Annotated in this window: 254 protein-coding genes, 2 tRNA genes, 2 pseudogenes and 1 riboswitch (1 of these 259 running past the window's edge); of the genes and pseudogenes, 208 read left to right on the top strand and 50 right to left on the bottom strand. The window is 44.1% G+C overall.

Annotation, left to right across the window (positions count from 1 at the left end; all coding sequences use genetic code 11):
- The 36 genes from HOP45_RS11565 to HOP45_RS11395 all read left to right on the top strand — a co-directional run.
- On the top strand, window positions 1–677 hold the 3' portion of the coding sequence (locus HOP45_RS11565; protein WP_181349443.1) for an AimR family lysis-lysogeny pheromone receptor. Its footprint begins 457 nt before the window's first position; only the last 677 of its 1,134 coding nucleotides appear in the window; its start codon lies beyond the left edge, outside the window; the stop codon is at window positions 675–677.
- 14 nt (window positions 678–691) lie between these two features.
- Window positions 692–844, top strand: coding sequence for a hypothetical protein (locus HOP45_RS11560; RefSeq protein WP_181349442.1), 153 nt, complete (start codon window positions 692–694; stop codon window positions 842–844).
- A gap of 267 nt (window positions 845–1,111) precedes the next feature.
- Window positions 1,112–1,762 (top strand): hypothetical protein, encoded by a 651-nt coding sequence (locus HOP45_RS11555; RefSeq protein WP_181349441.1) that lies wholly within the window; start codon window positions 1,112–1,114, stop codon window positions 1,760–1,762.
- A 92-nt stretch (window positions 1,763–1,854) separates the two neighbouring features.
- Complete coding sequence (locus HOP45_RS20725) at window positions 1,855–1,983, top strand: hypothetical protein (RefSeq protein WP_255437608.1); 129 nt, start codon at window positions 1,855–1,857, stop codon at window positions 1,981–1,983.
- A 43-nt stretch (window positions 1,984–2,026) separates the two neighbouring features.
- Window positions 2,027–2,203 carry a hypothetical protein gene (locus tag HOP45_RS11550; RefSeq protein ID WP_181349440.1) on the top strand — a complete coding sequence of 59 codons (177 nt, stop codon included), beginning with the start codon at window positions 2,027–2,029 and terminating at the stop codon, window positions 2,201–2,203.
- The gene (locus tag HOP45_RS11545) at window positions 2,200–2,748 is read left to right on the top strand and encodes a hypothetical protein (RefSeq protein ID WP_181349439.1); all 549 of its coding nucleotides are present in this window, start codon (window positions 2,200–2,202) and stop codon (window positions 2,746–2,748) included. The genes HOP45_RS11550 and HOP45_RS11545 overlap by 4 nt, the downstream gene beginning before the upstream one ends.
- 284 nt (window positions 2,749–3,032) lie before the next feature.
- The gene (locus tag HOP45_RS11540) at window positions 3,033–3,176 is read left to right on the top strand and encodes a hypothetical protein (protein ID WP_181349438.1); all 144 of its coding nucleotides are present in this window, start codon (window positions 3,033–3,035) and stop codon (window positions 3,174–3,176) included.
- Window positions 3,177–3,226: 50 nt separating this feature from the next.
- The gene (locus HOP45_RS11535; protein WP_181349437.1) at window positions 3,227–4,030 is read left to right on the top strand and encodes a single-stranded DNA-binding protein; all 804 of its coding nucleotides are present in this window, start codon (window positions 3,227–3,229) and stop codon (window positions 4,028–4,030) included.
- Between the two features lie 66 nt (window positions 4,031–4,096).
- A complete protein-coding gene (locus tag HOP45_RS11530) occupies window positions 4,097–4,252 on the top strand; it encodes a hypothetical protein (RefSeq protein ID WP_181349436.1) in 156 nt (51 codons plus the stop codon).
- A 1-nt stretch (window position 4,253) separates the two neighbouring features.
- Window positions 4,254–4,400, top strand: coding sequence for a hypothetical protein (locus tag HOP45_RS11525; protein WP_181349435.1), 147 nt, complete (start codon window positions 4,254–4,256; stop codon window positions 4,398–4,400).
- 223 nt (window positions 4,401–4,623) lie between these two features.
- Window positions 4,624–4,872 carry a hypothetical protein gene (locus HOP45_RS11520; RefSeq protein ID WP_181349434.1) on the top strand — a complete coding sequence of 83 codons (249 nt, stop codon included), beginning with the start codon at window positions 4,624–4,626 and terminating at the stop codon, window positions 4,870–4,872.
- Window positions 4,873–5,085: 213 nt separating this feature from the next.
- Window positions 5,086–5,820, top strand: coding sequence for a hypothetical protein (locus HOP45_RS11515; RefSeq protein ID WP_181349433.1), 735 nt, complete (start codon window positions 5,086–5,088; stop codon window positions 5,818–5,820).
- A gap of 44 nt (window positions 5,821–5,864) precedes the next feature.
- Window positions 5,865–8,024, top strand: a complete 2,160-nt coding sequence (locus tag HOP45_RS11510) for a DNA polymerase (RefSeq protein WP_181349432.1) — start codon at window positions 5,865–5,867, stop codon at window positions 8,022–8,024.
- Window positions 7,999–8,484, top strand: a complete 486-nt coding sequence (locus HOP45_RS11505; RefSeq protein WP_181349431.1) for an AP2/ERF family transcription factor — start codon at window positions 7,999–8,001, stop codon at window positions 8,482–8,484. The genes HOP45_RS11510 and HOP45_RS11505 overlap by 26 nt, the downstream gene beginning before the upstream one ends.
- Window positions 8,485–9,543, top strand: a complete 1,059-nt coding sequence (locus HOP45_RS11500) for a hypothetical protein (protein WP_181349430.1) — start codon at window positions 8,485–8,487, stop codon at window positions 9,541–9,543.
- Entirely contained in the window at window positions 9,543–9,722 is a 180-nt protein-coding gene (locus tag HOP45_RS11495; protein WP_181349429.1) for a hypothetical protein, read from the top strand. Before HOP45_RS11500 ends, HOP45_RS11495 begins: the two co-directional genes overlap by 1 nt.
- The gene (locus HOP45_RS11490; RefSeq protein ID WP_181349428.1) at window positions 9,709–10,239 is read left to right on the top strand and encodes a crossover junction endodeoxyribonuclease RuvC; all 531 of its coding nucleotides are present in this window, start codon (window positions 9,709–9,711) and stop codon (window positions 10,237–10,239) included. The genes HOP45_RS11495 and HOP45_RS11490 overlap by 14 nt, the downstream gene beginning before the upstream one ends.
- Window positions 10,240–10,266: 27 nt before the next feature.
- Entirely contained in the window at window positions 10,267–10,425 is a 159-nt protein-coding gene (locus HOP45_RS11485; protein WP_181349427.1) for a hypothetical protein, read from the top strand.
- A complete protein-coding gene (locus HOP45_RS11480; RefSeq protein ID WP_181349426.1) occupies window positions 10,426–10,611 on the top strand; it encodes a hypothetical protein in 186 nt (61 codons plus the stop codon).
- Window positions 10,612–10,953 carry a hypothetical protein gene (locus HOP45_RS11475; RefSeq protein WP_181349425.1) on the top strand — a complete coding sequence of 114 codons (342 nt, stop codon included), beginning with the start codon at window positions 10,612–10,614 and terminating at the stop codon, window positions 10,951–10,953. It abuts the gene before it with no gap.
- Complete coding sequence (locus HOP45_RS11470; RefSeq protein ID WP_181349424.1) at window positions 10,950–11,165, top strand: hypothetical protein; 216 nt, start codon at window positions 10,950–10,952, stop codon at window positions 11,163–11,165. The genes HOP45_RS11475 and HOP45_RS11470 overlap by 4 nt, the downstream gene beginning before the upstream one ends.
- Entirely contained in the window at window positions 11,165–11,374 is a 210-nt protein-coding gene (locus HOP45_RS11465) for a hypothetical protein (protein ID WP_181349423.1), read from the top strand. Before HOP45_RS11470 ends, HOP45_RS11465 begins: the two co-directional genes overlap by 1 nt.
- A 104-nt stretch (window positions 11,375–11,478) precedes the next feature.
- Window positions 11,479–11,661, top strand: coding sequence for a hypothetical protein (locus HOP45_RS11460; RefSeq protein WP_181349422.1), 183 nt, complete (start codon window positions 11,479–11,481; stop codon window positions 11,659–11,661).
- 3 nt (window positions 11,662–11,664) lie between these two features.
- Window positions 11,665–11,883 (top strand): hypothetical protein, encoded by a 219-nt coding sequence (locus tag HOP45_RS11455; protein WP_181349421.1) that lies wholly within the window; start codon window positions 11,665–11,667, stop codon window positions 11,881–11,883.
- The gene (locus HOP45_RS11450) at window positions 11,880–12,131 is read left to right on the top strand and encodes a hypothetical protein (RefSeq protein ID WP_181349420.1); all 252 of its coding nucleotides are present in this window, start codon (window positions 11,880–11,882) and stop codon (window positions 12,129–12,131) included. The genes HOP45_RS11455 and HOP45_RS11450 overlap by 4 nt, the downstream gene beginning before the upstream one ends.
- A 19-nt stretch (window positions 12,132–12,150) precedes the next feature.
- Window positions 12,151–14,406 (top strand): ribonucleoside-triphosphate reductase, adenosylcobalamin-dependent, encoded by a 2,256-nt coding sequence (gene nrdJ, locus HOP45_RS11445; RefSeq protein WP_181349419.1) that lies wholly within the window; start codon window positions 12,151–12,153, stop codon window positions 14,404–14,406.
- A 93-nt stretch (window positions 14,407–14,499) separates the two neighbouring features.
- Window positions 14,500–15,147 (top strand): PhoH family protein, encoded by a 648-nt coding sequence (locus HOP45_RS11440; RefSeq protein ID WP_181349418.1) that lies wholly within the window; start codon window positions 14,500–14,502, stop codon window positions 15,145–15,147.
- Window positions 15,141–15,329 (top strand): hypothetical protein, encoded by a 189-nt coding sequence (locus tag HOP45_RS11435; protein ID WP_181349417.1) that lies wholly within the window; start codon window positions 15,141–15,143, stop codon window positions 15,327–15,329. The genes HOP45_RS11440 and HOP45_RS11435 overlap by 7 nt, the downstream gene beginning before the upstream one ends.
- Complete coding sequence (locus HOP45_RS11430) at window positions 15,326–15,505, top strand: hypothetical protein (protein ID WP_181349416.1); 180 nt, start codon at window positions 15,326–15,328, stop codon at window positions 15,503–15,505. The genes HOP45_RS11435 and HOP45_RS11430 overlap by 4 nt, the downstream gene beginning before the upstream one ends.
- Window positions 15,502–15,693: a Lar family restriction alleviation protein gene (locus tag HOP45_RS11425; RefSeq protein ID WP_181349415.1), complete on the top strand. Its 192-nt coding sequence runs from the start codon at window positions 15,502–15,504 to the stop codon at window positions 15,691–15,693. The genes HOP45_RS11430 and HOP45_RS11425 overlap by 4 nt, the downstream gene beginning before the upstream one ends.
- Before the next feature lie 99 nt (window positions 15,694–15,792).
- Window positions 15,793–16,416 carry a dUTP diphosphatase gene (locus tag HOP45_RS11420; protein ID WP_370458012.1) on the top strand — a complete coding sequence of 208 codons (624 nt, stop codon included), beginning with the start codon at window positions 15,793–15,795 and terminating at the stop codon, window positions 16,414–16,416.
- 29 nt (window positions 16,417–16,445) lie between these two features.
- A complete protein-coding gene (gene thyX, locus HOP45_RS11415; protein WP_181349481.1) occupies window positions 16,446–17,252 on the top strand; it encodes an FAD-dependent thymidylate synthase in 807 nt (268 codons plus the stop codon).
- Window positions 17,216–17,746, top strand: a complete 531-nt coding sequence (locus HOP45_RS11410) for a 3D domain-containing protein (protein ID WP_370458009.1) — start codon at window positions 17,216–17,218, stop codon at window positions 17,744–17,746. Before thyX ends, HOP45_RS11410 begins: the two co-directional genes overlap by 37 nt.
- 18 nt (window positions 17,747–17,764) lie before the next feature.
- Complete coding sequence (locus tag HOP45_RS11405; RefSeq protein ID WP_181349414.1) at window positions 17,765–18,568, top strand: hypothetical protein; 804 nt, start codon at window positions 17,765–17,767, stop codon at window positions 18,566–18,568.
- A gap of 1 nt (window position 18,569) precedes the next feature.
- Entirely contained in the window at window positions 18,570–19,019 is a 450-nt protein-coding gene (locus HOP45_RS11400) for a DUF3310 domain-containing protein (RefSeq protein WP_181349413.1), read from the top strand.
- Window positions 19,016–19,789: a DNA-methyltransferase gene (locus HOP45_RS11395; protein ID WP_181349412.1), complete on the top strand. Its 774-nt coding sequence runs from the start codon at window positions 19,016–19,018 to the stop codon at window positions 19,787–19,789. Before HOP45_RS11400 ends, HOP45_RS11395 begins: the two co-directional genes overlap by 4 nt.
- Before the next feature lie 30 nt (window positions 19,790–19,819).
- Here the strand turns inward: HOP45_RS11395 and HOP45_RS11390 are convergent, their stop codons facing one another.
- Window positions 19,820–20,176, bottom strand: a complete 357-nt coding sequence (locus HOP45_RS11390; RefSeq protein ID WP_181349411.1) for a hypothetical protein — start codon at window positions 20,174–20,176, stop codon at window positions 19,820–19,822.
- Between the two features lie 115 nt (window positions 20,177–20,291).
- On the opposite strand from HOP45_RS11390, the gene HOP45_RS11385 reads away from it, so the two are divergent.
- The 10 genes from HOP45_RS11385 to HOP45_RS11340 all read left to right on the top strand — a co-directional run bounded on the left by HOP45_RS11385 (window position 20,292) and on the right by HOP45_RS11340 (window position 24,809).
- Complete coding sequence (locus HOP45_RS11385; RefSeq protein ID WP_181349410.1) at window positions 20,292–20,636, top strand: sigma factor-like helix-turn-helix DNA-binding protein; 345 nt, start codon at window positions 20,292–20,294, stop codon at window positions 20,634–20,636.
- Window positions 20,636–21,157 carry a hypothetical protein gene (locus HOP45_RS11380; protein ID WP_181349409.1) on the top strand — a complete coding sequence of 174 codons (522 nt, stop codon included), beginning with the start codon at window positions 20,636–20,638 and terminating at the stop codon, window positions 21,155–21,157. Before HOP45_RS11385 ends, HOP45_RS11380 begins: the two co-directional genes overlap by 1 nt.
- Window positions 21,135–21,914, top strand: a complete 780-nt coding sequence (locus HOP45_RS11375) for an HNH endonuclease (protein WP_181349408.1) — start codon at window positions 21,135–21,137, stop codon at window positions 21,912–21,914. The genes HOP45_RS11380 and HOP45_RS11375 overlap by 23 nt, the downstream gene beginning before the upstream one ends.
- Before the next feature lie 127 nt (window positions 21,915–22,041).
- The gene (locus HOP45_RS11370) at window positions 22,042–22,620 is read left to right on the top strand and encodes a hypothetical protein (RefSeq protein ID WP_181349407.1); all 579 of its coding nucleotides are present in this window, start codon (window positions 22,042–22,044) and stop codon (window positions 22,618–22,620) included.
- Window positions 22,621–22,786: 166 nt separating this feature from the next.
- Window positions 22,787–22,963 carry a hypothetical protein gene (locus tag HOP45_RS11365; RefSeq protein ID WP_181349406.1) on the top strand — a complete coding sequence of 59 codons (177 nt, stop codon included), beginning with the start codon at window positions 22,787–22,789 and terminating at the stop codon, window positions 22,961–22,963.
- Between the two features lie 71 nt (window positions 22,964–23,034).
- Window positions 23,035–23,430, top strand: coding sequence for a hypothetical protein (locus HOP45_RS11360; protein ID WP_181349405.1), 396 nt, complete (start codon window positions 23,035–23,037; stop codon window positions 23,428–23,430).
- A gap of 382 nt (window positions 23,431–23,812) precedes the next feature.
- Window positions 23,813–24,061 carry a hypothetical protein gene (locus tag HOP45_RS11355; protein WP_181349404.1) on the top strand — a complete coding sequence of 83 codons (249 nt, stop codon included), beginning with the start codon at window positions 23,813–23,815 and terminating at the stop codon, window positions 24,059–24,061.
- 30 nt (window positions 24,062–24,091) lie between these two features.
- Entirely contained in the window at window positions 24,092–24,271 is a 180-nt protein-coding gene (locus HOP45_RS11350) for a hypothetical protein (RefSeq protein WP_181349403.1), read from the top strand.
- The gene (locus HOP45_RS11345) at window positions 24,229–24,426 is read left to right on the top strand and encodes a hypothetical protein (protein WP_181349402.1); all 198 of its coding nucleotides are present in this window, start codon (window positions 24,229–24,231) and stop codon (window positions 24,424–24,426) included. The genes HOP45_RS11350 and HOP45_RS11345 overlap by 43 nt, the downstream gene beginning before the upstream one ends.
- Before the next feature lie 5 nt (window positions 24,427–24,431).
- Complete coding sequence (locus tag HOP45_RS11340) at window positions 24,432–24,809, top strand: phBC6A51 family helix-turn-helix protein (protein WP_181349401.1); 378 nt, start codon at window positions 24,432–24,434, stop codon at window positions 24,807–24,809.
- Between the two features lie 666 nt (window positions 24,810–25,475).
- Here HOP45_RS11340 and HOP45_RS11335 read toward each other — a convergent pair.
- Window positions 25,476–26,015 (bottom strand): site-specific integrase, encoded by a 540-nt coding sequence (locus HOP45_RS11335; protein ID WP_181349479.1) that lies wholly within the window; start codon window positions 26,013–26,015, stop codon window positions 25,476–25,478.
- Between the two features lie 89 nt (window positions 26,016–26,104).
- On the opposite strand from HOP45_RS11335, the gene terL reads away from it, so the two are divergent.
- The 27 genes from terL (at window position 26,105) to HOP45_RS11200 (ending at window position 49,914) form a co-directional block, all read left to right on the top strand.
- Entirely contained in the window at window positions 26,105–27,880 is a 1,776-nt protein-coding gene (gene terL / locus HOP45_RS11330) for a phage terminase large subunit (RefSeq protein WP_370458008.1), read from the top strand.
- Between the two features lie 64 nt (window positions 27,881–27,944).
- A complete protein-coding gene (locus HOP45_RS11325) occupies window positions 27,945–29,648 on the top strand; it encodes a phage portal protein (protein ID WP_181349400.1) in 1,704 nt (567 codons plus the stop codon).
- Window positions 29,649–29,718: 70 nt separating this feature from the next.
- Window positions 29,719–30,339 carry a hypothetical protein gene (locus HOP45_RS11320; RefSeq protein ID WP_181349399.1) on the top strand — a complete coding sequence of 207 codons (621 nt, stop codon included), beginning with the start codon at window positions 29,719–29,721 and terminating at the stop codon, window positions 30,337–30,339.
- A gap of 12 nt (window positions 30,340–30,351) precedes the next feature.
- Window positions 30,352–30,738 (top strand): hypothetical protein, encoded by a 387-nt coding sequence (locus HOP45_RS11315; RefSeq protein ID WP_181349398.1) that lies wholly within the window; start codon window positions 30,352–30,354, stop codon window positions 30,736–30,738.
- Window positions 30,739–30,795: 57 nt separating this feature from the next.
- Complete coding sequence (locus HOP45_RS11310; RefSeq protein WP_181349397.1) at window positions 30,796–31,812, top strand: major capsid protein; 1,017 nt, start codon at window positions 30,796–30,798, stop codon at window positions 31,810–31,812.
- Between the two features lie 22 nt (window positions 31,813–31,834).
- On the top strand, window positions 31,835–32,050 hold the full coding sequence (locus tag HOP45_RS11305; protein WP_181349396.1) for a hypothetical protein: 216 nt from the start codon (window positions 31,835–31,837) through the stop codon (window positions 32,048–32,050).
- An 18-nt stretch (window positions 32,051–32,068) separates the two neighbouring features.
- Window positions 32,069–32,440, top strand: a complete 372-nt coding sequence (locus HOP45_RS11300) for a hypothetical protein (RefSeq protein WP_181349395.1) — start codon at window positions 32,069–32,071, stop codon at window positions 32,438–32,440.
- 19 nt (window positions 32,441–32,459) lie between these two features.
- Window positions 32,460–32,783 (top strand): hypothetical protein, encoded by a 324-nt coding sequence (locus HOP45_RS11295; RefSeq protein ID WP_181349394.1) that lies wholly within the window; start codon window positions 32,460–32,462, stop codon window positions 32,781–32,783.
- 365 nt (window positions 32,784–33,148) lie between these two features.
- Complete coding sequence (locus HOP45_RS11290; protein ID WP_181349393.1) at window positions 33,149–33,700, top strand: hypothetical protein; 552 nt, start codon at window positions 33,149–33,151, stop codon at window positions 33,698–33,700.
- The gene (locus tag HOP45_RS11285; RefSeq protein WP_181349392.1) at window positions 33,693–34,064 is read left to right on the top strand and encodes a hypothetical protein; all 372 of its coding nucleotides are present in this window, start codon (window positions 33,693–33,695) and stop codon (window positions 34,062–34,064) included. Before HOP45_RS11290 ends, HOP45_RS11285 begins: the two co-directional genes overlap by 8 nt.
- Entirely contained in the window at window positions 34,064–34,408 is a 345-nt protein-coding gene (locus HOP45_RS11280) for an HK97 gp10 family phage protein (protein WP_181349391.1), read from the top strand. Before HOP45_RS11285 ends, HOP45_RS11280 begins: the two co-directional genes overlap by 1 nt.
- A complete protein-coding gene (locus HOP45_RS11275) occupies window positions 34,405–34,863 on the top strand; it encodes a hypothetical protein (protein WP_181349390.1) in 459 nt (152 codons plus the stop codon). Before HOP45_RS11280 ends, HOP45_RS11275 begins: the two co-directional genes overlap by 4 nt.
- Before the next feature lie 40 nt (window positions 34,864–34,903).
- On the top strand, window positions 34,904–35,302 hold the full coding sequence (locus tag HOP45_RS11270) for a hypothetical protein (protein WP_181349389.1): 399 nt from the start codon (window positions 34,904–34,906) through the stop codon (window positions 35,300–35,302).
- A 77-nt stretch (window positions 35,303–35,379) separates the two neighbouring features.
- The gene (locus tag HOP45_RS11265) at window positions 35,380–35,727 is read left to right on the top strand and encodes a hypothetical protein (RefSeq protein WP_181349388.1); all 348 of its coding nucleotides are present in this window, start codon (window positions 35,380–35,382) and stop codon (window positions 35,725–35,727) included.
- Between the two features lie 284 nt (window positions 35,728–36,011).
- Window positions 36,012–38,573, top strand: coding sequence for a phage tail protein (locus tag HOP45_RS11260; RefSeq protein ID WP_181349387.1), 2,562 nt, complete (start codon window positions 36,012–36,014; stop codon window positions 38,571–38,573).
- A 3-nt stretch (window positions 38,574–38,576) separates the two neighbouring features.
- Window positions 38,577–39,398 (top strand): phage tail domain-containing protein, encoded by an 822-nt coding sequence (locus HOP45_RS11255; RefSeq protein WP_181349386.1) that lies wholly within the window; start codon window positions 38,577–38,579, stop codon window positions 39,396–39,398.
- A gap of 30 nt (window positions 39,399–39,428) precedes the next feature.
- Window positions 39,429–41,840, top strand: a complete 2,412-nt coding sequence (locus HOP45_RS11250) for a hypothetical protein (RefSeq protein WP_181349385.1) — start codon at window positions 39,429–39,431, stop codon at window positions 41,838–41,840.
- A gap of 20 nt (window positions 41,841–41,860) precedes the next feature.
- Entirely contained in the window at window positions 41,861–43,846 is a 1,986-nt protein-coding gene (locus HOP45_RS11245) for a phage tail spike protein (RefSeq protein ID WP_181349384.1), read from the top strand.
- A 20-nt stretch (window positions 43,847–43,866) separates the two neighbouring features.
- Window positions 43,867–44,055: a hypothetical protein gene (locus tag HOP45_RS11240; protein ID WP_181349383.1), complete on the top strand. Its 189-nt coding sequence runs from the start codon at window positions 43,867–43,869 to the stop codon at window positions 44,053–44,055.
- The gene (locus HOP45_RS11235) at window positions 44,048–44,341 is read left to right on the top strand and encodes a hypothetical protein (protein ID WP_181349382.1); all 294 of its coding nucleotides are present in this window, start codon (window positions 44,048–44,050) and stop codon (window positions 44,339–44,341) included. Before HOP45_RS11240 ends, HOP45_RS11235 begins: the two co-directional genes overlap by 8 nt.
- A gap of 149 nt (window positions 44,342–44,490) precedes the next feature.
- A complete protein-coding gene (locus HOP45_RS11230; protein WP_219914586.1) occupies window positions 44,491–44,724 on the top strand; it encodes a phage holin family protein in 234 nt (77 codons plus the stop codon).
- A gap of 1 nt (window position 44,725) precedes the next feature.
- A complete protein-coding gene (locus HOP45_RS11225) occupies window positions 44,726–45,808 on the top strand; it encodes an N-acetylmuramoyl-L-alanine amidase (RefSeq protein WP_181349381.1) in 1,083 nt (360 codons plus the stop codon).
- 292 nt (window positions 45,809–46,100) lie between these two features.
- Window positions 46,101–46,721, top strand: coding sequence for a hypothetical protein (locus HOP45_RS11220; protein ID WP_181349380.1), 621 nt, complete (start codon window positions 46,101–46,103; stop codon window positions 46,719–46,721).
- A 32-nt stretch (window positions 46,722–46,753) separates the two neighbouring features.
- Window positions 46,754–47,407 (top strand): hypothetical protein, encoded by a 654-nt coding sequence (locus tag HOP45_RS11215; RefSeq protein WP_181349379.1) that lies wholly within the window; start codon window positions 46,754–46,756, stop codon window positions 47,405–47,407.
- 247 nt (window positions 47,408–47,654) lie between these two features.
- Entirely contained in the window at window positions 47,655–48,935 is a 1,281-nt protein-coding gene (locus HOP45_RS11210; protein ID WP_181349378.1) for an FtsK/SpoIIIE domain-containing protein, read from the top strand.
- A complete protein-coding gene (locus HOP45_RS11205) occupies window positions 48,871–49,455 on the top strand; it encodes a replication-relaxation family protein (RefSeq protein ID WP_181349377.1) in 585 nt (194 codons plus the stop codon). The genes HOP45_RS11210 and HOP45_RS11205 overlap by 65 nt, the downstream gene beginning before the upstream one ends.
- A gap of 15 nt (window positions 49,456–49,470) precedes the next feature.
- On the top strand, window positions 49,471–49,914 hold the full coding sequence (locus HOP45_RS11200; protein WP_181349376.1) for a hypothetical protein: 444 nt from the start codon (window positions 49,471–49,473) through the stop codon (window positions 49,912–49,914).
- Here HOP45_RS11200 and HOP45_RS11195 read toward each other — a convergent pair.
- Window positions 49,911–50,120, bottom strand: coding sequence for a helix-turn-helix domain-containing protein (locus HOP45_RS11195; protein WP_181349375.1), 210 nt, complete (start codon window positions 50,118–50,120; stop codon window positions 49,911–49,913). The genes HOP45_RS11200 and HOP45_RS11195 overlap by 4 nt on opposite strands.
- A gap of 166 nt (window positions 50,121–50,286) precedes the next feature.
- Between HOP45_RS11195 and HOP45_RS11190 the strand changes: the two genes are divergently transcribed.
- The 22 genes from HOP45_RS11190 (at window position 50,287) to HOP45_RS11090 (ending at window position 68,811) form a co-directional block, all read left to right on the top strand.
- Window positions 50,287–51,090: a helix-turn-helix domain-containing protein gene (locus tag HOP45_RS11190; protein ID WP_181349374.1), complete on the top strand. Its 804-nt coding sequence runs from the start codon at window positions 50,287–50,289 to the stop codon at window positions 51,088–51,090.
- 168 nt (window positions 51,091–51,258) lie between these two features.
- Window positions 51,259–51,340, top strand: a tRNA-Leu gene (locus tag HOP45_RS11185).
- Between the two features lie 127 nt (window positions 51,341–51,467).
- Window positions 51,468–52,442, top strand: coding sequence for a tyrosine-type recombinase/integrase (locus tag HOP45_RS11180; protein WP_219914585.1), 975 nt, complete (start codon window positions 51,468–51,470; stop codon window positions 52,440–52,442).
- Window positions 52,443–52,700: 258 nt separating this feature from the next.
- Window positions 52,701–53,135: a hypothetical protein gene (locus HOP45_RS11175; protein ID WP_181349373.1), complete on the top strand. Its 435-nt coding sequence runs from the start codon at window positions 52,701–52,703 to the stop codon at window positions 53,133–53,135.
- A gap of 9 nt (window positions 53,136–53,144) precedes the next feature.
- A complete protein-coding gene (locus HOP45_RS11170) occupies window positions 53,145–53,948 on the top strand; it encodes a hypothetical protein (RefSeq protein WP_370458011.1) in 804 nt (267 codons plus the stop codon).
- Between the two features lie 2,000 nt (window positions 53,949–55,948).
- Window positions 55,949–56,182 carry a helix-turn-helix domain-containing protein gene (locus HOP45_RS11165; RefSeq protein WP_181349371.1) on the top strand — a complete coding sequence of 78 codons (234 nt, stop codon included), beginning with the start codon at window positions 55,949–55,951 and terminating at the stop codon, window positions 56,180–56,182.
- Between the two features lie 18 nt (window positions 56,183–56,200).
- Window positions 56,201–57,247, top strand: a complete 1,047-nt coding sequence (locus tag HOP45_RS11160; protein ID WP_181349370.1) for a MarR family transcriptional regulator — start codon at window positions 56,201–56,203, stop codon at window positions 57,245–57,247.
- A complete protein-coding gene (locus HOP45_RS11155) occupies window positions 57,248–57,559 on the top strand; it encodes a hypothetical protein (RefSeq protein ID WP_181349369.1) in 312 nt (103 codons plus the stop codon).
- Window positions 57,560–57,758: 199 nt separating this feature from the next.
- Window positions 57,759–58,004: a helix-turn-helix domain-containing protein gene (locus HOP45_RS11150; RefSeq protein WP_181349368.1), complete on the top strand. Its 246-nt coding sequence runs from the start codon at window positions 57,759–57,761 to the stop codon at window positions 58,002–58,004.
- On the top strand, window positions 58,001–58,135 hold the full coding sequence (locus HOP45_RS20720; RefSeq protein WP_255437606.1) for a hypothetical protein: 135 nt from the start codon (window positions 58,001–58,003) through the stop codon (window positions 58,133–58,135). The genes HOP45_RS11150 and HOP45_RS20720 overlap by 4 nt, the downstream gene beginning before the upstream one ends.
- Complete coding sequence (locus HOP45_RS11145; RefSeq protein ID WP_181349367.1) at window positions 58,110–58,811, top strand: hypothetical protein; 702 nt, start codon at window positions 58,110–58,112, stop codon at window positions 58,809–58,811. Before HOP45_RS20720 ends, HOP45_RS11145 begins: the two co-directional genes overlap by 26 nt.
- Window positions 58,812–58,814: 3 nt before the next feature.
- Window positions 58,815–59,072: a hypothetical protein gene (locus tag HOP45_RS11140; RefSeq protein WP_181349366.1), complete on the top strand. Its 258-nt coding sequence runs from the start codon at window positions 58,815–58,817 to the stop codon at window positions 59,070–59,072.
- Between the two features lie 5 nt (window positions 59,073–59,077).
- Window positions 59,078–59,572 (top strand): phBC6A51 family helix-turn-helix protein, encoded by a 495-nt coding sequence (locus tag HOP45_RS11135; RefSeq protein WP_181349365.1) that lies wholly within the window; start codon window positions 59,078–59,080, stop codon window positions 59,570–59,572.
- Between the two features lie 616 nt (window positions 59,573–60,188).
- Window positions 60,189–60,443, top strand: coding sequence for a hypothetical protein (locus HOP45_RS11130; protein WP_181349364.1), 255 nt, complete (start codon window positions 60,189–60,191; stop codon window positions 60,441–60,443).
- Window positions 60,444–60,485: 42 nt separating this feature from the next.
- Window positions 60,486–63,125, top strand: coding sequence for a phage tail tape measure protein (locus HOP45_RS11125; RefSeq protein WP_181349363.1), 2,640 nt, complete (start codon window positions 60,486–60,488; stop codon window positions 63,123–63,125).
- A 56-nt stretch (window positions 63,126–63,181) separates the two neighbouring features.
- Entirely contained in the window at window positions 63,182–63,385 is a 204-nt protein-coding gene (locus HOP45_RS11120; protein WP_181349362.1) for a hypothetical protein, read from the top strand.
- A gap of 98 nt (window positions 63,386–63,483) precedes the next feature.
- Window positions 63,484–65,076 carry a hypothetical protein gene (locus HOP45_RS11115; protein WP_181349361.1) on the top strand — a complete coding sequence of 531 codons (1,593 nt, stop codon included), beginning with the start codon at window positions 63,484–63,486 and terminating at the stop codon, window positions 65,074–65,076.
- A 120-nt stretch (window positions 65,077–65,196) separates the two neighbouring features.
- Entirely contained in the window at window positions 65,197–65,403 is a 207-nt protein-coding gene (locus HOP45_RS11110) for a helix-turn-helix domain-containing protein (RefSeq protein WP_181349360.1), read from the top strand.
- Between the two features lie 652 nt (window positions 65,404–66,055).
- Window positions 66,056–66,772, top strand: coding sequence for an AAA family ATPase (locus tag HOP45_RS11105; RefSeq protein ID WP_181349359.1), 717 nt, complete (start codon window positions 66,056–66,058; stop codon window positions 66,770–66,772).
- 316 nt (window positions 66,773–67,088) lie between these two features.
- Window positions 67,089–67,376, top strand: coding sequence for a hypothetical protein (locus tag HOP45_RS11100; protein WP_181349358.1), 288 nt, complete (start codon window positions 67,089–67,091; stop codon window positions 67,374–67,376).
- Window positions 67,377–67,503: 127 nt separating this feature from the next.
- Window positions 67,504–67,767 carry a metal-sensitive transcriptional regulator gene (locus tag HOP45_RS11095; RefSeq protein WP_181349357.1) on the top strand — a complete coding sequence of 88 codons (264 nt, stop codon included), beginning with the start codon at window positions 67,504–67,506 and terminating at the stop codon, window positions 67,765–67,767.
- A gap of 90 nt (window positions 67,768–67,857) precedes the next feature.
- Complete coding sequence (locus tag HOP45_RS11090; RefSeq protein WP_181349356.1) at window positions 67,858–68,811, top strand: cation diffusion facilitator family transporter; 954 nt, start codon at window positions 67,858–67,860, stop codon at window positions 68,809–68,811.
- 429 nt (window positions 68,812–69,240) lie between these two features.
- On the opposite strand, the gene metC is transcribed toward HOP45_RS11090, so the two are convergent.
- Both metC and HOP45_RS11080 read right to left on the bottom strand, forming a co-directional pair.
- The gene (gene metC / locus HOP45_RS11085; RefSeq protein ID WP_181349355.1) at window positions 69,241–70,419 is read right to left on the bottom strand and encodes a cystathionine beta-lyase; all 1,179 of its coding nucleotides are present in this window, start codon (window positions 70,417–70,419) and stop codon (window positions 69,241–69,243) included.
- A complete protein-coding gene (locus HOP45_RS11080; protein ID WP_181349354.1) occupies window positions 70,412–71,536 on the bottom strand; it encodes a methionine biosynthesis PLP-dependent protein in 1,125 nt (374 codons plus the stop codon). Before HOP45_RS11080 ends, metC begins: the two co-directional genes overlap by 8 nt.
- 77 nt (window positions 71,537–71,613) lie before the next feature.
- Window positions 71,614–71,721: riboswitch (SAM riboswitch) on the bottom strand.
- A gap of 217 nt (window positions 71,722–71,938) precedes the next feature.
- On the opposite strand from HOP45_RS11080, the gene HOP45_RS11075 reads away from it, so the two are divergent.
- From HOP45_RS11075 to HOP45_RS11035, 9 genes are all read left to right on the top strand, one after another.
- Window positions 71,939–72,319 (top strand): hypothetical protein, encoded by a 381-nt coding sequence (locus HOP45_RS11075; protein ID WP_181349353.1) that lies wholly within the window; start codon window positions 71,939–71,941, stop codon window positions 72,317–72,319.
- Window positions 72,320–72,712: 393 nt separating this feature from the next.
- Window positions 72,713–72,786: transfer RNA gene (locus HOP45_RS11070), tRNA-Gly, on the top strand.
- 113 nt (window positions 72,787–72,899) lie between these two features.
- On the top strand, window positions 72,900–74,609 hold the full coding sequence (locus HOP45_RS11065; protein ID WP_181349352.1) for an ABC-ATPase domain-containing protein: 1,710 nt from the start codon (window positions 72,900–72,902) through the stop codon (window positions 74,607–74,609).
- Window positions 74,610–74,629: 20 nt separating this feature from the next.
- On the top strand, window positions 74,630–75,760 hold the full coding sequence (queG, locus tag HOP45_RS11060) for a tRNA epoxyqueuosine(34) reductase QueG (protein ID WP_181349351.1): 1,131 nt from the start codon (window positions 74,630–74,632) through the stop codon (window positions 75,758–75,760).
- 73 nt (window positions 75,761–75,833) lie between these two features.
- Window positions 75,834–76,370 carry a methylated-DNA--[protein]-cysteine S-methyltransferase gene (locus HOP45_RS11055; RefSeq protein WP_181349350.1) on the top strand — a complete coding sequence of 179 codons (537 nt, stop codon included), beginning with the start codon at window positions 75,834–75,836 and terminating at the stop codon, window positions 76,368–76,370.
- 131 nt (window positions 76,371–76,501) lie between these two features.
- The gene (locus tag HOP45_RS11050; RefSeq protein WP_181349349.1) at window positions 76,502–76,912 is read left to right on the top strand and encodes a hypothetical protein; all 411 of its coding nucleotides are present in this window, start codon (window positions 76,502–76,504) and stop codon (window positions 76,910–76,912) included.
- The gene (locus tag HOP45_RS11045; protein ID WP_181349348.1) at window positions 76,899–77,762 is read left to right on the top strand and encodes an amidase domain-containing protein; all 864 of its coding nucleotides are present in this window, start codon (window positions 76,899–76,901) and stop codon (window positions 77,760–77,762) included. The genes HOP45_RS11050 and HOP45_RS11045 overlap by 14 nt, the downstream gene beginning before the upstream one ends.
- A 49-nt stretch (window positions 77,763–77,811) precedes the next feature.
- Complete coding sequence (locus tag HOP45_RS11040; protein WP_181349347.1) at window positions 77,812–78,285, top strand: tRNA (cytidine(34)-2'-O)-methyltransferase; 474 nt, start codon at window positions 77,812–77,814, stop codon at window positions 78,283–78,285.
- A gap of 351 nt (window positions 78,286–78,636) precedes the next feature.
- Complete coding sequence (locus HOP45_RS11035; RefSeq protein WP_181349346.1) at window positions 78,637–78,876, top strand: hypothetical protein; 240 nt, start codon at window positions 78,637–78,639, stop codon at window positions 78,874–78,876.
- Window positions 78,877–78,963: 87 nt separating this feature from the next.
- Here the strand turns inward: HOP45_RS11035 and lipA are convergent, their stop codons facing one another.
- Together lipA and HOP45_RS11025 are read right to left on the bottom strand one after the other, a co-directional pair.
- The gene (gene lipA, locus HOP45_RS11030) at window positions 78,964–79,911 is read right to left on the bottom strand and encodes a lipoyl synthase (RefSeq protein WP_181349345.1); all 948 of its coding nucleotides are present in this window, start codon (window positions 79,909–79,911) and stop codon (window positions 78,964–78,966) included.
- A 15-nt stretch (window positions 79,912–79,926) separates the two neighbouring features.
- Complete coding sequence (locus HOP45_RS11025; protein ID WP_181349475.1) at window positions 79,927–80,748, bottom strand: lipoate--protein ligase family protein; 822 nt, start codon at window positions 80,746–80,748, stop codon at window positions 79,927–79,929.
- 254 nt (window positions 80,749–81,002) lie between these two features.
- Between HOP45_RS11025 and HOP45_RS11020 the strand changes: the two genes are divergently transcribed.
- The 21 genes and pseudogenes from HOP45_RS11020 to HOP45_RS10920 all read left to right on the top strand — a co-directional run bounded on the left by HOP45_RS11020 (window position 81,003) and on the right by HOP45_RS10920 (window position 108,071).
- Window positions 81,003–81,182 (top strand): hypothetical protein, encoded by a 180-nt coding sequence (locus HOP45_RS11020; protein ID WP_181349344.1) that lies wholly within the window; start codon window positions 81,003–81,005, stop codon window positions 81,180–81,182.
- A 208-nt stretch (window positions 81,183–81,390) separates the two neighbouring features.
- Window positions 81,391–83,286: a PrkA family serine protein kinase gene (locus HOP45_RS11015; protein ID WP_181349343.1), complete on the top strand. Its 1,896-nt coding sequence runs from the start codon at window positions 81,391–81,393 to the stop codon at window positions 83,284–83,286.
- A 196-nt stretch (window positions 83,287–83,482) separates the two neighbouring features.
- A complete protein-coding gene (locus HOP45_RS11010) occupies window positions 83,483–85,015 on the top strand; it encodes a Ppx/GppA family phosphatase (protein ID WP_181349342.1) in 1,533 nt (510 codons plus the stop codon).
- A gap of 92 nt (window positions 85,016–85,107) precedes the next feature.
- Window positions 85,108–87,204, top strand: coding sequence for an RNA degradosome polyphosphate kinase (locus HOP45_RS11005; protein WP_181349341.1), 2,097 nt, complete (start codon window positions 85,108–85,110; stop codon window positions 87,202–87,204).
- A gap of 255 nt (window positions 87,205–87,459) precedes the next feature.
- The gene (locus HOP45_RS11000) at window positions 87,460–90,255 is read left to right on the top strand and encodes a 2-oxoglutarate dehydrogenase E1 component (protein ID WP_219914593.1); all 2,796 of its coding nucleotides are present in this window, start codon (window positions 87,460–87,462) and stop codon (window positions 90,253–90,255) included.
- Window positions 90,252–91,577 (top strand): 2-oxoglutarate dehydrogenase complex dihydrolipoyllysine-residue succinyltransferase, encoded by a 1,326-nt coding sequence (odhB, locus tag HOP45_RS10995; protein ID WP_181349339.1) that lies wholly within the window; start codon window positions 90,252–90,254, stop codon window positions 91,575–91,577. Before HOP45_RS11000 ends, odhB begins: the two co-directional genes overlap by 4 nt.
- A 139-nt stretch (window positions 91,578–91,716) precedes the next feature.
- Window positions 91,717–91,941, top strand: coding sequence for a hypothetical protein (locus HOP45_RS10990; protein WP_181349474.1), 225 nt, complete (start codon window positions 91,717–91,719; stop codon window positions 91,939–91,941).
- Window positions 91,942–92,247: 306 nt separating this feature from the next.
- Window positions 92,248–93,387, top strand: a complete 1,140-nt coding sequence (gene yhbH, locus HOP45_RS10985) for a sporulation protein YhbH (protein WP_181349338.1) — start codon at window positions 92,248–92,250, stop codon at window positions 93,385–93,387.
- A gap of 132 nt (window positions 93,388–93,519) precedes the next feature.
- Window positions 93,520–95,013 (top strand): potassium/proton antiporter, encoded by a 1,494-nt coding sequence (locus tag HOP45_RS10980; protein WP_181349337.1) that lies wholly within the window; start codon window positions 93,520–93,522, stop codon window positions 95,011–95,013.
- A gap of 277 nt (window positions 95,014–95,290) precedes the next feature.
- Window positions 95,291–96,100 carry a pyrroline-5-carboxylate reductase gene (proC, locus tag HOP45_RS10975; protein WP_181349336.1) on the top strand — a complete coding sequence of 270 codons (810 nt, stop codon included), beginning with the start codon at window positions 95,291–95,293 and terminating at the stop codon, window positions 96,098–96,100.
- A 12-nt stretch (window positions 96,101–96,112) separates the two neighbouring features.
- Window positions 96,113–96,253 carry a hypothetical protein gene (locus HOP45_RS10970; protein WP_181349335.1) on the top strand — a complete coding sequence of 47 codons (141 nt, stop codon included), beginning with the start codon at window positions 96,113–96,115 and terminating at the stop codon, window positions 96,251–96,253.
- A 62-nt stretch (window positions 96,254–96,315) separates the two neighbouring features.
- Window positions 96,316–96,798, top strand: coding sequence for a PH domain-containing protein (locus HOP45_RS10965; RefSeq protein ID WP_181349334.1), 483 nt, complete (start codon window positions 96,316–96,318; stop codon window positions 96,796–96,798).
- Window positions 96,791–98,281, top strand: coding sequence for a PH domain-containing protein (locus tag HOP45_RS10960; RefSeq protein ID WP_181349333.1), 1,491 nt, complete (start codon window positions 96,791–96,793; stop codon window positions 98,279–98,281). Before HOP45_RS10965 ends, HOP45_RS10960 begins: the two co-directional genes overlap by 8 nt.
- Before the next feature lie 208 nt (window positions 98,282–98,489).
- Window positions 98,490–99,785 (top strand): NCS2 family permease, encoded by a 1,296-nt coding sequence (locus HOP45_RS10955; RefSeq protein ID WP_181349332.1) that lies wholly within the window; start codon window positions 98,490–98,492, stop codon window positions 99,783–99,785.
- 192 nt (window positions 99,786–99,977) lie between these two features.
- On the top strand, window positions 99,978–101,537 hold the full coding sequence (locus HOP45_RS10950) for a spore germination protein (protein ID WP_181349331.1): 1,560 nt from the start codon (window positions 99,978–99,980) through the stop codon (window positions 101,535–101,537).
- Window positions 101,515–102,618, top strand: coding sequence for a GerAB/ArcD/ProY family transporter (locus HOP45_RS10945; protein WP_181349330.1), 1,104 nt, complete (start codon window positions 101,515–101,517; stop codon window positions 102,616–102,618). Before HOP45_RS10950 ends, HOP45_RS10945 begins: the two co-directional genes overlap by 23 nt.
- Window positions 102,618–103,736, top strand: coding sequence for a Ger(x)C family spore germination protein (locus HOP45_RS10940; protein ID WP_255437604.1), 1,119 nt, complete (start codon window positions 102,618–102,620; stop codon window positions 103,734–103,736). The genes HOP45_RS10945 and HOP45_RS10940 overlap by 1 nt, the downstream gene beginning before the upstream one ends.
- A 91-nt stretch (window positions 103,737–103,827) precedes the next feature.
- Entirely contained in the window at window positions 103,828–104,334 is a 507-nt protein-coding gene (locus HOP45_RS10935; RefSeq protein WP_181349329.1) for a hypothetical protein, read from the top strand.
- A 170-nt stretch (window positions 104,335–104,504) separates the two neighbouring features.
- Window positions 104,505–105,078, top strand: a pseudogene (locus HOP45_RS10930) (CAP domain-containing protein).
- A gap of 273 nt (window positions 105,079–105,351) precedes the next feature.
- Complete coding sequence (locus tag HOP45_RS10925; RefSeq protein WP_370458010.1) at window positions 105,352–106,485, top strand: NupC/NupG family nucleoside CNT transporter; 1,134 nt, start codon at window positions 105,352–105,354, stop codon at window positions 106,483–106,485.
- Between the two features lie 158 nt (window positions 106,486–106,643).
- The gene (locus HOP45_RS10920) at window positions 106,644–108,071 is read left to right on the top strand and encodes an aldehyde dehydrogenase family protein (protein ID WP_181349328.1); all 1,428 of its coding nucleotides are present in this window, start codon (window positions 106,644–106,646) and stop codon (window positions 108,069–108,071) included.
- Between the two features lie 114 nt (window positions 108,072–108,185).
- Here the strand turns inward: HOP45_RS10920 and HOP45_RS10915 are convergent, their stop codons facing one another.
- Window positions 108,186–109,544: an MATE family efflux transporter gene (locus HOP45_RS10915; RefSeq protein ID WP_181349327.1), complete on the bottom strand. Its 1,359-nt coding sequence runs from the start codon at window positions 109,542–109,544 to the stop codon at window positions 108,186–108,188.
- 101 nt (window positions 109,545–109,645) lie between these two features.
- Here HOP45_RS10915 and HOP45_RS10910 point away from each other — a divergent pair, with 101 nt between their 5' ends.
- The 3 genes from HOP45_RS10910 to HOP45_RS10900 all read left to right on the top strand — a co-directional run bounded on the left by HOP45_RS10910 (window position 109,646) and on the right by HOP45_RS10900 (window position 112,198).
- Window positions 109,646–110,725, top strand: coding sequence for an undecaprenyldiphospho-muramoylpentapeptide beta-N-acetylglucosaminyltransferase (locus HOP45_RS10910; RefSeq protein WP_181349326.1), 1,080 nt, complete (start codon window positions 109,646–109,648; stop codon window positions 110,723–110,725).
- Between the two features lie 197 nt (window positions 110,726–110,922).
- Window positions 110,923–111,276, top strand: a complete 354-nt coding sequence (locus HOP45_RS10905; protein WP_181349325.1) for a hypothetical protein — start codon at window positions 110,923–110,925, stop codon at window positions 111,274–111,276.
- A 97-nt stretch (window positions 111,277–111,373) separates the two neighbouring features.
- Window positions 111,374–112,198 (top strand): aldo/keto reductase, encoded by an 825-nt coding sequence (locus HOP45_RS10900; protein ID WP_181349324.1) that lies wholly within the window; start codon window positions 111,374–111,376, stop codon window positions 112,196–112,198.
- A gap of 104 nt (window positions 112,199–112,302) precedes the next feature.
- On the opposite strand, the gene ligD is transcribed toward HOP45_RS10900, so the two are convergent.
- Window positions 112,303–114,120, bottom strand: coding sequence for a DNA ligase D (gene ligD, locus HOP45_RS10895; RefSeq protein WP_181349323.1), 1,818 nt, complete (start codon window positions 114,118–114,120; stop codon window positions 112,303–112,305).
- Window positions 114,121–114,206: 86 nt separating this feature from the next.
- Here ligD and ku point away from each other — a divergent pair, with 86 nt between their 5' ends.
- A complete protein-coding gene (ku, locus tag HOP45_RS10890; RefSeq protein ID WP_181349322.1) occupies window positions 114,207–115,043 on the top strand; it encodes a non-homologous end joining protein Ku in 837 nt (278 codons plus the stop codon).
- A 141-nt stretch (window positions 115,044–115,184) separates the two neighbouring features.
- Here ku and HOP45_RS10885 read toward each other — a convergent pair whose 3' ends face one another.
- Genes HOP45_RS10885 through HOP45_RS10875 form a run of 3 tightly spaced genes read right to left on the bottom strand, consistent with a single transcriptional unit; the run spans window position 115,185 to window position 118,929 of the window.
- Entirely contained in the window at window positions 115,185–116,318 is a 1,134-nt protein-coding gene (locus HOP45_RS10885) for a Ger(x)C family spore germination protein (protein ID WP_181349321.1), read from the bottom strand.
- On the bottom strand, window positions 116,315–117,421 hold the full coding sequence (locus HOP45_RS10880; RefSeq protein WP_181349320.1) for a GerAB/ArcD/ProY family transporter: 1,107 nt from the start codon (window positions 117,419–117,421) through the stop codon (window positions 116,315–116,317). The genes HOP45_RS10885 and HOP45_RS10880 overlap by 4 nt, the downstream gene beginning before the upstream one ends.
- Window positions 117,422–117,432: 11 nt before the next feature.
- Complete coding sequence (locus HOP45_RS10875; protein WP_181349319.1) at window positions 117,433–118,929, bottom strand: spore germination protein; 1,497 nt, start codon at window positions 118,927–118,929, stop codon at window positions 117,433–117,435.
- A gap of 151 nt (window positions 118,930–119,080) precedes the next feature.
- On the opposite strand from HOP45_RS10875, the gene HOP45_RS10870 reads away from it, so the two are divergent.
- From HOP45_RS10870 to HOP45_RS10855, 4 genes are all read left to right on the top strand, one after another.
- The gene (locus tag HOP45_RS10870; RefSeq protein WP_181349318.1) at window positions 119,081–120,115 is read left to right on the top strand and encodes a TIGR00341 family protein; all 1,035 of its coding nucleotides are present in this window, start codon (window positions 119,081–119,083) and stop codon (window positions 120,113–120,115) included.
- Window positions 120,116–120,439: 324 nt separating this feature from the next.
- Complete coding sequence (locus HOP45_RS10865) at window positions 120,440–122,188, top strand: ABC transporter ATP-binding protein (RefSeq protein ID WP_181349317.1); 1,749 nt, start codon at window positions 120,440–120,442, stop codon at window positions 122,186–122,188.
- The gene (locus HOP45_RS10860) at window positions 122,188–124,218 is read left to right on the top strand and encodes an ABC transporter ATP-binding protein (protein ID WP_181349316.1); all 2,031 of its coding nucleotides are present in this window, start codon (window positions 122,188–122,190) and stop codon (window positions 124,216–124,218) included. The genes HOP45_RS10865 and HOP45_RS10860 overlap by 1 nt, the downstream gene beginning before the upstream one ends.
- Window positions 124,219–124,245: 27 nt before the next feature.
- Entirely contained in the window at window positions 124,246–125,070 is an 825-nt protein-coding gene (locus HOP45_RS10855; protein WP_181349315.1) for a S1C family serine protease, read from the top strand.
- Window positions 125,071–125,088: 18 nt separating this feature from the next.
- Here HOP45_RS10855 and HOP45_RS10850 read toward each other — a convergent pair whose 3' ends face one another.
- Entirely contained in the window at window positions 125,089–125,691 is a 603-nt protein-coding gene (locus HOP45_RS10850) for an NAD(P)H-dependent oxidoreductase (RefSeq protein ID WP_181349314.1), read from the bottom strand.
- A gap of 655 nt (window positions 125,692–126,346) precedes the next feature.
- On the opposite strand from HOP45_RS10850, the gene sigI reads away from it, so the two are divergent.
- The 4 genes from sigI to HOP45_RS10830 all read left to right on the top strand — a co-directional run bounded on the left by sigI (window position 126,347) and on the right by HOP45_RS10830 (window position 128,767).
- Window positions 126,347–127,084 (top strand): RNA polymerase sigma-I factor, encoded by a 738-nt coding sequence (gene sigI / locus HOP45_RS10845; RefSeq protein WP_181349313.1) that lies wholly within the window; start codon window positions 126,347–126,349, stop codon window positions 127,082–127,084.
- Window positions 127,081–128,280, top strand: coding sequence for an anti-sigma-I factor RsgI family protein (locus HOP45_RS10840; protein ID WP_181349312.1), 1,200 nt, complete (start codon window positions 127,081–127,083; stop codon window positions 128,278–128,280). Before sigI ends, HOP45_RS10840 begins: the two co-directional genes overlap by 4 nt.
- Window positions 128,281–128,372: 92 nt before the next feature.
- Entirely contained in the window at window positions 128,373–128,555 is a 183-nt protein-coding gene (locus HOP45_RS10835) for a DUF1499 domain-containing protein (protein ID WP_181349311.1), read from the top strand.
- Window positions 128,534–128,767 carry a DUF1499 domain-containing protein gene (locus HOP45_RS10830; protein WP_181349310.1) on the top strand — a complete coding sequence of 78 codons (234 nt, stop codon included), beginning with the start codon at window positions 128,534–128,536 and terminating at the stop codon, window positions 128,765–128,767. Before HOP45_RS10835 ends, HOP45_RS10830 begins: the two co-directional genes overlap by 22 nt.
- A 19-nt stretch (window positions 128,768–128,786) precedes the next feature.
- Here HOP45_RS10830 and HOP45_RS10825 read toward each other — a convergent pair whose 3' ends face one another.
- The gene (locus tag HOP45_RS10825; RefSeq protein WP_181349309.1) at window positions 128,787–129,380 is read right to left on the bottom strand and encodes a TetR/AcrR family transcriptional regulator; all 594 of its coding nucleotides are present in this window, start codon (window positions 129,378–129,380) and stop codon (window positions 128,787–128,789) included.
- Between the two features lie 154 nt (window positions 129,381–129,534).
- Between HOP45_RS10825 and HOP45_RS10820 the strand changes: the two genes are divergently transcribed.
- Genes HOP45_RS10820 through HOP45_RS10805 form a run of 4 tightly spaced genes read left to right on the top strand, consistent with a single transcriptional unit; the run spans window position 129,535 to window position 133,953 of the window.
- A complete protein-coding gene (locus HOP45_RS10820) occupies window positions 129,535–131,097 on the top strand; it encodes a bifunctional GNAT family N-acetyltransferase/carbon-nitrogen hydrolase family protein (RefSeq protein WP_181349308.1) in 1,563 nt (520 codons plus the stop codon).
- Between the two features lie 24 nt (window positions 131,098–131,121).
- Window positions 131,122–131,847 (top strand): SDR family oxidoreductase, encoded by a 726-nt coding sequence (locus tag HOP45_RS10815; RefSeq protein WP_181349307.1) that lies wholly within the window; start codon window positions 131,122–131,124, stop codon window positions 131,845–131,847.
- 26 nt (window positions 131,848–131,873) lie between these two features.
- The gene (locus HOP45_RS10810) at window positions 131,874–133,319 is read left to right on the top strand and encodes a GAF domain-containing sensor histidine kinase (protein WP_181349306.1); all 1,446 of its coding nucleotides are present in this window, start codon (window positions 131,874–131,876) and stop codon (window positions 133,317–133,319) included.
- The gene (locus tag HOP45_RS10805; protein WP_181349471.1) at window positions 133,315–133,953 is read left to right on the top strand and encodes a response regulator; all 639 of its coding nucleotides are present in this window, start codon (window positions 133,315–133,317) and stop codon (window positions 133,951–133,953) included. The genes HOP45_RS10810 and HOP45_RS10805 overlap by 5 nt, the downstream gene beginning before the upstream one ends.
- Window positions 133,954–134,008: 55 nt before the next feature.
- Here the strand turns inward: HOP45_RS10805 and HOP45_RS10800 are convergent, their stop codons facing one another.
- Window positions 134,009–134,254, bottom strand: coding sequence for a YhdB family protein (locus HOP45_RS10800; RefSeq protein ID WP_370458006.1), 246 nt, complete (start codon window positions 134,252–134,254; stop codon window positions 134,009–134,011).
- A 174-nt stretch (window positions 134,255–134,428) separates the two neighbouring features.
- Between HOP45_RS10800 and HOP45_RS10795 the strand changes: the two genes are divergently transcribed.
- The 4 genes from HOP45_RS10795 (at window position 134,429) to HOP45_RS10780 (ending at window position 137,335) form a co-directional block, all read left to right on the top strand.
- Window positions 134,429–134,890: a hypothetical protein gene (locus tag HOP45_RS10795; protein WP_181349305.1), complete on the top strand. Its 462-nt coding sequence runs from the start codon at window positions 134,429–134,431 to the stop codon at window positions 134,888–134,890.
- Between the two features lie 94 nt (window positions 134,891–134,984).
- Complete coding sequence (locus tag HOP45_RS10790; RefSeq protein ID WP_181349304.1) at window positions 134,985–135,527, top strand: YhcN/YlaJ family sporulation lipoprotein; 543 nt, start codon at window positions 134,985–134,987, stop codon at window positions 135,525–135,527.
- A gap of 94 nt (window positions 135,528–135,621) precedes the next feature.
- Entirely contained in the window at window positions 135,622–135,825 is a 204-nt protein-coding gene (locus HOP45_RS10785) for a hypothetical protein (protein WP_181349303.1), read from the top strand.
- Between the two features lie 94 nt (window positions 135,826–135,919).
- Complete coding sequence (locus HOP45_RS10780) at window positions 135,920–137,335, top strand: SpoVR family protein (protein WP_181349302.1); 1,416 nt, start codon at window positions 135,920–135,922, stop codon at window positions 137,333–137,335.
- A 130-nt stretch (window positions 137,336–137,465) separates the two neighbouring features.
- Here HOP45_RS10780 and HOP45_RS10775 read toward each other — a convergent pair whose 3' ends face one another.
- Together HOP45_RS10775 and HOP45_RS10770 are read right to left on the bottom strand one after the other, a co-directional pair.
- Window positions 137,466–138,092 carry a LysE family translocator gene (locus tag HOP45_RS10775; protein WP_181349301.1) on the bottom strand — a complete coding sequence of 209 codons (627 nt, stop codon included), beginning with the start codon at window positions 138,090–138,092 and terminating at the stop codon, window positions 137,466–137,468.
- Window positions 138,093–138,150: 58 nt separating this feature from the next.
- The gene (locus tag HOP45_RS10770) at window positions 138,151–138,438 is read right to left on the bottom strand and encodes an ArsR/SmtB family transcription factor (protein ID WP_181349300.1); all 288 of its coding nucleotides are present in this window, start codon (window positions 138,436–138,438) and stop codon (window positions 138,151–138,153) included.
- Window positions 138,439–138,671: 233 nt separating this feature from the next.
- On the opposite strand from HOP45_RS10770, the gene HOP45_RS10765 reads away from it, so the two are divergent.
- Window positions 138,672–139,196 (top strand): ribonuclease H-like YkuK family protein, encoded by a 525-nt coding sequence (locus HOP45_RS10765; protein ID WP_181349299.1) that lies wholly within the window; start codon window positions 138,672–138,674, stop codon window positions 139,194–139,196.
- A gap of 173 nt (window positions 139,197–139,369) precedes the next feature.
- Here the strand turns inward: HOP45_RS10765 and HOP45_RS10760 are convergent, their stop codons facing one another.
- A complete protein-coding gene (locus HOP45_RS10760) occupies window positions 139,370–139,708 on the bottom strand; it encodes a CHY zinc finger protein (RefSeq protein WP_181349298.1) in 339 nt (112 codons plus the stop codon).
- 149 nt (window positions 139,709–139,857) lie between these two features.
- On the opposite strand from HOP45_RS10760, the gene HOP45_RS10755 reads away from it, so the two are divergent.
- The 13 genes from HOP45_RS10755 to HOP45_RS10695 all read left to right on the top strand — a co-directional run bounded on the left by HOP45_RS10755 (window position 139,858) and on the right by HOP45_RS10695 (window position 154,587).
- Window positions 139,858–143,274: an SCO7613 C-terminal domain-containing membrane protein gene (locus HOP45_RS10755; protein WP_181349297.1), complete on the top strand. Its 3,417-nt coding sequence runs from the start codon at window positions 139,858–139,860 to the stop codon at window positions 143,272–143,274.
- 175 nt (window positions 143,275–143,449) lie between these two features.
- Window positions 143,450–143,794: an ArsR/SmtB family transcription factor gene (locus HOP45_RS10750; RefSeq protein WP_181349296.1), complete on the top strand. Its 345-nt coding sequence runs from the start codon at window positions 143,450–143,452 to the stop codon at window positions 143,792–143,794.
- 14 nt (window positions 143,795–143,808) lie between these two features.
- A complete protein-coding gene (locus HOP45_RS10745) occupies window positions 143,809–145,104 on the top strand; it encodes an arsenic transporter (RefSeq protein WP_219914582.1) in 1,296 nt (431 codons plus the stop codon).
- A gap of 51 nt (window positions 145,105–145,155) precedes the next feature.
- Window positions 145,156–145,578: an arsenate reductase (thioredoxin) gene (arsC, locus tag HOP45_RS10740; protein ID WP_181349295.1), complete on the top strand. Its 423-nt coding sequence runs from the start codon at window positions 145,156–145,158 to the stop codon at window positions 145,576–145,578.
- Window positions 145,579–145,774: 196 nt separating this feature from the next.
- Window positions 145,775–146,725, top strand: a complete 951-nt coding sequence (gene trxB, locus HOP45_RS10735; protein ID WP_181349294.1) for a thioredoxin-disulfide reductase — start codon at window positions 145,775–145,777, stop codon at window positions 146,723–146,725.
- 160 nt (window positions 146,726–146,885) lie between these two features.
- The gene (locus tag HOP45_RS10730; protein ID WP_181349293.1) at window positions 146,886–147,425 is read left to right on the top strand and encodes a hypothetical protein; all 540 of its coding nucleotides are present in this window, start codon (window positions 146,886–146,888) and stop codon (window positions 147,423–147,425) included.
- Between the two features lie 209 nt (window positions 147,426–147,634).
- Window positions 147,635–148,375 carry a UMP kinase gene (gene pyrH / locus HOP45_RS10725; RefSeq protein WP_181349292.1) on the top strand — a complete coding sequence of 247 codons (741 nt, stop codon included), beginning with the start codon at window positions 147,635–147,637 and terminating at the stop codon, window positions 148,373–148,375.
- Between the two features lie 147 nt (window positions 148,376–148,522).
- Window positions 148,523–149,410, top strand: a complete 888-nt coding sequence (dat, locus tag HOP45_RS10720) for a D-amino-acid transaminase (protein WP_181349291.1) — start codon at window positions 148,523–148,525, stop codon at window positions 149,408–149,410.
- A 75-nt stretch (window positions 149,411–149,485) separates the two neighbouring features.
- The gene (locus tag HOP45_RS10715; protein WP_181349290.1) at window positions 149,486–149,848 is read left to right on the top strand and encodes an ASCH domain-containing protein; all 363 of its coding nucleotides are present in this window, start codon (window positions 149,486–149,488) and stop codon (window positions 149,846–149,848) included.
- Window positions 149,849–149,921: 73 nt separating this feature from the next.
- The gene (locus HOP45_RS10710; RefSeq protein ID WP_181349289.1) at window positions 149,922–150,359 is read left to right on the top strand and encodes a hypothetical protein; all 438 of its coding nucleotides are present in this window, start codon (window positions 149,922–149,924) and stop codon (window positions 150,357–150,359) included.
- A gap of 411 nt (window positions 150,360–150,770) precedes the next feature.
- The gene (locus HOP45_RS10705) at window positions 150,771–151,787 is read left to right on the top strand and encodes a TAXI family TRAP transporter solute-binding subunit (RefSeq protein ID WP_255437601.1); all 1,017 of its coding nucleotides are present in this window, start codon (window positions 150,771–150,773) and stop codon (window positions 151,785–151,787) included.
- Between the two features lie 168 nt (window positions 151,788–151,955).
- Entirely contained in the window at window positions 151,956–152,480 is a 525-nt protein-coding gene (locus HOP45_RS10700) for a DUF1850 domain-containing protein (protein WP_181349288.1), read from the top strand.
- The gene (locus tag HOP45_RS10695) at window positions 152,473–154,587 is read left to right on the top strand and encodes a TRAP transporter permease (RefSeq protein ID WP_181349287.1); all 2,115 of its coding nucleotides are present in this window, start codon (window positions 152,473–152,475) and stop codon (window positions 154,585–154,587) included. Before HOP45_RS10700 ends, HOP45_RS10695 begins: the two co-directional genes overlap by 8 nt.
- A gap of 2 nt (window positions 154,588–154,589) precedes the next feature.
- On the opposite strand, the gene HOP45_RS10690 is transcribed toward HOP45_RS10695, so the two are convergent.
- The gene (locus tag HOP45_RS10690) at window positions 154,590–155,216 is read right to left on the bottom strand and encodes a YczE/YyaS/YitT family protein (RefSeq protein ID WP_181349286.1); all 627 of its coding nucleotides are present in this window, start codon (window positions 155,214–155,216) and stop codon (window positions 154,590–154,592) included.
- A gap of 137 nt (window positions 155,217–155,353) precedes the next feature.
- Here HOP45_RS10690 and HOP45_RS10685 point away from each other — a divergent pair, with 137 nt between their 5' ends.
- Window positions 155,354–156,115, top strand: coding sequence for a (S)-benzoin forming benzil reductase (locus tag HOP45_RS10685; RefSeq protein WP_181349285.1), 762 nt, complete (start codon window positions 155,354–155,356; stop codon window positions 156,113–156,115).
- Window positions 156,116–156,632: 517 nt separating this feature from the next.
- Here the strand turns inward: HOP45_RS10685 and HOP45_RS10680 are convergent.
- A complete protein-coding gene (locus tag HOP45_RS10680) occupies window positions 156,633–157,154 on the bottom strand; it encodes a dihydrofolate reductase family protein (RefSeq protein WP_181349284.1) in 522 nt (173 codons plus the stop codon).
- A 227-nt stretch (window positions 157,155–157,381) separates the two neighbouring features.
- On the opposite strand from HOP45_RS10680, the gene HOP45_RS10675 reads away from it, so the two are divergent.
- The gene (locus tag HOP45_RS10675; RefSeq protein WP_181349283.1) at window positions 157,382–157,915 is read left to right on the top strand and encodes a GNAT family N-acetyltransferase; all 534 of its coding nucleotides are present in this window, start codon (window positions 157,382–157,384) and stop codon (window positions 157,913–157,915) included.
- Window positions 157,916–157,942: 27 nt separating this feature from the next.
- On the opposite strand, the gene HOP45_RS10670 is transcribed toward HOP45_RS10675, so the two are convergent.
- From HOP45_RS10670 to HOP45_RS10650, 5 genes are all read right to left on the bottom strand, one after another.
- A complete protein-coding gene (locus HOP45_RS10670; RefSeq protein WP_181349282.1) occupies window positions 157,943–158,803 on the bottom strand; it encodes a DMT family transporter in 861 nt (286 codons plus the stop codon).
- Between the two features lie 169 nt (window positions 158,804–158,972).
- On the bottom strand, window positions 158,973–159,245 hold the full coding sequence (locus tag HOP45_RS10665; protein WP_181349281.1) for a hypothetical protein: 273 nt from the start codon (window positions 159,243–159,245) through the stop codon (window positions 158,973–158,975).
- Between the two features lie 112 nt (window positions 159,246–159,357).
- Window positions 159,358–160,989, bottom strand: coding sequence for a putative ABC transporter permease subunit (locus HOP45_RS10660; protein ID WP_181349280.1), 1,632 nt, complete (start codon window positions 160,987–160,989; stop codon window positions 159,358–159,360).
- Window positions 160,982–161,704 carry an ABC transporter ATP-binding protein gene (locus tag HOP45_RS10655; RefSeq protein WP_181349279.1) on the bottom strand — a complete coding sequence of 241 codons (723 nt, stop codon included), beginning with the start codon at window positions 161,702–161,704 and terminating at the stop codon, window positions 160,982–160,984. Before HOP45_RS10655 ends, HOP45_RS10660 begins: the two co-directional genes overlap by 8 nt.
- Window positions 161,705–161,826: 122 nt before the next feature.
- On the bottom strand, window positions 161,827–162,330 hold the full coding sequence (locus HOP45_RS10650) for a GNAT family N-acetyltransferase (RefSeq protein ID WP_181349278.1): 504 nt from the start codon (window positions 162,328–162,330) through the stop codon (window positions 161,827–161,829).
- Between the two features lie 74 nt (window positions 162,331–162,404).
- On the opposite strand from HOP45_RS10650, the gene HOP45_RS10645 reads away from it, so the two are divergent.
- The 3 genes from HOP45_RS10645 (at window position 162,405) to HOP45_RS10635 (ending at window position 164,694) form a co-directional block, all read left to right on the top strand.
- The gene (locus HOP45_RS10645; RefSeq protein ID WP_181349277.1) at window positions 162,405–162,968 is read left to right on the top strand and encodes a sugar O-acetyltransferase; all 564 of its coding nucleotides are present in this window, start codon (window positions 162,405–162,407) and stop codon (window positions 162,966–162,968) included.
- Between the two features lie 97 nt (window positions 162,969–163,065).
- Window positions 163,066–163,821, top strand: a complete 756-nt coding sequence (gene map / locus HOP45_RS10640) for a type I methionyl aminopeptidase (protein WP_181349276.1) — start codon at window positions 163,066–163,068, stop codon at window positions 163,819–163,821.
- A 90-nt stretch (window positions 163,822–163,911) separates the two neighbouring features.
- Window positions 163,912–164,694, top strand: a complete 783-nt coding sequence (locus tag HOP45_RS10635; protein ID WP_181349275.1) for a cobalamin-binding protein — start codon at window positions 163,912–163,914, stop codon at window positions 164,692–164,694.
- A 37-nt stretch (window positions 164,695–164,731) separates the two neighbouring features.
- Here HOP45_RS10635 and HOP45_RS10630 read toward each other — a convergent pair whose 3' ends face one another.
- Window positions 164,732–165,556: an MBL fold metallo-hydrolase gene (locus HOP45_RS10630; RefSeq protein WP_181349274.1), complete on the bottom strand. Its 825-nt coding sequence runs from the start codon at window positions 165,554–165,556 to the stop codon at window positions 164,732–164,734.
- A gap of 182 nt (window positions 165,557–165,738) precedes the next feature.
- Between HOP45_RS10630 and HOP45_RS10625 the strand changes: the two genes are divergently transcribed.
- The 4 genes from HOP45_RS10625 to HOP45_RS10610 all read left to right on the top strand — a co-directional run bounded on the left by HOP45_RS10625 (window position 165,739) and on the right by HOP45_RS10610 (window position 167,889).
- The gene (locus tag HOP45_RS10625) at window positions 165,739–166,470 is read left to right on the top strand and encodes an AzlC family ABC transporter permease (protein WP_181349273.1); all 732 of its coding nucleotides are present in this window, start codon (window positions 165,739–165,741) and stop codon (window positions 166,468–166,470) included.
- On the top strand, window positions 166,467–166,760 hold the full coding sequence (locus tag HOP45_RS10620) for an AzlD domain-containing protein (RefSeq protein WP_181349272.1): 294 nt from the start codon (window positions 166,467–166,469) through the stop codon (window positions 166,758–166,760). Before HOP45_RS10625 ends, HOP45_RS10620 begins: the two co-directional genes overlap by 4 nt.
- A 60-nt stretch (window positions 166,761–166,820) precedes the next feature.
- On the top strand, window positions 166,821–167,279 hold the full coding sequence (locus tag HOP45_RS10615; protein ID WP_181349271.1) for a hypothetical protein: 459 nt from the start codon (window positions 166,821–166,823) through the stop codon (window positions 167,277–167,279).
- Between the two features lie 76 nt (window positions 167,280–167,355).
- On the top strand, window positions 167,356–167,889 hold the full coding sequence (locus HOP45_RS10610; protein WP_181349270.1) for a GNAT family N-acetyltransferase: 534 nt from the start codon (window positions 167,356–167,358) through the stop codon (window positions 167,887–167,889).
- Window positions 167,890–167,909: 20 nt separating this feature from the next.
- On the opposite strand, the gene HOP45_RS10605 is transcribed toward HOP45_RS10610, so the two are convergent.
- Window positions 167,910–168,806: a cation diffusion facilitator family transporter gene (locus tag HOP45_RS10605; RefSeq protein ID WP_181349269.1), complete on the bottom strand. Its 897-nt coding sequence runs from the start codon at window positions 168,804–168,806 to the stop codon at window positions 167,910–167,912.
- Between the two features lie 218 nt (window positions 168,807–169,024).
- On the opposite strand from HOP45_RS10605, the gene HOP45_RS10600 reads away from it, so the two are divergent.
- Window positions 169,025–169,240: a hypothetical protein gene (locus HOP45_RS10600; protein ID WP_181349268.1), complete on the top strand. Its 216-nt coding sequence runs from the start codon at window positions 169,025–169,027 to the stop codon at window positions 169,238–169,240.
- A 96-nt stretch (window positions 169,241–169,336) separates the two neighbouring features.
- Here HOP45_RS10600 and wrbA read toward each other — a convergent pair whose 3' ends face one another.
- Window positions 169,337–169,948: an NAD(P)H:quinone oxidoreductase type IV gene (gene wrbA, locus HOP45_RS10595; RefSeq protein ID WP_181349267.1), complete on the bottom strand. Its 612-nt coding sequence runs from the start codon at window positions 169,946–169,948 to the stop codon at window positions 169,337–169,339.
- A 513-nt stretch (window positions 169,949–170,461) separates the two neighbouring features.
- Here wrbA and HOP45_RS10590 point away from each other — a divergent pair.
- Both HOP45_RS10590 and HOP45_RS10585 read left to right on the top strand, forming a co-directional pair.
- Window positions 170,462–170,704: an IDEAL domain-containing protein gene (locus HOP45_RS10590; RefSeq protein WP_181349266.1), complete on the top strand. Its 243-nt coding sequence runs from the start codon at window positions 170,462–170,464 to the stop codon at window positions 170,702–170,704.
- 294 nt (window positions 170,705–170,998) lie between these two features.
- Window positions 170,999–171,787 carry a M15 family metallopeptidase gene (locus HOP45_RS10585; protein WP_181349467.1) on the top strand — a complete coding sequence of 263 codons (789 nt, stop codon included), beginning with the start codon at window positions 170,999–171,001 and terminating at the stop codon, window positions 171,785–171,787.
- Between the two features lie 62 nt (window positions 171,788–171,849).
- On the opposite strand, the gene HOP45_RS10580 is transcribed toward HOP45_RS10585, so the two are convergent.
- Window positions 171,850–172,470, bottom strand: coding sequence for an NAD(P)-dependent oxidoreductase (locus HOP45_RS10580; protein WP_181349265.1), 621 nt, complete (start codon window positions 172,468–172,470; stop codon window positions 171,850–171,852).
- A gap of 111 nt (window positions 172,471–172,581) precedes the next feature.
- Between HOP45_RS10580 and HOP45_RS10575 the strand changes: the two genes are divergently transcribed.
- Window positions 172,582–173,877: an MFS transporter gene (locus tag HOP45_RS10575; protein WP_181349264.1), complete on the top strand. Its 1,296-nt coding sequence runs from the start codon at window positions 172,582–172,584 to the stop codon at window positions 173,875–173,877.
- A 48-nt stretch (window positions 173,878–173,925) separates the two neighbouring features.
- Here HOP45_RS10575 and HOP45_RS10570 read toward each other — a convergent pair whose 3' ends face one another.
- Window positions 173,926–174,843: a zinc dependent phospholipase C family protein gene (locus HOP45_RS10570; protein ID WP_181349263.1), complete on the bottom strand. Its 918-nt coding sequence runs from the start codon at window positions 174,841–174,843 to the stop codon at window positions 173,926–173,928.
- Between the two features lie 409 nt (window positions 174,844–175,252).
- Here HOP45_RS10570 and fumC point away from each other — a divergent pair, with 409 nt between their 5' ends.
- Together fumC and HOP45_RS10560 are read left to right on the top strand one after the other, a co-directional pair.
- Window positions 175,253–176,641, top strand: coding sequence for a class II fumarate hydratase (fumC, locus tag HOP45_RS10565; RefSeq protein ID WP_181349262.1), 1,389 nt, complete (start codon window positions 175,253–175,255; stop codon window positions 176,639–176,641).
- A gap of 84 nt (window positions 176,642–176,725) precedes the next feature.
- Window positions 176,726–176,935: an alpha/beta-type small acid-soluble spore protein gene (locus tag HOP45_RS10560; RefSeq protein ID WP_181349261.1), complete on the top strand. Its 210-nt coding sequence runs from the start codon at window positions 176,726–176,728 to the stop codon at window positions 176,933–176,935.
- 139 nt (window positions 176,936–177,074) lie between these two features.
- Here the strand turns inward: HOP45_RS10560 and HOP45_RS10555 are convergent, their stop codons facing one another.
- The 3 genes from HOP45_RS10555 to HOP45_RS10545 form a co-directional block, all read right to left on the bottom strand.
- Complete coding sequence (locus HOP45_RS10555; RefSeq protein WP_181349260.1) at window positions 177,075–178,172, bottom strand: ABC transporter ATP-binding protein; 1,098 nt, start codon at window positions 178,170–178,172, stop codon at window positions 177,075–177,077.
- A 125-nt stretch (window positions 178,173–178,297) separates the two neighbouring features.
- Window positions 178,298–179,206 carry a PucR family transcriptional regulator gene (locus tag HOP45_RS10550; RefSeq protein WP_181349259.1) on the bottom strand — a complete coding sequence of 303 codons (909 nt, stop codon included), beginning with the start codon at window positions 179,204–179,206 and terminating at the stop codon, window positions 178,298–178,300.
- Window positions 179,207–179,352: 146 nt separating this feature from the next.
- Window positions 179,353–179,514, bottom strand: coding sequence for a hypothetical protein (locus HOP45_RS10545; protein ID WP_181349258.1), 162 nt, complete (start codon window positions 179,512–179,514; stop codon window positions 179,353–179,355).
- Between the two features lie 128 nt (window positions 179,515–179,642).
- Between HOP45_RS10545 and HOP45_RS10540 the strand changes: the two genes are divergently transcribed.
- From HOP45_RS10540 to HOP45_RS21120, 3 genes and pseudogenes are all read left to right on the top strand, one after another.
- The gene (locus HOP45_RS10540; protein ID WP_181349257.1) at window positions 179,643–180,779 is read left to right on the top strand and encodes a DUF445 domain-containing protein; all 1,137 of its coding nucleotides are present in this window, start codon (window positions 179,643–179,645) and stop codon (window positions 180,777–180,779) included.
- Between the two features lie 88 nt (window positions 180,780–180,867).
- A complete protein-coding gene (locus HOP45_RS10535; RefSeq protein WP_181349256.1) occupies window positions 180,868–181,233 on the top strand; it encodes a YlbF/YmcA family competence regulator in 366 nt (121 codons plus the stop codon).
- Window positions 181,234–181,565: 332 nt separating this feature from the next.
- A pseudogene (locus HOP45_RS21120) lies at window positions 181,566–182,841 on the top strand (IS110 family RNA-guided transposase).
- Window positions 182,842–183,316: 475 nt separating this feature from the next.
- Here the strand turns inward: HOP45_RS21120 and HOP45_RS10525 are convergent.
- The 4 genes from HOP45_RS10525 to HOP45_RS10510 all read right to left on the bottom strand — a co-directional run bounded on the left by HOP45_RS10525 (window position 183,317) and on the right by HOP45_RS10510 (window position 185,789).
- On the bottom strand, window positions 183,317–184,066 hold the full coding sequence (locus tag HOP45_RS10525) for an ABC transporter permease (RefSeq protein ID WP_181349255.1): 750 nt from the start codon (window positions 184,064–184,066) through the stop codon (window positions 183,317–183,319).
- Complete coding sequence (locus tag HOP45_RS10520) at window positions 184,056–184,829, bottom strand: ABC transporter ATP-binding protein (RefSeq protein WP_181349254.1); 774 nt, start codon at window positions 184,827–184,829, stop codon at window positions 184,056–184,058. The genes HOP45_RS10525 and HOP45_RS10520 overlap by 11 nt, the downstream gene beginning before the upstream one ends.
- A 284-nt stretch (window positions 184,830–185,113) precedes the next feature.
- Window positions 185,114–185,452: a DUF1048 domain-containing protein gene (locus tag HOP45_RS10515; RefSeq protein WP_181349253.1), complete on the bottom strand. Its 339-nt coding sequence runs from the start codon at window positions 185,450–185,452 to the stop codon at window positions 185,114–185,116.
- A gap of 19 nt (window positions 185,453–185,471) precedes the next feature.
- Window positions 185,472–185,789: a PadR family transcriptional regulator gene (locus HOP45_RS10510; protein ID WP_181349252.1), complete on the bottom strand. Its 318-nt coding sequence runs from the start codon at window positions 185,787–185,789 to the stop codon at window positions 185,472–185,474.
- A gap of 337 nt (window positions 185,790–186,126) precedes the next feature.
- Here HOP45_RS10510 and HOP45_RS10505 point away from each other — a divergent pair, with 337 nt between their 5' ends.
- Window positions 186,127–186,897: an enoyl-CoA hydratase gene (locus HOP45_RS10505; protein ID WP_181349251.1), complete on the top strand. Its 771-nt coding sequence runs from the start codon at window positions 186,127–186,129 to the stop codon at window positions 186,895–186,897.
- 78 nt (window positions 186,898–186,975) lie between these two features.
- Here the strand turns inward: HOP45_RS10505 and HOP45_RS10500 are convergent, their stop codons facing one another.
- Window positions 186,976–187,161 carry a YhzD family protein gene (locus tag HOP45_RS10500; RefSeq protein WP_181349250.1) on the bottom strand — a complete coding sequence of 62 codons (186 nt, stop codon included), beginning with the start codon at window positions 187,159–187,161 and terminating at the stop codon, window positions 186,976–186,978.
- A 141-nt stretch (window positions 187,162–187,302) separates the two neighbouring features.
- On the opposite strand from HOP45_RS10500, the gene HOP45_RS10495 reads away from it, so the two are divergent.
- The 7 genes from HOP45_RS10495 to HOP45_RS10465 all read left to right on the top strand — a co-directional run bounded on the left by HOP45_RS10495 (window position 187,303) and on the right by HOP45_RS10465 (window position 195,742).
- Complete coding sequence (locus HOP45_RS10495; protein ID WP_181349249.1) at window positions 187,303–188,202, top strand: ABC transporter ATP-binding protein; 900 nt, start codon at window positions 187,303–187,305, stop codon at window positions 188,200–188,202.
- Window positions 188,195–189,454: an ABC transporter permease gene (locus HOP45_RS10490; RefSeq protein ID WP_181349248.1), complete on the top strand. Its 1,260-nt coding sequence runs from the start codon at window positions 188,195–188,197 to the stop codon at window positions 189,452–189,454. Before HOP45_RS10495 ends, HOP45_RS10490 begins: the two co-directional genes overlap by 8 nt.
- Before the next feature lie 271 nt (window positions 189,455–189,725).
- A complete protein-coding gene (locus HOP45_RS10485) occupies window positions 189,726–190,961 on the top strand; it encodes a metallophosphoesterase family protein (protein ID WP_181349247.1) in 1,236 nt (411 codons plus the stop codon).
- A 12-nt stretch (window positions 190,962–190,973) separates the two neighbouring features.
- On the top strand, window positions 190,974–193,775 hold the full coding sequence (locus HOP45_RS10480) for an AAA family ATPase (RefSeq protein WP_181349246.1): 2,802 nt from the start codon (window positions 190,974–190,976) through the stop codon (window positions 193,773–193,775).
- 88 nt (window positions 193,776–193,863) lie between these two features.
- Window positions 193,864–194,427 (top strand): GbsR/MarR family transcriptional regulator, encoded by a 564-nt coding sequence (locus HOP45_RS10475; RefSeq protein ID WP_181349245.1) that lies wholly within the window; start codon window positions 193,864–193,866, stop codon window positions 194,425–194,427.
- A gap of 108 nt (window positions 194,428–194,535) precedes the next feature.
- Window positions 194,536–195,486, top strand: coding sequence for a 3'-5' exoribonuclease YhaM (gene yhaM, locus HOP45_RS10470; protein WP_181349244.1), 951 nt, complete (start codon window positions 194,536–194,538; stop codon window positions 195,484–195,486).
- Between the two features lie 76 nt (window positions 195,487–195,562).
- Window positions 195,563–195,742, top strand: a complete 180-nt coding sequence (locus tag HOP45_RS10465) for a sporulation YhaL family protein (RefSeq protein WP_181349243.1) — start codon at window positions 195,563–195,565, stop codon at window positions 195,740–195,742.
- A 572-nt stretch (window positions 195,743–196,314) separates the two neighbouring features.
- Here HOP45_RS10465 and HOP45_RS10460 read toward each other — a convergent pair.
- Window positions 196,315–197,784 carry an outer membrane protein assembly factor BamB family protein gene (locus HOP45_RS10460; RefSeq protein WP_181349242.1) on the bottom strand — a complete coding sequence of 490 codons (1,470 nt, stop codon included), beginning with the start codon at window positions 197,782–197,784 and terminating at the stop codon, window positions 196,315–196,317.
- Between the two features lie 134 nt (window positions 197,785–197,918).
- A complete protein-coding gene (locus HOP45_RS10455) occupies window positions 197,919–198,941 on the bottom strand; it encodes a peptidylprolyl isomerase (protein WP_181349241.1) in 1,023 nt (340 codons plus the stop codon).
- Window positions 198,942–199,131: 190 nt separating this feature from the next.
- Here HOP45_RS10455 and HOP45_RS10450 point away from each other — a divergent pair, with 190 nt between their 5' ends.
- Entirely contained in the window at window positions 199,132–199,215 is an 84-nt protein-coding gene (locus HOP45_RS10450; protein ID WP_181349466.1) for a YjcZ family sporulation protein, read from the top strand.
- Window positions 199,216–199,281: 66 nt separating this feature from the next.
- On the opposite strand, the gene HOP45_RS10445 is transcribed toward HOP45_RS10450, so the two are convergent.
- Both HOP45_RS10445 and HOP45_RS10440 read right to left on the bottom strand, forming a co-directional pair.
- The gene (locus HOP45_RS10445) at window positions 199,282–199,464 is read right to left on the bottom strand and encodes a hypothetical protein (RefSeq protein WP_181349240.1); all 183 of its coding nucleotides are present in this window, start codon (window positions 199,462–199,464) and stop codon (window positions 199,282–199,284) included.
- Window positions 199,465–199,582: 118 nt separating this feature from the next.
- Window positions 199,583–200,134 (bottom strand): DUF3267 domain-containing protein, encoded by a 552-nt coding sequence (locus HOP45_RS10440; RefSeq protein WP_181349239.1) that lies wholly within the window; start codon window positions 200,132–200,134, stop codon window positions 199,583–199,585.
- 232 nt (window positions 200,135–200,366) lie between these two features.
- On the opposite strand from HOP45_RS10440, the gene HOP45_RS10435 reads away from it, so the two are divergent.
- Window positions 200,367–200,699 (top strand): DUF1878 family protein, encoded by a 333-nt coding sequence (locus HOP45_RS10435; protein ID WP_181349238.1) that lies wholly within the window; start codon window positions 200,367–200,369, stop codon window positions 200,697–200,699.
- Window positions 200,700–200,736: 37 nt separating this feature from the next.
- Here the strand turns inward: HOP45_RS10435 and HOP45_RS10430 are convergent, their stop codons facing one another.
- Both HOP45_RS10430 and HOP45_RS10425 read right to left on the bottom strand, forming a co-directional pair.
- On the bottom strand, window positions 200,737–201,306 hold the full coding sequence (locus tag HOP45_RS10430) for an HTH-type transcriptional regulator Hpr (protein WP_181349237.1): 570 nt from the start codon (window positions 201,304–201,306) through the stop codon (window positions 200,737–200,739).
- A 217-nt stretch (window positions 201,307–201,523) separates the two neighbouring features.
- Window positions 201,524–202,045, bottom strand: a complete 522-nt coding sequence (locus tag HOP45_RS10425; protein WP_181349236.1) for a GbsR/MarR family transcriptional regulator — start codon at window positions 202,043–202,045, stop codon at window positions 201,524–201,526.
- Between the two features lie 283 nt (window positions 202,046–202,328).
- Between HOP45_RS10425 and HOP45_RS10420 the strand changes: the two genes are divergently transcribed.
- The 4 genes from HOP45_RS10420 to HOP45_RS10405 all read left to right on the top strand — a co-directional run bounded on the left by HOP45_RS10420 (window position 202,329) and on the right by HOP45_RS10405 (window position 206,463).
- A complete protein-coding gene (locus tag HOP45_RS10420) occupies window positions 202,329–203,534 on the top strand; it encodes a quaternary amine ABC transporter ATP-binding protein (RefSeq protein ID WP_181349235.1) in 1,206 nt (401 codons plus the stop codon).
- Entirely contained in the window at window positions 203,518–204,369 is an 852-nt protein-coding gene (locus HOP45_RS10415; RefSeq protein WP_181349234.1) for an ABC transporter permease, read from the top strand. The genes HOP45_RS10420 and HOP45_RS10415 overlap by 17 nt, the downstream gene beginning before the upstream one ends.
- 83 nt (window positions 204,370–204,452) lie before the next feature.
- Window positions 204,453–205,394 (top strand): glycine betaine ABC transporter substrate-binding protein, encoded by a 942-nt coding sequence (locus tag HOP45_RS10410; RefSeq protein WP_181349233.1) that lies wholly within the window; start codon window positions 204,453–204,455, stop codon window positions 205,392–205,394.
- A 226-nt stretch (window positions 205,395–205,620) separates the two neighbouring features.
- Window positions 205,621–206,463 carry a protein phosphatase 2C domain-containing protein gene (locus tag HOP45_RS10405; protein WP_181349232.1) on the top strand — a complete coding sequence of 281 codons (843 nt, stop codon included), beginning with the start codon at window positions 205,621–205,623 and terminating at the stop codon, window positions 206,461–206,463.
- 53 nt (window positions 206,464–206,516) lie between these two features.
- On the opposite strand, the gene HOP45_RS10400 is transcribed toward HOP45_RS10405, so the two are convergent.
- Window positions 206,517–206,936, bottom strand: coding sequence for a YtxH domain-containing protein (locus tag HOP45_RS10400; RefSeq protein ID WP_181349231.1), 420 nt, complete (start codon window positions 206,934–206,936; stop codon window positions 206,517–206,519).
- A 338-nt stretch (window positions 206,937–207,274) separates the two neighbouring features.
- A complete protein-coding gene (locus HOP45_RS10395) occupies window positions 207,275–207,709 on the bottom strand; it encodes an HIT family protein (RefSeq protein WP_181349230.1) in 435 nt (144 codons plus the stop codon).
- Window positions 207,710–207,857: 148 nt separating this feature from the next.
- Between HOP45_RS10395 and HOP45_RS10390 the strand changes: the two genes are divergently transcribed.
- The 3 genes from HOP45_RS10390 to HOP45_RS10380 are packed head-to-tail and all read left to right on the top strand — an operon-like array spanning window position 207,858 to window position 210,569.
- Window positions 207,858–208,601 (top strand): ABC transporter ATP-binding protein, encoded by a 744-nt coding sequence (locus HOP45_RS10390; protein WP_181349229.1) that lies wholly within the window; start codon window positions 207,858–207,860, stop codon window positions 208,599–208,601.
- Window positions 208,594–209,808, top strand: a complete 1,215-nt coding sequence (locus HOP45_RS10385; protein ID WP_181349228.1) for an ABC transporter permease — start codon at window positions 208,594–208,596, stop codon at window positions 209,806–209,808. The genes HOP45_RS10390 and HOP45_RS10385 overlap by 8 nt, the downstream gene beginning before the upstream one ends.
- Before the next feature lie 50 nt (window positions 209,809–209,858).
- Window positions 209,859–210,569: an EcsC family protein gene (locus HOP45_RS10380; RefSeq protein ID WP_181349227.1), complete on the top strand. Its 711-nt coding sequence runs from the start codon at window positions 209,859–209,861 to the stop codon at window positions 210,567–210,569.
- Here the strand turns inward: HOP45_RS10380 and HOP45_RS10375 are convergent.
- A complete protein-coding gene (locus HOP45_RS10375; protein WP_181349226.1) occupies window positions 210,566–211,744 on the bottom strand; it encodes a M20 metallopeptidase family protein in 1,179 nt (392 codons plus the stop codon). The genes HOP45_RS10380 and HOP45_RS10375 overlap by 4 nt on opposite strands.
- Window positions 211,745–211,861: 117 nt before the next feature.
- Complete coding sequence (locus HOP45_RS10370) at window positions 211,862–212,299, bottom strand: ferritin-like domain-containing protein (RefSeq protein ID WP_181349225.1); 438 nt, start codon at window positions 212,297–212,299, stop codon at window positions 211,862–211,864.
- Window positions 212,300–212,602: 303 nt separating this feature from the next.
- Between HOP45_RS10370 and HOP45_RS10365 the strand changes: the two genes are divergently transcribed.
- The 7 genes from HOP45_RS10365 (at window position 212,603) to HOP45_RS10335 (ending at window position 218,177) form a co-directional block, all read left to right on the top strand.
- The gene (locus HOP45_RS10365; RefSeq protein ID WP_181349224.1) at window positions 212,603–213,253 is read left to right on the top strand and encodes a phosphatase PAP2 family protein; all 651 of its coding nucleotides are present in this window, start codon (window positions 212,603–212,605) and stop codon (window positions 213,251–213,253) included.
- Between the two features lie 86 nt (window positions 213,254–213,339).
- Entirely contained in the window at window positions 213,340–214,578 is a 1,239-nt protein-coding gene (locus HOP45_RS10360; RefSeq protein ID WP_370458002.1) for an MFS transporter, read from the top strand.
- Window positions 214,579–214,641: 63 nt separating this feature from the next.
- Entirely contained in the window at window positions 214,642–215,430 is a 789-nt protein-coding gene (liaF, locus tag HOP45_RS10355; RefSeq protein ID WP_181349222.1) for a cell wall-active antibiotics response protein LiaF, read from the top strand.
- Window positions 215,431–215,448: 18 nt separating this feature from the next.
- Window positions 215,449–216,513, top strand: coding sequence for a sensor histidine kinase (locus tag HOP45_RS10350; protein WP_181349221.1), 1,065 nt, complete (start codon window positions 215,449–215,451; stop codon window positions 216,511–216,513).
- Window positions 216,510–217,139, top strand: a complete 630-nt coding sequence (locus tag HOP45_RS10345) for a response regulator (RefSeq protein WP_181349220.1) — start codon at window positions 216,510–216,512, stop codon at window positions 217,137–217,139. The genes HOP45_RS10350 and HOP45_RS10345 overlap by 4 nt, the downstream gene beginning before the upstream one ends.
- A 112-nt stretch (window positions 217,140–217,251) precedes the next feature.
- Window positions 217,252–217,689, top strand: coding sequence for a disulfide oxidoreductase (locus HOP45_RS10340; RefSeq protein WP_181349219.1), 438 nt, complete (start codon window positions 217,252–217,254; stop codon window positions 217,687–217,689).
- Window positions 217,686–218,177: a thioredoxin family protein gene (locus tag HOP45_RS10335; protein ID WP_181349218.1), complete on the top strand. Its 492-nt coding sequence runs from the start codon at window positions 217,686–217,688 to the stop codon at window positions 218,175–218,177. The genes HOP45_RS10340 and HOP45_RS10335 overlap by 4 nt, the downstream gene beginning before the upstream one ends.
- A 194-nt stretch (window positions 218,178–218,371) precedes the next feature.
- On the opposite strand, the gene HOP45_RS10330 is transcribed toward HOP45_RS10335, so the two are convergent.
- Entirely contained in the window at window positions 218,372–218,890 is a 519-nt protein-coding gene (locus tag HOP45_RS10330; RefSeq protein ID WP_255437596.1) for an antibiotic biosynthesis monooxygenase family protein, read from the bottom strand.
- Between the two features lie 99 nt (window positions 218,891–218,989).
- On the opposite strand from HOP45_RS10330, the gene HOP45_RS10325 reads away from it, so the two are divergent.
- The 4 genes from HOP45_RS10325 to hemY all read left to right on the top strand — a co-directional run bounded on the left by HOP45_RS10325 (window position 218,990) and on the right by hemY (window position 224,689).
- Complete coding sequence (locus tag HOP45_RS10325) at window positions 218,990–221,167, top strand: transglycosylase domain-containing protein (protein ID WP_255437595.1); 2,178 nt, start codon at window positions 218,990–218,992, stop codon at window positions 221,165–221,167.
- A gap of 130 nt (window positions 221,168–221,297) precedes the next feature.
- Window positions 221,298–222,356 (top strand): uroporphyrinogen decarboxylase, encoded by a 1,059-nt coding sequence (gene hemE, locus HOP45_RS10320; RefSeq protein ID WP_181349217.1) that lies wholly within the window; start codon window positions 221,298–221,300, stop codon window positions 222,354–222,356.
- A complete protein-coding gene (hemH, locus tag HOP45_RS10315) occupies window positions 222,349–223,278 on the top strand; it encodes a ferrochelatase (RefSeq protein ID WP_181349216.1) in 930 nt (309 codons plus the stop codon). The genes hemE and hemH overlap by 8 nt, the downstream gene beginning before the upstream one ends.
- Before the next feature lie 7 nt (window positions 223,279–223,285).
- Window positions 223,286–224,689: a protoporphyrinogen oxidase gene (gene hemY, locus HOP45_RS10310; RefSeq protein ID WP_181349215.1), complete on the top strand. Its 1,404-nt coding sequence runs from the start codon at window positions 223,286–223,288 to the stop codon at window positions 224,687–224,689.
- Between the two features lie 235 nt (window positions 224,690–224,924).
- Here hemY and yhfH read toward each other — a convergent pair whose 3' ends face one another.
- On the bottom strand, window positions 224,925–225,053 hold the full coding sequence (yhfH, locus tag HOP45_RS10305; protein WP_181349214.1) for a protein YhfH: 129 nt from the start codon (window positions 225,051–225,053) through the stop codon (window positions 224,925–224,927).
- 116 nt (window positions 225,054–225,169) lie between these two features.
- Here yhfH and HOP45_RS10300 point away from each other — a divergent pair, with 116 nt between their 5' ends.
- The 3 genes from HOP45_RS10300 to HOP45_RS10290 all read left to right on the top strand — a co-directional run bounded on the left by HOP45_RS10300 (window position 225,170) and on the right by HOP45_RS10290 (window position 228,746).
- Complete coding sequence (locus HOP45_RS10300) at window positions 225,170–225,916, top strand: MBL fold metallo-hydrolase (RefSeq protein ID WP_181349213.1); 747 nt, start codon at window positions 225,170–225,172, stop codon at window positions 225,914–225,916.
- An 81-nt stretch (window positions 225,917–225,997) separates the two neighbouring features.
- Window positions 225,998–226,996 carry a lipoate--protein ligase gene (lplA, locus tag HOP45_RS10295; RefSeq protein ID WP_181349212.1) on the top strand — a complete coding sequence of 333 codons (999 nt, stop codon included), beginning with the start codon at window positions 225,998–226,000 and terminating at the stop codon, window positions 226,994–226,996.
- A 208-nt stretch (window positions 226,997–227,204) separates the two neighbouring features.
- The gene (locus HOP45_RS10290) at window positions 227,205–228,746 is read left to right on the top strand and encodes a fatty acid--CoA ligase family protein (RefSeq protein ID WP_181349211.1); all 1,542 of its coding nucleotides are present in this window, start codon (window positions 227,205–227,207) and stop codon (window positions 228,744–228,746) included.
- The last annotated feature ends 408 nt before the right edge of the window (window positions 228,747–229,154 follow it).

The following is a 229,154-nucleotide window of genomic DNA, read 5'->3' as shown; positions in this document are numbered from 1 at the left end:
CTAACGTCCATCATAATATATATGAATCATCAATAGTTACCCGTTTAATCGAAACGATCGAGGAAAAACTGGCCGAGGTTCCTGATAGTTATTTTAAATCAAGTTTGAATATAAGGGTATTAGAGCTTAGGTCTATAGATAGTCTTTTTTCTAGAAATGATCCAAAAACTGCAAGATCTTATGCGAAGCAAGTTATTTCTAGTAAAATTGGCACAAAGTTTGTAGCGGATTCCTATAACATTATAGGGACTTCATATATATTCGAGGACGCGAATAAGTCCCTAAAATACATGAGTAAAAGCATAAAAATCCTTCGGAAAATAGGTTGCCAAGAAGTAGCGGATATACGGGAGGGTGGAACTAAGCGTTTTATCCAAACTTACTGGGGTCTTAATTTAACGGAGGGTAACGGAACAACGCAAGAGTCCGAACTTGCTTTTATGGCGGCGAAAAGAGGTGAGACAGATAAAGCCCTAGAAATGTTAGATGAATTAGAGGAAACACCTTTCAGAATTTACTACGAAGGGGTGGCTAAAAATGACCCTATGATTCACTTTAAAGCTCTAGGGAAATTTATAGAGTTAAACGAAATGTTTTACGCGCAACTTCCGTACAGAGAGTTGCTGAAACACGAACAATTTAAAGAGGCCGTTAAAAGCCTACTTAACCAAAATTAGAGGAGATGTTAAAAATGAAAAGCTTACTAACAATTACATTCTTATCAATCGCAGTGATCCTGAGTGCTTACGCAGGGTCTACTTTAGAACAAGGGAAGCAAGTCACATCAGGTGAAGTTACAATCGCAGGGCAGGAGGATCCTGGGCGCGGTGGCGGTGGCGGTTGATTTAAAACTAAATAAGTACGGTCGAACCCTGACTTAACCGGTCGGGGCTTTTTTTTTACTCATTTTTTCCAACGTATGAAATTTAAGGAAAATTTATTTTGAGAAAACGTTAAAGCACCCCTTTATTTTAGAAAACGTCTGATATAGTAGATTCAACAGTTCACTCACGGGTGAATTTAAAATTACAAAAAAAGAATTTACACAATCTAGCACACTTATTCCAAACTCACCCTATAACACTTTAAGAGAACAGAAAGGGGAATGAACGTGAGTAAACACAAACAATTAAATGAGTTAGTTATGAGGTACAAGGAGAGCCGAAGCGATTCGGACTTCAACGAAATCTATCAGACTATCTCGGAAAAGTACTTCGGCAAGGAGTACCAACTCGCCCGATCGTTCAACGTGGACGAGCTCGAAATAACCGCGTTACAGGACGATAAGCTCCTCGAAGCAATCGCGTCGTACGAACCGGAGAAAGGCGATTTCGAACCGTACTTCTCGGTCATACTCGTAAACGGACGAAAACGCATCGCTGGAAAGACGAAGAAACGACGTGATAAGGAAACGTTACTATACGGAAATGATGACGAATCGGACGCGGCAACGTTCGACCGGATCCACCAGCAACATACGGATGCAGAACCCGAAGCACCACCGGAAAATTACGTAATAAAAAAGGAAGCCGAGCAGCGGCAACTGCTAGACTCCCTCGTACGAAATGCAGATTCCTCCACCGCGTTAATAGTAAGAGAAATCTTGAGCGACACAACCTATAAACGCGACTTCAACGCGACGGCAATCGCGGAGGTCGTAAAGGTTGAGCGCAGTAGAATCAAGCGCAAGCTACGCAACCTCGCTAAAAATTACGATAGCAGTCAATTCGGCGACTCATACCGCGATTATCTGTGCGGCTGAAATACGAGTGCCTAGCTTGTTCTACGTTTATATTTTACGCTAAACCAGTAAACCGGACAACAGGAACACCCGTTCGGAAAGGCGGAGGTAACATGCAAATCATACGATTATTATCAAACTATTTCGATATTAAGACGGAAAATTTGAACGATAAAATTATTCTATGGCTCGCGGCTATTACGTTAGTCCTGTTCCAAGCGGCTATTCTCCACGTACTGTGAACGGGCGTAAGAGGCGACCGCGAGCCGGAAAGGCGGAGTTAAAATGAACCGAAATTTGAACGAAGGTTTAACGGAGTCTTTAACGCAACTAGAGGCGGAATTCGAACGCAACGAGCTAACGCAAAAGTTCCCGGAGGTTGTCTACAACGGCGCACTAGCCGAGGACGAAGATCCGGCAGATTATTACGGATTTTCTATAAAGGCGGTGCGGGTCGGATGAACGGAGTAGGCACGACGATAAACCCCGGCAACTTAACCGTAACCAAGCACGCCCGACAACGCGCACAAGAACGGTTTAAAGTGGCTCCGAACAACGCGGAAAAATGGTTCCGGAAACAAATGGCGAATGCGGAATTTGTTACGTGGATTACGCAGGAAGACGGCAGAAAGCTACGCATGTTTACCCGAGATAAAATTACGCTGATACTCGACCCGGAAGTTGATCGGATTGTTAGCGTATATCCTCAGCAAGAGACCGGTAAACCACGCGAGCTTGTACGCCAATTCGCCCGCCATCAAATCGTAGCAAGCGAGCGCACACAAAACCGCACACTCCGGCAGCTCAACGTCCTACGGGCGAAAATAGAGCGGGAATTAGCCGACCGAAAGGCGCAGCTTAAACGCGTACGAAATCCGGAAAGAAAAATCGTAGTACAGGCGCGGATAAAAGCGTTGGAAGCGCGGTTGTCCGATTTGCCCGAAGAAAAGACGGAGGCTCAGCGGGAGCACGTCGTAAGAGCGCGGGGGTTCGCTAGAGTGCTATAAGCGAACGGGTTGCGCGGGTTTTATAAAACGGAATAACCGGCGGGGATTACCCCGCCCATTCCCGAGAGGTCTTCGCCTGAAGGTTCGGGGCTAGCCCGGACGCCTACGCAACATATTCGCCGAGGTCGCGACGCCGGCACGCGTAAATCGTACCTCGTGAGCGTAGGAAAGTAGGGCGGAGGCTTCTCGGGAGTGACGTAAGCCTTCCGGCGCTAGGGTCGCAACCTTGCCGGAAGCATCCTCCGAAAATTAAACGCAGGCGAAAGCCGAAAGGGGACGATTGAATGGAGAACGTAAAGAATTTGCGCGCGTTTCTATTGAACGCCAATTATCCGGTGGGTATGATTGCAAAAATGTCGGATGAAGAGGTCGTTAGTGAATACGAAGTGATTACGGGAGATAATTCCGTACCTTCTCCGATTTACTAACGCTAGATTTCATTACCCAACAAATAAAACAACGAAAAGGAGACGATTGAATGGGACTACGCGACAACTTGAAAAAACGTGAGGAAAAGCGCGATCAGGCAGCAAACGGAGGAATTAACGGGGATTTGCCGGACGGCGTTACGAGATACGTAAGACTAGGCGGACAAGGCAGCGAGCTAGGCCCGGAAGGAAAAACGTTTGTAATGCTACGCGACCCTGATTTGTGGTTCTTTTATTACGTACACGAAAAATCGAATTTCTCACCGTTTGAGCTTTACATCAAAAAACATACGTGCCTTAATTCACCACGTAAAGCACCGGAAACGGTCGAAGAAGCCGAGCAGTTATTCGCTAAGTACGAGAAACCGAATCCAAAGGTATGTATTTCGGACGCAGCCGAAGCTAAACGTGTTCTCTACTTTATGATTCCGGTATATGACCCCGAGTATAAAACGTGGCGCGTAATTGACACGAAAGAGTTTCACGTAATGAACATCCTTAAAGGTTACGATTCTATCGAGAAATCCGCAAAGAAATTCAACAAAGAATACTCGTTAATCGGCGACGCATTCACGATTAAAAAGGACGACAAAACGTTCATGATCGAAATGGGCGACCTAGACGACAAGGTTATCGAGGAAGCAAAGCCGTTCATGGACGAGGACATCGACTATGAAGAACTCGCAAACTTCCGTGAAGAATCGGACATCATCGAAATCTTGCGTGATGCTCACCCTGACCACGTGAATAAAGACGTGCTACCCGATAAACAAGGCGACGACCCGGACGACAATACGGGCAGTAACGAGGAAGTTGGCGAAGGTGCGGATGACACGGAGGAATATCCTTTTTAATCGGATACTCCTCCGGACAATTCCGTACGACTGACGAAACTTATCCGAAATAGGAGGACGAATAACATGCGCAAAATATTCACGAAATCCCGCCGACAACGCCGCGAAGAAGCGCGCGAGGCCGGCGAGCCATTCCAACCGAGGTACCATTACGGAATGGAGCCGAAGAATTACGCGGAATATTACGGGGGTTACGGAGTTAAACGGAAAGGGGCGAAGTAATATGGTACGCGTTAAATTTTATTGGAGTAATGGAGAAAAGAACGGACATTTTCTCGTAGAATCTCCGTCTCTCAAAGAATGTATGGAAATCGGCGAACAAGAGGTAACGGAATCAGGAGCAACACTAGACGATTGGCAATTCGCTTAATCATGGAGAGGGGAAGATCATTATCGCATACTACACGGAGAAAATCGGAATTTACTCGCAGCTAATCGCAAAATCAGCGCTAATTGCCGGAGGTTGGGAAGGCGTATCGGAGCCGGAAACGCACGAATATTACGACCTTTCCGCCAATGATCCGGCAACGGGCGTTAATAAGAAATTCCAGGTTAAAACGCTCAAACGCCGCGATAAAGGCGGAGACTGGTACGTGCTTTATGCGCGGAACGGACAAGGAAAGGCGTATGGGGTCGACAACGCCTCGGATTATTACATCGGAGTGCTGGTCGACGATGGCGAAACACCGCGTATTTTCCTCATCGAAAATAGCAATCCGAGCCAAGCGGAGTATTGGAGCAAAACGTACGAAGCTACGGAAAAGTGGACGGAGCTACCAATCGGACTCGACCGGGCTTCCTTACGCGAAAAGATCGGTATTACAACGGAAGTGAGCGCGTGAGTCTAGACCGGTTCTCCCGCCGCCTGCCGACCGACCCTCCGGCGTTGCCCACGTACACAACTTGCGTAAATTGCGGCGACGAGATATTGAGCGGGCATGAGGCGTGGGTGCTTGCGGAGTCAGGCGCCTGGGCTTGCGGCATAACTTGCGCGGGAGAGGACTTTAACAAGGCGGTTGCGGGCGAAAATTAAACGAAAAAGGAGCGATTTATAGATGGCGAAAATTACGCAGGACGGAATTACAATCGAAGGATCAGTCGAGGAGTTGCGCGAAATGGGGTTCGAGTTTGAGCAATCGGAATACAAAACGGAGAAACGTCCGGCGAAAGTGGGCGAACGTATTCTGATTACGAAAGCTGATCGGATCGACGGTCAGACGCATGAAGACGGCGATGTATTAACCGTAACAGAGACGCATGCTTGCGCAAGAAATGACGTACACGTAGCGGAACAGCCGGAATTCATCGACTTCAAGGAATACGAGGTTATCGTGGGAAAGGATAGGCAGCCGGAGTTGAAACCCGGAGATTATGCGAAGGTTATTACGGAAGAAACGGAAAAGTTACGAAAAGGAGATATCGTCAAAGTCACGAAAAATGCCGGGAGGGCGTATGATTTCCGATGCTACCTCCTGGACGATAGCGAAGACGAGTTGTTCCACGCCGGAGACTTAACGCCAGCAACCGACGAAGAAGTCGCGGAAGCTAAACGGAAAGCGGCGGAGCACCGACGCGAAAAGATATTCACGGACGCCGGACGCAAGGTCGACGAATATCGCGAAGGGGATGTCGTTAGATTTACGGAGTCAACCGGATCTGAATACGGCGAAGGAGATACCGCAATTGTAGGCGAGGTTATGTCGGACGGAGATTTCCACTTCGACGGATATCACGGAGAGCCGAGCTGGTGTGTTCCGGTCGTATTCGTAGAAAATCGCCTCGATAACTAACGTATTAACAACGCCAAAGGAACGGAAGGAGGTGGCGCGGGAATATGCAATTACGGTTGAACTTAGCGGGCGAGCAGACGGAAAATAACGAGGCGGAAGCGAAAGTAGCCGACGCCCGAAAACGGCAGGCTGACGCGCAGGAAGCTAACGCGGAGCCGTTGGAAGAGGCGTGGGGCAGAATTATGCGATCGAAGTCTTACGCGAACAACCAGGCGAAAATGGACGCGGTGAAGCAGGCGATGTTTTCCGGAGAGCTCGGGCGTGAGGATGGCGCGAAAGGGAAGTTCTCGGCTGCCGAAGCACTCCGTTTATACAAGTACCTGGCCGAACAAAAACGCGAAGAACGCCTGCGTGATATGGCGGAATCAGTTCCGGACAACTACTGGCTAGTTACGGACGAAGCGAGCCTGACCGAACTAACTCATATATTGGACGACGAAAAAGAAATCGTATTCGACGTAGAAACGACGGGTGTTAACGTATGGCGCGATAGAATAGTCGGCCACGTAATCACGGCTATACAGGCGGACATTCATGCGTACATTCCTACGAAGCACAAAACGGATCATCCGCAGCTCGATAATGAGTACGTGGTTAAAACGCTTAAGCCGTATTACGAGAATCCATCGCTAGGGAAGCTCGCCCACAATGCCAAGTACGATATACACATGCTCGACCGAGACGGCGTTGATTTACGAGGTTTAACGTGGGATACGCAGGAAGCTATGCGGATGCTTAACGAGAATGAGCCGTCCTTTGCGCTTAAGCCGTTGGTTACGAAATACCTCGATATACAATCGGAAAAGTACGATGAGCTTTTCGGAAAAAATACGGGATTTGACGAAGTGGACGATTTACAAGTGGCGCTTGCATATGCGGCGAAAGACGGTGACGTAACTAGGAAACTACGAGACTTCCAACGGGAGCATTTAGCGAGGTTTCCGGATATTCTCGAATATTACACCTCCGTCGAAGTTCCGCTAATTCATACGGTGGCGCAAATGGAAATGACCGGATTCGACATCGACCTGGAATACGCGAAGGAATACGGGGCGGAAATCAAAGCGGAGATTGATCGGTTATACGCGGAGTTGATTGACGAGTTAGGCGACATTAACCTCAACTCTCCGGCTCAACTTAAACCTGCGCTAGAGGCGGCAACGGGCGAAACACTCGAATCAACGGACGCTAAGAAAGTCCTTAAGCCGTTAAAGAAAAAACATTCCGTAATAGCTAAACTACTCGACTATAAAGATAACTTCAAACTTTACTCAACGTATATAAACGCGCTTCCTGAGTTAGTCGATGAGCGTACCGGTAAGTTATATACAAACTTTAATCAGAACGGCGCCAAGACAGGGCGCTTTTCTTCCGGAGGATCAGGTGTCAATCTTCAAAATCAACCTAAGAAAGCACGTAAACTATTCACGGCGCCAAAAGGTTACGTAATACTCGGCGGAGATTGGTCGCAACAAGAATACCGTTGTCTAGCGTACTTCTCGCAAGACCCGAAGCTAGTCGAAAATTACGAAAAAGGCCACGACCTTTACGCGTCCATCGCCTCGGAAGTATTCGAGAAACCGATCGAGGAGTGCGGAGACGGAACAACCTATCGAAGTCAGGCGAAGGTAATCATGCTTGCGGTAGCTTACGGCGGAGGGCCAAACATGCTTAAGGACGCTATCGGAATCGACAAGAAAGAGGCGCAAAAATTCCTCGATAACTTTTTCGAACGTTTCCCTGTCGTTAAGCAATGGGTCGAGGAAAATCAGAAGTACGTAAAAAAGCACGGCTACGTATGGATGGATCGTAATCAACGGAAACGCCGCCTGCCTGACGCAAAGGATCGGAGCGCAAACGGACATTACTCCGCCGTATTTACGCAATCAACCAACGCCCGAGTACAAGGCTCCGCGGCGATTCAGACGAAGGTGACGATGAACGAGCTTCAATCGTTATGTGACCGGAAAACTGCGGAAGGTAACGGAGAATGGCGTCTTTACTGCGTTGTCCATGATGAGGCATTAGTCCTAGTTCCGGAGACTATTACGAGGCAGGACGTAAAAGAGTTCGAGGACGTCATGGTAAATACGTACATTTTCGGCAATATACCGAACGCCACAGACCTCGAGTTCTACCGTAGATGGGGCGTAGGTATAAGCATAGAGGAGTGGTTCAATGACAAAAAGACTACCGTTAACTAAAGGAAAGTTTACCTTAGTGGACGATGAGGATTTTGATTGGTTAAACGAAAATAGCTGGTACTTCGAGGACACTGGGTGCGGATACGTTTGCAGACGGAAGAAGGTAGGATACAGACAGTATAAAAAAGTTTATATGCACCGAGAGATTATGAAAGCCAAGGAAAACACAGAAGTAGACCACGTAAACAGGAGCGGGTTAGATAACCGAAAGAAAAACCTCAGATTTACAGACAGAAGTAAAAACATGTTCAACACCGGAGTTAAAACAAACAACACATCTGGTTACAAAGGAGTCAGCCGATGTGGTCAGAAATGGCGGTCGAGAATATATAAAAACGGAAAAGAGATTATTATAGGTTGTTTTGAAAACAGAGAAGAAGCAGCAAGCGCCTATAACCAGAAAGCAGAAGAGTTGTACGGAGAGTTCGCGTTCAAAAACGAGATAAAAGGAGACGATTAATTGACGAATAAAAAACGAGAAGAAGAATCAGCTGTAAACACACTTCAAACTGGAATTGATGAAATTAATAACAGTAAAGCCCAAGAAATTGCGGACGTATTCCTTGATTACCTCGACGACTTTCACGCGCTTAGCGAAGTCTGGGACAACGAACTCGACACGCAGATTAACCGGTGGTACGCGAACGCCCCGAAGCTATTTCCGAAACGCCCGTACTTTTCTCCGTCGAGCGCCAACGCCTGTCCGCGTATGCTTTATATGAAAGCCAAGCGCGCGAAGAAGGACAATTTCGATAAGCAGCCGCACCAAACGCGATGGGCGGCGATCGGGACGGCAATCGGCAGCGTGATTCAGCGGGATATACTCGCAATGGAGAGAAACTACGAAAAGAAGCGCGGAAAGCCGACGCCGTTTAAGTTTGAACGGACGCCGGAAGGATTTCCGCAATTTGAGGACTTCGCCAAAAAGAATCACCGCGTCGAGCATAACGGCAAATCCTTCTATCTATACGGAACATGCGACGGAATCCTCGAGTACGCCGATCCGGAAACAGGCGAGCTTTTACGCGTCGGCCTCGAGATAAAGTCGAAGCAGACCTCCGCAGCTAAGACGTCCCATTATTCGATGCGCCAACCGGAGGAGAAGCACGTCAAACAATGCGTAGCTTATGCGGAAATGTATAACGTGTCAAAATTCATCATCCTATACGTCAACGCCGCGAAAAAGACGTGGGTTTACGACGATGACACCTACGCAAAGAATCCGGACATCCGGGCGTTTGGCGTGAATATTACGGAGGCTGATAAACGCGAGCTATTCGACTACTTTACGAAGGTGCAGACGTCGATTGACGCGAACGACCCATTACCGTTAGACCTCGACAATTGGACGTTCAACAACTTCAAGCAGGCGTGCGCGACGTCTCTTTCCGACGATGAACTAGCGGAGTTACAACGTAAGAAAAAGGCGGCACTTAAGTCGAACATGCCCGGCTTCAAAAAGGCGCAGATAGTTGACGCGGTTGAGCAGATCGAACAATTACGTGAGGAGGCGGAGTGATGATAAAAACTATCGGACACATTACGCAATCTGATCCTGATAAATTCCATGCGGATTTAACGGAATATGTAGATAGTCTCCAGTCAAAGGGGATTATTTGCGAAATTCAATACCAACAATCGGACCACACAATGTCCGCCTTAATACTCGGAAGGGACTCAAGCAATGCCGGAAACTAAGGCGCCGACTATCCGTATACTCACGTTCGATATCTCGCTTTCGCGTCCGGGCGCCGCAGTCCTCGAATACAAGAACGGCACGGCGAAGATAATTGCCCTTTCTCACGTCCGCACCGACGCCAAACAGCCGTACGCCGTTCGCGGCAAAACGATCGAGGCTTGGGCGCACTTATTCATCGCGGACAACCAAACGCCGTCTCGACCGTATTCCGTAATCCTCCGCGAAAAATATTCCGGCAAATTCGGCAACCACTCGATATTCACCGCCCACGCCGGAATAGATCGGGCAATGTTCGATTTTTCACTCGCAGACACCGCGAAGCCTATTCCGCAGCAATCCGTAAAAAAGCTCGTCGTCGGAAAAGGGCGCGCAGAAAAGGCGGAGGTTGAGGCGGCTGTTCGGGAGCTTACGGGCTTTAGCGGGGAATTTGCTTACGACGATGAAAGCGACGCGGCTGCGATTGGATTGGCGTGGTTGATACGCGAAGGTTACTTGGAAGGAATTCCGCAAAGTTAGTTCGGAGAATTAGAAGGAGGCGATCGGATGAAATACCGCATATACCGATTCTTTAATACAATCGCACATTTAACGTTCAAGAAACGCAGGACTGCGGATAATTACGTAGCGCTTATCCATGGCGGATATATCAGTAAGCGGGCGATGATGTTCTTACTTTCGTACAAAGCTAAGGAGGACGAATAAGTGTATAAATACTACGCGCTGATTGGTACGGAAAGATACGTTCATAAAACGCAGATTGACCATAAAACGTATAAACGTTTTCAGTCAGAAAGTTTTAAATCCTCTTCACTTGAGACAATTAACGGTCGATTAAATATAGCGCCTTCCGAGATAATTTTTATTGAATTCACTAAGGAGGTCGATTAAATGACGAAAAATTTCAACCATAATTTGGCGGTAATGCTTGCAGGGGTTATGACGTTAATTAAACTGGTGGCTTTTCTTGTAGACGGAAACCCTTTCTTCCAACTTCCTACTTTAATCATCGTAGTCGTGAATTTTGCAGTCCATTATGGAGTCGGACGATTCTTGTTACTAATGCTAGATTTAGCTACAAAAGTAACATCCAAAAAGAATGAGGAGAGTTTAGATTTCGGTACAGACCTCGACGTAAAAATTGAAATGGATGGAGAAACGGTTTACCACAAGCCGAAAGGATACACGTTAAAGAGTTACGATGAAATCATTAGAGAGGCGGATAAGAAATGAACTACGATCGGATTATCGGACTATCAATGGCGTCAGCTACGCGAGCAAATTGCGCAAAAGGGGCGAAGGAAATCGCCGAAGAAATGCGAGAAACCTTACGCCAAATCGACGTAACCGAGGACGAAAAAGCCGACATCATCGCGGACTTCAAGTCGGATTTTAACGAGGGGATGAACGAAATTATCGAAGACATCCGAAAGGGGCGGATTTGATGGCCGGAATACTACGCAACACCTTCATACTCATGTCCGTCATTTGGCTCACGGCGATCGTCTGCTTAACCGTCGGCTATCCGCAACCTGGCTTCGTCATATTCGTGAGTTATGCGCTGAATGCGGCGGCTTGCGGATTAATGGCGCTGGCGTTTACGAAGGTAGACGGCGTAGATGTCGTACGCGAAACGGAAAGGGAGGACGAATGATACTCGTCGATTATATTCCGGAGATGTTAACGGTGATGGTATTAACGTACGTATTCGGCGCAATTAGCGTACGTCTTTACGAGAAGAATAAGGAGGATGGTTAAATGAAAAACTTACTATTTTTAATCGCAGGTAAAGAGGAAGGTTTCGAATTCTCGGACGGAAAAACATTTCTTGTCGGCAATCCGGATGAGGCGATCGAAACATTACGCGGAGAAGGATATCGTATTTTCTACGTTGCCGAGGAAGTAAGAAGAGTCGACGATATCATCGGACAGGAGGAATAACGCATGCCCCGATTAAACAACGAATTTTCCGCAACCTTCCTCGCCCAACTCCGGCAAATCGAACGCCACCAGGAACGGAGGCGCGGCGAGTTGGAGTACGATCTTTTGGCGGCAAAGGAACGCGTACAGGCGCTTAAGGCGGAGCTCGCGGAGACAGAACGCGGGGTTGCGGAATCGCGGGCGTTGCTCGAAAAGTTTGGCGGAGAGGAGGGCGACGAATGAGCGAGTTTCTGACGATTACCGTTTTGATCGCGGTGTTTTACGTGCTGCCTGCGTATATAAATTGGCGGCAGGTACGGTGGATGCACACGCACATATTTAAAAATATTACGCCGACCTCGATAGATATACTTTTTACCGTAATACCAGGCGTTAACGTCGTGATAATGGTGTTAAATGCGTTTGCTATTTTAGCGGAGAAAATCCGTCCAAGAAAACGAGGATTTCCGGAAAAGTTTTTCAAGTTATAACCGAAAAGGAGACGATTAAATGACGCAAATGGAATCGAAGCTACTAACGGAGGAATTTCTCGGGCAATACGCGGACTTTCCCGAGCATATGAACGAACTAGGTAAATTCGTATACTACCGGACTTACTCCCGTTACCTTCCGGAGAAAGGTCGGAGAGAAACGTGGAAAGAGACGGTCAAGCGGGCGACGGAATATAACGTAGAACTCGGCGTAAAGCATACGGAAAAGATCGGCTATGCGGTGGATTACGATGGATTCCGCAAAGAGGCCGAGGAGTTTTTCGATAACATGTTCAACCTCCGCCAGTTCCTATCGGGGCGTACACTTTGGGTGGGCGGTGCAGACGGAAGCGTGGCCGACAAATATCCGCTCTCTAATTTTAACTGCAGCTATACGAACATCCGAAGCTACGAAGACTTAGGCGACTTGTTCTACTTGCTCCTCGTAGGCACCGGCGTCGGATTTAAATGTACGAAGCAATTCGCGCAAGAACTTCCGCCTATTCGTAACGACATCGACGTAATCCACGAAGAATATACGCAGCGCTACCCGCTAGTCAAAGAGGACACTACGAACCTATTCGTAATTAACGAAGGCAAAAAGGCGGTCATTCACGTAGGAGACTCGAAGGAAGGTTGGGTCGAGGCGCTCCGGACATTCTTCCGTTTGCACACCGAGTCAGAGTACGAAGGAATCGAGGAAATCGGAATTTTCTACGACTACATCCGTCCGAAAGGTGCGAGGCTGCATACGTTCGGCGGAACTGCCAGCGGATATGAGCCGTTGAAAGAAATGTTCGAAGGAATCGCGAAGGTAATCCGGAATGAAATTGATTCTTCGCTCGATCCGTTGGAAAAGGTGGGCGAAGGTAAGGTTAAACTACGTCCGGTTCATATCCTGGATATCGGAAACTTAATCGGAAATAACGTGGTCGTTGGGGGTGTACGAAGAACGGCCGAGATATTTCTGTTCGACGCGGACGACTACGAGTCTATGTTCGCAAAGTACGGAATTAACGGAATATGGAACGTCGAGCAGCACGAAAAGGTCGTCGGACTCGTAGAAAAGGCGGGGTTAAACGCGTTAGCGAATAAACTGGCCGAGCTGCCTACGATGGATCCGAACGCAAGGCCGTTGCACCACCGGAGAATGTCGAACAATTCGGTATGGTTCGAAGATAAGCCGAGCAAGCAGACGTTGAATCTCGTATTTGAATTAATGCAGGCGGAAGGTGAACCCGGACTAGGAAATGCGGCGGAAGCGAAAAGACGACGACCGAACGCGGAAGGTGTAAACCCATGTTTCGAGATATTACTTGACTCTTACGGCGTATGTAACTTAACGACGGTAAACCTCGTTGAATTCGTAAAGGACGGGCAATTGGATATGGAAGGTCTTATGGAAGCTCAACGCCATTCTGCACGTGCAGGTTTACGGATGACCCTCGTTGACCTCGAAATTCCGCATTGGAACGAAGTACAGCAACGCGACCGCCTACTCGGAACATCGTTAACTGGCGTAAAAGATGCGCTCGCTTTAATCGATATTCCGGATTCACTCACCGCCATAGATTACGAAAAAACGCTCGTCGATATGCTCGGATACGAAGCGCGCAAAGCAGCCGACGACTACGCGAAAGAACTCCGCGTGAATGCGCCGTTACTCGTAACAACGGTAAAGCCGGAGGGTACTATTTCGCAAGTAGCAGGCGGCGTATCGAGCGGATTGCATTACTCGCATTCACCGTACTACATCCGCCGAATCCGAATCAGCGCGAATGATCCGTTAACCGAGGCCGCGAAGGACTTAGGTTGGACGATAAATGCGGAAGTAGGTACGCCAGGCGAAACGAACGAAGAACGCCTTGCAAACGCTCGTACGCTCGTCATCGACTTTCCGATTAAATCCGGCGCTGAAAGAACGAAAGACGACGTGCCTGCTGCGGAACAACTTGATACCTACTTTACATTCCAACGTAATTATACGGAGCACAACTCGTCTAATACGATTACCGTCCGGCCGGATGAATGGGGTGTAGTTGAGGACGTTGTGTACGATAATTGGGACGACTTCGTAGGTGTATCATTCCTCCAATTGGACGGAGGTTCTTACGAGCTCGCACCTTACGAGAAAATAACGAAGGAACAATACGACGAAATGAAGGCGAAGATGACCGACTTCGATCCGGCTGCCCTCGAGCGGTACGAAACGGGAGAAGGTTCGGACTTAGAAGGCGCTGACGGCTGCGAAGGTGGCGTATGTCCGGTTCGGTAAAAATGCGGACTATAACCGGCACGATTCTCGCGTTTTACGCCTATAACACGTAGAAAGACGAAAGGCACGCAAATATAAAGGAGGCGGAATAGAATGGGACTTCCGGAATCAGCCGAATTGTTTTACGGACTCAACCTGACGGACGAGCAACGGATTTACGTCGATTCCATTTTCGATAATCAACTTACGATCGTCAACGCCGGTGCGGGCAGCGGAAAAACGACGCTCGCCATCGGCGCGGCGAAAATCCTCGGAAAGCCGTTAGTATACACGTTCAGCCCGGTCGAGGAGCAAAAGCTCGGCGCAACGCCCGGCTCGCTCGAGGAGAAGGAGTCGAAGTATCTGACGCCATTGTACGATGCGCTTTCGGAAATAGGCGAAGATCCGCGATTTTCAATTTACCGCGAAGAAAATCCGGAGCTCATCAACCGGCAGACGTGGATTACGGCGAAGTCGCACGTATTCATGCGCGGGTCGAATATCAAGGACTCGACGTTGGTAATCGACGAAGCTGCGAATTTTACGCGCGGAGACTTGAAGAAGGTTTTAACCCGCGTACATTCATCGACGAAGGTTATTATGATCGGACACGACAAACAATGCGACCTTCCGAATCCGGCGAAGAGTGGCTTCGTTCCTTACCTCGAACATTTCCGAAATGAGCCGTACGCAAAGGTCGTCGGATTAACGCACAACTTCCGAGGTGAACTAGCGACGAAGGCGGACTTGCTCGAGTGGTGAGCGGAGGGGCGAAAAGAGTTTACGTATCAACGTTCTTATTCGAAGGCTGGGCGGAAATCACCGACTATATTCCGAGTGAAGTTTACCCGTATCAGATTACGCTAGATGAGCCGGACATCCACGGCCACCGAATCAAGCGCGTATGTGAGGACGATTTTAACGAAAAGGAGACGATAATATGACGCAAACAAACGTACGAAAGACCAACCTTTCCCGCCAAGACTTCGCCAACCTCCTCCGGTATCTATCTTCCCCGGAGGAACCGGACTTTGCGGAGGTCGAGGAAATCGCGGAACGCAACGGATTTTACTTCGCGGCAGACGGCGTGTTGTGGGAACACGGGGAGGACGTACGATGACTATTCCGGCATTAAAGCCGTGTCCGTTCTGCGGAAAACCTCCCGCGATGAGGTGGACGTTAGATGAGCCGGTCATTGAATGCGCGAATAGAAAGTGCGCATTCCAGCCGAGCACGTTCCTTCATATTACGACGGACAATGCCCGGGTATTAGCGATGAAATGGAACGAACGGAAAGGAGACGATTAAATGAGCGGACGACAAACGAAATCTGCCGAAGCATTAGCGCGCTTTTTAGCGGACATGGACTTAGGCTCTCCGAAAATGGACGATGACTATTCGTTAAGGTTGGCGGAGGCACGCGCGCTATTAAACCCGCCGAGCAAGCAACGCGTCAAAATACGCAAGTTACACCCGGACGCCATCATCCCAACGTACGCCCACGAAGGCGACGCCGGCGCGGACTTGTACGCGGTAGAAGATACGGTGATTGAACCTGGAGATACCGCCGTCATTAAAACGGGGATATCCGTCGAGCTTCCGGCGGGTTACGAATGGCAAATCCGGCCGCGTTCCGGCATTTCTGCGAGGACGAAACTTCGCGTAGCAAACGCGCCAGGTACGGTGGATTTTGGCTTTAAGGGAGAGGTCGGCGTGATTATGGATAATGTGGCGCAGGATCACGATTTCCCTACGACGGAAGATATCGTGCTATATACGGACGGAATAAGCTCTAGGATGGCGAAGGATGACGAGGTAGATTGTTCGTACCATATCCGCAAAGGAGAACGCATAGCCCAAGCCATCCTCGCGCCGGTTGCTTCCGCAACGTTCGTCGAAGTTGATACGTTGGATGAGTCGGATAGAGGCGAAGGTGGCTACGGAAGCTCGGGCGTAAGGAATACGGAGGAATCCGAGGACAATTGGCCGGACGAAGAACTCGCGGACAAATTCGAAAGGGAGGACGATTGACTATGAGCGATAGCTTGGCGGAAACTACGATGAATGTAACATTAATGGCACATACGCAACTGAGCGACGATTTCCATTCGTATTTGAGCGGTAAGTTAGATGAAATTGACACAGACTTGCAGATACTCGGAGCTTCCGACGGCCAAGCGGTCGCACTTACCGCCATCCGTACGTGTTATTCCCCGAACAAACCGACGGAGGTTATTCCGAAAGAAGGCGGAAAATACTTCGGCAAACAGGCGTCAGACGGCGGAAAAGGATCGGACGCTGACCGTTTGTTCCGCCATATCGTAAAGAGCGGTCATACTAGCACCCTCGAGCATATATCGTTCACCTTCGCTATTGAAGGCGTGAGTCGGGCGTTGTTGGCTCAACTGACTCGCCATAGAGTCGGTTTCTCTTTCAGCGTACAGTCGCAAAGGTACGTCAAGCTCGGGAGCGAGAATAAATCAGGCGGAATGAATTACGTTGTACCGGAGAAAACGAGGCATAAGACGTATAAGCCGAATTTTAAGAGCGAATCAATGGCGCGGTTAGATACGGAAACGTCCGCGGAAGATATATTTGAATCTGCGATGGAAGAAGCGCAATTCTACTACGATTGGCTTCGAGAAGCCGGCGTACCTCCGGAAGATGCCCGCGCCGTATTGCCGAACGCCACCGCATGTAATCTCGTAATGACGGCTAACCTTACCGCGTTGCTGTCCTTTTACGCAAAACGGCGTAAAGGCAACGGAGCACAGTCGGAAATTGCGGACTTGGCGGAATCAGTTCGAGCAGCCGTGACGGAAGTCGAGCCGTGGACGGAGCAGTTTTTCGAAGGGGCCACGCAATGACGCCCTTTCTCCCCGTGCTCACCGCGCTCATGCTCGTCGGACAACCGGATGAGGCGGAATTACCGGCGGAACAAGCGGAGCAAGCCGAGGTTGAGGCTACGGATACTCACGTTACTACTAGCGATAATCCTGACGCTAATGGCGCAGGTTCTGGTGGTAACAGCGGTAACAACGATGTAACTCCCGCGCAAACGTTCGAAGCCACGGCGTACACAGCCTTTTGTGATTCCGGTTGCATAGGCGTAACCGCGACGGGAATCGACGTAAGCAATACGGTCAAACACGACGGACGGCGCGTAATTGCGGTAGATCCGGCTGAGATTCCGCTAGGTAGCGAGTTACGGATTGAAACGGGAGGCGGTCGCGTGATTAAAGGTATAGCCGCGGACACAGGCGGCGCAATTCGGGGCGAACGTATAGACGTCTTAATGGCGGATAAACAGGATGCACTAGACTTCGGAAGGCAGGACGTGGAGGTTACGGTGCTAAAATAACGAAAGGTGGACGAAAATATGACGAAGAAGCATTACATTTACGACGATGAGCTGAAGGTTGAGCGGGAGTACGCGGAGGTTGGCGGAGAAGCGAGCGTAGGCGATTACGTTTACGATCCACTAGAAGGCCCCGTCAGCAAAGTTACTTACGTTACCGCACTTGAATATCAACTTAACGGAATTTTTTATTTCGATAAATCACGTATGAGAAAACTCGCCCCGACCGGCAACGTGCGCGTCCCTAAACCGGACGGAAGCCCCGGAGAAACCTACGCTTTAACCGACCGGAAGGCGGACGTAGGTGAGCGGATTATCATTACGCACCCAAACCATCGCGGAAGAATTCTCGAAGTAACGGAGGTTAAATCCTTCGGAGATTTCGTAAGTAGTACGCCTGTCGACGGAATTGGAGGAATATACCCGTATTGCCGGACGGATGAGTATACCGTACTCGAGCCGATTGAGCCGGCGCAATCCCCGCCGCAATCCTCCGCGCCAGCCAGCCCCGAACAGCTCTTCGCAAATTTAGTCCGGCGAGTGGCGGAGCTTGAGCAGAAAGTACGCGTAATTGACAACTATAACGACGAAAATGACGCAATTCGCCGCGACCTGCAGACGTTCGCGCAAGTGGCCGAACAAGCGAAGTATCAGGCGAAACATGCGCGGGATTTGTCCGAGGATAATTCGAAGGACATTATTACGCTCGATGAACGAACGCAGCCGGAATCCTTAGCGGAGGCAGTCGCGAAGGAGCAGGCGGAGAGCAAACGGAAGTTCGACGCGGCGAAGGCCGAATATTTCCGAAAAGGTGGGTGCGTATAGGATGGAGATTAGGATTACGGAATCTTTCGGTTTTTATAAAGAAGGCGAAATTTACGAGACAATCGGAGGAAAAGAGCGTTCGCTCCACGGAGACAAGTTCGGGTTTTTCGTAAAGCACGAAATGAATAAACGCGAAGGCGAGGCGGCGTTTGTCTACGAGGAGCATTGCGGAATAATCGAATACGGACAACCGGGAACCCCCGACGTAGTTTCGCAACCTTCGCACTATACCCGGTCAAAATTCGAAACGATCGAAATTATCGAGGAAATCACGCAGGGTTACGACGATGGTTTCGTTGGAATGTGCGTAGGAAACGCGCTGAAATATTTGGCCCGCGCGCCGTACAAGCACGCTGAGCCGAGTGAAGACCTTGCCAAGGCAACGAAATATATCGAGTTTGCTACGGAATATTTAGAGAGGAAGGAAAATCCGAAGGAGGGCGATGAATGAGCGAGATTATAACGGGTAATAACGTTGATGTACTGCGGACAATGAAGGGTGGATACGTCGACCTTACGGTTACTAGCCCTCCATACGAAGACTTACGTAAGTACAACGGCTTTTCATTAGATTTCGACGGGTTGGTCAGTGAGCTATACCGAGTTACAAAAGAAGGTGGAGTGGTTGTTTGGGTGGTCGGAGATAAGACAGTCAAAGGATCCGAAAGTGGAATGTCTTTCCGCCAAGCCTTAAAATTCATAGACGCCGGTTTCCGTTTGCACGATACGATGATTTATGAGAAGGATAGCCTCAGTTTTCCGGATAAAACAAGGTACAATCAAATATTCGAGTATATGTTCGTATTTAGTAAAAGCCGTCCAAAAACGATTAATCTTATCAAAGACCGTCCGAATAAGCACGCGAATGGACGTAAGCATATAAAAGGTAATTATCGTACAGCAGACGGGCAAACAAAGCGACACAATAAGCAGAACTTACTCCAACCGCTCGGCGTGAGGAATAATATCTGGCGTATATCTACCGGATGTAATAAGTCAACAACGGACAAAGAGGCGTACAAACACCCGGCAATTTTCCCGGAAAAACTAGCGAACGATCATATAATTACGTGGTCAAACGAAGGTGACGTCGTACTAGATCCGTTCGGCGGATCCGGAACTACAGCGAAGATGGCCGCGCTAAATAACCGCCAGTACATTCATATCGATTGTTCCGAGGATTATAACGAAATCGCCCGCGGAAGATTAGCGAAAGTATAACGCAAAAAAAAGACGCCTAACCGACGAAAGTTAAGCGCCCTGCACCAGGCGGAAGATAAACGCATTCTTCGGAGCGCCCTTTACGCCCTTTCCGATATACTCGAACTTGTGTGGCGCCTGTCCTGCGGCAAATGCGTAATATTTCACGAATTGCCGGGCGGAGGCGTAGCACCGTTTGTCGAGCGGATACGGACTCAACCCCGATTGCTCCGACGTTTCCGCCGAGGCCACCGCAAGCAATTTTTGATCGGAGTCGTAGGCGATGTATACGGCGTCGTACGGTCGGAGACCCAGCTGGCGTTGCGTGGTCGCGTTGAAATAAAAGCGCCGCTCGCGGTCGAGTGTGACGAAAGCGGGCGCATCGTTCGAGATCCATTCGAATGGCATCGTATTCAATCCTTTCATAGCCGGTCTGTTTACGTTAATACAGCGAATATCTAACGACATGTTACTACGAGTTTACCCGAAAGTCAAGCGAAATATACGTAAGAGGAGCGATTAAATGACGGACAATAGCGAAGAAACGGAAGACTATACGCAAAAGACGAAACGCCTCCTCCGCAACTACCCGGCCTTCCAGGCGAAAAAGTACGCGGGCGATTTCGAGGCAACCGACATACTCCTCGATCTTGAGCGGGCGGTTGAGAAAGCGAAGCTAACCGGTAGGCAGGCGGAGGCGCTTCGCTACATTTACGAGGAGGACATGACGCAGGTTGCCGCAGGTGAGCGGATGGGCGTGAGTCAGCAGACGGTGATTGAAACGTACGAGCGTGCGGTTGATAAGATTGCGGAAGTGTACGAGCAATGGGGGCACAAGGACGCAAAAGACGAATTGGAGGCGGAGTAATGACGGCAAATTACAACGAAAAACTAAACGAACAATTAACGAAAATAAAACACGACACAAAATCGGGATTACTTACTCGAGAGGAAAGAGCGGTACTTATCGACAGGGCTACGCAGGAATATGCGCTAGCACACGCGGAACATATCGACAGCCTAAATCCGGATAAAACTCCGATAGATGTACGAATGAGAGACGAAAAACTCCTCGATCAACTATCCGACTTGATGCTAGACGAAGAATTACGTGATCCAACCGCGTATAAAATAGCCAACGCGGAGTATCCGTTTATGAGCGACCGGATGATAGATAAAAGGACGTCTAAGGACACGAAAGACACCGCTATCGACAAGGAGTCCGAGAGGGTATCGAGGGGAACACGTAGGCAACGTACTAAATACGAAAATTCTTTTATGGATCGTAGACATAAAGCGCATAACAAAGCGATGAGAAAACGGTATAACGACTTTATTAAAGGTAGGACGGAAGGGGTGCTTAATGTTGTCATTAAAGAAGAGGAATGATTACGACGTTTCATTTCGAAAAGCTGTTAAGCACCTTCACGAAGAACCTCCGGAAAGCCGAGGATTTTTATCTCACGAGATGTGTGAGCAATACTACGACGACCACGGAGATTATCCGGCTGATTATTTCCTTGAGAAGATGGCGGACGCACTATTGCACGAAACGTTGTCTAACTCTAGTCCTGGTAAAATGAAACGTGAAGAATACCCTATTCTTAGTGAATCTCAATTGAATCGGAGAAAGAACGGCGGTAATAAAAGAAATGAATCAAAACGTTATGAGGTTCCATTTCATAAGGAAGAAATCGATAAGTTACTTATTATGAGAGAGGATATTAGCATGTACCCGGAATGTAATAAGGTAACATTAAAGGCGCAGGTAACTAAGGAAGTCGATGAATACGACCAAATAAACGAGGAACAGCCTGTTACTACGTATTTTACCGACCCTTCTTCGCCGATTGATAAGCGAAAGAATAGCGAAGGCAGAGGAGACGGCGTTCAGCAATGGGCGGCTACGGTTAAAGAGCGCGATAGATACCGATGCCAAAATCCGATGTGTGACCGCAGGGCCGGAATAATGCACGCCCATCATATTCATAACTACGCAGACTATCCGGAATTACGGATGGATACCGACAACGGCGTTACATTGTGCGAGCCATGCCACTACGAGTTCCACGGAATATACGGAAAATACCGGACAAACGAAGAAGATTTAAAGGAATTTTTCGGAGAAACCCTGTATTTACCCTAAAAACGTTGGGTATTAAAGAATGTAAGGGAAATTTAGGTAAAATTACGCGGGCTTAACGGCCGGCGTTTTCCTTTGCGAAAATTTGACGAATTAAATCGAGCCGAAAGGCGAAAAGGAGCTGACGAAAATGGCGGCAGAAAACAATGCGCGCGGATTTGTCGTACGAAGAGGCGGAAGAGAATTACTTAAGGTACTTAAACGAGAAGGTAATCGAATACTCGCGCAAGAAGGCGACTATAACGTCTGGCTATCGGACGGAACGTACTACTATACGCACCTCCTATCGACCGAGCCTCCGGAGTCAAAGCGGAAATCAGTCGGAGAGCTTACGGTGGACCTCGATTGCTCCGAGGCCCTAACCGGACTCAAAGCGGTACAGCGCGAAGCAAAAGCGGCTGCGAGGGCGTTAAAGGACGTTGAAGAGGCGGGTAAAGCTACGGACTTGAGCGATTACAAACGCGCGCTCGAGGTTCTGACGAGCGAAACAAAACCGCCAGGTACTGCGGAGTACTTTTGGCAAAAGGCGCGTGACATAAGCCGGTACTCAACCGCAGAGTTAGCGGACGAATTAGCGCAGCGAGAAGGCGTCGATGAAGAGCGTGCAGCTCACGGAGATATTGTCGTCCATTACGCGGACGCTTTCGACGGGCAAGAGCGGGCATTCCGTACGAGTGGTCCGGCTAGGATCGTGGTGAATCACGATTAATACGACGTACGATATCCGAATCATAGACGAATTGGACGACAAAACACTCGGCACATATTACGGCGTGACAGCCGAAATGGTCGATAAGGCGTACGAGACAGTCGACGTTATGCAAGCGGTTGAAGTGATCGGGAGTTCGCATAAATAGTAAACGGAGGGATTACGAATGAACGAACAGTATTTCTATTGTTACTCTCCGCGCTTAAAAGGGCGCTTGCTGAACGAAGGCGAGCGTTTTATTTGCGTTGGATTAAACGAGAAAACCGGAAAGAAATTCTGGCTCTTTAAGCAAACGGACAAGTTAACCGGCGTGCTTTCCGAGTGGAAGCGTGAGAAAAGTTAAGCACAACCTTAAATTAACGGCCAGTTGGCCCTCGACAGTATATTACGACAACAGTAACGGAGGAATAAGATATGGAAGAGAACTACCGGCAATTAGCGCAAAAAGCCGCCCAAGAAAAGGCGGAGGTATTACGCGAAGGAGGCTACGCGGTTACGCCGCACGTCCTGTATCGCGAAATATTACCGGAGATAAAAGAGAAGTACGACGCCAGGACAGCGCAGGCTTGCGTAATCTTATACGGCTATCTACAGGCGTATGTGAACGGTGAGAGCGGTGGCGAACGATATATGTGGGCGTTTCCGAATCAGACGCAGATCGAGTGTGATACAGGCATCAAACGGAACAGATATACGCGGCTTACCGAGATCCTTCGCGCAGAGGGCCTGATGGAGACGAAGAAAGAATACCACGCAGGCCGCGAGAAGCTATTTTATCTTCCGTTGTACAGACGGAAAGGTAGCGGGTAAAGTTCCCGTGTACCCGATCAGGCACACGTCATGTACCTGCGGAGGCACACGTCATGTACCCGATCAGGCTCAGTAATAAGAACGAACTAAAGAGAACGAATTAAAAAGAATAGTAATAGCGAAGCAAAAGAGAAAGTACGGAAACCCCTTGGAAACTTACTCACTTACGTTCGTTGTTTCCGGGAAGCAGAGTTCGCTTCCAATAGGCTAATTACGAGAAGTTCGTTACAAACGTAAAAGATAACGTGATAAAGGGCAAGGGATTATTTAAAGGGTGTCAAGTACGCCAAAGAAGTTGACCAAAAGAAAGAAAAAGTGGCGCTAAAAAGAAAGAAAAGGTAAGCGCGCTGCAACTTTAATATTAACGGAGGTGGACCGAGCAATGGCGAAATTTGTGAACCGTCTCATTGTCGTTGATACAACCGACCAAGCACGCGCGTTAAACGCAGAATCTACTGACGGATTGTACCAAGATGACTACGCTATATCCTACGGAAAATCTGCTTTAGGTGTTCGATATAACACGCTTGAGTACCGTATACAAGACGTTAAGAGGCACGAAGAATACGAAGAGATGTTAACGCAAGGTCAATCGTGGTATGACGTAAGAAACGTTTTTAGAACATCTTGAACTTAATCATTCCGAAGGAGGCACGGACATATGACACGTAAGTTGAACGACAAGCCAGACGGAGAACGTGCCGTCCGATTAACGTCCATTACGGAGGATACTACGCAACCTGGCGATGAATGGGCGTCACATAAGATCGTAGGTATAGCGAAGGAGGAGGTTTTAGTATGGCGAACACAAACGCAAACAAACCGGAGGCAAACGAGCTAGTCCGATGTAAGGACTGCGTATTTTACGAGGAACATTACGGCTTTTGTACGAAACTGTTCGGTTATGACGAGGATGATTACGAATATAGTGCGATATACGTAACGCCTGAGGACGGTTGTACTTTCGGAGATAAATCGGAACGGAAAGGAGGTTAACGCAAATGGCGAAGAAACTGAACGAGAAGCAGTACGCAGCTATCGCATTATTGACGGAAACGGACTTAATGTACGAGGAAGTGGCGGAAAAGGTCGGATGTGACGTTAGTACGCTGAGGAGATGGCGCAGCCAGGACGACTTTAACGACGAGCTTAAGCGTCAGGTTATGCGGGCAGCAGTCGGTGACTTACCGAGAGTAATGCGCTCTATTCCGGATCATATTGTAGACGAGGGTAACGCGGCCATGTACCGTACGTTTATGCAGAGCCTCGGTTTACTTACGGAAAAGCACGAAGTTAATACGAAGGAAGAGAAGGCGAACACGGACGCAGTTAGAGCGGAGTTAGCTCGGTTCAAGCAGCGGAATAATGACGAGGAATAGGTAGCGGAATACGAAGTACCGCTTATACGTGATATATGGCGCACATATAATAGGAAGGAAAGCGGATATGTTACGGATATAGTGTACGCCGTAGCAAGCGGTAGTGACGTGTGTTGACCGGATTTATCAGCAACGCCCACTAGACGCGCGCCCTCCCGAACACTTTGGCGGATTTGGCGTGGCGTTTATACGGAATTTTATGCAGGATTTGCGGAGGAATAACGCTGTCATAGCGCGGATTATTCCCCTGCATATTATGCGGAGGATTTTACGGAGGAATTACGCGTTGATATGACGGGGATCTTGCGGTGAATGCAACACACTCATAGAGAGTCGCTTATGCGGAGTATTGCATGCGTATACGGTCGGACGAAAAAGGGCGGGGGCGGGTCGAAACCGCCGGGCCGCCGCCGGGCGACTCTAAAATCCGCGAATCAAATTTTCGCTTTGACCTCCGTCCTCTCAACGTACCTGATACGCACATTATACGCAACTCCCGTAGCCGACGGAACCCTGACGATGTAATCACGTAGTATTCCCGCAAAATTAACGCCTCTAAGCCGTTTTGTAGCCTATCGGGTACTTACGCCCTCTAAACGAACAAAAACGCCACACGCCCGCTTTAAAACGGAAATGTGACGTAAGCTGGACGTAGTCCGGGCGAAGCTACAGGTTAATCGCGTTGAATACGTTGTCGATGTCGTCTTGGACGATGCCGATATACCGCAAAGTTTCGCGTTGACTGGCGTGATTAAGGATCGCTTGAATAACCGTAAGGTCGACGCCGTTTTGGTACGCGTGATATCCCATCGTTTTTCGAAGTGAATGTGTCCCGATCTTTTCTACGCCGGCTCGTTCGGCCGCGGTATTCAGAATCCGCCAAGCAGTCGTCCGTGTAATCGGCTTGTTTCCTTTACGCGACGGAAAAAGGAGGTTATCGTCCGGCTCATCCGCCGGAATGTTTTCGCTAACAGCGGTTTGAATCGCCTGGTTAAGCGCGAACGTCCGGGTTTTCCCCGTTTTACCTTCGCGGACGGTAATCGCTTTTTGGTCGCGGACATCTTTTACGCGTAGTGGTAGGACGTCGGAAATCCGGAGTCCCGAGTTAATGCCGATGATGAAGAGTAACCGATCTCTTCCGGGTGTTAGCTCTTTTTTCATGCGCTCAATATCGGCGGTGTCACGTATGGGTTCTACGATATTCACGGAAAACAACTCCCTCGTAATTTGTGTTGCATTCAGTATATAACGGGGAGAGCCGAAAGTCAAGCGAAATATCAACGAAAGAAACGGAGGTGGTTACGATCGCTTGGGTTGACCAACGTTGGCTATACGACGAAGAACGCAAAGAAATGCTCGCTTTATACACGGAACTCATCGAAACCTACGAAGTAGAATACGGCGCAGACCCGAGCGATTGGCCGCCCGAAGCGCAGGAAAATTTCCTCGTTTGGTCGAAGCTCGAACGGGTTGAACGCTGCAAGGACGACCAGCTCGAGTTTGCCATCGAATATTTCTCGGAATCACGAAACCCCGGAAATGAAGGTAACTGGGACGGCTTTGACATCGAGGATAAATCGGAAGCGCCCGGCTTTCACGAAGAAATAGCGGGGATTATGAACGAGGTTTCCACGGAAAAAGTAAACGCGAAGGTTGCGGTTGCTGCTCCGCGTTCGCACGCGAAATCAACGTACTTATCGAAAAACTTTCCGGTACACCAGGTCGTTTACCGGCTCCGCAAGTACATCATCATTATCTCGGAAACGCCGAACGTCTCGAAAGGTAACATGGAATGGATCCGTAATCAGATGAAGTTTAACGAGAAACTACGCGCAGACTTCGGGCCGTTGTTGTCACCGAAAGATCAATCGAACATACAAGACAACTCCGAGTCATTTATCGCGTGGCACCTCGATTCCACCGGAGAAAAACGCCGGCAACTTTCGTTAGTTGAGGCGGCTTCAACCGGGCAGGCGTTGCGTGGACGAAACTGGAACGGCTCACGACCTTCGCTTATAGTCATGGACGACTTAGAAGACGCCCGCCCAGGAGGAAACGCAAGTACGCCGGAACAACGGGCGAAACTAAAGGATTGGTTTTCGCAAACGGTTATGCCGTTAGGCGATCCGAAAGGTAAAAAGACCGCGTTCGTCTACATGGGTACGACAGTTCATTGGGAAGCGTTGTTAATGCAGGTTCTACACCACCGTTCAGATTTCGAGTCACGAATTTATAAAGCTATTATTGAGCACCCAGTACGAACGGACTTATGGGAACAATGCCGAGAAATTTACATCGACCGCGACAACAAAAACCGAAAGCAAGACGCCGAGCAATTCTATCACGAAAATGAGGACGAAATGTTAAAAGGCGTTAAGGTTTTGTGGCCGGAAGTAAAGCCGATTCTCGAGCTTATGGAGTGGAAATGGGATAACGGATCTAAAGCGTTTAACACGGAGTATATGAATAATCCGGTCGACGAGGAATCGATGATCTTTAATCCGGAGCACTTTACGTACTGGGACGAACACCAAACGAAATCCGACTTTACTCACGCGGGTTATTTATTCTCGATGGGTATCGACTTTGCGCTCGGTAAAGAACGCGGTGATTACTCCGCTATCGCAATTAACGCACACCATCGCGAAAAGGATATCGATAACGTAATTGATACGTACGGTGAACGGGTACTCCCCGACAAATTCATCGACGATATAGTCGAAAAGGTTCTCGAATATCAACCGGACATAATCGCGGCAGAAGCGCAAGCAGCGCAAGAGTTTTTCGTCGAAACGCTCAAAACGCGGCTAACGGCGGAAGGTTATCCGGCTCATACACGCGTAAAGAAAGTCCATCAACGCTCGCGGAAAGAGCTACGTATAGAAACGATGTTACCTCGGATAGAGTCCGGGGCTATTCGCTTTTCCCGCAAACATCACTTAATGCTCGAGCAATTCGAGCGGTACGGACAAGGCGCGCATGACGACGTAATTGACGCGGTGGAAATGGCCGTTTCCGCGAGCAAGGCAAACGACGCCGTTGTCCGGATGTCACGTAAGAGAATGCGGTAGCAAGCGGCGGTAGCAACCAAACTCACGAAAGGAGGCGATCATAATCGCGAGATTCACGAAATACATGGCTGATTACAATTTACTAGCACCGGAGACGATGGACGACCTTCTATTCGACGCCTTCGATCAATCGCTAGGCTCGGAAACACGCGAAAGGCTCCGGACGCAATTCGAAAACTACGAATATTACGACGGTAAGCAGCACGTCGACCCGAAAACCGGCCGACTCGTTAAAGCGACGGAGTTAGAACGTCCCGCCGGATTAGATTACGACCCAACGCGTTATGCAACGAATTATTTCAAGGCGATTATCGACCGTAAAGCACGTTGGCAGATGGGCGGAAAACACGGCATCCAGGTTCCGCGTAAAGACGTTGATTCGCAGGAGGCGAGGTTGGCCGAAGGTTACACGCCGTCTCCCGAACAAAAACGCGTAGATAACCAGGCGGACGCTTACGAACGGTTGCTTTATCGGTTATGGGACGAAAACAAGATGCGCTCGAAATTGATACAAGCGGCGCGTGACCGGTTAATCGCGGATAGAGTCGTATGTAAGATCGTATTTAATCAGCGGACAGGGAAATTACGTTGGATTTGGCGCCCTGACACCGAGTTCATCCCGGTTTTCTCCGACGATGATTTCGAGGACTTAATCGCGGCTCATTTCGTCCGGCAGAAAATCGTCGAAGCGCCAGACGGCGAAGAAATCCGCGCTATTCAGAAGCAGACGTTTCGCATCGAAGAAGACGGCGGGTGTTACCTCGAAGAAGGCGTATACCGCCAGGATGACCTCGAATTACTCGAGGAAATCACGCCGTATTCTCCGATGGGCATCGATTTTATTCCGGTTGTTACTTTTCCGGTGAACGATCTATTAGGCGAAGAAACCGGCGAAGGCGAGATTTCAGATTTACGCGAACAAAACGACGTTCTTAACCAGATGAACGAGGACGCAATCGACTCGATGAAATTCGAAATGTTTTCGATGACCGCCGTACTAAACGCGCCGGAAGGAACCGCCGACAAAATGGAGGTTGCGCCAGGCTCCGTACTTGAAGCGACTGGAAATTACGAAGGACAATCACCGGATATTAAAAAGGTCGAATCGAGTTTCCGTTGGAAGGACGCATTTAAAGACCAATACGCGCGAGTGAAAGGCGCAATGCATGAGGTCTCCGGCTTACCACAAATTGTACCACAGGAGTTGAACTTCGGTGGACTAAACGGTGAGGCATTACAAGTCCTTTTCCACGACATCATCACGGACACCGAAGAACATTGGCACGTTTGGGGCTATCAGCTTTCGGAGCTCCACGAAAAATCAGTCCGTTATCTCCAAGCGCGAACTGCCGAGAACAACTTTGCGTATGACAAGACGGAAGTTTCGAGTATAACCGATTATACAAACGAAATGAAATTCGTACTTCCATTGCCGGATAACCGTAAAGAACTCGTCGAGTTGTTAGGCGAAGAAATCGGAATGGGATTAGAATCTCAAGCCGGAGGAATGCAACGCGCAGGTGTAGATAATGTACAAGCGAAGAAAGCAGAAATCGAACAGGAGCGCATGCAAGATCGAGCTAGTGGCGATCCTTACGGAAATCAAGGCGGCAGTCCGTCAAAGACGAGCGGATCCTCTAGCGAAACAACCGAACAAGAGAAAATCTGCCCAGAGTGTGGAGGATCCGGAACCGTATATAGTGACAACCAAGGTAGAGAAGTTACTTGTAATACGTGTAAAGGTGACGGGATAGTCCAAACCGCGTAAAAATTGCCTTACGGAACGGCGTTAAACTTCCGGAGATATTACACGCTTAAAAAGCGGAAGGAGTTTTATTATGGATACGAAATTACTACGACTAAACCTGCAACATTTCGCCGAAAAAGGCGAGGAAACTAACCCGGAGTCTTCCGAAACACCACCTACGACTGAGGAGTCGGAAAATAATACCGAAGAAGAAACGGAAGCAACCGAAGGCGAAGAAAAACGATTCACACAGGCGGAGTTAGACGAACAGATTCGGAAAAGGCTCGAACGCGAACGTAAGAAACGCGACGAGGCTATCCAGAAAGAGCGCGATGAGGCGGAGCGCAAAAAGCTCGAGGAGCAAGAACAGTACAAGGAGCTGGCGGATAGATACCGCGAAGAGTTGGACGCTTTCAAAGCGGAATCACTCAACGCGAAAAAGGACGCTATGCTCGCAAAGGCCGGCTACAGCGAAGAACAGGCGGAAAGGTACCGAAAGTATCTCGACGGGGATACAGACGAGGAATTGAAATCGGCGTTGGATCAGCTTAAACAAGACATTCCACCGAAGAAAAATTACGCAGATCCTAACGCAGGCAACGGCAGTAAACCGAAGCCGGAGCCGACCGATTTGCAAGACGAGGGCAAGTCGCTTTATCAACGTTTAAAAGCGAGCGGAAAGATCAAAGGCTCGCAAAATAATAAAAACTAGGAGGAATTTTAAATGGCTTACACTCTACAAACTAGCCAAACATCATTCAAAGGCGGAAAGAACATCCTTGCGTCTGAACACTTACAATTCATCGAGGCAGGCGCGACCTTAGACGCCGCAACAATTGGCGCTAAAACATTGGAAGTAGGTACGGCAATTATGCGTAATACAACTTCCGGAAAATTCGAGGAGTACGCAGACGACACCGGCGCTGTACCGAGCGGTTACGACGAATTTACGATTTTGAACATTGACGTAGAAGTAGACGGAACAAACGACGTAGTTGTAGGCGAGGTTATTTTCCGCGGTTCAGTTTACGACGCTAAACTACCTTCGAACGTGACAGACGCTTTCAAGACCGAGACAAAAGATCGCATCAGATATGTAAAACACATTTAATTAATTGCATTCAGCCACAAATATTTAAAAACGAAAAATTACTAGGAGGAATTTATAATGGCAGGCATACAACATTTCAAAGAGTTTCAAGAACCGGCACTACGTGGATTGGTGGACGAAACAGTACAGGACGCAGTACCAACGCTAGGAGATCGCTTTTTACCAAACGACCAAATCTTCTCTAACACGTTCGCTTACGACATCATTAAGGAGAACAAATACATCGGTGCGATGATCGGCTATGGTTCCGAACCTCCCGTTGTTGACCGTGACGCGGTTGCTTCTAAAATGGGCGAAATCGCGAAAATGGGTCTGAAATACATCGCGACCGAAGAGGAGCTATTACACCTTAACCAAGCACGTAACGACGCGGAAAGACAATCGATGGTTGACCGTCTAACGATTCGCGGTGTTGAGCTCGTTCAAGCGCTTAACCGTCGTGTTAACGTAATTAAAATGGAGGCGCTCGCGAAAGGTCAATTCTCGTATAACAAAAACGGCGTAAAAGTAAACGTTGACTTTGGCGTTCCAGCCGAACATAAAGTCGCGTTGTCTTCCGGTGCTGATTGGGACGAAACTTCCCGCGACGTAATCGGCGACTTGCTCGATTGGGTTGAGACGTATGAAGCGTCCACCGGTCAAACACCGTCCGTTATTCTTATGTCTCGCGAAGCACAAGCGAAACTTTTGCGTAACAACGTAATTGTAACGGAAGCAGGACGTCCGGAAGGTTCTACCCGCGTAAGTCAAGCGGAACTGAACGAAGTTCTAGGCGGATTCGGCTTGCCTCCGATTCAAATCGTAACTGAGCGTAAAGTAACAGTTAAAGACATTTACTCCGGTCAAAACGAGGAAATCGAATTTATGCCAGCAGAGAGAGTCGTTATGCTTTCGGAAGGCGTAGGTAACTTCCTATTCGGCCCAACCGTCGAAAATAACTTCCAACCAGGCATCGTACTAACCGCGAAGGATAAAGACGAGCCAATCGAATCTATCCTACGTTCTGTAGCTGCCGGATTCCCTGCGGTTGAGCGTCCGGATTACATTTTCCACGCTGACGTATATACGCCGTAAGTAACGAAGGAGGAACGAATAAATGGCGAAAGATAAAGTAGAAATCGTCGGGGCTTATGTGGATGGACACGGCCCTGGCGAAACAATCGAAATCGATGAAAAGTCGGCTGAGCATTTAGAGGCGATTGGTTATGCGAAAAAGGTTGCTAAGCCGGAGCCAAAACCGGAACCGAAGCCGGAGCCTGAAAAACCGAAGCAACCTAAACAAAAGCCGAAAGCCAAGCCGGAAAATAAATAAACTCGGGAGGACGTAATCATGGCGACAAAAACCGAACTATCGCAGCGTCTATTAACGAGGTTTAAGGACGTTCCCAACGTAGACTCGTCGGACGTAGACGAATGGATTTTAACGGCGATGAACGAGCACGGATATGCCGCTAATGAGAACGTCCTTACCGATGATATCACGTTGATTTTGCTGTACGCCGAAGCAGACGGAGCAGGTCAAATCGCGTTAAGAACGGCGTATTACTTCTCGTTTTCCGACGGAAATGAGCAAGTAGATAAATCGATGATATCTGAACAATACCGAAAACTAGCGAACACATTACAAACAAAGTACGCGCAGAAGAAATCGGAACGTTCGGGATCATCGTTTAAAATCATGAAACGCGCAGACAGACGGTAAATGAAACGGAGGTGATTCTTTGGCACGTACACAACTTACGATTACAGACTCGGAATTAAGCGGAGCAGACGTCGTATTCGACTCGGTTGACGGCACGGAAGGGAACGTATTTCCGAACAGTAACAACGATTATCTCTTCGTCAAAAACGATGATGCATCTTCGATCGACGTAACGGTCTTATCCGTACCTTGCTCGCACGGGCGCACACAGGACGAAGTTAAGTCGGTTGCAGCCGGTGCGACAGCCGTACTCGGCCCGTTCCCGCGCGCTCTCTTCGGAGAAAACGTAGCGGTCGACTTTTCCTCGGCTACAAGCGTAACGGCGGCGGTGGTTAGACGATGAGTGAAACGAAAGTAAACGAGAAATTAGCGGAATACGCCGGCACCTTCGAACGCTCACATTTACCTCGGATAACCAACGAAGCACGCGCCGTAATTTACGCTACTCGCCTTCAAGTTAACGACGTATTATCGGAACACGCGAAAAACGACGGTACTATATCGAAGTCGCGAATCAATGCGTTAATACGGGAATTGGAATCGGTGGAGAACTACGCACGAACCGAAGGGGAACGCGCGTTACAACAGGCGGTCAACCAGGCGGCTAATTACGGCGTGTACGCGGCTAGTTCCGCGTTGATTGCGGGTGTGGGCGCCGTTGCACTCGCGAACATCCTCGGGTTTACGCCGGAGGCTTTACGTGCTCAGTTGGCGTTGTCGTTCTCCGCGTTTCTAGGCGCCGGTTCTATATTAACCCTCGGAAACATTTCGCTTAACACGTATCGGCGGTATGTTCGTACCTCCGTATTTGAACGCGTAGGAAATGACGGTAAAACGTTAAACGACCGGATATGGCAGTTTGCCGGAGACTTACGCAGTTCGATTGCGAATACCGTCCGCCGAGGCGCGCTACAAGGCCGGCAGGTCACGGACATTCAACGCGAGGTCAAAAAGACGTACGACAACGAACGGTGGAAGATTGACCGGCTAATCGAAACGGAAACAATGACCGGATATCGGGAGGCTACGGCGCTGGGTGCGGAAAACTCCGACGTGGTAAAAGGCGTGAGAATCGTCGACCATCCGGACGGCCATTCGCACCACCAAACGCATGAATGCTACAAGTACGCTCGAGCGGACGAACACGGAATGGGGAAGGGCGTCTATCCGCCAGGTACGCAGAAAATTTTGCAGCCACATCCGAACTGCCGCGCCACGCTTCATTACGTATTAACTGAGGAGGCTACGGAAAATGCTTAGGAACCATGACTTAGAATTTATGAAATCGTCGCATGAAGATATCCGGCAGAACCGTACGACTCCGGTTTCTATCGTACAACGCGTCAAAACGGGCGAGGATCCGTTAACCGGCGAGCCGATTTATTCGGAAGAACCTGTAGAGGTTGACGTTATATGGAGCGCGGCTACAGGCGACGAAGACATTCAGTATATAGCCGGCGTAAAAATACAGGCGGGCGACTACCTCGTTTCCTTTCCGCTAACCGTCGATTTAACTGACGTCGAGAATGTCACGAAAGACGGCGTATCTTACAAGATAATTGAGCGGGATAAACTCGGGATCACTCCTTCCCGTACAGAAGCGCTCGTAAGGCGGGTGGTTTAATGTCGTTACACTTCGACCGACGCGGCGACTTTAAATTACCGGACGCAAACGAACTCCGCGCCGACTTGGATAAAACAGCCGAACGAGGCACGCGGTCAATGGCGAATCAGGCTTCGAAAAACGCTCCGATTGACACGGGTGCTTTGAAGGCGTCCATTCCGGCGAGCGTTCAGCAAGAGGAAGAGTTGTCGTGGCTATTCGGCTCTCATCTTCCTTACGCCCAGCGACAAGAGTACGAGCACCGGACGAAAAAGGCGTACTTCCGCCGCGCCATTTGGGCGGGCGAAGGCCCGTTAGAGCGGCAGATACGACAGACGGTTGAACGGAGGTGGGGCGTCCGATGAGTGCGTTCGAAATCATTTACTCGATCAAAACGGCGCTCGAAACGGAAATCGGAGAAATCGCAACCGCGCAGATTATTTACGATGGCGTTGACCTGACGAAGCTGGATAAACCGTTTGCAACCGTTGAGGATTTGGCGATTAATTCCGAGCTGTTATCGGCCGGACGCACAAGTTACGAGGATGGCTATCGCTTTCAAGTCGGCGTATATGCGAACGGGTATACTGAGCGGTTGAAGCTCCAAGAGAAATTCGCGACGGTATTGCGAGCAGCGGACGGTATTCCGTACTTTGACGCTGATTTATTACCGACGGGAAAACATCTCCTTTGCGACGTAAGCGAATTTACGCCGATATCAAACGACGAAATAGCGAATGAAACGAACAATCACCACGGTTACTTCGATGTAGCCGTTTTTATTTTGCGAAATAACGGAGAGTCCGAGTTTACGCAGTAATTTCGGAGACTTCAACCAAATACGAAAGGGTGTTTAACTAATGAAAAAGAAGGGCCAATACGCAAAGGTCGCAATGCAAGTCGACGGCACTCCGGTCGATGTACTTGAGTTACGCGAATGGTCGATTTCGGTTAGCTCCGAAAAAATTGACGCAAACGTAGCCGGAGAAGACTGGGCGGATCACGTAATCGGTCGTTACTCATGGGAAGGTGAAGCGACGTGTGTGAGCGCCGATCAATTCTGGCTTAAGCACATTACGAAAAAGCTGACGATTGATTTCTTCGACGACGCCAACGACGCGGAGCCGTCGTATCAAGGTACGGCGTCTATCGACTTCGAACATTCCACAACTCACGACGACCTGATCGAAAATTCCTTGACGTTCACGGGAGCCGGTGAATTGACAAGCCCGGCAGAAGACGCGCAAACAAGCTCTTAATCATACGCGCCCGCCGTTTCAATAGCGACGGGCGTTTTCAAATTAATTAACTAATAAACCAAACGGAGGCTATATACATGGCGAACAAATACGACGTAAAAGCACTACGCGAAAAGGTAATGGCGAGCGACGACATTAAATACGACGAGGTTTACGTAAAAGAATGGGACGCAACTCTCCCGGTTAAAACGTTATCCGCCGGCGAAATGAAGCAGGTTATGAAATATAAAGAAGACGAAACCCGCATGATGATGCTCGCAGTTGTTTACGGCTGCAAAACGGAAGAAGGCGAAGCCGTTTTCACCGAAAAGGACGTAGCGAAATTCGAGGCGGAAAAATCGTTCGGCGCCCTCATGAGAATTGGCGAGAAGATATTCGATATCTCCGGATTTGACGGAAAAGCGGAAAACGAAGCAAAAAACTAATTGAACGGAACGACTACCTCCGATCCCTTTACGAAATAGCCGACGCAAAACAGCAAACGGTCGGTGAATTAACCGGTAGTCGTCGCCGTTATTCCAAAGTGCAACTACCCGAGCGCATTGCGCAAGCGTTCGGACTAGAGGCCGAGGAAGCCGAAATACACATCGAACATTACGACGAAGGGATGTCGGCTAGTGAGATTCCGTATTGGTCGGCATTCTGGCGAATGAAAGACCGAGAGAACAATCGGAACAACTCGTAATTTCTAACGAAAGGAGGCTGTTTAATGGCGAAGATGAATATCTCGTACAAAGTCAGCATAACCGATAGGTTCACGAAGCCCCTCCGGAAAATGCACGCGCAACTAGAGTCGTTCAAACGGACGGCAGAGCGCGTCGACAATATGAACATAACACCGCAAGTAGATGCTCATACGGAGAAAGCGGAAGATGACCTCGACGACGTTAATCGGAAAGCAAAAAGCATTCCGAACCTCATCTATATACATTTCGCGTCCAATTTCAAGCAGTTTAACTCGAACATCGACAAAATGTCGAGCATGGTGCGGAACTTTGGCGTCGTAGCACAGAACGTCGGCTCAGGCGCATTAATGGCGCTATCTCCGATAGGCGCTTCGTTAGGCTCCGGATTAACAGCGGCAGTCGGCGGGCTACTCCCGATAATCGGAACCGCAGCCGGCGGCGTACTTGGACTTGCTTCCGCGTTTAGTGCGGCGGCAGTCGGGGCGGCAGGGTTCGCGTCGGTAGCTGCGCCAAGTATCGGAAGCGTAATCGATAAAACCGATGAACTGGCGACGTTACAGGAACGGGCGACAAAAGCGCGGCAAACGGGCGACATCGAAAAGTATAACGAGCTTATGAGCGAAATGGAACGCGTGCTCGGCAACGTTTCCGAGAAACAACAAGAGGCGATTAAAGCGACGCAACGTTTCAAGAAATTCTATTCGGAGTTTGCGAAGTCCCTCGAGGAGCCGGTACTCGACGTATTCATGGGGTCTATGCGGACAGCGCGTAATTTACTCGAGCGTCTCGAGCCAGCTATCCGGACATCAACGGAAGCCGTTTCGGGCTTATTCGATAGTTTCAACGCCGCGTTGGGCGCAGAGGACGTAAAGGCGATTATCGAATGGCTGAATACGAGCGCGGCTCCGGCATTGACTTCCCTCGGAAAATCGGCGGGCTATCTCGTACGTGGGTTGCTTTCGATTCTAGCGGCGTTCGATCCGTTGGCGAAGGACATGCAAGAGGGGTTACTCGGAATGACGAAGCGATTTAGCGAGTGGGCGGCCGGGCTTTCAGAGTCCGAGAGATTCAACGCATTCCTCGACTACGTACGCGAAAACGGACCGAAGTTGCTTAAGATATTCGGCAACATAACGGACGGTTTAGTTGGAATGGGCGAAGCATTCGCGCCGTTTGCTTCGAAGATGCTCGACGGCCTTGTGGATTTAACGGATAGATTCGAGGAATGGGGCAAGAACCTTAAAAACGACAAAGGCTTCCAAGAATGGATTGATAGAGTCGTAGAAAATGGCCCCGAAATGATGTCGTTCATTGAGAATATGGTTGACTTCCTTAAAGAGCTCGGAAAAGGGTTCTCTGCAGTCGGTGAACAAATCATGCCAGTAGTAAATAGTTTCCTAGAGTGGGTAAATACGCTGATGGAAAATAATCCGTGGATTGCTAAAGCAGTCGCATGGTTTTTCTCTTTGACAGGCGTAGTCAAAATACTCGCTCCTCTTATCGCGGTACTTGTTTCGGCGTTACGTTTAGTTTGGCCGGTGTTCAAATTAATTTGGAACGGACTTAAGTGGGCGTGGAATGGCTTCACGAAACTACTTAACATTTTAAAGCCGTTTAAATCGCAAATCATTGCGGGATTACGCGTAGGTGGCTCGGCTATTCTCCGTTTCCTTACGGGGCCAATCGGCTTGCTTATCCAGGGTGTCATTATGCTCGCTATTCTCATTTATAAAAACTGGGACTCTATTTGGGCGACTACGAAGAACATCTTCACGAAAGTGCTCGGCTTCTTAGCGAGTACCTGGTATCAGATACGTTTGAAATTCTTCATCGCAAAGCAAATAGCGAAGTTAATTTGGAATAAATTCACCGAAATTCGCGACAACGTAATCGAGAAAATGACCGCCGTATGGAACAAGATAAAAACGGTTTGGAATAGCATTACAAGCGCATTCAACAAGGCAAAGGAAATCGCTAAAACGGTCAAAACGAAATTCAACGAAATCAAGCGTGCTATCTCCGAAAAAATGGAGGCGGCGGAATCGACCGTCGACGAAATTATCGAGAATATCAAAGGTTTATTCGACCTCGACCTCTTCGAGTCCGGTAAAGCTATCGTCCAATCGGCAATTGACGGAATCAAGTCGATGAAGTCGTCGGCCACTAGCGCAGTCGGAGAGGTAGCGGGCGCAATCCGTGACTTTTGGCCGTTCTCTCCCGCAAAGCGCGGGCCATTGTCCGACTTGAATAAGGTTGATTTCGGAGGCCCTATCGCAGACTCGATCAAGAACGCAAAATCACCGGCAGAACGTGCGGCACAAAATACGGCCAACGCTATCCGGAAACCGTTCGACAAGATGGATACGCAATTTGACTTCAAAGCGCGGGCAGCGAGCGTTCCTAGACGCGGGCAACAAACGCAACCGGCGGAAGCTGCGGCGGCAGGCGGCGCACAAGCACCGGCACAACCGTTGTATATGACGTTCCAACTCGGCGACGAAGATTACGACGCGTTCATAGACGACGTAAACAAGCGGCAAGGCCAGAAAATCAAGACGACTAAACGACGGAAAGGGGTGCGGTAGAACATGAGCGGTTTCTCGATAGACGGCGTACATTTTACGGATGACCTCGGCATCATACACCGCGAAGGCTCGGCGCACCCTATTTCGCCGGGCTTTCGTAGTTCTACGGTGGAAATTCCGGGCAGGCCGGGCGTTTATGATTTCGGCGGACGACCGGACGTACGCGAGTTTGAATTGGCGTGTATGATTCCGCGGAATGAAACGTTATATGGCGTACAAGAAAAGGCGCGGGAGATTGCGCGTGTATTGCTCGACGACTACGGACGCCCGAAAACAGCGCGACTAATTTACGATTATGAGCCGGACAAATTTTACAACGTGCGGTTGGTGAACGGTGTTTCGTTGGAGCGCGTCGTCAAAGCCGGTGAGTTTACGCTACCTCTTACGGCGCATGATCCGTGGGCCTATTCCGTTCGAGATAATTCCGATGGAGTTCCGACATGGGGATCGGACGACGTTACCTTCGAATATCACTACCTCCTCGGAAACGAAGAAACGGGCGACAACACGTTCACTATTACGGCTGATAAGGTAATCGAAGCAAAAATACGCGGATATGCCGTCCGTCCAATATTCGATATAAACGGTTCGGCGGGCGACGCACATTTTCAGTTAAACGGGAAACAGTTCGATTTACCTTCATTCAGCAACGAAAGTTGGACTATAGACGGCGAACGATACACGGTTAAGCATAACGGTCAAAATGGTATGCCGGACTTTTCCGGTGAGTTCCTTGAGTTATTACCGGGCGATAACGAGATTCATATATGGGGATACGGCATGAATTTCGATTTAACCGTTAAATTCCGCGACAGGTTCATGTAATCGAAGAAAGTACGAAAAGGAGGCGAAAGAATGGCCGAGAATATAAATTATACCGATACTCTTCGGAGGGGAACGGACAAACTAAACGATTCGATTAACGACGCTAATTACGCTCGTACAACCGCGGATACCGCCAAATCAACGGCTGATATAGCCAAAACACAATCCGACCAAGCGATAAACGACTCGAGTGCGGCGTTACAATACAACGTAGGTAAATACCGAACACCTTCCGCAACGTTTTCCGACATTGACACCGACCATCCTGGCGCGGAAGAAAATGATCGGGTTTTCGTTAGGGATACCGGAAAGGTTTACGTAAAAGAAAGCGATGGAAGTTGGAAGGAATTTTCCGAAATCACGGCGGGGCCAGTTAATGAGGTGGATGACCGACTCAGCTCGGAGTTGAACGACATCCGTACTAAACGTATTCAATACGTCACATACGCAATGTTTAGCCCGCCTAGTGATGGTGTGTCGGACGATGGGCCGGCAATTAAAGAAGCCCATGAATATGCAAACCAAAACAATCTACCTGTTATCAATACAGCGGGTGAATATTGGATTAACAACACGCGGAATATACCAGTCAAAACAAACACCGACTTAGGTTCGTCTATTTTCCATATTGACGAAACGTATAACGACCAAGGTCATGTATTCCTTGTGGAGTCAGATAATGAGTTTGTGACGGTTGACTCAGGTTTATATGATGCAATCCTTCCACAACTAATCAAAGGAACAGAACCGGTTATAAGTGAGTTAGACCAATACAACAATCATTTTTTAGTTATTGAGGACGCAAATAACCAGGTCGGTAAACGTGTCGGTTCAAGTGTAAGTTGGAATATGACGGATATATGTTATTTAGATGAACACGGTCGTATTGTAGGCGAAATTACATGGGATTGGGGAGGTATTACAAGTATTACCGCAAAAGAAGCTGAAAAGAATTACTTGATTGTAGAAGGCGGAACATTCCTATTGAATGGTCAATGGGATGACGGTTCGACTAGTACCACTTACGGAGATAATGGGTTTTTAATCACACGCGCCCGCACTATCATTAGAGGTCAATTTGTCGGGTTGGAAGAAGGAACATCCGATAACAACCAAGACCCGGTTCATGGGTTTTATTATTATGAAGATGTTTATGATGTCAAGTTAGAAGATGTTAGAGTCATGCCAAGAGAAAAAGATCGATCAGGAACATCAGAAGATATTGGAGCCGGCACATATGGTATAGGCGGGCGTAGGGTTTTGCGATCCACCTTTAAAAATGTGTCTGCAAACGGGTCGGAAGTACATTGGGGAGTATTCGGAACGAACATGTTCAAAGACTTCAATATCGAAAATTGTGCTTTGAACCGAGTTGATATTCACTTCCATTGTTGGAATTTAACAGTAAATGATACGTTCGTCGGAGAGAAAGGGTTCACGTTGACGGGAGGTGGCAAACTAAGAATCAACAACACATCTGTTAAGAAAAATAGTTTTATTTTCTTCCGTGGTGATTACGGTTCTAAATGGGATGGTGACATTGACATTGATAACTGTACTCAAAAAATTCAAGACACCGAAACAGCCTATATTTTAGAGTTTGTCGGCCAAGACACGGACTACGGGTATATCATTACGAATGGGAAGAATATTAACATTAATAATTTTACGTTCGATTATGATGACCCATCTAATGATAATATTGCTAGGTTGATGACGTTTCACACCGACGGTCTAATCACAACAACCAATGAACGGCGTAGATTTCCTACACAAATTAATGTGAAAAACGTAAAAGTGCAAGGCCGTGATAAAGGCATACGACTTTTCCATATGGCTGACCCAATCAATTATTATGTTCCGAAAGTAGGTAGTATTGATTCAGATGAAGTTACAACTAATACAACCTGGCATTTTGAAAACTTAGAATTAGAAAGTATGTCAGCTCCCACGAATTCAATCGGACAAAACCATATCTATGTAGGCGTGGGTAACGATGATAATTATGGCCCTAATTCTATTTACCCGAAAATAACAGTAATTGATTGCAAACATTTCCACTACAATGCATCCAAGACAGCGCATAAATTAACATGCGAACGTTCTCAAATAAGCGTGATAGACCATTATAATGGAGGTGCTCATGGAAAAGGAACGAATACGTTCATAAATTGTGAATTCAAACCTAATATCACAAGTGATACAGGGCAGGACGCTTTATTTATCGAAAGTGATAGGTCAACTTATATTGATTGTATTTTCTTCCCGATTATTTACGACGGGTCGGAAAACTTAACTCAAACAGAAGAGCAATATGGTACGTTTAGTTACGCAGCGGGGAGTGGCGGCGTGGTTTATGGAAACTTTCTTTTCTGTAAACTGTCCGACAAAATGGGGAGCATCCCATCCGCGATTGAAAGTGGTTTAAGATTTAATGGGTAATTTTTTTTTGATGAAAAGAGGTGATCGTAATAATTAAAATACTCGACCGCAACCGCAACTTGCTCGCATATCTCGAAAACGCATACGCCATCTCCGTAGAAAGGCGCGCCAACGAAGTTTGGTCAGCGTCTTTTTCTATGCCTATAGACGACGAAAAAACGGAAAATTGCCAGCACTATAATTTCGTTGAAATTTACGGTGACGCAACGGGGAGGTACTACGGACTCTACCGCATTATGCCGACGCGCACCAAACGAAGCGACAACGGAGGTTCGATCGAATACGAATGCGACCACGTTTTGTCCACGCTACTCGACACGGTTATGGACGGATACTACCAATTCACGAATCACACGACGACCGACGTACTGCAGGCGCTCATCGATTTACAAGAGCTGGACTCGGACGGAGTTAAGCCGTGGAAACTCGGCACGGTTGATTTCGAGCGCTATTTCCATTATTCCTTCGAAAACGAAAACGGCCTTCTTGCGCCGGTTCTTTCGATCCCGCAACCGTTTGATGAGGCGTTCCAATTTACGTTTGATACCGAATCCTACCCGTGGACGCTGAATCTCGTTCGCCCATCCGACGCGCTAAAGGGCGAAATCCGGTGGGGCAAGGACATCGCGTCATTTGAGGACGTCTCAGATACGTCGGAACTCGTCAATTATATTATCCCGAAAGGTTACGGAGAAGGCGTCAACCAGCTCGGGATCGAGGAGGTCAACGGAGGTGAGCGTTTTTTGAAGGACGACGAATCCATTTCCAAATGGGGCAAACATCCGTACATTTGGGTCGACCGGCGTTTCCAAATCGCAGAATCGTTACTCGAATCGGGGCGTTCGATTCTTAATCAACGGAAAGATCCGTTATTCTCCTTCGAAACGGACGCGATTGACCTCTCCGTTTTACCTGAGTACGCGCACGAACAACGCGATTTAAATGACGTCATTAACGTAGTTGTCGAGGACAAAACGTACAAAGCACGCATAACCGGCGAAAGCATATCGGACTTATCCGACGAATGGGACGTTAAATATACTATCGCCAATAAGCTCGATGATGCTGCGGACATTCAAACGGATTTAGAGCGAAAAATTCGCGTAAATGAGGCGTATTCACAAGGCGCGACGAACATCGACTCGCACGATTACCAGGACAACGCAGATCCGCAAAATCCGGCGGTTATTCGATTTTACTTACCGGATGACCTCGTAAACATCAACACGCTTGACCTTACGTACGAGTCCGAAGAATTCCGGGCGTATGCGAAAGCGACGGAGGGCGGTGGTGCAATCGTTGAATCGACCTCAAGTGGCGGAAGTACGACCGAAACGACGACGAGTGGTGGCGGAACGACGGCGACTTCTACAAGCGGAGGCGGCGTAAGTAAATCGACGCTTTCCGGAGGAAGTACGACGCAAACGTCAAGCGGCGGCGGAAACCACACGCACATGATGTTCGATTACTCCGGAAGTGACACATCGGACATGGGTAAAAAGCGATACTATACGCGCTCGAGCGGAAGCTCTGGATTGAACGTTGCGGTGGATATCGAGACGAATCAACAAGGTAATATTTACACGGCCGGTTCTTCCGGGAATCACTCGCACAGCGTTTCGATTCCGTCACACTCGCACGATTTTTCTACCCCAAACCATTCGCATAATGTGACGATACCTAACCACTCTCACGACGTTACAATCCCGTCACATACGCACAGTATTACGCTGCCCGACCATACGCACGAGGTCAAACACGGCATATATAAGCTGAGCGAAACGCCTAGTTCTATCGAAGTACGCGTGGACGGTAATTTGTTGCCGGACTCTAGCACGAACGGAGAAATGATCGACTTAATCCCGTACTTATCGAAAGACGGCGGAGGTCGCGTACAAAGAGGTACGTGGCACGAAATAACGCTTACGCCCGACACGCTCGCAAGAATCAACGCAAACGTCGTATCTCGTCTGTTCATTCAATCGAGAATCGGCGGAAATTTCTAGGAAAAGGCGGTGGATAACCGATGGAATTACGAGTCGTAACACATAGCGGAGAAGAAACGTATGTAACGGTCGACGATTTCAACCCGAAAGCATTTGCGGAGTTATTGAACGATAGTACGGTACATGTCGTCGAACTCGGCGGAGAAATATTCGCCAGGATTGACGTTAAGCGCGTTCATCCTCAGAAGGAGGCTAACGGTGATGGATGATAAGGAGCGTGACGCCTACTTGCTCGAAATACTCGACCGGCTTGCGCGTTTAGAGACGAAGTTAGACGATCAGGGCGAGTTAAAAGAGACGGCGAAACAGTCTCTCGAACTCGGACGCGGAAACTCGCATCGAATCGACGACGTTGAGCGTAGGTTGGATAACAACGACAAGAAGTGGGATACGGACAGAAGCGAAAAGAAGGCGATGTGGATTGCGTTTATTGGAGGGATTTTTGCGGTAGCTGCGGCAATAGCGGGATCGGCGATGATGATTTTATTTAATTAGGGACGTCACGACCGTCCCTCCCACGTATGGCTACGGCAGGAGAACGGAAGTGACGTCCCATGTGATAAGCATATACGGAATATCACGGGGATTCAATAGGTAATTGGACGGGTTTTGCGAAATTATAACGAAAAGGAGACGATTTTATTATGCGTATTCCAAAAAGGTTTAAGAACTACGGGCTATGGACGGCTTTGGCGAGTTTAATCGGTTTAATTTTAAACGACGCAGGATTAGTCGCGCCGGAACAGTACCAAACGTACGTCGACGCAGCTTTTGCCGTACTCATCGCGGCAGGCGTCATAATTAATCCGTCAAACGGCGAAGGGTTGAAACCGGAGGCTCGACGGAAGCAAGCGGAGAATCCGAACGGAGGCGAATAATATGGCGAAAGCATACGTCGCATTAGATTACGGACACGGAGAGAATACGTTCAATGACCACGATAGTAAAGGCGTTCGGCGTGCCGGAAAAAATTACGAGGAGCACCACTTTAACGCGGACGTCGGCGAGAAAGTACGGAAAATTCTCGAGGAGCATAACGTAAAAGTCCTCGTAACTCAACCGCCATATAAGCGCGATGTTGGACTCGACCACCGGACGAATTTAGCGAACAGGAAGAACGTTGATTTACTCGTATCTATTCACGCTAACGCGGGGGATCCATCGGCAAGTGGCGCGTGCGTATTCGCGTGGAAAGGTTATAGCGGATCGAATAAACTCGCGGATGCAGTCGTTCGCGAATTTAAAGCGAAAGGAATCGCACTCCACGGAAGCGGTCGGCATTACTCGCAGGAAGGAAGCTGGACGAACTTCCATATGTTGCGGGAAACGGCCATGACGGCGATTCTAATCGAGCACGGATTTATGACGAACGCCCGCGACTTCGAGAATATCTTCGGAAAAAACTCGAAGGAATACCGGCAGAAATGCGCGGAGGCAGACGCGAAGGCGATCCTTTCGTACCTCGGCGTGGAGTACAAAGGCGATAAACCGGCGGAAGTTAAGCGGTTAAGAGGCGCGAAGAGATACGAAGGTAAACGGTTGAACGTGATTTACAACGGAAAAAAAGGCGTTGACTTCTACTCGAAAGCTACGTGGGATGACGCGTTCAAAGTCGGCGCAGCAACCGAAGGCTTTGCGGAAGTGCTCGGCTTATTAGAGGTAGACGGTAAGAAGATGTACAAGGTACGCGGCGTTTCGGGCGAGGTTCATTGCATTACGGCGCATGAAAAATTCGTGGAGCTTGCGGACAAAAAAGACGAGGGGGATTATAATATGGCGAATACCGGATTCAGAGATGTAGAAAAGGAGAGTAACCTCCAAAAGCAGATTACAGAAGCTAAAGACTTAGGCATTACAGAAGGTTATCCAGACGGCACATTCAGACCTGATAACCACGTCACAAGAGCAGAAGCTGTCACGTTTGCGTTAAACGCTTATAAACAAGCTTTAAAGGATAAATAAGAAAATTTTACCGGGGAATTTCATCCTCGGTATTTACATAAAAAAGGAAATATTGTAATATGGTTGTAACAAGAAAAACATGGAAGGCGGGGATTTCATCTCTTTTCTTTATGTTTTCTTGATTCTACTCCCACTCATTATCGTAGCGTCATTCATTCAGGTTTTGTTAGTTCTTAAAGGCGATCCTTAACAACGGGTCGCCAATCTTTTTTTTGTAATTAAGTTGTAATTTCGTGAAACTTAGACTATACTTAATCGTACATACTATAAAAAGCGAAAGGATGACGAAAACATGAAGCGATGGTTAGCGGGAATTGGCGCGGTCGTAATTGCCGGAGGACTTACGCTTGCAACGGTTACAGACGGAGAAGGCGAGGATAGCGCGAACGGAAATAACGAAGCTAAAGCGGAGGTTACAACGACGGAGAGTACGGGAAGCTCAGCGGACGGAAGTACGGAGGAGTCGACGGAGCAGAAGGAAGCCGAACTAACCTCCGATCCTAGCGTAATCGAATCGGAAATGGCGGAGTTTATCGTTAATGAAGTCCAGGCGGAGGGACGTAATAACCGCGAAACGATCATGGACATTACGGTTGAAAACGGAAAAGTTACGTATAAACTCATGGAAGGTACGTCAAGCAGCGACTCAACGTCCGATCGCGTAGACGAATTATTGAGCGGAGCTAAGCAAATCTTCACGGAAACGTACGAAAATTATGCGGTTGAAAATGCAACGGTCGAATGGAACGGTGTTTTCGATATTGAAGAACGCGTAGATGTGGCGGTAAGTTCTGAGATATCGAAGGAAGCGTATGAAGATATCGGCGGGTTAGGCAGCGTTTCTAACGAGGAATTTACGAGTACAGCGAGGGATTACTTCGAGCACGAATATTTTACGGTGTATTCTGAATAACCAATATACGCAAGAAGAAAGGGAGAGATTAAATGTTAAGGAAGAAGAAAAACTGGATGTTGACGGCGCTTTTAGTTGGAGCAGTTTCGTTAAGTGCTTGCGGGGAAGACGCGGCCAAAGAGGAATTAGAGGAGAACGACGACAACAAAGCGGAAGCTAAAGTAGACGACGAAGCGACTGCCTCCGAGTCTGAGTCCGAAACGGAAGCTGCGGAAACAGAGGCGGCAAAAGAGGGCGAGAAAAACGATCTATGGACGTACTATGATGACGTAACTTGGAGCGACGATTTTAACGGACTTAAATCGGAAATACAAAAAGTTGTAGTTACGGAAAAGGCTCCGACAATGGAGGACGAAACCGCAGAGGAATCGGCAGTAGGCGTAAAGTTTAAACTCGAGAACACAACGGAAGGTAAATTTACGACATATCCCGATCAAGCTACGCTAGTTACGTCAACAGGCGAGCAAATCGATATGCCCGACATGTTTATGTCCGACAACATCGGCGGAGAAATCGATAAAGGCGTAATCAAAGAGGGCGCGATCATTTGGTATCTTGAACGCGGAAAGGCTAAGGAGATCGAATGGATTAAAATGTCGTGGGATGCACGTAAAGGCGCCGAAGATAATATGGAAATGGATAAAAGAAAAGATTACGAAATCGAATTGGATTTATCAGGAGAATAATTTTACGGCGGCTCTCTTCGGAGGGTCGCTTATTTTTTTTGTCTTCTTTAACTACTTCCGCCCATCCTTCCGAGAATACGAATTTTTTCGCATAAATTACGAAATTGCGGAATATTCTTAAGTAAATGCCGCAGCAGAATTTTAGCCGGAATGTTCCTAATCCCCTAACTGTGCGGATAACGCCCAATTCGGAACGTTCTTTTCCCGGTGAACTATTTACGTTGTAAATACCTAAGGAGGTGGCGCGATGTTCGTAGAAATCGGAACGACTGTTTTAATGGCGGGAGTAGCCGGTTATTCTTATCTGAAAACAAACGGAGGAGCAACGAACGAAGGCGAAAAGATTCAGCGGATTTTCGCAAACGCCGGATGGAATGTACGCGATGCAAACGCCCGTATTCACCGCAAACGAAAAATCGAAGGTGGCGTAGAGTACGTCGTTCAGCTTCCACTCGGCGTATCTTCACGAAAAATCATCGAAAATAAAGCGGTCATCGAGGACGGCTTGAACGTACGTGGTAAGTATTTCGAATTTGATCCGCGTGATTTCTTAACCGTCGAGTGGGCAGAAGGGCTTCGGCCGGCTCTCGAACAAATACGCAAGATAATCACGGAACAACGCACCAAGCGGAAGGAGATCGACGTTACCTTCGACGGTATGCTATGTATTAAAGTTTACGACGAACCTTTGACGGATAACCTGCCGTGGAGTGACGCTTATTTAACGAAAGGTTGGCGGGTGATTGTCGGCAAGTCGAGGAGTTCGGACGTTTACCACAACTTTGAGAAGAGGCCGCACATGATCGTAGCTGGCGCGACCGGCTTCGGCAAGTCGCAATTTTTGAAGCTGCTGATTACGTCCCTCGTACGCCAAAAGCCGACCGACGTCAGCTTTACGTTAATCGACTTAAAAGGCGGAACGGCGTTTCAGCGGTTCCGGAACATGACGCAAGTTTCCGGATACGCAACGGGGCCTGAGGAGGCGTTAGACGAATTAAAAGCGATTCAGCGACGTATGTCCTCCGTACTCCGCAAACTCGTTCAGAACGGACATGAGGACGTTATAGAGGCGGGTATTCCCGACCGCCATTTCGTAATCATCGACGAGGCGGCCGATCTCTCCGACAACGACGAAGCTATGGAAATCATTACGGATTTATCCCGACAAGGCAGGGGTGCGGGAGTACGTTTAATCTACGCAACCCAGTACCCGACGAATGAAACGCTACCCTCGCAGGTACGCCAAAACATCGGAGGACGCGTTTGTTTCGTACTCGAGACGAACGCGGCGAGCCGGGCGGTGCTTGACGAAGGTGGCGCGGAAGATTTGCCGGAAATCGAAGGGCGGGCGATTTATCGACGCGTGAAAAATGTAATTATCCAAACTCCATATATTACGAATAAGGAAGTCGAGCGCCAAGTTAAACCGCACATCAACGTAAAGGCAAAAGGAGGCGACCGGTTTGAACAAAAGCGCAGCGAAAGAACAGAGGATCGAAAACATCCTCTTATCGTTGAAAAGGTATGATTATCTTACGCGGTCACAAATTCAAACGATGCACCGGCTAAAAGGTGACCGAAACGCCAACCGAATTTTAAACGATATGTCAGCGTATTTAAACTCGTTTCGAAACGGGTGGGAGAAGGTTTATACGCTCAACAAAGCCGGAAGGGAACGTGTACAGTGCACGACTACGCGCAAGAAAACGCCGAACGTTCAGCACTTCCTTATCCGTAATCAGCTTTATATTTACTGGAAACGCCCGAAGTCCTGGGAAAACGAAGTTAAAATGGTTATCGGAAAGGAGTCGATCGTAGCTGACGCCATGTTCAAGTATAAGGACGCGAAGGTATTCGTAGAAGTCGACGTATCTCAGCCGATGGCGACGAACAGCCGGAAAATCGAGAAGTACGCGAAAATGTTGCGGAACTCACAAGAGCCGTTCTTTCTCATATGGGTGACGGAATTGGAAAGTAGGCGAGCGACACTCAACCGGTTAATGAACGGACTTCCCGGTCAGGTTTACACGCTGAACGAAATATTATGAAGGAGGCGCGGAACTATGGGCGCACTATTTAACCGCACGAAAACGGTCGATTTCAAGGATTTCATGAGCGGAGGGGTTACGGCTCCGAAAGCGAACAAAAACGTTAATTCCCGCGTCAAAAAAGCCGCAAAACTAGGCGTACTAACACCGGTTGCGCTGGCGTTGCCTTCTCGGTCATTCGCGGAGGTTTCGGGAAGCCCCGACGTAATCCAAGCGAACGCGGTCGGTGACGCAATCCGTACGCAGATAACGAACGCGTTTGATCCGATCATTGACGTCATGATTGCGTTGTCGCTTCCGATTGCCGGCGTCATGGTGACGGGTGGCGCGTTGTTAGTCATGATCGGACTGAACGACAAAGGTTACGGTTTATTGATGAAGGCGGGCATCGGATACGTCCTCGTACAAATGTCGCCTCTATTCATCGATTTACTTGCCGGCGTCGGGCAGGCGATTTAATCTTCACGGAACTCCAATAACTCCGAGACATCCGTAATTTGCAAAGCCTCCGCAATCTTTCCGACGTAATCACGGTTAATGGCCGTGCGATAGTTCGAACACATTTCGTTAATTGCGGCTGATCGGACACCTGTTCGGTCGGCCAATTCTTTTTGCGTCATACCCCTCGCTTTTAAAACTTTATCCACCTTTAAATATAGCCTCATTTATAACGCCTCCCTATATTCTTATCTTACGTAGATTATACTAAAATTTCGTAATCGCGTAAAGTTTTTCATTGACTTACGTAATTTCGTAATTTAAACTCGTAGTATAGATTACGCAATTTCGAATTTACGTAATAGCGAGAATTGCGAAAAGGGAGCGAAAACTATGCACTATCTTAACGAATTCAGCACGTTCGAAAATACCGCGCAGCTCAACCGGGCAATCTACGAACATATCCGTAATCATACATACGACCTCAACGAAACGGATCGCACGACGCTTAAACTCATCGCAAGATACGCCGTTAAATACGCAGGCGCCGCGCACCTCAAAGCGGACTCTATCGGGAAAGCCATCGGAAAGTCCGTTAAGACTGCTCGGCGCGTACTTACGAAGCTCGAACGGTTAGGCATCGTAAAAAAGCACGCAACTGTACGGAAAGTTAACGGAGGAAAAGGCGCTAATATAATCGTGATTCTTCCAAGTGACCAGTCGAGCGTGTCCACTCGGGCAGATGGCGAAAAGCTTACGGAGAGTAAAGCGGAAGACGGACGAAACGAAAACGAACCATCGGATTCTATTAAGCTATTAAAACATACTATAAACAAAGATACTCCGCGCGTTCCTAACAATGCGTTGCGGTCGGCGTTGCCTTCCGCGGTCTATAAGGCGATGTCACCCTTCGTGAACTCCGACGTATTATATAAATATTACGGCCTTCTCCTTAAAGCAAAACGCAAGGTCGCGCCATCAACGCTAATCGAAAACGACTCCGCGCCATACGTCGAGGCGTTCAACGCGGTCATGTTCAAGGCAAAGCGCGGATTAATCCGGAACATTGAACGGTACCTGTACGTTGCTTTCGAAAAAGCGGCGGCGGAAGTTGCGCGGAGAAACGCCTGGACGGACGCGGAGGAAAAAGGCGAGGCGAAATTAATTACGTACGATTGGCTCGAAGGCTTGACGTAAATCTATCACGCGTGCTATATTATTAATTGTCCGTTTAGGTGCGCACGATTCAGGCGCGCAACGACTAAATCGTATGACATAACGGTGCGATTATCGCAGAAACAGACGGGTCGTACGAACCCTATCGGGGTAATACGCACCCCTAACCGCGTTCAAGCGCGGCACAGAGCCGGTGTGGCGGAATTGGCAGACGCGCACGACTCAAAATCGTGTTCCTTCGGGAGTGTCGGTTCGAACCCGACCACCGGTACTAATAAGTGTTGAAACAATGGGCTTCCTCAATGCGTTGAGGGAGTCTTTTTTGTGTTTACTTCACACGATTTTCCCTCAAATAATCGTATGTTCCAACTCGTATGTAATTCTAAGGAGGAATAACATTGAGAAGGAACTTGCAATTGTCCCCACAAGAACTTGCCACTCTCCACAATGATTTTTCACTTATTCAAATTAGCTTTCAGGATTCACTTGAGTTGTTTTTAGATGATTGCAACATTAGAAACTTGAGACCGTACACCATTAATTATTACCGTAATGAACTCAATGTTTATTACAAACATTTGAGGGAACAAGAGATTGATACCTCTCCTTCAAAAATTACCACTAACATTATAAAAAACAATGTGATACTTTATATGAAGAAACAAGGTATAAAGACAGTCACAATAAACACAAGATTACGTGCCATACGATCTTACTTTAATTATTTACACCGTGAGAATTACATAAAGAACAATCCAATGAAATCTGTAAAACTTCTCAAGGACAGGGAAACAATTGTGGAGACCTTTACAACTGAACAATTAAATCATTTGTTTCGGCAACCTGACCTGCATACGTTCATTGGAATTAGGGATTACACGATTATGCTTTTATTGCTTGAAACAGGTATGAGAGCCAATGAACTCTCTAACCTTTCAATACATGACATAAAGCTAAAAGAAGGCGTAATCCACGTAAAGCATACAAAAACTTACTATCAAAGAATCTTGCCTTTCCAAAATACAATGGCTAAAATGTTAGAACGTTGGCTTTCAATAAGAGGGGTATGTGAATGTGATTCTTTGTTTATAACCATTGACGAAACTCCCTTAACAAAGAGACAACTTCAATCTAGAATTACCTACTATGGTAAAAAAGCAAATTTAAAAGGAGTGCGTTGTTCCTGCCACACCTTTAGACATACTTTTGCTCGTTTGTGTGTAGTTGGGGGAGCAGACCCATTTACCTTACAAAGATTATTGGGACATACGGACATGAGCATGACAAAGAAATATGTGAACTTGTTTAGTGAAGAAGTGAACTACAATCACATGAAGTTTTCACCATTGAAGCATTTAGAAAAAAGAGTGTAGAAGCATGGTGGAAGGTAGATCATTATTCCGTGTGGAAACAAAAGAAGGAGGTGGTCAACATGAGTTCAAAGCATATAAAAGGTGTGGGTACTGTTACGAGCCACGGAAAACCTGACCCGGAAAAGTTAATAAAAGCAATCTTGAAGGCTTCCAAATAGGGAGTCTTTTTTTTGTCTTATTGTAGCAAATAATAATTATAAATACCCAAAAAATAACAACACAGTGATATAATAGGTGTATTACTATGGAGGTGATAGCGTGGAGGAAAATATCTCAATACCGACTGACAGTGAGGGGTATTATTCATTAGAATGTCCATATTGCAAGCAGAGATTTAAGGCATTGGGCGGTGATATAGACGCAGAGGACACTTTAGAACTATTCTGTCCTAGTTGTGGTCTTACGGATGATAGTAGTAATTTCATACCTGAAGCCGTTATTGAACATGCTCAAACGCTTGCTATGAACTACATGAAACAAGAAATTAATAAAACATTCAAGAAGTCAAAGCGGAGCATGAAAGGTTCTGGTCTTACTTTTGATTGTAAAAAGATGAAAGAGGAGCAACCCAAGGAATTAATCGAAGATGAGAATTTGGAGCAAGTTAAGCTTCATTGTTGTAACAAAACGATAAAGATACACGGAGACCAAACAAGAGATACAATTTATTGTCCATATTGTGGGGTGAATTAATTGAGCGAAGTGTTGACAGAGAAGGAATATGAAAAACTTTCAATTAGTTTCAGAAAATTAGCAAGTAGGTTTTTGAACTGTAACTTCCAAAATTACCATGAAAATTTGAAAAGGTTTCTTCTGTTTATTGAGGAATCACCTACGATTAATGAATTTATTAAAGAGAACAATGTTAAAGAGTTTGACATGGAAAAAGTATTTGAGAAAGAAGGTCATCATGTCCGATACGAATTGCCAATTCGAGAGTCCGAAGAAATTGCCTTCATTTATCAAATGCTGAATTATATCTCAGATAATGAACTTGACATTTTAGGTGTTTCATATGGTTATGGGAGTTCCACTAAGGTTCAAAATCATGTTGACGGTTTTAACAATCAAATTGTAAAACAGCTTGTTGACCATATTGTGACTTATTTAACGGAGGTGAAAATTGATTTGGGATATGATAAGAAATCGGGCACACATTTTTCTATCAATGAATTCAGGGGACAACTCAACCACGCAGAAAGTCAAGGACAAGTAACTGCTGAACAAACTTATAACGAGACACGGGTTGAAGGACTAGGAGAATTAGTTCAAAAATTTGTTGAAGAACTAAATCAGAGCAATGAGATTCCTGATCAAGAAAAAGAGGAAACCGTTGAGTTTTTAGAAGTAGCAGTTCAAGAAGCTGAAAGTGAGAACCCAAAGAAATCAATCATGAGAACCGCAATGGACAAGGTAAGAGGAGTAAACGAGTTAGCGAGTGCAGGAAGTAATTTGTTTAACCTTGGAAATCAGATAGTGAATACCTTGGGAGGAATAATTGGATAACACGGGGTTGGTTAGTATACCAATCCCCCTTGTCCTTGGTATAACAAAGCATGCTCGTTTGTTATATTAATCGTTGTTCCAGCATTGGTACAATAATACAAGTTATAATGTTAATCTGATCAGGTTTAGAGATTTGTTCAGAGAGGTAGTGTGTACTTGTAACTTTTATTGAGAAGGCATTGCCAATACTTGATTTTCATTAGAGATAACAATGAGTAGTATGGTGTAATTTTACACCTTTATATGCGTTGTTGTAGGCAATGTAAAGTAATCAAGGTACTCAAATACCGATAGGGGTATGTTAGAGAGGCTTGATTAAAATATTCTTTTACAAAGGGAAAGCACGATCATTGCATACCTGCATGGGTATATACCGTTGAACCTCAATGGTTAGATCATTGCACTTCTTTGTATTGACACAATGGTTGTTCGATTCCTTCACGTTGGAGAGAGCGGTGAACCGTGAGACCTTCAACCGCTCCACAAGTTTCTCCATGTATTTGGAACAATGTTGTTTTAAGGCGTTGAGGTTTCTTGAGAACTCTTGAACTATCCATGCCATTACTCCTTTTATTAGGAGATAACAACAAGGAATATTCAATGTGACATATACACCTTTTCACCGTGGGTATAAATGACAAATCCCTATAAATCAAGGGTTCTACACCATTGCATAAAACAATTGATTCTCATACATTTTGACTCAAGGAATAAAAACCACACCCCAACTTACTCTACCAAGGCTTACATGGTTTTGCCCATGACCAACACTAGTTTACATATGATATGTTATCGGAAGTTATTTTGTATTTTAATTCAAGTGCATACACAAGGGTTTTATTCACATTCATGAAAACATTGATATTATAACATGTGAATGTAACACTCTATCTATTGTGTTACTTTGAAGTAATTGATCACAAGTTATTGAGACTGAATTTCCTCATTCGCTCATAAATGGCTCAAATAAGACTCAAGTATTCAATGAATGGTATATCACTCGAAACACTACAAAGCTATTCAGTGAGGCTATATTTTACTCTCATGGCTATACAAAGGATTAATCAATGTTAAGTAAAATAACTTGACACCCCACCAACGGGGGACGGGGGTACCTGAACCACTGCAACTCCTGTCTAAAAAATACACAGTATAATTTCAAGTGGATTTTACATTGCAGGAATTGAGAAGCACACAATTGTCACAAGTGGATATGAAAACTGTTAAGAAAGATAAAAACATTAAAAGAACAAGTTCAAAGTCAAAAGAATGGCAATCGAAGATTGCGAGTTGCAAAGCAACTCAATTATTCCACAATGAGCAAATGAATAAATACCTTGTGAATTGAATACCACAGGGTATTTTTTGGGGAACCGTGTGTGGTGAGTTGACCAACTTGGGTAATCGGGTGTGGAGTCGCAAAAGTAACTATGATAAAAAAGGTGAAAATATTTGCTGAATTATCATAGGTATGATAAAAATTGACAAAATTTTAGCTAATTTATCATAGGTGTGAGAATTTGGCTAATTTTTTGAGCGAATTTATCAAGAGAATAATGTTTTAGACTCTTTAATAATTTTTAGACTTAAAATAATACTTAGACAGAAGAATCCACAAAGTTTAATTTAATTAATAAAAATAATTTCCACAAAAATAAATAAGTAACTGAATAAAGAAATTGAAGATTCGCAGATCATTGAATAAATACCTTGTGGAATAACTGGAATAAAGAACTTGCAAAGAATTGCGGAGCATTGAATAAATACTTTTGTGGAATCACTTAAATAAATAATTACTTGTGGAATCTTGAATAAAGATTATTATAGGGTTCCGCACCGCTCATTTTGTGAAAGGTTGTTAAACTACTCAACCAGCCACCTATTAGTATGAGAAGGAATAAACGTACACATTTCCCCATGTGTTTGGAGCACGGATTTTCCGTGTTCTTTTTATTTGGGGAGATAGTGTAATTAAATCTAACACAAAAGGAGATTTTTACATGATTCAATTTAATGTGGAGAAGTTGCAAATTTTAATGAATGAATTTGAGTTGAAAAAGACGGACGTTGCAAGGAGAACGGGATACACCATGAGTTATATTAGCATGGTTATGCAAGGTGAAAGAGATTTCACGGATAACCTACAAAGAAAATTAAATCTCATGTTTCAAGAGTTGACGGACGTTAAAAAGTTTGTGGAGAGAAATGAAAAAGCATTTTCAAAACTAGTCTAAAAAGGAGAATTCATTGAAATGGGGAAAACGGTACGAATTGAACAACATTGGGTTGAACCTTCAAACCCTGACCGCTTAAATGAAACAGAATTATATGTATTGGTGTATTTGCTGGAGCACATGAATTATCACGGGGAATACACGACTTCAATTGAGGTTCTTGGTGAATTGGTTCCCATTGTGAAGGACATTTACAAGAATAGAAAGCATATTGATAATGCCTTGGTGACATTACAAGAAAAAGGGTTGATCGACATTGAGGAATTTTCCAAGCGAGTTTTCAAGTTGACTTTCCACATTGATAAATCACAACACTATGACATTTTACCAAGGGAGGTTCTTGAAAAAGCGAATGTGGAGGAGTTTGCAATGTTCTCCTTTATTTACCGACACCAAAAGCACAATAAAACTTGTCGCTTGTCCTTCTCAAAAATTCGAACATTGACTGGAACCACGAATGGAACTGTACAAAGGATTGTGAAACGTCTTGAGGAACTTGGAGCCTTGGAAAAGGATTCTGGAAGTTACGTTGAAAGAGGTAAACAAGCGGATAATCAATATTATCTGAACCCTCAATATTTTGGAATTCAAGAATGGAATTATGAACACCCTCAACATTGTGTGAGACTTGCAGAGAGCCACACAGAACCACAAGAAAAACTCCCCAAGCCCAATACCCCTCAAGAGTCCTCAAAAGGCAGTAAAATACCCGAAAAGAGAGCATTGTTGAGAGACCCCAAAAACGGTGGCGCTTTTTACGAAGACGTTGCCTTGAAAGAATACAAACAAAAACAAGAAAAAAAGAAGGCTCATTCCGATAAACAGAAAGAACCTTCAAAAGAAGAAAATGAAAATGCAGAGAAGACCGAAAAAGCGCTGGATAGAATTACGGCAAGGGTCACAGATATTAAAAATGGTCTTCAACTAGCAGATTATATTGATATTCCCTTAGAAGAAGCAGAGGCTATTTTGCCTTGGTTAAAAGGAGAAGCCAAACGTTTGAATACTACGATCAGAGAACAAGCAGATTTTTATAAAAAAGTTAAAAAAGGAGAAGTGGTTTAAATGAACAAACCCCAAAAACCAAACAATCAACACGAAATGGAAATATATGAAATGAGGATGGAACAGTGGAGAAAAGAAGTTGACTCATACGGAGTCTCCAATGGAACTTATGAGGACATTGTTGGTGAGGTTATGGACGAATATCCTCAAAGTCAGTGGACAGAGAAAACACGTGAAAGTTTGCACGAATATGGCATTGAAGAAAGTAACGTATATGTGAAAAAAGATGGTGAACTTGTTGTTCTCCAAAAGCCATATACCAACAAAGAAATTGATTCCGTGAAACGAATTCTTGATAGGTTTTCTTATTAAGAATAACAATTTGTAGGTTATATTGTGACAGTTGTAAAAGAGATAAGGCAGTAACCTATAAGTGTAGAGGAACTTCACTCCTTATACAAAAGTGAAGAAACAGGCAAGAGGTCTTCCTTTATGGAGGGCTTCTTTATTTTGACCACAATGTAGGTGAAATCACATACATTCATCATCATTTAAAGGAGTTGGAAAAACAGTGGAAAGAAAGCTGACCAAGGCAGAATTTAAGGCTATTCGTCTTGTATTATCGTTTACGCAACCTGACTTTGCAGAACTACTTGGCATTTCAGTGGCTCACGTGTCTCGTACTGAAGAAGTGAATAGTAAACACCAATATGCAGTAAGTAAAAGACTGGATGAAACAGTGAAGGAAACATTGGAACGACTATATTTAGACCTTGAGGACATTCTGGAGATCGCAAAAAGGAGAGGGATATTGTGAAAATGCTTTATACACTAATGAAATTATATTGGCAAGCTCGCGATTCTGAAGAAAAACGTCAAGTTGCATTACTGACAAAAGAATTTATGGAAAAGGAGATTCAAAATGAAACAAAAATCAAGAATGACTGAAATAGTTGAGAAAATAGAGCATTTGGAAAATACAATTTTTGATCTAAGCAATCAGAAAAACATGACAAAGTCTAAGGCTCAAGAGAAAAGACGAGAACGCTATGATCTAACTAGAAAAGACTTCGCTAAAAACAGGACTGAAATAAGCAATATAAACCAAGAGGAATCATCTTTGTGGAGTGACGTGAAATCATTGCAAGAGGTGATTGATGAACTGGAAAGTGAGAAGGCACAGTTTATTCAGGAGTCCCTTCAAGAAGCGGTTCAACTAAGACGTGAGCAGATGAATAAATCACGTGAATACATGGAGAAAAAGGAGAGGGATATTTTGAAAATGAAATTTGATTATCTTGTGGAACTTGAGCAAAAAATCTATCAAGCACGGAGCCATGTTGACCGACAATTGGAGGATTTCAACGAATTCATTCTACAACACGGCAATGCCAAATCAGTGGGTGCCAGTGAATACAAAGAAAAGAGTGGACGCTATCTCCTTGATACGGGATATGGACGTAAAGATTTACCCGGTTATTTTGTGAGTGGGGATGACTATATGGAACTGTTCTCACGTCAACAAGATTTTGGTTTTCTACTTTATAAAGAATTTGGTGAAATTGAAGCCGATCAAAAAACGGCTCAAAAACGTTACCGTGAGATCAAAAGAAAGGAGAAATAAACAATGAAATCAATTTATGAGTTACTCTCGGAAGGTTATGGAGAGGACGTAAAACAAAACGAAGGTAAGCCTGTTCAATATGAATATGAGGAAGAAAAAACTGTACTGGATGATGAAGACAAACAACTTCTTAAAATGGAAGAAGACGGGGAGCCTTTGAGTGCCATGCTTCAAATGAGAATCGGGTTCCTAAAGCGGAAGATTGCAGAAGAAGAAGGCAAGGATGATGACCACGGTAATCCTGACAACGTGGGAGGGTAAGAATAGTGCAATATACGAAGCCATTTAAACATGATGATACGTTACCCGAACTCTATGAAATCCACGAACAACTTGAGCAATATGAAAATATAGACCTCACTTCTCCCCAATTTGACCTCTCCCATAGAGACCGCATGATTTGTTTACTTCACACTGTGAAAGACATGACAGGGATGACTAACCAAGAAATCGCTGAACAGTTTGGTCTTCAGAGGAGTCGACTTTACAAGATAACCAAGAAACCTGAAGCAAAACGATTTATTGAACACATTAACGAACAATTGTTTGCTGAATTGTTTCAGGATACCGTGAGGGAGTTACGTTCTATTTTGAAAACCTCTCATTCGGAGGGTAACAAAGTCAAGGTCGCTGAGATGATCTTAAAATCAAGGGGTATGTTCAAGGAACAACATGAACTTACTGTTAAGCAAGAAGAAACTTATGACGTTGAAGCAAAACGTAAAGAGATTATTGATATGGACATTGATTCATTAGAATAAATAAAGGAGTGAATCTCAAATGTTACCAGTAATTTGCCTGTTGTTACTGATCGTGTCGAGTCAATCCCGAAATGAAGCGGTTGACTCTTTTTTATTGGATAAAATCATGCAAAGGAGTTACCAATGAGACATTTCATGACCACGGTTGAACCATTTTCGGACGATATTCACGTGTTTGAACTTGATTCACCATGTAAGGCTGAATCTATGAGAATTGTGGATGAATCTTGTACGACTCAGAGTCACACCTTATTCATTGACAAGCAATATTTCAGTAATATGAACGCTTCAAGGCAAACGCTTGTGTTCAGGGAACCCGTTCAAATAAAGAAGTGTTTCTCATTCAAATTCCGTAACAAGAACCCTTGGAGTGCACAAGTAAGGATTGAAGTCATGGAGAGTGATTCTCATTAAAAATAAAAATCTTCTTGTTTTGGATTGCACGTTTCATACCTTGGAGATTGAATTGTTTAAGTCCGTAAATAACCCCAAAAATAGTTACACGATTGACATTCAATTTATTGATCGTGATAACAATGACCTTTACTCATTCGATCTTAATGACAATATGAATCAAAGAGCCATTTTGTATAGGACGTATGAGGAGTTAGAAGGAGTGACGGTTGGAGAACTTGCAGAAGACCTGAAGAAAGAGTTCAAGGAAGCTGAAAAAATTGAGGAAGATATAACAAACAAGTGGATACGTTCAGATGACTATTTGTTTCGGTATGTGTGCTCAAGAGCATTTCAATATTACGAAATGGGTTATTTTGTTTCCATGATTCCTCAATATATCAAGTGTAAGCAAGGAACTACAGAAAAGTTTTTAAGATACTGTCGAGATAATTATGAACGAGTCCTTCAATTATGAGGACTCTTTTTTTTGTATTAAATAAAAAGGAAGGTGGAAACAATGGCGAGTTTATCGGAATTAATGGTGTCTGTTGGCGCTGATATATCAGACTTTACCCGTGGAATGAAAAAAGTTGACAAGGACATACAAGGTGCCGGAAAAACCTTTGGCAAAATGGGAAAGTCAATGTCTAGTGCAGGAAAAGCCATGACTGCTTCAATTACTGCTCCACTTATGGGGATTGGTGTTACTGCCGTAACCATAGGAGCGACATTTGACAAACAAATGTCTAATGTGGCAGCGGTCACGGGAGCAACTGGAAAAGAGTTCGATTCCATGAGGTCTCTTGCAAGGGATTTAGGATCAACCACAATGTTTTCTGCAAAGGAGGCAAGTACAGGTATGGAGATGTTGGGGAGAGCAGGTTGGAGCACACAGGAGATCATGAGTGGTCTTCCTAGTGTATTGAACCTTGCAACTGCAAGTAACACTGACCTAGCTACAACGGCAGATATTGCTTCAAATATTATGAGTGGATTTGGCATTGAAGCAAACAAGGCAGGAAAAATGGCAGACGTGCTTGCTAAAACAACGGCTACGGCAAACACAGACATGAGCCAGTTAGGGGACGCAATGAAGTATGTTGCTCCCGTTGCTTCAGGTATGGGTTGGAGCATTGAGGAAACGGCTTCAGCTATTGGTAAAATGTCTGACGCTGGTATTCAAGGCTCACAAGCTGGAACTGCCTTACGTGGTGGACTAACCAAGTTAGCAAATCCAAGTAAAGAAGCAAGGTCACTTATGGATAAGTTAAGTATCAGTGTTTTTGACGCACAAGGCAATATGAAATCAATGCCTGAAGTTCTCAAGAGTATTGAACAGGGAACCAAAGGCATGACCGATAAGCAAAAGGCACAGACTCTTGCAACAATGTTTGGTCAAGAAGCTATGTCGGGATGGCAGGTACTACTTGATCAGGGTTCAGAGAAAATGAGTAATTACACGGGAGAGTTAAAGAAATCAAAAGGTCAAACCAGTGAAATGGCAAAAGTCATGAGCGACAATGCTCATGGAGCCTTCAAGAAATTAGGAAGCGCATTGAGCGAGTCTGCAATATCTATTTCAGACGTATTGACTCCTGCCATACGCAAGATTACAGACGGAATCACTTCCCTCACAAACAAATTCAACGCATTATCCCCCTCAACAAAGACTGCAATAACTATTCTTGCAGGACTAACCGCAATGTTACCTCCATTATTAATGTTCATTGGTTTTATTGCTCAAGGTGTAGGAGCATTGGTTACAGTGTTTGGAATGGTGAGTGCTCCTGTATTAGCAATTGTTGCAGGTATCGCTTTACTTGTCGCAGGTTTAGCAATTGCTTATGCAAAGATTGAACCATTCAGGGAGATTGTAAACAGAACATTCACACAAGCGAAAGAATTGATTGTTCAAGCAATAAACACAATTGTCACGTTCTTACGTGAAAAACTTGCTCAAATAAAGCAATTTTGGAAGGAGAACGGTGAAAGTATCCTCCAAGCAATAAAGAATGTTTGGAACGCTATCTCTCCAATTGTGAACATTGCTTTGAAGGCAACATTGGCTATTGTTAAATATATTTGGAATTCAATCAAAGGCGTAATTGACGGGGCACTCAATATAATCATGGGACTCATAAAAACATTTGCAGGTCTTTTCACAGGTGACTTTTCAAAAATGTGGGAAGGTATTAAACAATTGTTTGGAGGAGCAATCAAGTTTGTTTGGAACCTCATGAACTTGAGTTTTGTGGGAGCAATCCGAAAACTTGTAGTCAACTTTGTCAAAACAATTGTAAAACTTATTAAAGGAAAATGGGATTCAATCAGGCTTGCTTTCAGTTACGGGAAAGACAAAGTTGTTTCTCTCATGGATAATATGTGGGCATTGATTAAAGTCATTGTCTCTAAACTGAAAAATGGTGTCATTAATTCCATTAAAGCCTTGTGGAATACAACAAAAGGAATTTTCAACTCCATGAAGTCCGGTGTATCCAATATCTTCAATGGCATTAAGTCAACCGCTTCAAGTGTTTGGAATGGAATAAAAAGCACGGTCACAAAAGTTGCAAGTTCCTTGTGGAATGGTATCAAGACAACGTTTAACACAATGAAATCAACTATTAGGACTATCTTCAATGGTATCAAATCCACGGCTTCAACCGTGTGGAACGGTATTAAGAAAGCAATCACCTCACCAATTGAATCTGCTAAAAAGACAGTGTTGGGGATTATCGACAAGATCAAAAATGCCTTTAATCTCATGAAGATCAAGATTCCTAAGCCAAAATTACCGAGTATTAGCGTAACTAAGAAGAAGGGAATCATGGGAATTCCTTACCCTGACTTCAATGTGAATTGGAACGCAAAGGGAGCCATTTTCAACGGTGCGTCTGTTCTTGGTGGTGGTCAAGGTGTTGGTGAAGCTGGAGCGGAAGCCGTCCTTCCAATCCAACACAAGCGTTATATGAAACCATTTGCAAGTGCGGTTGCTGACAACATGGAGTCTATGAAGGAACAGGGTGAAGGCAAGGTTGAGCAGAACTTTCACTTTGCAGAAGGAGCGTTTGTTGTACGTGAGGAAGCAGATATTGACCGCATTGCTAGGAAATTGCTTGCCAAGCAAAAACGAACAAACCGATGGGGAGGAAGGTAAATAACAGGGGAGTCACAATGTGGCTCTCTTTATTTTAAAAAGGAGTGGAGTGAAGCATGAAGAAATCAAAGGTAAAACAAGCATTGCAACAAGATATAATGAAACACGAAGAAGTACGGGATTTTATTGTGATGAAAGCCACAGATAAAAAGGTGATTCTCAAAGTTTTTCACGTGAATGGGCAATGGTTCACGTCACAATATAAGGTTGTAGAAGACACCCTTGTATTCGATAAACATTTGAAAATGTTTTTAAATTAATACCAAGACTCCATTTATTTGGAGTCATTTTTTTTTTTGTGGCAAGAACCTAGGTAATAAGATACAATTTCAACAAAGGAAGAATTTGGGGGAATAGAATGCTTGATATAAAAAACCCACATACTCGTAAAAGATTAAGTATTAAAGAAAAGTTTGATATAAAATTCACTAACTTTATTTTGCCCTATATTGAAAAAATTGAAATTGATGAAAATGGGAATACAAAATCCAAATATATCCCTAAGGCGTTAGGTTGGGCAAGAAGTATTGTTGACGGGTGGGGAACGAGGAAGTGGGCAAGCACTAACCCAATTGGTGTTGAGTTGGATTTGCTTTCACTATATGTAGCTGAATATATTCCTATTGAAAATGTAGATGAATTGAACAAAGGGCTTAAGAAACTAATGAAGAAGTATCCAATGAGTCACCAATATGGGCAGGTTGGTAGATTGAATGAATTTTGTAATGCAGTAAAACAAAGTATTCACGGTGGACGATGGAGTGATTTTGGTTATATTGAATTTGGAGAAGAAGACACACTGTCTGATTTTGTGAAAAGCGTACATATTCATGGAACACACTTGTCTTCATCTTCAATAATATTACAATTTGTTATATCTCCTTCAGATAAATTTTTACACGAACATAAGACATTAATTGAGAGGGATATAGATGATAGAAGGACATTCAACTCTTTTTTGAAGAAACCTTTTAAGTTTTGGGGAGGTCAAGAAATTCCGTCTGAGATTGTAAAGAATCAAATGCTTGAAGATCAAATGTTGGAACTGAAATGGAGAACAATGAATAAGATCAGTAAGTATTTTGATTTGTACTTTACAAAAAATAATTTGATACCTCCGGGAATCGAAGTTTACAAATTAGATCAGCCTTCTTGTATATATAAGCCTACAGAAGAAGAAAAGATGAGTAGATTTTGGCATTCGGTTGGATTAGATGATTTCCTGTATGATATATCCAAAGATGGGTGCTGGAATTTGTTTTCAGGTAACAGGGTGGATCGTAGTATTGATAGTACATTAAAGGTAACGTGTAATTCTTTTATTAGTAGAATGCATATGTATTACTCATTAGATTTTCAAATAGTTCATATGTTAGAAGAATTTACTAAGAAAATGCTTCCTATAATGGTAATGCGAGAGTATGCTTTGGAAACAGGAAAGAAAGTTTCAATTCAACAAAGCAATACATTTTCTTCCATTAAAAAGGAGAACCCTAAATATAAAAAATTAATAAAAATAAGGCTTGATTTGGAGCGGGATATTCAACTCCTCAAAAGATTTAAAAATGAAATTGGAGAAAATTACTTTGAAAGAGTAAAGGAAAGACTTTTAGAAATGACCGAATTTGAACCTTCAAGACCAAGGATTTCAAATGGCGAGACTGAAACTGAACTTATTGTTGATAATACGAGTGAATTAGTTGATAAAACATATGACCACTCACTAAACTTTGCCAAAATAATTGACGATACTTCTAAGTTGTTGGAGATAAAAACCAATAATTCATTGAGAAAAATTTCAATCTCCCTCACCGTAACTACTGTAGTGATTTCAATATTTGCAACTGTTATTGCTGGGGTTTCATTTTACCTTCAATTGGATAGTGAAAAACAAGATAAAATAAATGATTTCTTCAGTCCACTAATAAACTTGGTGACCTATTTCTTTTAATAAAAGTGCAACACAGGGCTTCTCTCACCATAGAGGGAAGTCCACTCTTAAATAACGTATTGCCGGATTGACGTTAAAGTGTTATATTTACTTCAATTAAAATTGGAGGGAGTAATATGAATGAAGTTGAAATTTAACCTTGAAGAAATCATGAAGGAGCACGGTGTTACTGGAACACAGGTCGCAGAGGAAACGGGTTTGAGACCCCAAACTGTCTCGGAGTTGCGTAGAAATATAAGAGAAAACATACACAAAGAGCACATTGCCACTCTTATGAACTACTTTGGTGAGTATGATATTGATAAATGGTTCACGATTGAACAATAATGCTTGGAGGATTGAAAACACCATGAAGGTCACTGTAAGGACTCAAGGAACCCTCAATGTAGAGAAGCTGGTGGAGGTATTGTTAAAATCTAAATACATTCAAAAAGGTAAACACTAAGGGAACCCATTCATTGAGGTTCCATTTTTTTTTATTCAATGGCTTCCTAATTGATCGTTGACAATGTTGTTATTTTCAATGTAATATAACCATTATCAATTAATCGTATGAGTTGGTTCTACATGAGGGAGCCAAACCTTTGGTTATATAACCATTCAACAATATTAGTTTTCAAGCACGACTCAAAATCGTGTTCCTTCGGGAGTGTCGGTTCGAACCCGACCACCGGTACTAATAAGACGCATGAGGACGGTATCTAGCGAGGCTAGGTATCGTCCTTTTTGCGTTTAACGCAACGAGAAATGGTAGTGTACTTGGAATGTGGATCATCTTCATATCGTACTACCATCGTTTAAATCACATTTATCATCATTTGCCCCCCTAATATCATCACATCTCGTCATAATACCGTCGGTTCGCAAACCATTACCATCGCTCCATTGAACTTTATCATCGCTTTGAGCTATCCCCAATCCGTAGGAGCTTCAAAATATGATACGATAAGTATTTAGAAATCAGATCTGAGGTGAGCGCGTGTTTTTAAGACGAATAAAGTTGCTGCATGATCATGTTCCGTCGTATAAGCAGTATCCTTTCTCTATCCCTTCAATTAACAGTCTCCATGAATTAGAACTAAGGAGTAATGTTACCTTTTTTGTTGGAGAGAATGGCTCGGGAAAATCGACGTTGTTGGAGGCTATTGCTGATAAATGTGATTTTAATACGGCTGGCGGGGGCAGGAATAATTATTATGAGGTTGATGCTTCTGAAGCTGCGCTTGGGGATTATATCAGGCTTTCCTGGCTTCCTAAGGTGACGAATGGTTTCTTTCTGAGGGCTGAGTCGTTTTTTAATTTTGCTTCTCACATCGATACGGTTGGTGCCAATGATGCCTACGGAGGGCGTTCGTTGCATGAGCAGTCGCATGGGGAGTCTTTTTTGTCTCTTTTTTCGAATCGGTTCAAGGGCAGGGCTATTTATTTATTGGATGAACCGGAGGCTGCTTTATCGCCGCAGCGGCAGCTTTCGTTCTTAAGAATTTTACGTGATTTGGATGTTTCGGGTGAGTGTCAGTTCATTATTGCTACGCATTCTCCTATCTTGTTAGGATATCCTGATGCGACGATCTTAAGTTTTGATAATGATTCGATCGGTGAAATCGATTATGAGATGACGGACCATTATCAAATTACCCGCTACTTTTTAGAGAATCGGGACTCATTTTTGCGAGAGCTTTTTGAAGACGAGTGATTTCTGATTACTCTTTTGTCCTCTCAAAATGGTGCAAATACCATGTAACTCACTTCGATTAACCCCACCTGATTGTGAATATAGAATTTAAATTTTCCTTCCCCTACAACGCTTCAGTTCCTAGGCGGTTATTCCCCTTTTAGTTGCACGGATTCCAGATAAAGTTGCTTGCAATTCCCATTAAGTTAAAGCCAAACTGCCACAATTGAACAAGAAAACAGAGAGACTGCTTATAAAACGGGCTGTAGCGAAAGTGAAACATACTCTAAAGGTTATCCGTAAAGGTAAGCACACTAAAGAGCAGGAGGCCACTGAAATGGACGGAATCATCAGTATCGTCGTTATTGTGCTCATTGTTTTCGGTTTTACCAGACTGTTGGGTTATAAAAAAGGCAATATAATAGTTGATTTAGATCAGCGGTTTAAAACCTTCAATCGTGAGTACGTACAGGCGATCACACATGCATTAGAAAAGCAGGGACTTACCGTTGATTATTTAGGCGACCGTTACTTTGAAATAGATGGGAAAACGTATCTATATACCGAATTAAATTGGGGATTCTTGCAGCGCTCAATATTAAAACCGAGAAAACAAAGTGGCTAACTAAGCTATTTAGTTGCTGCCCCCTCCTAATATTGGTAAGATTTAATATAAACGGATGCCTGTACAGGTATTATGCTTTATTCGTAGTGGGTAAAATATGAACTGAATGTGTGAGGAGGAACTATCAATGGATTATAATGATCAAATGAAAAATAGAGTCAAACGGATTGAAGGTCAGCTGCGCGGAATCCTTAAGATGATGGAAGAGGAAAAGGATTGTAAAGATGTGGTCACGCAGCTGTCAGCAACGCGTACGGCACTCGATCGCACCATCGGCGTCGTTGTCAGTTCGAACTTGGTTGAATGCGTGCGGGAAGCTGAAGAAAATGAGGATCAGGATACGGAAGAAATCGTTCAGGAAGCTGTAAGTCTATTGGTGAAAAGCCGTTAACGAATAACTGCATATAAAATGAGATTAATTTCGCCTGATTATGCACACTATATACGTAGTATATGACTTATCGTAAGGGCGGAATGTAATATGTCCTATTTGAAATTGCTAAAACAAGGCAATAAATCATCTGGCATAGCGGCACTGGGAAATACTATTTTAGCGATCATCAAAGGAATAGCAGCAGCGGTTAGCGGAAGCGGAGCCATGTTTGCTACGACCATCCACTCCATCGCGGATGCCACCAACCAGGGTCTCGTTTTTTTTGGCAGTGCACTCGCTGAAAAAGAGCCGACAGACCGATTTCCATCCGGATTCGGTCGCGTGGTGAACCTGTTTGTACTGTTGGCGGTCATTGTTATTACAATCATGGCCTATGAAACGATTTTAAAAGGGTGGCACGTTATACAGGAGCCTGAAGCTTCGTCGAATTTTTGGCTGAACGTTGCTATTCTAATTATTGCTTTTTTGGTTGATGGCTATGTTCTTATTAAAGTTATGAAGGAAATTCGGGAGGAAAGCGGAGGAAGTACAGCTGACGGGAACCTCTTTACAGGAGCGTTTAAAAATGTCAGCCTTGCTGCGCCTCCAACGCGCCTGGTGTTTTATGAAGATATCATTGCGACTTTTGGGGCTCTTTTAGCCTTGCTTGCAGTGGTATTATCTCATTACACAGGGATGTATATGCTTGATGGTGTCGGGACCATTTTGATCGGTCTGCTGCTCATCGGGATTGCGATAAAAATCGGTTATGAAAATACGATCGGCTTAATTGGTGTGGCGGCTCCTAAGGTGATTGAAGACCGGGTGGCTGAGATCCTGCTTCAGCACGACAGTGTTGTTGATATTAAGAAGCTGCGCATTCTTCAGGAAGGCCGGGAATATCACGTGGAGAGTTATATCGAGTTAGTACAGGGTCTCACTCTGGCGGAAGCTGATGATATTAAGTACGCTGTGCGCGACAGCGTTTTAGCAGATTCCGATATATCCGACGTGACGTTAGGCATCATTGAAAGCGATGAAGAACAATCTTGGGAACTATAACCAAAAGCGTAGGGAGCTCAATCATTTTTGAGCTCCCTACGCTTGATTTATGATTGCTCCGCTTATATTGAAATAGCATTAAACCATGTTTGACAGCGTTTGGTGGGCCGGGAAATCACTCGCTTTCCTGCGGGGAACCGGCCAGCCTCCTCGCTCGCTTCGCTCCCTGTGGGGTCTAGCCGAGCCCCTTCTCCCGCGGGAGTCTCGCAATTTCCCGGCCCTCCTTACGATAAAGAGAGGAACGGAAACTCGTATTTCAGGATCTTAGTTTCTGTTAGACAGCTATTGTACAAGCTTGACATTGAGCAGTTTAGGCAAAAAACAAAAGCCTCTCTGCTCATGAAGATCGTATCACGTTCCCAACCACCCCTGACTCTTTATACGGCAACGAAACCCGGTATTCTCGCAATAAAGTTATCATTTGGCCACTTACGCCGAGTCAGAAGCGGCACAGGCGGCAGCCGTTACCTGTAAAGCTTGATCTAAGTCAGCCTTCAGTTCCTCCGCCTGTTCTAACCCGACCGATAGACGCAAGAGTCCTTTTGTAATGCCCCGTTGGTCACATTGGTCGTCCGGCATCGCCCCGTGTGACATCCTGCGCGGATAGGAGAGGATTGATTCGACAGCTCCGAGACTTACGGCAAAGACGGGAATTTGCATCGAATCAACAAACTGTTCAATCGCCTCAGCATGTTTGATTTCAAACGAAAGCACAGCGCCCCCGTTGGCCGCTTGTTTGGCTTGAACAGCATAATAGTCATTGCTCGCAAGACCAGGGTAGTAAACACGTTCAATCAAGGGATGCTGGTCTAAAAACTCAGCAAGCTGGTAAGTCGTCTCTACGGATTGGCGTAATCTGGCATGAAGCGTTTTGATGCCGCGCATGACCAGCCAACAGTCTTGCGGCCCAAGTATAGCGCCGCATGAATTTTGGAGAAAGCCGATCTGTTCTGCCAGCTGTTCATTATTGACCACGACAAGCCCGGCTACGACATCGCTATGACCCGCCAGAAATTTCGTAGCGCTGTGAATGACGACATCTACACCTTCATGTAAAGGCTGCTGCAATAACGGCGTGAGGAAGGTATTATCGATCAATGTTAAACAGTCGTTCTGTTTCGCCAATCCCGTTACAGCACGGATGTCGGTTACTTTGAGTAAGGGATTGGAAGGCGTTTCAATAAACACAGCTTTTGTATTTGGTTGAAACGATTGCTCAACCTCCTCCAAGTTGGTCATATCGACGAAAGTGTGCTCAATACCGAAACGAGACAGGACCTCTGTGACAAATCGGTACGTCCCGCCGTATACATCCTCTGTAATGAGCAGGTGGTCTCCGCTTGATAACAGCATGAGGGAGGTAGAGACAGCCGCCATCCCTGAGGAAAATGCAAATCCGTGTGAACCCCCTTCTAATTCCGCAATCGTCGTTTCCAATGCGTCCCGCGTCGGGTTTCCTGAACGGGCATAATCATACTGACCGAACTGGGTGAAATCATGCTGATGAAACGTAGAAGCATGCTGGATAGGGACACTTACCCCATTTGAGGCTTTATCTACGGAGTACGCGTTATGCAGCAGTTTGGTTTGGGTAGAAAAATCAGACATGATGGTTAACCTCCTCAACAGCTTGCTCTAAAGCGTGTTTTAAATCTTCAATCAGATCATCTTCGTGTTCGATGCCAACGGATAAACGCAAGAGACGGTTGCACACCCCGTAGCTCGCCCGTACCTCTTCTGGAATATCCATGTGAGTTTGCGTGGCAGGGTACGTAATGAAGGACTCGACCCCGCCCAGGCTTTCTGAGAACGAAATCAATTTAACGTATTTTAAAACAACCGGTGCAAACGCCTCTTCACGTACGCGGAAGGACAGCATGCCGCCCCGGCCGGGATAAAAAACATCCGTAATTAATGGGTGGTTTTCCAAGAATGAGACGACAGATTTAGCATTTCGTTCATGCTGTCTCATTCTCAGGGCTAATGTTTTCATCCCTCTCATCAATAGCCAACTGTCAAAGGGGGAAAGGACAGCGCCGCCTGCATTCTGTTCAGCTCGTAACAGTTCTGCCGTCTCACTGTTATTCGTAACGGCCAGCCCTGCCAGGACATCGTTATGCCCTCCTAAATATTTGGTGGCACTATGAATGACAATGTCAGCGCCCGTCTCGATTGGACGTTGAAGGTAGGGGGTGAAAAATGTGTTATCCACGATCAGCAAAAGGTTATGCTGTTGGGTCATCTCTGCAAACGCCTTGATATCGACTTGTGACATTAACGGGTTAGTGGGGGTCTCGATGAATACACCTTTTGTGCGTTCTGTTATCTTTTCTTTGAAATCCTCAGGGTCCTGGCTGTTCACGTAAGTGAAGCTGAGCCCGAATTTTTGAAAGTGTTGTTCAAAGAGGCGATAAGAACCACCGTAGACGTCCTGGATCACGATGAATTCATCACCAGGTGTGAAAATCGAGAAAACGGCTTGGATAGCAGCCATACCGGAGCTGAATGCAAAGCCGTCTGTTCCCTTTTCCAAATCGGCAATGGATTGTTCCAACGCACAGCGTGTGGGATTGGCCGTTCGGATATAATCATAACCGGTTGATTCTCCGACGCCTGGATGTCGATAGGCAGTTGATAAATGAATGGGTGAATTGATACACCCCGTTTCCGTATCGCTTTGGTTTCCTGTTTGAGCTAACTTTGATTCTACATGTAGACGACACATCATATCGTCCCCCTTTTATATGAAAATAAAAAAAGCCCTTCCGAAGAAGAGCTTGGTTAATATGCCTGGGCTGCTTCTTCTTATCTTTCAAGCGAAAAAACCGCTTGCTGGAGTTAGCACCTTACCGCGCGGGCTGGTTGCTGAAGCTTCGAAGGGCCAGATCCCTCAGCTTCTCGAAATAAGAAAGATAGTTATGTGATTTGGTTTAATGGTAACAATACAACATCAGCGGAGCTTGTGCAACAGTTTTTTAAGAAAGTATTGTAATTTTTAGATAATATCATTTTTGGAGACTAACTCTACCTATATTTGAAGCCATTAAGAAAGCTTGAACTTGATCCTTAGGTTCGATACTGTAAATAGAGGCATAATATCTCATTATTGATAGAGTGGAGGGGCAGCATGGGAATATTTATTGGAGTGTTAGGGATCATCATTGCTTTAGGGGTAGCAGGGCTCGCTTTTCAGCGTAATCAACACGTAGATGATGCCCCCATTACAGTCGATTATGATCAGTACAGGAGAGAGGCGAGTAGTACAGCTAAAAGAAACCAGACAGCCATGCTTCTGCGTGTCTTTGGAGTCGTCGGCATCGTTATTTTCGTATTGTTAGGTGTGGCTATGATGAGGGATGCTATTGTTTATGCGGGGCTGATGGTCATATTCTTCGGTATAGTCGTATGTTTTCTGCTGGTTGGGTTAAGTGAAATCATTCTGATACTGGATAAGCGATTACAACCCAATTCGGAGGAATTAAGCGATGAGGGCAAGCATAATCATTAATATAGCCTATCCATTTTTTTGTGCGAGAAGGTATAGAACATGTGTATAAAAGATAGAATGTAAGAATAATATTAAAATTTCGCTAAAAAACGTTAAAATTTTGTTGTCATGATAAAACTAGCTTGTTATAATGAAACACATGATTTGAATTTATTATGACAGGTGCTCAGATGTAGCATGTAATTAGGCTGTAATTCATTGAAACAGTTGGCTTTTAACGTTCAACTAACTATAAAAATGCGGGTGTAGTTTAGTGGTAAAACCTCAGCCACGAGCAATGCTTCCACCGAATCGACTGCGAGTTGCCTCGACGGATACACATCCCTGAAATAGCTTGCAGAGGAAGAGGCATGACGGGGTAATGCTCAACAGGGCTAATGAAACTATCATAATGCGGGTGTAGTTTAGTGGTAAAACCTCAGCCTTCCAAGCTGATGTCGTGGGTTCGATTCCCATCACCCGCTCCATTCATGTGAACCAACGCAGTGTTTCGTTAAGGTGGTAACGAAGCATTGCGTTTTTTATGCGCCTAAAATGGATAAACCCTAGAAGAAACTATTTTTGATAGGAGAGATCCAAAGTGAAACAACTACAACAAACATTACGTCAAATTGACGGGGAGAGTTATAAAGGATATAAACAAATTGCAGGGCAATATTCCTTTCAACAGCATCAGCTTTTGATTGATTATGTGCAAGGGGACCCCTTTGCAGCGCCATCCAAAATACGCATTAAGGTGCCTCATCGTAACCGGAACATAAAAACGGAGTGGGTCCAGAATCGGAATCGAAAAATTTATGCCGAAGACGTCCTGGCACGTTACGTGGCAAAGGCTATTGCTAAGCAGAATTCGGATGTGAAAGGTTCCGGTAAAAGTGGCATGATTGCCATTGATGGTCCGGGCCAGGAAATTCTTGAGCGGACCGCAGTCGAATTGACGACTGAAGATATAACCGTATGTTTATCTGTCGGATTACCAGCGAATGGACGCCGCATCAATGGAAAGCAGGCAGAGAACTTATTTTTCCAGGCTGTTCCTGAGGTGATCAATCAGTCTGTATTTTCCATCACGGATCAAACCATTGATGAAACGATCCAACTGGCTGATCAACATGAAGCCATTCAGGAAGCGATGGAAGCGAACGGTTGGATTTCGTTTGTGGCCGACGGTTCAATTTTACCGCGGCAAAGCGGGATCAGTGAACGACCTATGAAAAATGCGATTGCATTCGAAAGCCCTGAGGCTAACCGTGTCACAGTCGATATTCCCCATCGCCAGGAGCCCTTAACAGGCATGGCGCTTCATAAAGGGATTATATTGATTGTCGGTGGTGGGTATCATGGTAAAAGTACCCTGTTGAATGCTATCGAACGTGGGGTGTATCCTCATGTTAAAGGGGACGGGCGAGAGTATGTCCTGACAGATCCGAATGCGGTAAAAGTTCGGGCAGAAGATGGACGCCAGGTTTCCCACGTCAATATTTCACCGTTTATTAAAAATTTACCTCACGGCGCTGATACGACGAAGTTTTCAACGGAAAATGCGAGTGGCAGTACGTCACAAGCGGCCAATGTTGTGGAAGCTTTAGAAGCAGGAGCAGGAACGCTGTTGATTGATGAAGATACGAGTGCTACAAACTTTATGATTCGCGACGAACGGATGCAGGAATTGGTCGTGAAAGAAAAAGAACCGATTACACCGTTCATTGACAAAGTGAAACAAATGAAGCAGGAACTTGATGTGTCGACTGTTCTAGTTATGGGCGGATCTGGCGATTATTTTGACGCTGCCGATGAAGTGATTATGCTGGACCAGTATCTACCTTTTAACGTAACAGCTCGTGCTAAAGAAATTGCCGCAAAACATCCTTATCACCGTGAAGTTGAAACCGATGCGTCGTTTGGTCAAGTGCCGAAACGCGCTTTTCTGCAAGGCAGTCTTCAAACACAGCAGGGCAAAAAGTCCAAGGTTCAAGCGAAAGGCCGTGCCACCATCGTCATGGGCAGAACGGATATTTCGCTGCATTATGTTGAACAACTGGTTGATGCTTCCCAAACACGCATGATAGCTGATATCATCCATCATATGGAGAAAAACGGCTGGCTTAAGTTGGAGGAGCCTGTTCATGCATTACTCGATAAGATCGAAAACGCGTTTAACGATAAAGGGATTGCAGTGTTTGCTCCATTTAAGAATCAGCATCCTGGAGATCTCGCCAGACCACGTCGTTTTGAAATCGCAGCGGCATTGAATCGGATGCGCACAGCCAAGGTGAAAGACTTAAGTTAAACAGAAAGGAGGGGTGCAAGGTGGATTATCATCAACTGAAAGAAGATGTCATCGCCTACAGTAAAGAAATCGGTATTGATAAAATCGGGTTTGCCTCTGTCGACATGTTCAGTGAGTTGAAAGCCAGATTAAAGCGTCAACAAGATTTAGGCTACCAGTCTGGTTTTGAAAAAGGCAGCGTGAAAGAACGAACCGAACCTGATCAATTACTGCCAGAAGCGCAGTCTATCATATCGATCGCCCTTGCCTACCCTTCAAAAATGAAAGATGCTCCCAAGAGCACCCGGCAGGAACCGAGAGGGATTTTTTGCCGTGCTTCCTGGGGAGAAGATTATCATAATGTATTAAGGCATAAGTTGAACCAGCTGATGGAATATTTAGAAGCGAAACGCCCTGATCTTCGCTATAAGTCGATGGTTGATACAGGAGAGCTTTCTGACCGTGCGGTTGCCGAGCGGGCGGGCATCGGATTCAGTGGTAAAAATTGTGCTATTATCACCCCGGAATATGGCTCCTACGTGTATCTAGGTGAAATGGTGACGAATATTCCGTTTGCACCGGATGAACCAGTTGATGACAGTTGCGGGGATTGCAATATTTGCGTGGATGCCTGCCCGACAGGAGCCCTCGTCCAAGGCGGACAGTTGAATGCGCAGCGCTGCATAGCGTTTCTCACGCAAACGAAAGGATTCCTAGAAGATGAATTTAGAACACCGATTGGCAACCGGCTGTATGGCTGTGATACATGCCAGACGGTTTGTCCAAAAAACCGCAAAAAAGACTTTCATCTTCATGAAGAATTCGAACCTGATCCTGAACGCGTCAAACCGAAACTTAAGCCTTTACTTTCCATTTCCAATCGTGAATTTAAAGAAAAATTTGGCGCCATGGCAGGCTCCTGGCGTGGAAAGAAACCGATTCAGCGTAACGCAATTCTTGCGCTCGCACATTATAAAGATGAAACGGCTGTAAGTGAATTGATTCGTCTGATGAACGAAGACCCCCGGCCCGTTATACGTGGTACGGCTGCTTTTGCGTTAGGCAAAATTGGAACGAAAGATGGACGTAAAGCGATCGAAAGTGCAAAACATGTCGAAGAAGATAGCCAAGTTTTGGTGGAAATGGAAAAAGGTTTAAATTATGATAGATAATGAGAATTAGACCTTTTATTTCAGGAAGGCCTCTTGTATAATAAGAGAAAACTTTGGAGAGAAGGGGTTGTTTATGAGTAAACGTTCCTTTCTATATTATGATGTATGGGACGCCCCGATTGGCACTATGACGCTTGTGGCAAATAAAGATGGTGTGTGCCGCATTGATTTTGGCACGTTTAAAGAATTGTCTTCACACCATAACATCTGGGCTAGGAAACATTTCTTGGCACCGGAATTCATCCATGATGCTGACTATGACTATATTAAGCAGATGAAAGAGCAGCTATCTGAATATTTTCAAGGAGAACGCACATCGTTCTCCGTTAAACTGAATTGTTATGGAACCCCGTTTCAAAGAAAAGTATGGCGCATTTTGGCCAACGACATCAGCTATGGCGAAACATTATCGTATAAAGATATTGCCGTGCTTCTCCAATCCCCTAAAGCGATTCGAGCTGTAGGCGGTGCTGTAAATAAAAATCCGCTATCAATTGTCATTCCCTGTCATAGAGTGATAGGCAGCAACGGCAAACTCGTCGGATATGCAGGCGGATTAGATCGGAAGCAGCAATTAATAGAACTAGAGGCCCCGGACAAAGCAATATAAATGAAAGTGCGCCGCATCTTCGTTATGAAGGTGCGGTTTTTTGTGTGCGATGATAAAAGGGGGCGAAGCGATGATACCGCGTCAGGAAGTGACGATAAAATGATGAGAGATGATAAGAGAGAGCTCGTCCGATGATAAATGAGTGCGGAGCGACGATAAATGTCAGCGGAGTGACGATACTGCGTCAGGAAGCGACGGTAAAAGGTGGAATGATGATAAGGAGAGCTCGTCCGACGATAAACGAGTGCGGAGTGACGATAAGAGGAGGAGCGATGATAAGGAGAGCTCGTCCGATGATAAAGGAGTGTGGACCGACGATAAATAGCAGCGGAGTGACGATACCGCGTCAGGAAGCGACGATAAAAGTTGGAGCGATGATAAACGCCAGTGGTCCGATGATAAATGATTCCGAAGCGATGATAAATGCCCGCGATCCAACGATAACGCGCCCAGCACCGTCGAAATTTCATTCCAAATTGTATGGTTTTCCGTCTCTGCTCATAACATGTGAGGAGAGGAGGCGCTGTGATGAGAGTGAGTGATCAGCTTTGTGAGTATTGGCAAGATATACTGTCTCAATCGGATCGAAGTAAGCAGCCCCAGCCTTGGCTTACCAAGAAAATAGATGGTTACCAGAAACAGAACCAGCGATTGGTCAAGGTTAATGGAGATATTTTTCCGTTTCAGAGAATGAAAGAGGGAGACGAGGAGCATATTCACTATCAGTTGTATTTAACTTTTTTGTTGCGTCATCAAGGGGCTTTTTATCAGGAAGAGTGTCAGATGGTAGGCAAGGCTCGCGTCACGAATCATGACATTGTCGTCTTGCCTGTCGAAACCGAAGCACCCGAATCTCTTAATGAAATGCCGGAACGCTCCTTGGAGTTAAGTGAAGAAGGGGAGATTCGGTTCACGTACGATCGCCGGGCTGCTGTCCGTTATGCTGAGAATTGGTGGGATAGTTATAATCCTGCCTATCAAAAGTTCACGGATGATTGCACGAATTATATTTCGCAATGTCTTCGTGCTGGGGGAGCTCCGATGTGGGGGCAGCCGAATCGGAGTAAGGGGTGGTGGTACAGCGGGAACACGTGGAGTTTCAGCTGGTCGGTTGCGAATGCGCTTCGGTGGTACTTAAGTGGCTCGAAACAGGGGATGACGGCGCGAGAGATGGAAAGCGCTGAGGAGCTTATACCTGGTGATGTCATTTGTTACGATTTTCAAGGTGATGGGCGGTGGGATCATAATACCATTGTCGTGATGAAAAATTCCGAGGGCATGCCGCTCGTCAATGCGCATACGTCCAATAGCCGACATCGATACTGGGATTATGAGGATTCTACTGCTTACACGCCGAATATTCAATACAAATTCTTCAGAATAGGGCCGTGATCATATGATATAATAATGAGGTTAGTAAGGAATAGTAGAGGTGAAAGTCATGGCGAACCATATCGTATTATATCAACCAGAAATACCGGCTAACACCGGGAATATTGCCCGCACGTGCTGGGCGACAGATTCAGAGCTCCACTTGATTCGTCCTTTAGGATTTTCAACAGAAGATCGTATGCTGAAGCGGGCGGGAATCGATTACTGGCACAATGTAACGATTCATTACTACGACTCAATCGAGGACGTGTTTAACACATTTCCTGATGGGGAGTTTTATTATATTGAAAATTTTGGCACGGAACGGTATACGGATTTTGATTTTAGCGATGCGGGAAAAGATACGTTATTTGTATTCGGCCGGGAAAGTGACGGTCTGCCGCGGGAGTTGATTCAAGGGTTGGAGGACCGCTGCCTTAGGATTCCGATGACGGATCGGGTCAGATCGCTGAATTTGGCTAACTCTGCCTCCATTATTATTTTCGAGGCTTTGAGACAACAAGGGTTCAAAGAGTTGAGTTGACTAGGCAAAATCCTATCTGCGTGCAAAAAACATAAAAAAATCGCATCCGTCACGGGTGCGATTTTTATGATGGTCTATTTTGTTGGAGGACCAGGCTTTTCATCGTACCCGGCTGCAAAAATAGAGGTCAGGAATGTAATGCTGACAAGGATAATCAACGTTAGTTTCAATGGTGTTGCCTCCTTTGTTCATGTCGAAAGACAAACTGTACTATAGGCTATTATAACTGATTTGGTTTGAAAATGAAATCAATGTCGTGAATTTTACCTTTTAGTTTGTGGCCCATACCAATAGGCTTCTCTCATCATATGGTGGACTATAGGTAATCATCCTATAGAATGGAGGGAGAACATGTACCCTTATCCGCATTATCCTTTTGAGCTTGAAGAGGAAGATTCACGATTCTGGGGAGGACCATTTTTCGGAGGGCCGTTTGTGGGTGGATTTCTCGGAGGCTTGCTTGGCAGTGTCATAGCACCGCCGTTTTATAATTATGGTCCGCCAGAGCCGCCTCCACCGCCACCGCCTTATTATTACAATCAACCTTACAATTATCCTCCTTACGGTCCTTATGGTCCTTATGAATGGTAAACGATCATGAGTCGTCTCAGTTGTTGGACGGCTATTTAGACTGAAAAAATTCCCACGTGTCAGACGAGACGCGTGGGAAATTTTTAATTAAAAGTTTGTGTTTTCCAGTTTCTCGCCCTGTGATTCATAGCCTTGCATATACTTGATCCGACGTTGAGCAGAGGTTTCACTCACTTGTTCATCCGCGTGATAAGAAGAGCGGACCATAGGACCGGCTTCGCAGTGTCGGAATCCTTTTTGTAAGGCAATTTGTTTCAGTTCTTCAAACTCATCCGGGTGATAGTAACGTTCTACTTTCAAATGTTTTTTCGTTGGCTGCAAGTATTGTCCGATCGTCATGATATCAACGTTATGGGCTAATAGATCATCCATCGCTTCCTCGATCTCTTCTTTTGTTTCCCCGAGGCCCACCATTAAACTTGATTTCGTTGGTGTGTCAGGCGCAATTTCTTTGACGCGTTGTAAAAGTTCCAGGGAACGATCATACATGGCAATCGCTCGGACACGTTTCGTCAAGCGTCTTACCGTTTCAATATTGTGATTGAAAATATCCGGTTCACCGCCCATCAAGGTGTAGAGGCTGTCATAATCACCTTTCATGTCGGACGGTAGAATTTCAATCGTACAGCCTGGCACGCGGCGTCGAATCGCTTTGACGGTTTCACCAAAAACAGCGGCTCCGCCATCGTTAAGGTCATCGCGTGCGACAGCTGTGACGACCACATGTTTTAATCCCATAATTTCAACAGATTCGGCTACGCGTTCTGGTTCATCCCAGTCCAATTCGTTCGGCAGCCCTGTTTTGACAGCGCAGAAGCGACATCCTCTTGTACAAGTGTCTCCCAAGATCATGAAGGTCGCTGTTTTACGCTCACTCCAGCATTCATGGATGTTAGGGCAGCGGGCTTCTTCACAAACTGTGTTCAATTTCTTGTCGCGCATCAATTTTTTAAGACCCGTGTACGATTTGTTCGTATTGATTTTTATCTTCAGCCATTCGGGTTTACGTATGTATTCGTCATTTTTTTTGGCCATGTTCGACTCTCCTTTTTAGCGGGAAAAATTCCATTCACTTTGGTTGTACTTCGTTTCGGCAATGTTCTGGACTTCAGCAAACTGCTCTTCATTTAATTGAAAGGGTTCTAATCGAATGTTCAATCCTTTTTCAAATCCTGTTTTAAAGGCTGCATTAGTTTGATCGAATGTCTGGGGTTCTGATGTCAGCGTGTTAATTGCAATGGCTTTGTCCTTGAACGCTTTTTTGGCGCGCTCTTTAACACGGTCACTCGGATACACGAATAAATCGAATAGTGTATCGATATCAAGCTCAATTGGGATGGAGCCGTGCTGGAGGATCACTCCTTTTTTTCGCATCTGGGCACTCCCGGCTGCTTTCTTTCCTGCCACGATGAGTTCGTACCAAGACGGTTCTTCAAAGCAAACAGCAGAACCTGTGGTTTCCATTTTCCCATCCGGAATGGCGAACTCAGCTTCAATACCCAGCTCTTTAAAACCTTCCAACAAGCCTTGCGACAGAACGAGATAGGCTTCTTTTACAGATTGTGGCATGGAAGGATGCTCTTCTGATACGATAATACTATACGTTAATTCTTGGTCGTGCAGCACCGCTCGACCTCCAGTTTGCCGCCGCACGAGTTGGTAGCCGTGCCGTTCGACTCCTTCAAGGTCGATCTTGCCGTGCACCTTCTGGAAGTAACCGACGGACACCCCGCCTGGTTTCCAACCGTAAAAACGGAGGACAGGGGGGATCTTCCCTTGACTGTGCCAATTTAATAAAGCTTCGTCCATCGCCATATTGAAAGCGGGCGTACAAGGGCCTGAATCGACAAAATACCAAGTTTCGCTCATGATGCCCCTCTTTTCTAATCGGATTTATCCTTTAATGTGATAAATAATCACTTCAATTTTAACAAGGTGGGTATGGCGTGTCAAAAGAGGCTAAAGCAATCAAAAATTTGATCATAGCGGGGGTCGTCAATTCGTACGAGGACTAAAGGATGGTTTACATATACGGGGGCACATTACCATATGTCATGTAATAACAGGCTTTAACGGAGCTAAAAGAAAAGCAGCTGTCTCTCGTCACATGAAAAAGGGGGCCGATGATGAATCAAACACTCTATTCAAGTATCTTATTTTTGATAAGCGCTGGTATTTGGGCGGTCTTAGCATTTATTTATGATGATTTCCGCTGGTTGAACATTGCCCTATTCGTTATTTTTCTAATTATGGGCCTGGTGCGGAGAAAGCAATTTTCCCAAGAAAAAGAATGGAACGAAGATTGATGCGCCAATATGAAATAACGGTAGGAAAAGGGACTCTTATAATGAATGAGTCTCTTTTGTTTTGAATAGGATTATCAACACACCATTTTGTGTGACCTTTTTTTATGGAAGATGATTGATGTAACACATGCTATCATCATTTCGTTTTATTGGGCATAGACTGTACTAATTCGTTTGGGCTGAATACGACGGGGAGGTCGTGAGTGATATGGATATTCTTAAACAAATTCAAAACTACCGCGAAGAAGAAGAAAAGTTAAAATGGGAAGGTACGTTTGCTGATTATCTGGAACTATTGAAAGAGCGTCCACATCTTGCTCAATCAGCACATTCCAGAGTGTATCAAATGCTTAATGACGCAGGGATCGAAGAGGATAATGGGCACAAACGGTACTCGTTTTTTGATGAAGAAATTTACGGGCTCGAAGATTCGATGGAAAGGCTCGTTGAGGAATATTTTCATCCTGCCGCACGAAGGTTGGATGTCAGGAAGCGTATTCTATTGTTAATGGGGCCGGTGAGCGGTGGGAAATCTACGCTCGTCAACTTATTGAAGCGAGGATTGGAAAAGTACTCTTATACAGATCAAGGTGCTGTGTTCGCGATCAAAGGCTGCCCGATGCATGAAGACCCGTTGCACATGATTCCGAATTATTTACGAGAGCAGTTCCAGAAAGATTATGGCATCCGGGTGGAAGGCAATTTATCTCCATTGAACATGATGCGTGTCGAGCAGGAGTATGGCGGACGCATTGAAGACGTACTTGTGGAAAGAATCTTTTTCTCAGAAGATAAACGTGTAGGAATCGGAACATTCAGTCCTTCGGATCCTAAATCACAGGATATTGCTGATTTAACGGGGTCGATCGACTTTTCTACCATTGCAGAATACGGTTCAGAATCTGATCCGCGCGCTTATCGTTTTGATGGTGAATTAAATAAAGCAAACCGAGGCATGATGGAATTTCAGGAAATGTTAAAATGTGATGAAAAGTTTCTGTGGCATTTGCTCTCCTTGACTCAGGAAGGGAATTTCAAAGCAGGACGGTTTGCGCTCATCTCAGCTGACGAACTGATTGTGGCCCATACGAATGAAGCAGAATACCGTTCGTTCATAGCCAACAAGAAGAATGAAGCACTCCATTCACGGATGATTGTCATGCCGGTGCCTTATAATTTGAAAGCCAGCCAGGAAGAACGGATTTATGAGAAAATGATCCGCGAAAGTGATATTAAAGACGTGCATATCGCCCCACATACGTTGAAAGTAGCCGCAATGTTTACCGTGTTAACGCGTTTGAAAGATTCACAAAATGCCCAAGTGGATATTTTAAAGAAAATGCGCTTATATGACGGCGAGAACGTGGAAGGCTTCAGTGACGTTGATGTAGAAGAATTACGAAAAGAACACGATGACGAAGGCATGAGCGGGATTGATCCGCGATATGTCATCAACCGCATCTCCTCGACCATCATTAAAAAAGATATGTCGACGATCAATGCTTTGGATGTTTTACGATCACTGAAAGATGGACTTGGTAGTCACGCCTCGATCAGTAAAGAGGATAAAGAGCGTTATATCGATTTAATTTCGATCGCACGTAAAGAATATGATGAGATCGCTAAAAAAGAAGTGCAGAAAGCGTTTGTTTATTCTTACGAAGAGTCGGCTCGTACATTGATGGATAACTATTTGGATAACGTGGAAGCTTATTGTAACAAAGCGAAGCTGAGAGACCCTCTGACTGGTGAGGAATTGAATCCTGATGAACGCCTCATGCGCTCCATTGAAGAACAGATTGGTGTCTCTGAAAATGCCAAAAAAGCGTTCAGAGAGGAAATTTTAATCCGGATTTCGGCTTATGCGCGTAAAGGTAAGAAATTTGATTATCAGTCGCACGAACGCTTGAAGGAAGCCATTCAAAAGAAATTGTTTGCAGACCTGAAAGATGTTGTGAAAATTACGACGTCCACGAAGACGCCGGATGAACAGCAGCTCAAGAAAGTGAATGAAGTGATTGCAACACTGGTTGATAAATACAACTATAATTCAACCTCAGCGAACGATTTGCTGCGTTATGTGGGAAGCTTATTAAATCGATAATGAATGCAGTGAGACTGGGACAAAACTGAATGAAACACAAGAAGTCGAACGATTTCGCTGAAATCAGTTCGGCTTTTTTGTGAGGTCCTTTTGATTTACTTATGTCCCAGCTTCGTTTTGCTCATGCATGTGTTGGGGAAGCGTGAACCTATGGTATACTTGCTTCAATACAATGAGAGAAATGCAGGTGTGAACAATGTCAAAACACTATTATGCCATCGTCGACATTGGTTCGAATACAATGCGGTTAGTGGTTTACTTAAAAGAGAAGGGGGGACGCCTACGTGAGATTGAAAACGTTAAAGCTGTCGCCCGGCTTAGAAATCACTTATTAGATAGCGGAGAGCTGTCTGAAGAAGGCATTAAGATCCTCCTCGACACCCTGAGCAGTTTCGGTGAAGTGGCTGCAACGTATGAACTCGAGGAAATGGTGTGTGTGGCAACGGCCACCGTTCGCCAGGCTACCAATCAACAGAGCATCATAGATCGGGTAGAAGCTGAAACGGGTTTGCCTGTGATCATACTTACAGGTGAAAAAGAGGCTTACTACGGGTATTTGGCGGTCGTAAACTCGACGTCGCTCACGGAAGGTATCACGGTTGATATCGGGGGAGGAAGTACGGAAGTCACCTACTTTAAAGATCGAGAACTCATCCATTTTCACAGCTTCCCATTCGGGGCGCTGACGTTGAAGCAAGATTTCTTTAAAGAAGAACTCCCCACTGAAAAGGAACTGCGTCAATTGCGCCATTACCTCTTTGAGCAATTTCGCACGTTGCCTTGGTTAGAAGGGAAACGTGTGCCCATGGTCGGCATCGGGGGCGGCGCACGGAACCTCGTCCAAATCGATCAATCCCTTAAAGCGTACCCCCTCGCTGGTTTGCATCAATACCAAATGAATGACAATGATATTTCCTATGTAAAACATTATCTTTTTAACTTGAAGATGAAAAAACTTCAAAAAGTTGAAGGTTTATCGAAAGATCGGGCTGATACCATCATGCCGACAATCGAAGTTTTTCATAGTTTATTTGAAATCACTCAGGCTGAGAGTTTTGTATTAAGCAGGAAAGGCCTTCGAGACGGGGTGTTTTTTGAACAACTAGGGCATGAAATGGGGCTTCTTTTATTTCCTAGTGTGCAGGAAGAAAGCATTCAAGAGCTCATCAATGATTTTGAGTTGAATATCAAGCACGTTAACCATGTACAGTCTTTAGCCTATGAATTGTTCACCCACTTTCAATACTATGGAATCGGACAGATCAATAATCAAGATTGGATGAAAGTGAAGCGTGCGAGTTACGTGTTTAATCTTGGAGAATATATTGATTCGGAATCCAGTTCTCAGCATACATTCTACCTGCTTGCGAACCGGACAATCGATGGCTTCATGCATATGGAACGGTTGAAAATTGCGCTGATGGCTTCGTTCAAAAATAAAACGACCTTTAAACAATTCATCCAACCTTACAAGAAGTGGTTTCTTAAAGAAGAAGAAAAGAAAATTTTTTTGTTGGGGGCGATGCTTAAATTCGTTTACAGCCTCGATAGTACGAAACGGCAAGTCATTGACCGCTTAGAGTTGGCCCAAGATGGAGAAGAACTTGCTATTCGTTTGTACGGAAGTCAGGACTGGCTGCCTGAAGAATATCAAGCGGAAAAACAGAAGAAACATTTGGAGAAAGCATTGAAACGCCAAATCGAATTATCGTTTATTAAAACGTCATAGGATTTACAGATTTTTTACCTGAAGTTAATATCACCTATACATCTATCACATAATATGGCGGTGGGTATGATTACGACTTTAAGGGTGAGCATATGGCACAAGACGATTATCAACTCGATCATCCCCGGTATTTTAATAACCGGGAGTTAAGCTGGCTGGCATTTAATGAACGGGTCTTACAAGAAGCAAAAGATAAAAGCAATCCATTATTGGAACGGTTCAAATTTTTAGCTATTTTCAGTTCCAATTTAGACGAATTCTTTATGGTACGAGTAGCCGGGTTGACTGACCAAGTCAAAGCAGGATATAACAAGCCGGACAATAAAAGCGGCTTAACACCTAAGGAACAACTTAATCACATAACCCTTTATAATTCTAAACTTGTCCGGGAGCAATATGATATATTCCAGCATTTGAATGGGCTGCTACAGAGTAATGCTCCCACGTTTATTTCGATAGCCGACTTGGAGGAAAGTGAATATGAGCGAATTGAAACTTTCTTCAATGAAGAAGTGTTTCCTGTATTGACACCCATGGCTGTTGATACATACAGGCCCTTCCCTCTTCTCTTGAATAAGTCCATTAACCTCGCCGTCGTGTTAGAAGCGGAGCAGGAAACGGAAGCAAGCCGTTGCACCGCAATTGTTCAAGTCCCTTCTGTGTTAGACCGGTTCATTTCCGTAAATAAAGAGACAGATGAACCGACGTTTTTATTAATGGAAGATATCATCAGTCATTTTATCTATCGATTATTCAAAGGCTTTACCGTCACGTCGATTACGGAATTCCGTATCACCCGAAATGCTGATATGACGATACATGAAGAAGGCGCCCGTGATTTATTAAAAGAAATTGAAAAGGAACTGACGAAACGGAAATGGGGGGCCGCCGTCAGATTGGAAGTTAATGCGGCTAAACATGATGAAGAAATGACCCGATTTTTATTGGACGCTCTTGAGATTCATCGTCATGATTTATACATCACGAACGGTCCGCTTGACTTGAGTTTTTTGTTCCAATTTTATGATGATCTGGCTGACTTCAATGATTCGCTTATTTATGACAAACTTATTCCCCAACCGCCAAAAGGATTAGAAGGAGACGTTTCTGTGTTTGAAGCGGCCTCCAATCGAGATATACTGCTCCATCACCCCTACGAATCTTTTGCGCCTGTGGTTGATTTCATAGCTGAGGCTGCAGAAGACCCGGAAGTCCTGGCTATTAAACAAACCTTGTATCGATTGAGCGGTGATTCGCCCATTATCGAAGCTTTGAAACGTGCAGCGGAAAATGGGAAACAAGTGACGGTCCTCGTCGAATTGAAAGCCCGCTTTGATGAAGAAAATAACGTGCAGTGGGCGAGAGAGCTAGAGAAGGCAGGCTGCCATGTTATATTTGGTATGAATAATTTGAAAACCCACAGTAAAATCACGTTGGTCGTCAAAAAACAGGGTGAGAAAATCGAGCGGTTCGTGCATCTGGGGACAGGCAACTATAATGATAAAACGGCTGAAATTTATACGGATATGGGGCTGTTTACTACAAAAAGGAAATTCGGGATTGATGCGACCAACTTTTTCAATTATTTGAGCGGCTATACAGAAAAGCCGTTCTATCATCATTTATCGGTCGCACCGTTTGATATACGTGATGACTTCATCAAACTAATCGATGAAGAAATTGCGTTTCATCATGAACACCAGGACGGCCACATTATTGCCAAAATGAATTCGCTCACGGATAAAGACTTGATTATGAAAATTTACGAAGCATCACAAGCAGGCGTGAAGGTTGACTTGATAGTGAGAGGCATCTGCTGTCTGCGGCCAGGCATAACCGGTGTGAGTGAACACGTGCGGGTCATCAGTATCGTAGGTCGGTTCCTGGAACACAGCCGGATTTTCTACTTTCACTCAAATGGAGATAAACGAATCTATTTATCCTCGGCTGATCTGATGACACGCAACATGGTGAAGCGCGTAGAAATCTTGTTTCCGATCTACGAGGAAGAAGTGAAATCTTCATTAATGGACATATTATGTATGATGTTAAAAGATAATGTGAAAGCTAGAGAGCAAGATAGTAATGGCGCCTACCATTATGTGACAAAAGACGTGAACGAGCAGGAAATCAACAGTCAGCAAGTTTTATTTGACAATGCATATCGAGTATTAGAAGATGAAGAATAGTATATGGGACACTTTATTATTAAAAAGTGAAAAAGGCGTACCATGAGGTGCGTCTTTCTTGTTATAATATATATGGTATTTCATAATAAAAAATGGTGAAATATGTTGAATAGATTAGCCATTCAAATCTATAATGGTAGTTGGATTTGCAAACGTTTTACGATGAATATTCAGTCACACAAATACTTGGAGGTAATGTAAGTGTCTATTAACGGGTCTAACGAAAGATTCTGGGACAGATTTCATGGTCCCAATATGGGGTACATTGAGGAACAATATGAAACATATCGACAAGACCCTGATGCTGTCGATCCTTCTTTAAAGGAAATTTTTGATGAGCACGGGGCACCTGATTGGATGTCAGATCAAGCGACTGCTCCCAAGGGTGATCAGTTTTCTTCAGAATATATCGGTAAAGTAACCTCAGCATACAAACTTGTTGAGGCTATTCGTCGTCACGGCCACTTGGAGGCGGATGTCTATGCTGTAGGGGGAGAGGAAAGAGCTTCATCGCCACTGCTTGATCCCAAGCATTACGGGTTGAATGAACAAGATTTGGAAGCGATGCCTGCTGAATGGGTATGGCCAGACTCCCCTGTCAAACTTCAAAACGCCTTGCAGGTCGTCAAAACATTGAAAGAACGTTATGCAGGAAAGATTTCCTTTGAATATGATCATGTGAACAATGATGAAGAGCGTAAATGGTTGCAGGATAAGATCGATACGGGCAGTTTCCAAGTCAGCTTGAGCAATGAAGAGAAAAAGCAATTGCTTCATCGTCTTGCGGATGTCGAAGGATTCGAAAACTTCCTATCAAAAACATTTGTCGCTCAAAAACGGTTTTCCATCGAAGGGCTGGATGTCATGATTCCAATGATGGACCACATCATTCAAGCCGCTTCTACGGATAAAGTTGAACACATCATGATGGGTATGGCTCACCGCGGTCGATTGAACATGCTGGCTCATACGCTCGGAAAACCTTATGACCGTATTTTTTCTGAATTTCACCATTCACCTGATAAAGAATTGGTTCCATCTGAAGGTTCGATGGGAATCAATTACGGGTGGACAGGCGATGTGAAGTATCATTTTGGTGCCCGACGTGAAGTAGGCGAAGGTGAAGGGAAGCGGACACGCGTAACCCTGGCCCATAACCCGTCTCACCTTGAATATGTAAATCCTGTCGTGGAAGGATTTTCACGTGCTGCACAAGATGATCGGACTCAGGCAGGGTATGCGCAGTTACAAGAAGATAAAGCATTCAGTATTCTCATTCATGGGGATGCCGCATTTATCGGTGAAGGCGTTGTTGCTGAAACGTTGAACCTGAGTGATCTGCCAGGTTACCGTACAGGCGGTACGCTTCATATCATCGCAAATAACCTCGTGGGCTTTACCACGAACAGGAAAGATGGGCGGTCGACTCGATACGCGAGCGACCTTGCTAAAGGATTCGAGATTCCGATTTTACATGTGAACGCAGATGATCCGGAAGCGTGTCTGTCTGCGATGGCATTTGCCTATGAATACCGTAAGAAGTATCATAAAGATTTTCTCATCGATCTCATCGGTTATCGCCGTTACGGCCATAATGAAATGGACGAACCACGAGCGACCCAGCCGAAGTTATATCAGGAAATCGACGCGCATCCGACTGCTGTATCTGTATATGGAGAAATGTTGAAGCAAGAAGGTGTCATTGAAGACGGTACGGTTGACCAATTCCTGGATGAAGTTGAAGAGAACTTGCGCAATACGTATAACAATATGAAAGAAAACGAAACGAAAGATGCTGACGTGAAAGGCGTTCCCGGCGGAGTCAAAAACGGCTTGGAAAAAATCCAGACAGCGGTTGGTCTCGATCGGTTGAAGCGGTTAAACGATGAAATGTTGAAGCGCCCAGAAGGGTTCAACGGGTTCAAGAAGCTGGAGAAAATTCTGCAGCGCCGGAAAGATATGCTCGATGAAAGCAATAAAGTAGATTGGGCAACAGCTGAAGCGTTAGCCTTTGCCTCTATCATCGAAGACGGACATCCTATCAGAATTACTGGACAGGATACGGAGCGTGGAACGTTCGCCCATCGTCATTTGGTGTTGCATGATGTCAATACGGGTGAAACTTACTGTCCTTTACATGGCCTCGACCAGGCGAATGCATCCTTTGATATATTCAACAGTCCCTTATCAGAAGCAGGCGTAATTGGCTTTGAGTATGGCTATAGTGTCCAGGCGCCAGAATCACTCGTGCTGTGGGAAGCACAGTTTGGTGACTTCGCTAACGCCGGCCAAGTGATCATCGATCAGTTCGTTGCAGCAGGGCGAGCCAAATGGGGCGAAACGTCTAACTTAGTGTTCCTACTACCTCACGGTTATGAAGGACAAGGTCCCGAACACTCCAGTGCACGATTAGAACGATTCCTTCAGTTGGCAGCGGAAAACAACTGGACAGTAGGCAATGTAACGTCTTCTGCACAATATTTCCACCTGCTGCGCCGCCAAGCGGACATCGGTCAAAAAGAAGAAGCACGACCGCTTGTTTTGATGACGCCGAAAAGTCTCTTGAGAAACCAGCGTGTCGCTGCTGCTCCTGAACGGTTTACGGACGGTAATTTTCAGCCATTGCTGCAGCAGCCTGGTTTAAGTCAGGATAAAGAAAAAGTTAAATCCCTGCTGCTGGGAAGCGGAAAAATCATGGTTGATATTGAAGATGCAGTGGAAAAGGATGAAGAGCACAACTTTGAAGAAGTCGATGGATTCCGCGTCGAACAAATTTATCCATTCCCTACAGCGCAGTTGAAAGAAATATTAGAAGGCTATCCGAACCTCGAAGAAATTGTATGGGTTCAGGAAGAGCCGCAAAACATGGGTAGTTGGTATTTTGTGGAAGGCATTCTACACAAGCTATTGAAGGAAGGTCAAATCCACCGTTACGTTGGACGTCCTCACCGTGCTTCACCAGCTGTGGGTGAGCCGAACATTCATAAGACCGAACAAAACCGTATCATTAAAGAAGTGTTTAAGATGTCTAAAGGAGGAAGTTCACAATGAAGGAAATTAAAGTCCCTGAATTAGCTGAATCCATTACGGAAGGTACTATTGCCGAGTGGTTAGTCAAAAAAGGCGATCAAGTTGAAAAAGGAGACCCTATTCTGGAACTGGAAACAGATAAGGTCAACGTAGAAGTCAACGCAGATGCTGGCGGTGTCATTACGGAGCTATTGAAGGAAGCCGGTGATGACGTTGAAGTCGGCGATGTTATCGCTAAAGTTGATGAGAACGGGGAAGCCTCCGGCGAGACTGCTGAAGAGGAGTCCAAAGGAGAAGAAAAGCAGGAAGCACCTCAAGAAGAAACGAAGAAAGCGGAAGAACAGGATAGCCAGGAAACATCCTCAGAAAAACAAGCGGAGCCTGCTGGGAAAAGTCAGGCTTCAGATGAAGGAAAAGACAAAGGTGAGGTCGTCGCTACGCCGGCAGCAAGAAAGCGTGCCAGAGAGCTTGGAATCGACTTGAGCGATATTTCTGCCCGCGATCCGCTAGACCGTATCCGTCCTGAAGATGTGGACAGTCATGCTAAAGATGACAGCAAAGAAGAAGCTAAGTCTTCTGGCAAACAAGAAGCGTCTAAACAACAGAAGAAAGATACTTCCTCCGAGAAAAAAGAATTCGATAAACCAGTCGTTCGTGAAAAAATGTCGAGACGGAGACAAACGATTGCTAAGCGATTGGTTGAGGCGCAGCAAAGTTCTGCCATGCTGACGACCTTTAATGAAGTGGACATGACGAATGTTATGGAACTTCGCAGTCAGCGTAAAGATGCATTCTTGAAAAAGCATGATATCAAATTAGGTTTTATGTCCTTCTTTACAAAAGCGGTTGTCGGCGCCTTGAAAGAATTCCCACTGCTTAATGCTGAAATTCAGGGCGATGAAGTTGTTATGAAGCAATTCTACGATATCGGAATGGCCGTATCGACCGATGAAGGTCTTGTCGTGCCCGTCGTGCGTGATGCTGATCGGTTAGACTTTGCCGGAATCGAGAACGGCATTGCAACGATGGCTCAAAAAGCGCGAGACAAAGAGCTTCAGCTCAGTGATCTTCAAGGCGGTTCATTCTCAATCACGAATGGTGGTATTTTTGGTTCAATGCTGTCAACGCCTATCTTAAACACACCGCAAGTCGGTATTCTAGGTTTGCACAACATTGAGAAGCGTCCAAAAGTTATGCCGGATGATACCATTCAAGCCCGTCCGATGATGTATATTGCCTTATCTTATGACCATAGAATTGTGGATGGCAAAGAGGCCGTACAATTCTTGCGCCGCATTAAAGAAATGATAGAAGACCCTTATGATCTATTGCTGGAAGGTTAACAGGTCAAGCACCCCTGTCATTAACTCAATGGCAGGGGTTTTTGTTATTCACAAAGTTAGTGAGCTTTGCTATAGTAGGGATAAGAATAGTGTTAACATGGAGGTGGACAGTTAGTTGAGTCAATCAAAGTCTTTTCAAATGGTGCTTTATCCGAAAAAGACCATATCTATAAATGGTGCTATCTATAATGTGAATGTTAATCATGACCAATTCCTCGATGAATTTGTGGAATGGGTTGAGTCTAAAGGCTGGACCTTCATGGGCATGACGGATCTAACAACAGAGGATAAAGCAAGCGATGATCTTCTATCGTTTATAGAAGGGAAAAAGCAAAACGAAGACCATCCTGATCAGGATTCTTAAATAGTAATATGGCCTGGACATTCGGACCATAATCAGCACCTGCTTATTGAAAAGCAGGTGGTTTTTTTTATTCGGATGGACGTTTACGATATGCTAGATTCTTTTTGGGAGATCGCGTGAAGGCCAAAGTGTGGAAGAGTGTCGCCACACCATGCATCTCAAATTAAAATTGAGCTGAATGTACTAAACTTTAATATGACATAATTTTCAAACAATTGACTTAATCAAATTCGTTGGACCTGCATACGATAAAGTAATACCTAAGTAGGGAGGGGAAGACCACTGGAAAACAAGAAGAAGAATTATATGATTGCCGAAGAAGATTGGTCCCTCCACCGGAAAGGCTATGATGATCAAAGACGTCATCAGGAAAAGGTGAATGACGCTTTGAAAAAACAGCTTCCGGATTTGATCACTGAAGAAAATATCATCATGTCAAAAGGAAAACATGTCGTGAAAATTCCAATCCGTTCCCTTGATGAATATAAAATACGCTACAATCATGAGAAAAATGAACATGTAGGCCAGGGGGATGGCGAAAGTCAAGTCGGCGACGTTGTTGCCAAAGGTCCGGCTGATCAAAAGAAAGCGGGTCAAGGATCTGGAGCAGGTGATCAAGCAGGAGAAGACTTTTATGAGGCAGAGGTCACGTTGGCAGAGTTAGAAGAAGCGTTGTTTAAAGAATTACAGCTTCCGAATTTGGAAGAGAAAGAAAAAGACACGATTGTCAACACGGATATTGAGTTTCGTGATATACGCAAGACGGGTCTAACCGGCAACATTGATAAGAAGCGTTCGATGCTGCAGGCTTACAAGCGAAACGCGTTAAAAGGAAAGACATCATTTAATCCTATCTATCCGGAAGATCTCAGGTATAAAACCTGGAGTGACATCGACAAACCAGAATCAAAAGCCGTCGTTTTTGCGATTATGGACACGAGTGGGTCAATGGGTCTATGGGAAAAGTATATGGCCCGGAGCTTTTTCTTCTGGATGAACCGATTCTTGAAACAAAATTATGAAACGGTGGACATTGAGTTCGTTGCCCATCACACAGAAGCAAAAGTCGTCAATGAAGATGACTTTTTCTCAAAAGGAGAAAGCGGCGGAACCATCTGCTCTTCCGCGTATCGAAAAGTGTTGGAAATGATTGATCAGCAATATTCTCCGGAGCGTTACAATATTTATCCGTTCCACTTTTCTGATGGTGATAATTTAACGTCTGATAATAAACGGTGTGTCGATTTGATTGGTGAACTACTCAAAGTGTCAAGCTTATTCGGATATGGTGAAGTGAATCAGTATAATCGTCATTCCAGTCTGATGCAGGTTTACAAGAAGATTGAAGATCCAAAGTTCAGATATTTTATTTTGCGTAAAAAAGCCGATGTATTCCATGCCATGAAAGAATTTTTAAGTGACGAAGAAGAAGCGGACATTGTTTAGAGAACGATTTCAGTGATAACGGCCTTGATGATCAAGGCCGTTTTTTTCATGCGGAGTCCTATAGCTTAGAAATCATGACACATACTGATATAATAAGGGTAACGTTATTTAGAGAAAGAAAGGGTACATATTATGATTCATGAAATTCTTCAATCTAACCAGTTCATCTTATTAATTGCCTTATTACTCATTACGAGTGTGATGGTTACCAAATTCTCAACGAGGCTTGGGGTTCCCTCGCTTGTGCTTTTTATTGCTGTTGGCATGCTCATCGGCAGCGACGGACTCAACCTGGTGTATTTTGACAATGCCGAACTGGCCCAAGTCATCGGGGTTATAGCGCTTGTCATTATTTTGTTTGAAGGTGGTATGCTAACGAAGTGGAGCGCCATGAAAAAGGTCATTTTTCCTTCTGTTTCCATGGCTACAATCGGGGTGCTCATTACGTCTTGCTTAGTAGCAGTGGGATCGAAGTACATATTAGGTGTCTCGTGGCTTGAAGCATTTTTGGTTGGATCAATCGTTGGTTCCACCGATGCTGCTGCGGTTTTCGCCGTCTTAAAAGGTAAAAACATACGAAATAAACTCGAAGCCACACTAGAAGCAGAGTCAGGTACGAATGACCCTATGGCGGTATTTTTAACGATTACTTTTATTCAACTGTTGACTCAGGAAAGCGGAAGTATCCTGCATTTGATCGGTTCCTTCTTCTGGCAGATGGGAACAGGTCTTGCTGTAGGGGTGCTGATCGGTTATGGGGCAAGTTTCGCTCTTAATAAAATCAATCTGGATTCCAGTGGCTTATACCCGCTATTTGCATTAGGATTTGCGTTTTTATCGTATAGTACAAGTTCCTTGCTTCAGGCTAGTGGTCTTTTAGCCGTGTATGTGACAGCAGTGGTTATCGGTAATTCCGACCTTGCTTATCGGTACTCCATTCTTCGTTTCCACGAAGGTTTCGGCTGGATGGCTCAAATCTTGATGTTCATCATTCTTGGCCTGTTTGTTTTCCCATCTGATGTGTTTACGTGGAACATTATGAAGGATGGATTGATTATTTCGCTGATCTTAATATTCATTGCTAGACCTGTGGCTGCTTTTCTCAGTTTGGCTGGCTTCAAGTTTAATTATAAAGAAAAATTGTTTTTATCCTGGGCCGGATTGAGAGGGGCTGTACCGATTGTGCTCGCCATTTTTCCGATGCTGGCCGGGCTAGAGAACAGCCAAATCATTTTTAATGTCGTTTTCTTTATTGTTCTGACATCGGCATTGGTGCAAGGGTCTTCGATTACGTGGTTGGCAGAGAAATTCTCCCTCGTATCGGATAAAATGGCGAATCCCATCCATTCTCTCGAATTGATATCCATTGGGAAAGCGAATGTGGAAATTATCGAGTATGAGGTATCTGAACAAAATGAAGTTGTTGGGCAAAGCCTAGAGACCATTGATTTGCCAGATAAAGCCCTGGTAAATGCGATTATAAGAAAAGGGGACGTCATTACGCCATATGGACAAACGAGAATTGAAGCAGGTGACATTTTATATATTATGGTGTCGCGAAATATTAAAAAGCAGGTGAGAGAGCTGCTGCAAAAGATACGCGAGCAAGAAGACGGGAATGTGTAAGGAAAGGATTTCGGATGCGTGGTAGACGCATCGCGGTGAATTAAGCTAAAATACGAGAAAAGCCGAGCTTCGGCAGCTCGGCTTTTCTCGTAGCAGCTATGATATTCGGGATGAATCGATATGATATAACTAATACATCCTCTATTATAAGGAAGGTTAACCCATTTGTAAACCCTTTCATGAAAAAGATGAAATTCACTGAACGAAGATTATCGTGTATGATGGGGAAATAGGATGAATTTTGTTAACGAAGTTTCAACAGAAGGGATGCATGAACATGGAGAAACGAATCGGTTTTATTGGATGCGGCAAAATGGCTCAAGCAATGATTACAGGTATGCTTAATTCGAATTTAGTATCGCCATCACAGATCGCTGCCACGGCTAACACGGAAGAAACCATTGAGGATGTTGCTTCTCGTTATGGGATAACAGTGACTGAAGATAATAAGTGGGTGGCTGAAACGAGTGATTACTTATTTATCGCTGTCAAACCTGATGTATATAAAGGTGTGATCCAGGAGATTAAATCATCGATAAATGAAGATGTTATCATTATTACGATAGCAGCAGGAATGCCACTTGATAAAATGAAAAAGGCTTTTGAACAACCTGTCAAAGTAATCCGCTCAATGCCGAATACACCTTCTCTTTTAGGAGAGGGGATGAGTGTCTTGTGCCCGAATGATCTCGTACAGGAAGATGAATTGGCGGACGTCATGGAGTTATTCAATAGCTTTGGTCAATCTGAACTTATTAAGGAGTCGCTGATGGATGCCATTCCAGCAATCAGTGGTTCATCACCAGCCTATGTGTACATGTTTATAGAAGCGATGTCGGATGCCGCAGTGCGTCAGGGCATTCCGCGCGACAAAGCGTATAAATTAGCCAGTCAGGCCGTTTATGGTGCGGCTAAAATGGTGCTGGAAACGGGAGAGCATCCTGGAGCCTTGAAAGATGCCGTTTGCACTCCGGGCGGTCCTACAATAGAAGCGGTTGCCACGCTGGAAGAATCAAACTTCCGCAGCTCCGTCATGAAAGCCATGCAGGCCTGCACCGACAAATCAAAACAACTGTCCGATAACTAGGTTGATGTGCGTATGTATATGCGTACCATTGTGCGTACCTGGTACAAAACAGTGTTTTTGAAAATAGCCGGGCGTTCCATTATGGAACACCCGGCTAAATTGAAAAAGCATATTTTGTACCAGGTACGTATCAAAGGATTTTGTATAGAGTGAAACGTTTGGGTGGTCTGATTCGTATTTTGTGGGGTGTTGTATGAGTTGATGGAGGTGGAGTTATGGAGCGTTTGGAGCCAGCAAATCGCATATCGCCTAAAGCGTTAAGGCTTTGGCGGATTTATGGCGGTATTCAATCGGTTATTATCACATTGTTGGCGGCAGGTTTGATTGTGGCTACATATTATTTTAATTGGCCGAAATGGCTAATCCTTATTGGAATCATCGTTCCTTTATTAGAGATTATATTGTCGGTTTGGTTGTTGCCGACTATTCGTTGGAAACGTTGGCGCTATGAAGTGCGTGAGCAGGAAATTGAACTTCAACACGGGATTTGGATTGTGAATCGGACATTAGTCCCGATGATCCGTGTGCAGCACGTCGATACAGAACAAGGGCCCTTATTACGCAAGTATAAATTAGCAACGATCAGCATATCGACAGCAGCGACGGTGCATAAAATACCTGCTCTGGAAGTGGATGAAGCTGAACATTTACGCCAGTCCATTTCATCGCTAGCAAGGGTGGCCGAAGATGATGTCTGAAGCGAAACGTCTGCACCCCATATCTGCGGTGATGAATTTTCTTAAAGGGCTTAAAGACGCGATCTTGCCTGCCATTTTTCTATTGGTCTTGAATAATGATGAATCGGGAACGTGGTTGGACTGGCTGCCGACACTCGTATTTGGCGTACTGCTCGTTTTTATCCTTGTGAATGGTTTCATAAAATGGCTTCGGTTTACGTATCGGATTGAAGAAGGAGAACTCCGGATAGAATATGGCCTTATTTTTCGAAAAAAACGGTACATTCCAATTGATCGAATTCAGAGTTTGAATTTTTCCGAAGGGGTGTTGCACAGGCCGTTCAACTTGGTCAAAGTGAACATCGAAACGGCCGGCTCCTCGGATATCGCGCAGGCTGAAGCTGATTTAACAGCCATTAAAAAACCAGAAGCACACGCCCTTGAGGATTGGATCCAACAAGCCAAGCGGAAAACAGAAGCGGATACCGATTCAGAAGCTTTGGAATCCAATGCACATCAGGCTGATGAGGGCAGTGTAGTATTTCGCCTGCCTTCAAAGGAAATTGTCATTTTGGCTGTGACCTCAGGAGCCTCGGGTGTTGTATTTTCAGGTTTGGCTTTCTTCGGATCCCAGTTTGGCGAAATCATCCCCTATGAAGCTTTATTCAATGAAGTGGTGGAATTCGTGCAGATCGGTGTGTTCGTAGTCGGTTTAGCCTCGTTTTTGTTGTTGCTGATTTCGTACGGCATCGGGGTTTTACTGACGTTTCTCCGGTTCGCGGATTTTAAAGTGAGGCTAGTGGAAGATGACCTTATCATTACGCGGGGTATGTTGGAGAAGAAACAAATGACGATTCCGCTTAATCGGATTCAAGGCATACAGGTCAAACAAAATTTATTGAGGCAACCCTTCGGATACGCCTCATTACATGTTGAAAGTGCGGGAGGGGGAGTGGGGGACAAGGAAGAACACAATATGAATCTGCTCCCACTGGTTAAAAAAGATAGCATTTCTGGAATCATGGCAAAAGTGCTTCCAGACTATCAGTTTGATGTTGATTTAAAGCCTGCCCCCAAACGGTCACGCTTCCGCTATTTCATCTGGAATATGATCATAACATCGATCATCGCAGGGGCAGTAAGCTGGTTCCTATGGCCAATCGGTTTATTATCTGTCATTTTGGTCTTGCTGGCAGCCTCCCTTTCTTGGCTGCAATATAAAGATGCCGGCTGGGACCTGCAGGGGCAGCAGTTGTGCTTGCAATCTCGTGGCATCATTAAACGAACGTATTATATGAAAAAATATCGTATTCAGGATACAGAAGCAAAACAGTCCTGGTTCCAAAAACGAAAGTCGCTCGCTTCGATCACGTCAACGATCAAATCGGGCCTCGGGGGCGCCTCCCCGACAGTCGATCATTTAGAGGTGAGTGATATCGAAACGATGCTGCAATGGTATGAACCCGAAAAAGTACAAAAAAATACAAAAAACAAGCCCACATAACGTTGAATAATAGAAAAAGGTCCGCCAATGGTTGTTCCACCAGGCGGACCTTTTCTCATACCAAAAAGAAACACCCGGCTCTTTTCAAAACCCCCGTTTTGTACCAGGTACATAAAAAGGTACATTAAAAAAGAGGGGGTTGAAAGAATGGTAAAAAACGAATATTATAGTGTTTGGTGTTGATTTTATTCGGGAAGAAGGGTGTAAATTGTGGGAAAAGGTATTTAAACTACATGAAAACAAGACAAATATACGAACGGAAGTGTTAGCGGGCATTACGACATTTCTGACGATGGTGTACATCGTTGTGGTCAATCCTTATGTACTGGAAGGAGCGGGACTCCCGTTTGAACATGTGTTCATGGCCACTGTCATCGCAGCGATCATCGGCACGCTTACGATGGCCTTTGCTGCTAATTATCCAATCGCCATCGCGCCGGGCATGGGGATGAATGCATATTTTGCTGCTGAAGTGGCCAATCAGGGTGTTTCTTATTCCGTTATTTTAGGAACAGTCTTTCTCGCTGGTATCTTATTCATCCTACTTAGTCTTACTAAATTTCGGGAACTTTTAATTACGGCCATTCCAGCTTCGCTCAAGTATGGGATCACAGCAGGCATCGGGTTATTTATTGCCTTTCTGGGCTTACGAATGTCCGGCATTATTGTATCAAGTGAATCCACGCTCGTGACCCTCGGTGATTTAGGCGATGCAGAAACACTGCTCACGGTGGCTGGGTTGTTCATCACGCTTGCATTTATAGCCCGTAATGTTAAAGGGGCACTTTTCATTGGTATGTTCATCACCGGTATGATCGGTTACTTCACAGGCCAGCTTGAGTTCACAGGTGTGGTCTCTGCGCCACCATCCCCCGTATTCTGGGATATCGACCTTGCAGGTGTATTTTCGAATTCACTTTATACGGTCATTTTTGCTTTTTTACTTGTGACTATTTTCGATACGACCGGCACGATGATTGGTGTAGCCGAACAGGCTGGGTTTATTCGGAAAGATGGCAGTCTGCCGAAAGCCAGATCAGCATTGATGGCTGATGCTACGGCGACCACAGTGGGTGCTATGTTCGGTACAAGTCCTTCATCAGCTTATATTGAATCGTCGACAGGCGTAGCGGCAGGTGGGAGGACGGGTTTAACAACGATAGTCGTTGCGTTCTTGTTCTTCCTGACCATTTTCTTTTCGCCTGTGGTTAGCGCAGTCTCGTCTTTATCTGCCATATCGGCGCCTGTGCTCATAATCGTGGGTTGTTTTATGATGGAAGGGTTGGCAAAGGTGAATTGGAAGACGTTTGATGAAGCGTTTCCTGCTTTTATCATCATTTTGACGATGCCGCTAACATCCAGTATCGCAACCGGCATATCAATCGGCTTCATTACCTATCCGCTATTGAAACTCATAAACGGCAAAGGCAAGCAGGTTCACTGGATTCTCTACGTTTTTGCCATCATATTTATTGTCCAGATGATATTCTTTCCTGCTCATTAAAACTGGAAAACACTTTATACACAAAAGCTCCATTTTCTTGCTCTAGAAAATGGAGCTTTTGATGTTAAATCTGGATCTTGATTTTTCCTGCGATGATAGGCTAGTCTCCAAGACAGTCTGAACTACTTTCATGCCTGCATATTTCATAGCCTCGTGACTCATAATAGATAAGAATAGTCAGGAGGCTGGAGTATGTCATTCTTTAAGTTTTTCAGTAAACATCATTCTAACGACTCATCTGAAGACCAAAAAGAGATCAAGCAATTGGCGGCTGGCTCTACGGCGAAAAATGAACCACAGCATCCGACGTCAATTAAATTATCCGAGAATATTAAATATTTGCTTAAAAACTTGAATCATTCGAGTGACGTAAAAGTCCGCGTTCTTAAAGATGGCCAATCTGCCTTGATCTATTTAGAATCGCTTGTCGACCAGGAGAAAATCCAGCGTACCATATTTGCACCTATCGAAGATAATGATACGAATAGTATCCTTGGCCTTCCAAGTGGAAAAAAGACCACTAACCTGGAAGAAACGATTCCAGCTCTGTTAAGCGGACAGGTTGTGTATTTGGAAAACGGAACGACAACGGCAATTCAATTCAACGCGACCGCACATTACAGTCGTTCCCCCGACGAACCAACAAACGAAAAAGTGCTCCGCGGATCCCATGAAGGCTTTGTAGAAAACTTAACGGTAAATGTAAACCTACTTCGAAAACGGATTGAGCATCGTGACTTGACTTTCAAGTATTTTAAAATAGGCAAGAAGATGAATACGAATGTTGCAATTGCCTATATGGATGGGTTGGCTGACCCTAAAATAATCAAAATGCTAGAGAAACGCATCAAAGCCATTACCTCTGAAGCTATCATGAGCCCTGGTTATATTGAAGAATTCATCGAAGATAACCCAGGCTCTCCGTTCCCACAAATGTTGAACACGGAACGACCGGATAAAGCAGTGGGAAATGTGATGGATGGACGAATTTTATTGTTAGCAGAAGGCAGCCCGACCGTCCTGATCCTTCCGGCTACTTTTTTTATGTTTTACCAGTCGCCTGATGACTATAACATGCGCTGGTATACCGGAACGTTCGTTCGCTTGATCAGACTCGCCAGTTTCTTAATCGCGATTGGACTGCCAGCTTTTTATATTGCCATCGTTAGTTTTCATTTTGAAGTCTTACCAGACGACCTTGTTATGCCTGTGAAAAGCTCAATCAATGAAATTGCTTATCCGCCCATACTAGAGGCTTTAGTCATGGTGGTTATCATTGAACTCATTCGAGAAGCTGGGATCAGGCTGCCCTCCCCAGTTGGGCAGACCATCGGGATTGTGGGTGGTCTCGTTATTGGAGATGCTGTGGTAAGGGCAGGGCTTATTTCGAATGTCATGGTCATTGTGATTGCGTTAACAGCTATCGCATCGTTTGTCGTTCCTTCAAATGAAATGAGCACGACGCTTCGTCTGCTCACTTTCCCCATTATTTTGGCGGCTGGAACATTAGGCTTTGTAGGGATTGTGTTCGCTCTGTTATTCATTTTCATTCACTTGACCAGACTGGAATCTTTTGGTGTCCCGTACTTTGCTCCGATTGCGCCGCTTCAATTGAAAGATTTAAAAGATACCTTTGTTCGATTACCCCTGTTTATGATGAAAACACGGCCTAAAGACGCACGACCTTTACAAAAAGGAGCGATGGGAGAGTCAAGGGAGTGGAAAAAAAGTGAGCAATCAAAAAAATCGTAAGCTGTCCCAGCGTCAATTCTTTTTTTTAATCATCCAAACCCAGATCGGGGTAGGCATTCTATCGCTCCCTTATGATCTTCACATAGCTGCCAAACAGGATGGCTGGTTATCGTTGATCATAGGTGCGTTTATTATTCAATTTGTGCTCATCGTTCTCTGGTTGTTAGGTAAAAAATATCCTGAATGGGATTTGTTCCAAATGATTGAATTTCTAACGGGGAAATGGCTGGGGAAGGTGTTATCACTAAGTTATGCGGTGTACTTCACCTTTGTGGGCGCCCTTGTCTTAGTGCTTTTTGGAAGAATGATCAGTGGGTGGATCTTGCCGAATACGCCTATTTGGGTGATTACGTTTTTGATGACGTCTGTTTCGCTCTATTTAGTGTGCAGCGGTATTAAGGTGGTCGCTCGGTTTTTTACAATGCTCTCTGCACTATTGCTCTTTCTCTTATTTTTATTGGTTTTTTCTTTAAATGAACTCAAACTTATGTACTTATTTCCTGTCGCTACTTCAAGCTGGAAGGAGTTGGCTGCAGGCGTGAACAGTGGCATGCTGGCGTTTCTCGGTTTTATCTTGATTTTGGTAATAGCGCCGAAAGTAAAGGGCGCAGCGGTTGATACGTTAAAAACCATATTTATCGCCCACTGGTTTGTGGCCATATTTTACTTAATCATTGTGTTGATTAGTTTCACCTTTTTTAGTACAGAGGAATTGCCTCTCGTGTCATCTCCTATCCTGTATATGCTGAAATCGTTTGAATTCACAGTAGTTTCCCGGGTGGACCTGTTCTTCCTTTCCGTTTGGATTGTCTCTGTGACCACGACTTTCACGATTTATATATATATGTCAGGTGTGGGGTTGATGCGCGTTTTTCATAGCCAAAATAAAAAAGTGTTTTTAATCGTGACGGCTGCTGCCGCATTTTTCATTTCATTTTGGCCGATTGGCTCACAGAAGACCATCGATGCGTTTACCTCTCATATTATGACGGCTAGTTATGGAATGGCCATTTTCCTGCCGTTCATCCTTTATGGATTAAGCTTATTTCGGAAAAAAAACGCTGCAGGAAGTGAGCGATGATGATGAAGCGACTATTACTTGCTGTTATATGTTTAGTTGTTTTAACAGGCTGCTGGGACACCCGCCATTTTAAAAATGTTAAGCTCGTATTGACTATCGGTTTTGATGCAGCAGATGATGAGAAAATTAAGTCGACTGTTTCCATCCCAACGATCAGACGGGGAGCTGATGGACCTGGGGAAGAGACGGTGAGTGTATTATCCGAAATCGGGTATACGCCGCGGAGTGCGCGCGAGAAAATCGACTTGAGGATATCAAATGCTTTCGACCCTTCTAAACTTGAAGTGTTGTTACTGGGGGAAGAATTGGCGAAAAAAGATATCTACCCGGTCCTCGATGTGTTTTACCGCAATCCGAAGAATAATTTGAATGCGAAATTGGCTGTCATAGAGGGGGAAGTCGAAGAGGCAATCGGTATGCAGCCTAATATTGATACGCGACCGAGTAAGTATATCAGTGGATTATTAGATGCGGTGAAAGATGCCACGCATACCACGGGAGATAATCTCCAGTTAATTTGCGCAGAGTTGTTTGAACCAGGCGTGGATTTTGTGCTGCCGCTTCTGAAAGTGGACAAGGAAATGAGTACGCTCAAATTCAACGGTTTAGCCTTATTTCATGACAAGGTGTACACCGGCGATAAAATTACCCCCGAACAAACTACTTTACTCATGTTGATGATGGGCTATAAAGGGAAAGTGGCACGCTTCACCACTCAAGTGCTTGAAGATGAAGAAGAGCAAATCATGAACTATATAAGCTTTAATGTGATGAACCTGGACCGGAACCTTAATATCAATGTTAAAGACGGCGAGGTCGAAGCTGTGATCAATTTAAAACTGAACATACGCGTCGTGGAATACCCTAAGAAACATCTTGATAAGGCAACCGAAGTAACCAAGCTTGATGATAAGTTGTCAGAAGAGTTGACAAAAGAGGCAAAAGACATTATCAGTCGACTACAGGAGGCTAACAGTGATGTGTTCAGTATCGGAAGAAGAATACAGGCTTACCATTATAAGGAGTGGAAGAAAATGGACTGGAATGAAGAATTCTCACAAATCACCATCACCCCGAAGGTGGAAGTGAATATTCAACAGCAAGGGGTTATAAATTAACAGCATTCTATGTAAAAAAATCCACATTCTTGAAACTTTCTGTCGCTTAAGACCGTCAAATAAGATAGGAAACTCTCGCAGGAGGATAAGAATGAGGAGACATAAACAAGACATAGGATCACTGCTCATAATCGCTACGCTGCTCGTATTAACAGCTTGCCAAACGTCACAAGCTATTCCGAATGGTTATTATACGTATAACGAAGATAAAGTAGAGTCAGCTGTTAAACAGGTGGCGTATGATCCTGAGCTGCCTGCTTACCTTCCAATCGAAATGATGGCTGTCGTGTCGGATCATTTCTCGACAGATCGAGCCCAGACGTTGGATTTAAGTTTTTACACAGCAAATAACGATTTGCTCTCGATTCAATACGCTAAGGGAGATACTTCTGAATCACTCCATGATGCTGAAACGATTGCATTGAAAGACAATCTGCAAGTGAACTATCAAGATAATGCCTTTGCAAAAACGGTAGTATGGAATAAAGGTGACATTACCTACAAGATGATCTATCGGCAAAATCCGAACTCAGACGAGGACAAACAATCGGTAACGAAAGAACAGCTTCTTCAAGTGGTCCGTTCCTTCCAATTATAAGGGGAAACCCTATTAATGGAGTTGTTAATAGTTTAAAGCCCTGCAGCTGTAACCAGCTGCAGGGCTTTTTACATAGTTTCTGGAATTTCAGCCAAACTAGTAAACGTAGTAATATTAAAGGAGCAATGATGGTGAAAACGTATAAGTGGTTCGGAATTTTATTGGTCTTTATGGGCAGCATCATGTATGTGCAGTCTCATGCTGTCCATGGTCAGCCCAATGACACGTACACGGTCAAGTGGGGCGACACCCTTTGGGAGATTTCCCAAACTTACAAAATTGGTTTAGCTGAAATTATTAATACTAACCCGCAATTTGATAACCCTGATTTAATCTATCCCGGCGATCAGGTTACCATTCCCCTTAAACCTAATGTAAAAGTGATTGATTTGACCAATCAGGAGCGGGCTAATCACGGGTTGTCAGCGCTTAAAAAGGACTGGCAGCTGTCTCGCGTTGCCCGTTATAAATCACGGGACATGGCAGCCAAGAACTATTTTTCTCATGAGTCACCAACATATGGCTCCCCGTTTCAAATGATGAGAGACTTTAACATTTCCTATCGCAGAGCGGCGGAAAACATTGCGGCAGGTCAGCGTACCCCGCAAGAGGTCGTGGACGGGTGGATGAATAGTCCCGGGCACCGCAAAAACATCTTAGATCAAAACATGGTTAATCGGAGTTGGTTACGCCTCTGGTGAAAATTACGGCCATTATTGGACGCAAATGTTCATTCAAAAATAAGCTTAACTTTAACAGGATTCCAACCCTTGCAATAGGATCAGGAATGAAGTCCTGTTTTTATTTTTTTGATCAGGAGATTGACATGATAATTAGGAATTTCAATCTACACTTGCATGACGTCTGACAACCTGATAAAATCCTATGTGGAAAGAGAGTATGAAAGCATTTTCATAAAAGTGTTTTATTATATCTACTTAAGGGAGGAACTTCAACGTGTTGGGTATCATTTTTGGGGTATTGGCTATTGCGGTCATTCTTGGGATAGCTTTCTTGATGTCGAATGACAAACGGAATATTAATGTGCGCGGGATTGTCGTCATGTTAGCTGCACAAATATTTACAACGTGGTTTATGTTCGAGACAACGCTTGGCGGAGCTATTATTAAGGGCGTGTCAGCCGGTTTTAACAAACTGATCGAATTTGGAACTGAAGGTGTTAATTTCGTTCTGGGGAATATTCAAGTAGCTGAGAATTCTACGGTTTTCTTTTTCAACGTGCTTTTATTGATTATTTTCTTTGCGACGATACTATCCGTATTAACGTATTTAAAAATATTGCCTTTTATCATTAGATACTTAGGGTGGGGCCTTTCTTATGTCACAGGTCTTCCTAAAGTGGAATCCTTCAATGCTGTTAACAGTATTTTCTTTGGACAGTCTGAGGCGTTGATTGCAATTAAATCGCAATTCCGACAATTGAATGATAATCGGCTGTATATTGTAAGTGCTTCGGCAATGGGTTCAGTTTCAGCATCAATTGTTGGAGCGTACTTGAATATTTTGCCTGAACAGTACGTATTGGTCGCATTGCCGCTAAACATGTTCAGTGCCTTGATCGTGGCATCGATGATTGCTCCGGTCAAAGTACCGAAAGAAGAGGATCACGTCGATATTCAAGACGTCTCCAACGCCAAAAGCTTTTTTGAGGCTATGGGGAACGGCGCTTTAGACGGTGGAAAGATCGCGTTAATTGTAGCAACGATGCTGATTGCATTTATTGCATCCCTGGAACTTGTCAATTGGGCTTTCGCAGGTATATTCGGAGGTATGACGCTGCAAGAAGTGTTAGGCTACGTCATTGCTCCAATCGGGTTGTTGATGGGTATTCCAGCTGGAGAAGTCCTGGAAGCAGGTTCGATCATGGGGACGAAAATTGTGACGAACGAATTTGTCGCTATGCTCGAATTCCAACCGATGGTTCAGCAAATGCAAGAAAAAACGGTCGGCATTGTGACCGTATTTCTCACCAGCTTTGCTAACTTCTCTTCCATTGGCATCATTGCTGGTACCGTTCAAGGAATTGACGCAGATAAAGGCGGACGCGTTTCTGGATTTGGTATGAAACTATTGATCGGGGCCACTCTTGGTTCAATGCTCTCCGCTACAATGGCAGGTCTATTCTTGTAATCAAGCGAGCGTTTCAAAGGTTTTCAAAACCTTTGAAACGCTTTTTTGCTTCTTCAAAGGCCATAAGTTATAAAAGCCTCATTTTGTTGTGCTAACGTTTATTGCAAGAAAATGAGGGCTATATAACATGTAGATTCCTTTGAAAGGAGCGTCATTACATGGTTCAAACGTATAACTTATATATAGACGGCCAATGGAAGACGACAGAGCAAAAGCTTGAAGTCCAAAATAAATATACGCTAGACGCTTTCGCGGAAGTATCCAAAGCGTCGGAAAATGAAGTGAATCAGGCTGTTACAGCTGCTGAACGGGCATTTCAGACAACGCGATTCGACCCTTATGAACGTTATCGGATATTGAAACAGGTGAGTGAATTGCTTCAGGAACATAAAGAAGAACTCGCCAATACAATAACGATGGAAGCAGGGAAGCCATTAAAACAGACACGCACTGAAGTAGACCGTGCCACCCAGACGATCGAATTATCCGCCGAAGAAGCCAAACGGATTCACGGAGAAGGGGTGCCTGTAGATGCTGCTCCTGGTTCAGAAAACCGGATGGCGTTTACGTGGAAAGTCCCTGTAGGGGTCGTAGGCGCCATCAGTCCATTCAACTTCCCACTCAATTTAGTGGCACATAAAATAGCACCTGCCATAGCGGCGGCTAACCCGGTCGTCTTGAAACCGGCGAGCGCTACCCCGGTAACGGCTCTGAAACTGGCAGAAATATTTGAGGAAGCCGGTTTGCCGAGAGGCTTTCTAAATGTGTTGATTGGATCGGGGTCCACTGTTGGGGCCAAGATGATGGAGGACGAACGCATTAGGTTGTATACCTTTACAGGAAGTGCCGAAGTCGGTTTAAAGCTAAAACAGCAAACAGGGTTGAACAAGCTCATTCTGGAACTCGGAAACAACTCGCCTGTGATTATTGATCAAGATGCTGATCTGGATAAAGCTGCAGCGAATACCGCAGCTAAAAGTTTTGCTTTCGCAGGGCAAGTCTGTATTTCTGTGCAGCGCTTATACATCCATGAATCAGTCAAAGAGGCGTTTCAGGAGAAATTCATTGAAGCGGTCCAGCAATTGAATGTTGGAGACCCTGCAGACCCTAAGACCGATGTTGGACCGATGATTAGTGAAGAAGAAGCCAAGCGAGCTTACGCCTGGATTGAGGAAGCGAAGAAGAGTGGGGCTGAAGTCCTCGCTGGTGGAGAGCGAACAGGGGCCATGCTCCAGCCGACCATTATCGATAATGTCACAAAAGATATGAAAGTCGTATGTGAAGAAGCATTTGCACCTATTGTCACGATGCAATCCTTTGAAAATTTAGATGCGTGTATTGATGAGGTGAACGAATCACCGTATGGGTTGCAAGGCGGGATTTTCACGCAGGATATCGATAAAGCATTTAAAGCCGCTAAACGCGTTCAAGTCGGCGGGTTAATGATTAACGATTCCTCCCAATACCGTGTTGATTTAATGCCATACGGTGGTGTGAAAAGCAGCGGCTGGGGTAAAGAAGGACCAAAATACAGCGTAGATGAAATGACAGAAGAACGCTTGATTGTCATGAATCTGGATCATTAAAAGAGACCCGGGCTATGTCATTTGCACTTTTCGAAGCCCTCTTAAACGCAAAAATTCCGAACAGTTTCAGCGAAATTGTTCGGAATTTTTGTGCTTTATTGTCCTTGTCTCGCGTTATGACGTGTAACTGTGCATATATTGACGCTGCACATTCAGCATGCGAATAAGCAGAGCAACCGCCCCAGCAGTTAAACCAATAATTAAACTCATCCAATACCCGTAGGGGCCGAGAGCTGTGTAATGAGCAAGCAACCAACCGCTTGGAAGACCGATGCCCCAGTAGGACACAAAAGCCATGATCAACGTGATATTCACGTCCTTATACCCTCTAAGAACGCCTTGGATCGGGGCACCGAATGCATCGGATAATTGAAAGAAAATCGCATAGAATATAAAGTTTTCTGTTAATGCAATGACTTCTGGAGTGGAGCTGTATAATCGGGCCACCGCCCCATCAAACACATACAAAATAATCCCAGCTGCTACGGACATGAGGACAGCCAGGCTAATTCCAAGATTGGCGTAGTGGCGGGCATGTTCGTAACGCTTAGCACCTGTTTCGAAACCGATAGCAATGGTGAGGGCAAAGGCGATACTTAAGGGGAGCATATACAATAATGAAGCAAAGTTAATGGCTGCCTGGTGGGCCGCAATGGTATAGGTATCATACGCTGTCATGAAAAACGTGACAGCGGCAAATATGCTCGTCTCGAAGAATATAGCAAAGCCAATCGGGATGCCGATTTTTAATTGATAGCCCCAGGCTTTGAGTGAAGGGGTAGTCCAATTTGCTAACAAGGCATAATGACGGAACGGTGCAATCTGAAAAATGACGATGATGACGATGCCGAACGCAACCCAGTAAGTCAGAGCTGAGGCAAGCCCTGCTCCGATTCCTCCAAGGGCAGGCATCCCCCACTTACCAAAAATCAAGACATAATTAAAAAGGATATTTGTCGGCAGTGTGAGCAGGATTACAATCATCGTTACCCTCGTATGCCCCAACGCATCAATAAAGCAGCGGTAAACATTAAATACAAACAAAGGGACGATGCCGATACCGAGCGTCAACAAGTAATATTTTGCAATATGGCGCACGTCAGCTTCAATATTCATGAGGTTCAATATCGGATCAAGCAGAAAAAAACCAACGAAAGCAACTGCTAAAGCCAGTACAATCGCTAAGTAAACGCCTTGTTTGACGGCTTCCGTGATATCCTCTTCCTGTTCGCCCCCTTTTAACTGAGCGACGATAGGCGAGATGGCCAATAAAATACCATTAATGCCTGTGAAAATCGGAAGCCAAATATTTGACCCAATAGCGACCCCCGCTAAATCAGCCGCTCCTGCTTGACCTGACATGATGGTGTCAAATAGGTTCATGGCATACATGCCGAGTTGGGTCATTAAAATTGGAAGAAAAATGATAACGAGCAAGCGCAACTTTTCTTTGATTGAATGAGTTTCGTACATATTGCTCTTCCTTTTCTGATACAATTCCCTTAGGATAGGAAGGATTATAGCATAGTTGAGTATCGATGCACAGTCGTCAACGTTAGAAAGGAAGTATAGCCATGAGTAATGAAGCGAAGCGAATCTTGTTCACTGGAGGCGGCACAGCCGGTCATGTGATTGTGAACTTGGCATTGATCCCTGAATTTCATGAGCGGGGATATGAAATAGATTATATAGGTTCATACAAGGGGATTGAACGCGAACTGATTGAACCGTTGGAATATGTGAACTATCACGCTATTTCTACAGGAAAATTAAGACGCTATTTATCAAAGGAAAATGTTAAGGATCCATTCAAAGTACTTAAAGGGCTGATGCAAGCCCATCGCATCATGCGTAAACGAAAACCAAGCATCGTGTTTTCTAAAGGCGGGTTTGTCTCGGTTCCAGTCGTGGCCGCAGCAAAACTAAACCGGGTGCCTTCCATCATTCATGAATCAGATTTCACACCGGGCCTTGCCAATAAACTGTCTTTTCCATTTGCGAAGCGCATATTAGCCACATTTCCTGAAACAACCAACCACTTGCCGGCAGAGAAAAGTGAGGTCATCGGTGCACTCGTTCGAGAAGAATTGTTTAAAGGAAGCCGTGAACGAGGTTTGCAAACATGTGGGTTTCATCAACAAAAACCCGTACTGATGGTTATGGGAGGAAGCTCAGGCTCTAAAAAAATCAATGATGCGATCCGAGCCAATTTAGATGTATTGCTCGAACATTTGCAGATTATCCATATTTGTGGAAAAGGGCAACGTAACGATGAGTTGCAACAATCAGGCTATCAGCAGTTTGAATATGTCAACGAAGGGTTGAATGATTTATTTGCTGCAACCGATTTTATTGTTTCAAGGGCAGGGTCGAATGCCATCTTCGAATTTCTCGCCTTACGTAAGCCGATGCTATTGATTCCACTTTCACGTCAAGCAAGCCGCGGCGATCAAATCTTGAATGCAGATTCTTTTGTAAAACAGGGGTATGCACGTAAATTAGAAGAAGAAGAATTGACCCAGGACCGCTTGCGAGACGAGATACACATATTAATGGAGCAAAAAGATCAATTGATTACGCAAATGGCCACCTACCAAAGTCAACGTGCAAAAGAACATGTCATCGATATTATTTTGAGTGAAGCCAAGAACTAGTAAATATATTGTAATTGAAAAGCGATTTACCTTGCATCAGAGACTGTGTGAGGTGATCGCTTTATTATGATTGGCAGCATATAATGAAGTCTGTGGGATATTGGCGTTGCTACCTGCGCGATTGCTGGCCATAGCAATTTAGGGTATACGTGAGATATAATAGATTTAAGCAAAATATTTATACAGGAGTAGATGACATGAAATCTAATATTTGTCGGTACTGCTACAAAGAAATCAGGGACCGGGATGAATTGATTACAGCTTCGAATTGGTTCCGGCTTCGTCCTTTTCACTACCGATGCTTTGAATTGCTCGAACAGGATACACGAACCATTGCAGGGAACTGGTCTCCCGTCAATGGCAGCGCCGGGAATGTAACGACCGTGCTTATGACCATACTTGCGGTTTGGATGTTAGCCACGAATGCACTGGGGTTGATTGGAGATTTGCTCGGCATTATCGCCCTATATCCGATTTTGCTTCGTGTTTTATCTTTCTTTGTATACGAAATGAAATTGCCAAAATATATCGAAAATAATCCCCATAAATGACACCTTTTTCCTTTCGTACGTTTAAGAATCAATGTGCAAAGGGTATTGATTTCATAGGAAAAGATAGTTCATAGTCCAGAAAAAGGAGTGGGGAAACATGACACTTACCCAGACAACAACCCTACATAACGGTGTTCAAATTCCGTTAGTCGGTCTTGGCGTATATAAAATGCAGGAAGGCGGCGAAGTTGAAGAAGCTATCCAATCAGCATTGGATGTCGGCTATCGTCATATAGATACGGCGTCTTTCTATGGAAATGAAGAGGGCGTCGGTACCGCCATCAAACAATCGGATGTTCCGCGTGAGGAGTTGTTTGTGACAACTAAAATCTGGAACGACGAACAAGGTTATGACGAAACATTCGAGGCATTTCAACGCAGTTTAGATAAATTAGGGCTAGACAAGTTGGATCTTTATTTGGTTCATTGGCCGATAAAAGGCAAATTCAAAGACACGTGGCGTGCGATGGAGCAGCTTTACCACGAGGGTAAAGTCGGTGCAATCGGTGTAAGCAACTTCATGCCTCACCATTTAGATGAGTTGATGAAGGATGCGGAAGTTAAGCCAATGGTCAATCAGATTGAATTTCATCCTGAACTTATCCAACAAGAAACGCGAGACTATTGTAAAAAGCATGATATTGCAATTGAAGCCTGGTCCCCATTAGGAAGAGGTCACTATTTTGATGCACCTATATTAAAACAGCTGGCGGAAAAGTATAATAAAACACCAGCTCAAATTATTTTACGATGGGATCTCCATCAAGGGGTCATTACGATTCCAAAATCTTCAAAGCGAAAGCGCCAGGAAGAGAATGCTGATATTTTCGACTTTAAGCTGACGGATGATGAAATCGATAAAATTAGTGCGCTGGATAACAATGGTAGAATCGGTCCTCATCCGGATGAGATGGGCGCATAGGAACCTACCATATAAAACAAGCAGGACAAAACTCAATGACATGCCGTACGATTTCGCTTAAATCAGTTCGGCTTTTTTTATGCTAACGTACATGCCCTCCTCTTTTATTTATCTCCCTGTAATATCTTATAGAAACCTTCAAGGTTTTGCTGCGACTTCATATATGCATAACTTGCAAACGGACAGCCATGTTCGCGTATCCGTTTTATCACGGAGTTCATCGTGAATTGCTTGGCTGAATGCAATGATTCGAGTTCTTGCCAATAAACGGGTGTAGCGACGCCGGCTTCTGTATTCCCTCGGGGTGAATAAGGGGCGATGATGGTTTTGCCTTCTGCGTGTTGAAGGTAGTCAATATAGAGGCGTTCTTCCCGATTCTTTTTCAAGCGTTCAATTGTGAATAATTCCGGTTCATACCTTACGAGCGTATCAGCAAGAATGTGATTGAATGTAGCCGTTTCAGCAAAAGTGACGGTATGTTCAGGCAGCGGAATGTAAACCTGTAATCCTTTGTTGCCGGAGGTTTTCAGAAATGAAGCAAGCCCCAATTTATCGCAAATCGTTTTAATATAGGAGGCTGCTTTAACCGCCAGTGAAAATTGAGAGTCAGCAGGCGGATCAAGATCCAATATAATTTCAGATGAAAAGTCGGAAGCAAGTGTTTGAAAAGGAACATGATACTCGAGGCTTCCCTGGTTGCCAAACCACAATAGATCCTTATAATCATCAACTTGTTGCACGTTTTCACTGCTTTTTTTCAAGTGCTCAGGTGCATAATCCGGTAAATGCTTTTGAAAAAATTGTTCCTCATGGATGCCATCGGGATATCGAATGACCGTTAGTTGGCGCCCGCTTAGAAAAGGTTCCATATACGGATAAATCTCACGTAAGTAACATAAGAGGTCCTGTTTAGTGATGGATGCTTCCGGGATTAACTGTTTATCCAAATTTGTGAACGTGTCACGAGGCGGCATCTTTCTAACATCCCATTCGAGCTGCTCCCAGTTGCATTCCTCTGGTGACTTGTCGGGCCTGAGCCCAGCGAATGACGGTTCACGTAATGAAGTGACGTCTGTATTGATGCAATGGATATCAGCACTGATGGCTGGAGGAATCACGATATCATCTTGCTTCCTATGCCCCTTTGATGTCATCACACGTTTGAGTGTCGTTGCTTCTTCATCGGATAACCCATGCTTGCATTTCCCTATTTCAAGGGGCTCCGAGTCTATGTGATAAGCAGCTAAACGATAGTAGTCATTTGACTGATTATAGCTTTGAATAAATGCACTCACACAACGCCAGTTCTTCCACTTTAGCCAATCGCGCTGTTTTCCGGGTTGATACCGAGATTGTATTCGTTTTGCTACAATGCCTTCGGCAAGATAAACGTCGGCGATTCGAAGCATAACCTCAGATTGATCGCTTTGTTCAATTAACAAAAACGGTACATCTGGTTTGACGCTCGTACTTGCGTGGAGCATAGCACTCACTTCTTGCAGTTTATCCCGTCGCTTCATGAAAGGGAGGTCTTTCTGGTCTTGAGCACATATCAGCACATCAAATAAAATAAAATGCGCCGGACGCGATTGTGCAGCTGTTTCAATTCGCTTTCCGTTCTGAAGACGGCCCCGTCGTTGCACTTCTTCAAAATGGCTTTGATATTTATTTGTCAACACGACGATTTCCCCATCGAGGACCAAGGGAAGACAAGGGGCTATGTCTTCTTCCAAAGTGTTGCAATAGGCTATGATTTCCGGGAATAGCGGTGTTAAATCCGTTTGATTCCGGCTAGTCAGTTTTATTCCTTTTTTATCCCACGTCAGGGTGCATCGGAATCCGTCATATTTTATTTCATAACACCAGCCTTCCTCTTTTGGAAGTGTTTGGGTCAAAATGGGCTTCATCGGCTGCACAGTCATAAGTTTCACCCCTTTTTGAATAGTTTGGCGTGAAATATCAAAAGTTAACCAAAGGAAGTCAAACAATAAAAAGCAGGTGAAACGATATGCATACGATGTGGAAAGGATCGATCAGCTTCGGTTTAGTGAATATCCCGATTAAACTACACGCAGCCACTGAGAATAAGGATGTGAAATTCCGTCAGCTCCATAAAGAATGTCAGACACCCATTAAATACAAGAAAGAGTGCCCGGTTTGTGAACGGGAAGTGGGTCATGATGAAATTGTTAAAGCGTACGAATACAGCAAAAATAAATTCGTCGTGTTGGACGAAGAAGACTTAGCTGAGCTTAAAGAAGCTTCAGGGGATAAGAGCGTAGAAATTCTGGATTTTGTAGAGTTAGATGAGATAGATCCGATCTACTTTGAAAAAAGTTATTATTTGTCGCCAAACGATGGGGGCTCAAAAGCATATGCTCTGTTAAGACAAGCATTGCAAGACAGTGGGAAAATCGGAGTGGCCAAAATCATCCTGAGATCGAAAGAACAATTGGCAGCTATCCGTATTTACCAAAACACATTAGTCATGGAAACGATTCACTATCCGGATGAAGTCAGAAGTGCCGATGATGTACCTAACATTCCAGAAAGTGAAAATATTGTCAAAAAAGAACTTGATACGGCTGTCATGCTGATCGATCAATTGACCAAACCATTTGAGCCCGGTAATTATCAAGACGACTATCGGAACAAATTGCTTTCCATGATTGAGCATAAGAAAAATAATGAAGATGTCACGATCGAGGCAAAACAGCCGAAACAGGATAACGTGACCAATTTAATGGATGCACTGGAAGCTTCGGTTGATAAGGCAAATAAAAGCAAGGCGAAAAATAAATCGAAATCGAAGAAAAAGACGTCTACGAGCAAGAAAGCAAAATAAAGTGGCCACCTTTTAGCCTATAGGTTAAGGCTCTTAGCATGAGCTAGATTGGACAATAACATTGTCATTAATCCAACTCATACTAGGAGTTTTATTTTTCTTATCAGGGAAAATTTGCACCTTCTTGTTTATCATAGAAGTTTATTCAATAACGCCATGACGAATCAAGCTAATCTTCACCTTAAAATCAACATCCATCTCGGTTAAATACGTTCGCCACTCATCGGTGGAGAGGGGTTTTTCTACAGTTGTACTATTATAGATTTTACCGAATCCAAGCGGATCGATTTCTAACTCCTTGAGTTTGTCGATGAGTGAGTTCAATTGACGCGTCATATTATCTTCCATTTCGGTTTCAAGCTTTTTGATAACTCGTCGCTGCTTAATTTTTAAATCCTCTGATACTTCAATTAAGCGTGCGTCCATCTTAATATTGACAGTAAATTTTGGTGAAGCAGCATCACCCGTAACATCAATTTTGCTTTTACTTACGATATTTTCCAGAGTGAGATGTAACTCCTCGTCATCAGGCTGATTATATTCTTCCGGAATATCTTCTTCAAATCGCTCTTTCGGCAGGGTAAGTTCGATTTGTCCTGCTTTATAACTGTCTTTAACCAGTTTAAAGAAAAACCCTTCGGTGGAATTGAGATTCCCGACGTACTTATCATTTTTAAATAAAGCAAGCCCCGTAACCTCCGCTTTATCCTCCCGTTTAGCTAGCAATGGGAGGGTTGGGTCCAAACCTTTGTCATAATATTCATGGAGGAATTGATGGAGAGTACTCTTTGGCAGCGATTCTGTTTTGATGTTTTTTTCCAGCATACGATGGATATAGATACCGGCATTCGGGGCATCTTCATAGTTATTGACTGTTAAAATATCATTTGATGTCGTTTCACTGATGCCTAAATACATCATGTCGGCAACTTTGGCATCCCGGGTCATGGTGTCTAATAACCACATAATTCCCTGCTCGGCTAACTCAGCTCCATACAAGCTTAAACGAATCTGCCCTGAAACCAGTTTGTGACTTGTTTTCAAATCAGATCGTTTGATAATCTCTTTTGTCGTTTCAGCTTTGCTCGTCAGGACTTGAGAGACTTGTGACGAAGTAGGGTCAAATTGAAGCATGACGTAAGTACCTCTAATCGATCCATCCTCATTTTCATCATACCCGGCTCCTGTAATAATACCTAACCGTTCGATGTAATTCTTCTGGACGCACCCCGTTAATAATGTCAGCATAATTAAGGAAATGACAATTTTCTTCATGATAGTTGCCTCCTTTTTTGCCACCTTTTATGGACCAAGACAGCACCATATAAAATGAAGGGGTAGACAAAAACAAGCCAAAAACCGACGCGGGCTGCGAGGTCGGTGATGATATCAATATTCATGCGGTATTTTATCGAGATGGATAGAATAAACAGCACGATGCCCAGAACATACAGGGATGATTTTTTAGGAATATGATACATCTTTTTAATGGCGGTGATGATCAGCCACGTGAAGGCAATCAAATTCGGAAGAATGACCATCATCCACATCGAGACGCCGATAAAGTCGAACCGTTCAATAATGCTGAATTGAACGATCTTAAACATGGCCAGAGAGGCCCATACTGTTTGTTCCAATTGAGTTGGGCTGAAATAACCGATCGACACGACGGTAACGTATAACGTTAACAATACAGCCAAAAAAACGCCGCCATGGACGGGTAAAGCGATATCCTTTTTATTTCGAATATAAGGATAGGCGAAGTAGAGAATTTCCAATCCTAATAAGGAATAGGTCGTCTTATAAGCTCCCTTTAGTATTTCCAAAGCTCCGACGCTATCAATAGGAGTGAAATGATTCCAGTCCATTAAGGTGATCGGTTTGAACAGCATGAAGGTCAGCCAGAATGTCCCGATAAAAAAAACAAACGATACGCCAGCGACGACTCGAAATCCACCTAGGTTCGCATATACGACTAAAATAATGAGTAGCAAGCTTGGGATGTAAACGGGCAGATCCGGAAATATGAAGACTTGAACGACTTCAATGTAATTTTTTAAGATCGATAATAGCACGATTGTTAAATAGACGACATAAATCGTGCCCAATAGTCGGCTGATCCACACCCCAAAAACTTCTTTTTGAATGTCAATAAGGTCCATGTTTTCAAATTGGCGCAACGTTACAATCATGACCCAGATGACAATATGGATGAACAAGCCACTTATTAAGATTGAAATCCAGGCATTTTGTTTCGCTTCAAGAAAAATTATTCGAGGCACACCCATTAAGCCAGCACCAACCTGCATCGTGTGGACAATAAAAAATAAATAAAAGGCTTGTATTTGGATGGAGGGTTTGGGAGCAGGTTTAGCCATTCAAATTCCCCCTAGTCATCAATGTCTTTTTTGCGTGCTGCCTGTTGTTTAGGGTAACGTTGTGTATCCTTAGGCATATTTGAAATGGGCCGCGTGTTGTTTTTTTTGAATGGGAGACGGATAAAACTGTCTCCAAGGTCCTGGCGCTGCATTGGGTATAGCGGTGATAAATAAGGACGGCCTAACGATGTCAGCTTTAAAACGTGTATTATTAGAAAACTTAGACCGAAAAGAATTCCTATTAACCCCCACAACCCTCCTAGGATAATCATAGGAAAGCGGATAATTCGAATTGCTGTTCCCATCAAGTAACTTGGAGCTGTAAAGGAAGCAAGAGCACTAAGAGCCACAATGATGATCAAGATATTACTTGTGAACCCCGCTTGGACAGCTGCTTGGCCAAGCACGATACCACCTACGATACCCATGGTCTGCCCGACCTTAGTGGGCAAACGGGCCCCGGCTTCTCGAAGCAATTCGATGAGCAGTTCCAGTAATAAAGCTTCCATGATCGGCGGAAAGGGTACCATCGCTCGAGATTGCCCCAAGGAGACGAGTAACGATCCCGGTACGACTTCATAGTGATAGGTGAGGGCGGCCACGTATAAAGGCGTCAGGATGATAGAGATGAACATGGCGGTGAAACGGAGCAGCCGTATAAAGGTCCCCATGTTCCAGCGCATGTAAATGTCTTCTGTCGATTCAAAAAAGCTGAATAAGGTGGTCGGCCCAATCAACGCTGTCGGGCTTTTATCGACCATAATGCCTACTTTACCTTTTGTAATGGAATAACAGAATCGGTCCGGTAATTCCGTGAAAATCAGTTGCGGGAAAATTGAGCTGCTGGAATCTTCGATATACTGGCCAAGCACACTTGTATCTTCAACCTCATCGACAAGCAAATCCTGAAGGCGTTGGCGAACCGTTTGAACGTTTTCCTCGTTCGTTAATGACTTAATATAAACGAGTCTGACTTCTGTCGGGACACGCTCTCCCACGATGATTTTCTCCGTTACTAACTCTTCATTGTTCAGACGCCAGCGCACGATATTCAAGTTCGTGACCATGGATTCTGTAAAGGAAATCTGGGGTCCGAACACGAGTGATTCTGTCTCGGCCTGGGTTAAGGCACGGTGTTCAAGCTGCGGTGTAAAAAATGTAACGGCTTTATCCGCCCCCGCTATATATAGACAGACATGGCCGCCGATCAATTGTTTAGCGAGGGAGTCCAAGTCGTTCTGTGTTTTTCCAGAAGATAGCGGAATGGTATTGAGTAAACTTTCTTCGTCCCATCGCCTTTTGCGATCCACTAAAGGTTTGAGTAAATTGCGGTCTAATTGCTCTTTATTAACTTGATATGTAAGGAAACAGACTATGATTTCCTGTTCATGATGGTGAAACGTTTTTGTGACGAGATCCGGGCTTCCTTGCAGACTTTTGGATAAACGTTGTTTAAAGTCTGAGGCAGATAGGGGAAATGGCTGATTCGTATTGGATTTCGAACTCATCATAGCTTCCTCCTCTCTCACGTAATATCCGTAGTATGTGAAGACACACTGATTTTATGAGCAGTAATGCTATACAATCCTCCTTGAACACGGATAGAAATGAAGAATAACGGAAAAATATAATAATCGTGTAACTGAAAGGGCGAGCTGTATGGAGCTGCAATTGGTCGAAGTTTATGTTCCTAAGCATCATTATGAAACAGTAAAAGAAAAACTGTTGAGTTTTGATCATCAGTCCATTTGGGTTTCAAATGAATCGGAAGAGCGGAAACTACTTAGGATTTTGGTTGATACTAATGATGTGGAAGAAATATTGAATCATCTCGAGGAAGTGTCCAATGTTATAGAAGGGTTCGAGACGATGCTCATTCCGGTCAGGGCTTATTTTTCGAAAGACACCGTAAATAACCCAGAGGAAGAGGCGCAGGAAAACGAAAGAGAACGAGCCAAGCTTTTAAGGGCCAGTCGTCATGAACTGATTACCGCAGCTGAAAAGAACAGTCATATTTCAATGAATTATTCATTGCTCATTTTATTATCAGCGATTGTTGCGACCGTCGGTTTTATAAAAGATAGCGAAGCTGTGGTAATTGGTGCGATGGTGATAGCCCCGATGATCGGGCCGGTGATCGCTGCAGCGTTTTCCTCAGTGCTTGGGGATTACAAGCTGCTGGGGAAGTCAGCTGTAACGTCGCTTTATGGTATCGGCATCATTGTCATCATATCGGTCCTTTTTGGCTATTTATTTGAAGCGGGCATGGAAGCTGATCAATACTTATCTCGAACCGAAGTGAAAGTATCTGATTTATTTTTGGGGGTGGCGGCAGGGGCAGCTGGTGCTCTTGCATTTTTGAAGCGGTTATCGGGTAATTTAGTCGGTGTCATGGTTGCGGTTGCGCTGCTTCCGCCTACAGTTGCACTTGGCATGTCATTAGGGGACGGCATGCTGTCATACGCTTATGGTGCGTTTTTGTTGGTAACATTAAACATAATGTCCATTATGCTGGCAGCCGTCATCATTTTTTCGTTGAGTGGTATTCGACCCGTCCGATGGGAAGAAGTACAACGGGCTAATGTGTCCCGATCGTTGTCCATCGTGTTTGTAATCGTCATTATCAGTGTGCTCATTTTAGTGATCCTGTTTGGTCACAACATGGCTTGGGACATAGGCTCAACCGTAAAATAACTTTTTTCAAAAAATTTCAACGATTTGTATTGCTTTAAATTTGTGGAAACTATATAATATATAATCATTAACGAAAAGGAGGTCACGCACAATGGAACATGTCATGATCGATCATCATCATCTTCATAAACAAAATCGCGTGGCCTTTCGTATATCCTAGTCAAATCAATGGTTAAGGTGTTTCATTAAATCATTGCAGGCCGCGCATCCGTCGTGGCTTTTTTTATGCATTGCCGAGCATACGCATACGTCACGGACGTATGCTTTTTTTGTGTCTTTCTTTAAGAAGCGTGTGCGCAGGCTGGTTAGAAAGGAGATGATGGGATGTTGAGTGTGCTCGTTAAATTAAACTGGTTTTTTAAAATGTATTGGAAACGTTATTTGTTTGCAGTCATTGCCTTGATTTTAGTCAGTGTAATTGACGTTATTCCACCGAAGCTTATTGGGATGGCGATCGATTCTATCCAATTCAATACGCTGACTTCAGAACGCTTGTTAGAGTTGATCGGTTTCTATCTCGGATTGATGGTGATCAGCTACATGATCACCTTTTGGTGGGATTACATGTTATTTGGAGGGGCGATGATTCTCGAACGCAATATGCGCACGCGTCTGATGAACCATTTAATGAGAATGACACCGACGTTCTTTTCCAAATATCGTACGGGGGATCTCATGGCCCGCGCGACAAATGATTTGAAGGCGATTCAAATGACAGCAGGGTTCGGTATTTTAACCCTGGTGGATTCCACGGTATTCATGTTTATGATCATCGCCGTCATGGCCCTGTCCATTAGCTGGCAGTTAACGTTGGCAGCGCTTATCCCGCTCCCCATCATGGCATTTGTCATGAATCGTTACGGTTCCGTAATCCATCAACGATTTACAGAAGCACAGAATTCATTTGGTGATATGAACAATGATGTGCTGGAGTCCGTACGAGGGGTGAGGGTGATTCGGGCGTTTGTGCAGGAGCGTCAGGATGAACATCGTTTTCAAGAGATGACAGAGGATGTCTATGAAAAAAATGTGGCAGTTGCGCGGATGGATGCCCTGTTTGAGCCGACGATTCAAATTCTGGTGGGCTTATCTTACACGATTGGACTAGGGTATGGTGCTTCGTTAGTCTTTCAAAATGTGATGACGCTGGGAGAACTGGTATCATTCAATATTTATTTAGGTATGTTGATTTGGCCGATGTTTGCTGTAGGTGAATTAATAAACGTGATGCAACGAGGCAACGCATCATTGGACCGGGTTAATGAAACGTTGGATTACCGGCCGGATGTTGAGGATCCAGAACCTGTTCCTGTTTTGACTAAACCTGAAAAGATTCAGTTTAAGCATGTTTCTTTTCAATACCCTGGTAGCAAGGGATTTGCACTAAAAGACATTAATGTGTCTGTAGAACGGGGGCAGACACTCGGAGTCGTTGGAAAAACAGGTGCAGGTAAGACGACACTCTTTAAACAACTTTTACGAGAGTACCCTGCACCGGAGGGGGCTCTAATGGTAACAGCACACACACCTATCGACCAATTATCCCTTGAACAGACACGTTCATGGATAGGTTACGTTCCGCAGGAGCACGTGTTGTTTTCCAAATCGATTCGGGAAAATATCCAATTTGGAAAAGAGGAGGCAGGGGACCACGACATTTTCCGGGTATTGGAACTGGCGCATTTTACCGATGACATTAAAGCGCTGCCTCGCGGTTTAGACACCATGGTCGGGGAAAGCGGTGTCACATTATCTGGCGGTCAAAAACAACGTGTGTCTATCGCCCGTGCCTTCATCATGGATCCTGAAGTCCTTATCCTGGATGATGCACTCTCAGCTGTTGATGGAAAGACTGAAGCAAACATTATCAAGCATTTAAAGCAGGAGCGGCAAGGCAAAACAACGTTGATATCAGCTCATCGGCTAAGCGCTGTCGCCCATGCTGATCATATTATCGTCCTGGATGACGGTGTAATTGTCGAAGAAGGTACACATGAAGAGTTAATGCAGCAAAACGGCTGGTACCAGGTACAGTTTAAATTGCAGCAGCTTGATGGAAAGGAGAGAGGTTGATGAAAAATGCTTCCACGGAGCGTGCATTGTTCCACTATGCCTGGTTATTCCGTAAACAGATTTTCATCGGGTTAATATGCCTCATCCTTGCTGTCGGTCTAGAATTGACTGGACCGTTCATTGCCAAACGATTGATCGATGAGCACATCGTTGGAATCGAGGGTGCATGGCACCAGGTGGCCGAACAGGATGATTTCACAGTCAGCTACCACGGTAACATGTATAAGCGGGATGATCGCCTTGAACATAACGAGCACGTATTAGATACGGTCACCATTATGCAAGTGGGCCGGGACTACTATTTTCTGAATGAAGCTGCATCCCTGTCAGGCGAAAGAACGTTTGCTAATGGCCAAGTGAGCATTACGACAGCTGAGCAGACGTCCACATTCGATGCAGAACGGTTGTCAATGACCGAGTTGTACGGGTTCTTTGCACCAGAAAAACCAGCTATCTATTTTTGGCTGGGCTTGTACGTGGTTCTGCTTTTAATTGCAGGCGTTTTTCAGTATGCCCACACGTTTATTTTGAAGAAATCGTCGAATCGCATTATTCGTAAAATGCGGGATGATGTATTCGCTCACCTTCAAAGGCTGCCAATCGATTATTTTGTCAACCAGCCAGCAGGCAAAGTGGTGGCCAGAGTAACAAATGATACAGAAGCAATCCGTGAGCTTTACGTGCGTGTCCTGGCGACCTTCGTGAGCAGTATGTTTTATATGACCGGTATTTTTGTTGCCTTGTTTTTATTGGATGTCCGGTTAGCGCTGATCTGTTTATGCGTAGTGCCGCTAATTATCCTTTGGATGAAATTCTACAAGCATTATGGCGGAAAGTATCAGAATGTTATACGGGCCAAGGTCACGGATATGAATGGCAATATCAATGAAGCGATCCAAGGGATGAACATCATTCAGGCTTTTCGGCAAGAGAATCAAGTATCAAAAGAATTTGAAGAGTTGAACGAGGAGCATTTTCATTATGAGCGCAAGCTGATTAAATTAAGTGCACTCACATCCTTCAATCTGGTAAATGTACTGCGGAATATAGCCTTTGTCGCGTTTCTCTGGTATTTCGGTTCAGCCTCACTAGGAACTGAAGGCATTGTGACTGTAGGCGTCTTGTACGCGTTTGTTGACTACTTAAACCGATTATTTCAGCCTGTTACCGAAATGGTTAACCAGCTTCCTCTGCTCGAACAAGCGCGTGTGTCGGCAAGGCGCGTGTTTGAGTTACTTGATGAGGAAGGAGAAGAAGTGAGCAGAGACGAGATCAATCGGTATAAAGGGGAAGTTGCCTTTCATGCTGTCTCCTTCGGTTATCAAGAAGATGACTATGTCCTTAAGGATATAGATTTCAAGGTTGAACCTGGCCAGACAGCTGCGTTTGTTGGGCACACTGGATCTGGAAAAAGTACAATTATGAATGTGTTGTTCCGTTTTTACGACCCACAGGAAGGAGATATTACAATCGATCAAAACTCTATCTTGAATTGGTCCCGCCAACAAGTACGGAGCCATATGGGGATTGTCCTGCAGGACCCGTTCATTTTTTCTGGTACGGTTGTGTCAAATGTCACGATGAACGACCCTCTCATTTCACGTGAGCGGGCTGTGGACGCGTTGAAAGCCGTAGGGGCTGACCGTTTCATAAAGCAATTGCCTGATACGTATGACACCCCTTTAAAAGAGAAAGGAGAATCTTTGTCCATGGGGGAGCGTCAGCTCATTTCGTTTGCACGTGCGCTCGCTTTTGATCCAGCCATCTTGATTCTGGATGAAGCGACGTCAAATATAGATACCGAAACAGAATCCATGATACAAACGGCGCTCGGCGTTTTAAAACAAGGGAGAACAACTCTTGTTATTGCCCACCGCCTCTCTACAATCCAGCAAGCTGACCAAATTTTTGTTTTGAATCATGGTACAATAGTAGAAAAAGGAAATCATGAACAACTATTAGCCGAAGAAGGACTATATTATCACATGTATCAGATGCAGCAAGGCAAATGGGATGTTGCAGCCATTTGATAAACATGGCGTCAGAGGGGGTGGCTCATGGATAGAGATGAGGAAAAGCAGGATATCATTGATGAAGATTTATATGAAGAGTTGGATGAAGAAGAATTATATGAACTGGTTCAAGAAGAAAAACGTAAGGCTTTAGACAAAGAAAAAGAAGAAAAAAAGAAACCGAAACGCCCTTTTCCTAAATGGTTATTTTGGTTGATCGCCATAGTCATGACTGCTAATATAGCCGCTGTAATCCCTAAAACATTTTCAATACCCGCGGCCGATTTTCTAATGACCTCTGCCAAACTCTCCACCAATGATACAATCGATAGCTATCAAGAAGCAGTCGTTGTGGTTGAAACGAGTGATGGAAGAGGTACCGGCTTTGCATATACGCCAGATGGCCAAATCTTAACAAACCACCATGTCATTGAAAATGAGAGACGCATTTCGGTCGCCTTCCCTGAACAAGGGTTATTCAAAGCTGAGGTTATTCACTCCTATCCTGAGATAGACTTAGCCGTTCTAGATGTTCAAGGCGAGAATCTTCCTCACCTTGATTTAGCTGAGGAGACGACGTTCAGAGAAGATGAGCACTTTTATTTTATTGGAAATCCCCTGCGTTTTTCAGGGATAGCCAACGAAGGAACGATCATTGATTATACTGAGATACAAGATTGGACTAAACCAGTCCTCATGCTAGAGGCACCCATCTATAAAGGTAATAGCGGAAGCCCGGTGATAAATGATCAAGGAGAAGTGATAGGCGTTGTGTTCGCCACGCTCGATCATGATGTTGAAGGGCGAGTGGGGTTAGCTGTTCCAATAGACTATTATCATGAAAAAAATAACCATCCAGAGGCCGATTAATAAAATGGCCATGGATGGTTATTTTTTGAGTGTGTTTCCTATCACGGGAATCGGGTGGAATTTAAGGATTTCTGCAAAGTGAATCACATTGTAAGTCATCCGCTCTATTTGTTGGGAGGCCGTTGTATAATGATTTTGAGACTCGTGAGCCTGAGATGAGAGTTTTTCTCCACATACGTTAGCGTGAGGCGGAATCGTAAAGCCGAGCAAAGAAATATGGTATAGAAAAGACTGTGAAGCCGAGCATGACTCATTTTCATTATTTCCGCTGGCAATCACGCCCCCTATCTTATTATAGAAGAGGGATTGACCTTTTTGATTCGGTGTATTCTGGTGAGTGTGCAGCCTCTTCACTAACTGAGAAGCCACACTATTTATCTTTCCTTCATCGGCAGATGTTGCGAAGATAATCATATCTGCTGCTTTTATTTTACCAAAAATATATCCCCACCCCTCCCGCTCATTTGTATAATCGGAAGTTAAATCATAATCGGATAAATGAAAGCGGTGGAGATCAACTTGTTCAGAATGAAAGATGCGGGCGGAGACAGTCAGCCACTTTTCTTCCGCACTTGAGTCAGAACTTTTACTCGTACTGCAATTTAATAAAACACCATTCATAAGATGCCTCCTTCTAAGGTGCTCCACTACATGTGTGTATCCTGATATTGGAAGGTATAAACGTCATTCAGTGGCTGCGCAGGAGAATAGGGGTAGACTAAATCAACTTATAAACTACCTCAAGTCAAGTTGTCTCGTGATTAAAAAGACCTATAATACTCGGGAATAAAAGGAGGCATGATGGTTTGTCAGAATGAGGAGTGGGATGGTTTGCACGCTAAAAGCGTGCGCGCGTAGCGATTGGATAGCGCTTAATTTTAGTAAAGACGTTCATTTCTGCCTGAAAAGGAGAGGAGCGGAGGATGACATACCACTGACATGACTTAAATTCAGCTGTTATACACTGTTTTTTTGGAAAACGAAAAGCATGTCTTAAGTGGCATGCTTATTTGAATGGGCGTAAGCAAAACCGCCCATTTTTTGCAATGTTTATTTAATAAAATGTAAATGATTTGTGCTAGATATAAGACGTTGTTTTAGGTAAGATGGCAATGTTCGATAATACCACCTTAAAAACTCACTTTGAATGTCGAAGCATACTTCAGAAATGTGTCAGGTTGAAATGATATTGTAATTGATTTGAAAAATTACATCCAAATACACCCAAAAACCTAAATGAACTGTCGAAACTTTTAACAACTGGAGGTGATAAAGGTTGATTGGACGTTTGTTTGCCAGAAATGACACCTCCCTGGAAGATTATGTGCGTCTAGCCCAATCGGGAGATGAGGAAACAAGAAACCAGTTATTAAAACAATATCAACCTTTTATCGCCAAGAGTGTTTCTGAAGTATGCAAAAGATATATTGATCCGAATTCCGACGATGAGTACAGTATTGGCTTATTGGCTTTTGATGAAGCTATCAATTCTTTTTCTGCCACTAAGGGGAGTTCATTTCTTTCATTTGCCAAACTCGTCATCAAGCGCAAAGTCATCGATTATATTCGCAATGAAATGAAGCAGCCAGTCGTTGCTTCTCTTGATGACGAATACTATGATGAAGAACAAATGGAGAACCCTTCGGAGATTGCTGCAGCAAAAGACAATTATAAGAAAGCAGCTGAAGCTGAACAGCGTCGGGAAGAAATCAAGGAATTCAAGCAGTGCCTAAGCGCGTACAAGCTTTCATTCGAGGAGTTGACAGAATCTTCTCCTAAGCATCGTGACGCCAGGGAGACTGCTGTACAAATAGCACGTACCATTTATAATGATTCGCGATTGCGTGACAGAGTGCTGGAAAAAGGGCGCATTCCGATGAAAGATTTAGTCGATCGTGTCGAAGTAAGCAAGAAAACGCTAGAGCGCAATCGAAAATTCATTTTAGCTATCGTGCTTATCCTTGATGGAGATTTTGTATATCTAAAAGATTATATCAAGGGGGTGGGTTTGTGAGGAAAGGTATTATCATGGAACATAATCGCCTTTACAGTATTTTGATGACTGAAGACGGTGCGTTCCATAAGGCTAAACCGGTCAAGCATTGCGACATTGGCGAAGAAACCCGGTTTGAGCCGCTGCCTGATCTGAACCGCATGATGATAAAACCTACAATGTGGGTAAAGAATCGAAGCGTGAGAGCTGCAGGTTTAGCGGTTATTCTTCTCATCGCTTTTATCCCATTATATTCGTGGTACCATAAAGATCAGGCTTATGCCTACGTCAACATTGACATAAACCCGAGTATTGGAATTGAATTAAATCAAAATAAAGAAGTTATGAATGTAATCGCAGTCAATAAGGAAGCAGAAACGATCGTGGATCAATTGGGTGCATGGCAAGGGCGTTCAGTAGAAGCGATTGCTTTCGATCTCATCAATTTAAGCAAAGACGAAGGATTTATTACGGGTGAGAAACGTATCTTGATTGGGATAAGTTACTTGCGTGATCGTCATGACAATCTTTCGGATATATCCCAAGACATGGAACAGTATCTCACTACACATTCGCTTGGGATGACTGTAGCCAGTTTTGAAGTGCCCCAAGACTTGCATGAACAAGCTAAAAGTGAAAATAAGTCCATGAATGAGATCATGGCTAATACGCTTGAAGACCAGTCTGGAACCGCTGATGTCCAATCTTCATCTGTGGAGGTAGAAGATGACGATAAAGCCATCATTCAATCTTTTTATCAGGAAAAGCGTCAGCCCTCTACTGAGCCCGATTTGGAAAAAAGTAGCGATAATCAGCCAGACACTTCATCCAGTATGGACCCTATACACGAGCAAATGCCGGTTGAAGCTTCTTCAACCTCAAGACATCACGTGTTAAATCGCAACGAGAAAGACAAAGAGGGACAAGTTACCAAGTCATTCCCCAACACAGTTCGTCAGGATACGGCGCTTGGGCTGGATAAAAAACCGGAAAGTAAACCGCTAGACCTTCCACACCACGATAAAGCCAAACATAATGCTCCCAGTAAACCGACTAAAGGTTCACGCCCTTCCCATAACAAATCGCTTGGTGAAAACCCTGATCATCAGAAAAGTGATAAACGTAACAAAGGAGCAGCTCAAGCTAAGGATAAAAAAAAGCCTTCATCCAAAGGGAACAAACATCAACATGATACAAAGCAACTTCAACCCAATTAAGGAACATACACTCCAGCGTATTTGTGCTGGGGTGTTTTTTAATGGTGTCTTTAGTGAATACATATAGGAGAATGAGTTAAGGGGGAAAACATATGAGCAATCAATCGTGCAAAAATAGGTTAGCTGCTTGTCCGACGTCACCAAACTGTGTCTCCACGCTAGAAATGGAAGAACACAAGAAGAAAATGATGCCGTTACCGTTTATAGGAGGTTTGGATCAGACAAAAGAAGCCGTTAAAACAATTATAAAAAAATGGCTCAGGAGGCCATCATAGAGGAGCATGAAGCGTGCTTACACGTTGTCTTTTTGTCGGAAGTGTTTAGATTTAAAGATGATGTTGAATTTTATTTTGATGATCAGGCAGGCTTGGTTCAATTTCGTTCTACTTCTCGTGTCGGTTATTATGACTTTGGTGTCAATCGAAAGCGCATGGAGGAATTTTCTGACCGCTACCGCCACTATCACGAGAAGCGATCGATGCAATAAGCTTCGGATACCGTACGGCTTAGCTATTTTTGATTAACCCGTTTACATACATATGGGTTAAATCGTTTGAGAATTTGTTTTGACCTCTTGGATCTTCTTTTTTAGGCGTGCGGGCCATATGTTGATAAAATGTGACGAAGTAGCTGATGACGGCTTCATTAGATAGGGAAGAGTCGATGTACTGAGATGATTTTCCTTCTTCAACAAAACCTGTTAGTAAAGGCATGATATATTCCTGAACAAACGTATGCATGAATTGTCCAATATCAGTTCGATCAGCTTTCATCGATTGGATAAAATCCACAGCCGTGCCATCAGTTGTTGCCTGAATGTCATGCGCTATTTTCATCAGCTTATCCATGAAGGATAACTGTGGGTGTTGGATAATGGACGTCAGCTGATCCGCCTGCTCTGTAATATGAGTTTTAATCGCTTCAAAGACTAGTTGCTCTTTACCACCAAAATAATTGTAAATGGTAACTTGAGAAACCTCGGCCTCCCTGGCAATCTCTTGAATGGTGACGCGTTGTACGCCGTGCCTGGTGAAAAGCGAGAATGCTGAGTGGAGGATATTATTCATTTTTTTGCGTTTTCGTTTTTCAAAGCCGTCCATAATGCCCACCTCTTTCTAATATGATAGCGAGGGATGTCTAACAAATCAATCCACACACGTCAAAATCGTACGGATAATACTAGAAACTGGACAGGATTTATTCTTATTCAGTAGGATAATAATAAAGGTTAATTTTGAGAAAGGACCTCCTAATATGTCCAAACTGGATTTATCACAATTTGAAAAGAAACTGATTGTCAGAAACATGAACCAGGATGATATTCCGCAGTTATTAAAGTTGCAGACGTTATGTTTTCCAAATATGGAACCATGGAAAGAAGAGCATTTGAAAAGTCACCTCGCCCATTTTCCCGAAGGTCAGATCGTTGTCGAATGCGATGATGAAATTATTGGCAGCTGTTCTAGTCTGATTGTGAACTTCGATGAATACGATGATAAGCATACTTGGGATGATATTACAGATGAAGGTTATATTACAAATCACGATGAAGAAGGCTACAATCTTTATGGGATTGAAGTGATGGTCCATCCAAAGTTTCGCGGGATGAAAATTGGACGCAGGCTTTATGAAGCCAGAAAAGATCTGGCAAGAGCGTTCAATTTGAAAAGTGTCATCATCGGGGGACGCATACCGAATTATCATAAATATGAAAAAGATATGACCCCAAGAGAATATGTAGAGGAAGTTCGCAACCATAAAATCGATGATCCTGTATTGACCTTTCAGATTATGAATGGCTTTAGTATCATGCGGATCAACCCTAACTATTTGCCGGATGATGTCATGTCTTCAAAATATGCCACCTTGATGGAATGGAACAATATTGATTATCAAGCTCGTTCGAAGCGCCATTTTAAAACGAGTTATCCCGTCCGCATCATGGTGGTCCAATATATGATGAAAGACATTGATTCCTTTGAAGAATTTGCCCGGCAATGTGAGTATTACGTTGATGTGGCGGCTGAGTTCGGCTCTGACTTCGCCGTATTTCCTGAAATATTCACGACACAATTGATGTCGTTTTTGGAAGAAAAAGTACCGGCCAAAGCGGTTCGACGGCTTTCCGCATTCACGGAAGACTATATCGAAATGTTTACGCATCTCGCTGTAAAATACAACGTCAACATTATTGGTGGTTCTCACTTTGTGGAAGAAGAAGAGCAGATTTACAACATATCTTACTTATTCCGGCGGGATGGCACAATAGAAAAGCAGTATAAGATCCATGTGACGCCAAATGAAAAGAAATGGTGGGGGATCCAGCCGGGAGATGCCGTGAAAGTATTCGACACGGATTGTGGAAAAATAGCCATCCAAATATGTTACGATATTCAGTTTCCTGAACTCGCCCGTTATGCAGTCGATCAGGGGGCAAACATCATTTTTGTGCCATTTTGTACGGATGAACGTCAGGGGTATTTGCGTGTCCGCTATTGTGCACAAGCCCGCGCTGTTGAAAATCAGGTGTACACGGTGATTGCAGGTACAGTAGGGAATATGACACAAGTGGAGAATATGGATGTCCAATACGCTCAATCTGGCATTTTCACCCCATCAGATTTTGAATTTGCTCGCGACGGGATCGTAGGCGAATGTAACCCTAACATTGAGACGGTGGTGGTAGGAGATGTGGACCTTGAAGTTCTGCGCCGCCAAAGAAAGTCAGGGACGGTCAGACAGCTTAGGGACCGCCGCCGTGATTTGTTCGACTTGGAATACAAGGTGAAAACTGAAATAAAACCGGAACGAACATAATCATGATGGAAAGGATGAGTCCGCATGTTAAAAGGACAGGCAGCAATTATTACAGGGGCTTCACGAGGTATAGGCAAAGAGGTAGCTCGGCAGTTTGCAGAGCAAGGTGTTAAGCTGGCGCTGCTCGGAAGTTCTGAAGACATCCATGCCACAGGAAATGCTTTAAAACAGGCAGGCTATTCACATGTATTATCTTTCTCAGGCGATGTCAGTAATGAAAATGATGTCGAGCAAGTGGTACAAGCCGCCAAGAATGCCTATGGGAGTGTAGATATTTTGATCAACAATGCCGGTGTCGGCAAGTTTAAAGCCGTTGAAGATGTGACAGTCGAAGAATGGAGAAAAACGCATGACATCAATGTTCAAGGTGTTTTTCTAACGACGAAAGCAGTACTCCCGCTGATGAAGCACCAACAGTTTGGCACGATCTTGACCGTGGCATCGGATGTTTCGCGTTACACGATTCCTGAAGGGGGCGCTCTGTACACCTCAACTAAGTATGCTGTCCAAGGGTTCATGGGATCGGTCGCCCAGGAAGTCCGTTCTTATGGCATCAGGGCAGGCACTGTTAATCCTGGTAAAGTTGATACATTCTTTGGGGATAGTCAGCAAGGCGACCCCGCTAAAGCAGACTGGCTGAAAGTGGAAGATATAGCGGAAGCGATTGTCTACATGGCAGGTGCACCTAAGCATATGGTAGTCGACGAGCTCCAGCTTCATCCGTTAAGCCAGGACTATCCGCGCCCCTAATGAGCACGTGAAAGGAGGACGCGCAAGTGGGCACTCCGAATTCTCAACTGGAAACATTAAAAAACATCGCTGAGTTACTGAATCAATCTACTAACAAACAAAAAGTGATCAATGAAGTCTTGCATGCTTTTTTATCCATGACCCATTTCGAAACAGGTTGGGTGTTTTTGACCCGGTCGAATCGACTTGAGTTAGCTGCGGACGCGGGATTGCCCCCAGCTTTAGCAAGGGATGATAAAGAATTGATGTGCGGCGAAGATTGCACATGCGTTTCGCGTTACAAAAAAGGGCACCTTACTCAAGCGACAAGCATCATAGGATGTAAACGGATTGAGCATGCACTTGCGCGCGGGGACGAGGATATTGCCGGTATCACCCACCATGCAACCGTCCCGCTAAAAACCCCAACCCAAACTTATGGCTTATTGAATGTCGCAGCCCCTTACCAGAAAGAATACAAATCTGAACTTGAATTGCTGGAGTCTGTTGCGCTCCAGATTGGTACGGCCTTGGAGCGGATTGAACGGTTTGAACAAGAAGAACGGCGTAGTGAGTTGTTGACCCGTGTTCATTTATTTACTAAGCAAATGCAGGAAACCACCCATTTTAATGAATTGGAATCCTGCTTTTCTAACGGTCTGTTTGCCTTGTTTCAACCTGATGATGTGACATGGCTGAATGAGGGGACCGCTAAGGAAGACAGCCTCTCGACGACGGAATTGGCAGAGAACATCTCACCATCCCGTTCGGTTTACATGAACCGAGAAACACCCTTTTCCGTCATGGAGAAGGAAGTATTTCATTTGCTGCTTGATTATTATATGATGACATACAAGCAGCTCCAGCTCCATCGTAAAGAGATGGATTTAGCTCGTATCGAAGAGCGGTCGCGGTTAGCGCAGGACCTTCATGATTCCGTCAGCCAACTGTTATTTTCAATCGTGCTCACTTCTCAGGCTTCAAGGCAATTAGCCCATAATGAAGCCGTGGACGAACATATTCAGTATATTTATGACGTCTCCTCTCAGGCGTTAAAAGAGATGCGTGCGCTCATTGCTAAACAAAAAGGTGACCGTTTAAAAGAGGGGCTCCTAGCTGAACTGACTCACTATGCAGGTGCGATCGGCATTAAACTTGAAACGGAATCAAGCGGTACCACACCTATTCCTTATGCCATTGAAGAAACGATGCTCAGAATCGGGCAGGAGGCTTTACATAACATTAAAAAGCACGCCGACTCAAATGAAGCTCTTATTCATCTTCTGAAAGAAAAAGAGCATGTAAACCTCATCATCAAGGATGAGGGAAAAGGGTTCGATCGTGACGCGGAAGCCCTGTCCCCATCGTTTGGCATTAGAGGGATGAAAGAGAGAGCGGCCTTATACAATGGTACGATGTCATTGCAAAGTTCCCCGGGAGAGGGGACAGAGATTAATGTAACTTTACCTTACGGGGGAGATAGCGTTGATTAAATTGATGGTAGCAGATGATCACAAAGTTGTGCGTAAAGGACTGCTTTTCTTTTTCCAAACGCAGCAAGATTTAGAAGTAGTAGCCGAAGCAGAGAGTGGTCAGGATGTTCTGAATTATGTGAAAGAAAACCCGGTTGACGTCATCCTTTTGGATATTCAGATGCCTGAAATGGACGGTGTAGAAACCGCCGAACGCATCCGGGAACAGTTTCCTGAGATAAAAATTATTATGTTGACGAGCTTTTCGGATTATGACACGGTTATTCCAGCTGTCCGATCTGGAGCAAATGGTTACCAGTTAAAAGATATAGATCCCGAACGTCTGGCTACTGTGATCAGGCGTGTGCATCAGGGTGAAACCATGATTGACACAAAGGCTGCGGCCCAATTAATGACGCACGTAACTGGTTCTAATGGCGAAGAAGAGAAGAAACGATTACAAGAATTGACCCAACGCGAAATGGATGTATTGAAACAGATCATGCAGGGAAAAAGTAATAAAGAAATTGCTCAGTTGCTTGTTATTACCGAAAAAACCGTGAAAACGCACATCTCACATATTTTTTCTAAATTGGAAGTGCAGGATCGGACTCAAGCTGCTTTATTCGGAGTGAAATATATGAAAGTGGAGTAATTTTTATGCTGATGAATTAGGAAAGGTGACCCCATTCCGGGTCACCTTTTATTATTCATGTCACTGACATGGGTTGTGTCGCAGCCATGGCGTGATCAATATAGTGAAGTAAGCTTTCATGGGATTCAAGGAGTTCCTGTTCGCCGAGATGGTAATGAAAGGCGTGAAGGAAGAATTCGATCCGCTTGCTTAATAATTCATCTTGTGTCCTTACCATCAATACGAGCAAGTCATCCCATTCGCCCCATAAGGTGTGATGCAATGCGCGGTCATAATCGCTATAAAACATTTTTTGTCTCATCCCTTCCTCTAGAAAGGATTGTTTTTATTTTGTCCGTGACGGGTAAATTTCAGTCAGAGAGTTTATCGCATTATTGGGAATCACAGGATGTTTTGTCGTATTTTATAATTTTTTCTATTGATTGTTATGTTATAATAAGTTGGATTTTTGGAGGCTCGGAAGGAGAGAAGTCAGATGTCGGAAAAGCAGATGTTTTGGGGAAACACGGGAGGCGCCATTTTCTTCGGATTAATGGTTCTGATAAGTCTTATGACCGCTAAGGATGCGGGAACATTCAGAATCATGGTTATTATTACTGAAATCATAGGTGTTATTATATTAATCGGCGCGATTTACAGTGTTCTCCAACTGACAAGTGAACAGAAATGGGTCCCGATCTCAGTCATCGCATTTATAGCGAATTGGCTGATCGCGGCCATTGGATATGAGGTCGGATTAGAAAAAAACACCGATCAAAAATGGTTGTTTTTTATTACATATTATCTGTCGCTTGCCGCTACCATTTTTTATGAAAAGAAAGCATTTCACCGTATCACGGGGGGATTTAAATTACTCCCCGCTTGTTGTTTGTTTGCCACTAGTATGTTGACCGTATACATATTAGGGTTGAATATGTGGTGGCTGCTGCCGTTTTAGCGCAAGCGATGATTAAAAAAAGACATGGTGCAGAATAAACCTCCTTCACTTGAAACATACTACAAACAAGGCTTGTGAAGGAGGAAAAAACACCATGAAAATCAAGACACTAGCTGTAGGTTTACTAGCTGCTTCTACACTTGTTGCTTGTCAAGCAGAGCAAGAAGAAGGCAGAGGCAATGGTAACTATGACGGGGTGGAAAACACCCGTTTTGAACGAATGGCAGATGACATGAATGAAATGGATAACAATAACGAGAACAACAATGTCGACAACGACCGTAACCAGGTAGGAAATGACAACTACGATGTAGCTGAAAAAACTGCTGAACAAATTACGAGTGAAGTTGACGACGTTGAAGACGCTTATGTGTTAACCACGCGTAACAACGCTTACGTCGCTGCTGATATGAAAGGCCAGCAAAACGGAGACGTCAGTGATGACGTTGAAAAGGAAATCTCCAAAGTTGTGAAGAAGACAAACCAGGATATCGACAATGTTTACGTGTCTACGAATCCAGACTTTGTTGACTTAACGAACAACTATGTACAGGACGTCGAAAATGGCGAACCCGTACAAGGATTCTTCCGTGAATTCGGCGATATGGTTAATCGAATTTTTCCAGACGCTGAATAATATGAGAAACAGGGCTCTGCTCAAGAGTCCTGTTTTTTTATTTGCTCACGCCCAATATCTGGTATAATGATCATAAAAATGAGGGGGTCCTGAAATGAATGTGACATGTATGAGCTGCCAAAATGAATTCATGATTGATAGTAAAGATCCTCAATACCAAAAGTTTAAACGCGGACTTACGAAGTATTACACATGTAAAGATGGCAATCGATCCATACAGGGAGCGGCCAGCACGTCTGACGGCGTGAATGTAAACGATCTTGATCCGTATGATCACATTCTGAATCGTAACAAATAGACAAATGGTCTTAAGGACAAATTGAACGGCCAGCTTCATCATTTAGTGCTTTTCCTCATACATTAATGTAAACAAGACCAAGGAGGAGAAGCGCTTGCGAACCGAGGACTATAAAAAGCTGGAAGAAGCGATTGATGATATAACTGAAATCGCGAAAGGGTTTGGCCTTGATTTTTACCCGATGCGCTATGAAATTTGTCCAGATGATATTATATATACCTTTGGTGCTTATGGCATGCCGACACGTTTTTCCCACTGGAGCTTCGGAAAACAATACCATAAAATGAAGCTCCATTATGATTTGGGCTTAAGTAAGATTTATGAACTTGTCATTAATTCCAACCCATGCTATGCATTTCTACTGAATTCGAACAGTCTCGTCCAAAACAAACTGATCGTTGCTCATGTTCTCGCCCACTGTGATTTTTTCAAGAACAACGTTCGTTTCCAAAATACGAACCGGGACATGGTCATCAGCATGTCAGCTACTGCTGAACGCGTTTCTGCTTATGAAAAAGAGTACGGAAAAGAAGAAGTGGAAGACTTCCTGAACGCTGTATTATCCGTCCAGGAGCATATCGACCCGTCTCTTGTCCGCCCCAAATTATCGTGGACGTGGCAGGAAGGGGATGAAATCGAAGAGGATAAGCCTCGCGTTACCCCTTATGATGATTTATGGAAGCTGGGAACTTCCAACGAAAACGAGCATAAACCGCGTCGGAAAAAGAAAAAATTCCCACCTCAGCCAGAAAAGGACTTATTATTATTTATTCAAGAATATTCACGCGACCTCGAGCCTTGGCAGCGTGACATTTTAACGATGATGCGTGAAGAAATGTTGTATTTCTGGCCACAACTGGAAACTAAAATCATGAACGAAGGCTGGGCGAGCTACTGGCACGCTCGAATTTTGAGGGAAATGAATCTGACGAGTGGCGAGTCGGTCGAATTTGCTAAATTGAATGCCAGTGTGGTGCAGCCTTCCACGACACAAATCAATCCTTATTATTTGGGGTTGAAGATATTTGAAGATATTGAAGAGCGGTATAACAACCCGACCGAAGAAATGAAAAGCCTGGGCGTTGAGCCAGGTTCAGGGCGCGAGAAAATTTACGAAGTGCGTGAACTCGAGTCCGATCTCTCCTTTATCCGCAATTATTTGACTAAGGATTTAGCACGTAAAGAGGATCTATATTTATTCCAAAAGCAAGGAAGAGACTATAAAATTACCCAAAAAGACTATGAAGCGGTCCGCGATCAGCTGGTGACCATCAGAGTAAATGGCGGGTTCCCTTATTTGACCGTCCAGGACGGCGACTACTTGAAAAACGGTGAGTTATACGTCAAGCACCACTATGAAGGCGTCGAGCTTGATTTGAAATATCTTGAGAAAACAATGCCGTACCTCTACCAATTATGGGGGCGTCACATTCATTTAGAAACGGTGGTAGACGATCGGGATGTATTGTTCAGTTACGGCGGAAAAAAGGTACAGAAAAAGATGCTGTAATTATGCATAATGGCTGCTGGATGAGACGACATGCCTTTACTAATTGAATTAATATAAAAAAGGCCTTTATGAAATGGTTGGATGTTTCATAAAGGCCTTCAGTTTGATTATCATATCTTAACACCGATACTTAAGATAAACCGGTTATAAACGCGTATAAGAAATAAATGCCGTAGAACATAACAATTAATCCGCTAACGACGACCACTCCTTGGCGCGCCCGTTTATTTAGAAAACGCCTGCCGATGTGCAACAGCACAGCAAGTGCCACAAACCAAAGCAGTGCCCCAACAAGTACGGCTGATGAAAATAGATAAATGGGCTCATCAGCGCCGATTAAAGGTGACAGAATCCCGATCCACCAAACAATCGTAAATGGATTGAATGTGGTGATCGCTATCCCTTTCCAAAAAGGGTGTAAGAAAGAAAAACCCTTATTTGCTTTAGCAGCGAAGTTGAAATGTGCAAGACCTTCAATTCTGCTGACTTCAGAGAAGATCCCCCAGCTGATATAGAGCAGAATAAGTCCGCCGACTAACCATAAGCTCGATTTAATGATCGGATACGCTTCAATCAACGGCATTAACCCTAACAGGACTGCGACCAGGATGAGAGCATCGCCAAGAACAGCTCCGAATCCGACAGCTAGTGCTGCCAGGAACCCCGATTGCGTTCCTTGCTTGATTTCTTCCCCATTACTGGGGCAAGTAGGAGAAGCGACAATCCCTAATATAAGACCGTTTATGAGTTGAGACATATGCTTATCCTCCTTTTATTTCTAAGTTTCGAAAAATATCGAAATGAAAGGTAAAAAATTAATTTCCCTCCTTTGCATGTTTGAAAAACGTAATAAGCTGATCGAGTGTGTCGGGTTCGACCCAGCATTCAATATTTTTTCCGTTTCGTTCCATACGGATGAGATGCGCATGACGAAGTTCTTTCAGGTGATGCGAGACGGTAGAAGGAGCAATTCCCAGCCCACTGCCTAACTCGCCGACACTTACGCGCATTTCCTCCTCCGTACTCATTTCGCCCGGGCGGCAATAGTCAGCTAAATATAGAAATATTTCGAGACGGTAGGCGTTTGATAATGCTTTGAACATCTCACTAAACTGATTTAAATTTGAGTAATCATTTTTATAATTCGACATATATCGAATTATAACGGATAGATCAATTTTTTTCAAGGGTAAAGATAGTTGGGAGAATTTGCTGTTATGAGCACGATTGCCTGAGGAAATGAATAAGATAAAACAGAATTACCCAACTTGGTTAAGCTGAGTTGTAAAAGGATTAATAGGCTGCAGGGATAAAATTGACGAACGGAGTTGTAAAGATGGACCACCCCTTAACGTTTCAAAACCTCTCCCACGAACAGATGGATTTTGATGACGTGTTTGCTTATATTTACGCCTTTATGCAAAAACACCCGCTTGGCAATTACAAATTGATGATGGGGACAGACTCCCAGGTCCACGCTAATTACACACGTTTTATTACAGGTATCGTCATTCAGCGTGAAGGTAAAGGAGCATGGGCATGTATGCGCAAAGTGATCGTATCAAGAAAAATGAAAGGCCTGCATGAGCGGATATCATACGAAACGTCGTTAACTGAAGAGGTCGTATCATTATTTACCGAAGAGCGGAAAAACGCTCTTATTGAGATTGTTCTGCCTTATATATATAAAGGCGCTACTTTCACGATTGAAGGTCACATTGATATTGGTGCGGGAGCCCGGAATCGTACGAGTGCCTATGTAAATGAAATGATGGCCAGAATTGAATCACTCGGAATCGATGCGAAAATTAAACCTGATGCTATCGTAGCAAGCTCTTATGCTAATAAATATACGAAATAATAAGCCTTACATAGTGGCATAAGTTCGTATGGAGCTCCCTTATCATCGGATCGTCCAAGCTTATCATCGGTCCGGCAGCGCTTGTCGTCGTATCGCTCGTATTTATCGTCGCTCCGCCCCCATTTATCGTTGGTCACGCAGAAAATATCGTAGCTCAACCCAATACCATAGCTTCACTCGTACTTATCATCGGTCATTTCAAAATATAAGTGATAATGGCGTTGACATCCTTCGTTGAAAACGGAAAGGCAATGAGGGCAAACGGAGTCGCTGTGTAGGTAATCAAGTATGGATGATTCGTGACGGCAGACACCGCATAGGATGGCCTTTTCGTCAAACTGTTCCTTGGGCCAAACCTGAATCTCATGGTCTTGCGCTTCCTTGTGGCATAGGTGACAGGGAAAGTAGGTCTGACAACAGTAAAATTTAATTGCAATGATATCTTCCTGGGTATGGTAGTGGGTACACCGCGTTTCACGATCGATCGTACGGCCATAAACGTTTATATGCATCGTAGTGATCCCTCCTTTTAAGGTGTTCCGTTACTTATTACTATACAAAAAATATTCTGGGCAAGAAAGTGGAGGCGACCCCTTGCAATGTGAATCATTTAGTGTAAAATTACACTCAAAAGAATCTTATGGTCTAGGAGGGGAGCATGGTGACGTCGAAAAAGGGAAGTGAACGTAACGAAATCTTCCGTTCGGAGTTAAAAAGGCTGCAACAAGCAGATTACATAACAGATGGGGAATATGATCATATATCAAGTGTTTATCAGACGTATGTAATGGATCAATTGGCTATTAAGGAAGAGGTCCAGAGGGAGCGGATAAAAGAAGAGGCGGAAAAGTCGTCCGAACCTAGTAGAGAGCCTGTTAAAAAAGTAAAAAAACAGCGCTCACCTGAACAAATCAGAGAACGGAACATCACGTGGTCCTTGATATTGGGCGTGGTGTTACTCCTGATCGGCGGGCTCACGGTGGCTACGAGCAGCTGGGAGCAGATGGGACCAGTGAGTAAAGTGGTCAGCATCTTTTTCGTGGCTGTATTTTTCATTGGCTTAAGCGGCATAACGAGTAACGTACTAAAAATTGAAAAGACCGCTTTCGCTTTTCTTACGCTCGGAAGTTTATTGATTCCTATCGCTTTTGTGGCCCTGGGTTATTTTGAATTATTAGGGCGTTACCTATCCTTGACTGGAGAAGGGCGTTATATGTTGGGCGTGCTCGGGACAGTTGCTTCTCTGCCTCTCTATATTAGGAATGCGTGTAAACATGCTTCACGTTTATTTGTTTGGATCTCTTTTTTGTTCCTCACGTTAACAATAGGTTTTGCAATTGGTGCGATCGGTGTGCCGGTTGATTCATTTTACCTGCTGCTTATGTTGTTTAACGGGGGACTATTATTTGGTTACCATCGTTTGAAGCATGAGAAGTGGCTGGAATTGTTTATCAATGAATTACCACTGTATGCCCAGTTGAATCTGATTGTTTCAACATTACTTATGCTGTTGTTTTATCAAACAGAGTTGTTTTTCGGTTTCAATTTGTTGTTGACTTCTGCCATTTATATGGCGATGGTTTATGTCTATCAGACAAAAGAATATCAATTCGTTTTTTCTGCTTTATTTGTTTATGGCATATATGAGGTCGTGCACTTTTCGCCCCTCAGCTCAGTAGATTTGGTTTTATATGCTGCAGTAGGAGTCGTATTCATCGGTTTTTCACTCCTTGATCAAAACGATGGATTTGTCGATAGAATGTTCCGGTATATGAGTGGGGCAGTCTCACTCCTGGCTTTTATCTTTGTCAGTTACCAAGGATTGCTCCTGCGGGCAGGCGAGGATAGCGGTTTGCTGTTGGTGGCTTATGTCGTAGTTGCAGGTAATTTTATATACTTAGCAACGATTACGTATGAAAAGGTCTTTCGCTATTTAGCTCCCTTATTTCTGTTAGCTGCAGGGTTTCAGAGTTGGAATGTGCTGCATGAACCGATTGACCTAGACGTTTACATGTTCCTTTATAGCGCTGGTCTATTCATAAGCGTCGGCCTCAAACTGAACTATACATTTTTGGCAGCCGTTAAATCGAGCACTTACTACTTGTCTCTCGCAGCATGCTTCATCAGTACGGGTTCAGCCATTTACTTAAGTGATACTTACAACTCAGCGACATTGCTCGCTTTATTGGGTGGCGTGCTTTATTTGGTTCATACCTATTACAGAACGTACTGGGATAAACAACTGGCGGAGTGGGGAATTCCAATAAGCTGGCTGCTGGCGCTACTAGCTTTATCTCCAGAATTGATTGGAATGAATGGGCGTTGGGAGCACATTACGCTGGCCACATACCTCGCTGTATCAGGAATCGCATTGCTGGCAGTGAGTATTGGATGGTATTACCTCCGGGAACAAGCATTGTCTAACGCCACGTTTTATATTGGTCAATGTACGTATGTGTATAGCATGTTATTATTATTCTCGATTGCGCCAGAGATAGAAATTATTCGTTCCGCTCTATTATTTACAGGAATTGGCGTGCTCGTCTGGCTCGTTTATCGGACGAAAATGAACATTTTTTGGCTTGCTGTTGCCTTCACATTACTTGCGTTTTATGTATCATTACTCAGCCCGTTACAGTTTGAAACCACTCAATCGGTTTTATATTATTTATACGGCTCAATTATTGTACTTATGGGGAGCGTGATTGGGCCGGGCAAAATAATACCTGGTTTAAAACCTTATTTCTTCTGGATCGGTCATTCAGTTCAACTGATTTGGCTCGCTGTTTTCTTCCTTACTCAATTCATTTCCCAGGCGAGTCATCCAGCAATCCTTGCAGGACCGTTGCTCATCTATGTGCTTAGTTCAGGCAAAGCGAAACGGATGTGGCAAACCTATGCATTTTTGTATGCGGGTCTTGCCCTGGTGCCATTCATTGTTGCGGTTTTACTCCAGTTTTATACAGTATTCGCACCTGTACCGGAAGCATATGTGTGGTTGATTTCAAGCATCTTGATGACTACTGTTTGGTTCTGGGTTGGCCCTAGCTGGCAACGGCGCATGACATTCTTTACTATTCCGTTTTCCCTTTATGGGCTCTATGCTTTTATCATCACCCATAACGCATTCGAAATGGTCGACATTCTACCAGTGCTTCTGTTCATCGTACTGAATCTGTTCTTGCTCCATAAACGGCAGTGGACCATTATCAATGTGATCCCTTTGTTGGCCATGTTGGCGGCTTTTGAACAACTGCGGCCTCAATTAGAGCCATTCGTTTTATTCTCCATGAACCTTACAGTTGGTGTTCTATTACTCATAGGGGGCTTAGTCGCAGGTGCTCGTTTGTATAACGTAACGGATCAAAAGTTTGTACAGCTCGATTGGTATGCATTGTCAGGCTTGTTGTATATATGCTATACGTTTACGTTCGTTACGCCAGATATGTCCGCATGGTATAACGTGTTAATCTGTATAGCAATGGCAATCTGGTTTGGAACAAACCGAAAAAGGACGCCTCATTTGATTGTACAGCACACGTTATCAACTTTTACTGTATTGAGTGTCTTGTCGGCCTATTATGTGTTGCTAGAAGCGTATATCCAGTACGTTCCCGCGTTATTAGAAGCTGAAGCGGTAGCGCTTCCCGTTATAGGTGTCACAATCGCATTAAGTCTATGGACGTGGCGAGCGCACCCCCGAATCACGGGATATGTGCAATTAGTGATCCTCTTATGTGTTGCTGCCTATCTGGTGAGTGATGCCATTGAAAGCCATACCGTGTGGGATGCTATTATCATTGGATTTTTATCTCTCGTATCTATGGTTTCAGGCATGCAGCACCGCATTAAATCCTATTTCTTCGTCGGAATGGGTGTGCTGATCTTTAACGTGATGTACCAGACAAATCCGTATTGGGGTAACATGCCCTGGTGGGTCTACTTGCTGATTGCAGGTTCTGCGTTAATTAGTGTGGCCAGCTACAATGAGTGGCGGAAACAAAAGGGTGAAGATAGCCAAAGCAAACTAGAAAGTAAAGTGAAGGGATGGCTTCGTTCTTTTAGAAATTGGAATTAAACGCGCTGTGGTGTCCTGTGTGAGTAGGTAATGAATAGTCAGTCAGACGTTATTGGAGAGGGAATTGACCCCCCCTCTTCAATGACGGCTTTTGACTCTAAAAGTTTTATAGGGTTTAATCTGTTGCATTTATAAGCATATGCTTATATAATGATGTGGAAAAGGAGGTGCTGCAATGGAAAAGACAGAGATCAACGTCGAGCAAGTTGCCATTGCGTTAAAGCTGCTTGGTGATAAATCCAGGTTAACGATTGTGGGTTTATTGAAAGATAATGAATGCTGTGTCTGTGAGTTTGTGGAAGTTCTGCAGATGAGTCAGCCCGCTGTGAGCCAGCACTTGAGAAAGTTAAGGGATGCGGGAATGATAAAAGAACAACGCAAAGGACAATGGATGTTCTATAAGCTGAATACGGAACATGAAGCCTTTGATTTAATCTCGGAGATTCTTCAGCACATGCCGGATCAAAAAGAAAAGATTGCAACACTGGAGAAAGCCGGTAAACGTATTCAGTGTGATTGATGGAGGGATAATAATTGAGTTCTGTGTTAGTCGCTATAAGTATATTTGTACTTACGCTCATTCTCGTCATATGGCAGCCTAAAAAGTTAGGGATTGGCTGGTCCGCGTGCGGGGGGGCTTTGCTTGCTTTAATAGCGGGGGTCGTAGATTTTCAGGATGTCGTAACGGTGACAGGGATCGTATGGAATGCAACGCTCGCATTTGTAGCCATTATCATTATTTCTTTAATATTAGACGAGATCGGATTCTTTGAATGGTCAGCTCTACATATGGCACGAATTGCAAAAGGCAATGGGGTTAGAATGTTCATTTATGTCACGCTGCTTGGAGCCGTGGTGGCGGCTTTGTTCGCAAATGATGGAGCTGCTCTGATTCTTACACCGATCGTTCTTGCTATGGTACGGAATCTGAATTTCAAAGAGTCGATGATTTTGCCGTTTATCATGGCGAGCGGTTTTATTGCAGATACGACATCGTTGCCTTTGATTGTGAGTAACCTCGTTAATATCGTGTCAGCCGACTTTTTTGATATTGGATTTGTCGAATACGCTTCACGAATGATTGTGCCGAACCTTTTTTCACTTGGCGCCAGTATTCTTGTTCTCTGGTTGTTTTTCCGAAAGAGTATTCCCGGTGAGTATGACCTTACTCAGCTTAAACAGCCAAAAGGTGCCATTCAAGATCATAAAATGTTTCGCTTATCTTGGCTCGTATTGGCTTTACTGTTAGTGGGTTACTTTTTGAGTGAATTCATTTCCGTACCGGTTTCAATCATTGCAGGCATTATTGCCTTGTTTTTCTTAGCAATGGCGCGAAAGAGTGCTGCTGTTGAAACGACCAAGGTGGTAAAAGGGGCGCCGTGGGCGATTGTTTTTTTCTCTGTAGGTATGTATGTTGTTGTTTACGGACTTCGAAATGCCGGCTTGACGGATGTACTAGCAGACGTAATCCAAACGGCAGCAGATTCTGGTTTATTCGTCGGCACCTTATCGATGGGTTTTATAGCGGCAATCCTATCATCTGTTATGAATAACATGCCGACCGTGATGATTGATGCACTTGCAATTGCTGAAACAGACACCTCAGGTACGATGCGTGAAGCCTTGATTTATGCCAACGTGATTGGTTCCGACTTGGGGCCGAAAATTACCCCGATCGGCTCGTTAGCCACTCTGCTTTGGCTCCATGTCCTGTCGTTAAAAGGTGTGAAGATTTCGTGGGGATATTATTTTAAGGTAGGGGTCATTTTAACAGTACCGACCTTATTTATCACATTGACAGGGCTGTATCTCTGGTTGTTGTTGATATAAATCAGAAGTTGGACGTTATATTTTAATATTTATGAGGAAGGGGAATGCATCATGTCGCAAAAACCTGTAATTTACTTTTTGTGTACCGGTAATTCCTGCCGAAGTCAAATGGCAGAAGGGCTAGGAAAAAATATCCTGGGTGATCAATATGAGGTGTTATCCGCAGGTATAGAAGCCCACGGGCTGAATCCGAAAGCCGTCAAAGCGATGGAAGAACGTGGGATTGATATATCTGATCAAACATCCGATGTGATTGATTTAGATACGTTGAATAACGCAGCTTATGCGATTACACTCTGTGGGGACGCGAATGATAAATGTCCGATTACACCGCCGCATGTCACGCGTTTTCACTGGGGAGTTGATGACCCAGCGAAAGCAGAAGGCACAGAAGAAGAACAATGGGCCGTCTTTCAACGCGTTCGGGATGAGATCGCTGAGCGAATCGAACAGTTTGCAAACGATGAAACCTGATAAGCATATACTTTGATTAACGCGTCAAATGTTTTATACCATCAGTATTGTGTTACGTATAAACTCGTTGCCCTGTAATAAATCGTCTTGTTGGCAAGGTGTTGCATGTTCAACCTTCATAACGGGATGAATAAGGGGCAAATGGGGTACGGTATGAATAATTAGCATGAGTTTTTCGGTAAAGGAGGAAACGATGATGAGTTACAAAACGGTTATTCTCGGAACCGGTCCAGCAGGCTTGACTGCTGCTGTATATTTGGCAAGGGCCAATATGGAACCGCTAGTGATTGAAGGGCCTGAGCCTGGAGGTCAATTGACATTGACAACTGAAGTTGAGAACTACCCTGGGTTCCCGGATGGCATCATGGGGCCTGAATTAATGGATAATATGAAAAAACAAGCTGAACGTTTTGGCGCTACGTTCAAGCGTGGCTGGGTCACCGAAGTGGATGTCAACAACCGGCCGTTCAAACTCGCTGTTGATGAATTGGGCGAAATCGAAGCTGAAACGTTGATTGTTTCGACGGGCGCGACGGCCAAACTGTTAGAAATTCCGGGAGAACGTGAGAACATCGGTAAAGGTGTCAGCACATGTGCGACGTGTGATGGGTTCTTCTTTAAAGGGAAAAAGGTCGTCATAATTGGTGGCGGCGATTCTGCGATGGAAGAGGCGAATTTCCTAACGAAATTTGCGAGTGAAGTAAGAATTATCCACCGTCGTCACGAACTACGCGCGTCTAAAATTATGCAGGATCGGGCTCGAAACAACGACACAATCAATTGGAGTTTAAATAAAACGCCGGTTGAAGTTGTGTCTGATGGGATGAAGGTTTCGGGTGTGAAAGTGAAGGACAATGAAACGGGAGCCGAAGAGACAATTGAAACGGATGGCGTATTCGTTGCAATCGGTCATCGTCCAAATACAGACTTTGTCCAAGGTAAAGTCGATACTGACGAAGCGGGTTATATTCTCGTTACGCCAGGTACGACAGATACTAATATCCCAGGCCTGTTTGCCTGCGGTGATGTACAGGACAGCAAATACCGCCAAGCGGTGACAGCTGCTGGAACAGGCTGCATGGCTGCGATGGACTGCGAACGTTATTTAGAAGGTCAGGCTGCGCTCGATTGGAGCCAAAGTTTATAAGACGAAAAAAATTACCTTCCTAACGATGGAGGGTAATTTTTTTGGTTACACAACAGCCATATTATTGAGAAATATATGTAAATAGGTAAAAGTATGGAAAGGAATAAACCATTCTAATCTCGAATTTATGTATAAACGCTAATTATGGATGGTGGGCATAGTGAAAATATATGTGGCGGTGGCTTTGTTTCTCGTTTTACTAACGTTCGGTTACTGGTTTTATGAGGATAACAGACAAATCAATCAGCTGAAAGCGGGGGAAGTACTTCCGATTGATGCTAAGACAACCGTTCGCGAGAGTCAACTCGTGCATTTAACACATGGCGAACATCAAGTAGAACAAACAGGCATATCAATTGGTGACGTGTATGGAACGCAGGAGGCTATGTATTTTGGAATTTGGTACAACCGGTGGAATGCTTTCCATCAAGAGGACAAGCAATGGGATCGCACCGATCACGTTGTAAATTATTATGTAACGGCAAAAGATGAGCAGGGGAACCTTTATCAGGGAGAAACGCTTTCTTACAGCAAAGGAACGTTTGAGATATTCCAATATGTCAAGCTTCAGGGCGTGCATGATATCGCATCAATCGAAGAACTGGAGTTCATTTTTTATCCGAAGAAGTCCACGGAGACAGCGAGAGAGTTGAAACCATCTGCTACGCCGTTATTCAGTACAGGTGTAAAGATCCGATAAAAAGGGGAGAAGATTGAGGGGGCATTGCAACTGATTGAGCATATGATACAATAGTAAAAACAAATGCAAGGACGATGGAGGCGATGATGATGACATACACAAACAGTTGTCTGAAGCAAAATCAACGTATCGTTTCCCGTTCTTTTTTATTGGGAGCATAGACCTCGGCGTCTGTGCTCTTTTTTTAGGCCATAGAAGGAGGATAATCTATGAGATATCAACGCGTCATATTGAAATTAAGTGGAGGCGCTCTTGCGGGAGATGGCCAAAACAATTTTGATCATAATAATTTGGGCCACATCGCCGATGAAATTCTTCAATTAGTTGACTCGGGTGTGGAGGTCGCCATTGTCATAGGTGGCGGCAATATTTTCAGAGGCCGTACAGCGGATGCGTGGGGGATCGATCGTGTGGAAGCGGATAATATCGGAACAATGGGAACGGTGATTAACAGTCTCATGCTGCGCGGGGTTCTGAAAAGTAAGACAGAACGGGAAGTCCGTGTCATGACCTCGATCCCGATCAGTTCGGTAGCAGAGCCATATATACGATTGAAAGCCATGCATCATTTGGATAAGGGGTATGTCGTCATTTGTGCAGGGGGGAATGGGCAGCCTTTCGTCACGACTGATTACCCTGCTGTGCAACGGGGGATTGAACTTCAATGTGATGCCATACTTGCTGCGAAGCAGGGTGTGGATGGTGTCTATTCAGCCGATCCGCTGGAGGACAGAGAAGCTAAGCTTTATGGGAAACTGAATTATAATGATATCTTAATGAACGATATTCAAGTTATGGATCAATCCGCCCTCTTGTTAGCACGCGACCATGATCTTCCGGTCCACATTTTCAATTTTGATCACAAAGGCATTATGAGATCGCTGTGTGAAGGGCAGAATATTGGTACACTTGTTTCTGATGCGCCGTCTGAGTTTCATGAAAAAACATGAACCTGAGGGTAGGACGTTCGGTGCGCAACGAAGGAATCTGACCAAAAGCCCTATTATAAAATGAATCTTCAATATGCGGCCATATTTTGCTATATTTTTGATACACTAGTTCAAAGGTAAAGTTGGATTGTGAAGGGAGAAGATATGATGAGTGTCAAACCATTTGTGTTGACAGAAAACGATTTTTGCAAAAACGATGAACTGACATACCCGTTTGAAGAACGGGGACTGCAATTTGGGGATGGCGTGTATGAAGTCATCCGTATATACGAAGGACATTATTATTTATTGAACGAACACGTTGATCGTCTGTATCGATCAGCAGATGCGATAAAAATTAACGTTCCGTTTAAAAAGCAGCAGTTAATCGAACAATTGCATAAATTACTAGAAAAAAATCAGGTGGCCGAGGATGCAAAGGTTTATTTGCAATTGACCCGTGGTTCGGCCGCCAGAGATCACACCTTCCCAGTCGGGGTCGATCCGAACTTCTATGCGTATGTGCAGGACTTTCCACGTAAACGTGAATGGATGGACCAAGGTGTCTCAGCCATTATCCACGATGATGTTCGCTGGGATTTGTGCTATATCAAAAGTTTGAATTTGCTCCCGAACGTGCTTGCTAAACAAACCGCGATGGAAGAGGGCAGTTTCGAAGCTATTCTACATAAGAATGGCACCGTAACGGAGTGCAGTTCTTCTAACGTTTATCTGGTGAAGAATGGGCACGTATATACCCATCCGGCTAAAGAAAACATTTTACACGGGTGCGTCCGCATGCGTGTCGAACAATTTTGTAAGGATCTGGGCATCCCTTTCATTGAAGAAGCTTTCCAAGTTGAAGATATCCAGCTAGCTGACGAAATCTTCCTTACGAGCAGCACAGCTGAAGTAATGCCTATCGTAAAAGTAGACGGCAAGCTCATCAACGGAGCCAAACCAGGGCCAATCACCCAAACGCTCCAACAAGCCTACGAACAAGACGCAGGCATCACTGTAAATTCCGTACCAAATTCCGTACCTGGTACAAATTAGGGTTTTTGAAATGAGCCGGGTGTGTCATTTATGACACTCTTTGGTTCATTCCTCTTTGAAAGGAGTTAACCATGCATGATTCATTTCATGAGATTACATGACGAGCCGTTTCGTGAAATACGATCAGGGGAAAAATCTTATGAAATCAGACTGAACGATCAAAAACGAAAAAGACTCCGTAAAGGCGATCAAATCGAATTTACAAAAACAGCACCTTATATAGAAACCCTTATGGTAGAAGTGTTGGATCTTATTCCGTACCCTAATTTCAAAACGCTCTACTCGGATTTAGGAATGGTTTCTAACGAGCAATCACTTGAGTCCTTGTTAAACGATACGTATAAAACCTATACAAACAATGATGAAAAACAGTGGGGCGCACTGGCCATAAAAATAAAACTCCTTAACGACAGCCTTCTAAGGACCATTGCTCATTAATGAGCAGCGTACCTGGTACGGTGTTTGTAGGTATAATTGATGTGTTAATTGGATAATATTAGGGAGGGGTATGATGGCAGATGTTCATATTGAATTGAGTTCGGAGCAATACCGGAAATTGGTCGAGGCGCTTTATTTGGGAACGTGGATGGTTAACTCGACGAGAATGGAACTGGATGAAGCATTTGAAGAAGTCCGTCACCTCGTTCTCGCTAAACATCAAGAAGCAGGCTTGGAAGACGAGATTTTTCATCAAGAGGAATCGAATATCTATGACTTGGAAATTGAGTACGAAACCGAGCTCCTCGACCGCTATGTTGAACCTTATGATGAAGCGAGTTTTGGCGACAAACTTGTAGAAAAGCTGGCCGAGAAAGAATTGGTACGTGAATATGGTGCGCCAATTGAAACCATGACAGATGAAATTATGGCTAGGCGCATGCAACTAGAAGAGCAAATTCGCGAAGAGATCAGCAAAAACGGGTTAACGAACTTAGAATTAAACCTTTAGAGGTGGACAAATGTAAGCCGAATCAATCGGCTTACATTTTTTATGACAATTAACTCAGAAAGGCATTTTGTTATTTAGAAGAACGCAAACCATACCCATGAATACATAAATAAACTGCCGAATGTATAAAAATTTAAATCTAAATATGATTCGATACGCCTACTATGGTTATATTCTTGATTTCAATGTCACGCTCTTCAGCTTATCAAAGCGACACAGAATGAAAATAATAAATAAAAATGCAAAAAATCCTTTGAAATTGCTTCCGATTACTGTAAAATATATTTTGTCGTAAAGGTTTTGACATTTTTGTGAACACAAAAATGTTTCCAGTTGACCTGAAAAATGAAAACGGTTGTACACAAGGGACACCCCAATCAATTGAAAATTTATTAAAGGGAGGACTTTCTGTTGAATTTCAAAAAGAACTTATTATCTATTACGATGTTATTCGTGCTTTCTTTGATCCTGGTGGCTTGCGGAGGCGGAACAGCTGATTCTGGCGATGAAGGAAATGGAGAAGACGGAGGTGATGAAGGCAGCGGTGACTCTCAATTCATTCAAATTCTTACTGGCGGCTCGGAAGGTACATACTACCCGCTAGGCGGAACATTTGCTCAATTAATCAATGAGAATGTCGATGGCGTCGAAGCCAATGCTGCTTCAACAGGGGCATCGGTTGAGAACATGAACTCGATGAGTAATGGTGAGGGCGAGCTTGCCTTTACGCAGACAGACATTGCAAGTTACGCAGCGGAAGGTTCCGTTATGTTTGAAGGCAGTCAAATCGATAATGTGCAAGCGATTGGAACTCTTTATCCTGAAACCATTCAAATTGTAACGAGTGCAGATAGTGGGATAGAAACAGTTGAAGATCTCGAAGGAAAAGTCGTCTCGGTCGGCGCGCCGGGATCAGGCACGTTTGCTAACGCAACAAACATCCTGGACATTCATGGACTTTCTGTCGAAGATGATGTCAACGCTCGTAATCTGGCTTTCGGTGACTCCACATCCGGAATTCAAGACGGCACAATTGATGCAGCATTTATTACCTCTGGTACACCGACTGGGGCTGTTGAAAGTTTAGCTGCGACGTCTGATGTCAATATCGTGAAGTTCAGCGGTGAGAAAATCCAAGAATTGATTGATGAGTATGGGTACTACGCTGAAGACGAAATTGCTAAAGGCACTTATGGTTTAGAAGAGTCCGTTAAAACTGTCGCCGTTCAAGCCATGCTGGTAGCACATGCTGATCTGAGTGAAGACACAGTTTACAATATGACGCAGGCCATATTCGAAAATACGGATAAAATTCAGCATCAGAAAGGTGAACAAATCAGTGCTGAAAGTGCCCTAGATGGTGTAGGTATTGAACTTCACCCAGGTGCTAAGAAGTACTTTGATGAAAAAGGTATTAGCCAAGAATAACGGCGAACACGATGGTCGGTTCAGTGTAATGCGTTACATCAAAATAGTGTGATACATTTTTTCTAGCAGTGAATAGCTAAAGCCGCCATGATATTAATCATAGCGGCTTTACACATTTTAAATGGTAACTGGAAAAAGAAGGACAAGCATTCTTTAGGTGGCGAAATCATGAATATTGTTCGAAAATGGAAACTAGCAATCATCCTGGTCCTATTTCTGTTTTTGGCGGGTGCGTTAGTGCTCTTCTACCCCTTTCGCTATGTATTAGCGATTCATTATGTGAAAACTGATGATTTGGGTGCTTATCTGCCTGTTTCCGAGGAAGACCATTTTCAGTTGAAGTTTACGCATTCCGTCCATCTTTCGGACGTAGTTGAAGAATACGAAATGAAACGGACACAATTATATCCTATTCAACTCATTTATGAGGACACAGCAATCGGTATGCCATCAAATGCAGCCGAAGGGGAAACGTTCACAGAACGAGATGGAAAGTATTATATTACAAACTTGAATGGTGTCCATGATAAATTGAGCTTGGTTGTCGGAGAAGTCCGGGCCGATCACACCATCATATATAAAGGTCAGTCTTACTTGTTAAAAGAATATGTAGGGGCGGGTTCCTGGGTCAACATTAAGCCGCTGCGTATGTCAAATTGGGAGTTGCTGAGAGGAGAGAAACTGCATGAGTAAGGAAAACTCTGAATTAACCGCAGAAAAACAACAAGAAATTATGTCTAAATATGATCCGGAATCAGGAGGGCGCGAGCTTGGGGGGCTCCTTGCCAAAATTGCATTTTTAGGGCTGCTTGCGTTTTCATTATTTCAGCTCTATACATCAACCATACACCCTCTTCCTGCTCAAATTCTTCGCTCCATTCACGTAGGATTTGGATTAGTGCTCATCTTTTTGTTATTTCCAGCTACAAAGCACAATCGACATAAAGGAAAAATTGCCTGGTACGATTTTGCGCTTGCCGTTATAAGTCTGGCGGTTGGTTCCTATTGGACCATCTTTTATGATCAAATCGTAATGCGAGCGGGTGCATTGTCCACACTTGACTTTTATGTAGGGATCGTAGCCGTTCTGCTGGTACTAGAAGCCACCCGACGAGCTGTAGGGATTCCTATTACAGTCATAGCAGCGGCCTTTCTCGCTTATGCCTATTGGGGACGGCAAATGCCTGGCTTCTTAGTGCATCGTGGAGTGAATCTCGATACATTAGTCCAATCCATGTTCTTTACAACAGAAGGTATTCTGGGCACGCCGATTGCTGTTTCTTCCACCTTCATATTTTTGTTCCTGTTGTTTGGTGCCTTTCTCGTTAAGACCGGGGTGGGCCAGTATTTCAATGATCTGGCCGTTACGCTTGCAGGCAAACGTACAGGTGGACCGGCCAAAGTGGCCATATTCTCAAGTGCCTTGCAAGGAACGATCAGCGGAAGTTCAGTCGCAAATGTGGTGACCTCTGGATCGTTTACAATTCCAATGATGAAGCGGCTCGGGTATCGACGTGAATTTGCCGGAGGTGTCGAAGCAGCTGCCTCAACCGGCGGACAGCTTATGCCGCCAATTATGGGAGCTGCAGCGTTTTTAATGATTGAATTTATCGGGATCGATTACTGGTCGATTGCCAAAGCCGCATTAATTCCGGCTATTTTATATTTCACTGGAATCTGGATCATGACTCATTTTGAAGCTAAACGTACAGGGTTAAGCGGCTTATCTGATGATGAGATGCCGGACCGGAAGGAAGTTTTTAAAAAGCTTTACTTATTACTCCCTATCGTTGCAATTATTTTATATCTCGCAAGTGGCGTGAGTGTTATGCGTGCTGCTCTGTACGGCATACTCACCACCATTTTGGTCGGTTTGTTGCGGGAAGAAAAATTTCGAAAGCTCTATCTCGTTGCATTTGCCGCCGGGTTTGGAGCCCATGCCATTTACAGTATGACCACAGCCGGATTTAGTTTAACGGCTTCACTCGTTGCAGCTACTATGGTAACAATCGGTGTCAGTTTTATTTTCGATAGTAATTTCAAAGAAGCGATTGAAGCATTAGTGGATGGTGCCCGTACAGCATTGGGCGTGGTGGCGGCAACAGCTGCTGCCGGTATTATTGTTGGGGTCGTGACAAAAACGGGGCTTGGCCTTAAATTAGCGAATAGTCTAGTGTCCATCGCAAACGGTCAAATATTGTTAACGTTATTCTTTACGATGATCGCAGCGATCATATTAGGGATGGGCTCACCGACGACGGCTAATTACGTCATCACCTCTACAATTGCAGCTCCAGCCGTAATTATGCTCGGCGTACCAGATATTGCAGCCCATTTATTTGTGTTCTACTTTGGCATTATTGCTGATATCACGCCACCAGTAGCCTTAGCTGCATTTGCTGCTGCGGGGGTGGCTTCATCCGAGCCGATAAGGACGGGCGTCAATGCGGCTAAACTTGCCATAGCAGCATTCATCATTCCGTACATGTTCGTCCTTGAAAATCAATTGCTGATGATCGACACCAACCCATTGGAACTTGGGTGGATTCTTATTACAGCTGTCTCCGGAATGATTGCAATCGGGGCAGGGCTGATCGGCTATTGGTTCCGAAAAGTGGAATGGTATGAGAGGATTCCGGCATTCCTTGGCGGTTTAGCTCTCATTTACCCGAGTACGATGAGTGATATCATCGGGTTTGCCGTATTTGCTGTTTTGCTTGCCTTACAGTTTCTCGTGAAACGTGACAACCTTGGCGTGCCGGTTGTCAAAAATAAACCAAAGCAGGAAATGAACGCATGATGTTAAGAGTGTTGTTTGCTGGGACGGGCCCACAGGTTGGCGATAGGGCGGCTTAATTGGTAGAACCATTGAATTAAGTGACCTACCCCTAGGGCAACGATCAATGTCCCAATACCTACAGGAGCTCCCAATAAAAAGCCGATCAACGCAAGGGTGGATTCCGAGAGAATGCGGACGAACCCTTTCGATTGATTGGTTTTTTCGTTCATGATCATCATAAAATGGTCCAGCGGGATACGCGGGAATGGCGTTCTCAAATAAACAGCAACGCCTGCACCTAATGCAATAAGGCCGATAGCGAATGCTGTCCACTGGGACCACATCTGAGTGTAGTCAGCATGATCTAATGTACCGTATAAAAAGATATCTAACGTACGGCCGCGAATTAATATGGGGATGAGTGATTCAAACTGGGGCCGCTTCTTTTCGAGCCAGGCGTTAGCCAGTAAGAGTACAACAAATGCTATAATCATGAAATTCCCGACTGTGATGGGGAAATGCATAGATAGTCCTACGGCAACACTGTCACCAGGGCCGACACCAAGACCTGATTTGATGATTAAAGCGAGACCTAAACTAGAGACTACAAGTCCGGCTAAGTATATGATAAAAAGGTAAAAGTATTTCATGAAAGCCCCTCAATCGTGATTCAAAAATATGCTTTACTTATCATATACGTTGCCCTCCTATATGTAAAGGCATGCTGCGTGACGGGTTTTTATTTCAAATCAACAGGGGATATTAGTTAGGAAAGGAGTTGTGTGTGATGCAATATGCGATTATTACCGGTGAATCCCGTGGCTTTGGGGCGGAAATTGCAAAACAGTTCATTCAAAAGAATGTGAATGTGATCGGGATCTCACGCCACCAGAACGAGACACTAAAACAGACGGCCGAGGAAGCACAAATTGACTATACGCATTATGCGTGCGACTTAAGCGATCAAGCTCAGCTGGACAATTGTTTGACGGACATATGTGATTCAATCGAGGAGCAAGATATTCACCAATTGTATGTGGTGAATAACGCAGGTATGATCGAGCCGGTGGATACGGTTGGCCAGCTAAATCCTGAAAAAGTCTCCCAACACGTTGCCGTCAATTTGGTTGCGCCGATCCTGATCACTAACAAATTAATCGAATTAGTCAATCGTCAGCACATTCATTTAACATTGATCAATATAACATCAGGAGCTGCAGAACGCTCTGTGCATGGGTGGAGTACGTACAGTAGTGGGAAAGCAGGGTTGAATCGGTTTACAGAAACCGTTGCGCTTGAGCAAGAAAAACAAGACCAGAATCATGTTATTTTTTCATTCAGTCCGGGCGTTATGGATACTGAGATGCAAGGTGAGATTCGCTCAGCTTCTAAAGACGAGTTTGCAGAAGTGGAAAAATTCAAAGAATTGAAAGAAGCTGGAAAACTCGAAAGCCCCGAAACGGTGGCTGCGGTATTATTTGATTTGCTGCAGAAGCCGGACGAAATCGAAAATGGCCGCGTGTATAAACTGTACGATCTTCTAAAATGAGAATTGCAATAATGAAATAATAAATGCCGAACGATACTGAAATTGTTCGGCATTTTTCTATTTCAGAAACTCTCTAATATTTGTGTAAGTTTTTTTACTATAGAAGGGTCCGTGCTAAAAAGTGAAAGGGCTGGTTGGGAAATGACGAGACTCCCCTCTGAAAGCGGAGGCGTCTTGTCCAGCGGCGTATGGACTGGACTGAGCTGGAGGAGATAAAGGAAACACGAAGAACACCGTGATTCGATGTTGACTTATCGTACAGAAGCGAGGGAAGTCTCACTAGCCGCTAGACGCCGGAGCTGGATAGATAAAAGTGTGGAAGACCGCATTCTAGATTGCAAATCCTTATGATCAGGAAAAGGAGACTCGCCGTTCCCCACAGGAAAGCGAGTTATTTCCCAACCAAGCCCTACCCCACGTGAGCCCTATGTTCCTCTGAATTACTATTCTCCTACTTCCGTTCGTCTTTATCTGGTTTTAGCAGTCGCTTTGATTGAATGCCTGGCAGATGAGCTGACTAACTTCCTAGCTTATGGTAAGTCAAGACGAGCATGCCATCCGGGTACGGTTTTGCTTCTCTTAACTCAAGCTGTTGTTCATGATCATGGTCTCTGAACAACTTCACCCCGCTCCCGATTAACGTTGGTTGAATAGCGATTTGATATTCATCTATCAAATTATTGTGCATGAAGTGATGAATAAGTTGGGAACCACCGACAAGCCACACATTCTTATTTTGATCGTTTCTGAGCATCTGAATCAAAGGAATGATCTGCTCGGGTTGAAGGTACGTAGCATATTGATCGGACCCTTCCTGTACGTTAGAGACAACATAGACATCTTTCTGCTTGTAAGGAAATTCATCAGTCATTTGAAAAATTTGTTCATAAGTATGCCGACCTAAAAAGACCGTATCTATGGTTTCAATGAATGGACTGTAACCGTAATCCTTTTCCTGCCATAACCAATCGATATCCCCATTTTCACGCGATATATAACCATCAAGGCTCATAGCGATGAATAACACAACTTTTCCCATAATGGAGCTCCTCCCTTTATGAAAGCGTACTTGTTTTTTATTGAGTCCTCATCATATAATAACATTACATAAAATAGAATGGACCGATGATTTATTTTCTACCGTCCAAGTCCTGTATATGTCGAGGAAAACCAATCTCTCTGAAACTTATATCGGGGAGGTTTCATTTATTTTTAGGGTCCATTTACCTTGGGAAGTCGAGTAACCTAAATAACAGGAGGACAACAATGACATTCAAACTAGAACCGTTTACGGAAGATGATTTTGAGCAGTTGATGGCCTGGGTTGCGTCAAAAAAAGAATTTCATCAATGGTGCGGGTCTTATTTTACATTTCCGTTAACGATTCCTCAGCTGGAAGCTTACATAGAAGAAGCGAGCGGCGAAGATAAAAAAGCTATCATTTATAAAGTGGTGGATATAGAGGCAGAACGACGTGTTGGTCATATAGCCTTGAGTAAAATTGATTACCACAATGAGAGAGCGCGTATCAGTAAGGTGTTGATAGGGGACCGCGCATATCGAGGGATCGGGCTTGGGGAGTGGATGGTCGAGCGAATGTTGCAGATTGGTTTTTTGCAATTGAATTTGCATCGTATCTCTCTTGGGGTGTTTGATTTTAATCAACCGGCCCGTCGTTTATACGAACAGGCCGGTTTTCATACAGAAGGCATCATGAGGGAAAGTGTGAAAGTGGACTCGGAATATTGGAATCTGATTGAAATGGGGCTGTTACGCCGTGAGTGGGAGGGAGAAAGATAAACGTGACGCATGTTGAGACGCGTCACGTTAATGTTTCACCGCTTCTTTATTGTTTTTGATAAACATATATAACAAGGCTCCGAAAATAGTGAAATACCCTGCGAAACTTAATACATCTGGAATTTGATCAAATAAGAAAATACTGATTAAAGCCGTGTAAACAACTGTCGAATAGAAAAAGATCGAAATTTCCCTGGCAGGGGCGAACTTATAAGCGACCGTCAAGCCGAACTGACCCACTGTGGCAAAAGCTCCCGCTAAGAGAAGGTAGAGCCATTGCGTTCCACTCATCGGTTCATAAAACCAAATGACAAATGGTGTCAGGGCAATCGTCGTAAAAAATGAGAAGTAAAAAACGACGGTATAAAATTTCTCTTTGTTACCTAATACACGGAGTATCGTATAAGCTCCGGCAGCAAAAACAGCACCAAGCACGCCAGCTAAATAAGGAATGATCGTGAAATTAAATTGTGGCTTGATAATCAACAACGTACCGATAAATGCAATGATAATCGCAATCACCTGGTACGCCCGAGCTTTTTCCTTTAAAAAGGCAGCTGAAAAAATAATCAGCAAAAACGGGCTTAATTTATTGAGCATATCCGCATCAGACAATACCAGTTCGTCTATAGAGTAAAAGTATAATACCATCCCCATCGTTCCTAAGGCTGATCGGGATAATAGCAGGGTCTGGTGTTCTTTTTTACCAAACAGCCTTTCTTTATGATATACAACGAAACCGAACGCAATGACGGCCGACACAAGATTGCGGAACAATGTTTTCTGCACGGTGGGCACGTCACCAGAAAGCTTTACTAAAGCTGACATCATGGCGAATCCGAATGCAGAAGCCAATAATAACAATATGCCTTTATTCCGATCACTCATATCAATTCCTCCACCTTAACACATCAATTAAACACGTCATCTATCCTATAATAATCGGGCTTTCCCCGCAAATGATCAAACCCGATTATAACTAAAAGCTTGCCCAATTGAAATAGTCTTCACTCAAGGGCGGTTCACCTATACATGGAGTCCTTCAAGTAAGATAAGCTTACAAGAATAACACATAACCACCACCTAAGAAGATTATGATTAAAAGGCCTACGAAAATACGTTTAATGATGCGTCTTCCTTTGGTATCAGGAATGAGTTTCCTCTCCATATATCTCCGATAACTGCCGATAAAAAGAAGACTCAACACTGCGAGGGTGTTACCCATAATATCATCCAGCATGATCAACCTTAATCCAGTGAGCACTAAGAATAAAATCCCTATATACCCCATGGTCAAGTAAAAATACATCTGTTTCTTTTCTTCTGACACATTGGCCCCTCCTTTTTTAATACGCGTTCGTTTATCCAGAAAACGGTCAGAGATATTCCTTTAGTCGAATAAACAGAAACGCTCCGGGCTTATGTGCTCGGAGCGTTATCCCTTATGCCGTTTTTTTGATGAATGTCAGGAGAAGGGTATGACCTGCTGTAATGAGGACGCCCATCGTAATGACGAGCATCAGAGTGGTTAACCAGATACCGTTTATTATAGGTATCAACCAAATGAGTAAGGTTGTCAACCCAATGACAGTCGCTTCGAGAATTAAGGCGAAAAAAGCCATCATGCGCTTGAAAATCTCTTGTTCATCGGTCCAATCTAACTTAGGGTTTTGCATATCAAGAATGGTGCCGACCAAACATGTAAACCAGCTTGCGATGAGTGTGATCATTAGCCAGGCAACCCAGATCCCGAGTTGGAGATCGATTGAAATCAGCGCGAAACCGGCAATGATCCCGATGGGTAGCAGACTAATCACCCAAGCGGCCGTAATTTTACTTAAAAGGACAGATGAGCGATCAACGGGCACATATAAATAAAGCGCCCAGCTTTTTCCGTCTCTTGAGACAGATGAAACCGCTGTAGGGTTTAAAGCGACGATTAAGCAAGAAAATAGAAATAAAATCAATATCGTGGTTTTCCCGTTGAATTGTTCCAGCATAGTACCGACACTGCTTATGGAGCCGGACCGTTCAAATAATAATATTACGACGAGAAAAACTGGCGCAAACAGACTTTGAACGATGCATTGAGTAAAAAATGTCGGAGTCCGAAAAATGATGCGCAACTCTTTTTTCAAGAGGGTCAGGAAGACACGCTGCTCTTTCACTTTACGAAGGACTTTCTGTTCGTTGAACGTTTTTTTGTGCCCGCCTGATAGTCCGAGGACGCCTTTAAAGTAAAGTTTTTGCCCGAATGTCAAAAACAAGATAACCGCTCCGACGCTGATAGCAATCATGATAAAAAGATACAGCAGCCCCGTCCAGCTGGCAGGTTGTGTTAAACTGATGGAACTGAAGTAAGCCGTAGGAAACGCGCCAGTCAACATATTTAATAACTTGTTTTCTTCTTGAATGAGCGTGGCGATTTGCCCTGTTGATTGCCCGTCGTTATTCATCCGAATGACAATATTGACTCCGATGATCATGACAAAAGAAAACAACCCTGCCAGCACTTTGGTGCGATCCTTATTTTTGGAAATGTTGGCGAAACGCATTAAAAACATCAATAGGATCGCAATCACGGCAAAGGGGACCAGTGGGAAAATACCCCAAATGATAAGGGCGTAAAAATAATATAACAGCCCGGCACCGCTATGGAGACCATAAAAAATTAGAAGCGGGGCCAAGATGGCCGCATTGGCAATATAAATTAAAATCATAGGGAAAGCGGATTTTCCTAATATGATTTGGTAAGGATGAAATGGGAATGAAAGTAAGGCTTCAATGTTTTCTGCGAAATAAAATGAACTGAGAATCGATGTTAAGCCTATAAACAGGAAGATGACGGTGAGTGCGATAAATACCAGCCCGAGTACAGCATTTTCATTGCCCGTAGGAGCCAATTGCTGATAGAGTCCTCCAATAAGTGAATTCATGATGCTCAGGATGAGACCGGCAAATGGGATGGCAAACAATATAGCGATGGCCATACCTACTTGCTCGGAAGTGGATTTCCCTACCATGGAAAACTGCATTTTTAATAGTGTGCGAATGAGTGTTACGGAGTTACGCATTTTGCGTCAACTCGAGAAAGACTTTTTCTAGGTTGTCATCGTCTTGGAATTGCTGTTTCATGTCTTTCATATTGCCGTGAAATTCAAGTTGCCCTTTGTTGATAATGGCGACTTCATCACATAATTGCTCGACGACTTCAAGCACGTGAGTGGAAAAGAATACGGTGTTACCTTGATCAGCATGTTCGCGCATCATTTCTTTAAGTGTATAGGAGGATTTCGGATCGAGCCCGCTCAAAGGCTCATCCAGGATCCAAACGTCCGGGTCGTGCAGCAGCACTCCACTGACGACGATTTTCTGTCTCATTCCGTGAGAATATGTATGAATGTGGTCGTCGAGTGCTTCGTATACGCCGAAGCTCTTAGTGAGTTGTTCAATTTTGGTTTGGCGGATATCTTGAGGAACGTTATAGACATCCCCGATAAAATTGAGGTATTCAATGCCCTTCAGACGCAGGAAAATATCGGAACGATCCGGTACATAGCCAAAGTTTTTTTTGGTTTCCAGCGGATGTTTGGCTACATCGATGCCATTAATATTAATGGTTCCTTCATCGATAGGCAGGATGCCGGTGATCATTTTGATTGTCGTGGACTTTCCAGCACCATTGGGGCCAAGAAAACCAAATATTTTTCCTTTGGGGATGGATAAGTTAAGGTTTGAGACAACCTGTGTGCCGCCAAAGCTTTTCGAAACGTTATTAAGTTCAATCATAAGAGACCATCCTTTTTATGGTTTTGCTATAACTATTACGAATGAATCTGGCTGCGCGTTTCACACTCATGACATGTCTTCACTTCACAAGCTTGAGGTATGTAAGACGCTCCGAGGCGCCATTATAAAAAAAAAAGCACCATATGATGTTCATCAAGGAATTGCTTACCCAATTTGATCGCCTGATGTTCGGTCCCGTATATTTGGAATCCGACACTTTGATATAATCTGAGGGCAGGTGCGTTTTCAGTTACGACAGATAACTGCAACTTAATGATTTCCAGTTCATTGGCCTGTTCCATAACGTTTTGGAACATAGCCTGCCCGATGCCTTTTCTCCTATGTTCCGCATTGACATACATCCCGACAATACTTCCTTTATGCTGGAATTTGGGGTGCGCTTGTTTCACCAGTGTGATCATTCCGATTAACTGGCCGTCTTCAAACGCACCAAACGTAAATGATTGGTCGGACTGCAGTCGTTTTGCTGTTTCATCAATTAAATTGGGTTTTTGTTTTGTTTCTTCGTATGTAGTAATGAAAGCATCCGGATTATAAAGCAGCCCTTCAAGCCTGAGTTCAATATAAGCTTCAGCATCCTGTTCATTCAGTAATCTAATATCCATTGTTTTAGCCCCCTCGTTGCTATTAGATTAGCGAAAAATTATAATAAAGTAAATAAAAAGAAGGAAGGGATGGCATGAGTGGAAAGACGGAAAAAGAAAAAATGCTGACAGGTGAATTATACCATGCAGGTGATGACGAGCTCACAACAGAACGTATGCGTGCCCGGAAATTAACACGTCTCTTGAACCTGTCAAAAGAAACGGAGGACCATCATCGTTTACAAACTTTGCGGCAATTATTCGGTGCCGTGGGGGAGGACGTTTTTATAGAACCGCCGTTTTATTGCGATTACGGTTACAATATTCAAGTAGGAGACGGTTTTTTTGCAAACTTCGACTGCGTTTTCTTGGATGTTTGTTCAATACATATAGGCAATCGCGTATTATTGGGACCGAACGTTCATTTATATACAGCCACCCATCCGTTAGAGAGACATGTGAGAGCACAAGGCCTGGAATACGGTAAACCCATTTCCATAGGTGACGACGTGTGGATAGGCGGCCAGACAGTCATTAACCCAGGCGTGACGATCGGTGATAATGTCGTGATTGGCTCTGGAGCGGTAGTTACGCGTGATCTCCCCTCGAATGTGTTTGCGGCAGGGAACCCAGCACACATCATAAAAGCGATCGACTAAGCTAAATTTGACTGGCTTTTACAACAGATATTTCGTTATGATACAAGAAGTAAAGACATATAACAAAATAGAAACTTAACAAGAAAGGGTTTTCGATATGATCAAACGAAAAAGCAAACGCGAAATTGGCAGAATGCAGGAGGCTGGTCGATTGTTGGCCAACGTCCATAAAGAAATTAAATCCATGATCAAGCCTGGTATCACAACGATGGACATAGAGAATTTTGTTGATGATTACCTGCATAAGCATGGAGCGACTGCTGAGCAAAAAGGTTATCAGGGATACGAATATGCCACATGCGCTTCCATCAACGATGAAATTTGTCACGGTTTTCCGCGTAAGGAACCGTTAAAGACCGGAGATATTGTTACGGTTGATATGGTCGTTAACCTTGATGGAGCCTTAGCCGACTCTGCCTGGACACATACCGTGGGTGAAATAGATGCAGATACACAAAAGCTGTTAGACGTTACAAAAACGTCCCTATACAAAGGCATTGAGCAGGCTCGGATCGGCAACCGCATCGGAGATATCGGGCATGCTATCCAATCGTATGTGGAAGCTGAAGGGTATTCTGTGGTACGTGATTTTACGGGTCATGGTATTGGCGAAACCATCCATGAAGACCCTTATATTCCTCATTTTGGTGAGGCAGGCAAAGGGATGAGATTGAAAGAAGGGATGGTCATAACGATTGAGCCGATGGTGAATGTTGGAGGATGGGAAAGCAGGATGGACACGAATAACTGGACTGCACGCACGTTGGATGGAACCCTTTCTGCTCAATATGAGCACACCGTCGCCATTACAAAAGACGGACCACTCATTATGACCGAGCACAATGAACAGTAAAACACAAAAAAGAGCCAAAAAAGAAACACCCGGCTCTTTTCAAAAACACTGATTTGTACCAGGTACGCTAAAATGACTAGGGGTGGTTGTATGAGGATTGTTTCGATTTGTCCGAGCAATACGGAGTTATTGGCTTATCTTGAGGAGGAGGGACAATTGGTAGGGGTGGATGATTATTCTGATTGGCCGGAACGTGTGAATCGTTTGCCGCGGGTTGGGCCGGACTTATCCATTGATGTAGCGAAAGTGGCTCAGCTTCAGCCTGATCTCGTCTTAGCTTCGCTTAGCGTCCCGGGGATGGAGCACAACATTTCACAGCTTGATGACGCCGCGTTACCCTACATTATTCTCGATCCTGACTCGCTTGAAGATATTGCAAATGACCTGCGCACACTCGGTGAAGCTATTGGTTTACGGGAGAAAGCTGATGAGAAGGCTGATCAATTCTTAGCTGAGCTGCAATTTTACAGAGAACGTGCATCAACCGTCTCATCGCCGCCTTCGTTATATTGGGAATGGTGGCCGAAACCGATTTTCACCCCAGGCCGACCGAACTGGCTGACAGAGATCAGTACATTAGCTGGGGGGTGGAATATCTTTTCTACTGAAGATAAAGCAAGTGTGCAAACGGATTGGGATGACGTATTGGAACGGAATCCAGAGCACATTTGTATGGTCTGGGTAGGTGTTCAAGAGAATAAGATGAACCCAGACTTGCTGCTCAAAAGACCAGGATGGCGTGAAATGGAGGCGATGCAAAAAAACCGGGTCCATGTACTGGAAGAATCGCTATACTGTCGGCCATCACCGCGTCTGTTAGAGGGCTTGGATAAATTAGCTCGCCTGTTACACCCGGATTTGTTCGCCGGGTAAAAATGAGCCGGTCCATTCTTAGATGGCCGGGGCGTACTTACTGTTTCTTATGTTTGGGAATCGCTAATTCATAAAAACGTTCTGCCAGTTCATCGAGTTGTTCTCTTAATAACTCCCCTTCCATAGGCAGGCCGTGTCCGGTCACGGCGATTTCCGGCTGCAAGGCCGCTAATGTTTGGACGGATTGTTCAGCGCAATGCCAGTCTTGAGTGAAATAAGCAGGAGGACCATGCACTTTTTGGTGCTGGATGAAGACGGCGAGGCTGGATTCTTGCTGCACAGTGATGAAAGCGTCCCCTGCAATAAGTGTTTTGTCCTTTTCTCTGAAAAGAGATATGTGTCCTGGTGTATGGCCTGGGGTATGAATATATTTCCAGTCATCTAAGTAAGGCAGAGTGCCATCTCGTGGCAATGGTTTAATCCAGTCAGACAGATCCACGGCTTTTGTAGGAAAAAATGGGGAGACCAAAGCAAATAAGCCGCCACCGACTGTGGAGTCGCCCACGGGGTAATCAGTTGTTCCGTTTACATAGCCCATTTCGTCTGGGTGAACATAAATCGGAATGTTCCAATGCTTGGCAAGCTCATCCGCTGACCCAACGTGATCAAAGTGGCCGTGCGTCAATATGATCGCTCGCGGAGGCGCCTCCCCAAAACGATTTTCAGCAGCGTGGATGATGCGCTTTGCATAGTTTTCAATCCCTGCATCAACCAATACCCATTCCTCAGAATCAGGTGCTCCGATCATGCCTACATTGACGATTAATGTTCGATAGTAGGCAATGTCATGCAGTACGTCATTCGTTACAGCATGCCCCATATGCCAATCCTCTTGCAGGTGCTTTTCGAAATCCTTGTCCATGAGATGTATAAACCTCCTTATAATCCTGCCATTAGTGTGCATTCCAACGCTGTGACTTATACATAATCTTCCGTTGCTGAACACCTTCTAAATGCATGAGGCTATATTTTTGACTTTCTTCCCCCCAGTGCCGTACATTTACGTTATAATATTGCGAAATGGGGAAATAAAGGGGGGCGATTATGGAGTCAAAAGCAATGAACATACATGCAGAGCCAACACGCCTGACTATGATAAAAAGTGGTGCATCTGCAGCTATTCCAATCATGATGGGATATTTACCCATTGCGATTACATACGGCGTGCTCGCTCAACAGTCAGGGATGAACTATACAGAGTTAACACTGATGAGTGTACTCGTATTTGCAGGGGCAGCCCAATTTATGGCGGCAAATATGCTGGCCATTGGGATAGGGGCTATTGAAATCATCATAGCGACTTTCGTATTGAATTTCCGGCATTTTGTTATGAGCTTGTCCTTTATGAATCGGCTCAAAGGTATACCTATAAAGATGAAACTCCCGTTATCTTTAGGTTTAACCGATGAAACCTTTTCCGTTGCTTCTCTCCATCCAGACGAAGCTAAACAACCCTATGGCGTATGGTTTTACGCGGCCATGATCGTAACAGCCTATTCATCCTGGGTAGCGGGTTCCTTTCTGGGCGGTGTTTTAGGTGACGTTATCCCCCCAAGATTGAGTGAAAGTATGGGGATAGCATTATATGCCATGTTTATTGGGCTGCTTGTTCCTTCTATAAAAAAGCAGCGCAGAATAATTCCCATTGTCATAATTGCTATGGCCGTTAATTACACGATGTCACTATGGCTCGCGGAAGGATGGGCGATTGTGGCCGGAACGCTCGTTGGCGGTTTAGGTGGAATATGGATATTGGAAAGGGGGGATAGCAAATGACCATGTGGATAATAATCGGCATGGCAGTGGTCACAGCTATACCTCGCATGTTGCCGGCGTTCATCATAGACCGTGTAACGTTTCCGGATTGGGTGAATCGCTGGCTGAATGCTATCCCTTATGCTGCATTAGGCGCATTGATTTTTCCTGGGATAATGACGGTCAAGGACAATGCCCCACATGTCGGGATCATAGGTGGATTAGTGGCCGTGGCTTTAGCTTGGCTGGGGCTTGATATTATTTTAGTTGTGTTAGGTTCGATCCTTACTGTTTTCTTAATAACCCTCTAGTCACGCAAGGTATATGGGTGCATATAGTGTATAGATACTTCCGGGAAAGGAAATGATCGTATGCATCGACAACAAGGATTTCCATGGAATACGTTCCCTGGAATGGGTGGCCCCGGTCAAGGTGGCCCAGGTGGTCCTGGTGGGTTTGGACCCGGTCCAGGCGGTCCCGGTGGCCCAGGCGGTCCGGGTGGGTTTGGACCTGGTCCTGGAGGCCCTGGGGGGCCAGGAATGGGACCTCCACAAGGACCACCTGGAGGGGGCGGGAGCATTCAATTACCACCACCTCCACCGAATCCGCCACAACAATTAGGAGCGGCTCCTATGGCTGTAGATCCAGGAAGCTTTTATGGCTGCCTGTATCGTTATACGTGGGTGCGACTTGAAAACGGACGACGTTTTTGGTTTTACCCAACGTTCATTGGGAGAACTTCAGTTGCTGGTTATAGATGGCGCCCGAATCAAAGGCGTTGGACGTATTTCGGAATCGATACGAATCGCATTGCATCGTTCCAATGCTAAGAAAAATGGTGCCACTCAGCATGGCGCCATTTTTTTTGGTAAAATGGAATAAGAGTAGGAAAAGGGGAGAAGAAATGTGTTTAAGATTCGAGAAGCTGTCTATGAGGACGCAGAAAAAATAGCCCAGGTACACGTGAACAGCTGGAAATCAACTTACAAAGAATTGATTGATGAACAGGATCTTAGTAATATGACGCTTGAAAATCGCATAGCGCTGTGGGGAGCCGTTCTGAAACAACCCTTGAATGGACAGATTGCGCTTGTAATGGAAACGGAAGACAACCATATCATCGGGTTTATTTCAGGGGGGAAAGAACGGACTAAAAATTATGCGTATGATGGCGAGATTTATGCTATTTACCTATTGGATGAATACCAACGAAAAGGGCTCGGGAGTCAATTGTTAGCAGCTTTTACAGAAGCAATGGTCAATGCCGACTACCAATCGATGCTGGTGTGGGTGCTGACGTATAACCCATCCGGCCAATTTTACATTCAGCATGGCGCAAAACAAGTGGAGGCTGAACAAGTTACTATAGGTGAAGGTACATACGAAGAAACAGCATATGGTTGGAAAGATATCAATGATTTACTTTCAAGACTACAGTGATAGCAGGGTCCGGGCGAGGTTTACTCGTCACCGGGCCTTTTTTTATCGGGATCAGAATAGGGTTCGATATGGATATGCGTATAATGGATATCATGTTCCTCTGCTAACATCAACTCAACTGCATCCGTAATATCGTGACCTTCCTGCACCGTGATATCGGGTTTGACAAGAATCGTTGCTTCGACTAGTGTGCGATTTCCTTGCAGACGAGCTTTGACATCTTCAGCGGACCAGACGCCAGGATGGTTGGAAATGCTCGCCTTGATTGCTTGTAATTCTTCTTCATCAAATCCATCAGTCAATGTATGAGTTGACGAACGGAAAATATTCCACGCCGTTTTGCAAATCAACAGCCCCACAATAAAACCGGCTAACGGATCGAGCCAGTATGCCCCAAATTGAGCGCCGACAATCCCAAAGAATGCACCAATACTGACGAGGGCATCAGAACGATTGTCTTGAGCGGCCGCATATAAACCGGAACTGTCGACACGTTTTGATAAAGCAAGATTATACCGATAAACACCGTACATGACAAAGGCAGCTACTAAGGCGGTCCAACCTGTTAACATAGATGGCTCGGTAAATTCATTCGAGAAAATGTCCTGGAAGGTTCCTATTAAAACTTCAATGCCTACGGTCATCATGATGAATGCTGCAATCATAGAAGCGATTGTTTCAGCGCGGAAATGCCCATAATGGTGATCTTCATCAGGCGGCTTGCGCGAGATTTTTAATCCGACCAAAACGGCTACAGAAGCGACCACGTCAGTCGTATTGTTCAAGCCATCTGCGCGCAGGGCATCGGAATGTCCAATTGAAGCGATGACCAGCTTGGTTACGGCTAACACGATATAAGCCACGATACTGACCCATGCCCCTTTTTCACCTTTTTTCAAATTCTCATATTCACTCATTGGGTCCGCCCCCGATTCGATTAGTAAACAAAGTTAGCTTACCAAAACCCTTTCATGTGAGTCTAGAGAAAAAAAGCTAACCGGACTCATATCCATTGTTGAACAGCAAAAATGTTTGGTCGAGTGAAACAGTACCTGATACGTGAATAGGATTAATTTGGCTGATATCGGGTACATACTAAGATTTTACATATATAAGTGAAGGGGGGGTGGACCAATTGACTCAGGAACGTATAATTATCGAAGGAGTAGTGGAAGGCATGAAGTTTTCCAAGACAATGACAGTTGCCCTGGATCCTGAAACTGAATCAATTGAAGATGCCATCATTCGTTTTTTTAATAGTCAAGTCCATTCATTTGAAGAACTCGCAGTAAGCAGAGGGTGGAAAGAAAGCTACTGGACGTACCCCCTTGAAGATGGCTTAGCCTTGTAACGATAATTTCGCGTTTTTGAAAAGAAGCTTAAACCTTCAAAAAATATGATGACGATGAAAAGCCGCTTCCAAGGTGGAAGCGGCTTTTACTGTCATTCATTCACCTGCTACAATTCGAGCGGTCACATCAACAGTGCGTTTGGCCTGGTGACGGACAGCGGCTTCTACATCTTCTTGCATATTGCCTTCTCCGTCTACGCTGACGCTTGTCCCATAAGGGTTGCCACCACCCACAAAGATGGAGTTATCCGTATAACCTGGCGATACGACGATAGCTCCCCAGTGGAACATGCTTGTATAAAGGTTCAATAATGTGGCTTCCTGGCCGCCGTGTGAATTCTGAGCTGAGGTCATGCCGCTTACCACTTTATTGACCAGTTTACCTTGCCCCCATAATCCACCTGCCATATCGAGCACCTGTTTCATTTGAGCTGGCAAGTTTCCAAAACGGGTGGGTACGCTGAAGATATATCCGTCAGCCCAATCTAATACATCATTCGTCACTTCAGGCACGACATCTTTTGTTGCTTCATAGTGATCTTTCCAAGCAGGATTTTCTGCAATGGCTGCTTCTGGCGCAAGCTCTGGAGCTCGGACCAGCTTGACTTCGGCCCCAGTTTGTTCGGCTGAATCGGCTGCCCATTTAGCCATTTTGTAATTGGTACCAGTTGAACTGTAATAAATGACAGCTAACTTAACATTTGCCATATGAATCTCTCCTTCTCTTAAGTAAGTTTTCCCAACGGAATGTATCTATTCCGACTGGATACACAAAAATGCTATACCCTTGCTATAAATCATTCAAACTAAAGAATCTTTAATTCAAGATAAGTAACGTTCATAACCGTTTTTGAGGGATGCGGTAAATGGTTTGCTTACCGCGGGAGCGATACGGTCTCATCCTGCTTTTAAAACTGAAGGGGGCAAATATGAAACGGCAACACTGAAATTTTACGGAGATAAAAAATAATGGATCGACCCCCGTAAGCATCGATTGACACACGTATAGTATAGTGAAAAACTTAAATCTCTCCCTATAACGAAGGCCGTCCTCATAAGTGGGGGCGGCCTTCAGTTATTATGCTTATTTCCAAAAAATAACTCTCGTTACGGGTTTACAATTGAGAAAATAGGGAATTATATAACTAAATATTCAGAATATTGTTGCGTATTTCAAGAAAATACGGCATAATGAAAAAAAGCATTTAGGGGGGTTGCTCAATGAAGCAACAAAAAATTAATTATGTATTACGTCGTGACCCTGAATTCAGAAATCAAGTCATTGCAGCAAAACGGGAATTGTCTTATGGAATACAACTTGCCTCGCGACTGCTTCTGGACGAAATGTGCTTTAGGTTTAACAAGCAACGCTTAGACGCACAAATCAATGATACTCTCGAAAATGAAGATAGAGAGACATTTGAACGTCTAAGTAAGATATACGATCCGTTCACCCGAGAGTGAATAAGTTTTGAATAATTGAACGTTTAAAAGGTCTGGTCCTGTTATACTCTATCCTTATGCCATATGAACATGGGGTTCACTGGTGGAGGGAAGAGTCGGGGCTGGATTTTTTTGTGTTTTTTCAGTTGACCAATTAACCCACCATCTAGAGCAATTAAGCCAAATTGGTTTTGACACCAACGCTGGCGTTTGGAGGGTTAGAAGGTGATCATGGGGCAACATGACTTTTTTACGGTTTCTATTCAAAAGTGTTATAGTAAAGATATAAAATTTTAGGAGAGGGACTTGGCAGCAATGAGATATTCATACGTCATACATCTAGTCATGGTGTTCCTGATAATACTGGCCGGGTGTTCTGACCCCGCTGGGGATGAAGACCGAACAGGGGAAGATAATGATGGACATGATACAAGCCTGGAAAAAAAAGAACAGGGAGACGAGGAGCCTTCTGCTGGGGAAGCATCTGAGGGAAGTGGAGAAAATGATGGCCTGATTACAGTCGAGGAGCCAGCAAGTACAAACGTAGTCGTCAATAAAAGCCGCAAGCTCCCGGACGGTTACACACCACCTGACCTGGTTGTGCCGGACGTGGCGTTTTATTTCGATGAATTTCATCCTAAAAAACAAATGCGTAAAGAAGCTGCCCGTGAGTTGGAATCCTTATTTCAAGGAGCAAAAGAAGCAGGCGTTGATCTTGTTGCTGCCTCAGGTTATCGGTCTTATGAGCGTCAGAAAAAAATTTATCAGGATAATGTAGATAAACGAGGCAAAGAAGAGGCGAATAAGGTCTCCGCTCAACCTGGCACAAGCGAACACCAAACGGGTCTCGCCATGGACGTCTCAAGTGCGGAAGTAGCCTTTAAACTAGTCGAGGATTTCAATCAGACAGAAGAGGGAGCATGGCTTGAACAGAACGCTTATCGTTATGGATTTGTTATTCGCTACCCAGAAGGCAAAACCGAGATAACGGGCTACTCATATGAACCCTGGCATCTTCGTTATGTTGGCCGGGACGTAGCAGCGGATATTCATGAACAAAACGAAACGCTAGAAGAATATTTCGGTTTCTACCCGAAAGAATAATGGCACTAAAGGGACTGCAGGCTGGAAGGCAATGACGAAACCTTTCCAGCCTGCAGCCTTTTTTAGTAACAGATTCCCACCCTGTGGTAAATGAGTTGTTCATACAATAATTCATGATAAGCGAATCTTGCTGTGTCTCCGACTGTAATTTTTTCGCCCTGTTCGGGTAAAAAATCCTCTTCATGTCTGACGTTGCCGTGTTCCTCACCGCTAGGCAGATAGGTCGGACAAATAATCGTCCATTTTAACTGACTGTTCTGCAGAGCCTTATAGGCTTTTAAATGTTCTTTGGCAGCAAACGTCGATTTCCGTTTGGATTCTCGCGTTTCAAACCGGTATTTTCCTGTTTCGGAGCGGCTGTCTAAAATCCCGGCTGTGCCGATTGTAACAATCCTGGTTATGTGAAAATTCTCCATTGCCCTTATGATGACGGGTACCCCAGTTGAAAGCGTGTCCGTTTTATCTGTCCCAAGAGAGCTGAAAACCATGTCGCTATTTTGCATTGTTTTTTCTACAGATTCGCGATTTTTGACATCGCCCTCAACCAACTCGATGTCGGGATATTTTTCTTCGATAGCTTGTTTATCCCTAACCAAGGCGATCACCTCATGCCCATCCTCACGTGCAAGTTCTATAAAACGTTGACCGACACGGCCTGTTCCGCCGAATACAGCAATTCTCATTGGATCACCTCTTTATTGAAAATATGTAAAAGCTTTCAAAAAACAAACATGTTCATAAATTTATTTGCTATGCTTAGTATAAACGATGTGAATTGAAATTGGGGGAAGAAAATGAAAAATAAGCCGGTAATGAGCTGGGTATTGTATGATTTTGGTAATTCCGCCTTTGCAACTACAATTATGGCTGCCGTTCTTCCAATATTCTATTATGATGTAGCGGCTTCAGGCTTGAATGATTCATTAGCCACGAGCTACTGGGGGTATTCCCAATCTATAGCGGTGCTGATTGTAGCTGTTTTGGCACCTATTCTGGGGGCGATCAGTGATTATTCTGCTGCTAAAAAGAAGTTTTTAATGTTTTTTGCATTCATGGGGATGGTAGCCAGCATTCTCCTCGCTTTAGTAGGAGAAGGAGAGTATATACTTGCTTCTATATTAATGGTCCTCGGTACGATTGGATATTCAGGGGGGAACGTATTTTACGATGCTTTTCTTCCGGAAGTGTCAGATGAAAAGTCAATCGATCGCATTTCAGCCTGGGGATTTGCGTTCGGCTATATTGGAGGCGGTATATTACTGGCGGTCAATCTGTTGATGATCATGAAGTTTGAATGGTTCGGGTTTCCGAGCCGTACATTTGCGACGCAAATGTCGTTCGTATCAGTCGGGATATGGTGGTTCATCTTTTCCATTCCTTTGTTCAAAAATATTTTTGAAGAGAAGAAATCACTCCCTCGGAAACAAGGATCTATTGTGCGAATCGGGTTTAAACGAGTCACACGTACATTCAAAGAAATCAACCAATACAAGCAATTGCTTATTTTCCTGATTGCGTTCTGGCTCTATAATGACGGCATCTCCACCATCATTAAGATGGCTACCATTTATGGGCGTGAGATTGGAATTGATAGTAACGCGTTAATCATCGCTTTGCTGATTACACAATTTGTTGGCATTCCATTTGCGTTTTTCTTTGGCTGGCTTGCCGACAAAGTAACGGCCAAGCGAGCTTTGACATTTGCTTTGTTCATGTATATTGCGATCGTAGTCCTGGGTTACTTTATGAGCAGCGCGCTTCACTTTTATTTATTGGCTACATGCGTTGGATTTGTTCAAGGTGGCGCTCAATCATTAAGCCGCTCTATTTTTGGAAAAATGGTACCCGGCGATCGCCATGCTGAATTTTATGGATTCTACGGTATTTCAGCCAAATTTGCAGCTATTTTTGGACCGTTTATGTTCGCATTAGTTGGTCAATTGACAGGTTCGAGCCGATACGGCATTCTATCGTTATTACTGTTCTTTATAGTAGGCATCATCTTATTGCAACGCGTTGATATCGACAAAGGCATTAAAGAAGCGGACGCCAAAACGGACCCCGATCAAGAAGTCCATATTTATACGTAATAAAGCATCACCAGTCTAAGCGGGCTGGTGATGCTTTATGATAGAGGACTATACGATAGGCTCGCTGAATTGGTTGACTTGATTAGAGGCTAATGGTTCACCGGTATCATAGGATATGTGCCCAATTAATGTTTCGATGTCTCGCAGATTAGTGTGAGGTTGATCTTGCCAATAGTTCATGATCGCTTCTACGGTGATAATGGCTTCATTTCGTGCTTGCTCAAACAGCGTTAAAAATGAAGCTGTAAAAGGCTCCTTTGTCGCTGAATGGAGCCACTCCTGCTCGCGTTCATTTAAAAAATCGTGATGATTCGTAACGGGTTGATGTGAAAATGAGGAAATGTAGTAACCGATCATCTTATTTTTCCATCCGGAAGGGTCGAACATTATTTTTAATGCTCTTTTCATGTCCCGGTAAGATGCTTGAATATAGTCGCCCGGCATCCTGGAAGCATGGTCCGGATAATGAGTTTTAATACGTTTATCAATTCGATTGAATAAATCATTTTCCATGGTTGGACCTACGTCAATTTCGGTGAACACCGGCACTTCCCATGTATTGATGTTACGGAATCGTTGCATGAGAAGCGTATCAATAATAACTTCCAGCTCCTGATGTTTACTCCCTTCGTAACCAGCTCGGTAATGAATGTAAGGGTGTGTCTTCCGATCTAAGAAATGATGCGTGACAAATCCAATGATATAGGCTTGTGCTGATGTAGAGGCCGTACGTCCTGCTTGAATCAGATCGATTAAGAACGAGCCACAGTTTTCTGTGTGAAGGAGTTCGCCTAAATCACTGACGGGGGAACTTTTCATAAATGGCCAGAAATGATAATAAAAAAAAGGATCAGGGCCTTGTGACCCTAAGTTGAAATAAGGAGTTTCATGCTGATAGGAGGGAGTCGCTCCGACTCCCTCCATGACATCTTCACACAATAGAATGTGGGTCCACACGTTAGGCATTTTTTTCACCTCAGAGAAATCACTTTCATTTATTATAAATGATTTTCTCGGTCGTGGCAGTTAAAAAAAGAAACCGTTCACATAAAAAAAGGGACCTCTTACAGGTCCCGATCATCACTACCACAAACCATTTACCCAATTAGAAGATCAAGCTAAAAACACTACAAGACGCTTCGTTCATCCCTCCTTTTGTCTTAAGCTATGTAGTTCTTTCAGCCTCCTTTCTTCCTGTTACACGTATTATATACTTTAATCAGAAAAGTGTAAATAGTCTGACATTAATTTTTCTGAAAAATTTCTGTTTTTTTATCTTTTTTTGTCAACGTTATGATGACTGGATGATGATTGTTCTCAGTATAGTTGGTACAATAAACGAGGAGAGACTTTTAAGGTGAAAGGGAGGATATACATGGAGTATCGTATCGAAAAAGATACATTAGGCGAAATGAAGGTACCGAAAGAAAAATACTGGGCAGCTCAAACCCAGCGCAGTAAAGAGAATTTCCCTATTGGACATGAACAGATGCCTGCTGAAGTTATTGAAGGCTTTGCTATCCTTAAAAAGAGTGCAGCTAAGGCTAACAGTGAACTGGGTTTATTGGACAAGGAAAAGGCCGACGCCATTGGTTATGCAGCTGACCTGATTGTCTCAGGCGAATTGGAGGAGCATTTTCCATTAGTGGTTTGGCAGACTGGAAGCGGTACGCAGTCTAACATGAATGTGAACGAAGTGATCGCTTATGTAGGGACTGAATGGTTGCAAAACAAAGGAAGCGAGCTCGTTCTTCACCCGAACGATGATGTCAATAAATCACAAAGCTCCAATGATACTTATCCGACTGCTATGCATGTCGCTGCTGTAAGAAAAGTCGAAAATGACGTCTTACCTGCTTTGATTCAGCTGAAAGACACACTTAAAGTAAAAATGGACGCGTTCGATGAGATTGTTAAAATTGGGCGTACGCATCTGCAGGATGCCACGCCTTTGACATTGGGACAAGAAATCAGCGGTTGGCACCGCATGTTAGAGAAGACTGAAAATATGATCTTGAACAGCCTTCCCCACGTTAAGGAACTAGCGATCGGCGGAACGGCTGTAGGAACAGGCTTAAATGCTCACCCTGATTTTTCTGAGATGGTCTGCAAACACATCAATGAAGAAACGGGCAAGAATTTCATCTCTGCACCGAACAAGTTTCATTCACTGACCTCACATGATGAACTTGTCTATGCTCATGGCGCTTTAAAAGCGCTCGCGGCTGACTTGATGAAAATTGCGAATGATGTAAGGTGGCTGGCAAGTGGCCCGCGCTGCGGCATTGGTGAAATTACGATTCCTGCCAATGAACCAGGTAGTTCCATCATGCCTGGGAAGGTCAATCCTACGCAAAGTGAAGCCGTTACGATGGTAGCAGCTCAAATTATGGGGAACGATGCGTCCATCGGCTTTGCCGCAAGCCAAGGTAATTTTGAATTGAATGTCTTTAAGCCTGTCATCGCTTATAATTTCTTGCAATCCTCACAATTGTTAGCTGATAGTATGCAATCTTTTGATGAACGTTGCGTGCGAGGATTGGAACCTAATCATGAGCAGATCGAACAATATCTTAAAGATTCGTTAATGCTGGTAACTGCTTTAAATCCTCATATCGGTTATGAAAATGCGGCTAAAATCGCAAAGACCGCGTTCGAACGCAATCAAACCCTTAAACAAACAGCGGTCGAATTGGATATGCTTACAGAAGCTCAATTTGAAGAATGGGTGAATCCGAAAGCGATGACGAAACCGAGTGATTAATATTACCTAAAATTACCATTAACTTCTTGTGATTGCTTTTTAAATTGTGGGTCATACTACAATTACACAGGAGGTGAATACAACATGGCTAACAACAACTCTCAAAACCAATTAGTTGTCCCTGGTGTACAACAAGCACTTGACCAAATGAAATACGAAATCGCTCAAGAATTCGGTGTACAACTTGGTGCTGATTCTACTTCCCGTTCTAACGGTTCAGTAGGAGGAGAGATCACTAAGCGTCTTGTTCAAATGGCTGAACAACAATTCGGTGGTCAACAACAACAAAAATAAATAATGATAGCAAGGAGGAGGAATGGTGCGCCATTCCTCCTTTTTCTATGGATTTAAATCTTAGATTTAATTATATAAGTGCTGCTGCATAAAAAAAGCGAAATGCCCAATCATAATTGGACATTTCGCGGGAATATATTTATTTGACCCGTTCTTCAGTCTCATTATCGAAGAAATGGGCCTTGTTCATATCAAGGGCAAGTTCTATGGTGTCTCCGCCATTAACTTCAGAGCGAGCGTCCACGCGCGCAATAAATTCCTGATCGTTTACTCTTGAGTATAAATAGGATTCTGAGCCCATCAGTTCTGCAACTTCTACATGAGCATCAATTTTTGATCCCTGATTGGCGCTGATGAATACAGGCTCATCATGAATATCCTCAGGTCTAATTCCCAGTGTGATATCTTTATCAACATAATTCTGATCGCGCAAGACTTTCATCTTGCCTTCCGGTACCTCCAACGTTGCATCGGATAATTCGATGTGGCCTTCTCTTAAAGTGCCATACAGGAAATTCATAGCTGGAGAGCCAATAAAGCCTCCTACAAACATGTTTTCTGGTCTATCATATACTTCCTTTGGTGCACCCATCTGTTGGATGAGCCCATCCTTCATGACAACCAATCTTGAGGCCATCGTCATCGCCTCTGTTTGGTCGTGCGTGACGTAAATGGTAGTCGTTTGCAAGCGTTGGTGCAGTTTTTGGATTTCGGCTCTCATTTGCACTCTGAGCTTGGCATCCAAGTTAGAGAGTGGCTCGTCCATTAAGAAAACCTTAGCATCCCGTACAATAGCTCGTCCTAACGCAACACGCTGACGCTGCCCCCCGGACAGGGCTTTCGGTTTTCTGTCCAGCAATGCTTCAAGTCCGAGGATTTGGGCAGCATCTTGAACGCGACGGTCGATTTCTTTTTTATCCATTTTACGCAGTTTCAAACCAAACGCCATATTGTCATAAACATTCATATGGGGGTATAAGGCATAATTTTGAAATACCATCGCAATGTCTCTATCTTTTGGCGCTACATCGTTCATACGTTTACCGTCAATGTCAAAAACGCCTTCAGTAATATCCTCGAGTCCTGCAATCATACGCAAGGTCGTTGATTTTCCGCACCCTGAAGGGCCAACAAAGACAATAAACTCTTTATCTTGAATATCCAGGTTAAAGTCCTCTACGGCGACGACATCTTTGTCGTAGACTTTCTTGATTTGATCCAGCTTCAATTCTGCCACAATGATTCCTCCTATAATGTGAAATCGCTTTCTTAAGTATGGTTCTTAGTGTAGCTCATCGCTTTCTAAACGTAAATGGACGACCTGCACAAAGATCAAAGTAGGATTTGTGCAGGTCGTCCATATTAATGATGTTCGATTTGCAGAATGGCCAGGTAGGCGGTGAGGGCTTCGTCAAATTGCCGGACATCAATGCCGGTTTTCTCGATGAATTTATCAATTCGATATTGCAGGCTGTTGCGATGCATATACAATTCTTTAGCAGCGAGTGTGGTATTAAAGTTACATTGGATGAATGCTTTAATGGTTTGAAGTAACTCGGTATCATCCGAAACAGGTCCTAAGACAGTTTTGATGATATACGTTCTGGTCTCTTCCGGGAGCTGATCAAGGTAGAAATAAGGAAGAACATCAATAAATGTGGTGACATGTTTGCGTAAATAACGCGTGGACATCTCATATCCATGTTGAGTGATGGAAAAAGCATGGGCTGCTTCAGCTAGATCGAAATGGAATTCTCCAATGTGGACATGAAGCTTAATATAAAAATCGCTCATCAGCACATCGATCATGTTTTCAAAGGAGATCGGGTCATCTTCAGTGCGGTCTAGTTCTTCTATGATGACGCCCAGATGAGGGGTTTCCCATAATATCGGCATTTCCTTAGGAAAAAGGCTTTGTATGGCTTCGTAAAAACCCGTTACATCTAAGGTCAATTCAGTGAGCGAGAAGAAAATGAAGCGGTATGCAGCCGGTTGGTCTTCCCACCAGACATCGCCCCTTCCATCAGATGCGGAGATCAGTTTTCGCCATGCTTGAGCACGGTCTGATGCTACACCACTTTCCGGGTTGCAGGGTGTAAGGAATATGTTGAGCATCTCACGTTCACGTTCCGACAATTCCTGTTGGTTGATTCCGATTATGGTGTGGTCCTCTGTAAAAAACCATGACAAATCATGGTGGTGATACGTGTGAAATGGCTCCCAAACGGTTAAAGAAGGGTAAAGTTGTTTTAATCGCTGGATATCGTTCATGGGTCTCTTCCTTTACGTGAAATTATCTTTCATTATAACAATAATGACATGATTAACAATGGAAGAAGTGGGAGTGGGACATCGCTGACACGTGTTAAAGCCGGGGCTGATTGTCGGCTGCCCCGGCTTTAAGGTACCAGAAGAGGTTACTCCTCTTCTGGAATGGGATGTGTTTCACCTATTTGCTCTCGTCCATAGGTCAACCGGACTGTCCCTCCGGCCATACCTTCGTTGATCATTCGATCAACATCGAGTTCAAGCTTATTTTTTCCTTCCGGGGCCTGGTGGGATAAGCGATTTTTTTTCACAAGTGGACACCTCCTTACAGCTAGGCTTCCCAAAAATAATCCATGCGTTGAAAGCCAATATTTACTAATGATAAGGTGAAGAACATTAAATAAATCAAGCGGTCGCTGGAATCGGAAAGGGTGATGGTATGAACGCAGTAATGTTGATCGGGCTAATGTTTTTTATAGGTGCTTTAATTGGGGGAGTGACGAACTCGTTAGCTATTCGGATGTTGTTTCGCCCTTTCCAGGCAAAATATATGGGTAACTTTCGACTTCCCTTTACACCAGGGTTAATACCGAAGCGCCAGAAAGAATTGGCCGAGCAATTAGGTAGAATGGTTGTTCAGCATTTATTAACGGCTGAAGGGCTACGGAAAAAACTGAAACATTCAGATTTTCAAGAGCAACTCGTAAACTGGGGGCAGGATGAACTTGAACACGTATTGAACAGAGAAGAGTCGGCAGAGGAAATGCTTGCCCGCTTCAATGTCGATGTGTCTAAAGAAGAGATTGAAAAGAAGTTGGCTTCCTGGGTGGAAGAAAGATATGAAACCACAATGAAAGAGTGGCGCCATCATACTGTTAAAGAGATGCTTCCAGAGCACTTGCAAATGAAAGCTCAACATGGCATTGCAACGCTCTCTGAACATATTCAGCGCCAATTGAGCGACTATCTTAATAGCCAGGAAGGACGCATGAAAATTTCCGCCCTCATTGAAAATTACTTACAGGAGCGGGGAGTATTCGGAAGTATGATTTCGTCATTCGTGAGTCCTGAGAACATGACAGATCGTATTCATCCGGCCATTTTGCAATACGTCAATGCCGGTGAAACACGTGAATGGTTGCACGAACTGCTGACCAATGAATGGCAGGTGTGGCTCAATAAACCTATTGGCGAAATAGAGAGAAAAATCGGAGCTGATACGATTTCTAGTACGTTAGGTGTCCAGGTTGCAAACGTGTTGCCCATTAATGACTGGTTGAACCGTTCAGTAGCAGATTGGACGAAACCGTACCGGAACGTGATTCTTCAACAAGGTTTTCCAGTATTGGTGGATCAATTCATCAATCTTCTATCCGACCGCATCGAACAAATTATGGACAATCTTCATTTGTCCACCATCGTTCAAGAAGAAGTGGAATCTTTCTCTGTTGAGCGTCTCGAGGACATGGTGCTAGGCATTTCTCGGCGCGAATTCAAAATGATCACGTTCTTAGGAGCTTTATTAGGGGGAATGATTGGTATCATCCAAGGTATTCTTGTTATGTTTATCGGTTAGATTTGTTTAACGCTATACAGAAGGTTACTCGTTTGTTATAGTGGGTAAGGGTTAAGAGAAGGTAAAAAATTTAGGAGGTTTATCAATAATGGCAAACATTTATGATCATGCATATGATTTAGAAAAAGCAATCCGCACGAGTGATGAATTCACTTCTTTGAAAGAAGCTTATGAAAAAGTGATGAGTGATGAATCTGCCAAACAGATGTTTGACAACTTCCGCCAAACTCAGATTGACTTGCAGCAAAAGCAAATGCAAGGCGAAGAAATCTCTGAGGAAGAAGTTGAACAAGCTCGAAAAGTCGTTGAAACAGTTCAGCAGCATCCTGAGATTTCTAAGCTTATGGAACAGGAACAGCGCTTAAATACTGTCATTAATGAAGTGAGCCAGATCATCACGAAGCCGTTAGAAGAATTATACGGTGATGAATCTCAAGAAAACCCTGAACAATAAGGTGATTTCTGTTGCTTGCAATCAAAGAAGCGGCAACAAAACGAAATGAAACACAAAAATGCCGAACGATTTGGTAGTGCACCCCGGAAGTTAGAGTAAAAAGTCTAACTTCCGGGGTGTTTTATGACTGCTTCTTCAAAACACTTCGCTTTCCGCGGGCACGGCCTCAGCTTCCTCGAAAAGCAAAGACCGCTTTTCTGCGGGATCTTCGGCTCGCGCTGTTCCCGCAGGAGATTCCTGTGGGATTTAGTAAAGAGGTTCTTGTATAAAAAAAGCCCTCCGTTATGATGCATTTGTACAACCAAATACAAACATCAAAAGGAGGACTCCTCTTGAATCATAATAGGAATAATAAAATAAATCAAATCACCGAAGACTCCCTCATAATCGGGATCGACATCGCTAAGGAAACGCACTATGCCTGCCCCTTGGACGATCGCGGGCGCGAACTACAACGCCCCCTTGGTTTTAGTCAAAGCTTGGAAGGTTTTGAAGACTTTCGGGCAAACGTGGATAAATGGCTTCAACGTCACAAGAAGGGCAGCGTTCTGATCGGGTTTGAACCCACGGGTCATTACTGGATGAATTTTGCTTCCTTCCTGATGGAGGCGGATATTCCTTTCGTGGTCGTCAATCCCATGCACGTCAAGAGAACGAAAGAGTTTGATGATAACCTTCAAACGAAAACCGATCTAAAGGATGCGCGTGTCATTGGCAAACTCGTAGTTAGTGGCTATTTCAGCTACCCCAGGATTCCAGATGGGGTGGAAGCTGAACTGAGAAACGGTTCGTCCATGAAAAGGAAGCTCAAAGAGGAACAGGCACGTCTGAAAAACCAGATGACGGGTTGGTTAGATCAATACTTCCCGGAATTTAAAACGGTTATTAAAGGCTTCGGACAGTTGGCTTGTGCGATTTTAAAGCACACACCGTTTCCCCAAGACCTAATCGATTCAGAGGTAGAAGAACTAGTGCTGATCTATAAAGAAAAAGCAGGTGTACGTTCCCCTGCGAAGAAAAAGATTCAAGAAATGAAGCATGAAGCCACACGCTCCATTGGTCTTACGCAAGGAACAGAGATGGCCCGTTGAAATCGCCACCCTTGTCGACCAATTCCTTCTTGTCGAACGTCGATTAAAAGAGATCGAGACCCGATTGGCCGAATTGGCTTCACAGCTTGAGGAATACGAGCACCTTTTATCCATTCCGGGTATTGGGGAGAACACAGTCATTGAATTACTGGCTGAGACCGGGTCCCTTAAGCAGTACAAGCACCCACGCCAACTCATTAAATTAGCGGGGTTGACACTGCGTGAGAACTCTTCCGGAAAACACGAAGGAGTTAAGGAGATTTCTAAACGCGGGAGGAAACGTCTCAGAAGCCTTCTATATCGTGCCATTTTGCCTTTGATTCAGAATAACAGTGTATTTCAGGAATTGTATCGATACTATACTACTCGCTCCACCAATCCTTTGAAGAATAAGGAAGCTATGGTCGTGCTTTGCGGGAAACTCTTGAAAATCTTTTTTGGTTTATCCCATCACCAGGTTCATTTCAGTGAGGACCGAATGAAACAGGACCTCCTCTGCCTCAAACAGGCCGCGTGAACCACCATTTATCTAACTCATAAGATGACACGGAGAAGCTGGCGCAACGTGAGACGACAGACTACGAGTCCAAGCAGGAGAAATAGGCTGGCCTCTGCCTTATGATGAGACCGAACGAAGAAATGTGGGCGCGCGACGCCAAGAGACATGGGAGGGTACGTCCTCATAAGAAAGCAGAGATCCAGGGTGCATCGTTTAATGTAAAACCAAACCCTGATTCAATTAAGAAACGCAACGCGTAACCATAAATGACTAAATATTGAAGAAAAGGAATATTATTGCATATCGTTGGAGCATAAAAAATTTTTTCAATTGATCAAAACAGCTTATAACCCTTGATGTATCAACTTTTTCGGAGGGAGTCTTCGTGTTTTGACTACGCTAATATAATTTTCTTTGTATTTATGTCCCAATCCTCTACTGAGAAAGAGGTATATGACCGCTTCGTCAAAACACTTCGCTTTCCACGGGCAACCTACCCTAACTGGCGTTTAAATTCTTTGGTGGCGAAGAAGTAAGCGATGACCATGATCCCGACACACCAGGCAAGTGCTGTCCATATACCATCGCCGGCAGTCCCTTCAAACAAAAGAGCACGTATTGTATTCACGATGGAAGTTACGGGCTGATTCTCAGCGAACGCACGGACCAATTTAGGCATGGTTTCGGTAGGGACAAAAGCCGAACTGATAAACGGCAGGAAAATCAGCGGGTACGAGTAGGCAGTCGCTCCTTCCATCGATTTCGCTGTTAAACCAGGAATGACCGCAAGCCATGTCAATGCTAGCGTAAATAGCCCGAGTATGCCAGCGACGACGAGCCAATCCAGGAGCTCAGCACTGGTACGGAAGCCCATTAAGAGCGCAACCAGGATAACCACTACCACAGTAAGGGCATTGGAAACAAGCGAGGTCAATACGTGAGCCCACAATACCGCCGAGCGCTTGATGGGCATGGTAATGAATCGTGACATCAGCCCGCTCTTCACATCATTAAATAGCCTTAAGGAAGTGTAAGCAACGCCGGATGCAATAGCAATCAGCAAGATTCCCGGTAATAAATAATTGACGTAGTTCCCCGTGCCTGTCTCTATGGCGCCACCAAATACATAAACAAAAAGCAAAAGCAGCATAATCGGCGTAATCGCCACGGTAATGATCGTATCCGGGCTGCGCATAATGGTGCGCATTAAACGCCCTAGTAATACCCCTGTTTTACTCTTCATTTATATCTCCTCCTTTTTTGCCGATGATCGAGAGGAAAATGTCCTCCAATGTCGGCTGCTTCTCGATGTACTCCACTTTTGCAGGGGGGAACATCTCCTTCAGTTCGTTAAGGGTTCCGGTCGTGATGATTTTTCCGCCATGCAGGATGGCGATACGGTCCGCAAGTTGTTCAGCTTCCTCTAGATACTGTGTCGTCAACAAGATGGTCGTGCCACTGCCAGCAAGCTCCCTTATGGTAGTCCAGACTTCATTACGCGCTTCGGGGTCAAGCCCTGCCGTCGGTTCGTCGAGAAATATGACTGCAGGAGACCCAATCAGACTCATGGCGATGTCAAGCCGGCGCTTCATTCCCCCTGAATACGTGTCGGCGCGGCGGTTGGCTGCATCGTTCAGGCTGAATTTTGCAAGTAATTGATCAGCAACTTGAGCGGGATTGGAAACATTCCGTAACTTGGCGATCATTATCAGATTTTCCTTGCCCGTGAGCATGCCGTCTAAAGCTGCGAATTGACCAGTCAGGCTGATGCTTTGGCGAACATGATCCGGCTCACGCTGAATGTCAAATCCGCAAACACTTACTTTGCCGCTCTCAGGTTTCATCAGTGTTGAGAGAATGTTAATTGTTGTCGTCTTGCCCGCGCCATTTGAGCCAAGCAATGCGAAAATTTCGCCTCGTTGTACCTCAAAATCCACACCCGTTAGGACTTTCTGAGCTTTAAAAGATTTCGTTAACCCTTTTATAGAAATCGCTGTGTTATTCATTTTTTCCTCCTTATTAAATGCAGCAAGCCCGCATATAGTAGTCACCTTCAGTCAAAGCGCTCCTAATTACCACTAATTTGTTTGACTGATAATCTGTATTACTTATTACTGAGTTAAAAATAAAACTGAATAGCGAAAAGGGCATGTATCTTTGTAGCGTCTATTCAGTCAGTGTTACGTATTCAATTTACTTATCCCTATCGTTTGATTCGATTCATTGCCGAGGTGCTTCCCCGTTTCGTCTAGTGATGTAAAGTAACATCCACGTCATAGGGATTACTGTGTTAGTTACGACCAATCGTATCGTTCAACTTTATACGATATTTGTCCTGCCACGTTTTCTCGTCCTTAACGAGTTCGTCGCAGAAAGCCGCTACATCATCACCTGTAAGCTCAGTGACTTTCTTGTCTTCCGCTGCGCCTTCTTCAAACAGGTCGAGAATGCCGTTAAAGATACGGCTCATGGACCTCCAATCCGTAAGACCGCCAATGGTCCACATATACTTTTGAATCGCTTTGTAAGCGTTGTGATACTCACTTGGAAGTGACTGCGCACGTGCCTCCATAGCTTTCCATTCCCGCTTATCATTCAGGTTTCCGATAATTTTTTCAAAAATACTCATCGTATATCTCCTTTTGATTTTATTTTTTGAGCTCATTAATTTTGCTTGAGACAAATTCCCATTTTTTCCAAAAGGTCGCAAGGTGTTCTTGGCCTGCTTCGTTAAGCGTGTAAAATTTTCTCGGTGGCCCCATAGTGGAGGGCTTTTTCTCGATGTCTACCAGATTGTTCTTCTCTAGTCGCATGGTGATCGTATAAACGGTGCCTTCAACGACATCAGTGAAGCCAAGTTCTCTCAGCTGTTGCGTGATTTCATAGCCGTATGTTTCGCCACGGTTGATGATCTCAAGCACACAGCCCTCGAGCACTCCTTTCAGCATCTCTCTAAAATTATCCAATATTTACCTCCATGTCGCTTTGTTTCCTACTCTGCATGCACAGGTAGTTTGTGTTACTTGTTACTGCTATATAGTAACGCAAGGTACTGTAACTTGTCAAGGTTTAAATTCTTCAAATATAACAGCTCTAACGTTAGCCTAACTTTACAAATAAAGCGGTACAGGACCAAAACGTGATCATGTAACAACGAACAAAAATTAAGTGCGCAAACGATATGACGAACACACACAAGCGTTTTATCAAAATTATGTTCTTTCTGTCGAATAATGCAGGAATTAGGAACAATCAACCCGAAATTACCAATAGAAGATGAGATAAAATGGAAAGGGGATTTCTGTGAGCTATTTTGAGGTTGAACAAAAAGATAATGTCGTTCATTTACGAATTAATCGCGGCGAAAAATATAATGCTTTGAATGCTGAAATGCTCTCTGAATTTGTAGAAGTCATAAGTGAAGTTGAGAAGAACGAAGCTCAAGTCGTCGTCCTGTCAGGTGCCGGTAGTGGTTTTTGCGCAGGTGGCGATATTAGCATGATGGAACAGATTGCACAACCGGAAGCTTTTGATGACGTTATGAAGGATATAGAAAAAATTGTCACGAAGATTTACACCATGCCTAAGGTGGTCATTTCGGCGATTCATGGTCCAGTGGTTGGTTTGGGTTTAAGTATTGCCTTATCAGCTGACTATATAATGGCTGAACCTGACGCAAAAGTGTCGATGAATTTTATTGGCATTGGTTTAGTGCCTGATGGCGGCGGCCATTTTTGGCTTCAGGAGCGTCTCGGCACTCACAAAGCTAAACAATTTGCCTGGAATGGCGAAGAATTACGAGCTAAAGAGGCATTTGATCATCATTTAGTAGATGAGGTGGTCGATGGGGATATTTTTGAAGAAGCTGATGCGTTGGCATTGAAATGGAGTCGACGTCCGCTTAAAGCAATGATTGCAACAAAGCAGATATATCATCAATATGGGACTGCAAAGTTGATGGAATATTTAGAGAAAGAACGGAAAACCCAGTGGGATCTTCGTCAGTCTCACGATCACAAAGAAGGCGTACAGGCTTTTTTTGAAAAAAGAGACCCGGTGTTTAAGGGGTATTAATAAAAGGGTCGCGCCTAGTGAAGGCGCGACCTGATTTTTTCCAAGGTCCTGTAAACCGTTGTTGATTGATCAAATTGGTTAGCGGTGGAATAAAACGAGATGTCCTTCAGGGGCTACACATCGATGTGTTTGGTCCTCATAACCGTGTTCAGCTAATTTAGCTTGACCAATTTTTTTAGCTTGATCATCTGTATCGGCTTCAAACGTGTCATCAAGTATGTTTGTTCCATCTTGCTCAAAAACCGTTAGAAAGTATGTTTTCATATGGATCACTCCCTGAATATGTATTCATTTTTCATCTTACCATAGATCGGTTGAAAGGATATATGAAAAAGTTTTTTCGGGGGGTGAAACTTTTAGTCGTGTTACACGTAATGTTAGAAAGATATGAGAGGAGTAAAGCGAATGACGTTAAAACTCAATCAGGTAACCAAACGTTTTGGCAATTTCACAGCTGTTGATCAACTGAATTTGGAAATTCCAGAAAAACAGATATTTGGTTTTCTGGGAGCTAATGGAGCAGGGAAGACCACTACCTTCCGCATGATTCTGGGATTAATAGATCAAACGGAGGGAGAGATAAGCTGGAACAATGATCGGATTAATTACGATAAGAGTCATTTGATCGGCTATTTGCCAGAAGAACGGGGGCTTTATCCAAAGCTGACCGTTAAAGATCAACTGGTATATCTAGCCAAATTAAGAGGTATGAACAAAATGGATGCTGTTAAAGAACTCGAAGGCTGGCTTGAGAAGTTCAAAGTCCCTGATTACAAAACGAAGAAGGTTGAAGAGCTCTCCAAGGGGAACCAACAGAAAATTCAATTCATTTCGGCTGTCATACATAAACCGAAATTGCTCATATTAGATGAACCTTTCTCAGGTTTGGATCCGGTAAACGTTGAAATGCTAAAATCAGCTGTCATTGAATTGAAGGAAGCGGGAACGTCTATTGTGTTTTCGTCGCACCGTATGGACCATGTTGAAGAGCTTTGTGAACACTTATGCATCTTGCACCATGGAACCCCGGCCGTTCACGGAAAGCTGAAAGAAATCAAGCGGTCATTTGGGAAGAAGAATGTCCGTGTCAAGGCAGATTTTGATGTTGCATTCTTAAAAGATTTAAATGGCGTGACTAAATACAAACCGTCCAGTGAAGGCTGCGATTTGCAGATTGCAAATGAAGAGGTTTCTCAGGACGTTTTGAATGCTTTACAAGGGAAAGGTTTTGTCCGTACGTTTGATTTAGAAGAACCGTCATTAAATGATATTTTTATTGAGAAGGTAGGCGCTTCTTATGAATAAATTCTGGATTATGTTATCGCATACGTATCTGAACCGTGTGAAGACGAAATCCTTTCTAATCGTAACACTGGTGACGCTGGCTTTGATTTTTGCTTTGACCAACTTGCAGACCATCATCGATACGTTTAGTGGAGATGAGGAAACGACGCGAGTGGCTGTGGTGAGTGAAGAGGAAGACATTACAGCGTCACTGCAACAGCAGGTTGCGAATATCGGCCAGGGTGACATGGAACTTGAGTCATTCGAAGGCTCATTGCAAGAGGCTCAGCAAGCGGTTGAAGCTGAGGAGTACGACGCAGTGGTCGACATCTCCTTGAATGATTCCGGGCTTCCGACGGCTACATTTTATGCTGACCAAGTGGCCTCTACAACAACAAGCGATCCTATCCGTCAGGGGTTGCAACAGGTGAAAGTTGCCATGGCTACAGAACAAGCGGGCGTGGATCAGGAAACGGTACAGGAGGTATTTGCGCCCGTTACGTTCAGTAAAGAAGCTTTAGAGGAATCCGCAAAAACCGCTGAAGAACTTGATCAAGCGCGCGGGCTTGTATATATCATGCTTTTCTTTATGTATTTTGCTGTCATGATGTATGGCAGTATGATATCTACTGAAGTGGCTACTGAGAAATCTAGCCGTGTGATGGAGATTCTTATTTCCAGTGTGTCTCCGGTTTCGCAGATGTTTGCTAAAATCGGTGGCATTGCCTTACTTGGGTTGACTCAATTCGGTTTGTTTCTCTTAGCTGGTTATCTCTCATTGCAAGTAGGAGAGACATCGGGCCAGAATGGAGCATTGGAACTATTTAATATTCAAGGAGGGGAGACCGCAACCATTGTTTATGCTGTCATCTTCTTCCTTTTAGGTTACTTGCTTTATGCGACGCTTGCAGCAACACTCGGGTCATTGGTAAGCAGACTTGAAGATGCGCAGCAAGTGGTGGCTCCCATGATGATGCTGATTATCGCGTCATTTCTGATTGCGATGTTCGGACTTGGCATGCCGGATTCGCCTTTTATCGTGGTTACGTCCTTCATCCCGTTTTTCACGCCTTTACTCATGTTTTTACGCGTAGGCATGCTAGAGATTCCTTTTTGGGAAGTTGCGCTTTCCATCGGGCTGCTCGTGGCAACGATTATCGGGCTGGCTATTCTCGGAGCGCGTGTGTACCGGGGAGGTGTGTTGATGTACGGGAAATCCTCCTCATTAAAAGATATCAAGCAAGCCCTGCTCTTATCCAAGAAAGAAAATTAATGCGTCAATATACTTGTATGAGCAGTTTTAAAACAACACGCTGAAAAGAGAAACGCTCCTAACACGATTAACTGGGGGCGTTTCTTTTTTGTTCATTAGCAGGAATAAAGAGATTAATTAATGGCCCATGAAAGAGGGACGCGCCAACCAAACGTCTTGCTGATCCATCCTGATGATTTCCTGTCTAATCCGAAATGCCTCAACTGCGAACGTGCATTCGCCTGTCAGCTTTGGTAAAATGTGAGGCAGAAGCAAGAAAGGAAGATGCTGAATGAAAGCGCCCATACGATTTATACACAGTGCAGACCTACACTTGGATTCTCCTTTCGCTGGCAGCTCTAATATGCCAGATTGGTTATTTCAGAATTTGCGAAACAGCACGTTCGAGGCTTTCGACCGTCTCATTGAAACAGCTATTGAACACCATGTCGATTTTATCCTTCTCTGTGGAGATGTATTTGATCAAAAGACACGAAATTTAAAAACTCAAATCTGGCTGAAGCAAAGGATGGAAAAATTGGCTGAGCACCATATTCACGTCTTTATGAGTTATGGCAATCATGACCATACGGGGGGCGATTATCACGACATTCCCTACCCTGACAATGTAGATGTTTTTGAAAAATCTACCGTCCATGCCAAGCCTTTTACGAAAGATGGTCGGACAGTCGCATACATTTATGGTTTCAGTTATCCCGACCAGAATGTTTATGAAAATAAAACATCTGAATATTGCATAGAAGCTCATGCTGATTACCATATTGCCATGTTACACGGGAGTTCCATGCGTTCGAGCGAACATGAACATTATGCACCGTTTACCTTAACCGAGCTCCTGGATTGTAACATGGATTATTGGGCGCTAGGCCATATTCATCAACGTCAGTCTTTATCCGAATATCCCCCTGTTCATTACTCCGGCAACATTCAAGGCCGATCAAGAAAAGAAACAGGTGAAAAAGGGTGTTACGTCATTGATTTAAGTGGCGGCAGCTGTGACATGCGATTTCAAGCTCTGCAATCATTTCAATATAAAAACAAAGAACTCGATGCCGTTCACGTAAACAGCATATACGATTTGGAAGGTCTTTTGAAAGAAACAAAAGAAAGTCTACGTCAAGAGCAGAAAAATCCTGTCATGCTCTATGTATCAGTGAATACGCCTGAAGCCGCTAAATTCAATCAATGGAAGTTGGAAGGCGATATCGAAGAGTTAATTGAAATAGAGAATGAGAGAGAAGAGGGGAAGGCATCCTGGATTTGGATCACGCATCTTTCTATCCAGCCTATAGCGGATCGTGATGAGTCTGCGCTGTCTCAAGGGAGTCACTTCAGCGAGGAATTGATCCGCCAGGCCAACACGTATACAGAAATAAATGAAGCCCTTGCACCCTTATTCCGTCACCGCCAAGCGCGAAAATACTTAGCGAAACTATCAGATGAAGATAAAGAAGCGATTGTGAAAGAAGCAATGCAACTGGCATTGGAAAAATCGTTACATGAGTAAGGGGGTGAATGTGTGAAACTGATTGCTGCTGAGATATATGGCTTTGGCAAATGGCAAAACGAACGTTTCACGTTTCAAGAGCAATCACCGATTATTATAAACGGCGCAAATGAAACGGGAAAGTCCACGTTACGTCGCTTTTTCATGTTTGTCTTGTTCGGGTCTCCTCCGAAAGAACGTGAATTTTTTCAGCCAAAGCGTGGAGGAGAAATTGGAGGCAATCTTGAGATATGTGTTCCGGAAATCGGTATTTTGTGGATTGAGCGGACGCATCGTAAGCGAAACGGCGAAGCCATTTGCCGCTTGGAAAACGGAGAAGAACGTGGGGAAGACTTTTTGAAGCACGCACTTGGAGGCATGACACGCCAGGTCTTCCAGTCGATCTATGCTTTTGATACGGACGACCTTGCCTATTTTTATGATAGCAAAAGCGGAACATTGGGAGAAGCGTTAATGAATGTGGCCATGGTAGGGTCTGATCATATTCAGTCAGCTGAACAGTGGCTGAAGGAAAGACAAGCTGAACTGTTTAAACCTAACGGAAAAAAACCAACGATCAATCACCAAATCGAAAAACTGACCAGCCAGGCTAAGGACATATCAAACCTTGAGGCAAGGGAACAAGAATATGGGAAATTGATCGAACAAAAGCAACAGACAGAAGCACGGCTGGCACGTGCAAAAGAGGAACTGGATGCTTATAACTATGCTTATAGAGAATTAGAGCAATTATCTCAAGTCCTTCAACTTATTGAAGCCTACCACAGCAATAGTACACATCGTGACGAAGGAGGGAGGCTCCACTCGCTGGATTTTCCGGAAAATGGTTTGGAACGTTTCAGACAATTAAATGAGGCGATCCTTCCGATGGAAAGTGAATATCGAGTACTTAAAGAGAGGGTGGACCAATATACCAGTGACAAACAGCGGTTAGAAGAGGAAGCAGCCGATAGCGAAACAGTTCAAACAGCGCAAGCGCTATGTCAAAAAGGGGAGGAATGGAAGCAGCTTAATCAAAAGATGGAGAACCTGAGTCATCAAATCAATGAGCGTTCCAGAACGCTCAAAGCAGATCTAACACATTTGAGCATCAATCTTCACGTAGACGACTTGGAGGATTATACGTTTCCTTATTATCTCGAAAGTCAATGGGAAGAATTGATCCAATCGAGACAAAAGTTGCAGCAAGAAGCAGATGAAAGCACTGCCAATCTAAACCAAGTGAAACGTCAGATTGAATACTATCAGACGTATGTCAATCAACTGGACCACCGTACCTACAATGATCATTCACCTTCCAGCGCTTCGTCTGACTGGCTTAATCGGGCATCACATAAATTGGTAGGAGCTATACTTGGCTTAACAGGTGCAGGATTCCTAACGTCTTGGCTGTTCGAAGGGGGAATGGGGACTGACGTTGTCTTAGTGATCCTCATTCTTATGCTTTCCGTGATTTCGACGTATTTGATCTTGAGTCAAAAACCGAAAAATACCGAACAAGGCGACGCCGTGCAGTGGAGCGTGCAACATACAACTGATCATGTACGCCAATTGAATTTGGATAAAATTCGTCTGGAAGAACAAGCCCATCAACTCGAGCACCAGTTAGCGGGTTTATCTTCTCATATCGAAACGCACGAAAGTTATTACCCGTTCCTATCAGATATTCCTTTAGAAAAATGGGTTACGCTCTATCCGTCATTGAAGCATGCGAAAAACCTCTCGCTTTATATTCAAGATCTTAAACAACAATCAATGGAGATGGAAGCAACAGCTTCATCGTATGAACAAGAGATAAAGACGTTTTTGTTGAAAAATAATCGGGTACTGAAAAATGAGTCAGTTCAGCATTGTTTGGAAAAACTAAAGACATGGGTGGCAAGACAGGAACAGATTGAAGAAGAGCGTGTCCACCTCACCGCCTTGATTGGTAAAGAAAAACAAAAAGTAGACGAATTGAGCCAACGGATACATCCCTATAAAGAGAAAATCAACATGCTCATGCATCAGGTCGGTGCTGAAACGGAAGAAGACTACTATCAGGCAGCTGCTCAGGCTGAATCAGAGCAGGATAGGTTAGATAAGTTGCAGAGTCTGTCTGAGCAAATTAGGGGGGCATTGCCAGCCTCGACGCTTGAACGCTTCAACGTTTTTGAGCAGCCGATCGACCCCATCGATCTGCAGGAACGAATGAATGAAATGGAACGTGCCATTACCGCGTGTGAGGAGTCTTTAGAAGGGCTGAGGCAACAGCAGGCTGATATGAAAAGTTCCATAAAAGACATGGAGCAATCAGAAAAATTAGGTTCATTGAAGCACGCATTTGCAGCAGACCAAGATCGACTCAATAAACAAGCGAGAGAATGGGCAGTCTATCAAGTAGCCGATCAATTGATTAAAAAAGCTAAGAGAGTCTATCAAGATGAGTATGTGCCAGATATAGTGAACGCTGCAGAAGAAATTTTCACACGTCTTACAGCAGGGAATTATAATAAAATAATAATCGATGCGAATAGCGAGATGCTCCAAGTTAGAAATCAAGATAATCAGTTATTCCAACCAGCTGAATTGTCGAGAGGAACGACGGACCAATTGTATGTTGCGCTTAGAATTGCACTTGGTATCACGATGATGAAGGTGAATCCATTTCCTTTCTTTGTTGATGATGCGTTTGTGCATTTCGATTCAAACAGACAAGCCGTAATGATGAAAGTCATGACAGAACTTGCAGATCATCACCAGGTCATGATATTTACTACACGTACAAAAACAGCGAATCATTTTCCGAACCGACAAAATATAGCACTTCAGTAAACTTATCCATGACAGGTGGTCGCAAATTTAATTCAATAATGATAGAATATCTTAAGTAAATGTCGAGATGATAATGGAGGGTTATCCATTGGCTAGGGAAGAAAACAAAGAATGGACCCAGTATGAAGAAACGTTGGAAAAATTCATTCAAGTTATTGCGAAGAATATGAGTCTTTACGGTGTCACCCCGTCCATTGGAAGGTTATATGGTGTACTCTATTTTGCAGATGAGCCAATGACTTTAGATGGGATGCGGGAAGCTCTTGATATGAGCAAAACCAGTATGTCGACAGGAGTTCGAGCATTATCGGAAATGAAAATGGTCGAGCCTGCCTTTAAAAAGGGAATGCGAAAGGATTTGTATAAATCGGAAGAAGATTGGTATAAATCGTTTACTACCTTGTTTGGCAACCGCTGGCGGCACCATACCGAAACCAATATAGAAGAAGCTGAAGAAACCATCTCAGAATTGAAAAAAGTGGCGGCCCGGACTAATGACGACACGTTGAGAGAAAAAGTCACCAATGATATCGATCGTTTGCGCTATGCGCAAAATTACTACCGTTGGTTGATGCGCTTCATCCATGTAGTCGAATCGGGTGAAATATTTGATTACGTTCCTAAAATCGATCAATACGAACCAAAAGAATAAGCGTGATTAAAAGGCTGTTCCAGAACCTTGGCATCATGAACCGAGCAGTACGGTTCACGTTCAAGATTCGGAACAGTTTTATTTTTATAGTAGAAGGGGAGCGAAAAGATGAAGCAAGGGATCGGGCATTATAATATCGGAGACCCGTTTGATTATTTCATGTTGATTAGATCCTCTGTTAAAGGGGTGGCGAGTAATGGCAAACCATTCCTGACGTTGATGCTGAAAGATGCTACAGGGGAAATTGAAGCAAAGCTATGGGAAGCGACTGGAGAAGATGAAGACATGTTTCAATCAGAGCAAGTTGTGAAGGTGACAGGTGAAGTCAGTCAGTTCAGAGGAAGACCCCAGTTGAAAATCCATTCCATACGACCTGCTCAGGCTACGGATGGCGTTCATGCCAATGATTTTCTGGAGAAAGCTCCCGTGAATAAAGAGAACTTGATGGAACGTATAACTGAGGCTATCTTTGAGATGAAGAACCCCAATTTGCAGCGGATTGTCCGTCATTTTGTGAAGAAATATCAAGATGCGCTCCTTACATACCCAGCCGCCATCAAAAACCATCATGAATACGTATCAGGTCTTGCTCATCATATTGTGTCAATGCTTAATGTTGCCGCGAAGCTTAAAGAACTTTACCCTTCATTAAATAAGGATCTTTTGTACGCAGGAATCATCCTTCATGATTTGGGTAAATTAAAAGAATTATCCGGTGTAACGGCCCCTGCGTATACAATAGAAGGTAAGTTAAAAGGGCACATATCTATGATGGTCGAGGAAGTTTCTCATGCGGCAGCAGAACTGCAAATCGAAGGTGAAGAAGTTTTAATCTTGCAGCATTTGATTTTAAGCCATCACGGTAAAAACGAGTGGGGCAGCCCGAAAGCACCGCAGATCAAAGAAGCCGAAGTGCTCCATCACATTGATTTGCTCGATGCCAGAATGAATATGCTGGACCGCTCGCTCTCAAAAGTTAAGCCCGGAGAATTTACGGAAAGACTGTATGCTTTAGAAAACCGGCAATTCTATAAGCCGTTATTTGATGGAGATGAATAGGCAGGAGCCTAAAGCGGGGCATATCTTTCCTGTTCAGCTCATATAGTGGTACAAATTGGACAGGAGGGACAGCCCCATGCTTTTTGATATTCCTGTATGGGTATTATTCTGCATACTTTTCATCTTCTTTAGCGGGTATATGGCTTTTCGGGCTTTAAGAGCTGAACATCGTCTGGAGCAACAGTTTATTGAAAGAGAAGGTCAAATTTACATGTCAAGAATGGAAAAAGAAAAAAAGACACGGGAGCATGCATGATCTGGGCGCAAAGGAAGAGAGCAGATCAACGTGCTCTCTTTTTTTATTAGGCTCTATTAAAGTTTAGTGTTGGTATTGCTAACAAAAAAACTTTCAATATTATGGAAGTTCTTCATTTATTATATATTGAGCTAATTCAACTAAAGCCCCACTATTGTGGAAGACTCAGTTTCGAGATGTTTGTTTGGGTTTAGGGCCGTTGGGGAAGGATTCGCTTTCCTGCGGGGGAACTGGCAAGTCTCCTCAGGCAAGCCCTGCGGGGTCTCCGCCTAGCTCCTTCTCCTGCGGGAAGTCTCACCCTTCCCCAACGGCCCTTGCCTTATATGTTTCTCGAAATCACTTCCGTAATAAGCAGCTTTTTATACGCAAGGAACGCGCAGGAATATAAACATCCATGACGCTTAATACGGCAACGAACACCAGTTATCTCGAAACGGAGTCTTACAGAATTCTGCCTTTTAACGAAAGACTCCGTTTCGAGATAAATATCCACTTCAAATATCAACACTAAACTTTAACAGAGCCTATTATTAAATCCCCTTTTCTAAGTAATGGACGCATTCATTTCAACATTAGCGTCGCAAAGCCCATTTTTTAAAACTGACCACAACGGCAAATATCAATGCTCCTACGAGAATAAGTGGAAAGATATAGATCCAAAACACAAAGCCTGTTTGGCTGTCTTTCGATGTAGGCTCAGTTTGATAGGAATCGTTAGCACTCAGAATGTCGCTTAGTGGTAATGCATATACATTGCTATCCTGGCTGCCTACGATAAATGTGTCATTCATAATGAGGGGGCCAGATGGAGCAAGTGTACCTCCAAGTTCTTTTCTGCCTACTTCTTCACCGGTCTCTGTATCATAAGCATGAACGAATCCTTCAGCATTTGTGAAATAAACAGCGTTGTCTTTGGCTACAGGCGGAGCTTTGTTAACCGTATTTTCCTCAGTCCATAGGCGTTCACCTGTATCTAAATCATAGGCGTAGAATTGTTGGGTAATCGGGCTACCGACAAATACTTTGCCGTCATAAATCATCGGAGCGCCAGATTTATTATTTTTGACTAAGGGGCCGACCCCTAAGCTTTCCCTCCACTTGATCTCCCCTGTCTCAGTATCCAGTGCATAGATAAAATGTTCAGGATGAGAGGAGCGTTCCAACCCAAACAAGGATTTTGTAATCTCTTTATAGGCTTGCATGGCCCCGCTTGAATGGTAAATATCTTTTAATGCAAGCGAGTCAGGCGTTTCAAGTACAGTGGTTACGACTGTGTCGTTACTGATAGCAGGAGGGACGTCATCCAATCCAGCAGTAGCATCAGGAATTTTAGTTTCCCATCTTGTTTCATTTGTACGCAAATCAACTGAATAGAACGTATAGGGGCTTGGTGCTCCGCCTCCTATAAACAAATGATCTTGATAGATATTGGGAGACGACATGCTGAAGATAGACCCCAGTTCTATTTGGTCAATCAAATCGCCTGTTCCAGGATCCAATTGGTAGACAGACTGATCGCCCGTGGCTGCATAAATGGAACCATCGTAATAGGCTGGTGTTGGCATGACTTCACCTTCTGTTTCATAGGTCCACAATTCATCTCCAGACTCTGCATCTACTGCCATTATCCCACTTTCTTCTGTACCTCTTATACCATTCTCTTGAAAAAAGCGATTGCCAAAACCCACAAAGAGGGTTCCGTTCTTGTAGATCATTTCTGAGTGAATCCAATTAGGGGCTTGGTTTGTCCAGAGTTTTTCCCCCGTGAGAATGTCATAGGCAAACATATCCCCAGTGTTATGGTTGCCTATGAATATTCTGTTTCCAACAACTACTGGGGTGGAGCGGATTTCGTCATTTGTTTTGAATTTTTGAGCTGGTAACGGTGGGATGTCATCATCTGAATCAAAGACAGGGTTATTTGTATCGTATAACCGGTATTCCGTCCAATCGGAGGGTCCGAATTGTGCTTTTGTAAGTGCAGGAAATATTAAGCAGATTGAAATGAATGTAAAAAATGTATAGGTTAACTTCTTGCCCATGTGTTTTACTCCTCTCGTATGAAAAAATAAAGCTTCTATTAAATGGTACCCGTTGCAAAAGAAGATAACCCCTTATCCTCCCATAAAAAAAGCAGTCCAATTATAGGAAAATTGGACTGCTTTTATTCAATGCGTTATTCGCTTGATTCACCTTCGGAATCTGAGTTAGAGGAATCTTCTTCAGAATTCCCTTCGCCTGAATTGGAGTCGGATCCACTACCGGAGCCTGATCCGTCACCAGAACCGGAGCCACCTTCTGGAGCTTGTCCGCCTCCTTGACCTGATCCAGGTACTTGAGCTTGCTGTTTAAATAAATCCTTGTATTGCTCAATCTTAATGTCAACATCCGCATCTTCAATCATTTTTTGAACTTTTTGCTGTAGTGCTTGCTGGTCCATATTCTGACTAACAAGTTGCCGTTTTACTCTGTCTTTTTCTTCTTCAAAGGAGCCGAAGTCTTCTTTATCACGCTTATCGGTCACTTTTATGATATGGAAACCGTGTTGCGTCTGGACAACATCACTTACTTCACCTTTTTCAAGGCTGTAAGCTGCATCTGTGAATTTCGGAACCATTGCATCACTAGAGAAGTAGCCAAGGTCGCCGCCTTGTTCGCTAGATCCATCAGTGCTGTATTCTTTAGCTAGCTTTGCAAAATCCCCGCCATTTTCAAGCTTTTGTTTGACTTCTTTTGCTGTTTTCTGATCTTCCACTAAGATATGGCTAGCCTTAATTTCTGTTTTCATGCGTTCATACTGTTTTTTCAGTTCTTCTTCAGAGAAATCCGCATCTTCAGCTGCAGCTTTTTCTTGCAGGAGCCCTAAACGTACGGTTTTCTTGAAATCTTCTTCATTTTTGAAGCCGCTTTGTTGAAGGACCATTTGAAATTGGTCGCCATACTGTTCTTTCAAGCTTTCAACTTCTTTGTTGACTTCTTCTTCTGAAACATCATATTTATCAGATAGCACTTGGTTAATTACAAGTTGTTGCAACACTTCACTTCCGTGCTTATTCTTCAGCTCTTCATAAAATTCCTCTTTGGTAACGTCTCCCGCGCTAGACTCAACGACCTTTTCGGAATCTTCAGCATTTGATGAGCAGGCAGACAACGTAAGTACACTTGCTGAAAGCAAGAAGGCAATCGATGTTTTTTTCATTACATGTACACTCCTAAAAAATAATATGTTCTGACATAGGGTTGTTCAAACAGCCTATATCATAATATAACATATTTTACCTCGAAGATACCATATTGATGTAAAAATGAATTGATTTGGGGTAAGAGCCCATCCCGAGGCGGATGTCTATGCATAAGATAACAACGTAAGCAGTGAGGGAGGTGGAAGTATGAGTCAAAAATACGGGGGTGGCTTCGCCCTGATTGTCGTGTTGTTTATTTTGCTCATTATTGTAGGGGCAGCCTGGCTCTAGAGTAATGTCTCTTCCTCAAAAAAACAGGCCGAACTGCATAAAACTGCATAAGGCCTGTTTTTTACATTACATAGCAATAAGAATTTCCACATAGGAGGAAATGAGCAGGATGGTAATAAGGACATTAATGGTCCTGAACACTTTTAATTGCTTCTCATCCGACATACTCGTTTTCAAACATAAGGAATGGGTAAGCGAATTGATGAAGAATAATACGATTAACGCGAATACAATAAATACATATACCACAGGAAGTTACCTCCTTTATTCCCTATGAAACTACTGTATCAAACTTGATCTTTGTTGAACAGAAGAAAGGATTATTCATGAAAAAGCAGTACTGTTCCAGTGAACAGCACTGCTGTGATTATGCGTTCTTTTGTTGCACAAGGATATCGTAGCCTTCCTTTGCATTTTCAATGATGCATTTACGCGGTGCTTTCATGAAATAATGAATATATAGAAAATCGGAAAAACTGAGTCCGATATTCACAGCAGAAAATAATACAAAATAAGCGAAATAATCTGGCAACACATATCCCATGACCAATCCTGGCAGTGTGATAAACAGAGTTGGCGACAGCGCCATCAAGAGGGATGTCTGCTTGGATAATGTTGATTTGCATTGGTAAACAAAAGTTGGTATGAGACGTCGTTTGAATTTGAATTTCATTCTGAGACGTTTATTGGTCAAAAGTAATGGCACGATGTGCATCAGACGATGGATTGCAGGCAGAAAGAATAAAATAATCACTAAAGGCAAAAAGCCGTGGTCTTTAACATCGTGCGTGCTATGAGCCATCGAAAAGGGTAAATAAAGGAACAAGAATGATACAAGTCCTGTTAGAAAGGACATGAGATATATTCGATTGATCCCGATATCTTTATTAATGTTGACTGACTTCACACAATTTATCATTTGGGAAGCCCCCTTTACTACAAAATATCTAGTGCTCTGTTTACTAAATCATCTATGCTATTCATTATTTTAATGATATGTTTTGTAGCGGCACAAGACGAATGATAGTATGTTTGAGAAGAAAAAGCAATAGCTTTTTTGTAAAAAATTCAACTCTCTTTGAGAACTGGTATGTCAGGCTTTATAATAGAGTTAAGTTCACCGCAGAGGCTAGCGGTAGGAGGCAGTGTCGATGGGGGAAAATGAACAGTGTCAGATGCTTTCGTTTCATGTTCAATTAATGTCGAATCTTGAGTGGACGGATGCTTATCCTTTTACGAAAATGGTCATTACTCATAACCTTACGAAAACGGAATATGAACAGGTTTTCTTTTTGATGGAAGAATTACACGATACGTATGAGAAGTATCAAGCGGAAGGGTTCGTGGATTATTCACCTTTATTGATTCATTTTGCTGGAATGCTTTCTTATAAATTGAATCCCAATCAAGCATTGCGGGCTCTTTACCAGGAAGGAATTTACCCAAAACTTACAGGCACTCTTGTAACGTATCTCAGAACGTAAAATCCTTCGCATATTTTATGCGAAGGGTTTTTAGAAACTATGATGATTTTGTTTGCCGTTTATAGTCTTCAATGATGGCAGGCTGTTCCATATCCAGATTTTCAATATTATCCAGTGAGCGTTCTAAGATCTCCATATACTCTTCTCCATAAATCTCTTTGATTAAAGCTGACAAATCGAGAAATTCAGGAAGTTTACCATACATCTCGGTCATCGGAAGAGATCCTTTAAAAACTGAATTATTTTCAGGTTGGTACTCGTTCAATGTCGACTCGAGCAAATCACTGCCTTTTTCAGTTAATTGGATATACGTATTCCGCTTATCGTTCTCTCGTTTAGAAAAGACAAGCAATCCGCGTTCTTCCAGTTTTTTTGAAAAGTTAAATGCCGTCGAAACATGCATCACGCCAAACTTTGATACTTCAGAAATGCTTGCCCCTTTTAAATGGTAGGAGATCCATAAAATATGGTGTTCGTTGATGTTCAATTTAAATGGTTTGATCCATTCCTGCCAATCTTTTTCTATTGCTTTCCACAAGGCTTTAGACAACTGAGCCATTTTATGACTATAGAAAATGGCTTCCTGTTTAGAAATATTATCTTTCAATACGTTTCACCTACTTTAAAAGTTGGAGTGTTCAGTCTGTATTCAGTTTGACGACCTCCAGAAAGATGGCTCCATAAGTTATACTTCTATTGTACATGAAATGAAGTATAAAAAAAATAATTAGGGAGAAGATATACGGACTATTCATGAAAATTCGACAAAAAATACAACTGCGTGCAATAAATTTCCTTTACAGGAAATTTAAAGTGCAGATGTATTACTGGATGGATGAATTCGCTGGTTGAATTTCTTCAAATGTGTGGCTGATTTGTTTATGAAAACTGATCATATCTTCAATGCGATTGTATAACGTATTGGCTTCATCTAATAGAGGCTGCGACATTTTCTGCAGTTCTCCTTCATTCATTTTCTCCTCGATTTCTTTGAGGCATTCTTTTTGGTTATAGGTGGCCTCTAACCATTTCTGGACGTAGGAGGTCATGAATTTCTTATAGAGGTTTTCATTGGCTTGATATAAATCCTTTCGCGTTCCTTTGCGCCAAACACGCTCCACTAAACCTTGATCAAGGAGACTTCGAATGCCTGTGCTCATCGAGGTCTTGCTTTTTCCAAGTGCTACGCTCATTTCATCTAAAGTCATCGGATCATTATTAATGTATAGTGTCACAAAAAGCCGCGCGTCTGCAGGAGTCAAACCAAACATTTCTAATGTTTTTGAGAATTCATGGATGACAGATGTTTGAACATCCTCTAGCGACAGATGATCTTTTTGATTCATAGGAACCTCCTCATTACATGCTAGTGTAAACATTACTATAGACATTCTATTTATGAAAATATCGTTGCCCCCTTTATATTTAAGGAATATGGAGATAATTGAAGAATATTGTCGATTCAATCCGTACAGTTCAAACTGTATATAATTTTTGTTCTATTTTATTAGAATTTATGGTTTGTACTTTTTATTACAAATAGGTTACAGTGTATAAGGTGAAAGATTGTGTACGGCCATTAGTACAGACGAGACCATACAATTATAAATAAGTAGAGAGGTGAATGATGTGCCGATCATCAATGTAAAAGATTTATCGAAGATCTTTGGACGAAATGCCAAGCAAGCAACAAAGTATTTAGATGAAGGCTGGTCCAAAGACGATATTCTTAAAAAGACAGGAAACACTGTCGGGGTGAATAGGGCAACTTTTGCAGTTGAAGAAGGCGAGGTATTTGTGATCATGGGGCTTTCTGGAAGCGGGAAGTCGACATTGGTTCGTTTACTCAACCGATTGATTGAACCGACTGAAGGTAGTGTTGAAATTGAAGGCCAGGATTTGGCTAAGATGAACAGCCATGATTTACGTGAAATACGTCGTCAGAAACTAAGCATGGTTTTTCAGCGTTTTGCTTTATTCCCACACCGTACCATTCTTGAAAATGCCGAATTCGGTCTTGAGGTACAAAATATCGATAAAGAAAAGCGCAAGAAAAAAGCGCAAGAATCACTGGAAATGGTAGGGCTCGGAGGCTACATGAACCAATTTCCCGGTCAACTCTCCGGCGGTATGCAGCAACGTGTCGGGTTGGCCAGGGCGCTTGCCAACGATCCAGAAGTGTTACTGATGGATGAAGCTTTCTCAGCGTTAGACCCGCTCATCCGTAAAGAAATGCAGGACGAATTGCTGGAACTTCAAGAGAAGATGAAGAAAACCATCATCTTTATCACACACGATTTGGACGAGGCTTTACGGATCGGCGATCGTATCGCGCTGATGAAAGACGGACGTATTGTCCAAATTGGGTCTCCGGAAGAAATTTTAGTGAATCCTGCCAACGAGTATGTTGAGAAGTTCGTTGAAGACGTGGATCGCTCAAAGATATTAAATGCAGAACACATTATGAAGCGTCCTGAAACGGTTGATATTGAGAAGCATGGTCCGCGTGCAGCACTTGAACGCATGCGTAAAGAAGGGCTATCTAGCATCTATGTCACCGACCGTAAACGCACATTGCATGGATATGTTACAGCTGATGACGTCTCAGAAGCTGCTAAACAAGAGCAGAAAGACTTGAAGTCGATCATGCGCACAGACGTGCCGAAAGTGACACTTCAAACATCCATGAACGAAATTTTCGACATGATTCATGATTCTCCAGTGCCTATCGCAGTGGTTGAAGATGAAAAATTACAAGGCATCATTGTACGCGGTGCTGTCATTGCAGCACTAGCTGGTGGAAATGAGGTGAATTTAAATGGGAGTGATTCCTAAGGTTCCCGCTGCAGAATGGATATCCTCTGCAACGGAGTGGATCACGGATACATTTGGTTTTTTATTTGATTTTATTAAAAATGACTTTGGGGATTTTATTGAAATATTCGCCGAAGATTGGTTGATGAGTATTCCAACGTGGTTGTTTATACTTGTTGTGGTTGTAACAGCTTTCTTTATTACCGGCAAAAAATTCGGTCTGGCAGCCTTTTCCCTTGTTGGCCTTTGGTTCATTAGTAACCAGGAGTTATGGGAAGAACTGATGAATACTTTTACACTTGTTATTTTTGCCAGTATTATATCAGTTATCATAGGGGTGCCGTTTGGGATTTGGATGTCGAAAAGCAGGATTGTGGAGACAATTTTGACCCCCATCCTTGACTTTATGCAGACCATGCCAGCCTTTGTTTATTTAATCCCGGCTGTCGCATTCTTTAGTATCGGAATGGTACCTGGTGTGTTTGCGTCGGTTATTTTTGCCACGCCTCCAACGGTGCGTTTCACCAATTTGGGGATACGGCAGGTTTCAAAGGAATTGATCGAAGCATCCGATGCGTTCGGTACGACAGGAAGGCAAAAACTGTTGAAAGTTCAATTACCGATGGCCAAGAAAACCATTATGGCGGGTATCAACCAGACAGTTATGCTTGCGCTTTCTATGGTGGTCATTGCCTCTATGATCGGGGCAAAAGGACTTGGTCAAACCGTTATAACCGGATTACAGCGTGCTGAAGTTGGAACAGGGTTTGTTGCTGGTCTAGGCATTGTCATTCTTGCCATCATCATTGACCGTTTTACGCAAAACCTTAATACGCACAAAGGCGAAAATGCCTGATTTAACGATTGCTAGGTTAGGGTCAACAATGTGTTGAGCCTTTCACTATAAATTATTTATTTTTTCAAAGGGGAGAGATTTACATGTTTAATTTAAACTTGAAACGTCTCGGCATTGCTGCTGGACTTTCATTATCATTAGTCGCAGCTGGCTGTGGGTCAGAGGACGATAGTGGCAGCGGAGATGACACAAATTCCGGCGGAGATTCCGGTGAAGAAACAGCTGGTGTCGGCGAAGGTGTCAATTATGAAATTACAGGTATTGAAGCAGGAGCAGGAGTTGTAGCAGCTTCTGAAGATGCAGTTGAAACATACGACAATCTTGAAGGATGGGAAGTTGCAACGTCCTCCAGTGGTGCAATGGCAAGTGCATTAGGTGAGGCGATTGAGAACGAAGAACCGATCATTGTAACAGGTTGGTCTCCTCACTGGAAATTTGCTCAGTATGACTTGAAATACCTTGAAGATCCTGAAGGTGTCTTTGGCGGGGAAGAACAAATTAAGACCATGGCACGTCAAGGACTGGAAGAAGATATGCCGAATGCTTATGCCATCCTGGATAATTTCCAATGGGAAGCTTCTGCTATGGAAAACCTGATGTTAGAAATCAATGAAGGAACTGAACCTGGTGAAGCAGCAGCGACATGGGTTGAAGAAAACCAAGATAAGGTTTCTTCTTGGACTGAAGGTACAGAAGAGGTAGACGGCAAAGAAATTGAACTCGTTTACGTTAACTGGGACACTGAAATTGCTTCGACAAACGTTGTAGCTGAAGTGCTTCGTAACCAAGGCTTCGACGTAACCATTACAGCACTGGATAACGGTCCAATGTGGAACGCAGTTGCGAATGGCGAAGCAGATGGTATGGTAGCAGCATGGTTGCCGGGAACGCATGGTGATCTTTATGAAGAACATAAAGACAACCTCGTGGACTTAGGTGCTAACTTAGAAGGTGCTAAAATCGGTTTGGTTGTTCCATCTTATGTGGAAGCTGACTCCATTGAAGACCTTCAACCAGCTGAATAATCCAGTAACTTAAAAGCCGATGCGCTTTTTTATGAAAAATGATAACTCTAACGATCATATGGCCCCCATGACATAACGTCATGGGGTTTTTTTGCGCTATTAGATATTCTGGACTAGATGTATATGTTTTCAGCATACTTTTAGATATAATCAAAGTAGATTGTATAAGGGAGAACATCGTTTGTTACATTCATCTTTTCAATTAATTGAAAGGGAGTGATTTGAGTTGAAGATAGAGTCCTATACATACAAAGGCGTCGGGTCATTAAACGAGGATGCGCTGATTATTAATCAGGAGGCTGGAATTTTCGGGGTAGCCGATGGTGTCTCTTCATTAGTCCCCTATAAAAATAAGAATGGCCATACAGGAGGATATTTAGCAGCTCACATCATAAAAAGTCAATTCGAGTCGTTGCACGTTTGTTATAGTCTGTACGATCAATTGGGGCGCGTTAATCATACAATCAGAGAAAAGATGCACGATGCTCGTATAGAATTGAGCAAAAAAGAGCAGCTGTGGGGAGCAGCACTTGCAATCGTGCAGGTTACGGAGCAAGGCATAACGTATATACAAACGGGCGACTGCATGGCCGTGGTCGTTTATCGAGATGGACACGTGAGGCCGCTAACCATTTCCCAACTCTCCCACTTGGAAAAGAAAGGGCTTGAGAAATGGAAAGAGGGCGTAGATTCGGGGATAACAAACAGAGAAGAACTGATGGCTAAAGTGAAAGAAACGTTGATTCACAACAAATATATGAGCAATACCAAAGAAGGATATGGCGTTTTAAACGGGGATCAAGATGCGATGGCGTTTACGGAATATGGCAAAATTAATCAAACTGGTATTACGCACATGATTTTGTTATCAGACGGTCTGTTTTTACCGGAAGATCTAATTCCTCAATATCGTCATTATTGGGAGTATACAGTCGATCAGATCCTGCAGAAAGGATTGGAACGCTATACACATGAATTGATAAAAGAAGAGGAAGCAGACGCAGATTGCGTAAAATACCCAAGATTCAAAGTGTCGGATGACAAAGCCGGGGTTGTGCTTCACTTTTGATTAAAGAGATAAAAAGGTCTGAACACTAGTAGTGTCAGACCTTTTTTGGCGTGTTATTGGTTTTTGGGCTGCTGTGCATCCGGATCTTCAGTGGGAACTTCAATCGTCGTGTTCTGTTCAGCCTTTGCTTTATCCTCAAGTTCTTTTAAACTTTCTTCTATTTGGGACAAGTATTTCTGAATATTTTTTTGGTGAGGCTCGACCGTTTGTTTCCAGCTTTCAATGGAGGATTTGACATCCTCAGAGAGTTCTTTGATCAATTCGGCTCCTTCTCTGGACGTTTGGGCAATCTGTTCTTTAAGCTGGAAGCCTTCACCTTTTAAATTCATAATCGTGTTTTTAAGATTTTCACTTTGTGCAATTGCGTTACTTCGTAAATCTTTTCCGGAGGAAGGGGCATAAAGCAGAGAATATGCAGCTCCTGCTACACCGCCAACCACGAATCCTAGAAATAAAGATTTTCCATTTGCCATAAACGTTACTCCTTTCGTATCATGCCTCATATGTATTATTTTCTCTTAATATGTACCATTGAAACCTGAAATATAAAAAAGAATAGTATTTGGTGCGAAAAATCAACTGAGAATGAGAAAGGGTCCTGCAAATGGAAGCAGTCGAGTGACCGTTCAGCCCAATCATCATGCTGCAGGACACATAAAAGATTGCTTCCCGCGTATGCTTAAGCGCACCTCTGGAGAAAAAAGAACCCCAATTGGGCGCACTTAAGTAAACCGGTTGAGATGGGTTTTCTTCCTAAGTGTATGCCATCATTATAGCAGACAAAAGGGTATGTTTGAAGTCCTCGTTGTCGTTAATTCGAAATGTTCTGACTAATGGCGCTTGCGATTTGTTGCAAATCCTCAGGGGTATAATCATCTGCTTGAACTTCCCATTTTAGGTTAAAGCCATCATGTTTCCCGTATCGCGGCAGCAGATGAATATGTAAATGAAAAACGGATTGACCGGCTGGTTCTTCATTGTTGTTCAATACATTTAGGCCAACTGGACTGTAGGTAGCTTTAATAGCATTGGCCACTTTTGGGACGCGAGCGAATACTTTTTCTGCTAAAGCAGCATCAGTGTGGTAAATATCTTTTGTATGATGTTTCGGTATGATGAGCGTATGGCCTTTTGTCACTTGGCTGATGTCGAGAAAGGCATAGACTTCTTCATCTTCATACACTTTCGCTGAAGGGATTTCTCCATCTAAAATTTTGCAGAATATACATTCTTCCTTCTGAGTCATGCAACCACTCCTTCGCACATTTTCCTTTATTATATCATACCTGACCCCCCACGCAGAAAATGAAACACCCGGCTGTTTTCAAAACCTTGATTTGGTACCAGGTACCCGTTATGATTAGAATGTGATGTTATAGAAATGAGGGATGGTTATGGAGCCGTTGTTACATATTGAGGATCTTTACGGTGGGTATACACATAAGAATGTGCTGCACGGTATTTCGTTTGATGTGCACCCGAATGAGATTGTAGGATTAATTGGCTTGAATGGAGCGGGTAAGAGCACTACCATTAAGCATGTAATTGGGATGATGCAGGCTAAGCAGGGAAAGGTCTCCATCAATGGACAGACGTATGAGACGGACCCGGAACACTATCGTCAGCAAATGGCCTACATACCAGAAATGCCGATTCTATACGATGAATTGACTTTATATGAGCACCTTCATTTAACAGCGATGGCTTACAACATTCCGGAGGCACAATTTGAAAAGCGGCTGGAACCATTATTGAAAGAATTTCGCATGGAAAAGAAATTGAAATGGTTCCCGGTTCATTTTTCTAAAGGGATGCGGCAAAAAGTCATGATCATGTGTGCATTTTTAATTGAACCTGAACTATATATTGTAGATGAACCGTTTGTGGGACTTGATCCGCTTGGTATTCAATCTTATTTACAATTAATGAATGACATGAAGGATGCGGGTGCGGGTGTGCTCATGTCCACCCATATTTTAGCAACGGCGGAACGGTACTGCGACCGCTTCATCATCATTCATGATGGTCAAATCAGAGCGATCGGCACATTAAAAGAATTGCAGACGTCCTTTTCAAACCCGGGCGCAACACTGGACGAACTTTATATTCAATTGACGAAGGAAGAACAGCATGATTGATGCTAAAGCGTTTTGGAATCGGCGTTTTTCAGATCACCTAAAGGAGATGAACCGGTATTTGCGCTATATGTTTAACGGTCATATAGCGATTGCGATGCTTTTTTTCATCTCTGCCTTAGCCTATTATTACCAGCAATCGTTGCAGGACCTTCCTGATGATTTTCCCACAGCTGTTATAGTCGGTGTGGTATTCGGGCTAGTTGGTGCCCATAGTCCTGTCCGCACGCTACTTAAAGAACCAGATCTCGTATTTTTATTTCCAGCGGAGCATCAATTGAACGCGTATTTCAAACGGTGCCTGCTTTACAGTTTTGTCGTTCAGCTTTATATTGTGTTTCTCGTGGCAGCAGCGCTCGGTCCTCTTTATTTTGCGTCCTATCCAGAGCTTGGCACGCGTCATTATTTAATGGTCATAGGGGCCCTGCTCATATTAAAAGTTTGGAATATGTTGTCGAATTGGTGGATGCTGAGGGAACGAAACCCCAGAGTACGGGGGATTGATCAAGCGTTACGAATCGTATTGAATGTGGTTGTCTTTTACTTCTTGGCGCAGGGCGTGTGGTTATACGCTGCACTGGTGACGGTACTGTTAGGAGGAACAATGTTGTATGATTACGCTTTTGCTCGCAAAAAAGTCGGGCTTGCCTGGGACCTCCTTGTGGAAAAGGACCAGTCGAGAATGCGCATGTTCTATCGCTTGGCCAATATGTTTACTGATGTGCCCCATTTAAAGAACACCGTCAAAAAACGCCATTGGCTCGTCCGTTTGGTTACTAAGGGCGTTTCATACCGTCAAAGTCAGAGTTACGCTTATTTATATCGTATTACGTTCATTCGCAGCACCGATTATTTAGGCATGTATTTAAGGCTGATTGTGATTGGCGGGGCAGCGGTCTATTTCGTACCCAACATATGGGTGAAAATTGCCTTTGCCATTCTATTCTTATATTTGAGTGCTTTCCAGATGATGGCGTTATGGAATCATCACCGTACCATCGACTGGCTCGACCTTTATCCAATCAAGCAGGAATGGAAAAAACAGGCCATCATGGAATGGCTTACACGTCTAATGATTTTACAGACCGTATTATTCGTTGTGTTATTTATCATTCAATGGAATCTCTTTGGCTCAGTGGTCGTACTGATAGGAGGCGGGTTGTTCAGCTTTGCCTTTCTGCATGGCTATGTTAAACCACGATTAACGTAATAACGAATAGGATACCTGGCTTGGTATCCTTTTTCTATAGGGGTGAGTTGATGAAAGATGCATATGAAGAACAAGCCTTAAAAGAAGCGTTGAGGTCAGCCAAATCAATGGAAAAACGTTCTTCTGTAGTGAAGCGTACGTCGAAACGGATTCAAACGACGATCAATCGAAAAATTCCTGATCACGTGCACACTGTTGTGACAGAAGCGATTCGCAATATGATAGAGTTATCCCTTACCTCATCAAAATACATTCATCATGTTGACGTTGATTCCTCTTGGTCATTGAAAGAAAGAGAAGATCATCTTAAAGAACGCTTGACTCAATATAAGCGAACAGCAGCTTTGGAAGGGGCAGGTACTGGAGCGGGTGGGTTTTGGTTAGGTGTAGCCGATTTCCCTTTACTGCTCAGTATAAAAATGAAATTTCTGTTTGATATCGCTCAGCTATATGGATTTGATGTTCATCGTTATGAAGAACGGATGTTTATCATTCACGTGTTTATGCTGGCGTTTTCGAGTGATCATAAACGTGTAGAGACGTTGGGCATCATTAGAAATTGGGAAACGGAGAGAGAAAAATGGCAGGAGCTAGACTGGAAAAGCTTGCAGCAGGAGTATCGGGATACGATTGATCTCGTCAAATTATTTCAAATCATCCCGGGGATCGGGGCTGTAGTCGGGTACTTTGCAAATGGAAAATTGTTGGAGCAACTTGGAGAGACGGCGCAAATGAGCTACCGTCTCAGATTGTTGCATTAATCAGCGTAGTTGTCTTGGTAGGAACGGAAGGCCTGGAGCAATGTTTTGGCTGCATGAACTAAGGCTCGTTCGTCAAAGTCGAATTTCGGGTGATGATGTGGATAATAATGGTCGGGGATTTGGGCGCCTGTGAAGAAAAAAGCGCCGGGCTTATCCAGTAGATAATAGGCAAAATCCTCGCCGGCCATAACAGGTTCGATCTCTTCGACTTGCAATTCAGGCGCAGCTTTGGCAATATGATCGAGCACAAGCGCAGCCTCTTGCTCGTGATTGACCACAGGGGGATACCCTTTGTGATAATTGAATTCGTAATCGGCTTCATAAGAGGCGCATGTCCCTTTCACGATTTTTTCCATTTCTTGAATGATCAAATCCTGCACCTGGTGATCAAATGTACGGACCGTTCCTGTCAATTTTGCAGAATCAGCTATGATGTTGAACGCATGGCCGGCTTCGAACATACCGATACTTAGGACGGCTGTACTAAGCGGGTTTACGCGACGACTGACGACTTGTTGCAAAGAGGCCACTAATTGAGACCCGATCACGATTGCATCTTTTGTTTGGTGGGGCTGGGCGCCGTGACCGCCTTTTCCTTTGATGGTGATATCAAAACGATCTGCTCCTGCCATGAATGGCCCCCTGGCGGTTTGAATCGTACCTAGAGGAGCATTAACCCACAGGTGCGTGCCAAATACAGCATCGACATCTTTAAGCGCCCCCGAATCTACTATGGGCTTTGCGCCTCCGGGAGCATATTCCTCGGCATGCTGATGGATAAACACAACTGTACCAGGGAGTTGATCCTGAAAAGGCAACAAGGCTTTTGCCAACCCTAGCAGGGCAGCAGTATGTCCATCATGACCACAGGCGTGCATGGCACCATCATGTTTGGAGACGAATGCGTGATCATTTTCTTCCTGGATGGGGAGGGCATCAAAATCCGCCCGCAGTGCAACCGTTTTTCCCGGCTGTCCTCCTTTAAGCGTAGCGATAACGCCATTGCCCCCGACTTTTGCCGTATAGGGAATCCCCAGCTTTTCGTATGTATCCGCAATAAAACCGGCTGTTTCAGTTTCTTCAAATGAAATCTCAGGGTGTTGGTGTAAATAACGTCTTGATTCAATCATGTTGCTATGTTGATTTTCAATTGCCGCGAAAATATCCTGCCACATGACAACCCCTCCTTAAGTTAGTCGATTGGCTCATAATATAACAGAGAATGCACCATAATAAAAGCGGTTCATTTCAGTAAAAAACTCCCCCGACAAAACGGAGGAGTGGAGTGGTAACTAGGAATGGAGACGGGAGTCCTGAAGAAGACGCTGCATTTCTTCCATATGGCCCGTTTCATCTGAAATCAGGTCATCAAGTTTGACTGACAGTTCCGTAAGCCCCAGTTCATCTGCTTGCTGTTTACGCTCTTCATAACGTTTGATTGTTTGTGCTTCTGCGTGGTGCGCTTCTTCTAACATAGCTTTTACTTCTTTTAGCTGTTTTACTTCTGCAGGGCCAGTAGTCGGCGTTCCTCCAAGCACACTGATTTTTTCAGATAAGTAAAGGGCGTGATTTTGTTCATCGGCAATTTCACTTTCAAAAAATGGTTTCAATACAGAGCGATATAATCCAGAAACGACTGCTGCATTGTACGTATACATAATAGTTGCGGCATACTCATGAGCTAAATCTTCATTCAAGCCATCAATGAGTTGCTTCATTTTTTCGTCCATAAAACAAACATCCTTTCTCAATCCAATTTAATTAGGCACATTAATACATTACCCATCTATGGTCTCATTAAACAAGGATAAGGGACATTTTTATTTAACCATGTTAAATGGTAGTTTTACGTGGAACTTCGGTAGTAGTAAGGATAGGGAAGGAACGTGCGCAAACCAACGGAAAAGACTTACCCGTCTCCCAATCAGAGACGTTTTAATAGGGCAATTCTGTGGAATTAATCTTTTCGTCAGGCAAGAAGGGAAGACGTGGAGCAGCTAAGAATTTGCACTCTGATTAAAGGAGACCAAGTCATGCCAAAATCAAAGCGGTTTTATTTTTTTCTGATTTTCTTTTTATTAGCCGGGCTCATAGCGGGCCTGTTTACAGCTAAAGTTCTGGAACAAGGTGTCCCTGACCTTGACCAGGCAAGTAAAGGGTTTGCTAAAGCATTGGCAGGGACATTGATTTTCGAAATCTTTCGTTGGCTGACAGAGTTGGGTTCCTCAACTTTCTTAACCGTAATCGTTGTCCTCGGAGGGACGTATCTCTGGATAAAAAAACACGATCCCCTTGCCGCTCTGATGCTTACGACAGGGGTGCTCGCAAGTTATGGTGTCAATTATGTGATCAAACAACTCATAGCTCGTGAACGTCCCCGAATTTTAGAAGCTGCTGACGGGGATGGGTTTAGTTTCCCTAGCGGACACGCCATGGTTTCAATGGTAGCTTATGGCTTGCTAGTTTACTTTTTCATTTATTATTCAACTTCCATTAAACGTTCCATTCTCATTACAGCAAGTGGGGCAGTATTAATCGCTTTAATCGGCCTCAGCCGCTATATTATACGTGTTCACTATTTGACCGATATTTTAGCAGGATTTAGTTTCGGCTTTCTTTTTTTAATGATTTGGATCCTTATTTACTATCAAATCGACGCCCATGTTTCTCGGTCTCCAGACTGAGAAAAAACCAATCCACCGGTTGTTAATTTCCTGGTGGATTTTTCTTATGATGAAAAGAGTTAAAGTGGTGGAAAGGGGGGAGGATGGTGCAGTCAAGTCAACAGTTTTTAGCACAAGAGAAGGGCACTGTCTTTTTGAATCGTCAGTTTCTCTATCTATTTATCAGTGCGATATTTTCAGCGCCGGGCTACTATGTTTATTTGATTGGTGTAGAATGGCTGATGCTTTCTATTAGTGACGATCGGTTTTTCTTTGGAATGTTATTTTTATCCGCTTCCATTCCACGACTGATTTTTATGACGACTGGGGGAATCTTGGCAGATCACATCAATCAACGCACCATTCTCATGTGGTCCGATATTACCCGTGCCTTCCTTGTTCTGCTTCTACTCGTATTAATCTGGCGCGACAGCATTGCGATTTGGCACCTCATAACACTAGCGGCGTTGTTTGGGTTGAGTGATGCCTTCAGCCACCCCGCCATAAACACATTAACTGCCATGATATTGGATGAAAAGGATTTGCAGCAAGGCAATTCCCTCATCCAAGTAACGACCCAAATCAGTCCGGTGTTAGGCCCGGTTGTAGGCGGAAGTATGATATATTTTTTAGGGTTCATGGGCGTGTTCACAGTTGCGTTCACGATGATGGTAGTGGCTGCTTTGATTGTCATGAGAATTAAGCTGAACCCGGTTCATGACGATAAGCACAAGGAGGGGTTCTGGAATGAGTTTCGGGAAGGCATTCAGTATGTAAAGCAGCGAGAAGTGTTACGGTCGATTATGATTATGGCTTTCTTTCTCAATTTCTTTGTTACCGGCCCCATGAGTTTAGGCATTCCGATTATAGTCAAGGACGTATTTGGTGCGAATGCACTTGGACTGACAACACTTGAGGTTTCGTTAGGGGGTGGCGCTTTATTCGGGGCTTTCGTCCTGACTTCTATCAAGAATCTGAAGCGACCGGGTGTGGTTATGCTGGGATGCATCGCAGCGTTCGGAGGGCTTTATGCCTTAACCGGTTTAGCTTTGAACTTGTATGTAAATGCGGGGCTTTTGGTAGGGATAGGGCTGCTGTTACAATTTGTCAACATTCCTTTGATGACCATGGTGCAAAGAACGACTGATAAACACATGCTTGGGCGGGTTATCAGCCTGTTAATGACGGTGTCAACAGGATTGGTACCGGTGTCTTACTTCGTTACCTCACTATTAATTGGGATAGGCGTGGATATTCAGCTGATTACAATGATAGGAGGATCAATTGTCTTATTGCTTGCGATCATGCATGTCAATAACCGCACTATTATGAACTATCGTTATTAAACAAGCAGGAATTGATTTCCTTATGTCTAATATAATTAAAGAGATGGAAAAGGGTGAGAGACGATGGTTAAAGGATTTTTTAAGCTTTTGGCGGCGTTTACATTCGTAGGTGCTGGCATCTTATTAATATTGACGAACCTCAATATCATTTCCATGGAAATAAGCTTCACATGGGCAAGCATTTACCCGGCCCTCTTAATCTTGGTGGGGTTGAAATGGTGGTGGGACGGGGTTTTTAAGAACGGCGGTTCATGGGCGGGCGGATCGTTCTTGTTTATATTCGGTTCATTATTGTTGTTAGACCGCTTTGGGGTCATTCTCTTCACGTTCACAGATGTATTGAAATTATGGCCATTGTTATTTATCTATATTGGATTTTCAATCTTTATGGGGGGACGTACTCGGAGGTATAAAGAGAAATATAAGACGGTTCAATTTGAAGGGGATTCTGTCATGGATAATGATGGGTCTGCCCGGAAGAATGCGGAGAAAAAAGATTTCTCAGTAGGGTCCCAATCATTTAAGAAAGAAAATTGGAAAGTGGAACCGATGAGTTTATGGAATGCCATCGGCGATTACCATTTTGATTTTACAAAAGCATTCATTCCAGACCAGGATACGCCCATATCAGTGAAAGGTTGGGTCGGGGATGTGAAGATGTTGATTCCAGAAAATGTTCCCTTTCAAGTTAGTGCTTCTATCAAAGCTGGGGAGATATCTGTGTTAGGACAAAAGGCGGATGGAATTAGCCGGCGCCTTACGTACCAAACACCTGATTATGAAGAAGCGACGCGTCGCTTAACGTTGGAGATACATTTTAATGCCGGTTCTATTAAAGTGGACAAAATATGATGCCTGGAGGTGAATGATGTGCTCCAACATTTGAACAGCATTCGTTACACGTATATTCGGTCTCATTTGTATGGTTATGTTCTCATCTTATTTATTCTGCTTTCTTTATTACTATCGGCACATGTGTGGTTCAGTCCCGGTTGGTTGAACGCTCAAGCTATTTTATTTTTTATGGCATCGTATGTGTTGGTAGGGCTGGGAGTGGCCATTTATGCCGGATTTAAATCCAGTGGTGATATGAAACAACGGATCGATTATATATCAACCATGATTATCCAACTGTCCCGTGGCGCTTTTTCTTCCAAGATATATTTTAATGAAAATGACGAGATCGCTAGGATTGGATCAGAATTAAACGAACTAGGGGATAAACTTAAACAGCAAAAAGAATCGTTGTTAAAACTTGCTGATGAAAAAGCAGAATATGCAAAGTCAGCTCATAAGGCAGCGACCATTGAAGAAAGACAGCGACTTGCCCGGGACTTGCATGACGCGGTGAGCCAACAACTGTTTGCCTTGACCATGCTATCACAGGCTTGTTTGCGCACGTTCGATAAAAATCAGGATCAAGCAAAAGGGCAGCTGGAAGATATTACTCAAATGGCTTTGCAAGCTCAAACTGAAATGAGAGCATTATTGCTTCATTTACGCCCGGTGCACTTATCAGGGGAGCCTCTGGCAAAAGGAATCGATCAGCTAATAGAAGAGCTTCAGCAAAAGTGTCAGATTGTCTTTAACGTTGATTTGAACGATATCGGACAGTTTCCGGAAAGTATGGAAGAACAGTTGTTCAGAGTCGTGCAAGAGGCATTATCTAATATCTTACGGCATGCCAACGCCACGGAGGTAACGATTGAACTCACCAGGGGGACCCAAGAGTTGTTTTTACATATTGGAGATAATGGCATCGGCTTTGACGCTGAAGAAAAACGTATGACCAAAACATCATATGGATTAACAAATATGAAAGAACGGTGTGAAGAAATCGGCGGTGAATTCACGATCCGTTCACGGGAAGATGAAGGGACTCATATTGATATTCGCATACCTATTAAAGTGAATGAAGGAGAGGAAGCGTTATGATTCGTGTGATGGTAGTTGATGATCATGATGTTGTACGTAAAGGGGTTATCGCTTATTTAAATACAGAAGATGAGCTTGACGTAGTAGGAGAGGCTGCGAGTGGAATTGAAGGAGTGGAGGCCGCTCGAAAATTGCAGCCTGATGTTATCTTAATGGACTTGATTATGGAAAATGGTACCGGAATTGAAGCTACGGAGCAAATCATGACATTCCTCCCTGAGTGTAAAATCATTATTCTTACGAGTTATTACGAAGACGAAAAAGTATTCCCTGCCCTCGAAGCAGGAGCTTTTAGTTATATGTTGAAAACGTCGTCTGCTGATGAGATTGCTTCCGCCATAAAAAAAGCATATCAGGGTGAGACCGTAATTGAGCCGAAAGTGGCGAGTAAAATGATGAATCGTTTTCGTATTACGCCTTCACAAGCTCATGATGAATTAACGAATCGGGAGCTGGAAGTGTTGAAGTGTATTAATGAAGGGATGACCAACCTGGAAATTAGCGAGACTTTGTATATAGGTATAAAAACGGTAAAGACCCATGTGAGCAACATACTTAGTAAACTTGGTGTTCAAGACCGGACTCAAGCAGCTGTTTATGCGCATCGTAATCAGTTATTTAAATAATGTCACCGTGCTGACTAGATTCATGGAACAGATTTAAAAGCAAATGGTTTTGGCGAGCTTGAAAAAATAGTATAATACAGGTCAGTTGCAGATAAGAAAGGAAATGGGTTGGATGGATTCTCAACACAAATCGCAGGAAAACGTATTATTTCTCGTATGGGCTCTTACCGTAACAGCAACGGGAGGGAGCTTGTTTTTTTCTGAAGTCCTCGGCTATATTCCGTGTGAGTTTTGCTGGTATCAACGCATTCTAATGTACCCGCTTGTGATTATTTATGGGATGGCTTTATGGAAGAAACAGGTTACTATCGCTCTTCCTGGCCTGGTATTAAGCGGGGCAGGCATTGCGTTGTCTTTTTACCATTATCTATTACAAAAGCTGCCCGCTTTAGAAGAAGCAGGCGGTTCGTGCGGCATCGTTCCGTGTAACGGGGAGTACATTAACTGGTTAGGGTTTATTACCATTCCGTTATTGTCATTTTGTGCATTTGCCATCGTATTTGTATGCCATTCTATTTTTCTAACGAGCAGAAGGAGACATCATTCATGAAGAAAAAAATGATTATATTTTTATCCGTACTTGCTGTATTAATGGCTGGTCTTTGGTTTGTGGTCAGTTACCAAAATAGCCAGCAATCTGAAGACAATCCCTATGGTAAAGATTCACTTGAGCAAGCGACGATTGAGCAACTAGATGACCCAATGTATCAGAATCAAGTGCAGCCGGATGAATTGCAGAATATGATTGAATCTGGTGAGGACACCACCGTTTACTTTTACAGTCCCACGTGCCAACATTGCCAGCGTACGACGCCTGTCGTAGTCCCTATGACCAACGAGTATGACATTGATATGAAGAAGATGAATGTGTTGGAGTTTCAGAGTCAGTGGGAAGAATATAATATCAGCGGTACGCCTACCATCATTCACTTTGAAGACGGAGAGGAAGTAGCTCGAATTTCAGGTGAGCAACCTCAAACGACGTTCAATTCATTCTTCAAAAACAAAGTGTTGGATGAGAAAGGCGCTGAAGAATAGGCAACCACGTTCAGCCCACAAGCATGTATAGCACTTCTGTGTTTTGACGGAGCGGGTCTTAATCGTCGTCCTTGAAACACAAAAAATTCCGAACCTTTCAGCGAAATCGTTCGGAATTTTTGTGTTTTCTTCATTTTTTGTGCTATTTGAACAGAACGCGTTAGTTAAAACCTGTTCAGGCTGAGGAGAGGGCTCTATTCTTCAGAGAATTGCACCATATGGTATTGCGTGATATAAGCTTCTCCATCAATGAAGGAAGGCTTCCCTTTATGATCCGGACCCGATTGACTGTGGGCTTTTTCAAAAGACTGAGAATTTTTCCAGCGTGTGAAACTTTCTTCATTCCGCCATTGCGTAAACACTACATACGTATTACCGCTCAGGGGTCTCAGTATCCGTATGGCCTGAAATCCCTCTGTTTCTTCGACGCTGCCTGCCCGGTTTTTAAACCGGTCTTCAAATACGGGCCGTCCTTCATCGGAAACAGGGATATTGTTCATTACGACGTATCCGCTGTCTTTAATGTCTCCAACTGCATCAACGATCTCATATTCTCTTCCTTCTGCGAATATTGACGTATCATCACCTTCATAGTAGGCAACCGTTTTATCTTCATTTTGTAGGAAATGAAGTGTGACGTCGGGGTGTTGTTTGTCTAGCTTTGCTAAATAGTTTGGTGTACCATTTGTCATAGAAACTTTCAAAAATGCCATCCCCTTTCTCTTGATAGGTCTAGTTTAGCAAGGAGAGGAAGCAGGGAGCAAATTCGACGAAAAAAGTCATTCATATAGCTAAGAAAGGATGCACAACGATTGAACACCAAAGAATGGTTTGAAAACATGCCTGCGTGGGTGAAGCGGTTCCGGTGGGTTATAGCGTGTGGCGCCGCCCTATTCGTACTAGCCTTGGCCGGCTATTTGACGATCATATTCGGAGGGCGGTTTGTCGTCGATGACAAAGCGCTCGTGCTTGATGCTGCCACAACGGTGGAAACAGAAGATGGAAAGGTCATTGAAGAAATATATACCGAAAATCGCAGACTCGTCTCCCGGCAAAGTATTCCAGAGCATGTTGAGAATGCTTTTATTGCAATAGAAGACAGCAGGTTTTATGAACACACGGGTGTCGACGTCAAGTCCGTCTTTCGGGCTATTTACCGGGACCTTAGAGCAATGGAAAAGGTTGAAGGCGGTAGTACGATCACCCAGCAGTTAGCTAAAAATCTATTTTTAAGCAACGACAAGACCTGGATGAGGAAAACAAAAGAAGTCATGGCTGCGAAATATTTAGAAAGACAGTACAGTAAGGAAGAGATTTTGGAACTTTACCTTAATCGTATTTATTTTGGTGATAACATTTATGGGCTCGGGTCAGCGGCTGAGCATTTCTTTAATAAGGACGTTGCTGATTTGACTGTATCAGAAGGCGCGATGCTTGCAGCGCTTCCTAAAGCGCCAAATGACTATTCACCTCGGAAACATCCAAAAAAAGCGAAGCAACGGCGGAATCTGGTTTTGAACCGCATGAAGGATCTTGAGATGATTACGGTTGAAGACATGCTGCGCTACCAGGGTGCATCGCTCGGGCTTGATCAGGAAACAGAAAATAAACAAGCGTGGTCTCATAGTTATGTGGATCTTGTCATTCAAGAAGCTGAAGAAAAATATAACATCTCGCGGGAAGAATTAAAGAGAGGCGGGTATCGACTCGTCACCGAATTGGATCCCACGATACAAAAAACGGCCTATCGACACATCCAAAACGACTCCATTGTGCCAGGATCTCTTTCTGGCGTACAGGCAGCATTCACAATGATGAATCATGACAATGGGGCCATTGTAGCAGCAATTGGAGGTAAGGGATTCGAACATGGCGGACTGAACCGAGCGAAAGTGAAACGTTCCCCTGGCTCGACCATTAAGCCGTTAGCCGTTTATGGACCTGCGTTAATGACGTCAGACTTCACACCCTATTCCGTATTGCCAGACGAATTGAAAACATATGAGGATGGCTATCAACCGCGTAATTATGATGGGCAATATAGTGAAGAAGTGTCGTTGTACCATGCTTTGACAGCTTCTAAAAACGCCCCAGCAGTTTGGCTCCTTGATCAAATCGGCATCTCATACGCAAAAGGGTATTTAGACCAGCTCGGCCTTGCCACGGATGATCATCATTTAGCGATGGCCTTGGGAGGGCTGAGTGAAGGTTATTCGCCACTTCAGCTTTCAGAAGCCTATCAAAGCTTTGCATCCGAAGGGGCGTACGCTGAAAGTTACACGATCAAAAAAATTATTGACCGCCACGGTGACGTGATTCATCAGCATGAAGAGGAGACGACAGAGGTATTTGATAAACAAGTGGCATGGGATGTAACCGAAATGTTAAAAACGGCTGTCCGTGAAGGGACCGCGAGCCAGGGACAGTATGATCAGGCCCTGGCCGGCAAGACGGGAACACACCAGCATCCAGAACACCCTGAACATAATAAAGATGTCTGGTTTGTGGGTTATACACCGGAATATGTGGGAAGTGTTTGGATGGGGTATGATCGTTCAGGGAAAGACTCGTATGTAACAGGAGGAAGTTCGTATCCGACGAAAATGATGAAAGCAATACTCAGTGATGTCGACCAGCAAATTGGATTGGCTTCCACTTTCCAGAAGCCAGAAGGGGTTGAAGAATTGCCTCCCCCTATCCATCTTCCTGACATCGATCATGTTGAAGCGGATGTAGAACTGGGTGGCATGACATTATTGCAAGGGACATTGACATGGGAGCCTTCAGATGATGAACGCGTCGTCTATCATATTTATCGTTCCAAGGACGGAGCGGATAAAAAAGTCGGAGAGGTGACCGGGAAAGGATCATTTACTGTGAACGGATTTCAGTTGTTTAACCGGAGCAGCTACTATGTTGTACCTTATGATCCATTGACGGAAATGACAGGTACAGCATCTGAACCCGTCCAACTGAGTGTGGGTTTTTAGCCGAATCGTCAGCTGATTTGCTTTGGAAAAGGTACAAAATCGTGACAAATGGCCCCCATCGCTATACAGAAGTGGAAAACAGCGATATAGTGGATTACGGATTACGTACGCACAAAGGAGTTAAACAATTATGGCAAAAGAATTTAATGATACGATATTACGAGCATTACGCGGGGAAGACACCTCCTATACACCTGTTTGGTACATGAGACAGGCCGGACGTTCTCAGCCGGAATATCGTAAGCTGAAGGAGAAATACTCCTTATTTGAAATCACCCATCAGCCGGAGTTATGTGCCTATGTAACACGTCTGCCTGTGGAACAGTATGATGTGGATGCTGCTGTTTTATACAAAGACATTATGTCCCCTTTGCCGGCTATCGGTGTAGATGTAGAGATCCAAAAAGGGGTAGGGCCTGTTATTGACCAGCCCATTCGTACAAAGGCTGATGTTGATAACCTAGGCAAGATTGAACCGGAACAGGACGTTCCATATGTACTTGATACCATTCGTTTGCTGACCCGCGAACAATTGAATGTTCCGTTGATCGGGTTCAGTGGTGCGCCCTTTACACTCGCCAGCTATATGGTCGAAGGCGGCCCTTCGAAAAATTATAGTAAAACGAAGGCCATGATGTACAACGAACCGGAGACATGGTTTCAATTGATGGACAAGCTTGCAGATATGACGATTACATACGTGCAAGCGCAAATAAATGCTGGAGCGAAAGTCATTCAAATCTTTGATTCCTGGGTAGGTGCATTAAGTGCCCCGGATTATCGCACGTATATCAAACCGGTTATGGAGCGCATCTTTAATGAGCTGTCTCAAGAAGGTGTACCCCTGATTATGTTTGGAGTTGGAGCACGTCATTTAGCTTTAGAATGGAATGACCTTCCACTTGATGTGATAGGACTGGATTGGCGGACCTCTATACGAGAAGCTCGCGAAATGGGCATCAGCAAACCGTTACAAGGAAATCTTGATCCAGCGATTCTATTGTCCAGCTGGAACGTCATTGAAGAGCGGACAAAAGAGATCCTTGATGAAGGTCGTCGGCATCCGGCTCACATTTTTAATCTTGGGCACGGGGTGACGCCTGAGGTCGACCCAGCGACGTTGCAGCGCCTGACCGCATTCGTACATGAGTATTCACAAACATATGCACGAGGTGATTTAAATGAGTAAACGACACATGGGGTTATTAGTAATGGCCTATGGAACGCCTTATAAGGAAGAAGACCTGGAGCGCTACTATACGCATATAAGAAGAGGACGCAGGCCCTCTGACGAGCAGATTGAAGAGCTGCGAGGTCGTTACCAGGCAATCGGCGGCATATCGCCACTCGCTGAAATTACCAAAAAACAAGCTCACGCCCTAGAAGCAAAATTGAATGAGCTTCAGGATGAAATAGAATTCACTGTGTACTTAGGGTTGAAACACATTGACCCGTTCGTAGAAGATGCCGTCAGTCATATGCATGAAGACGGCATTACGGAAGCTGCTTCAATCGTACTGGCACCTCATTATTCTACTTATAGCGTGAAATCTTATAACGGGCGTGCTCAGGAAGAAGCAGACAAATACGGGATGACGATTCACTCCGTGCAAAGTTGGTATGACGCCCCCGGGTTTATTGAATTTTGGAAAGAACAGATTTTAAAAGAGTATGCCAAAATGGGGCAGGCTGAAAAAGATAAGGCATGCTTGATTTTATCAGCCCACAGTCTACCTACTAAGATCCTGGAGGGGGGCGACCCGTATCCTGAACAGCTGCGTACGACTGCACGATTGATTTCAGAAGCCACCGGGATTAACCAATATGAAATAGGCTGGCAAAGTGAAGGGAATACACCTGACCCTTGGTTGGGACCCGATGTGCAAGACTTGACACGTGACTTGCACCATGAACATGGTTATACGAGTTTCGTATATGCGCCTGTCGGTTTTGTGTCCGATCATCTTGAGGTGCTTTACGATAATGACTACGAATGCAAGGTCGTTTGTGATGAAATTGGCGCAAGCTACTATCGACCTGAGATGCCGAATGTACACCCGCTGTTCATAACGACTCTGGCCAATGTTGTTTTGGACCAAGTAAAGGAATAGGGATATCATGGAACAAACAAAACACGTTGTCGTGATTGGTGGAGGAATTGCTGGACTCACCGCTGCTTATAGGTTGCAAAGAGACATCGATCAAAATGAGCTCCCTATGCGTGTCAAATTGATCGAAGCGAGTGAACAGCTGGGCGGCAAAATTCAAACGGTTCATAAAGATGGTTTTACCATTGAAAGAGGTCCTGATTCATTTTTGGAACGGAAAGAAAGTGCAATGCGCTTAGCGCGTGATGTTGGCCTGGGTGATCAATTGATCCCTAACGGAACGGGGCAAGCGTATATATTAGTGAATAACAAGCTGCATCCTATGCCGAAAGGGTCATTTATGGGGGTTCCCACCCGCGTCAGGCCTTTCCTGTTTTCGGGGCTCTTTTCCCCAATCGGCAAACTCCGTGCTTCTATGGACTTAATTAAAGGCAAAAGCAAGCAAGCAGAGGATCAATCGCTGGGATTGTTCTTCAGAAGACGCCTGGGTGACCAATTTGTTGAAAATTTGATTGAGCCTTTGTTGTCAGGGATATACGCCGGTGATATAGATAATCTCAGTTTAATGGCAACGTTCCCGAACTTCTATGAGCTCGAACAGAAGCATGGCAGTTTGATTAAAGGCTTGAAAAAAACGCGCCCCAAGGCTGATATTTCTAAACAGGCAAAAAAACCAAGCATGTTCCGCACCCTGGAGCATGGACTTGAAACACTGGTGGAGGCCGTGGCAAACAAGTTGCATCCAGGGACTGTTTCAACAGGTGTCTCGGTCGATCATATCGAGAAGAAAGAGCATGCCTACCATTTACTGCTTAGTAATGGGGAAGTCGAGCAAGCGGATGCCGTCGTTATTGCCGCACCCTTTTTCCAGGCTGAACGCATGTTAAGTCAATATGAATTCTTGCGCCCATTCCGTGATATGCCGGCAACTTCTGTGGCCAATGTTGCCATGGCTTTTGACGCTTCGGCAATTAAAGAGGACGTGGATGGGACAGGTTTTGTCGTTTCCCGTAATAGCAACTTCAGAATCACAGCCTGTACATGGACGCATAAGAAATGGCCGCATACCACTCCTGATGGGAAGGTATTACTGCGTTGTTATGTAGGGAAGCCAGATGATCAAGCTATCGTAAATTATTCCGACGAAGAGATCGTCAACATTGCCTTGAATGATTTGAATCAAACGATGACGATTACTGGAGATCCAGAGTTTTCGATTATAACGCGTTGGAATGAAGCCATGCCTCAATACACGGTTGGTCATAAACAACGTATAACCGATATTGAAAATCAGATGCGAGAAGAACTCCCGGGAGTTTACCTTGCTGGAGGGTCGTACAGAGGAATCGGCCTGCCAGATTGCATTGACCAGGGAGAGCAAGCAGCTACAGAGGTCCTCGATTATTTGACCTGAACGATATAGTTCTACCCCCCTATTGATGAGGTTTTTTTAGCATGCAGAAAATAGTCGGGGATAAAACTGAATGAAATACACTGAATCCGAACGATTTCGTTGAAATCAGTTCGGATTTTTTGTGAGAAAGGCTTTGAGAGGGCACTATAAGACAAAAAAAAGAGCAGGCTGGCAGCTGCTCCTGTAAATTTAAGATTGAACATCCCCACTGACGTGGAATACTAGTGGTAGTGCTCTATCCTGCTGGATGATTGCAGTCATCGCAGGTATTGCCATAGCAGTCTGCTTGTTCTTGAATTGTTTTACCGCATTTGGCACATTGTTTTTTAGGAAGGTTTCGGAAAAATTCAACAATACTCATCATTAAAATCGCCTCCTGATTAAGTGTGTAAATTCATTGTATTATAACAATATTCAGAAATCAATAATCTGTTATAAAACAATTTTAAAATAGGAATATAGTATGAAGGGGAGATAACCATGAAATTGACTGTTGTAGGGTTTTGGGGAGCATATCCTGATCAGAACGGAGCGACTTCAAGTTATTTGCTGGAGAAGAATGGGTGGAAAGTGCTCATCGATTGTGGAAGCGGTTGTTTATCCAGATTGCAACAATTTACGGATGTAACGGATTTGGATGCGGTTATTTTATCGCATTATCACCATGACCACATTGCTGACGTGGGGGTCTTGCAATATGCCATGCTTGTGCAGAATACGTTGCATGAGACAGACAATGTTTTGCCCATCTATGGTCACCGGGATGATCCTAAACAATTTGAACAACTCACTCATCACTATACAGAGGGAAAAGAATATGACCCTCATCAAGCTTTGCAAGTTGGACCATTTACTATCACCTTTCAAAAAACGATTCATCCGGTTACATGCTATGGGATGAGGATTACAGACGGAGAGCATACCCTGGTTTACACAGCTGATACCAGTTTTTCTGAAGAATGGGTGGCGTTTGCCGATCAAGCGGACCTTTTGATTGCAGACACCAACTTTTATGAAGGCATGGATGGGACAAAGGCGGGCCATATGACCAGTAACGAAGCTGCTCATATTGCGGACGCAGCAAAAGTGAGTGAACTTTGGTTAAGTCACCTTCCGCACTTTGGGAACGTGACGAAGCTCAAGCAAGAAGCAGAAAATTATTATAATGGCACCATTAATGTTGCTGAGGAAGGGCTTGACTGGAAGGCAAAAGAAAAAGACACCTAGGGGAGAACCTTATCTTTTGTGTCTTTCTGCCCAATTGGATACAATAGTAGTCGCATAATAGGCAGGAAAGGATGGATCATCATGCTATTTATTGACAATGAAGGCCATACAGACCCGACCATTAATCTGGCAATAGAAGAGTACGCTTTAAAGAATCTTGATATCAACGACACGTATCTACTGTTCTATATCAACGAACCTTCAATCATCATCGGGAAGAACCAAAATACGATAGAAGAAATCAATACAACGTATGTTGAAGAGAAAGGCATTCATGTGGTTCGACGTTTATCTGGCGGTGGAGCCGTCTACCATGATCTCGGTAACTTGAGTTTCAGTTTCATCACAAAAGATGACGGAGATAGTTTTCATGACTTTGCGAAATTCACCGAACCTGTCACCGAAGCTCTTCAGAAGATCGGAGTTGGGGCGGAACTATCAGGCCGTAATGATATTGTAGTTGATGGCAGAAAAATTTCCGGAAACGCTCAGTTTACAACAAAAGGGCGGATGTTCAGTCACGGGACGCTCATGTTCGATTCAGAAATTGAGAACGTCGTCTCAGCATTGAATGTTAAAACAGAAAAAATAAAATCCAAAGGCATTAAATCAATTCGCAGCCGTGTTGCAAACATCTCTGAGTTCCTGAATGGACACGTTACAATGGATGAATTTAAGCGCCTCATTTTACGTTATATATTTGATGTTGAAGATGTTACAGACGTTCCGCGATACAAATTGACTCAAGAAGATTGGACAGCCATTTATGCGTTAGCTGAGGAACGTTATCGAAACTGGAATTGGAACTATGGCAAGTCTCCGAAATTTAACATTCAACAAACAGAACGTGTTGAAGGAGCAGGAAGCTACGACATTCGTTTAGATGTTGCAAAAGGAATTATCAGAAATGTGAAAATTTATGGAGACTTCTTTGGCGTGGGTGACATATCTGACGTTGAACAACGTTTAATTGACAAAAAATATGAGCGACAGGCGTTATCAGATGCCCTGGAGGATGTGGAGATTTCTCACTATCTGGGAAAAATAGATCGGGAGCAATTTTTAAATATTCTTTATTAGTGGATTAGGCGATAGCAGGCTCTCATTCACTATGGTAAAAGAAGAATGGGGGCTTGTTTGCCCTTTAGGTGCTGAAGGCGCCCCGATTCTTATCCCGGGGAGAGGGGTTGCTACAAAATTGTCAGTATTTTATAATTAGAATGAATATTTTTTACTATAAAATGAATGACTATTCATTCACTCGATTATCATCCAAGGAGGAATAAAGGTGAATTTAAGCGATCAGTTGTCAATAACGGCTCGAGAGAACCCTGAGAAATCAGCTTACACTTTTCAAGGACAAGAAAAAAGCTATCAGGAATTAGAAGGCGCGGTAACAAAATTCGCATCAAGCCTTCATGCGTTAGGTTATGGTAAGGGAGATCACATTGCGCTAGTAGCGGGGAACAGTCCGTATTTTGTGATTGGTCTTTATGGAGCATTACGAGCTGGTGTAACTGTTATTCCAGTCAACCCGATTTATACCACTGATGAGTTGCGCTATATTTTGCAAAATGGCGATGTCAAAGCTGTCATCACCATGGATGTCTTGTTGGAAAAATTTGAGGCAATGGCTGATGAGCTGCCGGATCTTGTACATTATTTCGTAGGAGACACAGGAGCCGGTCTCGCATTGGAAAACTCTTCTCTATCTCCAAAATTGAAATCGTTTACACATACTCTCGAAACGGGTTCAGTTGATTTTGAACGTCCTGTGCTTGATGAAGAGGATACAGCGGTTATCCTGTACACTTCTGGAACAACCGGAAAACCGAAAGGAGCAATGCTTTCGCACCGGAACCTTTATTCGAACGCCCAGGATGTTGCAGATTATTTGTCCTTTTCCAGCGATGACCGGGTGATTGCTACTCTGCCTATGTTCCATGTGTTCTGCTTAACGGTAGCTCTAAACGCCCCATTGATGAACGGTGGCACGATTCTGATTGTTCCGCAATTCTCACCACAAGCCGTGTTTGAAACAGCCGATCAGCATAATGCTACTGTTTTTGCAGGTGTGCCTACAATGTACAATTATTTATTGCCAACAGGGGAACAACAAACACACGCTTTCCGGAATATGCGGTTATGCATCTCCGGAGGCTCTTCTTTGCCCGTGTCACTTCTCAAGTCGTTTGAAGAGCTATTCAATGTTCGCGTTTCCGAAGGCTATGGGCTATCAGAAGCTTCACCTGTGACGTGCTTCAATCCATTGGATCGAGAGCGGAAGCCAGGATCTATTGGGACAAGCATTCTTAATGTCGAAAACAAAGTGGTCGATGAATGGGGTGAAGAAGTGCCAGCTGGAGAAGTAGGAGAACTTGCGGTCCGCGGTCCTAATGTGATGAAAGGTTATTATAAAATGCCTGAGGAAACCGCTGCGTCTATTAAAGATGGCTGGTTATACACAGGTGATATGGCACGGATGGACGATGAAGGATATTTTTACATTGTAGATCGTAAAAAAGACATGATTCTTGTTGGTGGTTATAACGTGTACCCACGAGAAGTTGAAGAAGTGTTTTATGACCATCCCGATGTTACCGAAGCTGCTGTGGTAGGTGTCCCACATCCTGAAACTGGGGAAAGTGTCATAAGTTTCGTCGTAACGAACAACGAAGCATTGGACGAACCGACGATGTTGTCTTATTGCCAAGATCATTTAGCAAAATATAAAATACCTTTCCGAATCGAATTCATGGATGAGCTGCCTAAAAATACAACGGGCAAAATATTGCGGAAAAATCTTCGGGATCAATTGACCCAATCATAGAAACTCAACCTAGGAGTAAACTTTACTGTGTCTCACTGGAGGTTTGTTACAAATATGTAACACACTTAGACTTCATGTGCGTTATCCATAAAAGAGAAAGGTTGTCATAAACTAACAATTGCGCAAATCCTTGCGGAATACCGCAAGATTTTTTCGGTGAACAATTTGCCACTGTATATTACAATATAATTACAGTGAGTTAATCGGCTTGTAGTTGAACAAGCTGATTTACAAAGCCTGATGAAATTGTGGCTTCCCCAGGTTAGGAAGCGCATTTTCATATAATTAATTCCCTCACTCAAAAGTTAACCAGTCGTCTCTTTTGCCAATGTCCGTGTGACATTGGCCTTTTTTGTGTGCCCGGCATGGGCATAAACTATAGGGTTCAAGTCCCGAACGGCGAAGGTC

This window comes from Thalassobacillus sp. CUG 92003, from assembly GCF_013618635.1.
In the GTDB taxonomy this organism is placed as follows: Bacteria; Bacillota; Bacilli; order Bacillales; family Halobacillaceae; genus CUG-92003.
Note: the sequence above shows the minus strand (reverse complement) of the source record. Positions and strands in the feature narration are given on the sequence as shown.

What these genes read in the sequence shown, in the direction of transcription:
- HOP45_RS11560 (WP_181349442.1), top strand. Translation starts at nt 692, where the DNA reads ATGAAAAGCTTACTAACAATTACATTCTTATCAATCGCAGTGATCCTG.
- HOP45_RS20725 (WP_255437608.1), top strand. Translation starts at nt 1,855, where the DNA reads ATGCAAATCATACGATTATTATCAAACTATTTCGATATTAAGACGGAA.
- HOP45_RS11550 (WP_181349440.1), top strand. Translation starts at nt 2,027, where the DNA reads ATGAACCGAAATTTGAACGAAGGTTTAACGGAGTCTTTAACGCAACTA.
- HOP45_RS11545 (WP_181349439.1), top strand. Translation starts at nt 2,200, where the DNA reads ATGAACGGAGTAGGCACGACGATAAACCCCGGCAACTTAACCGTAACC.
- HOP45_RS11540 (WP_181349438.1), top strand. Translation starts at nt 3,033, where the DNA reads ATGGAGAACGTAAAGAATTTGCGCGCGTTTCTATTGAACGCCAATTAT.
- HOP45_RS11535 (WP_181349437.1), top strand. Translation starts at nt 3,227, where the DNA reads ATGGGACTACGCGACAACTTGAAAAAACGTGAGGAAAAGCGCGATCAG.
- HOP45_RS11530 (WP_181349436.1), top strand. Translation starts at nt 4,097, where the DNA reads ATGCGCAAAATATTCACGAAATCCCGCCGACAACGCCGCGAAGAAGCG.
- HOP45_RS11525 (WP_181349435.1), top strand. Translation starts at nt 4,254, where the DNA reads ATGGTACGCGTTAAATTTTATTGGAGTAATGGAGAAAAGAACGGACAT.
- HOP45_RS11515 (WP_181349433.1), top strand. Translation starts at nt 5,086, where the DNA reads ATGGCGAAAATTACGCAGGACGGAATTACAATCGAAGGATCAGTCGAG.
- HOP45_RS11510 (WP_181349432.1), top strand. Translation starts at nt 5,865, where the DNA reads ATGCAATTACGGTTGAACTTAGCGGGCGAGCAGACGGAAAATAACGAG.
- HOP45_RS11505 (WP_181349431.1), top strand. Translation starts at nt 7,999, where the DNA reads ATGACAAAAAGACTACCGTTAACTAAAGGAAAGTTTACCTTAGTGGAC.
- HOP45_RS11495 (WP_181349429.1), top strand. Translation starts at nt 9,543, where the DNA reads ATGATAAAAACTATCGGACACATTACGCAATCTGATCCTGATAAATTC.
- HOP45_RS11490 (WP_181349428.1), top strand. Translation starts at nt 9,709, where the DNA reads ATGCCGGAAACTAAGGCGCCGACTATCCGTATACTCACGTTCGATATC.
- HOP45_RS11485 (WP_181349427.1), top strand. Translation starts at nt 10,267, where the DNA reads ATGAAATACCGCATATACCGATTCTTTAATACAATCGCACATTTAACG.
- HOP45_RS11475 (WP_181349425.1), top strand. Translation starts at nt 10,612, where the DNA reads ATGACGAAAAATTTCAACCATAATTTGGCGGTAATGCTTGCAGGGGTT.
- HOP45_RS11470 (WP_181349424.1), top strand. Translation starts at nt 10,950, where the DNA reads ATGAACTACGATCGGATTATCGGACTATCAATGGCGTCAGCTACGCGA.
- HOP45_RS11465 (WP_181349423.1), top strand. Translation starts at nt 11,165, where the DNA reads ATGGCCGGAATACTACGCAACACCTTCATACTCATGTCCGTCATTTGG.
- HOP45_RS11460 (WP_181349422.1), top strand. Translation starts at nt 11,479, where the DNA reads ATGAAAAACTTACTATTTTTAATCGCAGGTAAAGAGGAAGGTTTCGAA.
- HOP45_RS11455 (WP_181349421.1), top strand. Translation starts at nt 11,665, where the DNA reads ATGCCCCGATTAAACAACGAATTTTCCGCAACCTTCCTCGCCCAACTC.
- HOP45_RS11450 (WP_181349420.1), top strand. Translation starts at nt 11,880, where the DNA reads ATGAGCGAGTTTCTGACGATTACCGTTTTGATCGCGGTGTTTTACGTG.
- nrdJ (WP_181349419.1), top strand. Translation starts at nt 12,151, where the DNA reads ATGACGCAAATGGAATCGAAGCTACTAACGGAGGAATTTCTCGGGCAA.
- HOP45_RS11440 (WP_181349418.1), top strand. Translation starts at nt 14,500, where the DNA reads ATGGGACTTCCGGAATCAGCCGAATTGTTTTACGGACTCAACCTGACG.
- HOP45_RS11430 (WP_181349416.1), top strand. Translation starts at nt 15,326, where the DNA reads ATGACGCAAACAAACGTACGAAAGACCAACCTTTCCCGCCAAGACTTC.
- HOP45_RS11425 (WP_181349415.1), top strand. Translation starts at nt 15,502, where the DNA reads ATGACTATTCCGGCATTAAAGCCGTGTCCGTTCTGCGGAAAACCTCCC.
- thyX (WP_181349481.1), top strand. Translation starts at nt 16,446, where the DNA reads ATGAATGTAACATTAATGGCACATACGCAACTGAGCGACGATTTCCAT.
- HOP45_RS11405 (WP_181349414.1), top strand. Translation starts at nt 17,765, where the DNA reads ATGACGAAGAAGCATTACATTTACGACGATGAGCTGAAGGTTGAGCGG.
- HOP45_RS11400 (WP_181349413.1), top strand. Translation starts at nt 18,570, where the DNA reads ATGGAGATTAGGATTACGGAATCTTTCGGTTTTTATAAAGAAGGCGAA.
- HOP45_RS11395 (WP_181349412.1), top strand. Translation starts at nt 19,016, where the DNA reads ATGAGCGAGATTATAACGGGTAATAACGTTGATGTACTGCGGACAATG.
- HOP45_RS11390 (WP_181349411.1), bottom strand. Translation starts at nt 20,176, where the DNA reads ATGCCATTCGAATGGATCTCGAACGATGCGCCCGCTTTCGTCACACTC.
- HOP45_RS11385 (WP_181349410.1), top strand. Translation starts at nt 20,292, where the DNA reads ATGACGGACAATAGCGAAGAAACGGAAGACTATACGCAAAAGACGAAA.
- HOP45_RS11380 (WP_181349409.1), top strand. Translation starts at nt 20,636, where the DNA reads ATGACGGCAAATTACAACGAAAAACTAAACGAACAATTAACGAAAATA.
- HOP45_RS11370 (WP_181349407.1), top strand. Translation starts at nt 22,042, where the DNA reads ATGGCGGCAGAAAACAATGCGCGCGGATTTGTCGTACGAAGAGGCGGA.
- HOP45_RS11365 (WP_181349406.1), top strand. Translation starts at nt 22,787, where the DNA reads ATGAACGAACAGTATTTCTATTGTTACTCTCCGCGCTTAAAAGGGCGC.
- HOP45_RS11360 (WP_181349405.1), top strand. Translation starts at nt 23,035, where the DNA reads ATGGAAGAGAACTACCGGCAATTAGCGCAAAAAGCCGCCCAAGAAAAG.
- HOP45_RS11355 (WP_181349404.1), top strand. Translation starts at nt 23,813, where the DNA reads ATGGCGAAATTTGTGAACCGTCTCATTGTCGTTGATACAACCGACCAA.
- HOP45_RS11350 (WP_181349403.1), top strand. Translation starts at nt 24,092, where the DNA reads ATGACACGTAAGTTGAACGACAAGCCAGACGGAGAACGTGCCGTCCGA.
- HOP45_RS11345 (WP_181349402.1), top strand. Translation starts at nt 24,229, where the DNA reads ATGGCGAACACAAACGCAAACAAACCGGAGGCAAACGAGCTAGTCCGA.
- HOP45_RS11340 (WP_181349401.1), top strand. Translation starts at nt 24,432, where the DNA reads ATGGCGAAGAAACTGAACGAGAAGCAGTACGCAGCTATCGCATTATTG.
- HOP45_RS11325 (WP_181349400.1), top strand. Translation starts at nt 27,945, where the DNA reads ATGGCTGATTACAATTTACTAGCACCGGAGACGATGGACGACCTTCTA.
- HOP45_RS11320 (WP_181349399.1), top strand. Translation starts at nt 29,719, where the DNA reads ATGGATACGAAATTACTACGACTAAACCTGCAACATTTCGCCGAAAAA.
- HOP45_RS11315 (WP_181349398.1), top strand. Translation starts at nt 30,352, where the DNA reads ATGGCTTACACTCTACAAACTAGCCAAACATCATTCAAAGGCGGAAAG.
- HOP45_RS11310 (WP_181349397.1), top strand. Translation starts at nt 30,796, where the DNA reads ATGGCAGGCATACAACATTTCAAAGAGTTTCAAGAACCGGCACTACGT.
- HOP45_RS11305 (WP_181349396.1), top strand. Translation starts at nt 31,835, where the DNA reads ATGGCGAAAGATAAAGTAGAAATCGTCGGGGCTTATGTGGATGGACAC.
- HOP45_RS11300 (WP_181349395.1), top strand. Translation starts at nt 32,069, where the DNA reads ATGGCGACAAAAACCGAACTATCGCAGCGTCTATTAACGAGGTTTAAG.
- HOP45_RS11285 (WP_181349392.1), top strand. Translation starts at nt 33,693, where the DNA reads ATGCTTAGGAACCATGACTTAGAATTTATGAAATCGTCGCATGAAGAT.
- HOP45_RS11280 (WP_181349391.1), top strand. Translation starts at nt 34,064, where the DNA reads ATGTCGTTACACTTCGACCGACGCGGCGACTTTAAATTACCGGACGCA.
- HOP45_RS11275 (WP_181349390.1), top strand. Translation starts at nt 34,405, where the DNA reads ATGAGTGCGTTCGAAATCATTTACTCGATCAAAACGGCGCTCGAAACG.
- HOP45_RS11270 (WP_181349389.1), top strand. Translation starts at nt 34,904, where the DNA reads ATGAAAAAGAAGGGCCAATACGCAAAGGTCGCAATGCAAGTCGACGGC.
- HOP45_RS11265 (WP_181349388.1), top strand. Translation starts at nt 35,380, where the DNA reads ATGGCGAACAAATACGACGTAAAAGCACTACGCGAAAAGGTAATGGCG.
- HOP45_RS11260 (WP_181349387.1), top strand. Translation starts at nt 36,012, where the DNA reads ATGGCGAAGATGAATATCTCGTACAAAGTCAGCATAACCGATAGGTTC.
- HOP45_RS11255 (WP_181349386.1), top strand. Translation starts at nt 38,577, where the DNA reads ATGAGCGGTTTCTCGATAGACGGCGTACATTTTACGGATGACCTCGGC.
- HOP45_RS11250 (WP_181349385.1), top strand. Translation starts at nt 39,429, where the DNA reads ATGGCCGAGAATATAAATTATACCGATACTCTTCGGAGGGGAACGGAC.
- HOP45_RS11240 (WP_181349383.1), top strand. Translation starts at nt 43,867, where the DNA reads ATGGAATTACGAGTCGTAACACATAGCGGAGAAGAAACGTATGTAACG.
- HOP45_RS11235 (WP_181349382.1), top strand. Translation starts at nt 44,048, where the DNA reads ATGGATGATAAGGAGCGTGACGCCTACTTGCTCGAAATACTCGACCGG.
- HOP45_RS11230 (WP_219914586.1), top strand. Translation starts at nt 44,491, where the DNA reads ATGCGTATTCCAAAAAGGTTTAAGAACTACGGGCTATGGACGGCTTTG.
- HOP45_RS11225 (WP_181349381.1), top strand. Translation starts at nt 44,726, where the DNA reads ATGGCGAAAGCATACGTCGCATTAGATTACGGACACGGAGAGAATACG.
- HOP45_RS11220 (WP_181349380.1), top strand. Translation starts at nt 46,101, where the DNA reads ATGAAGCGATGGTTAGCGGGAATTGGCGCGGTCGTAATTGCCGGAGGA.
- HOP45_RS11215 (WP_181349379.1), top strand. Translation starts at nt 46,754, where the DNA reads ATGTTAAGGAAGAAGAAAAACTGGATGTTGACGGCGCTTTTAGTTGGA.
- HOP45_RS11210 (WP_181349378.1), top strand. Translation starts at nt 47,655, where the DNA reads ATGTTCGTAGAAATCGGAACGACTGTTTTAATGGCGGGAGTAGCCGGT.
- HOP45_RS11200 (WP_181349376.1), top strand. Translation starts at nt 49,471, where the DNA reads ATGGGCGCACTATTTAACCGCACGAAAACGGTCGATTTCAAGGATTTC.
- HOP45_RS11195 (WP_181349375.1), bottom strand. Translation starts at nt 50,120, where the DNA reads ATGAGGCTATATTTAAAGGTGGATAAAGTTTTAAAAGCGAGGGGTATG.
- HOP45_RS11190 (WP_181349374.1), top strand. Translation starts at nt 50,287, where the DNA reads ATGCACTATCTTAACGAATTCAGCACGTTCGAAAATACCGCGCAGCTC.
- HOP45_RS11165 (WP_181349371.1), top strand. Translation starts at nt 55,949, where the DNA reads ATGATTCAATTTAATGTGGAGAAGTTGCAAATTTTAATGAATGAATTT.
- HOP45_RS11160 (WP_181349370.1), top strand. Translation starts at nt 56,201, where the DNA reads ATGGGGAAAACGGTACGAATTGAACAACATTGGGTTGAACCTTCAAAC.
- HOP45_RS11155 (WP_181349369.1), top strand. Translation starts at nt 57,248, where the DNA reads ATGAACAAACCCCAAAAACCAAACAATCAACACGAAATGGAAATATAT.
- HOP45_RS11145 (WP_181349367.1), top strand. Translation starts at nt 58,110, where the DNA reads ATGAAACAAAAATCAAGAATGACTGAAATAGTTGAGAAAATAGAGCAT.
- HOP45_RS11140 (WP_181349366.1), top strand. Translation starts at nt 58,815, where the DNA reads ATGAAATCAATTTATGAGTTACTCTCGGAAGGTTATGGAGAGGACGTA.
- HOP45_RS11125 (WP_181349363.1), top strand. Translation starts at nt 60,486, where the DNA reads ATGGCGAGTTTATCGGAATTAATGGTGTCTGTTGGCGCTGATATATCA.
- HOP45_RS11120 (WP_181349362.1), top strand. Translation starts at nt 63,182, where the DNA reads ATGAAGAAATCAAAGGTAAAACAAGCATTGCAACAAGATATAATGAAA.
- HOP45_RS11115 (WP_181349361.1), top strand. Translation starts at nt 63,484, where the DNA reads ATGCTTGATATAAAAAACCCACATACTCGTAAAAGATTAAGTATTAAA.
- HOP45_RS11110 (WP_181349360.1), top strand. Translation starts at nt 65,197, where the DNA reads ATGAAGTTGAAATTTAACCTTGAAGAAATCATGAAGGAGCACGGTGTT.
- HOP45_RS11100 (WP_181349358.1), top strand. Translation starts at nt 67,089, where the DNA reads ATGGACGGAATCATCAGTATCGTCGTTATTGTGCTCATTGTTTTCGGT.
- HOP45_RS11095 (WP_181349357.1), top strand. Translation starts at nt 67,504, where the DNA reads ATGGATTATAATGATCAAATGAAAAATAGAGTCAAACGGATTGAAGGT.
- HOP45_RS11090 (WP_181349356.1), top strand. Translation starts at nt 67,858, where the DNA reads ATGTCCTATTTGAAATTGCTAAAACAAGGCAATAAATCATCTGGCATA.
- metC (WP_181349355.1), bottom strand. Translation starts at nt 70,419, where the DNA reads ATGTCTGATTTTTCTACCCAAACCAAACTGCTGCATAACGCGTACTCC.
- HOP45_RS11080 (WP_181349354.1), bottom strand. Translation starts at nt 71,536, where the DNA reads ATGTGTCGTCTACATGTAGAATCAAAGTTAGCTCAAACAGGAAACCAA.
- HOP45_RS11075 (WP_181349353.1), top strand. Translation starts at nt 71,939, where the DNA reads ATGGGAATATTTATTGGAGTGTTAGGGATCATCATTGCTTTAGGGGTA.
- HOP45_RS11055 (WP_181349350.1), top strand. Translation starts at nt 75,834, where the DNA reads ATGAGTAAACGTTCCTTTCTATATTATGATGTATGGGACGCCCCGATT.
- HOP45_RS11050 (WP_181349349.1), top strand. Translation starts at nt 76,502, where the DNA reads ATGATAAATGAGTGCGGAGCGACGATAAATGTCAGCGGAGTGACGATA.
- HOP45_RS11045 (WP_181349348.1), top strand. Translation starts at nt 76,899, where the DNA reads ATGAGAGTGAGTGATCAGCTTTGTGAGTATTGGCAAGATATACTGTCT.
- HOP45_RS11040 (WP_181349347.1), top strand. Translation starts at nt 77,812, where the DNA reads ATGGCGAACCATATCGTATTATATCAACCAGAAATACCGGCTAACACC.
- HOP45_RS11035 (WP_181349346.1), top strand. Translation starts at nt 78,637, where the DNA reads ATGTACCCTTATCCGCATTATCCTTTTGAGCTTGAAGAGGAAGATTCA.
- lipA (WP_181349345.1), bottom strand. Translation starts at nt 79,911, where the DNA reads ATGGCCAAAAAAAATGACGAATACATACGTAAACCCGAATGGCTGAAG.
- HOP45_RS11020 (WP_181349344.1), top strand. Translation starts at nt 81,003, where the DNA reads ATGAATCAAACACTCTATTCAAGTATCTTATTTTTGATAAGCGCTGGT.
- HOP45_RS11015 (WP_181349343.1), top strand. Translation starts at nt 81,391, where the DNA reads ATGGATATTCTTAAACAAATTCAAAACTACCGCGAAGAAGAAGAAAAG.
- HOP45_RS11010 (WP_181349342.1), top strand. Translation starts at nt 83,483, where the DNA reads ATGTCAAAACACTATTATGCCATCGTCGACATTGGTTCGAATACAATG.
- HOP45_RS11005 (WP_181349341.1), top strand. Translation starts at nt 85,108, where the DNA reads ATGGCACAAGACGATTATCAACTCGATCATCCCCGGTATTTTAATAAC.
- HOP45_RS11000 (WP_219914593.1), top strand. Translation starts at nt 87,460, where the DNA reads ATGGGGTACATTGAGGAACAATATGAAACATATCGACAAGACCCTGAT.
- odhB (WP_181349339.1), top strand. Translation starts at nt 90,252, where the DNA reads ATGAAGGAAATTAAAGTCCCTGAATTAGCTGAATCCATTACGGAAGGT.
- HOP45_RS10990 (WP_181349474.1), top strand. Translation starts at nt 91,717, where the DNA reads ATGGTGCTTTATCCGAAAAAGACCATATCTATAAATGGTGCTATCTAT.
- yhbH (WP_181349338.1), top strand. Translation starts at nt 92,248, where the DNA reads ATGATTGCCGAAGAAGATTGGTCCCTCCACCGGAAAGGCTATGATGAT.
- HOP45_RS10980 (WP_181349337.1), top strand. Translation starts at nt 93,520, where the DNA reads ATGATTCATGAAATTCTTCAATCTAACCAGTTCATCTTATTAATTGCC.
- proC (WP_181349336.1), top strand. Translation starts at nt 95,291, where the DNA reads ATGGAGAAACGAATCGGTTTTATTGGATGCGGCAAAATGGCTCAAGCA.
- HOP45_RS10970 (WP_181349335.1), top strand. Translation starts at nt 96,113, where the DNA reads ATGTATATGCGTACCATTGTGCGTACCTGGTACAAAACAGTGTTTTTG.
- HOP45_RS10965 (WP_181349334.1), top strand. Translation starts at nt 96,316, where the DNA reads ATGGAGCGTTTGGAGCCAGCAAATCGCATATCGCCTAAAGCGTTAAGG.
- HOP45_RS10960 (WP_181349333.1), top strand. Translation starts at nt 96,791, where the DNA reads ATGTCTGAAGCGAAACGTCTGCACCCCATATCTGCGGTGATGAATTTT.
- HOP45_RS10950 (WP_181349331.1), top strand. Translation starts at nt 99,978, where the DNA reads ATGTCATTCTTTAAGTTTTTCAGTAAACATCATTCTAACGACTCATCT.
- HOP45_RS10940 (WP_255437604.1), top strand. Translation starts at nt 102,618, where the DNA reads ATGATGAAGCGACTATTACTTGCTGTTATATGTTTAGTTGTTTTAACA.
- HOP45_RS10935 (WP_181349329.1), top strand. Translation starts at nt 103,828, where the DNA reads ATGAGGAGACATAAACAAGACATAGGATCACTGCTCATAATCGCTACG.
- HOP45_RS10925 (WP_370458010.1), top strand. Translation starts at nt 105,352, where the DNA reads ATGTCGAATGACAAACGGAATATTAATGTGCGCGGGATTGTCGTCATG.
- HOP45_RS10920 (WP_181349328.1), top strand. Translation starts at nt 106,644, where the DNA reads ATGGTTCAAACGTATAACTTATATATAGACGGCCAATGGAAGACGACA.
- HOP45_RS10915 (WP_181349327.1), bottom strand. Translation starts at nt 109,544, where the DNA reads ATGTACGAAACTCATTCAATCAAAGAAAAGTTGCGCTTGCTCGTTATC.
- HOP45_RS10910 (WP_181349326.1), top strand. Translation starts at nt 109,646, where the DNA reads ATGAGTAATGAAGCGAAGCGAATCTTGTTCACTGGAGGCGGCACAGCC.
- HOP45_RS10905 (WP_181349325.1), top strand. Translation starts at nt 110,923, where the DNA reads ATGAAATCTAATATTTGTCGGTACTGCTACAAAGAAATCAGGGACCGG.
- HOP45_RS10900 (WP_181349324.1), top strand. Translation starts at nt 111,374, where the DNA reads ATGACACTTACCCAGACAACAACCCTACATAACGGTGTTCAAATTCCG.
- ligD (WP_181349323.1), bottom strand. Translation starts at nt 114,120, where the DNA reads ATGACTGTGCAGCCGATGAAGCCCATTTTGACCCAAACACTTCCAAAA.
- ku (WP_181349322.1), top strand. Translation starts at nt 114,207, where the DNA reads ATGCATACGATGTGGAAAGGATCGATCAGCTTCGGTTTAGTGAATATC.
- HOP45_RS10885 (WP_181349321.1), bottom strand. Translation starts at nt 116,318, where the DNA reads ATGAAGAAAATTGTCATTTCCTTAATTATGCTGACATTATTAACGGGG.
- HOP45_RS10880 (WP_181349320.1), bottom strand. Translation starts at nt 117,421, where the DNA reads ATGGCTAAACCTGCTCCCAAACCCTCCATCCAAATACAAGCCTTTTAT.
- HOP45_RS10875 (WP_181349319.1), bottom strand. Translation starts at nt 118,929, where the DNA reads ATGAGTTCGAAATCCAATACGAATCAGCCATTTCCCCTATCTGCCTCA.
- HOP45_RS10870 (WP_181349318.1), top strand. Translation starts at nt 119,081, where the DNA reads ATGGAGCTGCAATTGGTCGAAGTTTATGTTCCTAAGCATCATTATGAA.
- HOP45_RS10865 (WP_181349317.1), top strand. Translation starts at nt 120,440, where the DNA reads ATGTTGAGTGTGCTCGTTAAATTAAACTGGTTTTTTAAAATGTATTGG.
- HOP45_RS10860 (WP_181349316.1), top strand. Translation starts at nt 122,188, where the DNA reads ATGAAAAATGCTTCCACGGAGCGTGCATTGTTCCACTATGCCTGGTTA.
- HOP45_RS10855 (WP_181349315.1), top strand. Translation starts at nt 124,246, where the DNA reads ATGGATAGAGATGAGGAAAAGCAGGATATCATTGATGAAGATTTATAT.
- HOP45_RS10850 (WP_181349314.1), bottom strand. Translation starts at nt 125,691, where the DNA reads ATGAATGGTGTTTTATTAAATTGCAGTACGAGTAAAAGTTCTGACTCA.
- HOP45_RS10835 (WP_181349311.1), top strand. Translation starts at nt 128,373, where the DNA reads ATGAGCAATCAATCGTGCAAAAATAGGTTAGCTGCTTGTCCGACGTCA.
- HOP45_RS10830 (WP_181349310.1), top strand. Translation starts at nt 128,534, where the DNA reads ATGGCTCAGGAGGCCATCATAGAGGAGCATGAAGCGTGCTTACACGTT.
- HOP45_RS10825 (WP_181349309.1), bottom strand. Translation starts at nt 129,380, where the DNA reads ATGGACGGCTTTGAAAAACGAAAACGCAAAAAAATGAATAATATCCTC.
- HOP45_RS10820 (WP_181349308.1), top strand. Translation starts at nt 129,535, where the DNA reads ATGTCCAAACTGGATTTATCACAATTTGAAAAGAAACTGATTGTCAGA.
- HOP45_RS10815 (WP_181349307.1), top strand. Translation starts at nt 131,122, where the DNA reads ATGTTAAAAGGACAGGCAGCAATTATTACAGGGGCTTCACGAGGTATA.
- HOP45_RS10800 (WP_370458006.1), bottom strand. Translation starts at nt 134,254, where the DNA reads ATGAGACAAAAAATGTTTTATAGCGATTATGACCGCGCATTGCATCAC.
- HOP45_RS10795 (WP_181349305.1), top strand. Translation starts at nt 134,429, where the DNA reads ATGTCGGAAAAGCAGATGTTTTGGGGAAACACGGGAGGCGCCATTTTC.
- HOP45_RS10790 (WP_181349304.1), top strand. Translation starts at nt 134,985, where the DNA reads ATGAAAATCAAGACACTAGCTGTAGGTTTACTAGCTGCTTCTACACTT.
- HOP45_RS10785 (WP_181349303.1), top strand. Translation starts at nt 135,622, where the DNA reads ATGAATGTGACATGTATGAGCTGCCAAAATGAATTCATGATTGATAGT.
- HOP45_RS10775 (WP_181349301.1), bottom strand. Translation starts at nt 138,092, where the DNA reads ATGTCTCAACTCATAAACGGTCTTATATTAGGGATTGTCGCTTCTCCT.
- HOP45_RS10770 (WP_181349300.1), bottom strand. Translation starts at nt 138,438, where the DNA reads ATGTTCAAAGCATTATCAAACGCCTACCGTCTCGAAATATTTCTATAT.
- HOP45_RS10765 (WP_181349299.1), top strand. Translation starts at nt 138,672, where the DNA reads ATGGACCACCCCTTAACGTTTCAAAACCTCTCCCACGAACAGATGGAT.
- HOP45_RS10760 (WP_181349298.1), bottom strand. Translation starts at nt 139,708, where the DNA reads ATGCATATAAACGTTTATGGCCGTACGATCGATCGTGAAACGCGGTGT.
- HOP45_RS10750 (WP_181349296.1), top strand. Translation starts at nt 143,450, where the DNA reads ATGGAAAAGACAGAGATCAACGTCGAGCAAGTTGCCATTGCGTTAAAG.
- arsC (WP_181349295.1), top strand. Translation starts at nt 145,156, where the DNA reads ATGTCGCAAAAACCTGTAATTTACTTTTTGTGTACCGGTAATTCCTGC.
- trxB (WP_181349294.1), top strand. Translation starts at nt 145,775, where the DNA reads ATGAGTTACAAAACGGTTATTCTCGGAACCGGTCCAGCAGGCTTGACT.
- pyrH (WP_181349292.1), top strand. Translation starts at nt 147,635, where the DNA reads ATGAGATATCAACGCGTCATATTGAAATTAAGTGGAGGCGCTCTTGCG.
- dat (WP_181349291.1), top strand. Translation starts at nt 148,523, where the DNA reads ATGAGTGTCAAACCATTTGTGTTGACAGAAAACGATTTTTGCAAAAAC.
- HOP45_RS10715 (WP_181349290.1), top strand. Translation starts at nt 149,486, where the DNA reads ATGATTCATTTCATGAGATTACATGACGAGCCGTTTCGTGAAATACGA.
- HOP45_RS10710 (WP_181349289.1), top strand. Translation starts at nt 149,922, where the DNA reads ATGGCAGATGTTCATATTGAATTGAGTTCGGAGCAATACCGGAAATTG.
- HOP45_RS10700 (WP_181349288.1), top strand. Translation starts at nt 151,956, where the DNA reads ATGAATATTGTTCGAAAATGGAAACTAGCAATCATCCTGGTCCTATTT.
- HOP45_RS10695 (WP_181349287.1), top strand. Translation starts at nt 152,473, where the DNA reads ATGAGTAAGGAAAACTCTGAATTAACCGCAGAAAAACAACAAGAAATT.
- HOP45_RS10690 (WP_181349286.1), bottom strand. Translation starts at nt 155,216, where the DNA reads ATGAAATACTTTTACCTTTTTATCATATACTTAGCCGGACTTGTAGTC.
- HOP45_RS10685 (WP_181349285.1), top strand. Translation starts at nt 155,354, where the DNA reads ATGCAATATGCGATTATTACCGGTGAATCCCGTGGCTTTGGGGCGGAA.
- HOP45_RS10680 (WP_181349284.1), bottom strand. Translation starts at nt 157,154, where the DNA reads ATGGGAAAAGTTGTGTTATTCATCGCTATGAGCCTTGATGGTTATATA.
- HOP45_RS10675 (WP_181349283.1), top strand. Translation starts at nt 157,382, where the DNA reads ATGACATTCAAACTAGAACCGTTTACGGAAGATGATTTTGAGCAGTTG.
- HOP45_RS10670 (WP_181349282.1), bottom strand. Translation starts at nt 158,803, where the DNA reads ATGAGTGATCGGAATAAAGGCATATTGTTATTATTGGCTTCTGCATTC.
- HOP45_RS10660 (WP_181349280.1), bottom strand. Translation starts at nt 160,989, where the DNA reads ATGCGTAACTCCGTAACACTCATTCGCACACTATTAAAAATGCAGTTT.
- HOP45_RS10655 (WP_181349279.1), bottom strand. Translation starts at nt 161,704, where the DNA reads ATGATTGAACTTAATAACGTTTCGAAAAGCTTTGGCGGCACACAGGTT.
- HOP45_RS10650 (WP_181349278.1), bottom strand. Translation starts at nt 162,330, where the DNA reads ATGGATATTAGATTACTGAATGAACAGGATGCTGAAGCTTATATTGAA.
- HOP45_RS10645 (WP_181349277.1), top strand. Translation starts at nt 162,405, where the DNA reads ATGAGTGGAAAGACGGAAAAAGAAAAAATGCTGACAGGTGAATTATAC.
- map (WP_181349276.1), top strand. Translation starts at nt 163,066, where the DNA reads ATGATCAAACGAAAAAGCAAACGCGAAATTGGCAGAATGCAGGAGGCT.
- HOP45_RS10635 (WP_181349275.1), top strand. Translation starts at nt 163,912, where the DNA reads ATGAGGATTGTTTCGATTTGTCCGAGCAATACGGAGTTATTGGCTTAT.
- HOP45_RS10630 (WP_181349274.1), bottom strand. Translation starts at nt 165,556, where the DNA reads ATGGACAAGGATTTCGAAAAGCACCTGCAAGAGGATTGGCATATGGGG.
- HOP45_RS10625 (WP_181349273.1), top strand. Translation starts at nt 165,739, where the DNA reads ATGGAGTCAAAAGCAATGAACATACATGCAGAGCCAACACGCCTGACT.
- HOP45_RS10620 (WP_181349272.1), top strand. Translation starts at nt 166,467, where the DNA reads ATGACCATGTGGATAATAATCGGCATGGCAGTGGTCACAGCTATACCT.
- HOP45_RS10615 (WP_181349271.1), top strand. Translation starts at nt 166,821, where the DNA reads ATGCATCGACAACAAGGATTTCCATGGAATACGTTCCCTGGAATGGGT.
- HOP45_RS10605 (WP_181349269.1), bottom strand. Translation starts at nt 168,806, where the DNA reads ATGAGTGAATATGAGAATTTGAAAAAAGGTGAAAAAGGGGCATGGGTC.
- wrbA (WP_181349267.1), bottom strand. Translation starts at nt 169,948, where the DNA reads ATGGCAAATGTTAAGTTAGCTGTCATTTATTACAGTTCAACTGGTACC.
- HOP45_RS10590 (WP_181349266.1), top strand. Translation starts at nt 170,462, where the DNA reads ATGAAGCAACAAAAAATTAATTATGTATTACGTCGTGACCCTGAATTC.
- HOP45_RS10585 (WP_181349467.1), top strand. Translation starts at nt 170,999, where the DNA reads ATGAGATATTCATACGTCATACATCTAGTCATGGTGTTCCTGATAATA.
- HOP45_RS10580 (WP_181349265.1), bottom strand. Translation starts at nt 172,470, where the DNA reads ATGAGAATTGCTGTATTCGGCGGAACAGGCCGTGTCGGTCAACGTTTT.
- HOP45_RS10575 (WP_181349264.1), top strand. Translation starts at nt 172,582, where the DNA reads ATGAAAAATAAGCCGGTAATGAGCTGGGTATTGTATGATTTTGGTAAT.
- HOP45_RS10570 (WP_181349263.1), bottom strand. Translation starts at nt 174,843, where the DNA reads ATGCCTAACGTGTGGACCCACATTCTATTGTGTGAAGATGTCATGGAG.
- fumC (WP_181349262.1), top strand. Translation starts at nt 175,253, where the DNA reads ATGGAGTATCGTATCGAAAAAGATACATTAGGCGAAATGAAGGTACCG.
- HOP45_RS10560 (WP_181349261.1), top strand. Translation starts at nt 176,726, where the DNA reads ATGGCTAACAACAACTCTCAAAACCAATTAGTTGTCCCTGGTGTACAA.
- HOP45_RS10550 (WP_181349259.1), bottom strand. Translation starts at nt 179,206, where the DNA reads ATGAACGATATCCAGCGATTAAAACAACTTTACCCTTCTTTAACCGTT.
- HOP45_RS10540 (WP_181349257.1), top strand. Translation starts at nt 179,643, where the DNA reads ATGAACGCAGTAATGTTGATCGGGCTAATGTTTTTTATAGGTGCTTTA.
- HOP45_RS10535 (WP_181349256.1), top strand. Translation starts at nt 180,868, where the DNA reads ATGGCAAACATTTATGATCATGCATATGATTTAGAAAAAGCAATCCGC.
- HOP45_RS10525 (WP_181349255.1), bottom strand. Translation starts at nt 184,066, where the DNA reads ATGAAGAGTAAAACAGGGGTATTACTAGGGCGTTTAATGCGCACCATT.
- HOP45_RS10520 (WP_181349254.1), bottom strand. Translation starts at nt 184,829, where the DNA reads ATGAATAACACAGCGATTTCTATAAAAGGGTTAACGAAATCTTTTAAA.
- HOP45_RS10515 (WP_181349253.1), bottom strand. Translation starts at nt 185,452, where the DNA reads ATGAGTATTTTTGAAAAAATTATCGGAAACCTGAATGATAAGCGGGAA.
- HOP45_RS10500 (WP_181349250.1), bottom strand. Translation starts at nt 187,161, where the DNA reads ATGAAAACATACTTTCTAACGGTTTTTGAGCAAGATGGAACAAACATA.
- HOP45_RS10495 (WP_181349249.1), top strand. Translation starts at nt 187,303, where the DNA reads ATGACGTTAAAACTCAATCAGGTAACCAAACGTTTTGGCAATTTCACA.
- HOP45_RS10490 (WP_181349248.1), top strand. Translation starts at nt 188,195, where the DNA reads ATGAATAAATTCTGGATTATGTTATCGCATACGTATCTGAACCGTGTG.
- HOP45_RS10485 (WP_181349247.1), top strand. Translation starts at nt 189,726, where the DNA reads ATGAAAGCGCCCATACGATTTATACACAGTGCAGACCTACACTTGGAT.
- yhaM (WP_181349244.1), top strand. Translation starts at nt 194,536, where the DNA reads ATGAAGCAAGGGATCGGGCATTATAATATCGGAGACCCGTTTGATTAT.
- HOP45_RS10465 (WP_181349243.1), top strand. Translation starts at nt 195,563, where the DNA reads ATGCTTTTTGATATTCCTGTATGGGTATTATTCTGCATACTTTTCATC.
- HOP45_RS10460 (WP_181349242.1), bottom strand. Translation starts at nt 197,784, where the DNA reads ATGGGCAAGAAGTTAACCTATACATTTTTTACATTCATTTCAATCTGC.
- HOP45_RS10455 (WP_181349241.1), bottom strand. Translation starts at nt 198,941, where the DNA reads ATGAAAAAAACATCGATTGCCTTCTTGCTTTCAGCAAGTGTACTTACG.
- HOP45_RS10450 (WP_181349466.1), top strand. Translation starts at nt 199,132, where the DNA reads ATGAGTCAAAAATACGGGGGTGGCTTCGCCCTGATTGTCGTGTTGTTT.
- HOP45_RS10440 (WP_181349239.1), bottom strand. Translation starts at nt 200,134, where the DNA reads ATGATAAATTGTGTGAAGTCAGTCAACATTAATAAAGATATCGGGATC.
- HOP45_RS10435 (WP_181349238.1), top strand. Translation starts at nt 200,367, where the DNA reads ATGGGGGAAAATGAACAGTGTCAGATGCTTTCGTTTCATGTTCAATTA.
- HOP45_RS10425 (WP_181349236.1), bottom strand. Translation starts at nt 202,045, where the DNA reads ATGAATCAAAAAGATCATCTGTCGCTAGAGGATGTTCAAACATCTGTC.
- HOP45_RS10415 (WP_181349234.1), top strand. Translation starts at nt 203,518, where the DNA reads ATGGGAGTGATTCCTAAGGTTCCCGCTGCAGAATGGATATCCTCTGCA.
- HOP45_RS10410 (WP_181349233.1), top strand. Translation starts at nt 204,453, where the DNA reads ATGTTTAATTTAAACTTGAAACGTCTCGGCATTGCTGCTGGACTTTCA.
- HOP45_RS10400 (WP_181349231.1), bottom strand. Translation starts at nt 206,936, where the DNA reads ATGGCAAATGGAAAATCTTTATTTCTAGGATTCGTGGTTGGCGGTGTA.
- HOP45_RS10395 (WP_181349230.1), bottom strand. Translation starts at nt 207,709, where the DNA reads ATGACTCAGAAGGAAGAATGTATATTCTGCAAAATTTTAGATGGAGAA.
- HOP45_RS10390 (WP_181349229.1), top strand. Translation starts at nt 207,858, where the DNA reads ATGGAGCCGTTGTTACATATTGAGGATCTTTACGGTGGGTATACACAT.
- HOP45_RS10385 (WP_181349228.1), top strand. Translation starts at nt 208,594, where the DNA reads ATGATTGATGCTAAAGCGTTTTGGAATCGGCGTTTTTCAGATCACCTA.
- HOP45_RS10380 (WP_181349227.1), top strand. Translation starts at nt 209,859, where the DNA reads ATGAAAGATGCATATGAAGAACAAGCCTTAAAAGAAGCGTTGAGGTCA.
- HOP45_RS10375 (WP_181349226.1), bottom strand. Translation starts at nt 211,744, where the DNA reads ATGTGGCAGGATATTTTCGCGGCAATTGAAAATCAACATAGCAACATG.
- HOP45_RS10370 (WP_181349225.1), bottom strand. Translation starts at nt 212,299, where the DNA reads ATGGACGAAAAAATGAAGCAACTCATTGATGGCTTGAATGAAGATTTA.
- HOP45_RS10365 (WP_181349224.1), top strand. Translation starts at nt 212,603, where the DNA reads ATGCCAAAATCAAAGCGGTTTTATTTTTTTCTGATTTTCTTTTTATTA.
- liaF (WP_181349222.1), top strand. Translation starts at nt 214,642, where the DNA reads ATGGTTAAAGGATTTTTTAAGCTTTTGGCGGCGTTTACATTCGTAGGT.
- HOP45_RS10345 (WP_181349220.1), top strand. Translation starts at nt 216,510, where the DNA reads ATGATTCGTGTGATGGTAGTTGATGATCATGATGTTGTACGTAAAGGG.
- HOP45_RS10340 (WP_181349219.1), top strand. Translation starts at nt 217,252, where the DNA reads ATGGATTCTCAACACAAATCGCAGGAAAACGTATTATTTCTCGTATGG.
- HOP45_RS10335 (WP_181349218.1), top strand. Translation starts at nt 217,686, where the DNA reads ATGAAGAAAAAAATGATTATATTTTTATCCGTACTTGCTGTATTAATG.
- HOP45_RS10330 (WP_255437596.1), bottom strand. Translation starts at nt 218,890, where the DNA reads ATGGCATTTTTGAAAGTTTCTATGACAAATGGTACACCAAACTATTTA.
- hemE (WP_181349217.1), top strand. Translation starts at nt 221,298, where the DNA reads ATGGCAAAAGAATTTAATGATACGATATTACGAGCATTACGCGGGGAA.
- hemH (WP_181349216.1), top strand. Translation starts at nt 222,349, where the DNA reads ATGAGTAAACGACACATGGGGTTATTAGTAATGGCCTATGGAACGCCT.
- hemY (WP_181349215.1), top strand. Translation starts at nt 223,286, where the DNA reads ATGGAACAAACAAAACACGTTGTCGTGATTGGTGGAGGAATTGCTGGA.
- yhfH (WP_181349214.1), bottom strand. Translation starts at nt 225,053, where the DNA reads ATGATGAGTATTGTTGAATTTTTCCGAAACCTTCCTAAAAAACAATGT.
- HOP45_RS10300 (WP_181349213.1), top strand. Translation starts at nt 225,170, where the DNA reads ATGAAATTGACTGTTGTAGGGTTTTGGGGAGCATATCCTGATCAGAAC.
- lplA (WP_181349212.1), top strand. Translation starts at nt 225,998, where the DNA reads ATGCTATTTATTGACAATGAAGGCCATACAGACCCGACCATTAATCTG.